Source organism: Actinoplanes xinjiangensis (assembly GCF_003148685.1).
Classification (GTDB): Bacteria; Actinomycetota; Actinomycetes; order Mycobacteriales; family Micromonosporaceae; genus Actinoplanes; species Actinoplanes xinjiangensis.
On sequence record NZ_QGGR01000004.1, the window covers coordinates 226,808 to 457,493 of the forward strand.

The 230,686-nt window shown below is 71.3% G+C and carries 194 protein-coding genes, 1 tRNA gene, 1 other RNA gene and 1 pseudogene (2 of these 197 cut by a window edge); 109 read left to right on the forward strand and 88 right to left on the reverse strand.

All coding sequences use genetic code 11. The features are described from left to right. Positions 1 to 731, forward strand: partial view of a glycoside hydrolase family 3 protein gene (locus tag BC793_RS10845; protein WP_109591868.1) — the end only. 1,003 nt of this gene lie to the left of the window's left edge; the window shows 731 of its 1,734 coding nt (coding positions 1,004-1,734); its start codon lies beyond the left edge, outside the window; it ends in the stop codon at positions 729 to 731. 1,131 nt (positions 732 to 1,862) lie between these two features. Here the strand turns inward: BC793_RS10845 and fabF are convergent. From fabF to BC793_RS10875, 5 genes are all read right to left on the reverse strand, one after another. Next, positions 1,863 to 3,089 (reverse strand): beta-ketoacyl-ACP synthase II, encoded by a 1,227-nt coding sequence (gene fabF / locus BC793_RS10855; RefSeq protein ID WP_109591872.1) that lies wholly within the window; start codon positions 3,087 to 3,089, stop codon positions 1,863 to 1,865. A 1-nt stretch (position 3,090) separates the two neighbouring features. Further along, positions 3,091 to 3,333 carry an acyl carrier protein gene (locus BC793_RS10860; RefSeq protein WP_109591874.1) on the reverse strand — a complete coding sequence of 81 codons (243 nt, stop codon included), beginning with the start codon at positions 3,331 to 3,333 and terminating at the stop codon, positions 3,091 to 3,093. 56 nt (positions 3,334 to 3,389) lie between these two features. Beyond that, positions 3,390 to 4,340, reverse strand: coding sequence for a beta-ketoacyl-ACP synthase III (locus BC793_RS10865; RefSeq protein ID WP_109591876.1), 951 nt, complete (start codon positions 4,338 to 4,340; stop codon positions 3,390 to 3,392). Then, complete coding sequence (locus BC793_RS10870; protein ID WP_109591878.1) at positions 4,337 to 5,266, reverse strand: ACP S-malonyltransferase; 930 nt, start codon at positions 5,264 to 5,266, stop codon at positions 4,337 to 4,339. The genes BC793_RS10865 and BC793_RS10870 overlap by 4 nt, the downstream gene beginning before the upstream one ends. A gap of 159 nt (positions 5,267 to 5,425) precedes the next feature. Then, positions 5,426 to 6,580, reverse strand: a complete 1,155-nt coding sequence (locus BC793_RS10875) for a PucR family transcriptional regulator (RefSeq protein WP_239169878.1) — start codon at positions 6,578 to 6,580, stop codon at positions 5,426 to 5,428. A gap of 336 nt (positions 6,581 to 6,916) precedes the next feature. On the opposite strand from BC793_RS10875, the gene BC793_RS10880 reads away from it, so the two are divergent. Then, a complete protein-coding gene (locus BC793_RS10880; RefSeq protein ID WP_109591880.1) occupies positions 6,917 to 7,141 on the forward strand; it encodes a hypothetical protein in 225 nt (74 codons plus the stop codon). 75 nt (positions 7,142 to 7,216) lie between these two features. After that, positions 7,217 to 7,819 carry a TetR/AcrR family transcriptional regulator gene (locus BC793_RS10885; protein WP_109592428.1) on the forward strand — a complete coding sequence of 201 codons (603 nt, stop codon included), beginning with the start codon at positions 7,217 to 7,219 and terminating at the stop codon, positions 7,817 to 7,819. On the opposite strand, the gene BC793_RS10890 is transcribed toward BC793_RS10885, so the two are convergent. The 3 genes from BC793_RS10890 to BC793_RS10900 all read right to left on the reverse strand — a co-directional run bounded on the left by BC793_RS10890 (position 7,800) and on the right by BC793_RS10900 (position 12,311). Then, positions 7,800 to 8,462, reverse strand: a complete 663-nt coding sequence (locus BC793_RS10890) for a hypothetical protein (protein ID WP_239169859.1) — start codon at positions 8,460 to 8,462, stop codon at positions 7,800 to 7,802. The two genes, BC793_RS10885 and BC793_RS10890, sit on opposite strands and share 20 nt — an antisense overlap. A 299-nt stretch (positions 8,463 to 8,761) precedes the next feature. Next, positions 8,762 to 10,168 (reverse strand): glutamate--tRNA ligase, encoded by a 1,407-nt coding sequence (gene gltX, locus BC793_RS10895; RefSeq protein ID WP_109591887.1) that lies wholly within the window; start codon positions 10,166 to 10,168, stop codon positions 8,762 to 8,764. 25 nt (positions 10,169 to 10,193) lie between these two features. Beyond that, complete coding sequence (locus tag BC793_RS10900) at positions 10,194 to 12,311, reverse strand: methyl-accepting chemotaxis protein (RefSeq protein ID WP_109591888.1); 2,118 nt, start codon at positions 12,309 to 12,311, stop codon at positions 10,194 to 10,196. An 84-nt stretch (positions 12,312 to 12,395) separates the two neighbouring features. Between BC793_RS10900 and BC793_RS10905 the strand changes: the two genes are divergently transcribed. Further along, positions 12,396 to 12,929: a dihydrofolate reductase family protein gene (locus tag BC793_RS10905; protein ID WP_109591890.1), complete on the forward strand. Its 534-nt coding sequence runs from the start codon at positions 12,396 to 12,398 to the stop codon at positions 12,927 to 12,929. A 42-nt stretch (positions 12,930 to 12,971) separates the two neighbouring features. Here the strand turns inward: BC793_RS10905 and aceE are convergent, their stop codons facing one another. Together aceE and BC793_RS10915 are read right to left on the reverse strand one after the other, a co-directional pair. Continuing rightward, entirely contained in the window at positions 12,972 to 15,710 is a 2,739-nt protein-coding gene (gene aceE / locus BC793_RS10910) for a pyruvate dehydrogenase (acetyl-transferring), homodimeric type (RefSeq protein WP_109591892.1), read from the reverse strand. Positions 15,711 to 15,868: 158 nt separating this feature from the next. Further along, a complete protein-coding gene (locus tag BC793_RS10915) occupies positions 15,869 to 16,273 on the reverse strand; it encodes a YjbQ family protein (protein ID WP_109591894.1) in 405 nt (134 codons plus the stop codon). A gap of 187 nt (positions 16,274 to 16,460) precedes the next feature. On the opposite strand from BC793_RS10915, the gene BC793_RS10920 reads away from it, so the two are divergent. From BC793_RS10920 to BC793_RS10935, 4 genes are all read left to right on the forward strand, one after another. Beyond that, positions 16,461 to 18,701: a transketolase C-terminal domain-containing protein gene (locus tag BC793_RS10920; protein ID WP_109591896.1), complete on the forward strand. Its 2,241-nt coding sequence runs from the start codon at positions 16,461 to 16,463 to the stop codon at positions 18,699 to 18,701. Positions 18,702 to 18,815: 114 nt separating this feature from the next. Further along, positions 18,816 to 19,250, forward strand: coding sequence for a DUF3052 domain-containing protein (locus tag BC793_RS10925; RefSeq protein WP_109591898.1), 435 nt, complete (start codon positions 18,816 to 18,818; stop codon positions 19,248 to 19,250). Between the two features lie 73 nt (positions 19,251 to 19,323). Further along, positions 19,324 to 19,788 carry a peroxiredoxin gene (locus BC793_RS10930; protein ID WP_109591900.1) on the forward strand — a complete coding sequence of 155 codons (465 nt, stop codon included), beginning with the start codon at positions 19,324 to 19,326 and terminating at the stop codon, positions 19,786 to 19,788. A 96-nt stretch (positions 19,789 to 19,884) separates the two neighbouring features. Further along, positions 19,885 to 19,959 (forward strand) — tRNA-Val (locus BC793_RS10935). 126 nt (positions 19,960 to 20,085) lie between these two features. Here the strand turns inward: BC793_RS10935 and BC793_RS48755 are convergent. From BC793_RS48755 to BC793_RS10950, 4 genes are all read right to left on the reverse strand, one after another. Continuing rightward, positions 20,086 to 20,493, reverse strand: coding sequence for a hypothetical protein (locus tag BC793_RS48755; protein ID WP_146246230.1), 408 nt, complete (start codon positions 20,491 to 20,493; stop codon positions 20,086 to 20,088). Next, entirely contained in the window at positions 20,490 to 20,948 is a 459-nt protein-coding gene (locus BC793_RS10940) for an AbrB/MazE/SpoVT family DNA-binding domain-containing protein (protein WP_203896113.1), read from the reverse strand. Before BC793_RS10940 ends, BC793_RS48755 begins: the two co-directional genes overlap by 4 nt. Before the next feature lie 659 nt (positions 20,949 to 21,607). Continuing rightward, complete coding sequence (locus BC793_RS10945; protein WP_109591904.1) at positions 21,608 to 22,606, reverse strand: NADPH:quinone oxidoreductase family protein; 999 nt, start codon at positions 22,604 to 22,606, stop codon at positions 21,608 to 21,610. 79 nt (positions 22,607 to 22,685) lie between these two features. Continuing rightward, positions 22,686 to 23,720 carry a sigma-70 family RNA polymerase sigma factor gene (locus BC793_RS10950; RefSeq protein WP_239169860.1) on the reverse strand — a complete coding sequence of 345 codons (1,035 nt, stop codon included), beginning with the start codon at positions 23,718 to 23,720 and terminating at the stop codon, positions 22,686 to 22,688. A 255-nt stretch (positions 23,721 to 23,975) separates the two neighbouring features. Between BC793_RS10950 and BC793_RS10955 the strand changes: the two genes are divergently transcribed. Beyond that, positions 23,976 to 24,821 carry a hypothetical protein gene (locus tag BC793_RS10955; RefSeq protein WP_109591908.1) on the forward strand — a complete coding sequence of 282 codons (846 nt, stop codon included), beginning with the start codon at positions 23,976 to 23,978 and terminating at the stop codon, positions 24,819 to 24,821. Between the two features lie 107 nt (positions 24,822 to 24,928). Here the strand turns inward: BC793_RS10955 and BC793_RS10960 are convergent, their stop codons facing one another. Continuing rightward, positions 24,929 to 25,558: a bifunctional DNA primase/polymerase gene (locus BC793_RS10960; protein ID WP_109591910.1), complete on the reverse strand. Its 630-nt coding sequence runs from the start codon at positions 25,556 to 25,558 to the stop codon at positions 24,929 to 24,931. A 225-nt stretch (positions 25,559 to 25,783) separates the two neighbouring features. On the opposite strand from BC793_RS10960, the gene BC793_RS10965 reads away from it, so the two are divergent. From BC793_RS10965 to mctP, 8 genes are all read left to right on the forward strand, one after another. After that, the gene (locus BC793_RS10965) at positions 25,784 to 27,010 is read left to right on the forward strand and encodes a helix-turn-helix domain-containing protein (protein ID WP_109591912.1); all 1,227 of its coding nucleotides are present in this window, start codon (positions 25,784 to 25,786) and stop codon (positions 27,008 to 27,010) included. Between the two features lie 16 nt (positions 27,011 to 27,026). Further along, positions 27,027 to 27,611 (forward strand): flavoprotein, encoded by a 585-nt coding sequence (locus tag BC793_RS10970; protein WP_109591914.1) that lies wholly within the window; start codon positions 27,027 to 27,029, stop codon positions 27,609 to 27,611. A gap of 19 nt (positions 27,612 to 27,630) precedes the next feature. Beyond that, positions 27,631 to 28,479: a Nif3-like dinuclear metal center hexameric protein gene (locus BC793_RS10975; RefSeq protein WP_239169861.1), complete on the forward strand. Its 849-nt coding sequence runs from the start codon at positions 27,631 to 27,633 to the stop codon at positions 28,477 to 28,479. Then, positions 28,476 to 29,210: a zinc ribbon domain-containing protein gene (locus tag BC793_RS10980; protein ID WP_109591915.1), complete on the forward strand. Its 735-nt coding sequence runs from the start codon at positions 28,476 to 28,478 to the stop codon at positions 29,208 to 29,210. Before BC793_RS10975 ends, BC793_RS10980 begins: the two co-directional genes overlap by 4 nt. Continuing rightward, positions 29,207 to 30,295 (forward strand): bifunctional RNase H/acid phosphatase, encoded by a 1,089-nt coding sequence (locus BC793_RS10985; RefSeq protein WP_239169862.1) that lies wholly within the window; start codon positions 29,207 to 29,209, stop codon positions 30,293 to 30,295. The genes BC793_RS10980 and BC793_RS10985 overlap by 4 nt, the downstream gene beginning before the upstream one ends. 82 nt (positions 30,296 to 30,377) lie before the next feature. Continuing rightward, positions 30,378 to 31,664, forward strand: a complete 1,287-nt coding sequence (locus BC793_RS10990) for a glycoside hydrolase family 18 protein (RefSeq protein ID WP_109591917.1) — start codon at positions 30,378 to 30,380, stop codon at positions 31,662 to 31,664. 132 nt (positions 31,665 to 31,796) lie between these two features. After that, on the forward strand, positions 31,797 to 32,015 hold the full coding sequence (locus BC793_RS10995; protein WP_109591919.1) for a DUF3311 domain-containing protein: 219 nt from the start codon (positions 31,797 to 31,799) through the stop codon (positions 32,013 to 32,015). Continuing rightward, a complete protein-coding gene (gene mctP, locus BC793_RS11000) occupies positions 32,012 to 33,658 on the forward strand; it encodes a monocarboxylate uptake permease MctP (RefSeq protein ID WP_109591921.1) in 1,647 nt (548 codons plus the stop codon). The genes BC793_RS10995 and mctP overlap by 4 nt, the downstream gene beginning before the upstream one ends. A 50-nt stretch (positions 33,659 to 33,708) precedes the next feature. Here the strand turns inward: mctP and BC793_RS11005 are convergent, their stop codons facing one another. Then, positions 33,709 to 34,722 (reverse strand): DUF6301 family protein, encoded by a 1,014-nt coding sequence (locus BC793_RS11005; protein WP_146246231.1) that lies wholly within the window; start codon positions 34,720 to 34,722, stop codon positions 33,709 to 33,711. 186 nt (positions 34,723 to 34,908) lie between these two features. On the opposite strand from BC793_RS11005, the gene BC793_RS11010 reads away from it, so the two are divergent. Continuing rightward, on the forward strand, positions 34,909 to 35,637 hold the full coding sequence (locus BC793_RS11010; RefSeq protein ID WP_239169863.1) for a DUF2637 domain-containing protein: 729 nt from the start codon (positions 34,909 to 34,911) through the stop codon (positions 35,635 to 35,637). Between the two features lie 619 nt (positions 35,638 to 36,256). Here the strand turns inward: BC793_RS11010 and rnpB are convergent. Further along, positions 36,257 to 36,667, reverse strand: an RNA gene (gene rnpB / locus BC793_RS11015) — RNase P RNA component class A. Positions 36,668 to 37,178: 511 nt separating this feature from the next. Here rnpB and BC793_RS11020 point away from each other — a divergent pair. Then, entirely contained in the window at positions 37,179 to 37,946 is a 768-nt protein-coding gene (locus BC793_RS11020; RefSeq protein WP_109592438.1) for a sulfite exporter TauE/SafE family protein, read from the forward strand. A gap of 342 nt (positions 37,947 to 38,288) precedes the next feature. Here BC793_RS11020 and BC793_RS11025 read toward each other — a convergent pair whose 3' ends face one another. Continuing rightward, on the reverse strand, positions 38,289 to 38,705 hold the full coding sequence (locus BC793_RS11025) for a toll/interleukin-1 receptor domain-containing protein (RefSeq protein ID WP_158319226.1): 417 nt from the start codon (positions 38,703 to 38,705) through the stop codon (positions 38,289 to 38,291). Positions 38,706 to 38,912: 207 nt separating this feature from the next. Between BC793_RS11025 and BC793_RS11030 the strand changes: the two genes are divergently transcribed. From BC793_RS11030 to BC793_RS11050, 5 genes are all read left to right on the forward strand, one after another. Beyond that, positions 38,913 to 39,971 (forward strand): type I glyceraldehyde-3-phosphate dehydrogenase, encoded by a 1,059-nt coding sequence (locus tag BC793_RS11030; RefSeq protein WP_109591927.1) that lies wholly within the window; start codon positions 38,913 to 38,915, stop codon positions 39,969 to 39,971. A 9-nt stretch (positions 39,972 to 39,980) separates the two neighbouring features. Next, positions 39,981 to 40,892 carry a serine/threonine dehydratase gene (locus BC793_RS11035; RefSeq protein ID WP_109591929.1) on the forward strand — a complete coding sequence of 304 codons (912 nt, stop codon included), beginning with the start codon at positions 39,981 to 39,983 and terminating at the stop codon, positions 40,890 to 40,892. A 27-nt stretch (positions 40,893 to 40,919) separates the two neighbouring features. Next, positions 40,920 to 42,050, forward strand: a complete 1,131-nt coding sequence (locus tag BC793_RS11040) for an ABC transporter permease (RefSeq protein ID WP_239169864.1) — start codon at positions 40,920 to 40,922, stop codon at positions 42,048 to 42,050. An 89-nt stretch (positions 42,051 to 42,139) separates the two neighbouring features. Further along, positions 42,140 to 42,748 (forward strand): GTP cyclohydrolase II, encoded by a 609-nt coding sequence (locus tag BC793_RS11045; protein ID WP_109591931.1) that lies wholly within the window; start codon positions 42,140 to 42,142, stop codon positions 42,746 to 42,748. Between the two features lie 52 nt (positions 42,749 to 42,800). Next, positions 42,801 to 43,385, forward strand: coding sequence for a M15 family metallopeptidase (locus BC793_RS11050; RefSeq protein WP_109591933.1), 585 nt, complete (start codon positions 42,801 to 42,803; stop codon positions 43,383 to 43,385). A 2-nt stretch (positions 43,386 to 43,387) separates the two neighbouring features. Here BC793_RS11050 and BC793_RS11055 read toward each other — a convergent pair whose 3' ends face one another. Continuing rightward, a complete protein-coding gene (locus BC793_RS11055) occupies positions 43,388 to 44,185 on the reverse strand; it encodes a class I SAM-dependent methyltransferase (RefSeq protein ID WP_109591935.1) in 798 nt (265 codons plus the stop codon). Between the two features lie 102 nt (positions 44,186 to 44,287). Here BC793_RS11055 and BC793_RS11060 point away from each other — a divergent pair, with 102 nt between their 5' ends. The 4 genes from BC793_RS11060 to BC793_RS11080 all read left to right on the forward strand — a co-directional run bounded on the left by BC793_RS11060 (position 44,288) and on the right by BC793_RS11080 (position 53,739). Next, entirely contained in the window at positions 44,288 to 45,313 is a 1,026-nt protein-coding gene (locus BC793_RS11060) for an aspartate-semialdehyde dehydrogenase (RefSeq protein WP_109591937.1), read from the forward strand. Positions 45,314 to 45,748: 435 nt separating this feature from the next. Then, positions 45,749 to 45,955, forward strand: a complete 207-nt coding sequence (locus BC793_RS11065; RefSeq protein WP_109591939.1) for a hypothetical protein — start codon at positions 45,749 to 45,751, stop codon at positions 45,953 to 45,955. Between the two features lie 366 nt (positions 45,956 to 46,321). Then, positions 46,322 to 51,799, forward strand: a complete 5,478-nt coding sequence (locus BC793_RS48760; RefSeq protein ID WP_146246232.1) for a hypothetical protein — start codon at positions 46,322 to 46,324, stop codon at positions 51,797 to 51,799. Between the two features lie 356 nt (positions 51,800 to 52,155). Then, positions 52,156 to 53,739, forward strand: a complete 1,584-nt coding sequence (locus BC793_RS11080; protein WP_239169866.1) for an RNB domain-containing ribonuclease — start codon at positions 52,156 to 52,158, stop codon at positions 53,737 to 53,739. Between the two features lie 137 nt (positions 53,740 to 53,876). Here the strand turns inward: BC793_RS11080 and panB are convergent, their stop codons facing one another. Together panB and BC793_RS11090 are read right to left on the reverse strand one after the other, a co-directional pair. Further along, a complete protein-coding gene (gene panB, locus BC793_RS11085) occupies positions 53,877 to 54,710 on the reverse strand; it encodes a 3-methyl-2-oxobutanoate hydroxymethyltransferase (protein ID WP_109591947.1) in 834 nt (277 codons plus the stop codon). 108 nt (positions 54,711 to 54,818) lie between these two features. Continuing rightward, the gene (locus BC793_RS11090; protein ID WP_109591948.1) at positions 54,819 to 56,567 is read right to left on the reverse strand and encodes an NAD+ synthase; all 1,749 of its coding nucleotides are present in this window, start codon (positions 56,565 to 56,567) and stop codon (positions 54,819 to 54,821) included. 113 nt (positions 56,568 to 56,680) lie between these two features. Here BC793_RS11090 and glnA (BC793_RS11095) point away from each other — a divergent pair, with 113 nt between their 5' ends. Continuing rightward, positions 56,681 to 58,033: a type I glutamate--ammonia ligase gene (gene glnA, locus BC793_RS11095; protein ID WP_109591950.1), complete on the forward strand. Its 1,353-nt coding sequence runs from the start codon at positions 56,681 to 56,683 to the stop codon at positions 58,031 to 58,033. 220 nt (positions 58,034 to 58,253) lie between these two features. On the opposite strand, the gene BC793_RS11100 is transcribed toward glnA (BC793_RS11095), so the two are convergent. Continuing rightward, complete coding sequence (locus BC793_RS11100) at positions 58,254 to 59,006, reverse strand: hypothetical protein (RefSeq protein WP_109591952.1); 753 nt, start codon at positions 59,004 to 59,006, stop codon at positions 58,254 to 58,256. Then, positions 59,003 to 59,638, reverse strand: a complete 636-nt coding sequence (locus tag BC793_RS11105) for an RNA polymerase sigma factor (protein ID WP_109591954.1) — start codon at positions 59,636 to 59,638, stop codon at positions 59,003 to 59,005. The genes BC793_RS11100 and BC793_RS11105 overlap by 4 nt, the downstream gene beginning before the upstream one ends. Positions 59,639 to 59,803: 165 nt before the next feature. Between BC793_RS11105 and BC793_RS11110 the strand changes: the two genes are divergently transcribed. Together BC793_RS11110 and BC793_RS11115 are read left to right on the forward strand one after the other, a co-directional pair. Next, positions 59,804 to 60,229: a DUF350 domain-containing protein gene (locus BC793_RS11110; RefSeq protein ID WP_109591956.1), complete on the forward strand. Its 426-nt coding sequence runs from the start codon at positions 59,804 to 59,806 to the stop codon at positions 60,227 to 60,229. Positions 60,230 to 60,360: 131 nt separating this feature from the next. Next, a complete protein-coding gene (locus BC793_RS11115) occupies positions 60,361 to 61,053 on the forward strand; it encodes a helix-turn-helix transcriptional regulator (RefSeq protein ID WP_109592442.1) in 693 nt (230 codons plus the stop codon). Between the two features lie 142 nt (positions 61,054 to 61,195). On the opposite strand, the gene BC793_RS11120 is transcribed toward BC793_RS11115, so the two are convergent. Next, complete coding sequence (locus BC793_RS11120; RefSeq protein ID WP_109591959.1) at positions 61,196 to 61,555, reverse strand: VOC family protein; 360 nt, start codon at positions 61,553 to 61,555, stop codon at positions 61,196 to 61,198. A gap of 94 nt (positions 61,556 to 61,649) precedes the next feature. On the opposite strand from BC793_RS11120, the gene BC793_RS11125 reads away from it, so the two are divergent. Next, positions 61,650 to 62,087: a GNAT family N-acetyltransferase gene (locus BC793_RS11125; protein ID WP_109591961.1), complete on the forward strand. Its 438-nt coding sequence runs from the start codon at positions 61,650 to 61,652 to the stop codon at positions 62,085 to 62,087. On the opposite strand, the gene BC793_RS11130 is transcribed toward BC793_RS11125, so the two are convergent. Continuing rightward, a complete protein-coding gene (locus BC793_RS11130; protein ID WP_109591963.1) occupies positions 62,015 to 63,019 on the reverse strand; it encodes a quinone oxidoreductase family protein in 1,005 nt (334 codons plus the stop codon). The genes BC793_RS11125 and BC793_RS11130 overlap by 73 nt on opposite strands. A gap of 33 nt (positions 63,020 to 63,052) precedes the next feature. Between BC793_RS11130 and BC793_RS11135 the strand changes: the two genes are divergently transcribed. Together BC793_RS11135 and BC793_RS11140 are read left to right on the forward strand one after the other, a co-directional pair. Next, positions 63,053 to 63,838: a type 1 glutamine amidotransferase gene (locus BC793_RS11135; RefSeq protein ID WP_109591965.1), complete on the forward strand. Its 786-nt coding sequence runs from the start codon at positions 63,053 to 63,055 to the stop codon at positions 63,836 to 63,838. Next, positions 63,838 to 66,792: a bifunctional [glutamine synthetase] adenylyltransferase/[glutamine synthetase]-adenylyl-L-tyrosine phosphorylase gene (locus tag BC793_RS11140; RefSeq protein ID WP_109591967.1), complete on the forward strand. Its 2,955-nt coding sequence runs from the start codon at positions 63,838 to 63,840 to the stop codon at positions 66,790 to 66,792. Before BC793_RS11135 ends, BC793_RS11140 begins: the two co-directional genes overlap by 1 nt. An 18-nt stretch (positions 66,793 to 66,810) precedes the next feature. Here the strand turns inward: BC793_RS11140 and BC793_RS11145 are convergent, their stop codons facing one another. Then, on the reverse strand, positions 66,811 to 67,251 hold the full coding sequence (locus BC793_RS11145; protein ID WP_109591969.1) for a MarR family winged helix-turn-helix transcriptional regulator: 441 nt from the start codon (positions 67,249 to 67,251) through the stop codon (positions 66,811 to 66,813). Positions 67,252 to 67,319: 68 nt separating this feature from the next. Between BC793_RS11145 and BC793_RS11150 the strand changes: the two genes are divergently transcribed. The 5 genes from BC793_RS11150 to BC793_RS11170 all read left to right on the forward strand — a co-directional run bounded on the left by BC793_RS11150 (position 67,320) and on the right by BC793_RS11170 (position 72,625). Continuing rightward, positions 67,320 to 67,523 (forward strand): hypothetical protein, encoded by a 204-nt coding sequence (locus tag BC793_RS11150; RefSeq protein WP_109591971.1) that lies wholly within the window; start codon positions 67,320 to 67,322, stop codon positions 67,521 to 67,523. Between the two features lie 53 nt (positions 67,524 to 67,576). Next, positions 67,577 to 68,728: a glycosyltransferase 87 family protein gene (locus BC793_RS11155; RefSeq protein ID WP_109591973.1), complete on the forward strand. Its 1,152-nt coding sequence runs from the start codon at positions 67,577 to 67,579 to the stop codon at positions 68,726 to 68,728. 9 nt (positions 68,729 to 68,737) lie between these two features. Beyond that, positions 68,738 to 70,864, forward strand: a complete 2,127-nt coding sequence (locus BC793_RS11160) for an esterase-like activity of phytase family protein (protein WP_109591975.1) — start codon at positions 68,738 to 68,740, stop codon at positions 70,862 to 70,864. Positions 70,865 to 70,931: 67 nt separating this feature from the next. Continuing rightward, a complete protein-coding gene (locus BC793_RS11165; RefSeq protein ID WP_109591977.1) occupies positions 70,932 to 71,867 on the forward strand; it encodes an ATP-binding cassette domain-containing protein in 936 nt (311 codons plus the stop codon). Next, the gene (locus tag BC793_RS11170) at positions 71,864 to 72,625 is read left to right on the forward strand and encodes an ABC transporter permease (RefSeq protein WP_109591979.1); all 762 of its coding nucleotides are present in this window, start codon (positions 71,864 to 71,866) and stop codon (positions 72,623 to 72,625) included. The genes BC793_RS11165 and BC793_RS11170 overlap by 4 nt, the downstream gene beginning before the upstream one ends. Here the strand turns inward: BC793_RS11170 and BC793_RS51200 are convergent. Together BC793_RS51200 and BC793_RS11175 are read right to left on the reverse strand one after the other, a co-directional pair. After that, positions 72,551 to 73,240 (reverse strand): hypothetical protein, encoded by a 690-nt coding sequence (locus tag BC793_RS51200; protein ID WP_239169867.1) that lies wholly within the window; start codon positions 73,238 to 73,240, stop codon positions 72,551 to 72,553. The genes BC793_RS11170 and BC793_RS51200 overlap by 75 nt on opposite strands. Positions 73,241 to 73,314: 74 nt before the next feature. Next, positions 73,315 to 75,648 carry an ATP-binding protein gene (locus tag BC793_RS11175; RefSeq protein WP_239169868.1) on the reverse strand — a complete coding sequence of 778 codons (2,334 nt, stop codon included), beginning with the start codon at positions 75,646 to 75,648 and terminating at the stop codon, positions 73,315 to 73,317. Positions 75,649 to 75,761: 113 nt separating this feature from the next. Here BC793_RS11175 and BC793_RS11180 point away from each other — a divergent pair, with 113 nt between their 5' ends. Further along, complete coding sequence (locus tag BC793_RS11180) at positions 75,762 to 76,406, forward strand: YdcF family protein (protein WP_158319227.1); 645 nt, start codon at positions 75,762 to 75,764, stop codon at positions 76,404 to 76,406. Between the two features lie 100 nt (positions 76,407 to 76,506). After that, positions 76,507 to 77,826, forward strand: a complete 1,320-nt coding sequence (locus tag BC793_RS11185; RefSeq protein ID WP_146246233.1) for a hypothetical protein — start codon at positions 76,507 to 76,509, stop codon at positions 77,824 to 77,826. 24 nt (positions 77,827 to 77,850) lie between these two features. Here BC793_RS11185 and BC793_RS49520 read toward each other — a convergent pair whose 3' ends face one another. Then, positions 77,851 to 78,006, reverse strand: coding sequence for a hypothetical protein (locus BC793_RS49520; protein WP_158319228.1), 156 nt, complete (start codon positions 78,004 to 78,006; stop codon positions 77,851 to 77,853). 35 nt (positions 78,007 to 78,041) lie between these two features. Here BC793_RS49520 and BC793_RS11190 point away from each other — a divergent pair, with 35 nt between their 5' ends. After that, positions 78,042 to 78,476 (forward strand): hypothetical protein, encoded by a 435-nt coding sequence (locus tag BC793_RS11190; RefSeq protein ID WP_109591985.1) that lies wholly within the window; start codon positions 78,042 to 78,044, stop codon positions 78,474 to 78,476. A gap of 438 nt (positions 78,477 to 78,914) precedes the next feature. Here BC793_RS11190 and BC793_RS11195 read toward each other — a convergent pair whose 3' ends face one another. Next, positions 78,915 to 79,232: a putative quinol monooxygenase gene (locus BC793_RS11195; protein WP_109591987.1), complete on the reverse strand. Its 318-nt coding sequence runs from the start codon at positions 79,230 to 79,232 to the stop codon at positions 78,915 to 78,917. Between the two features lie 190 nt (positions 79,233 to 79,422). Next, entirely contained in the window at positions 79,423 to 80,847 is a 1,425-nt protein-coding gene (gene glnA / locus BC793_RS11200; RefSeq protein WP_109591989.1) for a type I glutamate--ammonia ligase, read from the reverse strand. A 191-nt stretch (positions 80,848 to 81,038) separates the two neighbouring features. On the opposite strand from glnA (BC793_RS11200), the gene BC793_RS11205 reads away from it, so the two are divergent. Further along, the gene (locus tag BC793_RS11205) at positions 81,039 to 81,413 is read left to right on the forward strand and encodes an RDD family protein (protein ID WP_239169869.1); all 375 of its coding nucleotides are present in this window, start codon (positions 81,039 to 81,041) and stop codon (positions 81,411 to 81,413) included. Here BC793_RS11205 and BC793_RS49525 read toward each other — a convergent pair. Both BC793_RS49525 and BC793_RS11215 read right to left on the reverse strand, forming a co-directional pair. Continuing rightward, the gene (locus BC793_RS49525; RefSeq protein WP_158319229.1) at positions 81,399 to 83,612 is read right to left on the reverse strand and encodes a hypothetical protein; all 2,214 of its coding nucleotides are present in this window, start codon (positions 83,610 to 83,612) and stop codon (positions 81,399 to 81,401) included. The two genes, BC793_RS11205 and BC793_RS49525, sit on opposite strands and share 15 nt — an antisense overlap. A gap of 4 nt (positions 83,613 to 83,616) precedes the next feature. Then, positions 83,617 to 84,597 (reverse strand): hypothetical protein, encoded by a 981-nt coding sequence (locus BC793_RS11215; RefSeq protein WP_109591995.1) that lies wholly within the window; start codon positions 84,595 to 84,597, stop codon positions 83,617 to 83,619. A gap of 202 nt (positions 84,598 to 84,799) precedes the next feature. On the opposite strand from BC793_RS11215, the gene BC793_RS11220 reads away from it, so the two are divergent. The 3 genes from BC793_RS11220 (at position 84,800) to BC793_RS11230 (ending at position 87,217) form a co-directional block, all read left to right on the forward strand. Next, positions 84,800 to 85,159: a WXG100 family type VII secretion target gene (locus BC793_RS11220; protein WP_239169870.1), complete on the forward strand. Its 360-nt coding sequence runs from the start codon at positions 84,800 to 84,802 to the stop codon at positions 85,157 to 85,159. 20 nt (positions 85,160 to 85,179) lie between these two features. Beyond that, positions 85,180 to 85,464, forward strand: coding sequence for a WXG100 family type VII secretion target (locus BC793_RS11225; protein WP_093610899.1), 285 nt, complete (start codon positions 85,180 to 85,182; stop codon positions 85,462 to 85,464). A gap of 655 nt (positions 85,465 to 86,119) precedes the next feature. Next, positions 86,120 to 87,217, forward strand: a complete 1,098-nt coding sequence (locus BC793_RS11230) for a S8 family serine peptidase (RefSeq protein ID WP_109591999.1) — start codon at positions 86,120 to 86,122, stop codon at positions 87,215 to 87,217. 1,365 nt (positions 87,218 to 88,582) lie between these two features. Here BC793_RS11230 and eccB read toward each other — a convergent pair. Continuing rightward, entirely contained in the window at positions 88,583 to 89,944 is a 1,362-nt protein-coding gene (eccB, locus tag BC793_RS11235) for a type VII secretion protein EccB (RefSeq protein ID WP_109592001.1), read from the reverse strand. A 7-nt stretch (positions 89,945 to 89,951) separates the two neighbouring features. After that, positions 89,952 to 91,361: a type VII secretion integral membrane protein EccD gene (eccD, locus tag BC793_RS11240; protein ID WP_109592003.1), complete on the reverse strand. Its 1,410-nt coding sequence runs from the start codon at positions 91,359 to 91,361 to the stop codon at positions 89,952 to 89,954. A 75-nt stretch (positions 91,362 to 91,436) separates the two neighbouring features. On the opposite strand from eccD, the gene eccCa reads away from it, so the two are divergent. Next, entirely contained in the window at positions 91,437 to 95,384 is a 3,948-nt protein-coding gene (gene eccCa, locus BC793_RS11245) for a type VII secretion protein EccCa (RefSeq protein ID WP_109592005.1), read from the forward strand. Positions 95,385 to 95,387: 3 nt separating this feature from the next. Here the strand turns inward: eccCa and BC793_RS11250 are convergent, their stop codons facing one another. The 4 genes from BC793_RS11250 to BC793_RS11265 form a co-directional block, all read right to left on the reverse strand. Continuing rightward, complete coding sequence (locus tag BC793_RS11250) at positions 95,388 to 96,317, reverse strand: hypothetical protein (RefSeq protein ID WP_203896116.1); 930 nt, start codon at positions 96,315 to 96,317, stop codon at positions 95,388 to 95,390. After that, positions 96,314 to 97,513, reverse strand: a complete 1,200-nt coding sequence (locus BC793_RS11255; protein ID WP_109592007.1) for a type VII secretion protein EccE — start codon at positions 97,511 to 97,513, stop codon at positions 96,314 to 96,316. Before BC793_RS11255 ends, BC793_RS11250 begins: the two co-directional genes overlap by 4 nt. Before the next feature lie 35 nt (positions 97,514 to 97,548). After that, positions 97,549 to 99,207 carry a right-handed parallel beta-helix repeat-containing protein gene (locus BC793_RS11260; RefSeq protein WP_109592009.1) on the reverse strand — a complete coding sequence of 553 codons (1,659 nt, stop codon included), beginning with the start codon at positions 99,205 to 99,207 and terminating at the stop codon, positions 97,549 to 97,551. Between the two features lie 311 nt (positions 99,208 to 99,518). Next, on the reverse strand, positions 99,519 to 100,211 hold the full coding sequence (locus BC793_RS11265; protein WP_109592011.1) for a DUF4191 domain-containing protein: 693 nt from the start codon (positions 100,209 to 100,211) through the stop codon (positions 99,519 to 99,521). Between the two features lie 137 nt (positions 100,212 to 100,348). Between BC793_RS11265 and BC793_RS49530 the strand changes: the two genes are divergently transcribed. The 3 genes from BC793_RS49530 (at position 100,349) to BC793_RS11275 (ending at position 104,157) form a co-directional block, all read left to right on the forward strand. Next, complete coding sequence (locus tag BC793_RS49530) at positions 100,349 to 100,513, forward strand: hypothetical protein (protein ID WP_158319230.1); 165 nt, start codon at positions 100,349 to 100,351, stop codon at positions 100,511 to 100,513. 41 nt (positions 100,514 to 100,554) lie between these two features. Next, the gene (locus BC793_RS11270) at positions 100,555 to 103,716 is read left to right on the forward strand and encodes a helix-turn-helix transcriptional regulator (protein WP_109592444.1); all 3,162 of its coding nucleotides are present in this window, start codon (positions 100,555 to 100,557) and stop codon (positions 103,714 to 103,716) included. A gap of 204 nt (positions 103,717 to 103,920) precedes the next feature. Then, the gene (locus tag BC793_RS11275; RefSeq protein ID WP_146246234.1) at positions 103,921 to 104,157 is read left to right on the forward strand and encodes a hypothetical protein; all 237 of its coding nucleotides are present in this window, start codon (positions 103,921 to 103,923) and stop codon (positions 104,155 to 104,157) included. 1,221 nt (positions 104,158 to 105,378) lie between these two features. On the opposite strand, the gene lipA is transcribed toward BC793_RS11275, so the two are convergent. Continuing rightward, positions 105,379 to 106,341 (reverse strand): lipoyl synthase, encoded by a 963-nt coding sequence (gene lipA / locus BC793_RS11280; RefSeq protein ID WP_373871204.1) that lies wholly within the window; start codon positions 106,339 to 106,341, stop codon positions 105,379 to 105,381. Positions 106,342 to 106,655: 314 nt separating this feature from the next. On the opposite strand from lipA, the gene aspS reads away from it, so the two are divergent. Beyond that, complete coding sequence (aspS, locus tag BC793_RS11285) at positions 106,656 to 107,912, forward strand: aspartate--tRNA(Asn) ligase (RefSeq protein ID WP_109592017.1); 1,257 nt, start codon at positions 106,656 to 106,658, stop codon at positions 107,910 to 107,912. A gap of 25 nt (positions 107,913 to 107,937) precedes the next feature. Continuing rightward, positions 107,938 to 109,080: an outer membrane protein assembly factor BamB family protein gene (locus tag BC793_RS11290; protein WP_109592019.1), complete on the forward strand. Its 1,143-nt coding sequence runs from the start codon at positions 107,938 to 107,940 to the stop codon at positions 109,078 to 109,080. A gap of 123 nt (positions 109,081 to 109,203) precedes the next feature. Here the strand turns inward: BC793_RS11290 and BC793_RS11295 are convergent, their stop codons facing one another. From BC793_RS11295 to lpdA, 7 genes are all read right to left on the reverse strand, one after another. Next, on the reverse strand, positions 109,204 to 109,368 hold the full coding sequence (locus BC793_RS11295; protein ID WP_109592021.1) for a peptide ABC transporter substrate-binding protein: 165 nt from the start codon (positions 109,366 to 109,368) through the stop codon (positions 109,204 to 109,206). Further along, positions 109,368 to 109,997 (reverse strand): lipoyl(octanoyl) transferase LipB, encoded by a 630-nt coding sequence (gene lipB, locus BC793_RS11300; protein WP_109592023.1) that lies wholly within the window; start codon positions 109,995 to 109,997, stop codon positions 109,368 to 109,370. The genes BC793_RS11295 and lipB overlap by 1 nt, the downstream gene beginning before the upstream one ends. Before the next feature lie 10 nt (positions 109,998 to 110,007). Next, positions 110,008 to 111,927 (reverse strand): DUF6311 domain-containing protein, encoded by a 1,920-nt coding sequence (locus BC793_RS11305; RefSeq protein WP_239169871.1) that lies wholly within the window; start codon positions 111,925 to 111,927, stop codon positions 110,008 to 110,010. Between the two features lie 26 nt (positions 111,928 to 111,953). Further along, a complete protein-coding gene (locus tag BC793_RS11310; RefSeq protein WP_109592025.1) occupies positions 111,954 to 113,825 on the reverse strand; it encodes a DUF6311 domain-containing protein in 1,872 nt (623 codons plus the stop codon). 33 nt (positions 113,826 to 113,858) lie between these two features. After that, positions 113,859 to 114,776 (reverse strand): TIGR01777 family oxidoreductase, encoded by a 918-nt coding sequence (locus BC793_RS11315; RefSeq protein ID WP_109592027.1) that lies wholly within the window; start codon positions 114,774 to 114,776, stop codon positions 113,859 to 113,861. 83 nt (positions 114,777 to 114,859) lie between these two features. Beyond that, positions 114,860 to 116,695 (reverse strand): 2-oxoglutarate dehydrogenase, E2 component, dihydrolipoamide succinyltransferase, encoded by a 1,836-nt coding sequence (sucB, locus tag BC793_RS11320; protein WP_109592029.1) that lies wholly within the window; start codon positions 116,693 to 116,695, stop codon positions 114,860 to 114,862. 56 nt (positions 116,696 to 116,751) lie between these two features. Continuing rightward, positions 116,752 to 118,143: a dihydrolipoyl dehydrogenase gene (gene lpdA / locus BC793_RS11325; RefSeq protein ID WP_109592031.1), complete on the reverse strand. Its 1,392-nt coding sequence runs from the start codon at positions 118,141 to 118,143 to the stop codon at positions 116,752 to 116,754. Between the two features lie 164 nt (positions 118,144 to 118,307). On the opposite strand from lpdA, the gene BC793_RS11330 reads away from it, so the two are divergent. After that, positions 118,308 to 118,628: a hypothetical protein gene (locus tag BC793_RS11330; RefSeq protein ID WP_109592033.1), complete on the forward strand. Its 321-nt coding sequence runs from the start codon at positions 118,308 to 118,310 to the stop codon at positions 118,626 to 118,628. A gap of 20 nt (positions 118,629 to 118,648) precedes the next feature. Here BC793_RS11330 and BC793_RS11335 read toward each other — a convergent pair whose 3' ends face one another. After that, positions 118,649 to 120,184: a leucyl aminopeptidase gene (locus tag BC793_RS11335; protein WP_109592035.1), complete on the reverse strand. Its 1,536-nt coding sequence runs from the start codon at positions 120,182 to 120,184 to the stop codon at positions 118,649 to 118,651. A gap of 119 nt (positions 120,185 to 120,303) precedes the next feature. Between BC793_RS11335 and gcvT the strand changes: the two genes are divergently transcribed. Further along, complete coding sequence (gcvT, locus tag BC793_RS11340) at positions 120,304 to 121,395, forward strand: glycine cleavage system aminomethyltransferase GcvT (RefSeq protein ID WP_109592037.1); 1,092 nt, start codon at positions 120,304 to 120,306, stop codon at positions 121,393 to 121,395. A gap of 282 nt (positions 121,396 to 121,677) precedes the next feature. Here the strand turns inward: gcvT and BC793_RS11345 are convergent, their stop codons facing one another. Then, complete coding sequence (locus BC793_RS11345) at positions 121,678 to 122,412, reverse strand: adenosylcobinamide-GDP ribazoletransferase (RefSeq protein WP_109592039.1); 735 nt, start codon at positions 122,410 to 122,412, stop codon at positions 121,678 to 121,680. Continuing rightward, positions 122,405 to 124,282: a bifunctional adenosylcobinamide kinase/adenosylcobinamide-phosphate guanylyltransferase gene (locus BC793_RS11350; protein WP_109592041.1), complete on the reverse strand. Its 1,878-nt coding sequence runs from the start codon at positions 124,280 to 124,282 to the stop codon at positions 122,405 to 122,407. The genes BC793_RS11345 and BC793_RS11350 overlap by 8 nt, the downstream gene beginning before the upstream one ends. An 83-nt stretch (positions 124,283 to 124,365) precedes the next feature. Here BC793_RS11350 and BC793_RS11355 point away from each other — a divergent pair, with 83 nt between their 5' ends. Then, entirely contained in the window at positions 124,366 to 124,563 is a 198-nt protein-coding gene (locus BC793_RS11355; RefSeq protein ID WP_109592043.1) for a hypothetical protein, read from the forward strand. 10 nt (positions 124,564 to 124,573) lie between these two features. Then, entirely contained in the window at positions 124,574 to 125,395 is an 822-nt protein-coding gene (locus BC793_RS11360) for a site-2 protease family protein (RefSeq protein ID WP_109592045.1), read from the forward strand. A 1-nt stretch (position 125,396) separates the two neighbouring features. Here BC793_RS11360 and BC793_RS11365 read toward each other — a convergent pair whose 3' ends face one another. Together BC793_RS11365 and BC793_RS11370 are read right to left on the reverse strand one after the other, a co-directional pair. Then, positions 125,397 to 126,395, reverse strand: coding sequence for an aldo/keto reductase family protein (locus tag BC793_RS11365; protein ID WP_109592047.1), 999 nt, complete (start codon positions 126,393 to 126,395; stop codon positions 125,397 to 125,399). Positions 126,396 to 126,404: 9 nt separating this feature from the next. Then, on the reverse strand, positions 126,405 to 128,819 hold the full coding sequence (locus BC793_RS11370) for a WG repeat-containing protein (protein ID WP_146246235.1): 2,415 nt from the start codon (positions 128,817 to 128,819) through the stop codon (positions 126,405 to 126,407). Between the two features lie 4,739 nt (positions 128,820 to 133,558). Here BC793_RS11370 and BC793_RS11380 point away from each other — a divergent pair. The 3 genes from BC793_RS11380 to BC793_RS11390 are packed head-to-tail and all read left to right on the forward strand — an operon-like array spanning position 133,559 to position 136,189. After that, on the forward strand, positions 133,559 to 134,419 hold the full coding sequence (locus BC793_RS11380; RefSeq protein WP_109592053.1) for an ABC transporter permease: 861 nt from the start codon (positions 133,559 to 133,561) through the stop codon (positions 134,417 to 134,419). Further along, a complete protein-coding gene (locus BC793_RS11385; RefSeq protein WP_109592055.1) occupies positions 134,412 to 135,212 on the forward strand; it encodes an ABC transporter permease in 801 nt (266 codons plus the stop codon). Before BC793_RS11380 ends, BC793_RS11385 begins: the two co-directional genes overlap by 8 nt. Continuing rightward, positions 135,209 to 136,189, forward strand: coding sequence for an ABC transporter ATP-binding protein (locus BC793_RS11390; RefSeq protein ID WP_109592057.1), 981 nt, complete (start codon positions 135,209 to 135,211; stop codon positions 136,187 to 136,189). The genes BC793_RS11385 and BC793_RS11390 overlap by 4 nt, the downstream gene beginning before the upstream one ends. Positions 136,190 to 136,197: 8 nt before the next feature. Here BC793_RS11390 and BC793_RS11395 read toward each other — a convergent pair whose 3' ends face one another. Beyond that, positions 136,198 to 136,767 carry a helix-turn-helix domain-containing protein gene (locus BC793_RS11395; RefSeq protein ID WP_239169872.1) on the reverse strand — a complete coding sequence of 190 codons (570 nt, stop codon included), beginning with the start codon at positions 136,765 to 136,767 and terminating at the stop codon, positions 136,198 to 136,200. A 55-nt stretch (positions 136,768 to 136,822) separates the two neighbouring features. Between BC793_RS11395 and BC793_RS52255 the strand changes: the two genes are divergently transcribed. Beyond that, on the forward strand, positions 136,823 to 137,692 hold the full coding sequence (locus BC793_RS52255) for an AzlC family ABC transporter permease (protein ID WP_275416159.1): 870 nt from the start codon (positions 136,823 to 136,825) through the stop codon (positions 137,690 to 137,692). Beyond that, positions 137,686 to 137,994 (forward strand): AzlD domain-containing protein, encoded by a 309-nt coding sequence (locus BC793_RS11405; RefSeq protein ID WP_109592061.1) that lies wholly within the window; start codon positions 137,686 to 137,688, stop codon positions 137,992 to 137,994. Before BC793_RS52255 ends, BC793_RS11405 begins: the two co-directional genes overlap by 7 nt. Positions 137,995 to 138,374: 380 nt before the next feature. On the opposite strand, the gene BC793_RS11410 is transcribed toward BC793_RS11405, so the two are convergent. From BC793_RS11410 to nadA, 3 genes are all read right to left on the reverse strand, one after another. Then, entirely contained in the window at positions 138,375 to 138,998 is a 624-nt protein-coding gene (locus BC793_RS11410; protein WP_109592063.1) for a DUF3043 domain-containing protein, read from the reverse strand. Positions 138,999 to 139,065: 67 nt separating this feature from the next. Continuing rightward, positions 139,066 to 140,421: a UDP-N-acetylglucosamine 1-carboxyvinyltransferase gene (gene murA, locus BC793_RS11415; RefSeq protein ID WP_109592065.1), complete on the reverse strand. Its 1,356-nt coding sequence runs from the start codon at positions 140,419 to 140,421 to the stop codon at positions 139,066 to 139,068. Between the two features lie 207 nt (positions 140,422 to 140,628). Further along, on the reverse strand, positions 140,629 to 141,807 hold the full coding sequence (nadA, locus tag BC793_RS11420) for a quinolinate synthase NadA (protein ID WP_109592067.1): 1,179 nt from the start codon (positions 141,805 to 141,807) through the stop codon (positions 140,629 to 140,631). A gap of 61 nt (positions 141,808 to 141,868) precedes the next feature. Here nadA and BC793_RS11425 point away from each other — a divergent pair, with 61 nt between their 5' ends. The 4 genes from BC793_RS11425 to BC793_RS11440 all read left to right on the forward strand — a co-directional run bounded on the left by BC793_RS11425 (position 141,869) and on the right by BC793_RS11440 (position 145,082). Beyond that, positions 141,869 to 142,975, forward strand: coding sequence for a glycerate kinase family protein (locus BC793_RS11425; RefSeq protein ID WP_109592069.1), 1,107 nt, complete (start codon positions 141,869 to 141,871; stop codon positions 142,973 to 142,975). A gap of 133 nt (positions 142,976 to 143,108) precedes the next feature. Continuing rightward, positions 143,109 to 143,477, forward strand: a complete 369-nt coding sequence (erpA, locus tag BC793_RS11430; RefSeq protein ID WP_109592071.1) for an iron-sulfur cluster insertion protein ErpA — start codon at positions 143,109 to 143,111, stop codon at positions 143,475 to 143,477. Positions 143,478 to 143,585: 108 nt separating this feature from the next. Next, positions 143,586 to 144,563 (forward strand): carbohydrate kinase family protein, encoded by a 978-nt coding sequence (locus BC793_RS11435; protein ID WP_109592073.1) that lies wholly within the window; start codon positions 143,586 to 143,588, stop codon positions 144,561 to 144,563. Positions 144,564 to 144,581: 18 nt separating this feature from the next. Beyond that, a complete protein-coding gene (locus BC793_RS11440; RefSeq protein ID WP_109592075.1) occupies positions 144,582 to 145,082 on the forward strand; it encodes a P-loop nucleotide/nucleoside kinase family protein in 501 nt (166 codons plus the stop codon). On the opposite strand, the gene BC793_RS11445 is transcribed toward BC793_RS11440, so the two are convergent. Next, positions 145,075 to 145,284 (reverse strand): sulfurtransferase TusA family protein, encoded by a 210-nt coding sequence (locus BC793_RS11445; RefSeq protein WP_109592448.1) that lies wholly within the window; start codon positions 145,282 to 145,284, stop codon positions 145,075 to 145,077. The genes BC793_RS11440 and BC793_RS11445 overlap by 8 nt on opposite strands. Then, complete coding sequence (locus BC793_RS11450; protein WP_109592077.1) at positions 145,281 to 146,426, reverse strand: cysteine desulfurase family protein; 1,146 nt, start codon at positions 146,424 to 146,426, stop codon at positions 145,281 to 145,283. Before BC793_RS11450 ends, BC793_RS11445 begins: the two co-directional genes overlap by 4 nt. A gap of 157 nt (positions 146,427 to 146,583) precedes the next feature. Between BC793_RS11450 and ctaC the strand changes: the two genes are divergently transcribed. Both ctaC and BC793_RS11460 read left to right on the forward strand, forming a co-directional pair. Continuing rightward, on the forward strand, positions 146,584 to 147,510 hold the full coding sequence (gene ctaC / locus BC793_RS11455) for an aa3-type cytochrome oxidase subunit II (RefSeq protein WP_109592079.1): 927 nt from the start codon (positions 146,584 to 146,586) through the stop codon (positions 147,508 to 147,510). A 7-nt stretch (positions 147,511 to 147,517) separates the two neighbouring features. Next, positions 147,518 to 147,985, forward strand: coding sequence for a cytochrome c oxidase subunit 4 (locus BC793_RS11460; RefSeq protein ID WP_109592081.1), 468 nt, complete (start codon positions 147,518 to 147,520; stop codon positions 147,983 to 147,985). 99 nt (positions 147,986 to 148,084) lie between these two features. Here BC793_RS11460 and BC793_RS11465 read toward each other — a convergent pair whose 3' ends face one another. The 4 genes from BC793_RS11465 to BC793_RS11480 all read right to left on the reverse strand — a co-directional run bounded on the left by BC793_RS11465 (position 148,085) and on the right by BC793_RS11480 (position 150,923). Continuing rightward, positions 148,085 to 148,291, reverse strand: coding sequence for a hypothetical protein (locus tag BC793_RS11465; protein ID WP_109592083.1), 207 nt, complete (start codon positions 148,289 to 148,291; stop codon positions 148,085 to 148,087). A 108-nt stretch (positions 148,292 to 148,399) separates the two neighbouring features. Next, positions 148,400 to 149,458, reverse strand: a complete 1,059-nt coding sequence (trpD, locus tag BC793_RS11470) for an anthranilate phosphoribosyltransferase (RefSeq protein ID WP_109592085.1) — start codon at positions 149,456 to 149,458, stop codon at positions 148,400 to 148,402. A 37-nt stretch (positions 149,459 to 149,495) separates the two neighbouring features. Continuing rightward, positions 149,496 to 149,936: a helix-turn-helix domain-containing protein gene (locus BC793_RS11475; RefSeq protein ID WP_109592087.1), complete on the reverse strand. Its 441-nt coding sequence runs from the start codon at positions 149,934 to 149,936 to the stop codon at positions 149,496 to 149,498. Positions 149,937 to 149,984: 48 nt separating this feature from the next. Continuing rightward, complete coding sequence (locus BC793_RS11480) at positions 149,985 to 150,923, reverse strand: cytochrome c oxidase assembly protein (RefSeq protein ID WP_239169873.1); 939 nt, start codon at positions 150,921 to 150,923, stop codon at positions 149,985 to 149,987. Between the two features lie 109 nt (positions 150,924 to 151,032). On the opposite strand from BC793_RS11480, the gene ctaE reads away from it, so the two are divergent. The 4 genes from ctaE to qcrB are packed head-to-tail and all read left to right on the forward strand — an operon-like array spanning position 151,033 to position 155,232. Continuing rightward, the gene (gene ctaE, locus BC793_RS11485) at positions 151,033 to 151,629 is read left to right on the forward strand and encodes an aa3-type cytochrome oxidase subunit III (RefSeq protein WP_109592091.1); all 597 of its coding nucleotides are present in this window, start codon (positions 151,033 to 151,035) and stop codon (positions 151,627 to 151,629) included. 50 nt (positions 151,630 to 151,679) lie between these two features. After that, positions 151,680 to 152,528, forward strand: a complete 849-nt coding sequence (gene qcrC / locus BC793_RS11490) for a cytochrome bc1 complex diheme cytochrome c subunit (protein WP_109592093.1) — start codon at positions 151,680 to 151,682, stop codon at positions 152,526 to 152,528. Continuing rightward, positions 152,525 to 153,625: a cytochrome bc1 complex Rieske iron-sulfur subunit gene (gene qcrA, locus BC793_RS11495; RefSeq protein ID WP_109592095.1), complete on the forward strand. Its 1,101-nt coding sequence runs from the start codon at positions 152,525 to 152,527 to the stop codon at positions 153,623 to 153,625. The genes qcrC and qcrA overlap by 4 nt, the downstream gene beginning before the upstream one ends. After that, a complete protein-coding gene (qcrB, locus tag BC793_RS11500; RefSeq protein WP_109592097.1) occupies positions 153,622 to 155,232 on the forward strand; it encodes a cytochrome bc1 complex cytochrome b subunit in 1,611 nt (536 codons plus the stop codon). Before qcrA ends, qcrB begins: the two co-directional genes overlap by 4 nt. 97 nt (positions 155,233 to 155,329) lie before the next feature. Here the strand turns inward: qcrB and BC793_RS11505 are convergent, their stop codons facing one another. From BC793_RS11505 to BC793_RS11530, 6 genes and pseudogenes are all read right to left on the reverse strand, one after another. Further along, positions 155,330 to 156,325 (reverse strand): barstar family protein, encoded by a 996-nt coding sequence (locus tag BC793_RS11505; protein WP_109592099.1) that lies wholly within the window; start codon positions 156,323 to 156,325, stop codon positions 155,330 to 155,332. A gap of 122 nt (positions 156,326 to 156,447) precedes the next feature. Continuing rightward, positions 156,448 to 156,735, reverse strand: a complete 288-nt coding sequence (locus BC793_RS11510) for an Lrp/AsnC family transcriptional regulator (RefSeq protein WP_109592101.1) — start codon at positions 156,733 to 156,735, stop codon at positions 156,448 to 156,450. A 430-nt stretch (positions 156,736 to 157,165) separates the two neighbouring features. Further along, the gene (locus BC793_RS11515; RefSeq protein ID WP_109592103.1) at positions 157,166 to 158,002 is read right to left on the reverse strand and encodes a sugar phosphate nucleotidyltransferase; all 837 of its coding nucleotides are present in this window, start codon (positions 158,000 to 158,002) and stop codon (positions 157,166 to 157,168) included. A gap of 128 nt (positions 158,003 to 158,130) precedes the next feature. Further along, positions 158,131 to 158,655, reverse strand: a pseudogene (locus tag BC793_RS11520) (NUDIX domain-containing protein); the annotation flags it as partial. A 31-nt stretch (positions 158,656 to 158,686) separates the two neighbouring features. Then, on the reverse strand, positions 158,687 to 160,471 hold the full coding sequence (locus BC793_RS11525; protein ID WP_109592104.1) for a RelA/SpoT family protein: 1,785 nt from the start codon (positions 160,469 to 160,471) through the stop codon (positions 158,687 to 158,689). A 172-nt stretch (positions 160,472 to 160,643) separates the two neighbouring features. Next, a complete protein-coding gene (locus BC793_RS11530; RefSeq protein WP_109592106.1) occupies positions 160,644 to 162,443 on the reverse strand; it encodes a DEDD exonuclease domain-containing protein in 1,800 nt (599 codons plus the stop codon). Positions 162,444 to 162,549: 106 nt separating this feature from the next. Between BC793_RS11530 and BC793_RS11535 the strand changes: the two genes are divergently transcribed. The 6 genes from BC793_RS11535 to BC793_RS11560 all read left to right on the forward strand — a co-directional run bounded on the left by BC793_RS11535 (position 162,550) and on the right by BC793_RS11560 (position 169,805). Beyond that, positions 162,550 to 164,031, forward strand: coding sequence for an NYN domain-containing protein (locus tag BC793_RS11535; protein ID WP_239169874.1), 1,482 nt, complete (start codon positions 162,550 to 162,552; stop codon positions 164,029 to 164,031). A gap of 95 nt (positions 164,032 to 164,126) precedes the next feature. Beyond that, on the forward strand, positions 164,127 to 164,348 hold the full coding sequence (locus BC793_RS11540) for a hypothetical protein (protein WP_109592108.1): 222 nt from the start codon (positions 164,127 to 164,129) through the stop codon (positions 164,346 to 164,348). 210 nt (positions 164,349 to 164,558) lie between these two features. Next, positions 164,559 to 165,815, forward strand: coding sequence for a M48 family metallopeptidase (locus BC793_RS11545; protein ID WP_109592109.1), 1,257 nt, complete (start codon positions 164,559 to 164,561; stop codon positions 165,813 to 165,815). Positions 165,816 to 165,858: 43 nt separating this feature from the next. Continuing rightward, positions 165,859 to 166,989, forward strand: a complete 1,131-nt coding sequence (locus BC793_RS11550) for a glycosyltransferase family 4 protein (protein WP_109592111.1) — start codon at positions 165,859 to 165,861, stop codon at positions 166,987 to 166,989. Between the two features lie 433 nt (positions 166,990 to 167,422). Further along, positions 167,423 to 169,435: an ABC transporter ATP-binding protein gene (locus BC793_RS11555; protein WP_239169875.1), complete on the forward strand. Its 2,013-nt coding sequence runs from the start codon at positions 167,423 to 167,425 to the stop codon at positions 169,433 to 169,435. A gap of 40 nt (positions 169,436 to 169,475) precedes the next feature. After that, positions 169,476 to 169,805 (forward strand): TlpA family protein disulfide reductase, encoded by a 330-nt coding sequence (locus tag BC793_RS11560; RefSeq protein ID WP_109592113.1) that lies wholly within the window; start codon positions 169,476 to 169,478, stop codon positions 169,803 to 169,805. Positions 169,806 to 169,815: 10 nt separating this feature from the next. Here BC793_RS11560 and BC793_RS11565 read toward each other — a convergent pair whose 3' ends face one another. Next, entirely contained in the window at positions 169,816 to 171,078 is a 1,263-nt protein-coding gene (locus BC793_RS11565; protein ID WP_109592115.1) for an MFS transporter, read from the reverse strand. 68 nt (positions 171,079 to 171,146) lie between these two features. On the opposite strand from BC793_RS11565, the gene BC793_RS11570 reads away from it, so the two are divergent. Continuing rightward, positions 171,147 to 171,641 carry a MarR family winged helix-turn-helix transcriptional regulator gene (locus tag BC793_RS11570; protein ID WP_109592117.1) on the forward strand — a complete coding sequence of 165 codons (495 nt, stop codon included), beginning with the start codon at positions 171,147 to 171,149 and terminating at the stop codon, positions 171,639 to 171,641. Positions 171,642 to 171,863: 222 nt separating this feature from the next. Here BC793_RS11570 and BC793_RS11580 read toward each other — a convergent pair whose 3' ends face one another. Beyond that, on the reverse strand, positions 171,864 to 172,532 hold the full coding sequence (locus BC793_RS11580) for a response regulator transcription factor (protein WP_014688640.1): 669 nt from the start codon (positions 172,530 to 172,532) through the stop codon (positions 171,864 to 171,866). 7 nt (positions 172,533 to 172,539) lie between these two features. Then, the gene (locus BC793_RS11585) at positions 172,540 to 174,216 is read right to left on the reverse strand and encodes a GAF domain-containing sensor histidine kinase (RefSeq protein ID WP_373871201.1); all 1,677 of its coding nucleotides are present in this window, start codon (positions 174,214 to 174,216) and stop codon (positions 172,540 to 172,542) included. A gap of 137 nt (positions 174,217 to 174,353) precedes the next feature. Here BC793_RS11585 and BC793_RS11590 point away from each other — a divergent pair, with 137 nt between their 5' ends. From BC793_RS11590 to BC793_RS11615, 6 genes are read left to right on the forward strand one after another with little or no spacing between them, the layout of a single operon-like run. Beyond that, the gene (locus BC793_RS11590; protein WP_109592121.1) at positions 174,354 to 174,806 is read left to right on the forward strand and encodes an SRPBCC family protein; all 453 of its coding nucleotides are present in this window, start codon (positions 174,354 to 174,356) and stop codon (positions 174,804 to 174,806) included. Between the two features lie 23 nt (positions 174,807 to 174,829). Further along, a complete protein-coding gene (locus BC793_RS11595) occupies positions 174,830 to 175,636 on the forward strand; it encodes a hypothetical protein (RefSeq protein WP_109592123.1) in 807 nt (268 codons plus the stop codon). A 25-nt stretch (positions 175,637 to 175,661) separates the two neighbouring features. Further along, a complete protein-coding gene (locus tag BC793_RS11600) occupies positions 175,662 to 176,609 on the forward strand; it encodes an ROK family glucokinase (protein WP_109592125.1) in 948 nt (315 codons plus the stop codon). Between the two features lie 11 nt (positions 176,610 to 176,620). After that, positions 176,621 to 177,298 carry an endonuclease/exonuclease/phosphatase family protein gene (locus BC793_RS11605; RefSeq protein WP_109592127.1) on the forward strand — a complete coding sequence of 226 codons (678 nt, stop codon included), beginning with the start codon at positions 176,621 to 176,623 and terminating at the stop codon, positions 177,296 to 177,298. Between the two features lie 25 nt (positions 177,299 to 177,323). Beyond that, positions 177,324 to 178,643 carry a flavin-containing monooxygenase gene (locus BC793_RS11610; RefSeq protein ID WP_109592129.1) on the forward strand — a complete coding sequence of 440 codons (1,320 nt, stop codon included), beginning with the start codon at positions 177,324 to 177,326 and terminating at the stop codon, positions 178,641 to 178,643. Next, positions 178,640 to 179,413, forward strand: coding sequence for an alpha/beta hydrolase (locus BC793_RS11615; RefSeq protein WP_109592131.1), 774 nt, complete (start codon positions 178,640 to 178,642; stop codon positions 179,411 to 179,413). The genes BC793_RS11610 and BC793_RS11615 overlap by 4 nt, the downstream gene beginning before the upstream one ends. Here BC793_RS11615 and BC793_RS11620 read toward each other — a convergent pair. After that, positions 179,399 to 180,823, reverse strand: coding sequence for an alpha,alpha-trehalose-phosphate synthase (UDP-forming) (locus tag BC793_RS11620; RefSeq protein ID WP_109592133.1), 1,425 nt, complete (start codon positions 180,821 to 180,823; stop codon positions 179,399 to 179,401). The genes BC793_RS11615 and BC793_RS11620 overlap by 15 nt on opposite strands. Positions 180,824 to 180,857: 34 nt before the next feature. Then, positions 180,858 to 181,655 carry a hypothetical protein gene (locus tag BC793_RS11625; RefSeq protein WP_109592135.1) on the reverse strand — a complete coding sequence of 266 codons (798 nt, stop codon included), beginning with the start codon at positions 181,653 to 181,655 and terminating at the stop codon, positions 180,858 to 180,860. 142 nt (positions 181,656 to 181,797) lie between these two features. On the opposite strand from BC793_RS11625, the gene BC793_RS11630 reads away from it, so the two are divergent. After that, positions 181,798 to 182,472 (forward strand): lysophospholipid acyltransferase family protein, encoded by a 675-nt coding sequence (locus BC793_RS11630; RefSeq protein ID WP_109592137.1) that lies wholly within the window; start codon positions 181,798 to 181,800, stop codon positions 182,470 to 182,472. A gap of 51 nt (positions 182,473 to 182,523) precedes the next feature. Here the strand turns inward: BC793_RS11630 and BC793_RS11635 are convergent, their stop codons facing one another. Continuing rightward, a complete protein-coding gene (locus BC793_RS11635; protein WP_373871036.1) occupies positions 182,524 to 183,201 on the reverse strand; it encodes a Crp/Fnr family transcriptional regulator in 678 nt (225 codons plus the stop codon). 248 nt (positions 183,202 to 183,449) lie between these two features. Here BC793_RS11635 and BC793_RS11640 point away from each other — a divergent pair, with 248 nt between their 5' ends. Then, a complete protein-coding gene (locus BC793_RS11640) occupies positions 183,450 to 184,304 on the forward strand; it encodes a phosphotransferase enzyme family protein (RefSeq protein ID WP_109592139.1) in 855 nt (284 codons plus the stop codon). A 21-nt stretch (positions 184,305 to 184,325) separates the two neighbouring features. Beyond that, positions 184,326 to 184,820: a polyadenylate-specific 3'-exoribonuclease AS gene (locus BC793_RS11645; RefSeq protein ID WP_109592141.1), complete on the forward strand. Its 495-nt coding sequence runs from the start codon at positions 184,326 to 184,328 to the stop codon at positions 184,818 to 184,820. Here BC793_RS11645 and BC793_RS11650 read toward each other — a convergent pair. Beyond that, positions 184,801 to 185,451 (reverse strand): TetR/AcrR family transcriptional regulator, encoded by a 651-nt coding sequence (locus tag BC793_RS11650; RefSeq protein ID WP_109592143.1) that lies wholly within the window; start codon positions 185,449 to 185,451, stop codon positions 184,801 to 184,803. The two genes, BC793_RS11645 and BC793_RS11650, sit on opposite strands and share 20 nt — an antisense overlap. Before the next feature lie 103 nt (positions 185,452 to 185,554). On the opposite strand from BC793_RS11650, the gene BC793_RS11655 reads away from it, so the two are divergent. From BC793_RS11655 to BC793_RS11665, 3 genes are all read left to right on the forward strand, one after another. Next, complete coding sequence (locus BC793_RS11655; RefSeq protein WP_109592145.1) at positions 185,555 to 187,033, forward strand: DHA2 family efflux MFS transporter permease subunit; 1,479 nt, start codon at positions 185,555 to 185,557, stop codon at positions 187,031 to 187,033. Positions 187,034 to 187,243: 210 nt separating this feature from the next. Continuing rightward, positions 187,244 to 192,619: an RHS repeat-associated core domain-containing protein gene (locus tag BC793_RS11660; protein ID WP_158319231.1), complete on the forward strand. Its 5,376-nt coding sequence runs from the start codon at positions 187,244 to 187,246 to the stop codon at positions 192,617 to 192,619. A gap of 3 nt (positions 192,620 to 192,622) precedes the next feature. Continuing rightward, positions 192,623 to 192,865: a YrhB domain-containing protein gene (locus BC793_RS11665; RefSeq protein ID WP_109592149.1), complete on the forward strand. Its 243-nt coding sequence runs from the start codon at positions 192,623 to 192,625 to the stop codon at positions 192,863 to 192,865. Positions 192,866 to 192,927: 62 nt separating this feature from the next. Here the strand turns inward: BC793_RS11665 and BC793_RS11670 are convergent, their stop codons facing one another. Both BC793_RS11670 and BC793_RS11675 read right to left on the reverse strand, forming a co-directional pair. Further along, positions 192,928 to 194,697: a glycoside hydrolase family 3 protein gene (locus BC793_RS11670; protein ID WP_109592456.1), complete on the reverse strand. Its 1,770-nt coding sequence runs from the start codon at positions 194,695 to 194,697 to the stop codon at positions 192,928 to 192,930. Between the two features lie 17 nt (positions 194,698 to 194,714). Beyond that, positions 194,715 to 195,980: an MFS transporter gene (locus tag BC793_RS11675; RefSeq protein WP_109592151.1), complete on the reverse strand. Its 1,266-nt coding sequence runs from the start codon at positions 195,978 to 195,980 to the stop codon at positions 194,715 to 194,717. 237 nt (positions 195,981 to 196,217) lie between these two features. Here BC793_RS11675 and BC793_RS11680 point away from each other — a divergent pair, with 237 nt between their 5' ends. The 3 genes from BC793_RS11680 (at position 196,218) to proC (ending at position 200,820) form a co-directional block, all read left to right on the forward strand. After that, positions 196,218 to 198,671, forward strand: a complete 2,454-nt coding sequence (locus BC793_RS11680) for an ROK family protein (protein WP_109592154.1) — start codon at positions 196,218 to 196,220, stop codon at positions 198,669 to 198,671. A gap of 193 nt (positions 198,672 to 198,864) precedes the next feature. Next, positions 198,865 to 199,893 carry a 6-phosphofructokinase gene (locus BC793_RS11685; RefSeq protein ID WP_109592156.1) on the forward strand — a complete coding sequence of 343 codons (1,029 nt, stop codon included), beginning with the start codon at positions 198,865 to 198,867 and terminating at the stop codon, positions 199,891 to 199,893. A gap of 114 nt (positions 199,894 to 200,007) precedes the next feature. Further along, entirely contained in the window at positions 200,008 to 200,820 is an 813-nt protein-coding gene (gene proC, locus BC793_RS11690) for a pyrroline-5-carboxylate reductase (protein ID WP_109592158.1), read from the forward strand. A gap of 231 nt (positions 200,821 to 201,051) precedes the next feature. Here the strand turns inward: proC and BC793_RS11695 are convergent, their stop codons facing one another. Continuing rightward, complete coding sequence (locus BC793_RS11695; protein WP_109592160.1) at positions 201,052 to 201,729, reverse strand: DUF429 domain-containing protein; 678 nt, start codon at positions 201,727 to 201,729, stop codon at positions 201,052 to 201,054. Continuing rightward, a complete protein-coding gene (locus tag BC793_RS11700; RefSeq protein WP_109592161.1) occupies positions 201,729 to 202,199 on the reverse strand; it encodes a glutathione peroxidase in 471 nt (156 codons plus the stop codon). The genes BC793_RS11695 and BC793_RS11700 overlap by 1 nt, the downstream gene beginning before the upstream one ends. 170 nt (positions 202,200 to 202,369) lie before the next feature. On the opposite strand from BC793_RS11700, the gene BC793_RS11705 reads away from it, so the two are divergent. The 3 genes from BC793_RS11705 to BC793_RS11715 all read left to right on the forward strand — a co-directional run bounded on the left by BC793_RS11705 (position 202,370) and on the right by BC793_RS11715 (position 206,310). Beyond that, complete coding sequence (locus BC793_RS11705; RefSeq protein WP_109592163.1) at positions 202,370 to 203,830, forward strand: glycosyl hydrolase family 18 protein; 1,461 nt, start codon at positions 202,370 to 202,372, stop codon at positions 203,828 to 203,830. Between the two features lie 61 nt (positions 203,831 to 203,891). Then, a complete protein-coding gene (locus tag BC793_RS11710) occupies positions 203,892 to 205,298 on the forward strand; it encodes a class II 3-deoxy-7-phosphoheptulonate synthase (protein ID WP_109592164.1) in 1,407 nt (468 codons plus the stop codon). Further along, on the forward strand, positions 205,291 to 206,310 hold the full coding sequence (locus BC793_RS11715; RefSeq protein WP_109592166.1) for a threonine aldolase family protein: 1,020 nt from the start codon (positions 205,291 to 205,293) through the stop codon (positions 206,308 to 206,310). Before BC793_RS11710 ends, BC793_RS11715 begins: the two co-directional genes overlap by 8 nt. Here the strand turns inward: BC793_RS11715 and BC793_RS11720 are convergent. Continuing rightward, positions 206,274 to 206,999: a CTP synthase C-terminal region-related (seleno)protein gene (locus BC793_RS11720; protein WP_109592168.1), complete on the reverse strand. Its 726-nt coding sequence runs from the start codon at positions 206,997 to 206,999 to the stop codon at positions 206,274 to 206,276. The two genes, BC793_RS11715 and BC793_RS11720, sit on opposite strands and share 37 nt — an antisense overlap. A 71-nt stretch (positions 207,000 to 207,070) precedes the next feature. Between BC793_RS11720 and BC793_RS11725 the strand changes: the two genes are divergently transcribed. Further along, entirely contained in the window at positions 207,071 to 207,904 is an 834-nt protein-coding gene (locus tag BC793_RS11725; protein ID WP_109592170.1) for a LysR family transcriptional regulator, read from the forward strand. On the opposite strand, the gene BC793_RS11730 is transcribed toward BC793_RS11725, so the two are convergent. From BC793_RS11730 to BC793_RS11740, 3 genes are all read right to left on the reverse strand, one after another. Continuing rightward, positions 207,879 to 208,751 carry a deoxyribonuclease IV gene (locus BC793_RS11730; RefSeq protein WP_170167223.1) on the reverse strand — a complete coding sequence of 291 codons (873 nt, stop codon included), beginning with the start codon at positions 208,749 to 208,751 and terminating at the stop codon, positions 207,879 to 207,881. The two genes, BC793_RS11725 and BC793_RS11730, sit on opposite strands and share 26 nt — an antisense overlap. Then, positions 208,739 to 210,739 carry a Stk1 family PASTA domain-containing Ser/Thr kinase gene (gene pknB / locus BC793_RS11735; protein ID WP_109592174.1) on the reverse strand — a complete coding sequence of 667 codons (2,001 nt, stop codon included), beginning with the start codon at positions 210,737 to 210,739 and terminating at the stop codon, positions 208,739 to 208,741. The genes BC793_RS11730 and pknB overlap by 13 nt, the downstream gene beginning before the upstream one ends. 135 nt (positions 210,740 to 210,874) lie before the next feature. Then, positions 210,875 to 211,609, reverse strand: a complete 735-nt coding sequence (locus BC793_RS11740) for a hypothetical protein (RefSeq protein WP_146246236.1) — start codon at positions 211,607 to 211,609, stop codon at positions 210,875 to 210,877. A 9-nt stretch (positions 211,610 to 211,618) separates the two neighbouring features. Between BC793_RS11740 and BC793_RS11745 the strand changes: the two genes are divergently transcribed. Continuing rightward, complete coding sequence (locus tag BC793_RS11745; RefSeq protein ID WP_109592178.1) at positions 211,619 to 211,969, forward strand: Rv2175c family DNA-binding protein; 351 nt, start codon at positions 211,619 to 211,621, stop codon at positions 211,967 to 211,969. Positions 211,970 to 212,050: 81 nt separating this feature from the next. On the opposite strand, the gene BC793_RS11750 is transcribed toward BC793_RS11745, so the two are convergent. After that, positions 212,051 to 213,121: a polyprenyl synthetase family protein gene (locus tag BC793_RS11750; protein WP_239169876.1), complete on the reverse strand. Its 1,071-nt coding sequence runs from the start codon at positions 213,119 to 213,121 to the stop codon at positions 212,051 to 212,053. 363 nt (positions 213,122 to 213,484) lie between these two features. Here BC793_RS11750 and metF point away from each other — a divergent pair, with 363 nt between their 5' ends. The 4 genes from metF to BC793_RS11770 all read left to right on the forward strand — a co-directional run bounded on the left by metF (position 213,485) and on the right by BC793_RS11770 (position 216,945). Then, entirely contained in the window at positions 213,485 to 214,408 is a 924-nt protein-coding gene (gene metF, locus BC793_RS11755) for a methylenetetrahydrofolate reductase [NAD(P)H] (protein WP_109592182.1), read from the forward strand. Positions 214,409 to 214,677: 269 nt separating this feature from the next. Continuing rightward, positions 214,678 to 215,349, forward strand: coding sequence for a CDP-alcohol phosphatidyltransferase family protein (locus tag BC793_RS11760; RefSeq protein ID WP_109592458.1), 672 nt, complete (start codon positions 214,678 to 214,680; stop codon positions 215,347 to 215,349). A 399-nt stretch (positions 215,350 to 215,748) separates the two neighbouring features. Further along, on the forward strand, positions 215,749 to 216,186 hold the full coding sequence (locus BC793_RS11765) for an HNH endonuclease (RefSeq protein WP_109592184.1): 438 nt from the start codon (positions 215,749 to 215,751) through the stop codon (positions 216,184 to 216,186). A 231-nt stretch (positions 216,187 to 216,417) separates the two neighbouring features. Further along, positions 216,418 to 216,945, forward strand: a complete 528-nt coding sequence (locus BC793_RS11770) for a hypothetical protein (protein ID WP_373871202.1) — start codon at positions 216,418 to 216,420, stop codon at positions 216,943 to 216,945. Positions 216,946 to 216,981: 36 nt separating this feature from the next. On the opposite strand, the gene BC793_RS11775 is transcribed toward BC793_RS11770, so the two are convergent. After that, positions 216,982 to 218,361 carry an FAD-dependent monooxygenase gene (locus BC793_RS11775; RefSeq protein WP_109592186.1) on the reverse strand — a complete coding sequence of 460 codons (1,380 nt, stop codon included), beginning with the start codon at positions 218,359 to 218,361 and terminating at the stop codon, positions 216,982 to 216,984. A 41-nt stretch (positions 218,362 to 218,402) separates the two neighbouring features. On the opposite strand from BC793_RS11775, the gene BC793_RS11780 reads away from it, so the two are divergent. Continuing rightward, positions 218,403 to 218,981 (forward strand): TetR/AcrR family transcriptional regulator, encoded by a 579-nt coding sequence (locus BC793_RS11780; protein WP_170167224.1) that lies wholly within the window; start codon positions 218,403 to 218,405, stop codon positions 218,979 to 218,981. Between the two features lie 123 nt (positions 218,982 to 219,104). Here the strand turns inward: BC793_RS11780 and BC793_RS11785 are convergent, their stop codons facing one another. The 3 genes from BC793_RS11785 to BC793_RS11795 are packed head-to-tail and all read right to left on the reverse strand — an operon-like array spanning position 219,105 to position 222,465. Beyond that, positions 219,105 to 219,848: a succinate dehydrogenase/fumarate reductase iron-sulfur subunit gene (locus tag BC793_RS11785; protein WP_109592190.1), complete on the reverse strand. Its 744-nt coding sequence runs from the start codon at positions 219,846 to 219,848 to the stop codon at positions 219,105 to 219,107. Next, positions 219,848 to 221,797, reverse strand: coding sequence for a fumarate reductase/succinate dehydrogenase flavoprotein subunit (locus BC793_RS11790; protein ID WP_109592192.1), 1,950 nt, complete (start codon positions 221,795 to 221,797; stop codon positions 219,848 to 219,850). Before BC793_RS11790 ends, BC793_RS11785 begins: the two co-directional genes overlap by 1 nt. 2 nt (positions 221,798 to 221,799) lie before the next feature. Then, positions 221,800 to 222,465, reverse strand: a complete 666-nt coding sequence (locus BC793_RS11795; protein ID WP_275416161.1) for a succinate dehydrogenase cytochrome b subunit — start codon at positions 222,463 to 222,465, stop codon at positions 221,800 to 221,802. A gap of 146 nt (positions 222,466 to 222,611) precedes the next feature. On the opposite strand from BC793_RS11795, the gene BC793_RS11800 reads away from it, so the two are divergent. From BC793_RS11800 to BC793_RS11825, 6 genes are all read left to right on the forward strand, one after another. Beyond that, complete coding sequence (locus BC793_RS11800) at positions 222,612 to 223,520, forward strand: LysR family transcriptional regulator (protein WP_109592196.1); 909 nt, start codon at positions 222,612 to 222,614, stop codon at positions 223,518 to 223,520. Between the two features lie 32 nt (positions 223,521 to 223,552). Further along, positions 223,553 to 224,311: a class I SAM-dependent methyltransferase gene (locus tag BC793_RS11805; protein WP_109592198.1), complete on the forward strand. Its 759-nt coding sequence runs from the start codon at positions 223,553 to 223,555 to the stop codon at positions 224,309 to 224,311. 95 nt (positions 224,312 to 224,406) lie between these two features. Next, a complete protein-coding gene (locus tag BC793_RS11810; protein WP_109592200.1) occupies positions 224,407 to 226,122 on the forward strand; it encodes a substrate-binding domain-containing protein in 1,716 nt (571 codons plus the stop codon). A 178-nt stretch (positions 226,123 to 226,300) separates the two neighbouring features. Next, on the forward strand, positions 226,301 to 226,819 hold the full coding sequence (locus tag BC793_RS51210) for a hypothetical protein (RefSeq protein ID WP_239169877.1): 519 nt from the start codon (positions 226,301 to 226,303) through the stop codon (positions 226,817 to 226,819). Positions 226,820 to 226,916: 97 nt separating this feature from the next. Continuing rightward, positions 226,917 to 230,327, forward strand: a complete 3,411-nt coding sequence (locus BC793_RS52260; protein ID WP_146246237.1) for an ALF repeat-containing protein — start codon at positions 226,917 to 226,919, stop codon at positions 230,325 to 230,327. Positions 230,328 to 230,339: 12 nt separating this feature from the next. Next, positions 230,340 to 230,686, forward strand: the 5' portion of a protein-coding gene (locus BC793_RS11825) for a hypothetical protein (protein ID WP_109592204.1). Its footprint extends 157 nt past the window's final position; the window shows 347 of its 504 coding nt (coding positions 1-347); it begins with the start codon at positions 230,340 to 230,342; its stop codon lies off the right edge, out of view.

A 230,686-nucleotide genomic window follows, 5' to 3' on the forward strand; every position in this document is an offset into this window, starting at 1 on the left:
TCATGACTGATGTGCTGCGCGGCCAGTTGAAGTTCACCGGCGTCGCCGTCACCGACGCCATGAACATGGCCCCCGCCAAGAAGTGGCCCGCCGGAGAAGCCGCCGTCCGCGCCCTCAACGCCGGCAACGACATGCTGCTCATGCCCCCGGACATCGGCGCCGCCCGCGACGGCATCCTGGCCGGCCTCAAAGACGGCAGCCTCAAACGGGAACGCCTCACCGAAGCCGTCACCCGCATCCTCACCCTCAAGTTCCGCACCGCACAGACCCCGCAGCCGGACCTCGCCGTGATCGGCTCACCCGCCAACCAGCAGGCCGTCTCCGCCCTCGACGCCGCCGCCGTCACGGTCCTCCGCGGCCGCTGCACCGGCCCGCTCGCCAACGGCCCGGTGTCGGTCTCCGCCCCCGCCAACCGCGAGGTCGCCCGCGTCAGCCTGGTCAAGGCCCTCCAGGAGGCCGGCGTACCGGTCCAGAGCTCCGGCGGCGCCGTCATCCGCCTCGTCGGCTACGGCGACCAGCGCGTCGACCTCGACGACACGGCGGCGATCACCGTGATGATGGACTCACCGGGGCTCCTCGCCCAGGCGTCGACGCCGACCCTCGTCGCCATCTACTCGTCCAGCAGGCTGTCCCTGACCGCGCTCGCCGCCGTCATCGCCGGCAAGGCCAAGGCCACCGGCCGGTCACCCGTCGCGGTAGGCAAGCTGCCCCGGAGTGCTTGCGTCAAATAGCAGCGGTACGGGCCAGCCCACCCCCGACCGCAACAACGCCCGTCCCGGGCCTACACCGCGACGCCGGCGGTCCCTCCGACCGCCGGCGCGCCCGCCGGGCATATGCGCCCGTTCCACCCACCCCACCGTGGCCGAGCCCCGCTCGTACCCCAGGGAGCGTCCCGCTCCCAGCGGTCCCCGCGACCCCCGCCCCGATCCCGCCGGCACCGCCCAACAGGCCCGGCTGGCTCCCACCGCTGTCTCACGGCGCTCGAGACAGCGGTGAAAACCAGCCGCGGAGGCCCGGCTGGCTCCCACCGCTGTCTCACGGCGCTCGAGACAGCGGTGAAAACCAGCCGCGGAGGCCCGGCTGGTTCCCACCGCTGTCTCACGGCGCTCGAGACAGCGGTGGGAACCAGCCGCGGAGGTCCGGCTGGTTGTCACCGTTGTCTCGCGGCGTTTGAGGCAGCGGTGGGAGCCAGCCGGGGAGATCCGGCTGGTTGTCACCGCTGTCTCACGGTGCTTGAGACAGCGGTGGGAACCAGCCGGGGAGATCCGGCTGGCTGTGAGCGTTGTTTCGGCGCGGTTGAGACAGCGGTGGGGGCCAGCCGGGTGTGAGTCATCGGCGCGCGGGCGGTCTCTGGCTGCCCGTGAAGGGTTTCTGGTGTGGCTGGGGCGGGGGTGGGGCGGTGAGTGTCGCCTCGGCCCGGCGGACGCGTTTCGGTCCGGGCCACCGGTCGCGGTGCGTGGTAGCCCGGGGGCGGCCGATGTTCGGCGGGAGGTGTGGCCGTACCGGAAGAGGCTCTGGAAGTTGGGGGTCAGAGCGGGGATGTTGCCGCGGCCAGTCGGGGTGGCGGCGAGGGGCCGGCGGTGCCGGAGGCCGACGGCGGCGTTCAGGCCGGTGACCGCCATCGTGGTGGACGGCCAGGCGGTGGCGTCGAGCGAGACGCCCAGTGCGTTGCGCACTCGGATGGAACGGGCGGCCTTCTCGGCGCGGTCGATACGACCGCGGGCGGGCAGCACACTGGAGTCGTGGGGGTGAGCGGCCGGGGTCGTGCCCCGGTTGAAGGGTGACCGGAGCGGCTCCTCGGGGTCGTTGGGTCCGACCGAGGTCGGATCGACACCCGAGGAGTACCGGCTCGCGTCAGGGGGTCAGGCGCGGGTGAAGACGAGGGCCACGTTGTGCCCTCCGAAGCCGAACGAGTTGTTCATCGCCGCCTGCAGGTCGGCGGACCGCGCCTTGTGGGCCGCCACCTCCAGGTCGAGGCGCTCGTCGGGGTCGTCGAGGTTGATGGTCGGAGGGATGATGCCGTCCCGGATGGCCAGGATCGCCGCGATCGACTCCAGTGCGCCGGCCGCGCCGAGCAGGTGGCCGGTCATCGACTTGGTCGACGTCAGGATCGGGTGGCTGCCGATGGCGGCCCGGATGCCCTTGATCTCACCCATGTCACCGACCGGGGTGGAGGTGGCGTGGGCGTTGACGTGGTGGATGTCGGCACCGGTCAGGCCGGCGTCCTCGATCGCCATCCGCATGGCGCGGATGCCACCGCGGCACTCCGGGTCGGGCTGGACGATGTCGTATCCGTCCGAGGTGATGCCCGCACCGGCGAGACGCGCGTAGATCCGGGCGCCACGGGCGATCGCGTGGTCCGCCCGCTCCAGGATCAGCGCGCCGGCACCTTCACCGAGGACGAAGCCGTCCCGGTTCTTGTCCCACGGGCGCGACGCGCGTTCCGGTTCGTCGTTGCGGGTCGACATGGCCCGCATCGAGGCGAAACCGGCGACCGGCAGCGGGTGGATGACGGCTTCGGTGCTGCCGGCGACCACCACGTCCGCGCGGCCGAGCCGGATCAGGTCGAGTCCGAGGGCGACCGCTTCGGCGCCGGTGGCGCAGGCGCTGGCCATCGCCCGGACCCCGGCCTTGGCCTGGAGTTCGAGACCGATGTACGCGGCCGGCCCGTTCGGCATGAGCATCGGCACGGTGTGCGGGCTGACCCGCCGGGGCCCGTGCTGTTCCAGGATGTCGTCCTGGTCGAGCATGGTGATCGCGCCACCGATGCCACTGCCGAAGCTGACCGCGAGCCGTTCCTGGTCCAGGCCGGAGTCGGCGAGCCCGGAGTCGGCCCAGGCCTCTTTCGCGGCGACGAGGGCCATCGCCTCGGAACGGTCCATCCGGCGGAGCCGGACCCGCTCGATGACCTCGGAGGGTTCGACGGCGAGTTGTGCGGCGATCCGCACCGGGAGGGAGCCGGCCCACTCCTGGGTGAGGTGACCCACCCCGGAGCGGCCGGCGAGCATGGCGTCCCAGGTGGACGCGACGTCCCCGCCCAGCGGGGTCGTCGCGCCGAGCCCGGTGACGACGACGTCCACGGTGCTCATGTCAGTGGTTCGCCTCGATGTAGTTCACCGCGTCGCCGACGGTCTTGAGGTTCTGCACCTCGTTGTCCGGGATCTTGACGCCGAACTTCTCCTCGGCGGCCACCACGACCTCGACCATGGACAGCGAGTCGACGTCCAGGTCGTCGGTGAAGGACTTCTCCTCGGCGACGTCGTCCGGGTTCACCCCGGCGACCTCCTCGAGGATCTCGGCGAGGCCGGAGGTGATCTCTGTGCGAGTTGCCATTGTGGGAATCTTTCCTCTCGATGGTGCGGTTTGGCGACGGTCGGGTGTCTTCCGCCCTACGGGCAGCGGACGACCTGACCGGCGTAGGTGAGGCCGCCGCCGAAGCCGAAGAGCAGGACCGGCGCCCCGGAGGGCAGCTCCCCGCGCTCGATCAGCTTGGACAGGGCCAGGGGGACGCTCGCGGCGGAGGTGTTGCCCGACTCGACGAGGTCCTTGGCGACGATCGCGTCCGGGCTCAGGCCCAGCCGCTTGACGATGCCGTCGATGATGCGGGTGTTGGCCTGGTGCGGGACGAAGGCGGCCAGCTCGGACGGGGCGATCCCGGCGCGCTCGCAGACCTCGATCGCGAACGGGGCGAGGGTGGTGGTGGCCCAGCGGAAGACCGCCTGGCCCTCCTGTTTGATGTAGGGCTGCCAGCCGGCGATCTTGAGGGCGTCGCCCTTCTCCGGGGTGGAGCCCCAGACCACCGGGCCGACCCCGGCTTCTTCGCCGTCCGGCACGGCGGTGAGGATCGCCGCTCCCGCGCCGTCGCCGAAGAGCACCGCGGTCGTACGGTCGGACCAGTCGGTGATGTCCGACAGCTTCTCCGCGCCGATCACCAGGGCGTTGCGGGACGCACCGGCCCGGACCGCGTGGTCGGCGCTGGCCAGGGCGTAGGAGAACCCGGAGCAGGCGGTGTTCAGGTCGTACGCCCCGGGCGCGTTGATCCCGAGCCGGGCCGCGACGCGGGTCGCCACGTTGGGGCAGCGGTCGATCGCCGAGCAGGTGGCGACGACGATCAGGTCGATGTCGGCCGCGGTGAGCCCGGAGGCAGCCAGTGCCTTCTCGGCCGCGAAGGTGGCCATGTCGGCGACCGACTCGCCGTCCGCGACCCGCCGCTCGGCGATACCGACCCGGTCCCGGATCCACGCGTCGTTGGTGTCCAGTGTGCTGGCCAGGTCGTCATTGGTGATCACCCGTGACGGCTGGTAGTGGCCCATCGCGAGGATGCGGGAACCCGCGGTCATCGTGCGTCTCCTTCGGTGCGGGCGATCAGATCGAGGGCGGCCGGCAGGTCGTCCGGGGTGTTGAGCGTGACGATCTCGGGGGCGCCGTCGCCCTTGAGCTCCCGCTTGATCAGGCCGGCGAGGGTGCCGGCGGGCGGCAGCTCGATGACGCCGGTGACACCGAGGTCCTTCAGTGTCCGCATGCACAGGTCCCAGCGGACCGGTGCGGTCACCTGACGGACCAGGCGCTGCAGCATCTCCGCACCGGTGGTGACGGCTGTGCCGTCCAGGTTCGACAGCAGGGTACGGGCCGGGTCCCGCACGGTGACGCCGCCCGCGACGGCGGCCAGCGCGGTCTCGGCGGGCGCCATGAAGGGGGTGTGGAAGGCGCCGGCCACCGCGAGCGCGATCACCCGGGCCCTGGCCGGCGGTGCGGCGGCGAACTCGGCGAGCGCGGACTGCGCGCCGGCGGCGACGATCTGGCCGGCTCCGTTGCGGTTGGCCGGGAACAGGCCGTGCTTCTCGATGGTGGCGACCACCTCGTCCGGGTCGCCGCCGAGGACGGCGCTCATGCCGGTCGGTTCGAGGGCGCAGGCGGCGGCCATCTCCCGGCCGCGGACACCGGCGAGGGTGATCGCGTCGGCCGGGGTCAGCACTCCGGCCAGGGCGGTGGCGGCCAGCTCGCCGATGCTGTGCCCGGCGATCACGGTGACCCGCTCCAGCGGCAGCTGCTCACCGGCCAGCAGAGCGGCGGCGACCAGCAGCGGCTGGGTCCGGGCGGTGTCCTTGATCTCGTCGGCGTCGGCACGGGTGCCGAGGTGCAGCAGGTCGACACCGGCGAGGGCGGACCACTCGGTCAGACGGGCATCGGCGCCGGGGAGATCGAGCCAGGGGGTGAGGAAGCCGGGCTTCTGGGAACCCTGGCCGGGCGAGAGTACGGCGAGCACGCCCCCGACTCTTCCGGATCCAGCGGCTTTCCGGGGTAGTCGGGCGCGACCAAACCCTACGACCAGCGTTGTAGGGTTCCTACAAAACAGAGGTATTCTTGGGTCACTTCAACCACATTTATACCTCCTACGATCGTGTCGAATGGTGAGAGATCCCGGTCACGTTGCGGGGTCCAGGCGGCCGATGGTGAGCGCCATCCGCAGCGTGAAGGCGTCCCGGCCGTCCAGCGGGGAGAGGCCGGCGACCTCGGCGACCCGCCGCAGGCGGTAACGCACCGTGTTCGGATGCACGTAGAGTTCGCGGGCCGCGCTCTCCAGCACGCTCCCGGACGCGAAGAAAGCGTCCAGGGTCTCCAGCAGCCCGCTGCCGGCCCGCGCCAGCGCCCCGAAGACGTCGTGCCGCAGCTTGCGCCGGGCGTCCATGTCGCCGGCCAGCACCCGCTCGGGCAGCAGGTCGTCGGCGGCCACCGGGGACGGTGCCCCGGGCCAGGCGGGGGCCGCCCGGAAGCCGGCCAGCGCGGCCCGCGCCGACTCGGTGGCCTGATCGAGCGACGGCACCGCCGGCCCGACCACCACCGGGCCCTCGCCGAAGCCGCCGCTGAGCGCGGACGCCGCGGCGACCGGATCGGTCGCGCCGCCGACCACCACGACCAGGCGGTCGCCGTGCACCCCGGTGATCACCTCCAGCCTGGCCCGGCGGGCCGCCCGGTAGACCGCGTGCAGCACGGCGGTGATGTCGCCGCCCGGGGAGCGGCCCACCACCACCGCGACCGGCGGCGCGTCCGCCCAGCCCAGTGCGGCGGCCCGGCTGGCCAGCACGTCGGAGGAGTCACCCCGCAGCAGCGCGTCGACGAGCAGGGCCTGGAGCCGGGCGTCCCACGCGCCCCGCGACTCGGCGGCCCTCGCGTAGACGCGGGCGGCGGAGAACGCGATCTCCCGGGAGAACCGCAGGATGGCCTGGATCAGCGCCTGTTGCTCGCCCGGCTCGGCATAGCCCGGCACCTCCGCCTCGGCGACGTCGACGGTGACCTTGATCATCTCCACGGTGTGGGTGAGGGTGATCACCCGGGCCAGGGCGCGGGGCGCGGCGGCGAACACCTCGTCGGAGATCTCGGTGCTGGCGGCGACCGTGCCGCCGGAGCGCAACCACTCGACCAGAGATCGAACACCCGCTTGTGCGACGAGCATCACCCAGGACCGCTGATCGGCCGGGAGCGCCCGGAACCAGGGGAGCGTCTCATCCATGCGGGCGACCGCCGCGCTGGCCAAGGCACCGGCCTGCCGCTCGATGCGGCGCAGAGTGCCCGGGTCCAGGGGTTTCGCCGGGTTTTCCGGCCTGCCCTCGGCCGATGTGCCGGTGTCGTTGTCTGCCACGCGGTCCAGCGTTCCACGGCTGCGCCCACCCGCCGCGTCCGGCGTCGTGTCGTGCGCTTACGAGGGAGATGTACGGGAAGCAAAGACAATGCGAGTTTTAGGGACTTTTATGACTTTTGACCGGCGTAGCGGTGCGCCTCTCCCGCGATTTCGGTCGGTGACCTGGCATCGTGTCGGACGGCGGTCCTACCGGGGGTTAACACCGGACGCCGCGGTGCCGATGAAAAGTCGGTGCCGGGGGAAGCCGGCGCCCAGCGCACGGATCGAGGAGGCGAGATGATGGAACGGGACGACGCGTTCGCGTGCTCCGACAGGGATCCCGCCCTCGACGATTCGCCGGCGGCATCGCCGGCCGACGAGGAGCTGATCGTGGACCCGGGAACCGGACGGGTCGGATGTCGCACCGAGCTGCGCGGATGGGCCGGCGCGCACCTGCACGGCGCGGTCCGCCCGAGGCGGCGTGCGGCCGGCCGCGGGCGCCCGCCCGGCCGCTGGTGCTAGGACTCTTGTCCCGTACGGGTGAGTGCCGGGCGCGTTTCCCGGCCTCGGTGCGGCCGGACTGGTCAGGTTGGCGTGGTGGACGACAAGAGACGGCAGATCCTGGATCAGGCGCTCGCCCTGGTGGACGAGCGCGGCCTGGCCGCCATGTCGATGCGGGCGGTGGCGGAACGCGTCGGGCTCACCTCGATGGCGCTCTACCCGTACGTCGGAGGTAAGGACGCACTGCTCGACGGGCTGGTCGACCTGCTGCACCTGGAGCTGGGCACGAACGTCGGCGAGAACCCGGCGGACCTGGACTGGCGGCACCGGCTGTGCGCGCTCGGGCGGGCCGTCCGCTCCCTGGCCCGCGCCCACCCGAGTGCCTTCCCCCTGCTGCTGAACCGTTCGGCCGCCGGGCCCTCCGCGTCCTGGCTGGCCGCCGCGTTGCAGGGCATCCTGGCCGACGCCGGGGTGCCGGCCTCCGAGGTGCCCCGGCAGGCCCGGCTGATCTGCGCGTTCCTTCTCGGCTACACGACCGGTGAGGTCACCGGCGGGCTGCCCGGATCGTCCCCGGAAATGATCGAGGGCGCCGCCGAGTTCGACGCCGACCTGGAAGACCTGGTCGGGATGGTCGAGAACTCAGCAGCGCCCCGGACGAGTGCGGAACAGCCGGACGACGTCAGACGCGCCGGCGGATGAGGAACGCCATCCCGGCCAGTCCGGTCAGGATGACCAGCAGCACCGCCCCGTTGAGCAGGAACAGCCGGCGGAACTCGCTGAACGCCTGGCTGACCTCCTGGAACGGGTCGGCCCGGTCCACCGCCAGATCGGTGCCGACACCGCCACCGATGCCGCCGTGCACCACGTCCGGCTTGGTCTCCAGCGGTGCTCCGGCGAGCCGCAGCGACTCCGGCATCGACAGCCGGCCGTAGAACCAGGCCTCGGTCTTCTTCCCGGACGGCTGCTTCGCCGGCCGGTGTGCCCGCGGGCCACCCTGGGCCATCGGGTACAGGTGATAGAGCTGACTCGGCGCGTTCTTGACCAGCAGAGTCAGCGTGTATTTCGGGCCCAGCTGCGCCGCCTTCGGCGCTGAGCTGGACGACGAGGCCGAAGCCAGCCAATCCACCTCGCTGGTCAGCATCTGGAACAGCCGGGGCCGCTCGTCCTGTAGGACGAGGACCGTCTCCTCGACACCGTTGCCGACGAGCTGCACCGCGTCCGGTTTCGGCGGCGCCTTCGGCGCGGCCTGTGCCGCACCCGGCGCCGCCCCCCATGCCAGCGCCAGCGCCACGACTGCTGCCGCAGCCGTCGACACCAGCCTCGTGATCGCCCCCCGCACCATCCGACCTCCCCGCCCGTGGATGGACATGGCCCACTCAACCTGCTGCTCGTGCCCGGCGGTGGAACCGGGACACGGCCCAGGCCTCCAGCCTCCCTGCACACCGCCCAGCCCGCATCTCGAGACAGGGTGAATTGGAGCCATGTGGGGATGACCACGGAGACGGAAACGGCCGTTGATCAGCCGCCGAATAGTACCCACTCCCCGCAACGGGTGGGGGTGGTGGTCACCCTGGTGACGGAGAGCATCACCGTATTCGACGACCGGCTATGGCGCACCGGCCGTCGCCTACGATAAACAGCTCAGAGACGCGCCCTGGCAGCGGAAATACGCGCCAGTGTGCGCTCCCGGCCGAGCAGTTCGATGGACTCGAAAAGCGGTAGGCCGATGGTGCGGCCGGTCACCGCCACCCGTACCGGCGCCTGGGTCTTTCCCAATTTGAGACCTCGCGCCTCACCGATCTGCTCGAGAGTCGTCTTCAGGGTCTCGGCGGACCAGTCGGTCAGGGCGCCGAAGGCGGCCCCGGTGGCGTCGAGGATCTCCGCGGCGCCGTCCTTCATCGCTTTCGCCCAGGACGCCTCGTCGTGGACCGGCTCGTCCAGGAAGAGGAAGTCGACGTTGTCGACGATCTCGGACAGCACCGAGATCCGGGTCTGCGCCAGCGGGGCGATCGTGGTGAAGACCTCGGTGTCGAACTTCGCCGGCTCCCACGGCGGGGCCGGGATGGTGTCGGTACCGCTCAACCACGGCGCGCAGACCTGGGTGAACTCGCTCGGGGTGAGCGCCCGGATGTACTCGCCGTTGAACGCCCGCAGCTTCTTGACGTCGAAGAACGCCGGCGCGTGGTTGACGTCCTCGATCCGGTACTCCTCCTCGACCACCGACCACGGGACGATCTCGCGGTCGCCGGTCGGGGACCAGCCCAGCAGCATCAGGTAGTTGCGCATGGCGGCGGCCAGGTAGCCCTCGTCCCGATACGACTCCAGGGCGACCTTGTCCCGCCGCTTCGACAGCTTCTGCCGCTTCTCGTTGACGATCACCGGCACGTGACCCCAGACCGGCGGGGTCGCGCCCAGCGCCTCCCACAGCAACTGCTGCTTCGGGGTGTTGGGCAGGTGCTCCTCGGCGCGGAACACGTGGGTGATCCCCATGCTCAGGTCGTCGACCACGTTGGCCAGCAGGAACACCGCCGAGCCGTCGCTGCGGGCGATGACGAAGTCCTCGAGCAGCTTGTTCTCGAAGGTGGGCTTGCCCCGGACCAGGTCCACCACCACGGTTTCGCCCTCGTCGGGCGTGCGGAACCGCAGCGCCCGGCCCTCACCCGGGCCCAGCGCCCGGTCGCGGCAGAAGCCGTCGTAGCCGGTGTGCTTGTTTCCCGAGCGGGCGACCACGTCGTCCCGGGTGCAGTCGCAGTAGTAGGCCCGGCCCTCGCCGTAGAGGCGGGTCGCGGCGGCGGTGTGGTCGGCGGCGTAGGAGGACTGGAAATAGGGGCCCTCGTACGTCCCGCGCTCGATGCCGATCCAGTCGAGTGCCGAGATGATGCCCTCGGTCCACTCGGGCCGGTTGCGGGCCGCGTCGGTGTCCTCGATCCGCAGCACGAAGACACCGCCGTGCTGCTGGGCGTAGATCCAGTTCTGCAGGGCCGATCGGGCGCCGCCGACGTGGAACATGCCGGTCGGTGAGGGTGCGAAACGTACTCGAACAGTCACCGCCCCAGACTACCGACCAGTCGCCTCAGACGGTGAAGCGCCCGACCAGCCCGGTCAGCCGCTGCGCGGTCGCGGTCAGCTCGCCGGCCGCCTGGTGCGACACCGCCACCGAGTCCCGCGTGCTGCGCATCGCCCCGTTCACCGTACCGATGCCGTCGGCGATGTCCCTGCTGCCACCGGCCGCCTCGGCGATGTTGCGGGCCATCTCGGCGGTCGTCGCCGCCTGTTCCTCGACCGCCGCGGCGATCGCCGTCTGATAGTCGTTGACCTGGGCGATCCGCGCCGAGATGGCGTCGATCGCGGAGACGGCGCGGGCCGTGTCGCCCTCGATCGCGGCGACCCGCCCGGTGACGTCCTCGGTCGCCCGGGCGGTCTCCTGGGCCAGCTCCTTGACCTCACCGGCGACCACCGCGAAACCCTTGCCGGTCTCGCCCGCCCGGGCCGCCTCGATGGTGGCGTTCAGGGCGAGCAGGTTGGTCTGCTCGGCGATGGTGGCGATCAGTTGCACCACGTCGGTGATCTTCGCGGTCGAGGCCCGCAGCTCGGCGATGACGTTCGCCGCCGCCGCGGTCAGGCCGACCCCGTCCCGCCCGGCCTGCGCGGCCTCCTGGGCGTTGTGCGAGATCTCGGTGATCGACGCGCCCATCTGCTCGGCGCCGGCGGCGACCGTCGCCACCACGTGCGACACGCTCTCCGCCGAGGCGCTCACCGTGTCGGCCCGGCTCGCGGCGGTGTCCGTGGCGGCTGACATCTCGCCGCCGGTGGCCGCCACCCGCCGGGCGGTGCCGGCCACCTCCTCGGAGGCGCCGGTCACGTCCTGCATGACGGCGCGCAGTTCGGCGGCCGCGGTGTCCAGGGCGGCGCCCGCCTCGCCGATCTCGTCGCGCCCCCGATCGTCGAGCCGCACGGTGAGGTCGCGGTCGGCGAGCCGGGTCAGCGCCCCGGTCAGCCTGCCCATCCGGTGCGAGATGCGGGACGCCTGCTGGTACGCCGCCGCCGCCCCGGCCAGGGCGAGCAGCACGCCGGCGATGACGAACCAGGTCAGCATCGTGCGGCGCCCGTCCCGGACCGCGGTGACCGCCGCGGCGGCGTCGGCGTCGTAGCCGCCCACCGTCACCGCCCACTGGTACGGCGCGTAGTAGGCGACCGTGGTGGTGGTGTCCCCGGCGGGTGCCCCGGCCGCCCCGGGCAGCTGGTAGCTCGCCTGCCGGGTGGTGCCGTCGGCGAGTTCCGGAGCCGTGGTGACGATCTCCTCGACGTACCTGGTGCCGGCGGCGTCGACGGCGTCGAGCGCGGTCTCCCCGGCCACGTCCGCGAGGCTGGAGGCGACGATCCGGCCGCGGTCGGCGGCGGCCGTGCTGAAGACGGAGACCCAGCCGTTGGTCTGGATCTTGATTTCGCTGATCGTCGCGGTCAGGTTGACGAGTGCCTCGGCCTGCGGCACGCCGACGTAGAGGGCACCGATCACGTCCCCGGCCGCGTTCCTGATCGGGTCGTAGACGGAGACGTACGGGGTGCCGACCACCGCCGCGACGCCGCGGTACTGCTTCCCGGCCTTGATCGCGGCGGCCACGGCGTTCGGTTTGCCGTCCGCGGTGGCCGGAATGTACGTCCCGATCGCCCGGGTGCCCTTGGCCGATTTCACCGTCGTGCCGATCCGCAGCAGGTCACCGGCCGCGTTCATCCGCTGGAAGACGGTGATGGTCGCGCCGGACAGCGTCTTCGTGTCGTCGACGAACGGTGTGGTCCGCCGCAGATCCGTGTTCTGCCCGAGCCATCTGCCGCCGATCTCGACGCGGGGCAGGCTGACCGTCGTGGTTCCCTGGGTGACCTGGTCGGTGGCCGTCCAGGTGACCCGCCGGCTCGCGAACCGCATGCCGCCGTTCTGGGCCAGGTACGCCGAGGCGCTGCTCATGCTCCGGTCCATGCCCTGCTGGATCTCGTCGCCGACGGTCCGGACCAGTGCACTGACGTCCGCGGCGCTCTGGTTGAGCGCGGCCTGGTTCTGCCGCAGGACCTCGCGCTCGGTGCTGTCGGCGAACCGGCCGCTCTGCCAGGCGCCGACAGCGACCAGCACGAGTGCGGTCACCAGGACACTGCCCAGCCCGAGCAGGAGCAGTTTGTGCCTGATTCGGAATCCCACACCTGGATCATGGCGCCGCGACCACCTCGCCGCCCGCTCGTTGCCGTTTTCAATAGGCGATGTCGAGCAACGAGGGTGGGGACGATGGGCAGGATCGTGGCGGTGGAGTACATGACGCTCGACGGCGTCTTCGAGGAGCCGGTCTGGAGCGGGCCGTACTTCAACGAGGAGCTCGGCGCCTGGCAGGCCGACAATCTGCGGGAGGCCGACGCGCTCCTGCTCGGCCGTGTGACGTACGAGGGGATGAAGGCGGTCTGGCCGCGGATGGCCGCCGAGACCGGTGACTTCGGCGCGAAGATGAACGGGATGCCCAAGCACGTGGCCACCACGACGCTCACCGAGCCCGAGTGGAACGCCACCTTCATCGAGGGCGACGTCGCCGAGGCGGTGGCGAAGCTGCGGACCGGCTCCGAGACCCTGATGATCAACGGCAGTGCGATCCTGGTGAACTACCTGGCGCGGCACAACCTGATCGACGAGTACCGGGTGATGATCTACCCGGTGGTGGCCGGCGAGGGCCGCAAGCTCTGGGAACCCGGCACGAAGCTGGCCCTGACCCACATCGGCAGCTGGCGGTCCGCCACCGGTGTCGAGGTCATCGACTACACGCCGGCGTGACGCACCGAGGGGGGCCGGCCGGCCCCCCTCGGCGGCGGTGTCCTACGAGTCGCCGCCGGTCTCGCCCACCGGCGCGGCGTTGACGTCGTCGATCGCGTACTTCTTGGCGGCCTCGGCCGGCACATGTGCCGGGATCTGACCGCGCAGCGCCAGCTCACGCAGCGTCGCCACGGTCACCGACTCGCCGTCCACGTGGAAGTGGCGGCGCAGCGCGTGCCGGGTGTCGCTCATGCCGAAGCCGTCGGTGCCCAGCGAGGTGTAGCCGTTCGGCACCCAGCGGGCGATCAGGTCGGGCACGGCCCGCATCCAGTCGCTGACCGCCACCGACGGGCCCTCGGAGGCCTCCAGCTTCTGCTGGATGTACGGCTTGCGCGGCGCGTCGCTCGGGTGGAGCAGGTTGTGCTCCTCCGCCTCGATCGCGTCGCGGCGCAACTCGGTCCAGGACGTGACCGACCAGACGTCGGCGCTGACCCCCCAGTCCTGGGCGAGCAGATCCTGCGCCTTGAGAGCCCACCGCATGCCGGTGCCGGAGGCGAGCAGCTGCGCCTTCGGGCCGTCCTTCTTCGGGCTCTCGCTGAACCGGTAGATGCCCTTGAGCAGGCCCTCGGTGTCGAGGCCGGCCGGCTCGGCGGGCTGGATCGCCGGCTCGTTGTAGATGGTGAGGTAGTAGAAGATGTTCTCCTGCTTCTCGCCGTACATGCGGTGCAGGCCGTCCTGCATGATGTGCGCGATCTCGAACCCGAACGCCGGGTCGTACGCCACCACGGCCGGGTTGGTCGCCGCGATCAGCAGCGAGTGCCCGTCCTCGTGCTGCAGGCCCTCACCGTTGAGCGTGGTCCGCCCGGCGGTCGCGCCGAGCAGGAACCCGCGGGTCATCTGGTCGGCGGCCGCCCACAGCTCGTCCGCGGTCCGCTGGAAGCCGAACATCGAGTAGAAGATGTACAGCGGGATCATCGGCTCGTCGTGCGTGGCGTAGGAGGTGCCGGCCGCGATGAAGCTCGCCGTCGAGCCCGCCTCGTTGATGCCCTCGTGCAGGATCTGGCCGTCCGTCGCCTCCTTGTAGGACAGGAACAGCTCCCGGTCCACGGAGGTGTAGGTCTGGCCGTGCGGCGAGTAGATCTTCTTCGTCGGGAAGAGCGAGTCCATGCCGAAGGTGCGGGCCTCGTCGGGGATGATCGGCACCCAGCGGGCCCCGAACTCCTTGTCCCGCATGAGGTCCTTGAGCAGGCGGACGAACGCCATCGTGGTGGCGATCTTCTGCTTGCCGCTGCCGCCCTTGAGGCCGCTGAAGACCTTCGGCTCCGGGATCGCCAGCGACTTGTGCTTCGTCCGCCGGGTCGGGATCGACCCGCCCAGCTCACGGCGGCGCTCGACCATGTACTGGTACTCGTCGGACTTCTCACCGGGGTGGAAGTACGGCGGGAGGTACGGGTTCTCCTCGAGCTGCTTGTCGCTGATGTCGAGGTAGAGCCGGTCCCGGAAGCCCTTCAGGTCGTCCAGGGTCAGCTTCTTCATCTGGTGCGTGGCGTTGCGGGCCTCGAAGTGCGACCCCAGCGTCCAGCCCTTGACGGTCTTGGCCAGGATCACGGTCGGCTGACCGGTGTGCTCGGTCGCCGCCTTGTAGGCCGCGTAGAGCTTGCGGTAGTCGTGCCCGCCCCGCTTGAGGTTCCAGATCTCGTCGTCGGTCATCGGGTCGACGAGCTTGCGGGTGCGGGGGTCACGGCCGAAGAAGTGCTCCCGCACGTACGACCCGGACTCGCCCTTGTAGGTCTGGTAGTCGCCGTCGGGCGTGACGTTCATCAGGTTGACCAGCGCGCCGTCGGTGTCGGCGGCCAGCAGCGGGTCCCACTCGCGGCCCCAGACGACCTTGATGACGTTCCACCCGGCGCCGCGGAAGAAGGACTCCAGCTCCTGGATGACCTTGCCGTTGCCGCGGACCGGCCCGTCCAGGCGCTGCAGGTTGCAGTTGACCACGAAGGTGAGGTTGTCCAGCTCCTCGCGGGCGGCCAGGCCGATCGCGCCGAGCGACTCGACCTCGTCCATCTCGCCGTCGCCGAGGAACGCCCAGACGTTCTGCTGGCTGGTGTCCTTGATCCCGCGGTTGTGCAGGTACCGGTTGTACCGCGCCTGATAGATCGCGTTCAGCGGGCCGAGGCCCATGCTGACCGTCGGGAACTCCCAGAAGTCCGGCATCAGACGGGGGTGCGGGTACGACGGGAGGCCGCCACCCGGGTGCGACAGCTCCTGCCGGAAACCGTCGAGCTGGTGAGTGCTCAGACGGCCCTCCAGGAAGGCCCGCGCATACATACCCGGGGAGGCGTGCCCCTGGTAGAAGATGTGGTCGCCACCGCCCGGATGGTCCTTGCCCCGGAAGAAGTGGTTCATGCCGACCTCGTAGAGGCTGGCGCTCGACGCGTACGTCGAGATGTGACCGCCGACGCCGATCTCCGGCCGCTGCGCGCGGTGCACCAGCATCGCCGCGTTCCACCGGATGTACGCCCGGATCCGCCGCTCGACGAACTCGTCACCCGGGAACCAGGGCTCACGCTCCGGCGGGATGGTGTTGATGTAGTCCGTGGACGTCAGCGGCGGCACGCCGACCTGTCGCTCCCGGGCCCGCTCGAGCAGGCGCAACATCACATAACGGGCTCTTTTGGCGCCGCGTTCGTCGATGACTCCGTTGAGCGACTCGACCCATTCGTTGGTCTCTTCAGGGTCGATGTCGGGAAGCTGGCTCGGCAGGCCATCGCTGATCACCGGGCGCTTGCGCTCCGTGGCCACAGGCAATCCTCTTGGTGTGAGTGTCGGACCTCCGTGCGATCTAGGTGGCAAATCGCGCGGAACAGGTCTCCATCCTGCCCCCTCACGGTGTGCGTCGTCACGTCTACGGGGTGTCTCAGCGACGCTCGACACACGTACTGACCAGTAACTTTGGAAGGTCAGCCGTTCACGAAGGAGAAACGCACCTGCCGGATCGGGTTGTCGCCATTGGTGTCCACCAGGCAGATCGACTGCCACGTGCCGAGCGCGATCTGGCCGTTGATCACCGGCAACGTGGCGTACGGGGCGATCCACGCCGGAAGGACGTGGTCGCGGCCGTGGCCCCGGGAGCCGTGCCGGTGCTGCCACTTGTCCTCGGTCGGCAGCAGATCGTCGATCGCGGTCAGCAGATCGTCGTCCGAGCCCGCCCCGGTCTCGATGATCGCCACTCCGGCGGTCGCGTGCGGCACGAAGACGTGCAGCAGGCCGTCCCTCTCGGACCCGGCGAACTTCGCCGCCTCACGGGTGATGTCCACGACGGCCGGAGCCCCACCGGTCCGCACGGTGATCAGTTCGCTGCGCATCAGCCGAGCCTATGTGTACAGATCGAGCAGCAGGAACACGGATGTGGCGCCGGCCAGCCAGCACACGCACTGCGCCAGCCGCGCGACGACCCACCACAAGATCATGTCGTTGAGTACATCACCGGGTGACGGCCCGTGTGCACCAGATCGATCGTTCTCGCAGTGGCATCACCGGCCGCGGTCGGGAATGCTGAATCGCGTGACCACTCCGCAAAGCCTCGACGAGCGGTTCCGCGATGCGGTCTCGGCCCTTCGACCACCGGAGTCCGGGCGTGCCCCCGGCGACCCGGTCCGCGACGGCGCCGGCCTCACCGGCGCCACCGCCCGGGAACTCTTCGACGCCCAGTTGACCAGCCGCCACCTCGACCTCGCCGCGCGCTGGCTGCGCAGCTTCAACGAGGGCTTCCACACCGGTGGATCCTCCGGGCACGAGGGCAACGCCGCGGTCGCCGCGGCACTGCGCGGCGACGACCCGGCACTCCTGCACCATCGTTCGGCGGCCTTCTATTGCGTACGGGCGGCGAACCACCCCGGTGCGGCCGGGCAGGACCCCGGCCGGCGTCTCGAGGAAGCCGCCCGCGACGTGCTGCGCGGCGTGGTCGCCTCGGTCCGCGACCCGATCACCGGCGGCCGCGACAAGCTCTTCGGCAACCCGGCACTGCACCTCGTCCCGGCCCTCTCCTCACCCGGCGGTCACCTGCCCCGCGCCGTCGGCCTGGCACACGCCCTCGGCCGCGCCGGCGACACACCGTGGCCCGGCGACGCCATCGTGGCCGCCTCGTTCGGCGACGGCGGAGCCGGCAGCGCCGGAGCCACCTCGGCCCTGCACGCGGCCGGCCGGCTGGAACTCGCCGGCCAGCGGGTGCCGCTCCTGCTGATCTGCGAGGACAACACCCCCGGCGAGCCCGGCCCGGACGGGTGGACCGGCGCGTCGCTGCGGGGCCGGCCCGGTGTCCGGTACACGTACGCCGACGGCTGCGACCTGGCAGCGGTGTACGACGCGGCCGCCGAGGCCGCGGCGTTCGTGCGCACCGAGCGCCGCCCCGCCGTCCTGCACCTGTCCACCGTGCTCCTGCTCGGCCGCCCCGGCGACCCCGAACCCGGCGACGGCCTGGACCGCGACCCCCTGATCGGCACCGCCCGGCTGCTCGTCGAAGCCGGCCTGTACGGGCCGGACGAGGTGATCACCCGCTACGACGAGATCGGCTGGCAGGTCCGCAAAGCCGCCGAGGAGGTGCTCGGCGAACCGAAACTCGCCTCCGCCGCCGAGGTCGTCGCCCCCCTGGCCGCCCGCCGCCCGCTGCGTGTCGCGCACGCCGTCGCCGAGACCGCCGGCCGGGCCCTCGGCGACGGCGCGCCCACCCGGCTGCGCGTCTTCGACGGCCGGCTCCCCGAGGACGCCGGGCCGATGACACTCGCACAGACCCTCACCGCCGCCCTGAACGACGCTCTGGCCGCGAATCCCGGGTTACTCGTGTTCGGCCCCGCAACGACCCGCGGCGGCCGCCACGGCGTCACCACAGGCCTCTCCGGCCACGATCCCGAGCGGGTCTTCGACAGCCCACCCGACCCGACCACGATCCTCGGGCTGGCCGCCGGCGCCGGACTGGCCGGGCTGATCCCGGTCCCCGAGGTGGACTCCCTCGCCGGCCTGCACGGCGCGGCCGAGCAACTGCGGGCCGAGGCGGCCACCATGGCGTACCTCTCGGCCGGTGCCTACCGCAATCCGCTCGTGCTGCGGGTGCCCGCCTTCGCCCAGCCGTACGGGATCGGCGGCCACCTGGCCAACGACAACACCGTGGCCGCGCTCCGCGACGTACCCGGCCTCGTCGTCGCGGTCCCCGCCCGTGCCGCCGACGCCGCACCGATGCTGCGTTCCTGCCTCGCCGCGGCCGAGGCCGACGGCACCGTCAGCGTCTTCCTCGAACCGATCGCCGTCTACCAGACGAGGGACCTCTATCAGCAAGGCGACAACGAATGGCTGGCGCCGTACTCGCCCCCCGGCGCGTGGGCCGACGAGCACGTCCCGATCGGCCGGGCCCGCATCTACGGGCTCGGCACCGCCCAGGACCTGACCATCGTGACGTACGGCAACGGCGTCCGGATGGCGCTGCGTGTCGCCGCACAGCTGGCCGCCGACGGATACGGCTCCCGCATCGTCGACCTGCGCTGGCTCAACCCGCTACCCGTCGCTGACCTGGTCCGCGAGGCGACCGTCACCGGCCGGGTGCTGATCGTCGACGAGACCCGGCGTTCCGGCGGCGTCGGCGAGGGCGTGCTGGCCGCACTCGTCGACGGCTCGTTCGTAGGATCCGTACGCCGCGTCGCCGCCGCCGACGTGCCGGTTCCCCTCGGTCCGGCCGCCCAACAGGTCCTCGTGGGAGAGGATGCCATCACACAGGGTGCCCACGCCCTGTTGGCACGGTAAATTGCCACACACTCGGTGCGCCACTTGCGCACCGGCGCCGGAATGTGTGGACTACCCCCAGGTTCCGGTGCAATTTTGACGGTACTTTTCTTGACGGCTAGGAGGATTTGGACAGTGAGCGCGACCGCGGGTCAGGCCGACGGCGTACGTAGCCTGGCGGACCGGTTCGGCCTGGAGCCGAACATGGTGGTCATGGAGATGGGATACGACGACGATGTCGACGAGGACCTCCGTGACGCCCTGACCGAACGCGTCGGTGACATGGTCGACGAAGACACCGACGAGGTCGTCGATGCGGTGCTGTTGTGGTACCGCGACGGCGACGGTGACCTCTTCGAGATCCTCACCGATGCCCTCGGCCCCCTCGCCGACAACGGCGTGGTGTGGCTGCTGACCCCGAAAGCGGGCCGCGACGGACACGTCGAGCCCAGCGAGGTCAGCGAGTCCGCCCCCACCGCGGGCCTCCAGCAGACGTCGACGGTCAACGCCGGCAAAGACTGGACCGGCGCCCGCCTGGTCTCCCCCCGGGGCGCCGCCAAGAAGAAGTAACTCACTGCCACCCACTTTCCAGGTCGGCGCCCCATGGGCGCCGGCCCGAAAGTGGTTGCCCTAGGCTGGGACGATGCCGATCGACGCGGGCACGCCGGCCCCCGACTTCCTCCTCAAGGACCAGAACAACCAGGAGGTCCGCCTCAGCGACTTCCGCGGTCGCAAAGCGGTCCTGCTGGTGTTCTATCCGCTCGCGTTCAGCCGCCGCTGCCACGGCGAGCTGACCGAGATCCAGGAGAACCTGGCCGACTACACCGGCGACCACCTCCAGGTCCTCACCGTCAGCGTCGACTCCGTCTACAGCCACAAGGTCTGGGCCGACCAGGAGGGCTTCGAATTCCCGTTGCTCGCCGACTTCTGGCCACACGGTGAGGTGGCGGCCGCCTACGGCGTCTTCGACGCCGAGCGGGGCTTCGCCAACCGCGGCACGTTTCTCATCGACACCGACGGCATCGTCGCCTGGGCCGAGATGAACGGTCCCGGCGAGGCCCGCGACCAGAAGGCCTGGCGTACCGCCCTGGCCGCCCTCCCCGCCTGACGGCGATCCGGCTCGCCTCGCCGCTCTCGGGCCTCGCCGCTCTCGGGCCTCGATCAGCGGCAGGGTACGATGACCACTCCGGCCGCATGCCGTGCCGGGCGCGTAGCTCAGTGGGAGAGCACTCGCCTTACAAGCGAGGGGTCGTAGGTTCGAAACCTACCGCGCCCACCAGTCTGACCAGCGTGAACGTAGGCTGCCGAGTCTCGGTGGCCTTTGATGTCGTCTCATCTCGTCCGCTCCTGACGTCCCGACGAGTGAAGCGACAGGTGTGTCAGGAACGCGAGGCTGCGGTCACCGCTATCCGGCCCCATGAGCGTGTTCTGCCGCATTGGTGAGAAGGCGGGGCATCGTCGCTCGAGTGCTTGGCGTCCGAACCTCTCGCCGACGTTCATCGTGCCTAGGGGTTTCGGCAAATTCCGTGATGGCCGATACGTCGCCATCTGACCGCTGGTTCGCCGTCGATCTGACGAACTCGAATGTTGCACGGCCGTCCGACCCTGCGAAGGACCAGGTCATCTCCCGGATGCCGTTGGTATTGATCATCGGATTGACCTGCAGGCTAGCGGGCCATTGCCGTCCGGAATCGCTGATGTACGCCTCACAAGCCGCGTTGAACGCTGGCGTGAGGGAGCGGAAGATACGTCGATGGTCGATCGGCATGGATTTCCATTCGGCAGCGAATTCGTCGGTCTTGTCGAACTTCACTCGTCGATGTCCAAGCTGTCCATGAAGTCGTCGACGTTGTCGTATGTGGTGGTGCGACCGGCGGCGATGTCGGCGTCCGCGCGCCGTTCGCGCTCTTGCCAGTTCTCAGCCCAGAACCACGCCTGGCTTGCGGGTACGGCGATGACTGGGCGAAGTTCCAGGACGCCGTCGCTGCGCTCGGTGATCTCGACCTGGGAGCCCGGTTTGTCAAGGCCGTAGCGCTTGCGCACCACCGGAGGCAGGGCGACGGTGCCACGTGACTGGACGGAGACGAACCCGTGGAATGCAGGCGTCTTCACGGGCTTGGGCGCAGATGAGGTGCCGGCAAGGTTCTTCACGGTCCGGCGAACAGCCCGGTCGCCGGCCTGGCCGCTGGTGGAGGGCTTGGCGGACTTCTTGCTCGATACGGCTCGTGACGGTCGGCTGGCTCCTGCGCTGCTAGGTGTCTCCTCCATACGACGAGCATGCGGGACTCACGCACTACCGCCAAGCCGTATTGCTGCAATGCAGCTCCGGGAGGATTGTCGACTGCGCCAAGCTTGAAATGGAAAAGGTAAACACAGGTTTTCAGGAGGATGTGGACGATAGGTATTTGGTAGCCGTAAACCATGACTCATCGGACTCTGACGGCGAGTCGGGCGCTGACGTCGTGAGATGCGCCCCGAAGGGGCCGCGAGGCTGGGGAAACGGCAGACTGAAGCCAATGGCGAGCTGTGTCCAACTGGGCGCTGACGGGCATCGGGGAGCCTCGGCGCGGTGCCGAATCGTCTCAGCCGTCGTCTCGTTCAGTTGCGTACGGCTTCGTCTGAGAACGTCCGGCACGGTGAATCGATGCTGTACACGGACGGTTATAGGTCTTGCCGAACGTTCCTTCGCTCAACTTACAAGCGAGGGATCGTAGGTTCGAAACCTACCGCGCCCACCAGTCTGACCAGCATCGGAGCGGGCAACCGTCATCCCGGCGACCCGCTCCGGTCGCGTCTTGTGTCAGCTCGGCTTCAAGAACAGTGTCGCCACCTGGTCGGCGGTTCTGGCGCGAGGTGTTGATGCCGGTCGTCATGGCCATCGGGGACCAGCCCATGACTCTGAACCCCGGCGGTGGCCGGGGTGGTTGTCAGGGCAGGATCGCCAGTCTGCCGACGGTGGTCCGCGCTTCCAGGTCCGTCAGTGCTTTCGGGCCTTCGGCGAGTGGGTAGCAGGTGGGCCGGCCGGGGCGGATGACTCCGGCCGCGAGGAGGCCGAACATCTCGCCCATCACCTCGCCGAAGAGGGACGGTGCGGCCTGGATCAGGGTGCCGATGTTCAGGCCGATGAGGTGGACCTGGTGCCTGTAGATCAGGTCCCAGTTGGTGATCGTTGCCTCCCCTCCGGCCATGCCGTAGACGACGACTCGGCCGGTGACCCGTCTGGTCGAGGCCAGGCTGGCGTTCAGGGTGGGGCCGCCGACCGACTCCAGGACGAGGTCGACGCCTGTGCCGCCGGTCAGCCGCATGACGTCGCCGGTCAGGTCGGTGCTGCGGGAGTCGATGACGTGGTCGGCACCCAGGCTCAAGACCAGGTCGTGTTTCTGCGGCGATGCCGCTGCGATCACGGTCGCGCCGTAGTGTTTCGCCATCGTGAGCGCGGCCTGACCGGTCGCCCCGGCTGCGGCATGGATCAGGACGGTCTGACCAGCGGTGATGTGGCCCAGCGGCTTGAGCGCGGCCAGCGCGGTCGGCCAGCTGACCACCAGACCGAGAGCCTGCTCGTCGGTCCAGCCTGCAGGCACGCTGACCACCGACGCCGCGGACAGCAGCATGAACTCGGCGAAGGCGCCGCCGGTGATCAAGGCGCCGATGACATGGGCGCCGGGCTGGAGGTCGGTCACCCCTTCGCCGACGGACATGACTTCACCGGCGGCCTCGATGCCCGCCACGTACGGCGGCTGCGGGCCGCCGGCGAATGTGCCGGTGGCCTGCTGGATGTCGACGAAGTTGACGCCTGCCGCAGTCACCCGGATCAGGACCTCGCCGGCGCCCCGAATCGGCACCGGGGCGTCGGTGACGAGACGCAGATCCCGAGGGCCGTTGAGGGACGTCTGTCGCAGGGCGCGCATGGTGGGGGAGATGCTCATGACAGTCTGCTTCCTTCGGTTGGCGACAAGACCGGCCGGGCGGCCACAAGACCGGGCTACCGGTTGGCGACGAGGCCGGCTACCTACACCGGGGAAGACCCGGCGCGACCGAAGAAGGAATCGCTGTCGGCTGAGCCCGCTGTGCCTGCGGCAGGTGCGGCGCGAACCCGAACGCGCCCAACAGGCTCGGATCGCCGAAGGAGGAGATGCGGTGAATGCCTGCACCGCTGACGGTGAGCACGCAGATTCCGTACGCCTGGTGGTTCCCGTGTCGGTCCCGGGTGTAGACCGCTGCCGCGGGCTGCCCGTTGGCGCTGGTCGGCAGCATGCGCCAGTCACCCGGCGATCCCAGCAGGTGGCGGTGCAGGAAGGGGATGCAGGTACTCCGGCCGGCGAACCAGGTGCGCAGCGGTGTCGCCTCCAAGGTGACGTCCTTCAGCAGCAGTCGCTCCAGCCCTGCGGCGTCGGCGTTCTCGAAGGCCGCGATGTACTGATCGAGAAGCTCCCGGGCGCCGGGCACGGCAGGCTCGGTGGTCTGGTCGTCGGTCAGAGCCAGTTCTGCCAGCCGCCCCCGGGCGCGTTGCAGCGCACTCTTGACCGACGCCGTCGTGGTGCCGAGCATGGTCGCCACGTCCGTGGCCGGAAACGCCAGCACGTCTCTCAGGATCAGCACCGCCCGCTGCTTCGGCGGGAGGTATTGCAGGCTGGCGACCAGTGCCAACCGCACCGACCCACGTGCCGCGACGATCGTGGCGGGATCAGCCGGGTCCGGCAGAACCATCGCATCCGGTGCCGGCTGCAGCCAGTTCACGTCCGTACCGCCCACGTGCGGGGCAACATCGGGATCCGGCTCCGGGTCGCCGATTCCCGAGGGAAGCACCCGGCGGCTCTGCTTGGCGAGTTCGGTCAGACACCGGTTGGTCGCGATCTGGTAGAGCCAGGTACGTATCGAGGAGCGTCCCTCGAAACCACCATGAGAGCGCCACGCCCGCAGGTACGTCTCCTGGACCGCATCCTCCGCATCGTGGATCGAGCCGAGCATGCGATAACAATGCGCGACCAGCTCACGCCGAAAGGGCTCGATGTCTCCGGCGAAGTCACGATTGCCATCCACGATGCCCATTCAACCTCGCCCGACCGTGGAGAGTGCGTGCCGACCTGAATGCGGGCGGGCCGGGGTGGCGGTGGGAACCGGCTGCACACGGTAGGTGCAACGGCAACCGGGGTGCACCGGAGCGGGGCTCATGTGGGGGAGTGCGGGACCGAAACGTAGGGGGTCCGCGGGTACCGCGGTGGGCGGGTCCCGGCCGGTTTCCCCTCGGCGGTCTGGGCCCGCCCGGACGGATGGCGACGCTGACGGAGGCCGGACGTGGGTACGGAACTGCACGCCGGGATCGACTTCGAGAAAGTGGTCGTCTCCCCGTACCCGCTGAGAATGCGCAGTGGGGTCGCCCGCCGTGAGCGGACCGGGACGCTTGTCGAGAGTGTCTGCCGGGCGCCCAGCGGGCGCAGCCGGGAGGAACGGGTGACCTTCACCGCCCGCCTCGCGTTGCCGCTGCTGTTCGTCTCGGCGGTGCTCGCCGCGTCGGGGTTCAGCTGGTGGCTGGCCGCCGCTGGGAGCGCCGTGCTCGTCGGGCTGGTCTGGCGGCGGCAGGTCCGGGCGGCGCAGGAGGCGGTGTTCGCGGTGCCGCGGGACGAGGAGTCGCGGGTGTTGTGGTCGGTGCCGGAGCGGGCCGCGTTCGCGGGGGCGCTGGATGCGTCGGGGCGGGTTCGGCGGACGTGGCCGGCGCTGGGCGACATGATCGACCCGATCCTTGCGGACCGGTCGCTGACCCGTGCGCTCGGGGAACTGGCCGAGGTGCTGGGGCGGCGGCAGGAGCTGCGCCGGGTGCGGGAGGAACTGGCGGGGGTACGCGACGCCGACATCCCGGGGGACAGTCCGGCCCGGATGGCCGCCGACCTGCAGCGGGAGCGTGCCGATGAGGTCTGGCGGGAGGCCGGTGCCGCCGCGAACCGGATCCTCGGTGGCATCGACGCCGCGGCGCGGGCCGGGGAGAGCTTCATCCGGGAGCGGCAGGTCGCGGCCACGGCCCGGCATGCCGAGCGGACGCTCGCCCGGGTGGCCGGCGTTCCGGCGGCCGTGGAGAGCGGGCCCGACCTGGCCGGCCGCACCGAGGCCGTGATCGAGGCCTACCGCGACCTGGCCCGCGAGTAACGGCGGCGGCGAGCCGCCGAAGATTCACTCATGCATTTCCCCCGCAGGGGTGATGTGATCGAGGGCGGCGGTACGGCAACCTTGTCGCATGACAGGTGTTCTGGCGTTCAGGCCGCCCGGCGGGAGAGCTGCCGGGGGACCAGGACCGGGCCGGCCGGGCGGCTCGATCCGAGGGCGGTGGCCAGGCGTTCCTGTACCTCGCCGGAGTCCGGGAGCCGCCACTGGACGCGGCCCGGCGAGACCTCCCAGCGGACCGGGCCCTCGGGCAACCGGGTCGGGGGCGCCGGGATCCACGAGCCGGCGCCGTGCCGGACCACGTCGAGGCGGTGTTCGAGTTCCGGGCGCAGCGGGCTGCCGGGGCGGACCAGGAACATCCAGCGGCCGTCGGCGGTCACCGCGACCGGGCCGGCGCCGGGGCCGCGCGCGCCGAGCGCCGCGGGCACCTCCAGCACGTCGAAGGCGTCTCCGGTGGTGAGCAGGACGGTGTACGGGCGCCGTCGCCACCATGCGGCGATGCGGGCCGGATCGTCGCCGGCGGTCGCGGCCCACGAGTCCAGGGCCGGGTGGCAGCCGGTGATGGCGCAGTCGGGCCGGCCGCAGTCGAAACGATCGCCGGTCAGGTACGCGCCGGGCGTCACGGCCCAGCCGTGCGCGGCATACCGCAGCGCGGCCCGGCGCAGGAGGGCTCTGTCGAGGATTGACGGTGGGACGAACGGCTGACGGCTGGTCCACTGCATAGCTCGATACCCCCGGATTCGAGTGGCGAGGCCGTATCCCGCGGCGACGGTCGTCGTTGGGTCCGGCAGATCCACCCTTTGCAACTTGCATGAAAAACTACGAGCATCGGTGAGCAGGCGATCACACACGCTGTGCGATCTGCGCGCACGTGAGCGGTCCACACTGCGAGTGAACACCGGATGGCTCACCGGCGGAGAGACCGTCGGTCGAGTGGGGGAGGCACCGTGGACGAGCTGCCGATCGGCCGCCGCGTCGCCTATTGGCGGGGCCGACGCAAGATGTCCCAGCAGGTGTTCGCGGACCGGCTGGGCAAATCGAAGAGCTGGGTCGACAAGGTGGAACGCGGGGTCCGCCGACTCGACAAATTCTCCGTTGTCTATGACATCGCCGACGTGCTCCAGGTCGACGTCCAGCTGTTGCTGGGCAAAGAGGTGGAGCGCAAGCCGGAGACGCAGAACTGCATCGACCAGGTGGAGGTCGAGGAGATTCGCGCGGCTCTGGAGCGGTATGACCAGATGAGCGCGTTCTTCCAGGCGGTGCCACATTCCCCACCGCTCACCGAGATGCGCAAGGCGGTCAGCCACGCCTGGCTGACCTACCAGCACGCCAAGTACGGGGCTCTGGCGCGCGCTCTGCCCAAGCTGCTCCGCGACGCCCAGGCGGCGGACAGCGCCCACGCCAACAGCGACGAGGCGCCCAACGCGGCGCACCTGCTCGGGCAGGTGTACCAGATCGCGTCGTCGGCACTGCGCAAGGTCGGCGAGCACGAGCTGTCCTGGCTCGCCGCGGACCGTTCGATCGCGGTCTCCCAGCGGGCCGGCGACCAGTTGCTGGCCGGGCTGGCCAGTTACCGGGTGGGCAGTGCGCTGCTCGCGCTGGGACGGGTCCGCCCGTCGCTGGAGGTCAACGTCAACATCGCCAACCGGCTGGCGCCCGGCCCGGACCGGCCACGGCCGGATCAGCTCTCGGTCTACGGGATGCTGTTGCTCAACGGGGCCATGGCGGCCGCCCGGATCGGCGACAGCGCGACCGTCCGGGATCTGCTGTGCGGCGCCGATCAGGCGTCGCTGGAGCTGGGCGGCGACTTCAACCACTACTGGACCAGCTTCGGGCCGACGAACGTGCAGCTGCACCGCTGCGCGACGGCGGTCGAACTCGGCGACGGGAAGCTGGCCGTGGAGACGCACGAGGGTATGGACAAGGCCGGATTCCAGGCCATGCTTCCGGAACGCCGTGCGCACCACTACCTCGACATCGCGCGTGGGTACACGCAGATCGGCGACGTCGAGAAGGCCGGCGAGATGCTGCTGGAGGGCGATCGTCTCGCTCCGTCCGAGATCCGGTGCCGGCCGCTCGCCCACGAGGTCCTTTCCGACGTGCTCCGGCGTACCCGGGGCACGCCGCCGGCTCCGATCGCGGAGCTGGCCGAACAGATGGGAGTCGGTGTATGAGGTGGGTCCGCGAGTGATGACGGGTAACCCCTCACCCGGTGTGCTGTACGTGCTGGTGTGCGGCTCACCGATGGCCCGGGACGTCGGGATCCTGGTCAGCCTCGCGCAGAGTGAAGGCTGGGACGTCTGTGTGGTCACCACCCCGGACGGCCGCAAGTTCGTCGACGTGGCGGCCCTGCAGGCACAGACCGGGCATCCGGTCCGTTCCGACTACAAGAGTCCCGGCGATCCGGACGTGCTGCCGGCGGCCGACGCGATGATCGTCGCGCCGGCCACCGTCAACACGGTCAACAAGTGGGCCGCCGGCATCACCGACACGCTGGTGCTCGGTCTCCTCGTCGAGGGGTACGGCTACGGCGTCCCCACCGCGGTGGTGCCCTACACCAACAAGATCATGGCCCTGCACCCGTCGCTGCACGAGAGTCTCGCGAAACTGCGAGACTGGGGCGTGCACGTGCTCTACGGCGAGGACGTGTGCCGTCTGGGCGGTCCGGGGCAGACCGATCGTTTCCGTGGCCAGTTCCCCTGGCGGCGGGCCCTGCAGGCGGTCAGCAACCCGATCGCCGCGGGCAGCCGAGTCGAGCCGGGGGCGCTTTCCTAGCGGTATAGGGTTGGCCCTCGTGACCGACTTGACCGACGTGACCGTCAGGGCCGTGGTGGATGCCCTCGACGCGCGTTTCCCGCGTTCCTGGGCGGAGTCGTGGGACCGGGTCGGACTGGTGCTCGGCGAGTTCGAGCACCCGGTCACCCGTGTCCTCTGCGTGGTCGACTGCGTGCCGGAGACCGTCGACGAGGCGATCGAGCGGGGCGCCGACCTGATCGTGGCGCACCACCCGCTGTTGCTGAAACCGGTGTCGTCGATCGCGCCGGACACGTTCAAGGGCGCCCTCGTGCACCGGCTGATCCGGTCCGGGGTGGCCCTCTACACCGCGCACACCAACGCCGATGTGGCCAACCCCGGTGTCTCCGACGCGCTCGCCGCCCGGCTCGGCCTGACCGGGCTGCGCCCGCTGGCGCCGGCTGAGGGTGCGGCCGCCGGTGAGGGCCGCGGCTTGGGCCGGATCGGGGAGCTGCCGGAGCCGCTGACGCTGGCCGCGCTGACCCGTCTCGCGGCGGAGCGCCTGCCGGTGACCGCGGCCGGGGTGCGTGCCGCCGGTGACCCCGATGCCCTGATCCGTACCGTCGCCGTCTGTGGTGGCGCCGGTGACTCGTTCCTGGCCGTCGCCGCCCGGTCGGGCGCGGACGCGTACCTGTGCGCGGACCTGCGGCACCACCCGGTGAGCGAGCATCTCGCCTCGGGCGGCCCGGCCCTGCTCGACGTCGCCCACTGGGCGAGTGAGCGCCCCTGGCTCGACGACGTGGCGGCCTGGCTGCGCGAGGTGTTCCCCGTCGAGGTCCTGGTGTCCGATCTGGACACCGACCCCTGGACCGTCCATGCGAATCGCGATGATTTGGAGATCCGCCCGTGAAGGCCGCCCCGGAAGCCCAGCGCCGTCTGCTCGACCTGCAGGCCGTCGACACCACCTTGGCGCAGCTCGCGCACCGGCGTAAGACGCTGCCCGAGCTGGCCGAGATCGACGCGGCCGCGCGGGAGATCTCCGCGCTCGAGGACGAGCGGGTCCGCGCCCAGGTGGTCGTCGACGACCTGGACCGGGACATCGCCCGGCTGGAGAAGGACATCGACCAGGTCCGGCAGCGTAAGGACAAGGACCAGAAGCGCCTGGACTCCGGTGGTTCGCTGCGCGAGGTCGAGGGCCTGCAGCACGAGCTGGCCACGCTCAACCGGCGGCAGTCCGAGCTGGAGGACGCGGAGCTGGCGCTGATGGAGCAGAACGAGACGGCGGCGGCGACGCTGGCCGAGGTGCAGAGCCGGCTCGCGGCCGCGGTCGGACGGCGTACCGACGCCGAGCGGCGCCGTGACGAGGCGCTCGGCGAGATCGGCAAGGAGCTGGAGTTCAAGACCCAGGCCCGGGGCCCGCTCGCCGCCGACCTGCCGGCCGACCTGGTCACGCTCTACGAGAAGATCCGCTCGGAGACCGGCATGGGCGCGGCGCTGTTCTACGCGGGCCGTTGCGGCGCCTGCCGGATCGAGCTGTACGGCGCCGACCTGAACCGGGTGAAGGCGGCCGCGAAGGACGACGTGGTCCGCTGTGAGGAGTGCCGCCGGATCATGGTCCGTACGTCGGAGTCGGGCCTGTGACCGGCCCACGTGTGGTCGTCGAGGCGGACGGCGGGTCGCGGGGCAATCCGGGCCCGGCCGGGTACGGCGCCGTGGTCCGGGACGCGGACTCCGGCGAGGTGCTGGCCGAGCGGTTCGCCTCGCTCGGGGTCGCCACCAACAACGTGGCGGAGTATTCGGGCCTGATCGCGGGCCTGCAGGCGGCGGCCGAGCTGAACGCCGAGCGGGTCGCCGTGAAGATGGACTCGAAGCTGGTCGTCGAGCAGATGTCCGGCCGCTGGCAGATCAAGAACGCGGGTCTGCGGCCGCTCGCCGCCGAGGCGGCCGCCCTGGTCGGCAAGTTCGCCGGGGTGACGTTCGAGTGGATCCCGCGGGAGCGCAACAAGGCCGCCGACGCGCTGGCGAACCGGGCGATGGACGAGGAGGCCGGCATCGCCCGCAAGGAGGAGCCGGCCCCGAAGTCGTGGGCGCCGCCCGCGTCCCTGGCCGAGGCCACCCGGATCATCCTGGTCCGGCACGGTGAGACCCCGCTGACCTCGCAGGGGCGTTACTCCGGGCGCGGCGACGTGCCGCTGACCGACGAGGGCGAGGCGCAGGCCATGGCCGCGGCGGGGCGGGTGGCCGGCATCTCCCGCGACATCGCGGCGGTCCTCTCCTCACCCCTTTCCCGGTGTACGAGGACCGCGCAGCTGATCGCCGATCAGGCGGGCGGGCTGCCGGTGACCATCATGGACGATCTGATCGAGTGTGACTTCGGCGCCTGGGAGGCCAAGACCTTCGCCGAGGTGCAGGAGCGGTGGCCGACGGAGATGTCGGCGTGGCTGGCGTCGACGAGTGTCGCCCCGCCCGGTGGGGAGTCGTTCCAGGCGGTGGCGAAACGGGTGCGGGCGGCTCTGGCGACCGTGCTCAGCGCGTACCCCGGCAAGGTCGTGGTCCTGGTCTCCCATGTGTCGCCGATCAAGTTGATCCTGCGGGACGCGCTGGCGGCCGGTGACGCCTTCCTGCACCGGTTGTTCCTGGACGCGGCGGGTGTGTCGACGATGGACGTCTGGCCGGACGGCAACATCGCGGTCCGGTCGGTGAACGAGACCGCGCATCTTCGGTAGCGGTGAATATTGACCCTCGCAGGGCGGACGTTTAGCTTCCTCGATTAGGAAACTTTCTTCAACGTTTCGCCCTGGAGGGCTCATGCGCGGTTTCACCCGCCGCCTCGTCGCCGCGGCGGCCGCCGCCACCTGCGTCGTGGCGGCCGCACCGGCTCCCGCACAGGCACACGGGAACGACAAATACACCAAGGTCGCCTACTTCACCCAGTGGGGCATCTACGGCCGCGACTTCCAGCTCGCCGACGTGCAGAACTCCGGTGCCGCGGCCCGACTGACCCACCTCAACTACGCCTTCGGTCCGGTGACCGCCGACGGTGTGTGCGCCTCCGCCGACCCCTGGGCCGACTGGCAGACGCCGTTCTCCGCCGAGAACAGTGTGGACGGTGTCGCCGACGTCGCCGGCCAGCCGATCTCCGGCAACCTGAACCAGATCGCCGAGCTGAAGGCGAAGAACCCCAAGCTCAAGGCACTGATCTCGCTCGGCGGCTGGAGCGGCTCGGCGTACTTCTCGGACGCCGTCCTCACCGAGGCGTCCCGGCGGAAGCTGGTCACCTCCTGCATCGACCTGTGGATCAAGGGCAACCTGACCGGCCTGCCCGAGGGCGTAGCGGCCGGCATCATCGACGGCATCGACCTCGACTGGGAGTGGCCGGCCTCGTCCGGCAACGACGGCAACATCATCCGGCCCGAGGACAAGCAGAACTTCACCCTGCTGCTCGCCGAGTTCCGCAGCCAGCTCGACCGGCTCGGCCGGCAGAACAGGAAGAAGTACCTGCTCACCGCGTTCCTCCCGGCCGCCCCCGCGAAGATCGACGTCGGGTTCGAGACGGACAAGATCTTCAAGTACCTGGACTTCGGCACGGTGCAGGGCTACGACTTCCACGGCACCTGGGAGCCGCGCGCCAACCAGCAGTCGGCTCTGCGGGTCCCGGCCGGGGCGCCCGACAACCCGGACTTCTCGGTGGAGAACACGGTCAACCACTGGATCGCCGGTGGGGCGCCGAAGCGGAAACTGGTCCTCGGCGTGCCCTACTACGGCCAGGGCTGGACCGGCGTCACCGGCGGCCGCCACGGCCTCTTCGGCCCGGCCACCGGCCCGGCACCCGGCGTCTTCGCCAACGGCACCGAGGACTTCAAGACCCTCAAGAAGCTGCCGGCCCAGGGCTTCCAGATCCACCGCGACCTGCGCAACGGTCACGCCTGGCTCTACGACGGCACGACCTTCTGGACGTACGACGACCCGGCCGTCCTGTTCCAAAAGTCGCTCTACATCCGGGCCAAGGGACTCGGCGGCGCGATGATGTGGTCGCTCGACGGTGACGACGAGACCGCGTCGCTCACCAAGGCCATCTCCGCGGGCCTGCGGTAATTATTCTCATCGATGCGGCGGTGCGCCCACTCGGCGCACCGCCGCACCCGTTCGGCGCACAGGGGATCGCCCGGTGATCCGATGTCTCGTTAGCGTGACGTGGAGCACACGCAATGTGGACGGAGGAGACTCATGGCTGAGCCCGAACGTCGGAGAACCGATAGAAGTCCCTGGAACTGGCTACTCCTGGTGCCGATCGTGGTGCCGCTGCTGACCTTCCTGTACAACCACGACGAGCCGCGGCTCGCCGGATTCCCGCTCTTCTACTGGCTGCAGTTCGCCTTCATCCTGCTCGGCGTCACCACCACCACCATCGTCTACCAGATGACGAAGAGGCGGAGCCGGCCATGAGCGATCACATCACTGAGATCGTCGTCTTCACCTTTCTGTTCCTGCTGGTCAGCGGCATGGGCTTCGTGGCGTCCCGGTGGCGGGCACCGAAGGACATGGCGCACCTCGACGAGTGGGGACTGGGCGGCCGCAGCTTCGGCGGATGGATCACCTGGTTCCTGGTCGGTGGTGACCTCTACACGGCGTACACCTTCGTCGCCGTGCCCGCCCTGATCTTCGGTGCCGGTGCCGCCGGATTCTTCGCGGTGCCCTACACCGTGATCATCTACCCGCTGTTCTTCCTGATCCTGATCCGGCTCTGGTCGGTGTCACACCGGCACGGCTTCGTCACCCCGGCCGACTTCGTACGCACCCGGTTCGACTCGCCGACCCTCGCGCTCGTCATCGCGATCACCGGGATCGTGGCGACCATGCCGTACATCGCCCTGCAGTTGATCGGCATCGAAGCCGTCCTCAAGACGATGGGTGTCACCGGCGAGAGCACGATCGCCCGGCACCTGCCGATCATCATCGCGTTCGCGATCCTGGCCGCCTACACCTACCAGTCCGGGCTGCGCGCACCCGCCCTGATCGCCTTCGTCAAGGACACGCTGATCTACATCGTGATCCTGGTGGCGATCATCTGGCTGCCCTACAAGCTCGGCGGCTGGAACGCCATCTTCGACGCCGCCGACGCGAAGTTCCAGGCGTCACCGGCACCCAACGACGGCATCACCCTCAACGCCAACAACCAGGTCCAGTACTTCACCCTGGCACTCGGTTCGGCGCTCGCCCTGTTCCTCTACCCGCACAGCATCACCGGTGTGCTGGCCAGTAAGAACCGGGACGTGATCAAGCGCAACATGTCGGCGCTTCCGGCGTACAGCCTGCTGCTCGGCCTCATCGCGCTGCTCGGCTACATGGCCATCGCCGCCGGGGTGAAACCGCTGCCCGGTGCGACCCCCGGCAGCGTCGACAGCAACACCGTGGTGCCGGTCCTCTTCGACCAGCAGTTCCCGGCCTGGTTCACCGGCATCGCCTTCGCCGCCATCGGCATCGGCGCCCTGGTCCCGGCCGCGATCATGTCGATCGCCGCGGCCAACCTGTTCACCCGCAACATCTACAAGGAATACCTGCGCAAGGACGCCACCCACGCGCAGGAGGCCAACGTCGCCAAGATCACGTCCCTGGTCGTGAAGATCGGCGCGGTCGCCTGCATCGTCTTCCTTGACCCCCAGTTCTCCATCGACCTCCAGCTCATCGGCGGCGTGATCATCCTCCAGACGGCTCCGGCCGTGGTGGTCGGCCTCTACACCCGATGGCTGCACCGCGGCGCGCTCGTCGCCGGGTGGGCGGCCGGCATGGCCGTCGGATTCTGGATGCTGTGGCAGATCCCCAACGCGGCCACCGGTCGTAAACACTTCGGTGGATCGGCGTTCCCGCTGTCCGAATTCGGTCTGGACAGCACGAAGACGATCTACGTGGGGTTCGTGGCGGTTCTCGTCAACGCCCTGGTCGCGGTGATCGTGACGCTGATCCTGCGGGCCGCCAAGACGCCGGAGGGCGTGGACGGCACCGAGGCCGACGACTACTTCGCCGACGAGGGTGACCCGCGGATCGAGAAGCAGCGCACCACCCCGGTCGACAACGTCTCCTCGACCTGACGCTTCTCGCGGCGGTCTTTTCAGGGGTGTCCCTTTTCGCTGCGGCGGGCTCAGGCCCGCCGCAGCGGGAGATACGGCACCGGCAGGTCTGAGCGATACGCGAGGTCGGCGGGGCTCGCGATCTTCTCGCGCAGGAGGACGACGAGGCGCCCGGCGATCTTCCTGTACGCCTCGCCGGCCGCCGGCCAGCAAATCGTCTCCGTCTCGTCGCCGGCGTGGACGGTCAGGCTGTCCTCGGTCTGGCTCAGCTCGACGAGCGTGCCCACGCCGTCCGTTCCCGCGTTCGTCTTCTCGTGGGGTTTCGGGTGCAGGTCCGTTTCCGGGTTCGTCTTCTCGTGGGGTTTCGGGTGCAGGTTCGCTTCCGCGTTCGTCTTCCCGTGGGGTTCCGGGCGTAGGTTCGCTCCCGGGTTCGTCTTCTCGTGGGGTTTCGGGTGCAGGTCCGTTTCCGGGTTCGTCCTCCCACGGGCTTCCAGGCGCACGACCGCTCCCGCAGGCAGGGACGCGATGGCGGCCGCGAGGCCCCTCTCCATGGCCGGCCAGTCCACGTCGCCGTCCACGGGTGGGACCCGCCGGTGCGGAACACGTCGCGGTGCGGGCCGTAGCCACAGGTCGAGTGCTTCCGGCCGGTCGACGATCTCCAGCACGCCGGCGGCGACCCGCCAGCCGGCGCTCGGATCCGGGCCCGGACATCGCACCCGCGGGGGTCCCAGTTGTAGGGCGACCTGGGCGATCGCGGCCACGAACCGGTCTCGCCGCGCGGGCACGCCCGCGTCCTCCCCTTCTCGCCGACTCAGGTCTCCCTCTGCGTGCTGGTTCAGGTCTCCCTTGTCGCGCCGGCCCAGGTTTTCCTTGTCGTGCAGGCTCAGGTAGACGGCGGTCACCTCGGCGCCGAACAGGAACGCCCCCGCCCGGCCCGGAGCGGCGTCGAACGTGCAGCTCACCGTTCCTTCGGAGGGCGCCCGATAGATCCAGCCCGCGGCGGACACAAGCCCTTCGAGCTGATCGGCCGTCCACGCCCATTCCATCCCGGCGACCGCAGCGACGGTACGAGCCAGCGCGTTCACCGAGACCCCCGTTCACCCGTCCGGCGGTCATTCTTGCTCACCGACGTCACATCGCTGGAAACCGTGAGGGTTACGGCATACGCGAGGCGAATTTAGGTATTAGTCCGACTCGCCACAGATGGGGCTGATGCTCCGGTAGCGTCTGGTCTGGCGCCGCCCGATCGTGACCCGCGGAGGAGCTCAGCGTTGGCCACCCAGACGACCCTGACGCAGCAGTTCGCCACCGAGTACGCCAAGGGCGCGGTGCCCGGCATGCTCCGGACCATCAGAACCATCAAACGCGCCAACAACCTGATCCTCGTCGGCGCGCTCGCTGCCAGTTACCTGCACCAGGCGCACTACCTGGCCACCCTCGGCGCCGGCATGTTCGCCTGGATCGTCCCCGCCGTCTTCGACCTGGCCATGCTCTCCATGCTGACCATCGCCCACACCGCGGGCATGGCCGCCGACGCCCGGCGCGCCGCCATGAAGATCCTCGCCATCGTGGTGGTCATCTCCGCCGCGGTGAACTTCGCCGCCCCCGGCCCACTAGGCCTCCGCATCATCTTCGCCCTGGTGGTAGGCCTGGTAGCCGGCGTCGAATGGGTAGCCGCCAAGATCCGTCCCGACTTCGCCGCCATCGAGGCCCGCGAGGTAGCCGTGATCACCGAGGTCCACTCGAACCGCAAACTCGACCCCGAGGTCGCCAAGGCCCGCGCCGCGAAGGCCGCCGCCACCCGCCGCGCCAAACAGGAGGCCGCCACAGCCGCGGCCAGGTCAGCCGAGGAGGCCGCCCGCGCCCGCGCCGCCCGAGCCGCCGAACGAGCCAAGGCCCGAGCCGACAAGGAAGCCCTGGACCAGGCCGAACTGGACCGCTTCCTCCGCGAGGGCCGCGTCGGCCTCGACGAGCCGGTCGGCGCCCACCGAGCCTCCTGACCGAGCCTCCTGACCTGAAGCCAACACCCCACCCGAACCGCTCCCGGCCCACCGGAACCGTTCCCCGCCCACCCGAACCGCTCCCGGCTCATGAGTCGCGGGGTCGACGGCGTGGGGGTCGACATCCCGGCCCAGGACGACCAGCGCACACGATCCGCGATCGTGGTCGCTGGTCGTCGTCATCACGGTGACGAGATCCCACGTTCCCACTTATGTGAGCGCTGGCCATCGCGATCACGGTGACCAGCGACCACGATCGCGCTGTGTGTGCTCGCGTCCTCGTTCGCAACAGCACAACCCGTGAAGAACGGGACAGGTCCGCCGGCCGGTTCGTTCCGGTGCCGAGCGGTGGGCGGCAACGATTTGACGTGTGACTTGCCAGTTGTGGGCAGGCGGTTCGGCGCGCGAGATCCCAGTTGTGGACAGGCGGTTCGACCGCTTTTTCTCAGTGCGGACAAACGGTTCCGCGCGTGATGTCACAGCTGCTGGCGACCAGAGCAGTCGCAGATCATCGGGTTGCCCGTCGTGTAGGTCGAATCGAGTGACCGCAAACGGGAACCGGCGCGTTGTGGACGGCATCGGGCGAGCATGCCGACGGCAGCCCATCGGCTGAGGGCGGCGGACGAGCCGGCCTGTACGCCGGATTCTGTAGCCGGCGACCGTGGTCGCCGGTGGCGGCCATCCATCTAGGCCTGCCGTTGCCGGCAGGCTCGAGCAGCCTACCCGCAGGCTCGGGCGAGCAGCCCTCGAACGCCTGCGCCGGCCCTCGCCTTGCGGTGAGGGCCTTGCTTGGCCTTGCTCCGGGTGGGGTTTACCGAGCCACCCCGGTCACCCGGGGTGCTGGTGAGCTCTTACCTCACCGTTTCACCCTTACCGACACCGTACGTGGTACGCCGTCGGCGGTCTGTTTTCTGTGGCACTTTCCCGCGGGTCGCCCCGGGTTGCCGTTAACAACCACCCTGCTCTGCGGAGTCCGGACGTTCCTCGGCGGCATCCGTGAGGATGCCGACGCGGCCGCCCAGCCGACTCGTCCGTCGCGCCGCAATCCTACGTGCCGGCCTCCGGGCCGCCGCACGCCGGCCAAGATCGACGGCGCCGAGCCGGTTGGAATCCAGGGCGTAGAGCCGGTTGGGGGCCGAGGGCGTAGAGCTGGTTGGATCGGGGGCGTCGAGCCGGTTGGAATCCAGGGCGTAGAGCCGGTTGGATCGGGGGCGTCGAGCCGGTTGGGGGCCGAGGGCGTAGAGCCGGTTGGATCGGGGCGTCGAGCCGGCTGGGATCGAGGGCGTAGAGCCGGTTGGATCGAGGGCGTCGAGCCGGTTGGGGTCGAGGGCGTCGAGCTGGCCAAGATCGACCGCGCCGAGTCTGCTGCGATCGACCGCGTCGAGCAGGCCAAGATCGCCGGCGGCGGTCAGGACGAGTTCGAGGGGGGCGAGCGGTCCGGATTCGAGGGTGACGAGACGGCTGGCTTCGAGACGGTTCGCCGGTGCTCGGCGGGGATCATGCCGGCCGGGCCGGGGGTTGGTCGTAGGGTCAGCAGCACCATGGATGTCACGGAGATTCTGTTGCTGGTGGTGGCCGGGATCGCGGCCGGGGCGGTCAACGCGATCGCCGGAGGCGGGTCGCTGATCACGTTTCCGAGCCTGATCGCTATCGGTCTGCCGTCGGTGGATGCGAATGTCACCAATTCGGTCTCGGTGTTCCCGGGGTATGTGTCGAGCGTCGCCGGAAGCCGGGCCGATCTCGCCGGGCAGGGACGGCGGGTGCAGGCGACGGTCCCGGCCGCGGCGGTGGGTACGGCGGCGGGGTGTGCGCTGCTGCAGCTCACGCCGGCCCGGGCCTTCGAGGTGATCGTGCCGTTCCTGGTGCTGGCGGCGGCGGGCACGCTGGCGTTCCAGGAGCGACTGCGGGCGCTGGTCGGGCATCCGCGGAGTCTGTCGCCGCGGCGTGCTTCGGTGACGTTGCAGTGTGTGGTGTTCGTCGGGGCGATCTACGGCGGCTATTTCGGGGCCGCGCTCGGCGTCATGTACGTCGCCGCTCTCGCACTGATCCTCGACGAGCCGCTGAAGCGGATCAACGCGCTGAAGAACGTCCTGTCGGCCGCGGTCGGCGTGGTCACGCTACTGATCTTCGCGGTGTTCGCGCGGGTCGACTGGGCTGCGGTGGTCACCCTGGCGCCGGCCACGATCATCGGGGGGTACGCCGGAGCGCGTCTCGCCCAGCGCCTGTCCCAGCGGGTCCTGAGGTCCGTCATCGTGACGTTCGGTACCGCGATCGGCCTGCTCCTCTTCTACCGGGCGTTCCTCAGCTGATCTCGCCACGAGCCACCGCGAGCCACCACGAGACATGGGGGCAGCGCGAGCCGCGATGAAAAATCGGGGGCAGCGCGAGCCACCACGACAAACCGGGGGGCAGCGCGAGCCACCACGACAAACCGGGGGGCAGCGCGAGCCACGACGAGAAATCGGAGGGCGGCGAGAGGCAGCGAGACACCGGGCAGCGAGAGGCAGCGAGACACCGGGGGCGGGGACACCGCCAGGCACCGCGGTCCGGGTGATGCCGCCAGGTCCGGGGAGTGGAGCCCCGCGGCGGGGCGATGTCCGGTTCGTGGGGGCGATGCTCAGGGCGTACCGATGCGGCATGGCGGCCGTCGCTCACCAGCCGGAAGTGGTGGGCAGACCTCTGGTGCGGAGTTTTTCGCGGCGGATGCCGCCGGCGACGGTCAGGACGAGTTCGAGCGCGTCCTCCTCGTCGAGTCCGTGGAGGCTGCGGCAGGGGATGGCGCGGAGGGCGCGCGGCGCCTCGCAGATGTCGAGGCGCAGGGCGACGAGGCGGCCGACGAGTGTGGACGCTCCGGCCAGGAGCGCCCAGTCGGCGGGGGTGCCGCGGTGCTCGGCGGAGAGCAGTACCAGAACCGGGCCGGTGCTGCTGAAACGGCCCTCGGTGAGCCGGTCGGCGAAGGCCGCGTCGACGGGGTCGAGGCGTACCTCGTGGCCGGCGGCGCGCAGGGAGGTGGCGATCCATTGTGCCCATGGTTCGTCGGCGGGTGAGTGGGAGACGAGCACGGGCACGTTCCCAGCATGCCGGAGAGTTCTCCACAGTGCTCGATGGGGTTTGCGTAGTCCGCCGATGGCGGGGTGTGAGAATGTCGTCCGTTGACGTGCAACTTGCACAACTCATAGTGTCGGTGTCGTGACTGCGGGTGGACCCTTGTGAGAACAGGGGAGGCCAAGTCACGGGGGAATGCTGGCAAAGCATCACAAATCGAGGAGCGCTCGATGACTGTCACGATCGGGATCAATGGACTCGGGCGGATCGGCCGAAGTTTGACCCGGATCGTGGCCTCCGTGCCGAATCCGGGTGTGGAGATCGCCGCGGTCAACGACATCGCGTCCACGGAGAAGCTCGCCTACGGTCTCCGGCGCGACAGCATCCGGGGCTCGTTCCCCGGCACGGTCACCGCCCGGGGGGAGTACCTGGTGGTGAACGACCACGCCATCCGGACGTTCCACCATGAGCGGCCCGAACGGATCCCGTGGGCGGACCACGGGGTGGACGTGGTGATCGAGGCCACCGGCCGGTTCCGCGCCGGGACCACGGCCCGCCACCACATCACCCACGGCGGTGCCCGCAAGGTGGTGATCAGCGCCTCCGCCGACGACCCGGACGCCTTCCTGGTCTTCGGGGCCAACCACCAGAGTTACGACCCGGTGGGGCACGACGTCGTCTCGCCGGCCTCGTGCGGGGTGAACGCGCTGACCGTGATGGCGAAGGTGCTGCTCGACCGGTTCGGGCTGGGTTCGGTGAACACCTCGGTCATCCTGGCCAGCCAGGGTTGGCAGCGGGTCCAGGACTCGGCCGCCGGCAACTCCCGGGACGACCCGCGCCTGGGCCGGGCCGGCGGGGACAGCATCATCCCGCACAACTACGTGGTCGGTGATCTGGTACGCGTGGCGCTGCCCGAGATCGGCGAGATGCGCTACAGCTACTACTGCGTGCCCACCCCGATCGGCTCGCTGGCCGAACTCTCCGGACAGACCGGCCGCCCGGTGACCGCCGAGGAGGTGAACCGGGCGATGGCCGAGGCCGCCGCCGGCCCGCTGCGCGGCATCCTGGCCTACGACCCGGACCCGACGGTCTCCATCGACGTGAAGAACAACTCCGCGTCCTGCCTGTTCGACCCCTCCGGCACGCAGACCACCGCGGACGGCGGGGTGAAGGTGCGCGGCTGGTTCGACAACGAGTGGGGCTTCTCCAACCGATTACTCGACCTGGCGCGCCTGGTGGGCGAGCGTTTACCGGTCGGCTCCAGCCGGGTCTCGTGGAGCGTCGCCTAGGCTGGCGACGTGGTGGACCTGGCAGACGTACGGGCGGCGGCGAAACGTATCGACGGGCGGATCCGGCGGACCCCGGTGCTCGCCGCCGGGCCGGACCTGTGGTTCAAACTCGAGTTCACGCAGTACGCGGGCTCGTTCAAGACCCGCGGCATGATGAACCGGATCCTCGCCGGGCCGGTGTCCGCGGCCGGGCTGGTCGCCGCCTCCGGTGGCAACGCCGGGCTGGCCGCCGCGTATGCGGCCCGTGAGCTGGGCCACCGGGCCGAGGTGTTCGTGCCGGTCACGGCGCCGGCGGTCAAGGTGGCGAAACTCGGCAAGCTGGGCGCCCGGGTGGTTCAGGAGGGCCGGGAGTACGCGGAGGCGTACGCGGCCGCCGTGGTCCGTGCGGCGGAGACCGGGGCGCTGTTCTGCCACGCCTACGACGACCCGGAGATGGTCGCGGGCAACGGGACGCTCGGCCTCGAGCTGCTCTCCCAGCTGCCGGACGGGTTCGACACGGTCCTGGTGGCGGTCGGCGGGGGTGGCCTGATCGGTGGGGTCGTCGCATCGCTGCCGCGCAGTGTCCGCATCGTCGCGGCCGAGCCGGCCGGCGCCCGTGCCCTGCATGCCGCCCTCGCCGCCGGTGAACCGGTGGACGTCCCGGTCTCCGGTGTCGCCGCCGACTCGTTGGGCGCCCGGCGGATCGGGGAGATCGGATTCGCGCTGGCACGGGCGGCCGAGATCGACTCGGTTCTCGTCGAGGACGGTGCCATCGTCGAGGCCCGCCGCAGACTGTGGGACGAGCACCGGCTCGTGGTCGAGCACGGTACCGCCGCCGCCCACGCCGCCCTGCTGTCCGGCGCCTACCGCCCCGAGCCCGGCGAACGTGTGGTCGTGCTGCTCTGCGGCGCCAACACCGATCCGGCGGATCTGGCCACCTAGACCCGCCGATTCGGCGAGGCTCGGTTGGTGAAGGACGACGAGCCCACGGCGGACAGTGCGCCCACGGCGGACGAGAAGTCCGAGGCGGGCGCGACCTCGGTTCAGCAGTTCCGGCGGTTCGCGACGGCGGTCTGCGTCGTCGGCATGCTGGTGCAGCTGCTGCTCACCGCCTACTACCTGGGCATGGGGCACCGGGCCGCACCGCACGACCTGCCGGTCGGCCTGGTCGCCGGTCCCGATCAGCGCGAGTCGATCACCACGATGCTGGAGGAGGGCGGCGCGTTCGAGGTCGGCGACTACGCCTCGGCCGACGTGCTGACCACCGCGATCAAACGACGTGAGGTCTACGGCGGGGTGGACGTGACCGGGGACGAGCCGGTCCTCTACGTGGCCGGAGCCGCCGGGACCTCGGCGGCGTCGCTGCTGCGTACCACCTACGACAACGTGATGCGGCAGCAGAAGGCGGAGCAGGTGGAGGCGATGGCCCGGGCCGGTGACCCGGTCGGGGTCACGGTGGCCCAGTCCCTGATCGCGACCCCGAAGGCCGTCGACGTGGTGCCACTGCCCGCGGACGACGTGAACGGGGTGTCGCTGGGTTTCCTCACCCAGGCGCTGTCGCTGGGCGGGACGATCGCCTCGATGGGGCTGGGGCGCCTGATTCCGCGTACCCGCAGATCCTGGCGCCGTGGCGTCGCGCATCTCGCGACGCTGGTCCTCTATGCGGTCGGTTCGGCCGGGGTGGTCCTCTGGTCGATGAGCTGGTTCGGTGTCGGTGCGGGGGCCGACCACCTGGAGATGCTCTGCATCTTCTCGCTGATCTCGCTGGCGGTGACCGGGTCGACGGCCGGGGCGGTGGCGCTGGTCGGCGCGGCCGGAGCGCTGGTCGGCGCGTTCTACTTCACGATCGGGACGGTGATCTCGGGGGCGAGCATCCTCCCGGAGTTCCTGCCGGCGTTCGGGCGGGAGCTGGGGGAGCACCTGCCGACCGGTGCGGGCGTGCAGGCGGTTCGTGACAATCTCTACTTTCCGGACGCCCCGATCGGCGGGCATCTGACCGTGCTGGTGCTCTACGCGGCGATCGGCTGCCTGATCGTGCTCATCACCAACATTCTTCCCAACCGGACCGACCGGACATCCGAGGTCGATCTGGGCCTGTGATCGGCGACCCACCGGCAACCATGGCCACCTCATGAACCGGCGCGTACGGTCGATCCGTACTTGAAGTATCAAGTGCACAGGGAGAGGGCATGCCGGTTCGTACGCGCGTCACCGTTCCGCTCGAGTTCCCCGATGGGTATCGCACCACCGCGGAGGTCGTCACCTTCACCGGTCTGTCCGACGGTAAAGAACATCTCGCACTGGCCCTCGGGGACGTCGCGAAAGCCGAGTCCCCGCTGGTCCGGCTGCACTCGGAGTGCATGACCGGCGATGTCTTCGGTTCACAGCGCTGCGACTGCGGCCCGCAGTTGCGCGAGGCTGTCGAGCGCATCACCGAGACCGGTGGTTATCTGCTCTACCTACGGCAGGAGGGCCGGGGCATCGGGCTGTACGCGAAGCTCGACGCCTACGCCCTGCAGGACCTCGGCATGGACACGTACGAGGCGAACCGCGCTCTCGGCCACGCCGACGACGAGCGTGACTACACCGCCGCCGCCCAGATGCTGGAGTCGCTCGGCGTCGAGTCGGTCGACCTGCTCACCAACAATCCGGACAAGTCGCGCCAGCTTCGGGAGCTGGGCGTCGACGTGCGGGCGGTCCGGCCGACCGGGGTGCACGCCTCCCCGGCGAACGTGCGCTACCTCCAGGCGAAGGTCGCCCACACCCAGCACACGATCGATCTGGCCCCGGCGTCCTGAGTTTCTCTTCGGTTGCGCCTCAGATTCGCTGAGGCGCGCCGAACGGGAAGGCGTGGGTATCGAGGGAGTGAATTCGCGCATCGCGGACATCCAGAGCCGGATTCTCGCGCTGCAGGGACAACAGGCCACGACCACGACGGCGCGCACCCGGACGGAGACGCCCGCCCAGGCCAGTTTCGCCAGCCATCTCCAGAGTGCTGTCGCGTCGACCGGGGCTTCGGACAAAGCCTACAAACTCAACAGTAAAGGTATCCCGGAGGATCTTGCCGCGTACGGGAACGGCAAGATCCCGGCCGACGCGCTCGGCCGGGTCGGCACCACCAACCACAAGCTGTGGGCGCCGGCCGCCGAGAAGCTGAACCGCATGATCGAGGACGCCCGGAGCCAGGGCGTCAAGATCGGCATCACCGACTCCTACCGGCCGTACGCCGAGCAGGTCGACCTGGCCCGCCGCAAGGGCCTCTACTCACAGGGCGGTCTGGCGGCCAAGCCCGGCACCAGCGAGCACGGCTGGGGCATGGCCACCGACCTGGACCTGAACTCCGAGGCGCTCTCCTGGATGCGGAAGAACGCCAAGAACTACGGATTCGTGGAGAACGTGCCGCGCGAGTCGTGGCACTGGGCGTTCCGCCCCTGATCTCAGACGCGGCAGAGGATCTCTCCATGCGGGATGATCAGCCAGCCCTCGGGATCGTCAGCCCACCGGCGCCAGCCGGCCGAGATCCGTCGCAGGTCGGTTTCGGTCGCGGCGCCGGTGCGCATCGCTGAGAACGCCATCTCGGAGTTGAGCACCCGCTCCTCCCACATGCCGCCCCACCACTCCCGGTCCTCCGGGTTCGCGAAGCACCAGACGCTCGCCGTCGCGGTCACCTCGGTGAACCCGGCCGCGCGCGCCCACGACAGCAGCCGCCGCCCGGCATCCGGCTCGCCGCCGTTGCCCCGGGCGACCCGCTGGTAGAGGTCGAGCCATTCGTCCAGCTCCGGCAGCACCGGGAACCAGGTGAACGCCGCATAGTCACTGTCGCGTGCCGCGACCAGGCCGCCCGGCCGGGTGACCCGGCGCATCTCCCGCAGCGCCGCGACCGGGTCGGCCACGTGCTGGAGCACCTGATGAGCGTGGACCACGTCGAACGTGCCGTCCGGGAAGTCCAGCGCGTGCACGTCACCGACCGCGAAGTCGACACCGGTCAGGCCGCGGCGCGCGATCTCCGCGCGGGCCAGGTCGAGGGCCGGTGCGGTCTGTTCCAGAGCGGTCACCCGGCCGGGTGCCACCAGTCCGGCCAGTTCGGCCGTGATCGTGCCGGGGCCGCATCCAACGTCCAGCAGGGAAAATCCGGAGGAAAGATGCGGCAGCAGGTACGCCGCCGAATTCTCTGCGGTGCGCCACCGGTGTGAGCGCAAGACCGACTCGTGGTGTCCATGGGTGTAGGTCGCCATGGCACTGACGCTAGGCCTATCTTCCTCAAATGTGGGACAAGCTTCTCACTATTTGGATAACACGATTTCTTGCTGCGCTGTTCAGGACGTAGTTTGGTGGCCATGAGGATCGGTATCGTCGGTGCGACGGGACAGGTGGGCGGCGTCATGCGCCGCATCCTGGCCGAGCGCCAGTTCCCTGTGACCCAGCTCCGGCTCTTCGCCTCCGCGCGCAGCGCGGGCCGCACGATCTCGTGGGGCGACGGCGACGTGACCGTCGAGGACACCGCCACGGCCGACTACTCCGGCCTCGACATCGTGCTCTTCTCCGCGGGCAAGGGCGGCTCGAAGGAGTTCGCACCCCGCTTCGCCGAGGCCGGCGCGGTCATCGTCGACAACTCGTCGGCGTACCGGATGGACCCGGACGTGCCGCTCGTCGTCGCCGAGGTCAACCCCGACGCCGCCCGGGTGCGCCCGAAGGGCATCATCGCCAACCCCAACTGCACCACGATGGCCGCGATGCCGGTGCTGCGCCCGCTGCACGACGAGGCCGGCCTGGTCTCCTTCATCGCCACCACGTACCAGGCGGTCGGCGGCGCCGGGCTCGCCGGTGTGGCCGAGCTCGACGAGCAGATCAAGAAGGTCGCCGACCGTGCCACCGAGCTGACCCACGACGGCTCCGCGGTCGAGTTCCCCGAGTCGAAGGTCTTCCCGCAGCCGATCGCGTTCAACGTGATCCCGCAGGCCGGCTCGTTCGTCGACGACGGCAGCAACGAGACCGACGAGGAGCAGAAGCTCCGCAACGAGAGCCGCAAGATCCTCGGTCTCCCCGACCTGCTGGTCTCCGGCACGTGCGTCCGGGTGCCCGTCTTCACCGGCCACTCGATCCAGGTCAACGCCCGCTTCAGCCGCCCGGTCAGCCCCGAGCGGGCGCGCGAGATCCTGGCCTCCGCGCCCGGTGTCGAGATCTCCGACGTGCCGACCCCGTTGCAGGCGGCCGGCCGCGATCCGTCCTACGTGGGCCGCTTCCGCGTCGACCCCACCGCCGAGAACGGCCTGTCGTTCTTCATCTCCAACGACAACCTCCGCAAGGGCGCGGCGCTCAACGCGGTCCAGATCGCCGAACTGGTCGCCGCCGAACTCGGCTGACCCGCACATCCGGCGAAATGCCGCCCAGGTCGACAGGCCGGGGCGGCATTTCTCTTTCGGTACGGGCCGGCCCGTACATCAGGCGCAACTCCGCCGTTCCGGGGCTCCCGCGCGACGCGGTCCCGGCGTCCCGGCTTCACCGCGCCTCACGGGTGTATGCGTCCCTCACCCCCGGCGCCGCCCCGCCGCGGCTATCGGCCTCGGAGAACTCATCGTCGCCTTTGTCGGCCCGGGGCGTTTCTATCGGCCGTTCCCGGGGATATCCGCCGGTGACGGGATTCCGCCGACGCCGGAGCGACCTCTGAGCGACCGATCTGTCACCTGATGACGGTTTCGACGGGCGTGAAGTCCCTTATGTTCAGCTCAACAATGGGAATTTGGGACTTTTTGCACGAATCGGTAGCGCTTGGCCGGTTTTAGCGGCACAGTGATGGAATGAACGACAGTGGGCTGGGCGGAGCGGGCTACTTCTGGTGCCTCCGCGACCACCGGGTGGAGAGCGGCGACGACGTGTGCCCCGCTCAATACCGGCTCGGTCCCTACGCCACGGCTGACGACGCGACGCGGGCACTCGAGACCGTCGAGAAGCGCAATGCCGAGTGGGATGCCGAGGACGCCCGCTGGACAGGGGAAGCCAGCTGACGTAATCCGCCGCTCCGGCCGTCCCGAGCCGGAGCCGCGTGTCTCCCGGCGCGGACGTGCCCGCAGTCATTCGCAAGGAGGAACACCTCGATGCCCGCTGCCAAAAAGGCCTCGACAAGGCCCGCTGCCTCCGGCACGGGCCCACGACCCAGAACCACCCCATCCGGTACGGGCACCCGCGCGACCGCCGCCACCACCTCCGCCCGCGGCGCCTCCACCGCGACGGCGGCCACACCGAAGAAGACCGCCGCCGCTGCCCGCTCGGGCACGGCGGCCCCGGCAGCGAAGGCTCCCGCGCCCAAGCGTGCCAAACAGCCCGCAGCCAAACAGCCCGCAGCCAAACAGGCCGTGGGCAAGCAGGCCGTGGTGAAGCAGTCCGCTGGCAGGCAAGCCGTTGTGAAGGAGACCGTCGGCAAACCGACCTCCAAGTCTGCCGCGGGTAAGCAGATGGTGGGCAAGCAGCCTGCCGCTGGTAAGCAGGTGGTGGGCAAGCAGCCTGCCGCTGGTAAGCAGGTGGTGGGCAAGCAGCCTGCCGCTGGTAAGCAGGTGGTGGGCAAGCAATCTGTGAAGCCTGCCGCGGGTAAGCAGATCGTCGGCAAGCAGGATCAGAAGCAGGTTGTCGGTAGGCAGGCTGCGGGGGCCGCCAGCGGTAGGACTGGAGCGACTGCCCCGGCTATCGGGCGGAAAGCCGCGGAGACCGCTTCGGCTTCCGGGAAGCGGACGGCCGGCGGCGCGACCGTCACCGCCGGCCGCAAGGCACCCGCGGTGGCTGCCGTAATCGTCAAGCCGCGGGGCTCGGGCGCGACGAAGAACGCGACCACTCTGAGTTCCGGTGCAGGGAAGGTCGCCGCACCACGTGCCGGGGGGAAAGCCGCCGTCGAAATGGCGGCGGCGAAGAAGCTTGCCGGGCGGGTCGTTGCGGCGAGTAAGCCGGTACGGGTCGTATCAGCGCGGGCCACCGGCGGTGGTCTGTCGCCGAAGGGCAGTACCACCACGGTTCTCGAACGTAAGAGTGCTGCCGGTCGTTCCGCCGGGTCATCAACTACCGGGAAGCGTGGGGCCACCGCGTCGTCCACGCCGGTGAAGGCGGCCGCTCGATCGAGTGGAAAGTCGATCAGTGCGGTCACTGCCGCCGGCTCCCCGGCCGCCAGAGCCACGGGTGGTCGACCGGCAACCAGCAAGAACATCGCCATGGGGCGAGGAGACGGCCGTGGTGCAGTGGCCTCCGCCGGGAAGGTCTCCCCGGCGCGGAGTGCCGTAGGGAAGGCCGTATCGGGCAAAGCGGCGAGTGTCGCCGGACCGACGGCCAAACCCGTTACCAGCAAAGGCACATCAGCAGCGGTCAAGTCCACTGCCGCCACGTCTACTGCCGCCAAGTCCGTGGTTGCCAAATCCGTGATCGCCAAGGGCACAGTCGCCAAGTCCGCGGTAGCCAAAGGTACGGTCGCCAAATCTGCGTTCGCTAAGGGCGCGGTCGGGAAGTCTGCGGTAGCCAAAGGCGCGGTTGCCAAGGGCGCGGTTGCCAAGGGCGCGGTGGCCAAGGGCGCGGTGGCCAAGTCGGCGCTCACTAAGGGCGCGGTTGAAAAGCCCGCGGTAGCGACCCGCGCGGTCGGCAAGTCGGCGCTCGCTAAGGGCGCGGTTGGGAAGTCCGCGGTAGCGACAGGCGCGGTCGGCAAGTCTGCGGTGGCCAAGGGCGTGGTGGCCAAACCCACCGTGGCCAAGGGCTCGGTATCCAAAGGTGCGGCGGTCAAGAGCGCGGCGGTTAAGAGCTTGGTGGCCAAGAGCGCGACCGAAAAGGGCGCGAAGGCCATTTCGTCGGCCGATTCCGGGACTGTCAAAACTGTTCGGACGGGCGCCGGGGTAGGTGGAGCGGCATCCGGTAAGGCAGTGCGTGCAGGAGCCGCGGTGGGGAAGTCTCCATTGGCCAAGGCCGGGGCGGGCAAGGCCGGGGGAATCGTCGGCCGTGCTGTTTCGGGTAAGGCCGTCACTGCGGCGACGGGTAGGAGCGCAGCGGGCAAGACGTCGGCGGCGGGGACCGGCACGGGTAAGGGCGCCGGGGTTGCGGCTGGGCGCGGGAACGCTGCGGTCGGTCGTACCACTGCTTCCGGTCGGAATGTCGTTGCTGCCGGAAAGGCAGCGGCCGGAGCCGCGGGGAACGGCGAAGGAACCGGTGGGAAGAACACCGCCGCCGCCCGCGCGGGAAAGATCGTCGGCGGGAACGTGGTGGCTCTGGAACGTGCGGCGGAACGGGGTTCTGGACGGGTGACCGCCGGGGGCCGCAAGATCGCGGCGGCTTCGGGCGGACGCGGCCCGGCTGAGAAGGGCGCCGGCAGGAGCGGCGGTGTGACCGTGCCCATCGGGTCGAAGGGTGTGACCGCGTCTCTCGGGTCGAAGGGTGTGACCGCGCCTCTCGGGTCGGAGGGCGGGACCGTACCCATCGGATCGAAGGCCGGACACGCTGTTCCGGTGCGTCGGGCCGGTGGATCGCGACGGGTTGCCGCGGCCATGAGCAACCTGCCGAAGAACCAGGTGACCGTCTCCACCGATGACGACTGGGACGAGGACGACGAAGGGCGCGCGCCCGAGAATCTCGCCCCGCAGGTGGAGCCGGAACAGAACGTCTCCGAGGCGAACGGTGGGAAGGACGAGGACGGGCCCGACGCCGCGTCCCTGTCGGATGTGCCGTTCCTCGGTGGATGGTTCCCGCCGAATCGCGGGCCCGCCCAGCCGGACGAGGACTCCGACCAGTGGGGAGCGGACCGCCCCGATCTGGAAGCCCTGGAGACCGGAGCGGACGACTCCGCCGCCGACGACGACGAGGAAGCTCCTGATTACACGGGGCCCGCGGATGCGGTCGAATCGGGTTGGGTGTCCACGCTCGCGCGAATTTCCAGCTCGGATGGGCGGGAGCTCGACCTGACCGCCGAGGGTGAGCCCGAGAACGATGAGGTTCGGGGCGTCTCCGCTGGGACCGGCGACGAGTCCCAGGGCGCTCCCGCTGCGGCCGGTTACGGTGATGCGCTCCTTCGGCCGTTCGGGGACAAGCCTGCCGGGGGTGACCTGGACGACGAACTCGATGATGAGGATGGCGGGGACACCGGGGCGGCGGGTGGCCTCGCGGGAGCCGTGACCGTCACCGCGCCCGTCTCGAGCAGGCGGAGGCCCTCCTCCAGGCCGAGCCGGCGCGGGACAGAGGCCGCCGAGACGGATGAGCCGGACACTGCGGAACCGCCGGTCGCCGAAAGGACCGCGGAAGACATCCAGGCGGCTGAACTCGACGAGATCACGACGCCCCGGAGAGGCGCCGCCCGAACAGGTGGAACCCGGGCGGCCAAGATGACGGCCACCACAGCTACCGCCAACAAGGCCACTGCTGGTAAGGCCGCAGCGGCCACGAGCGGGGCGGGGCGGGCTACGGCTGGCAGGACGGCGGCTGGCAAGACGGCGGCTGGCCGGGCGGCAGCGGGCAGATCGGCTGCGGGCAAGGTGGGGGCCGAGGCGACTGCGGGCAACGTGGCTGCGGCCACGTCCGAGGACGCGACTGCGGTGCAGGCGGCTCCGGCGAAGAGCAGGGGGACCAAGGCGACGGCCGGCAAAGCGGCGGGAGCTGCGCGGACGGCCGCCAAAGCGGCGGGAGTCGCGGCGACGGCGGTCAAGACGGTGGGGGGCCGGGGCGGTTCGGCTCGGACCGACGGTACGTCCGCCACGGTTGCCGGCAGTGGTGCGCCTAAGGGGCGCGGTGCGGTGAAAGCCGCCACGACCCGGAGCGCGACGGCCGGAACGGGTAAGGCGAAGGCAGCTGGTACGACGGCAGCCGGAACCAAGTCGGCCGCGGTCAAGACGATCGGGAACGCCGGGAACAGGGCTGCGTCCAAGACGGCTGCGTCGAAGGCAGCCGCGTCCAGGGCCGGTACTGCCGAGCAGGGCGCAGCGACTGGAGAAGCGGTCACCGCGATGAAGGCGCCGGCCGGCAGAGGCGCTGGGACCCGGGCCACGAAGGCGGCCGCAGCTACGGCTGCCAAGCGTGCGGGCACGACCGGCGCAGGAACGAAGGCCGGCGGTTCCAAGGCCGAAACCGCGAAGGCGACCGGTGCGAAGGCGACCGGTGCGAAGGCGACCGGCGCGAAGGTAGCTGGGGCGAAGGCGACCGGAACGAAGGTGGCTGGGACGAAGGCTGCTGGAGCTAAGGTGGCCGGAACGAAGGCTGCTGGAGCTAAGGCGGCCGGAACGAAGGCTGCTGGAGCCAAGGTGGCTGGGGCGAAGGCGACTGGCACGAAGGCGACCGGTGCAAAGGCGGTCGGGGCCAAGGCTGTCGACAGCAGAGCTGGGGCGAAGGCTGCTGCGGCGAAGGCGACCGGGGCTGAAGTGACCAGGGGCAAGGGCGCCGGTGCCAAAGCTGCGGCTTCGAAGGCGGCGGCTGCGAAGAAGACCGCGGCACCGAAGAAGACCGCAGCACAAGCGATCGGGACGAAGGCGGCGGCCGCGAAGCAGACCGCTGTGAAGGCGACAAAGTCCGCTGTGACCAAGGCGGCTGCCGCGAAGAAGACTGCGACCAAGGCAGCTGGTGCCACGGTGGCCAAGTCGACCGCGGCCAAGAACGCTGCGGTCAAGGTGGCCGGAGCGACCGCGCAGAAGGTCGCAACGTCGAAGAAGGCTGCGGCGAAGGTGGGCGCGGCCGCGAAGTCGGCTACCGCCAAGGTCGCCGGAAAAACGGCTGTACCTGGCCGGAAGAGTGCAGCTAACAAGGCTGCCCCCGCCAAGGCCGGTGGTAGGGCGACGGCTGCGAAGGTCGCTGAGACAAGGGCGACGGCGGCTAAGACGACGGCGGCCAAGACGACAGCTGCCAAGGCGACCGCGACCAAGGCGACAGCGGCTAAGACGACAGCTGCCAAAGCGACCGCGACCAAGGCGACGGGGGCCAAAGCGACGGCAACCAAGGCGGCTGCGAACAGGACGGCGACGAGCGCGGCGGCTGCCAAGCCAACCGGAAGCAGGGCGACCGGGGCGAGGGCCACTGCGGCGAGGGCCGCCGGGACGAAGGCAGCCGCGGTCAAGGCTGCGCCGGTTAAAGCGGCAGCGACTAAGGCAACCGTTGCGAAGAAGGCTGCGACCAAGGCGACCGCGACCAAGGCGACCGCGACCAAGGCCACTGCGACCAAGGCCACTGCGACCAAGGCGACCGGAGTGAAGACTGCGGCTGCCAAGGCGACCGGAGCGAGGGCTGCGGCTGCCAAGGTGACGGGGACCAAAGCAACGGCTACCAAGACGGCTGCCGCCAAGGCCTCAGCTGCCGCGGTGGGTGTCAGGCCCGCGGGGACCAAGGCGACTGCGGCGAAGGCCGCCGGAGCGAAAGCCGCGCCGGCGGCCACCGTGGCGGGGAGCCGGGCAGGCGCTGGTCGTGGTTCCGCCGGTACCGCGGGCACCGGGCGGAACGTGGCTGGCAAGGCTCCGGCCGGACGAGTAGCCGCCGGCCGCGGGAACGCGGCGAAGGCCACGGCTGGGCGGGCAACTGCCGGTCGGGGGAACGCGGCGTCCATGACCACAGCCCCGGGACGGTCCTCGGCGACCGGGACTGCGGCCGGTAAGACGGCGGGGAGCAGGGCCGGCGCGGCGAAGAGTACGGCGGGTAAGGCGGCCAACGCGAAGGCGGCACCGGCCAGGGCGGCGGGCCGGGCAGCGGGCGGCGGCACGGTGAAGGCCACCGGGAACGCGGCCAAGGCCACCCGGGCACCTCGTAGTTCAGGGACGAATGCGGGGGCTACTCCGGGCAGTGCTCGAACCGCTCGCAACACGTCCCGGAGCGAGCCGGTACAGGCGTCCCGCGCGGCGGCACGCCGCCGCTGAGCTGACACCGGAAGCGCTGGTAGCTGACGTCAATCGGAAGCGCTGGTCGCTGATGTGAGTCGGGAGCGGCGGTCGCTGACGTGAACCGGGGGTGTTGAGGCTGACGTGAGTCGGGAGCGTTGGTAGCTGACGTGAGCCGGGAGTACTGGTCGCTGATGTGAACTGGAAGCGCGTTGTCGTTGGTGGAGACACCAGGCAGCGCGCTTCCGCGTGTTCGACGACCCGGCCGCGTCCGCACCCCTGCCGAGCGAGATCGACTCCACCAGGTCCGGCCGGACGGGAACGGTTCTGAGGCTGAGGACATCAGCCGGGAGCGGGCGGGCCCGAAGGCTCTCGCCGGCTGGTAGGAATGAGCCGTGCCGATGAAACGGGTGGTGGCGCCGCAGATCGACTTCTCGGGGTTGCGGCGGGAGCTGGGATTGCCGGACGAATTTTCGGAGGGGGTGCTCGCTGAGGCCGGTGCGGCCGCTCGGGCCACGGTGATGCCGGAGACGGACCGGAGTGGGATCGAGTTCGTGACGATCGATCCGGCGACGTCCCGGGATCTTGATCAGGCCATGCATCTGAGCCGGCGGGCCGGTGGCGGCTATCGGGTGCATTATGCGATCGCCGATGTCGCCTCCTATGTGCGGCCGGGCGGCCCGATGGAGGCGGAGAGCTGGGCGCGGGGGCAGACGGTGTATCTGCCGGATGGCCGGGTTCCGTTGCATCCGCCGGTGCTGAGTGAGGACGCGGCGAGTCTGCTGCCGGGCGGGGAGCGGGCCGCCGTCGTGTGGACGATCGATCTGGACGGTGACGGGGAGACCGTGGCCGTCCGGGTGGAACGGGCCCGGGTGCGCAGCCGGGCGAAACTGGACTATGTGGGGGTGCAGCGGCAGATCGATGCGGGGACCGCGCCGGAGATGCTGACGCTGCTGCCGGAGATCGGCGGGCTGCTCGCCCGGCGCGCCTCGGATCGGGGTGCGGTGAATCTTCCGCTGCCGTCGCAGGAGATCGAGCGGGACAGCGACGGCTGGCGGCTGGTGCTGCGGGCGCCACTGGCGATCGAGGAGCACAACGCGCAGATCTCGCTGCTGACCGGCATGGCGGCGGCGCGGATCATGTTGGACGGTGGGGTCGGGCTGATCCGGACCATGCCGTCACCGAAACCGGAAGCGGTGGAGAAGCTACGGGCGGCGGCCGGGCCGCTCGGCATCCCCTGGCCGGACGGGGCGCGGGTCGGGGCGGTCATCGCCGCCGTGAACCCGGCGGACCCGCGCGGCGCCGCTTTCCTCGACCAGGCCGCCGAACTGCTGCGCGGCGCCGGCTACACGGCGTTCGGCGTCGCGGCATCGTCCCAGCCGGGCCGTGGCGCCCCTTCCGGGCAGACGCCCGGGCAGACACCGGGGCCGGCCGGCGGTGCCGGTTCCGGGCCGTCGGTGGCTGCGACGGGCCGTGGGGCCGGCACCGGGCCGGTGGGGGAGGCGGCCGAGGCCGGCGAGGGGGTTCTTCCGATCCCGGCGGATGCGGGGCACGGTGGCGTCGGGGCGCCCTATGCGCACGTCACGGCGCCGCTGCGGCGGCTTGCGGATCGATATGCGACGGAGGTCTGCCTTTCGATGTACGAGGGGCGGGCGGTTCCCGGGTGGGTGCTGGACGCTCTGCCCCGGCTGCCGAAGGCGATGGCGGCGACCGATCGGGTGGCGGGGGCGGCCGACCGCGGCGCCATCGATCTGGCCGAGGCGGTGCTGCTCCAGGGCCGGGTCGGGGAGGTGTTCGAGGCGGCGGTGCTGGATCGGGAGGACGCGAACGGGAAACGGCCGGCCGGCGGGACGATCGCCCTGGACGAGCCGGCCGTGCGGGCCAAATGTGCCGGGGACCTGCCGCTCGGTGAGCGGGTTCCGGTGCGGCTGACGTCGGCGGACCCGGCGAGCCGGACGGTTCGGTTCGAGCGCGTCTGACAGCACCGGTGACGCGGCCGGTGCCGGCGCCGGGCACGGATGTCCGGGCGAGGGTCGTGGCCGCGCGGGACGGTGGGGTGGGGCGGGACGGGGTCCGCTGCGGTTGAGGACTGCGGACCCCGTACCAGAAAAAGGGGTCAGAAGGTGTGTTCCGCGGCGGGGAACTCGCCGTTGCGGACCTCGTCCGCGAATTGTCGCGTCGCCTCGGTGAGCGCGCCGGCCAGGTCGGCGTAACGCTTCACGAAGCGCGGCGCCTTGCCGGTGCGCAGACCGGCCATGTCCTGCCAGACCAGCACCTGCGCGTCGGTGTCGGGGCCCGCGCCGATGCCGACCGTGGGGATCGGCAGCTCCTTGGTGATCTGCTTGGCGACGTCGCCGGGGACCATCTCCAGGACCACGGCGAAGGCCCCCGCGTCGGCGACCGCCCGGGCGTCCGAGATGACCTCGGCGCCCTCGTTCTCCCGGCCCTGGACGCGGTAGCCGCCGATGGCGTGCTCGCGCTGCGGCGTGAAGCCGATGTGCGCCATCACCGGGATGCCGGCGCCGGTGATGGCCTCGATCTGCGGGGCCATCCGGCGCCCGCCCTCGAGTTTGACGGCGTGGCAGCCGCCCTCCTTCATGAACCGGACGGCGGTGCGCAACGCCTGGGTGGGGCCCTCCTCGTAGCTGCCGAACGGCAGGTCGCCGACGATCAGCGCCGTCTTGGTGGCCCGGACCACCGCGCGGACCAGCGGCAACAACTCGTCGACGGTGACCGGGACGGTCGTCTCGTAGCCGTAGACGTTGTTGGCGGCCGAGTCGCCGACCAGCAGGACCGGTACGCCGGACTGCTCGAAGATCTGCGCCGTGTACATGTCGTAGGACGTGAGCATCGGCCAGCGGTCGCCGCGGACCTTGGCGTTGAGCAGGTCACGGGTGCGGACCCGGCGGGTCGGCGGCCCACCGTACAGGGTCGGGATGGTGTCCGACATTTCGCTTTACTCCTCCCTCGAGGCCGCGCGGATGCGGTCCCCGGGTGCGCCCATCGTCGCACCGGAAACCGCCTGCCGGTCAGGGGTCAGTGGAGGTTTTCACACCGATCAGACGGACTGTCCCTCGCGGAACAGATTGGTGATGGGCAGACGACGGTCACGGCCGAACGCCTTACCGGAGATCTTGGTGCCCGGGGCGGACTGCCGCCTCTTGTACTCGGCCAGATCGATCATGCGCAGGGTGCGGTCCACCAGGGCCGGGTCGTTGCCGGCCGCCACCAGCTGGTCGCGGCCCAGGTCCTGGTCGACGTAGCCCTTGATGATCGGGTCCAGGATCTCGTAGTCGGGCAGCGAGTCCGAGTCCTTCTGATCCGGCCGCAGTTCCGCGCTGGGTGCCTTGGTGATCGAGTTCTCCGGGATCGGCGGTGTCCCGGGCCGGGTGTTCCGCCAGCGGGCCAGCTGCCACACCATCGTCTTCGGCACGTCCTTGAGCGGGTTGAATCCGCCGACCGAATCGCCGTAGAGGGTCGAGTAGCCGACCGCCAGCTCACTCTTGTTGCCGGTGGTCAGCACCAGGTGTCCCTCCTGGTTGGAGAGCGCCATCAGGATCACGCCGCGCACCCGGGCCTGGAGGTTCTCCACGGCCAGGCCGGACAGCGACATGTTCGCCAGGAACCCGTCGACCATCGCCTGGATCGGCTCCGTGCGGTAGTCGAGGCCGGTGCGTTTGGCCAGGTCGGCGGCATCGTCCTTGGAGTGGTCGGAGGAGAAGCCGCTGGGCAGCGAGACGCCGACCACCCGCTCCGGGCCGAGGGCGTCGACGGCGATCGCGGCGACCACGGCCGAGTCGATGCCGCCGGACAGGCCGAAGACCACCGAGCGGAAACCGTTCTTGTCGACGTAGTCACGCAGGCCCAGGACCAGGGCGGACCAGATCTCCTCCTCGTCGGAGGCACGATCGGCGATGCCACCCTCCCGCCGGCCGGTCAGCGCGGCGAGGTCACCGGCGGTCACGACCCGCGAGATCCGCATCCCGTCACCGTGCTCCGCGGCCGGCGGCGTGTCCGTCGCCTCGGGAAGATCGAGATCGTGTACGAGCAGCGCCTCGGCGAACTGGCCGGTCCGGGCGAGCAGCTCCCCGGAAGCCGACACGATCATCGAGTCGCCGTCGAAGACCAGCTCGTCCTGCCCGCCGATCATGTTGACGAACGCGACCGCCGCTCCCGCCTCCACGGCCCGGCGCCGCACGAGCGCGAGCCGCACGTCGTCCTTGTTCAGCTCGTAGGGCGAGGCGTTGATGTTGACGACCAGGCCGACCCCGGCCCGCCGCGCCGCGGTGAACGGCCCGCCGGCCTGCCAGATGTCCTCGCAGACGGTGAGCGCCACGTCGGCCGTGCCGAGCCGGACCACGGTGAGCGTGTCGCCGGGCTCGAAGTAGCGGTTCTCGTCGAAGACGCCGTAGTTGGGCAGGTGGTGCTTGTAGTAGGTGGCCACCACCTCGCCACGGTGCAGCAGCGCCGACGCGTCGCGCCGGCCGCTGCCGGGCACCGCGTCGGCGCTGATCGCCGGTGGGCCGTCGGCGTCCACGTAACCGACCACGACGGCCAGCTCGCCCAGGCCGTCGGCGGCCAGGTCGGCGGCGAGGGCCCGCAGCGCCGAGCGGGACGCCTCGACGAACGAGTTGCGGAAGACGAGATCCTCGATCGGGTAGCCGGTCAGCATCATCTCGGGGAACGCGACCAGATGCGCGCCCGCGTCGGCCGCTTCCCGGGACCAGCGCCGCACCGACGCGGCGTTGCCGCGAATGTCACCGACTGTCGAGTTAACCTGAGCGAGGGCGATGCGCAACGTGGGCATGCCCCTCATTGTTCCCCCAACCCAGGCCTTCGGATCCCGACCCGGGCCGACGTCACAGGCGATGGTCAGCGTAGTCTCGGCTCGATAGGTAGACATCCGAACGAGGGGTGGCAGTGGACCGACAGCAGGAGTTCGTGCTTCGCACGCTCGAGGAGCGCGACATCCGTTTTGTCCGGCTCTGGTTCACCGACGTGCTCGGCACGCTGAAGAGCGTGTCCGTCGCCCCGGCCGAGCTGGAGTCCGCCTTCGAAGAGGGCATCGGCATCGACGGCTCGGCGATCGAGGGCTTCGCCCGGGTCTACGAGTCGGACATGGTGGCCATGCCCGACCCCACCACGTTCCAGGTCTTCCCCTTCGAGGGCGGCGTCAGCGGCGAGAGCGCCCGGATGTTCTGCGACATCCTGCTCCCCGACGGCAGCGCCGCCTGGGCCGACCCGCGCCACGTGCTGCGCCGCGCCCTGGCCAAGGCCGCCGAGAAGGGCTTCACCTTCTACACCCACCCCGAGGTCGAGTTCTTCCTGATCCAGGACGGGGCGAACGACGGCTCCGTGCCGGTTCCGGTCGACACCGGCGGCTACTTCGACCACACCACCCACGCGGTGGCCCGCGACTTCCGCCGCCAGGCCGTGCTCGCGCTGGAGCGGATCGGCATCTCGGTCGAGTTCAGCCACCACGAGGTCGCGCCCGGCCAGCAGGAGATCGACCTGCGCTACGCGGACGCCCTCACCACCGCCGACAACATCATGACGTTCCGGCACGTCGTCAAGGAGGTGGCGCTCTCGCAGGGCGTCAAGGCCACCTTCATGCCGAAGCCGTACACCGATCAGCCCGGCTCCGGCATGCACACCCACCTGTCGCTGTTCGAGGGCGAGCGCAACGTCTTCTACGACAGCGAGGACCCGCAGAAGCTGTCGAAGACGGCGCGGTCGTTCATCGCCGGCCTGCTGGTGCACGCCCGGGAGTACACCGCGGTCACCAACCAGTGGGTCAACTCGTACAAGCGGCTCTTCCCGCTGCAACTGCCGGACCGGATCACCGAGTCCCCGGCGTTCGTCAGCTGGGGCCACCTCAACCGGTCCGCGCTGGTCCGCGTCCCGGCGTTCGGCAAGCCCAACTCGGCTCGCGTCGAGGTCCGCTCGATCGACTCGGCGGCCAACCCGTACCTGGCCTTCGCGGTCATGCTCGGTGCCGGCCTGAAGGGCATCGAAGAGGGATACGAGCTGCCGGCCGGCGCCGAGGACGACGTGTGGTCGCTGTCCCCGGCCGAGCGCAAGGCCGCCGGCTACGAGGCGCTCCCGGAGAACCTGTCCGAGGCGATCGACGTGATGTCCGGCTCCGAGCTGATCGCCGAGGTGCTCGGCGAGCACGTCTTCGACTTCTTCCTCCGCAACAAACGGCAGGAGTGGGAGCAGTTCCGCCGCGAGGTGACGCCGTACGAGCGGCAGCGCTACCTCGGGGCCCTCTGAACGAGGCGTACCTGTAGACGAGGCGTACCAGAAAGGGCCTTCCCGGATCGGGGAGGCCCTTTCGGCATGTGAGGCGCCAGGCGGCGACGGTGTCCGAGCCGTCACCGCCTGGCTGGTGCGGTTGCCGGGCGCTGGGTGGGGGCACCCTTGCCGGCAACCGACCGCTAAAGGCACCCGGCGGACCGCCCGTTCCCCAGATCCGGTCCGCCGGGTGCCGGCTTCATCTGCGTGGCCTCCGGCTGCCGCTCGGGCTCACGCTCACGCTCGGCCGTGGTTTCGGCGACCATTGGCCGCCGTCGTCCGGGCGCGGCTCGTCATGGTCGCCGGAATAGGCCGGCCGGGGGCCGAACGTGCCCCCGAAGCCGCTGGACGGGCTGTTGCGGGGCCGGTTGCCGCAGAACTGCTCGACCCGTTCGCGGTCGCGCTCACCGGCGCGCCGGACCAGCTCGCCGAAGCGGCCGTCGTTCAGGGCCCGGGTCCGGGTGTCCCGGTCGTGGAGACTGAACTCCTGGCAGAGCTGCGCCACCCGGTCCGGGGTCGCCGTCGTGGTGGTGGGTGCGGGCTGCGGCAGCGTGGTGGGCACCTGCCGCGGTGTGGCCCGGGCCGGCTCGCTCGACGGTGTGGAGGCCGGCGGTGTGTGGTCGATCAGCGGGCCGGGCAGGGCGCCGGTGTTCGCGGCCAGGGCCACCCCGCCGATGGTCGCCGACGTGCCGAGGGCGACCACCGCGACCTTGAGGGTGAGCAGCCGGGCCACCGCCGCCCGGAGCGGCGAGGAACGCCGGCGCGGGACGGGGGAGTGCGCGGCGGCCCGGAAGGCCGCCATCACGTCGGCCTCGCCGGCCAGCTCCCGCGCCGTCGCGGGCGCCGTCGCCGCCGCCAGCACCTGGTCGAGCGGGTGCCCGGTCCGGTCACCGCGCAGCAGGCGGTCCGCGGTCCTCCGGTCCATCTCGCTCCACTCCTCGGGGCTGGTCATCTCATCTCCTTCAGCGCCGCGGCCGCCGAAGTCGTCACCGGGTCGGTCCAGGCGCTGCTCCGGCGCTGTTCCGGGGGCCGCGGGGGAGCCGCCGGTGGGAGCCGGGCGGCGAGCTGTCGGAGCCCCCGGTAGGCGGCGGTACGCACCGCCCCGGCCCGGCGGCCGAGGATCCTGCCGGTGGTGGTGGCGTCCAGCCCGACCACCACCCGCAGCATCACCGCCTCGGCCTGCTCGGGCGGCAGCGTCGCGATCAGTGCCAGCGCCGCGTCGGTGGTGACCAGTTCCATGGCCCGGTCGGCAGTGTCGTCGCCGGCGCTCAACTCGGTCAGGTATTCGACCGGAGCGCTCACCTGCGGCCGGCGGCGCCGGGCGCGCAGCAGATCCATGGCGCGGTGCCGGGCGATCGTGGCCGTCCAGCCCCGGAAGCCGTCCCAGTCACCGGAGAAGGTCCGCAGATCACGGGCGATCTGGAGCCACGCCTCGGAGGCGACGTCCTCGGCGTCCTCGGCGACCAGCACCCGAAGGTAGCGCAGCAGAGCCGGCTGCTGGGTGCGGTAGAGCAGGCGGAACGCCTCCTCGTCGCCCTGCTGAGCCGCCTGCACGACATCGTCGAGGCCCTCAGGTGCCACCATTCAACGACCTCCGCGCCTCGCTTCGGCGCCGCACACCGCATGCGGGCTCCCCTGGTACAGCGCGGCCTGATAAAAAAACGTCACCGTGGCGTCAGGCGTCCGATCGACTCGGTAGATCCGCTCCGATACGGTCTTGTGCGGAACACATCTGACGAGGGAGAAGCCGTGCTGGAGGATCTGCTTGAGGGTGCCGGGCGCAGCATAGTGTTCGGTGGCGTCGGCATCGTGCTGATGGCTGTCGGGTTCGTGCTGATCGACGTGCTCACCCCGGGCAAACTGCGGGATCTGATCTGGGTGGAGCGCAACCCGAACGCGGCACTCCTGCTGGCGTCGAACCAGCTGGGTATCGCCGCCATCGTCTTCACCTCGATCTTCACCACCTACGACTCGTTCGGTCAGGGCCTGGCCTCGACCGCGCTGTTCGGCCTGATCGGTATCGGCATCATGGGCCTGGCCTTCCTGGTGCTGGACTGGCTGACCCCGGGCAAGCTGGGCGAGGTCATCTGCACCCAGGACCGGCACCCGGGCGCGCTGGTCAGCGCCGCGTCCCATTTCGGCGCGGCCCTGATCGTCTGCGCCTGCATCGCCTGACGCTCACCGTCGAAGCCGCTGATCGTGGCGACCCTGCCGGGACGGCGGCTGCGGGGCGGATCCCGGGCGATCGCCCCGCCCGCGCCGGCAGCCGTCCCTCAGGTGTCGTACCCCCGCTTTATGGTCGTGTGGTGAATCGAACCGACCGGCTGTATGCGCTCGTCGAGGAGTTGCGGGCGGTCGCCCCGCGGCCGCGCAGCGCGCGGTGGCTGGCCGAGCGCTTCGAGGTGAGCGTCCGCACGGTCGAGCGGGACATCTCGGCGTTGCAGCAGTCCGGGACCCCGATCTGGGCCGAGTCCGGCCGCGCCGGTGGTTACTGCCTGGACCGGGCGCACACCCTGCCACCGGTCAACCTCACACCGGAGGAGGCGGTCGCGATGGCGCTCGCCCTGCGCAGCATGGCCGGGACCCCGTTCCGGCAGCCCGCGGCCAGCGCGCTGCGCAAGGTGCTCGCCGCGATGCGCCCGGAGGACGTGGCCGCCGCCCATGACCTGGCCGGGCGCATCCAGCTGGCCGGCGAGGCGACGCCCGTCACGCTGCCGCGCCTGGCCGGTGGCCCCCTGCCGGTGGGCTGCGTGCTGCGGATCGGCTATGCCGACCGGTTCGGTGCCGTGACCCTGCGCGACATCGAGCCGCTGGGTTATGTCGGGGTCAACGAGCGCTGGTATCTGATCGCCTGGTGCCGGCTGCGGGAATCGGTGCGGATCTTCCGCTCCGACCGGATCAGTTCGGTGACGCCGACCCGGGAGACGGCGCCACCGCGATCGCTCAGCGAGGCCGGTGTCCAGATCCCGCACCGGTTGCGCCCGCTGAGCCTGATCTGAGCCGGCCGGAGGCACCGGCCAGGCCCGCTGACCTGATCTGAGCCGGCCGGGAGCACCGGCCAGGCCCGCTGACCTGACCTGAGCCGGCCGGGAGCCACCGGCCAGGTCCGCTAGGCCTGACCTCGGCCAGATTTGAGCCGGGTCAGCCGACCGGGGGTGTGAACACCTGGAACTGGTTGCCCGACGGGTCGAGCAGGTGGGCGATCTCGATTCCGGCCGCGGACGAACGGCGTACCAGCACCTTGCCGCCCGCCGCCTCGGCCGCCCGGCAGGTGGCGTCGGTGTCGGCGACCAGCACCGAGAAGACGGCGTGGTTCGGGCCCTGCCCGCCGGTGTCCGCGAGCCCGCCCTGGAGGCCGCCCTCGTCCGGGGTGCTGATGATCCGGTAACCGGGAACGGCGGCGTCGAAGGTCCAGCCGAACAGGCCGCCGTAGAAGCGCTCGGCCTCCTCAGGCTGGTCGGTGCCGATCTGGAACCAGCCGATTCCGTTCACTGCGGACATGATGTCTCTCCTTCGTTGTGGGACCTCCTCACTCTCGGGGCCCGGCCCGACACCGTCCTGTCGGTGTTTGGCGGACTTTGACAGGATCACCCGAATGGAAGAGATCAGCCTCGAACCGGTCACCGCCGGCAACTGGCGGGACTGCGCCGCGCTCACCGTCCACCCGGATCAGCAGCGGTTCGTCGCGGAGGTCACCTACTACCTCTGCATGTGCCACTACGGCGACACCTGGAACCCGCTCGCCGTGGTCCGCGGCGGTGCCGTGGCCGGGTTCGTGATGTGGGCGGTCGACGACGACGGCAGCCGGTGGATCGGCGGTCTCGTGGTGGACGCGAAACATCAGCGGCAGGGTGTCGGCCGCGAGGTGGTCCGGCGGTTGCGGGAGCGGTTGATCGCCGAGCCGGGCACGCCGAACGTGGCGCTCAGCTACCAGCCGGCCAACACCGGCGCCCGCCGTCTTTACCTCTCCCTGGGCTTCACCGAGACCGGCGAGACCGAGGACGACGAGGTGGTCGCGAGGTGGACACCGTGAACCGCGTCGAGTCGTAGGCGGTGCACGTCGATCAGCAGCTTGCCGGGAACCCTCCGGCTCTCCAGGTCGGCGTGGGCCCGGCCGACCGCGGACAGCGGGTATCGCCCGCCGATCCGGGCGGTGAGCAGGCCCCGGCCGGCCAGGTGGAACAGCCGGGCCGCACTGGACCGGTAGAGCTCCTCGTCGTCGAGGACCCGCTCCAGGCCGAAGCCGAGCACCCCGGTCGACGCGGTCATCAGCTCGTCCACGGCCACGGTGTTCGCGACGGCGCCCGCCCCGCCGTACGCCACGATCCGCCCGAACGGGGCCAGCGCCGCGCGCACCTGCTCGAACGTACGCCCGCCCACGCCGTCCAGGACCAGCGTCGGTGCCTCGCCGAGGGCCGCGCCCAGGTCCGGACGGTTCGCGTCGACGGTCGCGTGCGCGCCCAGCCCGGTGAGGAACGCGTGTTCCGCCGGTGACGAGGCGAGCCCGATCACCCGCGCCCCGGCCGCGCGGGCCAGCTGGACGGCGAGGTGACCGACCCCGCCGGCGGCCGCGGTGACCACCACGACGTCGTCGGCGCCGGCCCGGCCCAGGGTGTGCAGGCTGTGCCAGGCGGTGAGCCCCTGCTCCAGCACCGCGAGCGCCTGTTCGTCGCTCACCGCGTCCGGCACGTCGACGGTGTGCCGGGCCGGGGCCACCTGTGCGTAACCGCCGCCTGCGGGCAGCAGAGCGGCGACCCGGCGCCCGTCGGAACGGCGGCGGCCCACCACGTCGGTGCCGAGCACCGCGGGCAGGGACGGCCGCCGGTACGCACCGCGCCGCCGGTGGACGTCGGCGTCGTCGACTCCGGCCACCGTCACGTCGATGACCTCACCCGCCGGTTCGGGGATCTCGGTCAGCGCGAACACGTCGGGTCCGCCGAACGCGACGATGGCAGCGGCGAGCATGCCCCATTCAAACAGCTCGGATAGCCTCGACCTGTGGCCACCGCACTAGTCATCGAGAACGACCCCAGCGACGACCTCCGGAGGCTCGGGGACTGGCTGGCCGAGGGTGGGCTGGAGCTCACCGTGCTCCGGCCGCACGCCGGCGACGAGCTGCCGGACAACCTGGACGGCTATCTGGCGCTGATCGTGCTGGGCGGCGACCAGAGCGCGTTTCCGGACGCCGCCGGCGTGCCCGGCGCGCCCTGGTTCCCGGCGCTGGAGGGGCTGCTGCGCAAGGCGGTCCGGTTCCGGGTGCCCACGCTCGGCGTCTGCCTGGGCGGGCAGCTGCTGGCCCGGGCGCACGGCGGCACCGTGCAGCGCAGCGCCGCCGGGCCGGAGATCGGCCCCGGGCTGGTCGCCAAACGCGACGCCGCCGACGGCGATCCGTTGTTCAAGTGGGTGCCGTTGCTGCCCGACGTGCAGCAGTGGCACCGGGACGAGATCACCGAGCTGCCGGCCAGCGCGGTGCTGCTGGCCGCCTCGTCCCGCTATCCGAACCAGGCGTTCCGGATCGGCGACCGGGCCTGGGGCCTGCAGTTCCACATCGAGTGCGACGCCGAGATGATCGCCGGCTGGGCGCGTTCCGACAGTGCCGTCCTGGCCGAGCTGGGTTATGACGCGGAGGCGGTGGTGGCGGCCGTCACCGCGGCGCTCGCCGACGTGGAGGAGGTGTGGCAGCCGTTCGCCGTCCGGTTCGCCGCGCTGGCCCAGGGCACGCTGGCCGACGCCGACATCCCGCATTCCGGGACCGGGCGGACCCTGCCACTGCTGGGGCAGTGATGACCAGGCCCACCCGACTCGCGCGGTACGGTTTCGCCGACAACGGCGCCCGCGCCACCGACCTGCTCGGGCCGGGCGGGTTGCGACTCTGGGACACCGAGGCACAGGTCCCGGTCGACGAGCAGGCGGCCGGGCTGCTGGACGCGCTCTCCAAGGCCGCCGATCCCAACCTGGCGCTGCGCCAGCTGCACCGGATCGTCGAGTCGGCGGGGCGGGGTGGGCCGAAACCGGCCGAGGAGCTGCTCGGTGAGCTGGCCGTCGACCACGGGCTGCGGCGGCGGCTGATCGCGGTGCTCGGGGCGTCGTCGGCGCTCGGCGACCATCTGGTCGCCAATCCGGAGCACTGGCGCACCCTGGCGACCGGGCGCAGCGGCATGCCCCCGGATGCCGACGGCGGGCTGGCGGATTTCGATGATCTGACCGTGCCGGCGCTGCGGACCGCGTACCGGATCTCGCTGCTGCGCATCGCCGCCGCCGACCTGACGGCGGGCCGCGGTCTGGAGCCGACGATGGACGCCCTGTCCCGGCTGGCCGACGAGACGCTGGCCGCCGCCTACGCGATCGCCGTCGCCGGCCTGCCGGCGACGGCGCCGGAGCCGCGCCTCGCGGTCGTCGCGATGGGTAAGTGCGGCGGCAACGAGCTGAACTACGTCTCCGACGTCGACGTGATCTTCGTGGCCGCCGGCGATGAGGACCTCCAGGCCGGCACCACGATCGCCGCCCGGCTGATCGAGATCTGCGGCCAGGTGGCCTGGCCGGTGGACGCCGCACTGCGCCCGGAGGGCAGCCGTGGCCCGCTGGTCCGCACGCTGGCCAGCCACCAGGCCTACTACCGTCGCTGGGCCCGCACGTGGGAGTTCCAGGCGCTGCTCAAGGCCCGTCCGGCGGCCGGTGATCTGGCTCTGGCGCAGGAGTGGATCGCCGATCTGGCCCCGCTGGTGTGGCACGCCGCCGAGCGGCCCGAGGCCGTCGCCGACGTGCGCGACATGCGCCGCAAGATCATCGACAATGTGCCGAAGAGAGAACTGGACCGCGAGATCAAACGCGGTCCGGGCGGCCTGCGTGACATCGAGTTCGCGGTGCAGCTGCTCCAGCTCGTGCACGGCCGGGTGGACGAGACGCTGCGCTGCGGCGGCACGCTCCCGGCGCTGCGCGCCCTGGTCGCCGGCGGCTACGTCGGCCGCGAGGACGGCGAGACGCTGCTGCGTGGTTACCGTTTCCTGCGCGGCGTCGAGCACCGGCTGCAACTGCAACAACTCAAACGTACGCACACCGTGCCGGACGATCCGGCCGGGCTGCGCTGGCTGGCGGCCGCCCTCGGCTACACCGCCATGCCCGGCCGGGACGCCGTCGAGTCGTTCCGCTCGGACTGGGTCGGGCACGCCGCCAACGTGCGCCGCCTGCATGTGAAACTGCTCTACCGCCCGCTGCTGGAGGCGGTCGCCCGGGTGCCGGCCGAGGAACTGCGGATGACTACGGAGTCGGCCCGTAGGCGGCTGGAGATCCTCGGTTTCGCCGATCCGGTGGGGGCGCTGCGTCATCTGGAGGCGCTGACCGGTGGCGTGACCCGTACGGCGGCGATCCAGCGGACCCTGCTGCCGATGCTGCTGCAGGACTTCGCCGACGCCCCGGAGCCGGACCGTGGCCTGCTCAACTACCGCCAGGTGTCGGACAAGCTGGGCAGCACGCCGTGGTATCTGCGGTTGCTGCGTGACGCCGGCCCGGTGGCCCGCCGGCTGGCCCGGGTGCTGAGCCTGTCCCGGTACGCCACCGACCTGCTCACCCGGGACCCGGAGGCGCTGCGCCTGCTGGCCGATGACGCCGAGTTGCAGCCACGGCCCCGGGAGTCGCTGCTGGACGGGTTCGCCGCGGCCGGTGACCGGCACACCGACCCGGTGAAGGCGATCGCCGCGGTCCGGGCGCTGCGCCGTCGCGAGCTGTTCCGGCTGGCCTGCGCGGACATCCTGAGCCAGGGCGGCGAGCTGGCCCCGGATCGTCCGCTGGGGGTGGACGCGATCGGCATGGCCCTGTCGGATGTGACCGACGCGACGCTGAACGCGGCGCTGCGGATCGCCCGGCGCGCCAAGCCCGCCCCGGAGGGTCTGCGGTTCGCCGTGATCGGGATGGGCCGGCTCGGCAGTTACGAGATGAGTTACCCGTCCGACGCCGACGTGCTGTTCGTCTACGAGCCGCCGGCCGGGGGCCCGGAGAGCGAGGCCAGCGCGGCGGCGCACGCGATCGCCGAGGAGATGCGCCGTCTGCTCAACGCGCCGGCACCCGATCCGGCGCTCGGTGTCGACGCGGATCTGCGCCCGGAGGGCCGGCAGGGACCGCTGGTCCGCAGCCTGCAGGCCTACCGGCAGTACTACGACCGCTGGTCGAAGGTGTGGGAGGCGCAGGCGCTGCTGCGGGCCCGGTTCGTCTGCGGGGACGTCGACCTGGGGCGGCGTTTCGAGGCGATGGCCGACGCGGTCCGCTATCCGGCGGGCGGTCTCACCCGGGAGCAGGTGGTCGAGATCCGGCGGATCAAGGCCCGGGTGGAGACCGAGCGCCTGCCCCGTGGTGCCGACCCGAACACGCACACCAAGCTGGGCCGGGGCGGGCTGGCCGATGTCGAGTGGGCGGTGCAGGTCACCCAGCTGCGGCACGCGCATGCGGTCCCGGAGCTGCGGATGACCCGGACCCTGGAGGCGCTCGTCTCGGCGGCGGCGGGCGGTCTGATCGCCGAGTCGGACGCGGCCGAGATGACCGCCGGGTGGACGCTCGCGGCACAGGTGCGCAACGCCCTCACCCTGGTCCGTGGCCGCCCGACCGACCAGCTGCCACGGCACGGGGTCGAGCTGGCGGGCGTGGTGCTCCTGCTGGACGGCGGCGACCCGGGTGAGTTCGTCGACCGGTACCTGCGGTTGACCCGGCGTTCCCGGGCCGCGATGGAACGGGTGCTGGAGAGCTGATCGGCGCGTGGCGCCGGCTCAACCGGTCGCGGCGGTGATCACCCGGCTGAGAGCCTCGTGCACCCGGCGGAGCTCCTCGATCGGCATGCCCAGTCGCTCGACGACGGCCGGCGGGATCCGCTCGGCGTCGGCCCGCAGTGCGCGGCCCCGCTCGGTCAGGGTGATCGCCAGGCTGCGCTCGTCGGCCCGGTCCCGTTCCCGGCGCAGGTAGCCGATCGCCTCCAGGCGCTTGAGCAGCGGCGAGAGGGTGCCCGGGTCGAGTTGCAGCAGTTCGCTGAGGCGGCGCACGGACAACGGGGAATACTGCCAGAGGGCGAGCATCACCAGATACTGCGGATGGGTCAGGCCCATCGGCTCCAACAGGGGGCGGTAGATCGCCACGACGCTGCGGGCTGCCACCGACAACGCGAAGCAGACCTGCTGCTCCAGCGCCAGGGGGTCGTCGACCGGATCACTCATCGGTGGTCAGCCTACCAATAGTTGGTGTACAAATGATTTGTCCACAAACTGTTCTCGGGGAGGCTGTCGTGTCGAGGTTCAAGGCCTGGTTCCACCGGACGTTCGACGACTGGTTCTTCCGCTCGATGATCGGCCCGGCCCAGACGAAGGGCGCCGTCCACGGGGCCGACCATTTCGCCCGCGAGCAGTGGAAGCGCGACCTGGCGAACCGCAAGCAGTACACCCGTGAGCAGCGCGAGCGTAAACGTGCCGAGCGGGCCGCCCGCCGGTGATCGCGGGCCGGGGTGAGCCGCCACGGTAGGGTCGGCGGCGTGGAAAGTGCGGCATGAAGCGAAAAGCGATGGTCATCGGCCTGGCGTCGATCACGGTGGGACTCGTCCTCATCGCGGTGTTCCGTAACTCGTACTTCGACTCCCGCGTCTATCACGGGGCGATCGTGTACTGGTTCCGTGACGGCGGCATGGTCTACGACTTCCTCCGCCCCGGCACGCCGTACGGCTTCACCTACCCGCCCTTCGCCGGCCTGGTGATGTCGCCGATGACGGTGCTGCCGTTGCTGATGGTGATGATCCTGGCCACCATCGGGACGGTGGTCACCACCGCCCTGCTCGTGTGGTGGCTGGCCGGCCCGCTGATCCGGCGCCACGGCTGGCCGGTCAGGTTCGCCTTCGCGATCGCCCTCTGCCTGACCATCGCCTTCGAGCCGGTCCGCGAGACGATCAGCTTCGGTCAGGTCAACACGCTGCTGCTGGCGCTGGTCGCCGGGGACATGATCCTCGGCCTGGACAAGGGCCGGAAATGGGCGGGTGTCGGCATCGGCCTGGCCACCGCGATCAAGCTGACCCCCGGCGTCTTCATCCTCTACCTGCTGGTCACCCGGCGCTGGCGGGCGCTGGGCACGGCGATCGGCACCGCCACCGGCGTCACGTTGCTGGCCGGGGCGATCTTCCCGGACGAGTCCCGGGAGTTCTGGACGTCGGCGCTGTGGGACACCAACCGGGTCGGCCTGCTCCACTACCTCTCCAACCAGTCCGAGCGTGGCATGCTGGCCCGCCTGCCGATCGAGGAGATCGAGTCGCGGGTGTGGCTGGTGCTCGTGCTGGCCACTCTCGCCGTCTGGGCGTGGCGGGTGGCGAAGGCGCGGGAGGACGTGATCGGCGGTCTCGCCCTGACCGGCCTGCTGAGCTGCCTGATCAGCCCGGTCACCTGGATCCACCACTGCGTCTGGCTGATCCCGGCCCTGATCCGCTGCCTGTCGTACTTCGAGGAGCACCGGTCGCGGTTCTATCTGGGCGCCGCGGCCTACGTGGTGATGACCTCGCACGTCACCTGGCTGTGGGACAAGCCGCCGAGGCCACCGCTGATGTTCCTGGGTGGCAACGTTTATGTCTGGTTCAGCCTGGCTCTGCTGCTCTGGACACCTGTGGGCACCCGTCGTTCGTCTGACGTCCACGAGAAGGTCAAGATCACCGCGTAGGCAGAGCGCATGTCTCTACGCCGTACCACCTCGGCGGTCGTCTCCGTCGTGGCCGTGGCCGCCGTGGGCGCCGTGCCCACCGCGGCGGCCGCGCACGGCCGCCCCGAAGAATTCCGCCGGCTCTCCACCTTTCCGGCCTACCTGAACTCGTCGATCGACGACACCGCGGCGGCCGAGATCTCCACCGTCACCGACGACGGCCGCACGGTCGTCTACACCGACAGCCCGGGCCGGCGCCTCGGCTTCGTCGACATCAGCAACCCGTCGGCGCCGAAGCCGGCCGGCACCCTCGCCGTCGGCGGTGAGCCCACCTCGGTGGCGCATCTGGGCCGGCTGCTGCTCGCCGGCGTGAACACCCGGACCAGCTTCACCGAGCCGTCCGGCAAGCTCGTCGTGATCGACGCCTCGTCCCGCGCGGTGACGAGGGAGATCGACCTCGGCGGCCAGCCGGACTCGGTCGCCGTCGCCCCGAGCGGCCGCTACATCGCCGTCGCCATCGAGAACGAGCGCGACGAGGACCTCGACGACGGCGCGATCCCGCAGGCCCCGGCCGGTTGGCTCGCCGTGGTCGACACCCGGACCTGGAAGGTCTCCCGGGTTGATCTGTCCGGTCTGAGCACCCTGGCCCCGACCGATCCCGAGCCGGAGTACGTCAGCGTCAACTCCCGCGACGAGGCCGTCGTCTCGCTCCAGGAGAACAACCACCTCGCCGTGGTCGACCTGCGCACCGGCAGGATCGTCCGCAGTATCGACGCCGGCGCGGTCACCGTCACCGGAGTCGACACCGAGGATGACGACAAGATCGAACTGTCCGGCACGATCACCGCGAAACGCGAGCCCGACGGTGTCGCCTGGATCAACGACGACCTGTTCGCCACCGCCAACGAGGGCGACTACGAGGGCGGCTCCCGCGGCTGGTCGATCTTCAGCAAGAAGACCGGCACAGTGGTCTGGGACGCCGGCAACAGCCTCGAACACATCGCCGTCGCCCACGGTCAGTATCCGGACAAACGCTCCGACGCCAAGGGCATCGAGGCCGAGAACGTCGCCTTCGCCGTCCTGAACCGGACCCCGTACGTCTTCGTGAACGCCGAGCGCGGGAACTTCACCGCCGTCTACGACGTGTCGAATCCGGCGAAACCCAGGTTCAGGCAGCTCCTGCCGACCACCAACGGCCCCGAGGGGGTCGTCGCGGTCCCGTCGCGCAACCTGGTCGTCGTCTCCTCCGAGGAGGAGGACCCCTCGATCGGCATCCGCGGCACCGTCCAGGTCTTCGGCTTCGGCTCCCCGAAGAACACGCCCGTCGTCTCGAGGAACGACATCCCGTGGGGCGCGCTCTCCGCTCTCTCGGCGGTTCCCGGCCGCCCGCACCGGCTCGCCGCCGTCACCGACGCGGTCTACTCGCCGACCCGCGTCCTCGGCCTCACCACCGGCGGCGTCATCGACGGCGAGCTGACCGTCACCAAGGACGGAACACCGGTCGGCTACGACGCCGAAGGCCTGGTGGTGCGCAAGGCGGGCGGCTACTGGCTGGCGGTCGAGGGCACCGGTGCCGGCAAGGACCCCGACCTTCTGGTACGCCTCGACGCGCGCGCCCGCGTACGGGAGGAGATCCCGCTCCCCGCCGACGTGGCGGCCGCGGTCACCGCTAACGGCCTGGAAGGTGTCGCCGAGGTCGGCGGTGCGGTATGGGTGGCCGTCCAGCGCACGATCAAGGGCGACCCGGCGAACACCGCCCGGATCGGCCGTTACGACACGGTCACCCGGACCTGGTCGTGGCTGCTCTACCCGCTCGACACCGCCCCCACCGGCTGGGTCGGCCTGTCCGAGCTGGTCGCCGTCGACGCGAACACGTTCGCCGTGATCGAGCGCGACAACCAGCGCGGCACCCTCGCCGCGATCAAGCGGATCGCCACGTTCGACGTCCCGGCCTCCTGGACCGGTACCCCGATCGTGTCGAAGAAGCCGGTCAAGGACCTGCTGCCGCTGCTGCGGGCGGACGGTGGCTGGGTGCAGGACAAGGTCGAGGGTCTCGCCGTCGCCGGGAACGGCCGCACCTACGCCGTCACCGACAACGACGGCCTGGACGACGCCACCGGCGAGACGGTCTTCCTGGATCTGGGCCGGCTGCTCTGACGCGACCTGACATGGCGCTGATCCTCGTATCAGCGCCATGTCAGCACCGGGGAGCACGGTGTCCGGCATGGACACCACCTATGCGATCCACGCCGAAGGGCTGGTGAAACGCTTCGGCGACACCACCGCCCTGGACGGCGTCGACCTGGCCGTGCGCCCGGGCACGGTCCTCGGTCTGCTGGGGCCGAACGGGGCCGGGAAGACCACCGCCGTCCGGGTTCTGGCCACCCTGATCCGCCCGGACGCCGGGCACGCGGCGGTCGGCGGTTTCGACGTCGTCCGGCAGCCGCACGAGGTCCGCGGCCTGATCGGGCTGACCGGCCAGTACGCCTCGGTCGACGAGACCCTGAACGGCACCGAGAACCTCCTCATGATCGGGCGGCTGCTCGGCCTGTCCCGCCGGGCCGCCCGCGCCCGGGCCGCCGCCCTGCTGGCCCGCTTCGAGCTCACCGACGCCGCCGGGCGGGCCGCCGGAAAGTACTCCGGTGGCATGCGCCGCCGCCTCGACCTGGCGGCCAGCCTGGTCGGCGACCCGCGGGTGCTCTACCTGGACGAGCCCACCACCGGCCTGGACCCGCGCAGCCGCAACGAGGTGTGGGACATCGTCCGCGGCCTCGTCGCCGACGGCACCACGGTGCTGCTGACCACCCAGTACCTCGACGAGGCCGACCGGCTGGCCGGCGAGATCGTGGTGATCGACCACGGCCGGGTCATCGCCACCGGCACCCCCGCCCAGCTCAAGGCCCGGGCCGGGGCGCAGACCGTCACCGTCCGGCCGTCCGACGCCGGCGAGCTGGGCCTGATCGGTGAGGCGGTGGCCCGGGTCGCGATCGGGCCGGTCGACGTGACCGGCGAGGTCGTCACCGCTCCCGTCAGCGACCCCGGAGCCCTCGCCAAACTGGTCCGTGACCTGGACGAGCACGGCCTGACCGTGGCCGAACTGGCCCTGCGCAGCCCCAGCCTCGACGAGGTCTTCCTGAGCCTGACCGGGGAGCGCTCATGACCACGATGGCCCTGCGCAACACCGCCACGCTGGCCTGGCGGACCCTCGTGCAGATCAAGCACAACCCGTTCGAGCTGTTCGACTTCAGCGTCCAGCCGATCATGTTCCTGCTGCTGTTCACCTACGTGTTCGGCGGTGCGATCGCGGACACCCCGGGGGAGTACCTGACCTACGCCCTGCCCGGCATCATCGTGCAGAACCTGCTCTTCGCCACCCTGAACACCGGCGTCGGCCTGAACACCGACATCAGCAAAGGTGTCTTCGACCGGCTCCGGTCCCTGCCGATCGCCCGGTTCTCGCCGCTGGCCGGCCGCATCGTCGCCGACGTGATCAAGCAGGCCTGGGCGATCGCCCTGCTGCTCGGTCTCGGCCTGGCGCTCGGCTTCCGGATCGAGACCGGCCCGGCCGAGGTGCTCGCCGCGTTCGCCCTGCTGCTCGGGTTCGCCTTCGCCGCGTCCTGGATGTCGGTGCTGGTGGCGATGCTGGTCAGCGAGCCGGAGAAGGTGCAGATCTTCGGGTTCGTGCTGCTCTTCCCGATCACCTTCGTCAGCGGCGCGTTCGTCGACCCGGACACCATGCCGGACTGGCTGCGCGCCTTCGCCGACGTCAACCCGACCACCGTCCTCGCCGACGCGGCCCGCGGGCTGCTCAGCGGTGGCCCGGTCGCCGGGCCGGTCACGCGGTCACTGCTCTGGGCGGCGGGTTTCCTGCTGGTCTTCGCCCCGCTCTCGGTCCGGGCCTTCCGCCGACGCATCTGATTCCAGGCCGGCCGCGCCGAACGCGGTCGCCATGGTCACCGCGTCACCCCGGTGATAGGCCGCGTCGAAGCCCGCGTCGCCCAGCGCGGCGCGGGCCTCGCGGAAGGTCCGTTCCGCCTGCTCGACCGTCCGGTCCCCGGAACCGCGCACCGCGTCCGCCGCACCCAGCAGGTAGGCGGCCCGGCCCGGCTCGCCCTCCCGCAGCGCCAGATCCGCGATCCCGGCCAGCACCTGCGCGACCACCGGCGAGTCGTTCGAGTCCACCGCGACCCGGATCGCCGTCCGATGGCCGGCCCGGGCCTCCGGCAGATTCCCGGCGGCCCCCTCGATCAGGGCCGCCGTGCTGTGCGCCATGGCCCGGAACTGCGGCGCGAACGTCGACTTGTCGATCAGCCGGATCGCCGTCGCGTTGTGCTCCCGCGCCGCGTCCAGATCGTCCTCGGCCAGGGCGATCACCGCGTGACAGTGGTGCACCGACGCCATCACCTCGGGGATGCCCACCTCACGGGCGAACTCACGGGCCCGTTTCAGCAGCCGGCGCGCCTCCTCCGGCTCGCCACTCAACCACACCTGATGGGCCGTCTTCACGGCGAGCTGCGGCAGGTCCTCCCGCATACCCACCTCCTCCAGCAGCGCCAGCGCCTCCCGCTGCCAGCCCAGCGCCTGAGCGAAGTCACCGCGCGCCGCGGTCAGGTCGGCCAGCGAACTGAGCGTGAAACCGACACCCCAGCGGTCCCCGACCGTACGGAACCCGGCGAGCGCGTCCCGCAGATCGCCTCGGCCGCGGCCGCCGGCTCGCCCAGGTTCAGGCGCACCTGACCGACCAGCATCCGCGAGATGGCCCGCAACCACGGATCCGGGTCCTCGGCGAGCCGCTCCGCCCCGCCGTACCGGGCCTCGTCCGGCGCCTGCGAATAGATCGCCGCGAGCGGGCTGAGCAGGCGCAACGCCGGATGCCGGTCCTGCACCCCCACGGCGAGCCGCTCACCGGCCCGGAAAAGGATCTTCACCTCGTCGAACTCCATCGGGCCCTCGACACCGTTGAGCGCGGCGAACACGTGCACCAGCGCCAGATCGGCCTGATCGGCCGGCCCCGGCACGGCGATCAGCTCGGCACAGAGCCGTGCGCCCTCGGTCCGGTGCCCGTTCAGCCACCAGTACCAGCCCAGGTTCGCCGCCAGCGTCACCGCGTTCGCCCGGTCGCCCGCGGCGATCGCGTCCCGCACGGCCGCGTGCATGTTGTCGTGTTCGGCGCGGAGACGGCGCAACCAGACCAGCTGGTCGGCGCGACGCAGATGCGGCTCGGCCTCCCGCGCCAGGTCGATCAGATGGGCGATCAGAGTACGCCGTACCGCCTCGGTCTCACCCGCCTCGGCCAGGCGCTCCAGCCCGTACTCACGGATCGTCTCCAACATCCGGTACCGCCCGTCCGGGCCCAGGACCAGCAGCGACTTGTCGACCAGGGCGGCCGGCGGATCCAGGTCGGGCCCGCAGACCCACTCCACCGCGGTCACGTCCGCCCCACCGGGCAGCATCGCCAGCCGCCGCCACACCCGCCGCTCGTCGCCGGACAGCAGATCCCAGCTCCAGTCGACGACCGCGCGCAGTGTTCGGTGCCGGGGGAGGGCGGTGCGGCTGCCGCCGGTCAGCAGCCGGAACCGGTCGGCCAGCCGGTCCGCGAGAACCGCCGCGGGCAGAGTACGCAGCCGGGCGGCGGCCAGCTCGATGGCCAGCGGCATGCCGTCCAGAGCGCGGCAGATCCGTACCACCGGCTCGGTGTTCTCGCTGGTCAGCGTGAAGTGGGAGGTCCGGTCCAGGAGCAGTTGGACAGCCGGCGACGCGGCCGCCGCCACCGGATCGGCGTCGGCCGGCGGCAGGGCCAGCGGCTCCACCGGGAACAGCCGCTCACCCGCGATGCCCAGCGGTTCCCGGCTGGTCGCCAGCAGCCGCAGCCCCGGCGCGGCCCGCAGCAGCACGTCGGCCACCTCGGCGGCGGCCTCGATCAGGTGCTCACAGTTGTCCAGCACGAGCAGCATGTCCCGGCCGGCCAGCGCGTCCCGCAGCCGGGCCAGCGGCGTGACCGGCTCCGTGCGGCGCAGCGCCGGACCACCCAGGCGCAACGCGGACAGGATCGTCTGCGGCAGTTCGGCCGGGTCCCGTACCGGAGCGAGCTCCACCCGCCACACCGCACCCGGAACCGCACCGCCGACCTCGACCGACAGCCGGGTCTTGCCGCTGCCGCCCGGACCGGTCAGGGTGACCAGCCGGTGCCCGGCGATCAGGGCGCGCACCGCGCGCACGTCGGCGGCCCGGCCGACGAAACTGCTCACCTCGGCCGGCAGATTGCCCTCCCGGACATCGGTCTCCCGCAGCAGCTCCAGGTGCAGTCCGGCCAGCTCGGCCGACGGATCCACCCCGAGCTGCCCGCCCAGCCGCCGGCGGGCCTGCTCGAAGACGTCCAGCGCCCGGCCCCGGTTCCCGGCGACCCGCAACGCCCGGATCAACAGCGCGGCCAGCGACTCGTCCAGCGGATGCGCCGCGACCAGCGCCTCCAGCTCGGGAACCACATCCCGCCAGGCCATCTCCCCGGCCAGCCGGGCCCGCCGGGCGGCCAGCCGCAGGCCCGCCAGCCGCACCGCCTCCGGCCGCGCCACCTCGGGAAACTCCAGATCACCGCGCCACAGCCCGAGAGCCTTCGCCGGATCCTCCGCCACCAGCCGGGCGAACCGGTGCGCGTCGACCGTCTCCGGGTCGGTGACCAGGCGATATCCGGCCGGGGTGGCGGCCACGGCCAGACCCGGCACGGCCCGCCGCAACCGGGAGACCAGCGCCTGCAACGCGTTCGCCGCGGCCGCCGGCGGTGCGTCCCCCCAGACGCCGTCGATCAGCCGGCCCGCGGTCACCTCCCGGTTCGCGTCCAGGGCGAGCAGGACCACGAGGGTACGCAACCGCGCTCCCGCCACCGGCAGGAGCGACCCGTCCCCGTCCCGAACCTCGACCGGCCCGAGCACCGCGATCTCCACCCGGTAGATTCTGCCGTCCGCGGGCCTCCCCAGACAGTCCGGCACCGCCGGTGGTCCTCGGCCCGGCTTCGCCTTCGGTGGGGTCCGCACCGGCTCACTGGCAGACTGATCTTGTGGAGTTCGAGGTGCTTCCCGGGACACCCGGCCTGACGCTCGATCAGGTGGTGCACGTCCTGGTGCCGGGCCACGGCCGGAACCACGACGCCTCCGGGCTCACTCCCGGCGGCGCCGACCGCTGCCGTACCGCCCTGGCTCTGCACACGTTCCTCGACCGCGGGGTCGTCGTCTGCTCCGGCTACAAGTCACCGGCCGATCGCAAAGGGACCCTCCGGCAGGTGGCCGGGGAGACCTTCCAGGGCGTCCCCGAAGCCGACCTGATGCGCGCCTGGCTGCTGTCCGCGGGCGCCGACCCGGCGGTGCTCCGCGTCGAACGGCACTCCGTCGACACCGTCACCAACCTGCTCCGGGCCGAACACGAGGGCCACTTCGGTGACGACCGTCCCGTCGCCGTCGTCTCCCAGCGCGCCCACCTGCGCCGCATCCTGGCGGTGATCGCCCCGCGCACGCTGCGCCGCCCCTACCTGGGCGTCGTCGCCCCCGGTGGCGCACCCCACGAGAACCCGCTGGCCGCCCCGGTGAGCCGTCTGATCACCGCGGCACTGCCCGCCGACCCACCCGCCGCCATCGCGGCAGCCACCCACCGGGCCGCACGCCTCTGGCACCTCGCCGGGCTCCTGGGGAAACGGTCCTACTACTGAAGGACCACACGGCGAATCGTCTTCAGCTTAGTGCCGCCCACCGTCCCCGGTCACTCGGGTGAAAGACCGTGTGCCGACTGCGGAATCGTCCGTAAGGTCAGTGTCCGTCATCGATGTGACCGAGGAGGACGCCCTGCTGATCGACGAGGCCCGCCTGTCCTGGAACGACGAGACGACACACGCCCGGGTGCAAGGCCTGTCCCGCAACCCGGCTCTGCCGGACACCCTGGTGCCGCGGATCCTGGAACACCCCGCCGCCGACATCGTCCACGTGATGTACGGGCGCGACTGGTCCGATGAACTCTTCGACATCGTCGCCGCCCACCCCGACGTACGGCTCCGCGAAATGCTCGCCCGGTGTCCTCGCGTCACCGCGGGCCAGCGGATCAGGATGATCGACGATCCCGACCTCCACGTTCTCATGGCCCTCCTGGAGGGACCGTTCGCCGCGCGTTCGGAGCCGCTGCCCGGATGGGCGTACCGGAAGATCGCCGAACATCCCGCCGTGAGACGACGGCTGCCGCTCTACTTCCCGACGGAGCTGTCACGCGCCGCCGTGGCCGCGTTCGCCGCCGCCGACGACGAAGAGCTCGCCGCCTGGGCACGGGCCACATCGGAGCCGGAACCGATGACCGCCGAACGGGCCCGGACGATCGCCGCCGGTGACTCGCCCTGGGAGCGGCGGGACATCGCACTCGAACCGGACCTGCCCGCCGACGTCATCGTGACCCTGTCCGCGGATCCCGACCCGCGGGTCCGCACGTACGTCTCGATGCGGCCCGAACTCAGCGAAGCCGAACGCGCCGCGATCGGCTACCAGGTGTCCACGCACGACCGTCTACCCCGCCTCGACTGGGTCCTCGCCGCCGACGGTGCGCAACTGCAACGCTGCGTGTCCTCGGCGCACCCGGGACTGCGCCGCAGCGCCGCCTGCAACACGAGACTGACCACCGACCAGATCGCGGAACTCGCCGCCGACGACGACTTCCCGGTTCGGTTGCTCCTCTGCGAGAACCAGGAGGCCGTACCGACGGACCTCGTCGTGCGCACCTACCTGGAGGCCCGCGTCATCACCCGCGGCGAATTGTTGTCGCATCCGGCGATCGTCGGCGCCGACCTCACCGGGTACGCGGACTCACCGCACTGGGGTGCACGCGCCCTCGTCGTCCTCGACCGCCGGGCCCCGGCCGAACTGATCGAACGCCTCAGCCGGGACGAGCACCCCGGTGTCCGGAGCTGGGCCGCCCACGACACGCGGCTGTCCCTCCAGCGGCTGCTGGAACTCCTCGAGGACCCGGAGACCGCGACGGCCGCCGCCGCCAACCCGGGACTGCCCGCCGAACTCATGGCGGCGATCCTCGAAGCGCCGATCGGCTCCGGCGATCCGCCGCCGGGCGCCGCCCCGTCGACCGGCAGCTGACCGGCGGGCAGCGTTCCACCCACGTCAGGCGCCGGGTGTCGTACCACCGCGGTACCTGGACGGAGAATCGGGCAGGTCGTCGGCCGGCGGAAGGGGCGGCGCCGTACGGGTCCGGAGAGCGACGACCAGGGCGCTCACCGCGATCACACCGATCAGGGACAAGAAGAGAAACAGCTCCATGCGTCCCAGTGTGGGCGCCTGGAACAATGCCCCGGGTGAGCGCCTTCGACGACATCAGCCGCGCCAGCGAGGACCTGATCTTCGCGGCCCTCGACTACGCGGTGGAGAACGCCGGCATCTCCCCGGCCGGATTCACCCCGTTCGCCTTCTTCGACAGCGCGAGCGGTCGCGGCCTGACCCGGTACGTCTCCGGCGACGGCTCCAACCTCCAGGAGTGCCAGGACGCCGGCCGAGCCGCCCTGCAGACCGTCGAGGCAGGTGTCACCTGCGTCGTCCTGGCATGGGACGGCTACTACACCCACCAGGGCGAACGCAGCGAGGCCGTCTTCGTCGAGGGGTACGAGATCGGCCAGGACCACGGTCTGCTGCTCGCCCAGCGCTACACCCGCACGGACGGCGCCGTCCGCCCGGTCGGCAACCCGGCCCTGATCGGCCGGCCGGACCCACTCGTCCACCGGGTGACCGGTTAGAGGGCCTTCGGTCTGGTATCAGGCGGAGGCCGTGCCGGTCCAGCAACCGTGAGGCGTCGCGGTCTCTGAAGGGCTCCACCCAAGCCCGGCTCACCCCGAGCCGGCATCGCCGCCGCCCGTCTTCACATGACTGCCGGGCACGCCGGGCACGTCGATCAGCGCACACCATCGCTCAACGTGGGCTCTCGCCTCGCTCTGGCAGGCCTAGGCGCACACGATCCGTCGATTGCGTGCGTTCATCGGGGTGATGGGAGCGACAGGAGCCCACACAAGCGTTGCGTGCGCTTCCGTCGTGGTTTCGAGTTGGGTTGTGCCCTGGTTGGGCCGGATGATCTTCGGGGCCCGCCGGGCCCCGATCGAATCACGTCCGGGTGGTTCACCGGCTGCACGCCCCCCTCTAACTGCGACGTACCGGATGCTCGGCGCTCCTTGGGGTCACTACTGTGCCGGGCCCTTTCCGAATTCCGCGTTCAGGAAGGTGACCTCGGTGGCGGCGAGGTACTGATGCCGCTCTTCAAGGAACACCTTGGTGTGCGGCTGCTGCTCGTGCGCTTCGAAGGCATCGCGGTCCGCGTACAGCTCGTAGAAGACCCGGACCAACGGCTCCTCCGGGACGGAATGTACGACATAGGCGAGTGTGCCCGGCTCGCGCTCCCGGATGCCGGTGACAGTCCTCCGGACCAGGTCGTCGAAGCCCCGCACCGCATCCAGGTCACGCGCCGTGAAGCGCACGACCAGCCCGAATCCCCTGCTCATGATGGTTCCCTTCCGGTGGTCGGACGTCCCGGACCGCACCCGGTCGCCGGCCGACGGCGCGCTCGGCGTACGCGAAACGGCGGCCACACCGGCTGGGAGCCGGGCATGACCGCCGTTCCTCACGTCGTGCCCGCGTGGGGCCCAGGATCAGACCGGCGAGTGAACCCGCCGGTCAGACCCAGGGTCGACGTCAGACGTTGTAGTACATCTCGAACTCGTGCGGGGTCGGGCGGAGCCGGACCGGGTCGATCTCGTTGGTGCGCTTGTAGTCGATCCACGTGGAGATCAGGTCGTCGGTGAAGACGCCACCGGCGGTGAGGAACTCGTGGTCGGCCTCTAGGGAGTTGAGCACGGCGTCGAGCGAACCCGGCACCTGCTTGACGTCGCCCCACTCCTCCGGCGGGAGGTCGTAGAGGTCCTTGTCGATCGGGGCCGGGGGCTCGATCTTGTTCTTGATGCCGTCGAGGCCGGCCATCATCTGGGCCGAGAACGCCAGGTACGGGTTCGACGACGGGTCCGGCACGCGGAACTCGATGCGCTTGGCCTTCGGGTTGCTGCCGGTAACCGGGATGCGGGTGCAGGCTGAGCGGTTGCGCTGCGAGTAGACCAGGTTGACCGGGGCCTCGTAGCCGGGCACCAGGCGCCGGTACGAGTTGACGGTCGGGTTGGTGAACGCGAGCAGCGACGGCGCGTGGTGCAGCAGGCCGCCGATGTACCAGCGGGCCATGTCGGACAGGCCGGCATAGCCGGTCTCGTCGTAGAACAGCGGCTCGCCGTTCAGCCACAGGCTCTGGTGGGTGTGCATGCCGGAGCCGTTGTCACCGAAGAGCGGCTTCGGCATGAACGTCGCCGTCTTGCGGTGCTCCCAGGCGGTGTTCTTGATGATGTACTTGAACAGCTGCATCTGGTCGCCGGCGTGCAGCAGCGTCGAGAACTTGTAGTTGATCTCGGCCTGGCCGGCGGTGCCGACCTCGTGGTGCGAGCGCTCGACGGTGAAGCCGGTGTCGATCAGGCGGCGCACCATGGCGTCACGCAGGTCGCTGTAGTGGTCGACCGGGGAGACCGGGAAGTAGCCACCCTTGTAGGCGGTCTTGAAGCCCTTGTTGCCGCCCTCCTCCTCGCGGCCGGAGTTCCAGGCGCCCTCGATCGAGTCGATGTAGTAGAACGACTGGTGCGCGGAGGTCTCGTGGCGGATCGAGTCGAAGATGTAGAACTCGGCCTCGGCACCGAAGTAGGCGGTGTCGGCGATGCCGCTGGCGGCCAGGTAGGCCTCGGCCTTCTTCGCCACGTTCCGCGGGTCGCGGGAGTAGGCCTCGCGGGTGAACGGGTCGTGGATGAAGAAGTTCAGCGCGAGGGTCTTCTGGATCCGGAACGGGTCCACGAACGCGGTCGCCACGTCCGGGAGCAGCATCATGTCGGATTCGTGGATGGCCTGGAACCCGCGGATCGAGGATCCGTCGAAGGCGAGGCCGTCGGTCACCACACTGTCGTCGAACGACTCGACCGGGATGTTGAAGTGCTGCATCACACCCGGGAGGTCACAGAAACGTACGTCGACGAACTTGACGTCCTCGTCTTTGAGGTATCGCAGGAGTTCCTCGGGATTGGCGAACACACGTCCTCCTGGCACAGTTTTCCGATACCGGGCGGCATGAGCCGCCACCTGGCAAGGCTGGTCGCGACGTTATGGGTCCGGGGTTGCCCCGGCGTATCCCTATTGTTTCTGCCGTGTTACGTAGTGCGTGGAGCAGGCACGGCGAGAGCGCGACCCGGTCAACCGGACCATATCGCGTACCCTCGGCACCCGTGGTTGCTTTGAACGAGGCTGCCGGGCTCGGCCCGCGGCTCGGCGCGCTCGTGATCGACTGGGTGCTCTGTCTGCTGATCGCCGGGCTCTACGCGACCCCGGCCGAGAAGGCGTGGCCGGCGGTGCTCGTCCTGGTCCTCGCCAACACCTTCTTCCTCGGGCTGTTCGGCCAGACGCCCGGCATGCGCCTGCTCCGGGTCCGCTGTGTCTCCTATCCGGACGGTGGGGTCCTCGGCCTCGGCCGGGGGCTGCTGCGGGCGGTGCTGCTCGGCCTCTTCGTCCCGGCGATCATCCTGAACGGTCAGGGCCGGGGCCTGCACGACCGCGCCGCCGGGTCGATGGTGGTGGCGGTGCCCCGGTCACCGGCCCCGTAGCGCACGGCCGATGTCCTGCTCCGGATGGTCGTCACCGCGTCCCGTCACCACACCGCCGCCGGGTGTGCGTACCCCGAACGCCTGATCGTCGGTGATCGGATCGCCGGGTGAGTGAACCGGGATCGGTTCGCCGCCGCCTCGCCGTTTGCCCAGCTCCGGCGCGACCGTGCCGGGCCGGTTCGGCTCGGCGGCGTCCTCCGGCCGGGTGGCCGCACGGCTGCGCAGACCCCACGGGCCGCCGTCCGGGCGGGCGCGTTCCGGCGCGTCGATGACACCGTCGCCGGCCCGCCGGCGGGCGGACTCCGCGCCGAACATGTCCGACCAGGCGGTCGGCCCGCGGTCCGCGCGCGGCGGCCGGTAGGGCGGGGGAGCGGCCGGCGAGACCGGCCGGTTCAGCACCGGCGGCGCGGTGCCGCCGGGCCGCTGCGCGGCGGTGGGGCGCCGGGTCTCCGCGGCGCTTCCGGGCCGCGTGCTGCGATCGTCGACCGGATTCTTCAGTACGGGCGGAGCGGCCGGCGTGGGCGGCGGGCCGAAGGTGTTCGTTCCCGGCGGACGGCCGGGCCCCCCGGGACGCCCGCGGTCCCCGGGCCGTCCCGGCGTGGGCGGCGGGGGAGTGACCCCGGGCGTGTTCCGGGGCGGCCCGCCGTTCGGGGTCTGCGGGAGCGGGGTCGTCGCGCCGGGCCGGGCCCGCCGGTCGCCGGTCCGTCCGGGCGTCGGCGGCGGGGTGACACCGGGTGTACCGCGGCCGGGCCGTGCGGTGGCCGGCGGCGGAGTGACACCGGGCGTCGTACGGCCGGGCCGGCTGGTGGGCGGCGGCGGGGTGACACCGGGGGTGGTGCGTCCCGGGCCGCCGGTCTGCGGCGGCGGGGTGACACCCGGAGCGGTCCGGGTGGGCCGCTGGCCGGGACGCCCGGTCGGTGCGGGGACGGCCGCCGGGCCGGTGCGCCGGATCTCCCGGCCGCCACCGGGAGGAATCGCCGGCACGACCGGTCCCGACGGCCGCCGGATCGTGCGCCCGGGCGGCAGCCCGCCGGGCGGAATCACCACGTTCGGGCCGCGACCGGGCCGGCCCACCTGCGACGGGGGGCCGGGCCGCGCGGTGCCGGGCGGGATCACCGTCGGCCCACCGGTTCCCGGCGGCACGGTGCCGGGAACGGCACCGGGAACAGTGCCCGGAACCGGCAGCGGTGGCGTCCCCGGCGGCAGCGTCGCCGGCGGCGGCAGGACACCGGGCGGCAGGGCACCACCGGGTTGCGGCAGCGGGACGCCCGGCGGCAGGGTCCCGGGAGGTGTGACACCGGGCGGCAGGGACCCCGGGGGTACGACACCAGGCTGCGGAAGTTGCACACCCGGGGGCACCAGACCCTGGGGCGGGTTCCGGCCCGGCAGTTCGACCCCGGGCGGCGTGTTCCCGACCGGCACGACCGGCAGCGCCGGAGTGGTCTGCCCCGGACCGCCGAGCTCGCCCGGACCACCGAGGCCGGGCCCGCCACCGGGCTGGTTGAGCACGGCGTTCATCGGTTGCACCGGCGGACCGGACCCGTTGGACAGCACCGCGATGTAGTCGAAGAACTGATCGCCGTAGTGCTGGGCCAGCCGCTGTGCCTCGATCCGGTACCGGTCGCGGACCGCCGCCTGCTCCTCGGAGACGAACTCCTGGGCCGCGGCGTCCCAGCCCTGGCCCTCGGTCACCCATGCCTCCAGGTTCTCCAGGAAGCTGACGTCGGTCGCCGCCGTCAACTCCCGCCGGTAGTCGGCCTCCAGGCGGGTCATCGCGTACCGGGCCTCGGTGGAGACGTTGACCAGGTGCCGCAGCGCGGTGACGTTCTGCTGGGCGGCGTCCATCCACATGTCCAGGTAGGCCAGCGTCTCGCCGGGACCCATCTTCAGGAACGCGTCCCGGGCGGCCGGCGACTGCCACGACTCGTCGCGCAGCACGTTGCTCTGCCCGATCAGGAAACCGCGGACGTCGGCCAGGAACGCCCACGCGTTCTGCCACTGGTCGGCGAGCGCCGCCATCTCCTCCGGGTGCATGTTCCGGATCCGTACCGAGATCTGCTCGACGGTGTCCGGGTTGCCCGGTCCGGGCGGCGCCGTGTACGGCAGCGTCGACGGCGGATAGCTGCCGTAGTGGGTCTGCCCGCTGTACGGGCTGTACCCGTAGTTCGGGTTGGCGGTGAAACCGTAGTGGTCAGCCATCGTCTCAGCCGATCGCCTGGTGCCGGCCACCACTGGTGGCGATGCCGGTCACGATCCGGTTCTTCTCCACGAGGTCGCCCTCCTCATCACGTTCCGAGACGACCTGGACCTGCTCGCGGGTCGCCGGGTCGGTGCTCTCCACCGTCCGGTGCACGGTCTCGCCCGCCCCGTCGCGGACCTCGGTGCTGTGGCCGACCACCCGGTCACCGTCGAACTCGGTGCGTGTCTCGGTCGTACCGGTCGGTCTGCCGTCGGCCCCGAAGCTCTCCTGAACGGTGATCTCCGCACCGCCGGTGACCCGGGTCGACGTGCGGGTGGTCACCGACGACACCGTCTCGCCGTCGCGGCCGAAGATCGTGGTCGTGACCGTCGTCGCCCCGCCCGGCGGCGTGAACGTCAGCACCTCGCGGCGCTCCCCGCTCGGGCCGGTCGCCGTCTGCATCGACTGGTAGGCCGAGAGCGGGACGTTCGCGGTCACCGTCCAGTCGCGGCTGTCCGCGGCCGGGGGCAGTGCGGCCAGCGCCGACTGCTGCTCCCGGAACGTGGTGCCGACCCCGGCGGGAAGCCCGGCCGGGCGCGGGACCGTCACGTCGCCGTACGCGAAGAGAACGTCGTTGAGCGAGGCCGCACCGACCGCGTCGCCGGATCCGTAGCTGTCCGCGACCGTGCGCGCGGCACTGCCGATGTTGCCGACCGACTCGGCCAGCTTCTGCAGGTAGACGGTCAGCTCGCCGGCGTTCGCCACCAGCCGGGCCCGGACCGCGTCCGCCTCGCCCAGCACCTCACCGGTGAACGCCTGCCCCGGAATCTCACCGAGCGGCCGCAGATACGCCGCGCGGGCCGCGACGTCGGCCTGCTGACCCGCCAGAGAGGCCGCGTACGCCCGGAGCCCGTCCAGGTCCACGTCGACCGCCGGCCCGCCGCCCAGCCACGGCGCGCCCATGTTCTTCGCGGTCTGCTCCGCGTAGGGATTGTCTGCGGCCATCACGCCCTCCCCCGTCGATAACGTCACCGCAATTGATCAATTGATTCTGGTGACGTTGGAGAGTACGCGCGCATCCCGGATCAGGTTCGACGAGATTCATTTGAAAAAGCTTCGAACCGACTCCGGACCGATGGCGTACGGAGAGGCATAACCCACTGGCGGACCGGACCGGAACGCCGGACACGAGAATCGGGGAGAGATCGTGGCAGGAACGCCGGGCATGGGTCAGGTCCATGCCACTCAGGAACAGCTCAACTCCATGGCGACCCGGTGCTCCGACACCGGTCAGAACATCTCGCGGGGCATGACCCAGTTGCTCGGCCAGATCCAGGGCCTCAGCGGCGGCGCCTTCGCCGGTACCGCGAACAACGCCCTCCAGGACGTCTCGGCGCAGCTCAACGACGGTCTCGCCAAGATCATGCAGGCGCTGGACGAGCTCGGCGGCAAGATGTCGTCCGCCTCGCAGACGTACGGCGTCAACGACGACGAGGCCGCGCAGGCCATCCGTGGCGCCGCTACCGGTGGTGGCGACAGCGCCGTTCTCAGTGCCCTTCGCGGCTGACCCGAATCGGAGACAGAATCATGAACATCACCTACAACTTCGGACAGATCGCCGACACCTCGGCCTCCATCAACAGCTTCCAGGGCCAGATGGACCAGCAGCTCAACGACCTGTACACCGCCTTCACCCAGCTCTTCGCCCAGGACTGGACCGGCGCGGCCGGCACCGCCTGCGACGAGGCCCGGCAGAAGTGGAACCAGGGCGCCACCGAGATCAAGCAGGCACTGGCCAGCGTCGGCGTCAAACTCGGCGCCTCAGCCGAGCGGATGCAGCAGGTCGACGCACAGATCGCCGCCAACATGTGACCATTCCACTGCGCTTCCCCGATCGGCCGCCGGAAATCCACCGGCGGCCGATCATCGGCATTTTCGCGCGAATTTCAGAAGGTGCACGAGGCTGTTCGTAAACAAGATCTTCCGGGTGGGTGAATGCCCGTACCGATGGCGGAGGATTCATGCCATGAGAACCGCGACGCTTCTTTCGGCCCGGCCGCTGCTCTCGATCATCCTCACCTTTTCCGCCGCCACCCTGACCCCCGTCGCGGCCCGGCCGGCCGCCGCCCCCTTCCCGCCGGCCGCCGCCCTCTCCCCGCCGGCGACCCCGGTCATGGCTTCACCGGCCCGCGCGGCGGCGGGCCTCGCAGCGCCGCCTCCGGAGCCGCCGCGTCTGGTGGTGTCCGGTCCCGTTGCACCGGTTCGGGCCGCATCGGCTCACGCGGTGCCCGGTGTCGTGGCGTCCGGTCTTGTGGCGTCGGGTCTTGTGGCGTCCGGTCTTGTGGCGTCCGGTCTCACGGTTCCCGGTCTCGTGGGGGCCGGTCGTGACGCGTCGGGTCTCGTGGCATCCCGTCTCGACGCGTCGGGTCTCGGGGCGTCGGGCCTTGTCGTGTCCCGTCTCGTTGCGCCGGGGCAGAACTGTGCGCAGCCGGGGCAGGATCGGGTCAACGGGTCGTGGGCTCGCGTCATGTTGCAGGCCGACGCGATCCGGGCGCTGGCGGACCGTGGGCCTACCCGGGTCGCGGTGCTCTCCACCGGTGTCGACAGTGGGCAGCCGCAGCTCGGCGACCGGGTGCTGACCGGAGCCGACACCGTCGACAACGCGGGCGGTGCCGATCAGGACTGCACCGGAACCGGCACCCAGGTGGCCGGCACCGTCAGCGGCCGGCCGGACGGCGGGGAGGGCGACGCCGCCGGCCTCGCACCGGGCGCCACGATCCTGCCGATACGGGTGATGCCCGACGACCCGGCCGGCTCCGAACCCACCGCCGGCACCCTCGCCCGCGGCATCCTCACCGCCGTCGAGAACGATGCCGACGTGGTGGTCGTGGCCGCGCCGGTCTACCAGGACGACCCCACCCTCGCATCGGCCGTCGAAACAGCCCTCGCTCAGGACGTCGTCATCGTGGCCGCCGCCGGTGACCTGGGCTCCCGGGACGACGGCAACCCCGACCCGTACCCCGCTTCCTATCCCGGCGTAATCGGCGTCGGCGCCATCGACCAGACCGGCCAGATCTGGTCGAAATCCCAGTTCGGGGAGTACGTAGACCTGGTCGCCCCCGGCGTCGCAGTGCCCACTCTCCAAACCGGGCGCGGCGTGGTCGAGGCCGACGGCACCGCGATCGCCGCCGGTTTCGTCGGAGCCGCCGCCGCCCTGCTCCGGGCCGGTGACCGCGACCTGCCACCCGCCGAGGTGACCCGCCGCCTGATCGCGACCGCGAGTCCCGCTCCCGCCGGGCCCGCCTTCGGCGCCGGAGTGGTCAACCCCTACGCGGCCCTGACCGCCCGGGTGGTCGACACCGACGCCCGCCGCCTCCCCGCCCTCGAACCGGCCCCCGTCCCCGACAACACCCCTGAACTGCGCCGCCGTGCCATCGCCGTCAACACCGCCGTCGTAGCCGCCGTCCTGGTCACCGCGCTGCTCCTGACCGCCGCCGCGTTCCGCCGAAGCCGCCGCCGAACCTGGCGTCCCGGTCTGCCCCCCGACCTGCCGACCCCAGCCGAGCCCCTCGAACCCGGCCCTCCCGTCATGCTCCTAGACACCCCACCCCGACCCCGGAAGTAAACCCACGTCCCGCCGTCAGCCCCCTCCGAGCGGTGACCCGCCAGCCACTGATCCACCCACCGTCCCGCCTGCCGTGCCTCCGCCGCCCCATCGCCCGGGGCGCCGCTGCCTCTCATGCGGTTCCGTTGCCCGGGCGCCGCTGGCTTCCGTGCGATCCTGCTGTTCGGGTGCTGTTGTCCTTCGTGCGGTTCTGCTGCGTGGGTGCAGTGCCCGCTCCGATGGTGCTGCTGCTCGGTGAGCGAGGTGCAGCACCATCCGCCGGAGACGTCAGCTCGCGTCCGCGCGACGGGTCAAGATCTTGTCTGGTTGGTCGTGGCCGCTGTCTCAAGGACGCTGAGACAGCGGCCACGACCAGCCGAGATCTACCGGCCGGAGACCCCGTCGTCGACATGGCGCCATTTGCCGCTATCTGGCCTCTGCTTTCGGCGGATGATCTTGCGAATGGTGCCTGCACGAAGCATCCGCCCGCATGCGTTGACGGTTCTGCCTTGTGCCGATCGGACTCGTGGTCGTGGTCGTGGTCGTGGAGACCACAGCACACGATCGCCGATCGTGTGCCTACATCGTCGCTATCACGGTGATGAGAGTCCACGGTCTGACCTGTGTGGACGCGGGTCGTCGGTATGGCGATGGTCGGCGCACACGATCAGGCTGTGTGTGCTTCCGTCGCTGACTACAGCTTCACGCTCGGGGAAGGCGGGTGATCTGCCCGACCGTTCGGCCTGGTTCTCACCGCGGCTCAAGGGTGTGAGGGCGCGCCTTGTGGGTGGCCGTTCGTGGGCTGGCTGCCAGGGGGCAACTCTGGGGGGACGGGCATCCCCACCAAGGAGAACGATCTCCACTGCGCCCGATCACGGCCATCGCGCCCGGCTATTTCGCAAGGCCGGACGACCTCGCCCATGCCGGACGATACCTACAGTGCTGAATGATCCTTGTCGAACCGGACGGTCGCAGGCTTGCCGAACGGTCTCGACCAGGCCAGACGACCTCCGCAATGCCGACGGACTCGGTCACGTCGGACTATCTCTACAATGCCGGACGATCCTTATCTAACCGGACGCTCTCTAATCTGCCGAACGGTCTCGGCCAGGCCAGACAACCTCCGCAATGCCGACAGTCTTTGCCATGCCGGATGGTCTCGGCCGTTCAAACGGTCGGCCATGCGGAGGATCTCGGCCATGTGGAGGGTCTCTACCTGGCTTGGCTGGGGTGCGGGATTTGGGTTGGGTTCGGGTGGGGTGGTGGGGGCGGGATCGCAGCCCGGCGGGGGGGGTGTGGGGCGGGAGGGGGCGCCTGCCCGGCGCGGGAGCAGGTGGGGCGGGGTGGTGTGGTCGGGGAGGGGTGGTTCGTACCGGATGAGGGGTTTCAGTTGGGGTTGGCGGCGGGGAGGCCGGCGGCGGCCGGGTCCAGGGTGACGCCCGGCGGGATGGCGTTGATCAGGGCGGTGGGGATCTCGGCGGCCAGTGCGGGGGTGTAGCCGAGGCGGGCGAGAGCGTCGGGGTTCGGGATGGGGTGGCGCAGGCCCACGTCGGTGACCAGGGCGAAGCTGCCGGAACCGGGTACGCGGACGAGGGCGAACCGGCCGCCGCCGACCTGGATGCGGTCGGCGAGGAGGCGGCCGGAGCCGGCGGTGCCGCTGGTGGGGATGGCGGCGTCGTAGGCCGAGGCCGGGCCGCCGACGGTGAGGTCGGGTGGCTTGGCGGCGTCGCGGGTGACGGCGCAGGCGGATTCGTCGGCGGCCACGGCGGCCAGGCGGGGGACCTGGTCGGGGCCGCGGACGTTCGCGTCGCCGGTGTTCGGGGCGCGGCTCTCGGGGATGTCGGTGAGCTGGTCGACGGCGATCTTGCGGGGTTCGCCGAAGTCCGCCGAGGCGCTGAGGACGACCTGCTGCACCGAGGTGATCGGGGCGCGGCCGTCGTCGAGGATCAGGTTGAACTGGCGGCCGCTGCCGGTGTCGGTGACCAGGATGTCGCCGATGTCGAAGCCGGGGGCCGCCTCGGACGCGTCGCCGAGGTCGTCGACGGTGATCGGGGCGATGTCGGTGCCGGACGGGAGGGCGTTGAGCCAGGCGGTGCCGATGCGGGTGGGTGCCTGGTTGCCGAAGAGGGCGACGACCGTGGTGCGTTCCGGGATGCGGTGTTTGCGGCCCTGCCAGATCAGGTGGGTGGCGGTGTCGTCGGTGACCAGCAGCGCCCGGTCGCCGAGCGGGGTGCCGGCCGGGCCGGTGGCCCCGACCAGCAGGATCGACGTGGGGCGGTCGCCGGGGATCGCGCAGATCGCCCACGGGAGTCCGGCCTGGCGGGCCGGTTCGGGCAGCGAGGCGGGAGCGCCGGCGATGCCGATGGTGACGCCGCGGGGGGTGCCGGCCAGGGATTTCGCGGCGATCCGGAAGACCGGTGGGTTGGGGCGGCCGGACGCCAGTTTCGCCGAGGTGAAGTTGAGTGCCGGGTTGAGGCGGCCGCGCAGGTAGACGAAGCTGGCGCCGGTCTCCCGCTCGACGACGACCGAGCCGTCCTGCTGCCACTGGCCGGCGCCGGTACGGGTGAGCAGGCCGTAGATGCCGAACCCGGCGGCCACCAGGACCGCCACCATCAGGCCGCCGAACAGGGCGCCGATGCCGCGGCGCAGCGGGGACTGGGCCGGGTCGGTCTCCCGCATCACGAACGCCGAGATCACCCGCTGGTTCATGAACTGGTACGACTGCAACTGATCGCGGCGGGAGATCATCCCCGGTTCACCCGCCGATCGAGGCGAACAGGCCCCGGATGCCGTCGAAGACGCCGGCCACCGCGCAGGCCAGCGGAATCAGCGCCATGATCGCGATGATGTCGAGGATGTCGCCGGCACGCCCCAGGTAGGGCGACGGCGCCTTGCGGCTGTAGATCAGCGCGGACGGCAGGGCCACCGCGGTGACCACGGCGGCCAGCACGACCAGGACCACCCCGGAGACGGCGCCGGTGACGACCGGCCCGACGCCCAGACCGGCCAGGCCGAGCAGGCCTGCGGTCAGCAGCGGCACCCGCTGCTGCGGGGTCGGCAGCAGACGGGCCCGCAGCAGGAGGGCGACGATCGCCGCGATCATCAGGAGTACGGCCGCCGTGCCCGGCCCGGACAGGGCCAGCCAGGTCATCGCCGCGATGCTGCACACCGCCGCGGACAGGATGAACCCGGTCAGCACCTCGGACGCGCGCACCACGGCCGCGAACACGTCCGCCCGGCGCGGCATCTGCTGGTCCTGGAGGATCTCCTCGGCCCGGTTCGGCAGGTCCGGGAAGGGCAGCCGGCCGATCCCGCCGGCCAGCACCGGATAGGCCGGAAGCAGGCCGATCACCGTGGTCAGGGCCACCGCGGCGGCGCCGTCGGCGGACACCCCGGCCAATGCCAGGGTCGCCGCGAGCAGGCCGGTCAGGGCGGCCGCCATCCCCGCCACGAAGAACCGGGTCGGCCCGGCCACCCCGGCATGCCCGAGCACACTGATCACCAGCAGCGCGGACGAGCCGAGGACCAGCCCGGCGGCACCGACGTCGAGGAAACCGCCGCCGGGTTCGGTGAGCAGCCAGGCGCCGCCGAAGAACGCGTACGGCAGACCGCTCGCCGCGACCACCCCGCCCGCGCTCGCGTCCTTGAACGCCCGCGACAGCAGGATGCCGAGCACCGCGCACGCCAGGGAGACGACGAGCGCGATCACGCCGGGCAGCACCCAGCCGGGGCCGGTGGCGGCCAGCCCGGCCAGACCGAGCAGCAGGGCTCCGGCGGTGACGGCGAGGCCGCAGTGCCGGGTGGCGGCCGGGCTCCACGTGCGGCCGGCCCGCCGGGAACCGCTGGCGATCACCTCGACGACGTCGTCGTACGCCAGCTCGGGCCAGTCCTCCCGGGCCGGGTCCAGGTGCAGCAACTCGCCGTCGCGCACACCCTGCGAGGCCAGATTGCGGCCGGGTTCCAGGGTGGTGCCGGTGGCCCGGCGCAGCACCCAGCCGCCGTAACGCTCGGACGGTTCGCCCAGGGCGCCCTCGGCGTGCCGCAGCAGATGCGGCAGCAACTCGGCGACGAGCATGTTGTCGGGCAGGGCGAGATCGAGGCGGCGGGTCGGCGCCGCGATGGTCACCCGGGCCAGGGAGGGCCCGCTTGCTGCGGGTGCGCTCACAGTGGACAACGTAGCAGGATCGCCCACCGATGACGGATAGGATGATGTCGCTACGTCACACGCGGGGAGCCCAGAGTGACAGTAACGATCATCAAGCGGCCACCGCGCCGGCCCGCGCCCGTGATGCCGTCCGGCGAGGTCCCGCTCGATCCGCCGCCGGAGATCCCGCCGCCGCAGGGCAAGGGCTGGAGCCGGATGCTGATGATCCTGCCGATGGGTGCGGGCGCCGCGGCCATGGGCCTGATGATGGGCGCGCAGCGGGGCGGCCCGATCACCTACGTGGCCGGTGCGATGTACGGGGTGTCCATCCTCGGCATGTTCGCGATGATGCTGACCAACACCTCCGGCCCCGGCAAACGCGAGATGATCGAGGCCCGCCGGCAGTATCTGCGGCATCTGTCCCAGCTGCGGGCCCAGGTGCGCAACACGATCCGGCAGCAGCGGGAGGCGCTCTACTACCGCAACCCCGACCCGGAGACGCTGTGGACGTTCACCGACAGCGGTCGCCTGTGGGAGCGCCGCCGTGGTGACGCCGACTTCACCGTGGTCCGGATCGCGGTCGGCCCGCAGGAGGTGGCCACCCGGCTCGTCCCGCCGCAGACCCGCCCGGTCGACGATCTGGAGCCCCTGTGCACGATGGCGCTGCGCCGCTTCCTGAACACCTACTCGGTGGTGCCGGACCTGCCGGTGTCGGTGGCGCTGCGCGACTTCTCGCACATCTACGTGCGGGGCGCCGGCCGCCCGGCACACGACTTCACCCGCGCCCTGCTCGCCCAGATGGTCACCTTCCACGCCCCCGACGACCTGCGCATCGGCGTCTGCGTGCCGGACCACGAGCGCGCCCGGTGGGAGTGGGTGAAGTGGCTGCCGCACACCCAGCACCCGGGCAAGACCGACGCGGTCGGGCCGGTGCGCCTGGTCGCGCCGAGCGTGCCCGCGCTGGAGGCGATGCTCGACGACGTGCTGGTCAACCGGTCCCGGTTCGACCCGGCCGGTGCGCCCGGCGGCGGCCCGCACGTCATGGTGATCATCGACGGTGGGTCGACGGCCGGTTCCGACCATCTGATGACCGAGGGCGGCGTCGCCGGTGTCACCATCGTCGACCTGTCGGTGCCCCCGCCCCGGCTGCTCGACGACAGCTCGGTGGTGCTGGAGATCGCCGCCGACGGCGCGGTCACCGGCACCACGATGGACGGTCCCACCGAGGTGGGCCGGGCCGACGTGCTGAGCCTGCCCGAGGCCGAGGTGCTGGCCCGGGAGCTGGCGCCGCTGCGGCTCTCCGCGGCCTCCCAGGCGGATGCGCCGGCCATCTCGCAGGACACCGGGCTGGCCGACCTGCTGGAGCAGGACGATCCGTACGGGATCGATCTGAACGAACTGTGGGCGAGCCGGCCGAACCGGGACCGGCTGCGGGTGCCGATCGGGGTCGGTGCCGACGGCCGCCCGGTCGAGCTGGACCTCAAGGAGTCCGCGCAGGACGGCATGGGCCCGCACGGCCTGCTCGTCGGCGCGACCGGCTCCGGCAAGTCGGAACTGCTGCGCACGCTGGTACTGGCGCTGGCCATGACCCACAGCCCGGAGATCCTCAACCTGCTGCTGGTCGACTTCAAGGGCGGCGCCACGTTCGCCTCCCTGGACCGGCTGCCGCACACCGCCGCGATGATCACCAACCTGGAGGACGAGCTGCCCCTGGTGGACCGGATGCTCGGCGCCATCCAGGGCGAGCTGACCCGGCGGCAGGAGCTGCTGCGCAAGGCCGGCAACTACGCGTCCCAGCGCGACTACGAGCGGGCCCGGTCGGCGGGGGTGCCGTTGGCTCCGCTGCCCAGCCTGCTCTTCATCGTCGACGAGTTCTCCGAGCTGCTCAGCGCCCGCCCGGACTTCATCGACATGTTCGTCCAGATCGGACGGGTCGGGCGGTCCCTCGGCATCCATCTGCTGCTGGCCTCGCAGAAACTCGAGGAGGGGCGGCTGCGCGGGCTGGAGTCGCACCTGTCGTACCGGATCGGCCTGCGGACGTTCTCGTCGATGGAGAGCCGGGCCGTGCTCGGTGTGCCGGACGCGTACGAGCTGCCCCGGTCACCGGGGCACGGCTATCTGCGGACCGGCACCGAGGGGCTGATCCGGTTGAAGGCGGCGTACGTCTCCGGGGCGGTCCGGCAGAACGGTGACCTGCCCGGCGCCGGCAGCCGCGGAGGGAACCCGGTCCGGGACTTCTCCACGTTCTATGTGGCTCCGCTGCTCACCACGTCGGAGGAGGACGCCGCGCCGGTGGAGGAGACCACGGTCGGGGACACCCTGATCGAGGTACTGGTCCGGCAGATGGAGGGCAAGGGCGCGCCCGCCCACGAGGTGTGGCTGCCGCCGCTGGACAAGGCGTCCACGCTGGGGCAGATGCTGCCGCCCGCGATCACCGTCCCGGAGCGGGGGCTGACCGTCGACGCCGAGGACCGGTACGGGGCGTTGCACGCGCTCGGCGGGATCATCGACAAGCCGTACGACCAGCGGCGCGATCCGATGTGGCTGGATCTCTCCGGCGCGGCCGGCAACGTGATGATCGTCGGGGCGTCCCAGTCCGGCAAGTCGAACCTGCTGCGTACCCTCGTGGTCAGCCTGGCACTGACGCACACCCCGCGGGAGGCGCAGTTCTACGGGCTCGACTTCGGTGGCGGTCCGCTCAGCGCGCTGGCCGACCTGCCGCACGTCGGCGGGGTGGCCACCCGGCGCGACGTCGACAAGGTGCGGCGCACCATCGCCGAGCTGCACGGGCTGATGCGGGCCCGGGAGGAACTGTTCGCCACCGAGAACGTGGAGGGCGCGGCGGCGTACCGGCGGGCCCGTTCGCAGGGCCGGTTCGCCGACGACGCGTTCGGTGACGTGTTCCTGGTCGTCGACGGCTGGGCGACGTTGCGCACCGAATTCGAGGACCTCGAGACGACCGTGCACGAGCTGGCCAACCGGGGTCTCGGCTTCGGCATCCACGTGCTGGCCGCCACGAACCGGTGGATGGACGTGCGCCCGCAGATCCGGGACGTCTTCGGCACCCGGATCGAGCTGCGTCTCGGTGAGGCCGCCGACTCGGTGATCAACCGGCGGGAGGCGGTCAACGTGCCCGAGGGCGCACCCGGCCGCGGTCTCACCCCCGACGGTTTCCACTTCCTCGCCGCGCTGCCCCGGATCGACCGGGAGCAGCGCGCCGAAGACCTCGCCGAGGCGGTCGCCGAACTGGTCCGCAGCGTCGCCGAGCAGTGGACGGCGGCCCCCGCCCCCCGGGTCCGACTGCTGCCGGCCGAGCTGCCGTTCGAGGCCCTGCCCGCGGCCCGCGGCGGTCTGGTGCCGGTCGGTATCGCCGAGGCCGACCTGCAACCGGTCGCGCTGGACTTCGACGCCGAGCCGCACGCGCTGCTCTTCGGTGACGTGGAGAGCGGCAAGAGTTCGTTCCTGCGCAGCCTGGCCCGCTCGATCGCGGCCGCGCACAGCCCGTCCGAGGCGCGGCTGCTGCTGGTGGACCTGCGGCGCAGCCTGCTCGGCTGCGTCCCGCCGGAGAAGACCATCGGGTACGGCACGTCGCACCAGGTCACCGCCGATCTGATCAATCAGGTGGCGGTGGCGATGCGGGAGCGGCTGCCCGGCCCCGACGTCACCCCGGAGATGCTCAGGAACCGCAGCTGGTGGAAGGGCCCCGAGCTGTACGTGCTGGTCGACGACTTCGACCTGATCGCGTCGGCCAATCCGAACCCGCTCACCCCGCTGCTGGAGTTCCTGCCGCAGGCCCGCGACATCGGCCTGCACGTGGTGATCACCCGGCGGATCGGCGGCGCCGGCCGGGCCCTGTTCGACCCGGTGATCGGCCGGATCCGGGAGCTGGCGTCGCCGGGGATCATGATGTCCGGGCAGCGGGAGGAGGGCCCGCTCTTCGGCAACCTCAAGCCGCAGCCGCTGCCGCCCGGCCGCGCCTGGTTGATCACCCGGAAGCACGGTGCCCGGCTGGTTCAGCTCGCCTGGTCCCCGCCGGCCCGGTGACGCCTACCGGCGGGGCGGGCCCACATACTGCTGCTCGACACCGGTCTGATGCAGGAACACATAGCGGTCGTCGCCGTCCCCGATCAGGGCCATCATGTCGTCGTTCATCGACTGGAGGAGCTGCCCGCTCTGCGGCCGCAGCCGCAGCGCCGCCGAGGCCAGGGCCGCCTCGTCGCCGCCGAGCCGTTGCAGGACCACGAGACCCGCCTCCTGCACCGCCGCCACGCCCGGCCGGTCCAGTTGCCGCAGGATCGTCAGCTGCGTGTGCCAGGGGCCCAGCGGTGGGCTCGTCATCGGCCCGGACACCCCCAGGTCGTAGACGGTCAGCAGCGGGGTCTGCGCGGTCCCGCCGTACGGCCCACCGGCCTCCCCGGCGACCACGGTCAGCCGGTTCTGCTGCCCGGTGGCGCGTTCGCCGAAGCCCGTCCACGCCCGCGGCTCGGTCGTCACCACGACCACCCGCACCCCCACCGAGAACGCCCGGAAGATCAGCAGCTGGGCCGCCCACACCCCGCCGATCAGGGCCACCCGCACCGGCTCCGGCGCGAAGAGCCGCAACGGCACCGGCACCTGCTGCTGATCGCGGCCCAGCAGCAGCCCCGCCGACGGGGACGGCAGGGCCGTCACCCGGCGCAGCCCGGACCGCGGCACGGTGTGCCAGCCGATCCGCAGCCGGCTCGTCTGCCCGGACGGGCCGGTCCGGTCCCGTGGGCGATCGCCGTCCGGCCCCGGCGGCGGGCCGCCCGGCTGGTCCGGCGGGTGGGTGAGCGGGGACGGCGTGGCCAGCGGGGCGGACGTGACCGCGGGCGCCACCGGGGTCCGGGCGATCGGCACGGCGGCCCGGGCGACGGCGGGCGGTGGCGGGGCCGGCTGCGGTGCCGGTGCCTGCTCCTGGACGGCGCGTTCCTCCGGGTACGGCATCGGATGGCTCATCCGGCGCCACCCCCGGTCGGTGCCGTCGCGTACGCCGCCGGCCCCTGCTCCCCGTCGAGCGGCTGCAACTCGCCACCGGCCCGCCGGACACCCTCGACCAGCACCCGGTCCAGCGCCCGCAGGTCCGCGTCGGGCCGGGTCGCCAGCCGGATGAACGCCCGCACCGGGACGTCGTCGGCGCCCGTGTGGGGAGCGGAGGCGCCGAGCACCAGCGCCACACTCGTCTGTGCGGCCGGGGCGGTCGACGCCCACGCGAACAGCGACCCGATCTCGGTTGCCGACGCCGGCCAGGTGTGCAGCCAGTACGTCCGGTGCACCAGCCGCGCCGACCGCCAGTGGGTCCACGCCTCGTCCACGCCGGGCCCGTCGGCGAGCGCCCACGGCTCCACGTCGCAGGAGCGGGCCAGCAACGCCAGCAGCCGCTCCGTGTCGAGGGCCCGCCCGGTCACGCCGAGCCGCCGCAGGCTGGTCACCATCTTGCGGGCCAGACCGGCGACGAGCGTGGCGGCGGCCTCCGGGTCGGCGGTGTGATCGAGCAGTGCCTCGGCGAGCGCCTGCGCGTCGACCCGGATGCTGACCGACGACTCGCGGTAGGACGGGACCGGCCCGGCGCCGGTCGCCTCGGTCAACTGCCGGTAGGAGGCACCGGACGGCGAGGCCGCCGGCACGTCCGGGCTGGGCGCCGGCACCGTGTGCGTGACCAGCTCCAGCACCAGGCCGGGCTGGCCGGTGCCGGCGAGGATGCCGAGCAGCGCGTCCAGCGGCAGCGGCGCGGCGGCCGGGTCGAGCATGACGACGCTGAACCACCCCGCCTCGTCCCGGGCCACGCCGACCGTCCCGTCGGAGGCCGTCACGTCCTGCACGGTCAGGCCCGGCGCCACCGTGCGCAGGGCGGCCAGCACCGGACCGGGCCGCGCGTCGATCCGGGCGGCGCGGCGGCGCCGATGGTCCCGGGCCACCTGCCGGTGCTCCAGCCACCAACGGTGCTGCCGGCGGGAGAAGAAGGCGAACAGCAGCGCCGCGGAGGCCGCACCGGCCGGCAGCAGCACCGCCGGGCCGGCGGCCAGGGACGCGGCCAGCGCGAGCAGCACGCCCTCGGCGACCAGGATCTGCGCGAGGCTCAGTGACCCGAGATACCCGCGCCGGGGCACCGCACGGACCGGGACCGGGGGCGGCGGCGCTGCCCGGTAGGTCATTCCTTCACCACGGTGCACGTCTCACCCCCTGCCGCTCAGCGTGTCGCCATCCGCAGATCGGCGAGCATCAGTGTCCGAAGGTCGTCCCGGCTGGGCATCCGCCCCATCGCCCGCAGCCGTCCCGACTGCGCCTTGCGCATGCCCTCCAGCAGCTTGCGGGCCTCCCGCGCGTTACCGAAGTTGCGATCCCGTTCGAGCCGCCCGAAGTGCTCCCACAGCGCCTCCGGCAGCCCGTCGGCGAACACGTAGTCGTCGTGCCGGGCGATCCGCCCGGCGATCAGCACCAACTCGTCCGGGCCGTAGTTCGCGAACTCCATGGTCTTGGCGAACCGGGAGGCCAGACCCGAGTTCGCGTCCAGGAAATCGGACATCTCCCGGGTGTAGCCGGCGACGATCACCGCGACCTGATCGCGGTGGTCCTCCATCAGCTTCACCAGGGTGTCGATCGCCTCCTGGCCGAAGTCGGCGGCCGCCCCACCGGCCCGGGCCAGCGTGTACGCCTCGTCGATGAACAGCACCCCGCCCATCGCCTCCTCGAACACCGACGTCGTCTTCTCCGCGGTGTGCCCGATGTACTGCCCGACCAGGTCCCGCCGGGACACCTCGCGAAACTGCCCGTTCGGCAGCACACCCAGCGCCTTCAGCAACTGTCCGTAGATCCGGGCGACCGTCGTCTTCCCCGTCCCCGGGGCCCCCGTGAAGATCAGATGATGGCTGACCGCGCCGACCGACAGGCCCGCACTGCGCCGCCACTCGTTCACCTGGATCTCGTCGATCAGGGACCGGACCTCGTCCTTCACCCCGCCCAGCCCGATCATCGAGTCCAACTCGGTGAGCAGCCGTTCCACCTCGGCGGCGTCCTGCGCGGCACCGGCCGCCAGCAGCCCGGCCTGCGGCAGCCCGCCGGCGTCGCTCAGCGTCACCGTCGCCTCGGCGCGCGGATCGACCTGCACCGGTGGGTCGGCGGTCTCCTCCACCCGGCACCGCTCGACCACCGCCGTACAGCCGGCGCCGATCACGATGCCCGGACCGGAGGTCTGATGCACCCACGTCTCGACGATCCGCGGCGCGCTCGCATAGGCGGCCACGATGCCCGCGCCGCCTGTACCGGACACGTCACAGCGCTCGATCAGCGGGCGCCCCGACTGGTAGACGTAGACACCCCGATGGCCGCAATCGCTGATCCGGGTGCCGCGGATCACCGGATCCGCGCCGAGCCGGACGATCACGCCGTCGTCCGAGACGCCGCGGATCTCACACGAATCCACCGTGCCGCCGGCGTCGGAGAAGACGAGACCGTGCTGGCCGGCGACCACCCGGACCTCCGTGGCGTCGACCGTCGCGCCACCCTCGGCCTGCAGGCCCGCGCCGTAACCCGCGGACAGCTCACAGCGCCGCAACCGCACCCGCCCGCCACCGATCGCCACCGCCGGATAGTCGTCCGACACCAGCGCCAGCCCGTCCACCTCCACGTCGCCGGACGCGACCGTCAGCGCCGGACCGTCCAGACCGGACGCGTCCACCACCGCCGAACCGGGATCACCGGACGCACGCACCGCCAGACGCCGGCCGGCCAGGTCGATGCGCTCCCGGTAGGTGCCCGGGGCCAGCGTGACGACGGCCCCGTCCGGCGCCACCTCGAGAGCGTCGCGCAGCGTCGGATAGGTGCCCGGAACCGCCAGGGTGCTGACCACGAGCGGAACTCCTTCGTGCCCAGGGTGCAGGTCGGCGTCACTGTCCGGCGTGGACCGCCGGAGAGCGGCGTAGACCCGAGGCTATCGCCCCGGACCGATCATGGAGGCCCCTGTCGATGAATCCGGCCCGGTCACCCTCTTCCGGGGTCCCTCTTCACCCCGGCTCATCCGGTACGGCCACACATGCACGCCCCGGGCGGACAACGGCAGGCCGCACCGCGAACGGGCGGAGAAAACGCCGATGCCCGTCCCAGCGGGACGGGCATCGTTGTGCGGGGCGGCCTCACCCCGTACCCCATGAAGGTCTTTGATCAGCGCGGACGCTGCTGGCGGAACGCGCCCTTGCTCGGCCGCATGTTCTTGGGGATCGCGCCCTTGGGCATCTGCGGCCGCGACATCAGCGCGCCGAGCCGCTTGTCCAGCGAGTTGACGTCCTTGCCGGTCAGGTTCTTCGGCAGGCGCAGCATCGTCGAGCGCAGCTTGCGGATCGACAGCTGACCCTCGTCGGGGCCGATCACGAAGTCGTAGATCGGCGCGTTGCCGATCACCTTGACCAGCCGCTTCTTCTCCTGGCTGAGCAGGCTCCGCACCCGCTGCGGGTCACCCTCGGCCAGCAGGATCACACCGGGCTTGCCGACCACCACGTGCACCATGTCGAACTGCGTGGTGGAGCTCGCGGCCGGGCGCACCCGCCAGTCGCCGCGCATGTTCTCCATCAGCGAGGCGGCGGCGCCGGGCTGGCCCTCCGCCACGTTCATCATCGCGGTGTTGGAACGCAGGTTGAGCACGATCAGCACGGCCAGCAGCGTGAACAGGATGCCGACCGGAATCCACAGCCAGCCACCGGTCAGGAGCACGACCGTCACGGTGATCGCGATCGGGATCGCGATCGCGGCGACGACCAGCGGGACGAACCACTTGTCCTGCTTGGCGGTGAACGAGAACACCTGGCCGATCTGCTTCAGGCGCTCGCCGAACGACACCTTCTCCTGGGGTTTTGCCATGCCCGGAAGTGTAGTGGGGCTCAGGTACCTTACGGCGTCCCGGGGACCTCGGCGGCCGTGTGTAAGGAGGGACCGGCGCGAGAGATGAGGCGGCGGCCCCATGCCCGGGGGCCGGCTGCGGGCGAAGAGTCGTCCTCATGATTCCTTTCAGCGACCCCGGCACCCACTTCCAGCTCGCCCGTTTCCGGATCGACGGCATGCTCCAGGACGCGTCGGCCCACCGTGTCGCCCATCCGGAGAAGGCCGACCGGCCACCGCGCCGCCGGCTCTTCCGGGTCAGGCCGCGCCCTCTCGCATCGTGAGCGACACGATCGGGTCGGAGATCCTGTCGTACACGCGTGGCATGCTCGACCTCATGACGGGGAGCGTGCACAGCACGGTCATGGTCGGGCGCGATCCCGACCTCGCCGCGCTGCGCGAGGCCCTCAAACGCGCGCACGGCGACGAGCCGGCCACCGTGCTGATCGGGGGCGAGGCCGGCGTCGGCAAGACCCGCCTCGTCGAGGAGTTCTGCCGTGGCCTCGACGCCCGTGTCCTCCTCGGCCAGTGCCTGGAGCTGGGCGAGGAGGGCCTGCCGTTCGCGCCGTTCGCGGCCGCACTGCGCGAGTTGTGCCGCCGCGAGGGGCGGGCCGTCCTCGGCGGGCGGGAGGCCGAGTTCGCCCGGCTGCTGCCCGAGCTGGGCCCGACACCGGAGCCCGGCGAGACCCGCCGTGGCCACCTGTTCGAGCTGGTCGGCTCGCTCTTCGCCCGGCTCGGTGAGGAGCGCCCGGTCGTCCTGATCGTCGAGGACCTGCACTGGGCCGACCGGTCCACCCGCGACCTGATCGCCTTCCTGGTCCGCTCGGCCCGTGTGCCCCGGCTGCTGCTGATCGCCACCTACCGCACCGACGAGCTGCACCGCGGCCACCCGCTGCGCCCGTTCCTGGCCGAGCTGGAGCGGGTCCGCGGCGTCCAACGGCACGACCTCGACCGGCTCGACCGCGACGGCACCGCCGAGTTGCTCGGCCACCTTCTCGGCGCCGAGCCCGACCCGCCCACCGTCGACGCGATCAGCCGGCGGGCCCAGGGCATCCCGTTCTTCATCGAGCAGTTCGCCGCCTCCGCCGACCCCCGCTGCGGCGACATCCCCGACACCCTGCGCGACCTGCTGCTCTCCCGCGCCGACCAGCTGCCCGACCCGGCCCAGCGGGTGCTGCGCGTCGCCGCGGTCGGCGGCATCCGCTTCGGCCACGAGCTGCTCACCCGGGTCGCCGGCGTCGACGAGACCACCCTGGAGTCCGCGCTGCGCGCCGCCGTCGCCGCCCAGCTGATCGTCACCGACCCGCACGGCGGCTACGAGTTCCGGCACGCCCTGGTCCGCGAGGCCGTCCACGACGACCTGCTGCCCGGTGAGCGGGCCCGCCTGCACGCCCGCTACGCGCAGGCCATCGAGACCGAGCCGCACCTCGTCGAGGCCGACCGTGCCCCCGCCGAGATCGCCCACCACTGGTTCTCCGCCCGCGACCACGCCCGCGCCCTGGTCGCCGCCCACCGGGCCGCCGACGCCGCCGGCTGCCGTTACGCGTTCGCCGAGCGGGCCCGCCTCCTCGACCGCATGCTCGAGCTGTGGGACCAGGTGCCCGACCCGGCGCCCCTGGTCGGCGTCGGCCACCTCGACCTGCTGGAGGAGGCCGCACTCGCCGCCATCGACTCCGGCGAGCACATGCGCGCCCTCACCCTCACCCGGGTCACCCTCGCCGACCTCGACTTCGAGGCCCAGCCGGTCCGCGCCGCCCGCCTGCTGATCCGCCGCGCCAAACTGCTGCGCAACGCCGGCAAGAGCGACGGCGCCGCCGAGGCCCGCGAGGCCTGCCGCCTGCTCAGCGCCGTGCCCCGCGACCACACCTGGCTCAAACTGTTCAGCGACGTCGTCCACGTCCTGTCCGCCGTCGACGGTCCCGAAGCCGACCGGATCGCCCAGATGGTGCTCACCGCCGCCGCCGAGCTGGGTGACGAGGCCGCCCAGGTGGCCGCCGAGATCACGTACAGCAAGGTGTGCAGCGGCCGTCTCCCCGCCGCCGAGAGCGTGCCCACGATGCGCCGCTCCGTCGACCGTAGCCGTGCCTCCGGCGACGTCCCCAACCTGGCCGCGGCCCTGGTCAACCTCTCCGACGCCCTCTTCGAACTGGGCGACTACGCCGCCTCCGCCGCAGCCGCCGCCGAGGGCGTCCCGCTGGCCGACCGCGTCGGCGTCAGCCGCACCACCGGCGTCTACCTGCTGGCCAACCATGCCGAGGCGCTGATGGCCCTGCGCCGCTGGGACGAGGCCGACACCCTCCTGGCCCAGGCCGCCCGCCACGACCCACCCGGCACCCTGGCCCTCCCCGGCCTCCGCCTCCGCGCCCGCCTGCGCCTGGCCCGCGGCCACGACGGTGCCGCCCCGGTCGTCGCGCAGGCGGTCACGTTCCTGGCGAAACCGTTCCTGACCCACGAGGCCCGCATCTCCCTGCTGGAGCTGCGCATCGTCGCCGCCCTCGCCGCGGGCGACACCACCACCGCCGGCGCCGCGGCCGACGCCGCCCTGCACGACGCCGCCCTCACCCAACGCCCCCGCTACAGCTGGCCGGCTCTGGCGGCCGCCGCTCGGACCCTCCCACCCGCCTCGACACCCGCGGCCGGGCCCGCGCCGTCTTCGTCGGTGCGGAGTGGTCCGTCTTCTTCGGTGTCTGCGGTGGGAGGCGGGTCGCTTCCTTCGATCTCCGGGGTCGGGGGCGAGCCGTCTTCGGTGTCTGCTGTCCGGGGTGATCCGCTTTCTTCGGTGTCTGTAGTCGGGGGCGAGCCGTCTTCGGTGTCTCCGGTCGGGGGCGTGCCGCTTTTGGTGTCTGCTGTCCGGGGTGGTCTGCTTTCTTCGGCCTCTGTGGTCGACGGTGGGCCGCTTTCCTCGACGCCTGCGGCCGGGGGCGTTTCGGTCTCCGCGACACCCGCCGCCCGGGCGGGGGCGATCCGCGCGGTCGCTGATCGGCTGCCCCAGCGGTATCCCGCCGAGCGTGCCTATGCCGCGCAGGTGGCCGCCATTCTGGACGGCGGCGCCGACCGTTGGCGGGCGGCGGTCGAGGCATGGCGGGCCGACGGGCAGCCCTACCAGGTGGCCGGCGCGCTCCTCGATCTCGCCGAGGCATCAGCCGCCGACCGGTCGGCCGCGACCGCCGCACTCGCCGAGGCCGCCGCGATCGCGAACACCCTCGCAGCCCGTCCGCTCCGCGAGGCCACCGACGTCCTGGCCCGCCGACTGGGCATCCGGAACGCCGCGTCCGCCACCGCGGGCACCGATCTCCTGACCGCCCGGGAACGCGAGGTCCTCCGTCTGGTTGCCGAAGGCCACAGCAACGGCCGCATCGCCGAGCGCCTGTTCATCTCCCCGAAAACGGCGAGCGTCCACGTCTCCCGGATCATCGCCAAGCTGGAGGTCACCAACCGGGTCGAAGCTGCCGCAGTGGCGCATCGCCTCGGGTACCTCGACATCTGAAGTCCATCGCCCGGCGCCATCTGGTCACGGGCATGGCTCGCGCGCGGCTGGTTGTCTCGTGGGCGGGGAGCCCTGTCCGACGGCTCGGGCGGTGGGCCAGGCGGCGGGTGGAAAGGCTAATGGCGGCGGCCGGGGGTCCGATATTGGGGTCCGAAGCACGGGAGGGCGCCTTGCCTGACCTGAGCATGTCGTCCCCGGAGGCAGATGATGGATACCGCAGTCGAGGTGAGTTACGGCGTCGTCGACATGTTGATGGGCCCCGACTCCCTGGTGCCGTGGTGGGCCTGGCTGGCGCCGCTCGCCATGGTCTTTCTGAAGCTGCTGTCGCCGGTGCTCGTTCCGGAGGTCGCCGAGTCCCGGTGGGGATCCGAGAAGAGTGGCAAGTCCGGCAAGGGCAGCAAGAAGAGCAAGAAGGCAGCCAAGGTCAAGAAGAAGAAGTAGCCACCCGGAACCTGTGTGAAAGCCCCGCGCCGGATCGGCGTGGGGCTTTCACGATTCCCGGCGAGTAGACCCGGGTTTTGCCCGCCGCTCGTGGAGAGTTGCGGCGGAATCTTTCGGCGACGCGTCTGGAGAACCCTCGGCGGTCAGGGTTTCGTATCTGTGTGGCCTCCGGGGCGCGAGCGGCGGTGAGCTGCACCCATCCGGCCGGTACTGACCGCAGGGGTGGTCCTGCTCGGTATCGGCTGCATCGCCGGGGCCAGTGGTTTTCGAGCGACGGTGGGAGCGCACGTAACGGGTATGTGGGCTGCTGTCGTCGCCATGACCTCGATGAACGCGCACGGTTTTCGGATCGTGTGCGCCCGTGTGTGCCAGGGCGCCATTGAGAGCACACGTTGAGTGATTGTGTGCGCTGATCAACGTCGCCGATGCCGCAGTCGGCGAACTACGGCAGCCGACCATCCCGGCCGGGGCCAGCGGAACTGGCAGCGAGGCAGGCTCGGCGGAACCGACGACCCAGTGGGACGGCGGGGCCGGCGGCCAGCGGAACCTGTCCCGGCGGAATTGGTGGCGTGGGGAACCGACGAGCCAGTGGGACGGCGGGGTCGGCGGAACCTGTCCCAGTAGAGCTGGTGGCGTGGGGGAACCGAGGACCCGGCAGGACGGCGGGGTCGGTGGCCAGCGGAACCTGTCCCGGCGGAGCTGGTGGCGTGGGGAACCGAGGACCCGGCGGGACGGTGGGGTCGGTGGCCAGCGGAACTTGCCCCGGCGGAACGGGCGGTGCGGGAAACCGACGATCCAGCGGGACGACGACCCAGCGGCCCGGCGGAACTGGCGGCCTGACGGCGCGGCCGGATCGGTGACGCGCACTGTAAGGCGGGTCACCACGAATAAGGCGGGCTACCGGAAATCGGCTACCCAGCGCGCCGGACACCGGCGGGCTGGGTAGCCATCGGAGAACCAGCCGACGAGGAGGTCGGCTCGCGGTGAGTCGAGGTCGGTGTTCCGGGAACGGGCCGTTCATCGACCGCGAGCCTTCGCTCAGCCATCGATCCCGTTACCGACCAGGCGATCCCGCTACCGACCAGGCGATCCCGTTACCGACCAGGCTGGGGTACGGCCGACGGACCCGCGAGATGCCGCCGCTGAGCGGGAGAATGCGGCGTCTGGGCCCGGAATGGCGTGAAGCGGGTACCCGGGCGCGGGGGCCGCGCCCGGCGTGGGTCAGCCGCGGGCTTCGAGGGCCTGCTTGTAGAGGCGGCCTGCCCGGTAGGAGGAGCGGACCAGCGGCCCGCTCATCACGCCGGCGAAGCCGATCTGCTCGGCCTCCTCGCTGAGCTCGACGAACTCTTCCGGCTTCACCCAGCGCTCGACCGGGTGGTGGCGTGGGGTGGGGCGGAGGTACTGCGTGATGGTGATCAGCTCACAGCCGGCCGCGTGGAGGTCGCGGAGGGCGGAGGTCACCTCGGCGCGGTCTTCGCCCATGCCGAGGATCAGGTTGCTCTTGGTGACGAGGCCGGCGGCGCGGGCCTGGGTGATCACGTCGAGGGAGCGCTCGTAGCGGAAACCGGGACGGATGCGCTTGAAGATGCGCGGCACGGTCTCCAGGTTGTGGGCGAGCACCTCGGGTGCGGCACCGAAGACCTCGGCGAGCTGGGCCGGGTCGGCGTTGAAGTCGGGGATCAGCAGCTCGACGCCGCAGCCGGGCATCAGCTTGTGGATCTGGCGGACCGTCTCCGCGTAGAGCCAGGCGCCGCCGTCGGGCAGGTCGTCGCGGGCGACGCCGGTGACGGTGGCGTAGCGCAGGCCCATCGTGGCGACCGACTCGCCGACGCGGCGGGGCTCGTCGGCGTCGAACTCGGCCGGCTTACCGGTGTCGATCTGGCAGAAGTCGCAGCGGCGGGTGCACTGGTCACCGCCGATGAGGAAGGTGGCCTCGCGGTCTTCCCAGCACTCGTAGATGTTGGGGCAGCCGGCCTCCTGGCAGACCGTGTGCAGGCCTTCCTTCTGGACGCGGCCGCGCATCTCGGTGTACTCAGGGCCCATCTTGGCCTTGACCTTGATCCACGGGGGTTTCCGCTCGATGGGAGTCTCGGCGTTGCGCGCTTCGATGCGCAGCATGCGGCGGCCCTCGGGAGCAATAGTCACACCTCGAAGATACGCCCGCACAGGCCGGGCACAGCGCAGGGGCGACGAGGCTCACGTGACCATTCCTGTGAGCGCTGTCACCCATAATTCAGGAGATCGCCGCAACGGTGACTGTTAGCGTTCGGCCTCACGGTGTTGATGGGACCGAGTAGCGCTTCGATCCGCCGGCCGAGAGAGCCACCCGGCAGCTGGGAAGGGTGGCCCGGGCGCCGGAGCGTGAAGACACCCCGGAGCCGCAGTACGACAAAGAGGCGCTCGCGAGCAGTGAGCGCGAAGGTGCGGTGGTACCGCGAGGATCCCGCTCGCCCGCACCTCCCTGGGGCCGCGTTGCAGTCACCAGAGGAGGTCCCGCCATGCAACGCATCCTCTCCACCGAACTGGCCACGCAGGAACCGGGCTGCGAGGTCACCATCGCCGGGTGGATCCATCGCCGCCGGCTGCTCAAGTCGGTCGCTTTCCTGATCGTCCGGGACACCGCCGGGTTCAGTCAGGTGGTCGTCACCGAGCCGGCCGCCCGCGAGCGGCTGGAGCAGCTCACCGAGGAGAGCGTCGTCGAGGTGACCGCCGTGGTCACCGCCAACGAGCAGGCGCCATACGGAGTGGAGCTGACGTCTCCCTCTTTCCGCGAACTGAGCCGGGTGGCCGTACCCCTGCCGTTTGAAATGCATCGTCCCGCGCTGAGCGCGGGCCTTTCCGCCCAGCTGGACCATGCTGCTCTGGCTCTGCGGCATCCGAGCCGGGCGGCGAGCCTGCGGGTCGCGGCCGCCGCGACGAAGGGTTTCCGGGAGGCGCTGGAGGCGCAGCGGTTCGTCGAGATCCACACTCCGAAGATCGTCGGGTCGGCGACCGAGTCCGGGGCGAACGTCTTCAAGATCGACTATTTCGGGCGGCCGGGTTATCTGGCGCAGTCGCCGCAGTTCTACAAGCAGTTGATGGTCGGGGTGTTCGAGCGCGTCTACGAGGTGGGGCCGGTGTTCCGGGCCGAGCCGAGCGACACCGCGCGGCATCTGGCGCAGTACACGTCGCTGGACGCGGAGATGGGTTTCATCACCGACCACCGGGACGTGATGGCCGCGCTCACCCGAACGATCAAGGGAATGCTCGGCGAGATCGGCACCCTGGAAACGGAGATCAGGGACGAGATCCCGGCGGTGCACTTCAGTGAGGCGCTGCGGATCGCCGGCGCGCCCGCGGACGAGCCCGACCTGGCCCCGGCACACGAGCGGGCGCTGGGGGAGTGGGCGCTGCGCGAGCACGGTTCGGAGTTCCTGTTCGTGACCGGCTACCCGATGCGCAAACGGCCGTTCTACACCCATCCCGACCCGGCCGACCCGACCTGGTCGAACGGTTTCGACCTGCTGTTCCGTGGTCTGGAGATCGTGACCGGCGGGCAGCGCCTGCACCGGTACGAGGACTACGTCGCGGCCCTCACCAGACAGGGTGAGCCGCTCGAACCGTACGCGGGTTATCTCGACGGGTTCCGCTACGGCATGCCGCCGCACGGTGGCTGGGCGATCGGACTGGAGCGGTTCGTGGCGCGGCTGACCGGGATCGGGAACGTCCGCGAGACGACCGCGTTCCCCCGCGACCTGAACCGGATCGCGCCCTAGACGCCGGCCGGGGTTGAATGCCGGTGTGATCATCGATCTCGACCGGGCCGCCCCGCCCTCCCGCCCCGCGCCGCCGGTGCCGCGTGTGCTGCCGGCGGCGCTGGTCGTGGTCCTGATGCTCCTGCTCGGGCCGTCGGCGCCGATGCCGCGGGTCCGGGACCTGCCGCAGGTGGCCGCGACCGCCGGGCCGTCCGGGACGTGGCTGCTCACCGACACCACGCTGTACAGCACCTCCACCCGGACGGGCGGCCGGATGGACGTCGTCGCCTGGTCGCTCGACTCCGGGACGGCGCTCTGGCAGCGGGATCTCGACTGGTTCGCCGGGATCCCGGCCCTCACCGAGAGCGGTCCGGTGCTCGTCGTGTCCGGCAACGAGGACACCCGGATCCTCGACGCCGGGACCGGTGCGGACCGGGTCGATCCGCGGACGTACTCGGTGGCCCGTCCGGCCGCCGACCGGGTCGCCCTCTGGGACGGCACGGCGGGAACGCTCGCGCTCTACGACCCGGCGACCGACCGGATCGTCTGGAAACGCCGCTTCCCGGACCGGCTCCACACCGTCGCGGCCACCGCCGACGACCTGCTCGCGGTGACCGATACCGGTGTTGTCAGCATCGCCATGAGCAGCGGTGACGTGGCCGCCGCCACCCGGGAGGCGGTCCCCGCCGGAGGTGCGCCGAGGGCCCGGGTGATCGGCGGCCGGGCCTACCTGCTCGGCGACAACTCGGTGACCATGATCGACATGGCCCGGGCGCGCGCCATGTGGACGGTCCGGATGCTCCTGCCCCGGGCGGTGGTGCCGTGCGGCACCCGGATCTGCGTCTCCGGCGGACCCGGCCTGTTGGCTCTCGATCCGATCAGCGGCGACCCGGTCTGGACCAACGTCGACTGGATCGGCGGCGAGAACGGCATCGTCCGGACCGCCGCCGGCGACGTGCTGCGGATCGACCCGGACAGCGGCGTGGTCCGGCGTGCTCTCGGTCACGGCCTGCCCGCCGGCGACCTGCTGATCCGGCCCGACGGTGCCGGGCTCAGCGTGGTCGAATGGGCGACCGGCCAGGTCCGCGGCCGCCTCCCGGACACCACCCCCAACGGCTGCCGCCGCACCGGCGAACACCTCGCGTGCCAACATGCCGGCGGTCAGGTCAGGGTCTGGCGGCTTTTCTGATCGTACGGCCACCGGAAGCACCGGAAGCCACCCGCGGTGGAGGCCGGCACCCGGCCCGCGAACCGTACCGAAGGGGGTCGGTGTCCCGCGGATCCGCTCCTGCCCTCGTTCGCGAACCGCTCGCTAGAGGAAGACCGCGACGGTGACCACCGTGACGATCACGAACGGGATGACCGTCATGCACATGAGGATGGCCCAGGCGATCGGGTGACCGAAGTTGAGCACCACGCTGCCGTTCGGGCGGGGGACGAAGATCCGCTTGTCGCGCGGATTGCGGTAGAGGGCCATCAGAGCAGTGTGGTGAGGTGGCGCTCGACCACGGGCAGGACCTCGGTGACCGGGATCGGGCGGCCGACCTCGGCACTGAGGGAGGTGACGCCGGCGTCCCGGATACCGCACGGGACGAACCGGTTGAAGTTGGACAGATCGCAGTCACAGTTCAGCGCGAAGCCGTGCAGGGTGACGCCGCGCGACACCCGGATCCCGATCTGTGCGATCTTGCGGTCCAGTCCGCCCTCGGTCGCCCGCACCCAGGCGCCGCTGCGGCCCTCGACCCGCTCGGCCACCACCCCGAACTCGGCGCAGACGTCGATCAGCAACTGCTCGGTCCGGCGGACGTAGGCCACCACGTCCACCGGGTCCGGCAGCTTGAGGATCGGGTAGCCGACGATCTGACCCGGACCGTGCCAGGTGATCCGCCCGCCCCGGTCGACGTCGACCACGGGGGTGCCGTCGAACGGGCGGTCGGCCGGTTCGGTCCGTTTGCCGGCGGTGAAGACGCTCGGGTGTTCCAGCAGCAGCACCGTGCCCGGCTGGGTACCGGCGACCACACCCTCGTGCAGGCGCTTCTGCTCCTCCCAGGCCTCCAGGTAGTCGACCAGGCCGGGACGGAGGACGGTGAGTACGGAAGAGGTCACGACGGCAAGCCTAATCCTCGTCCCACTGGTCGACCGGATCCACTCCGGGACGGATCCGCCACACCAGCACGTCGTCCACCTGCTCCGGCTCACCGAGCATCTGGGTGGCGACCTGGAGCAGTGCGTCCCGGTTGAGGGGTCCCTTGGGGCCGGTCAGCTCCGTGGGCAGGAAGATCGTCTCGACCTTCCAGTACGCGAAGTCGACCCGGGCCTGCGCCCGGTCCAGGTTGCTCATTTTCGGGGTGTTGCCCCATCGGGCGGCCCGGTAGAACAGCTTGGCGGTCGGCCGCTCCGGCGGGCCCAGGCGGCCGGTCTCGTGCCGGCCGGTGTCCGTGTAGTCGCGCGGGCCGAGCCAGTACCCCGCGGGGATGCGGAACAGTTTGTCGCCGCCGCGGGCCATCGTGTACGCCTGCCAGCGCATGGCGTCCACCGCGACCTCGCTGGAGAGGGGCAGCGAGGTCATCACCCCGTTGTCGGAGACGTAGTCCTGCCAGCGCCCGCTGGAGATGAAGACCGGCTCGGCGGAGCGCTCCATGGCGCGCAGCGGCACCGGGGCGATCGGAGCGAGCGCGGCCACGATCGCCACGCCGAGCGCGATCCGCCCGGCCCGGCTGCGGATCAGGCTGTCGCGGCTGCGCACCACCTCGTCGGTGAGCATCGCGATGATCAGCGCGAACACGATGACCACGACGAGCGCGTAGCGGACCGGGAGCGCCGAGTCGAACAGCGGCACTTCGGTGAGCAGCGCGTACAGCAGGGGGATGTTCGAGTGCTCCTCGCCGACGAACTGGAGTCGCGGGCCGAGCGAGAGCAGGAAGAAGACCAGCGCGACGACGGTCAGCGCCCGCAGGGTGACCCGCCGCTCCGGGGCCGACCGGCGCCACAGCAGAGCCGTCGCCACGAAGAAGAGCAGGATCAGCGGCAGGCCCAGGAACGAGGTCGCCTCGGTCGCGTTCGGCGCGAGGTCGGCGCCCCACCCGAACTTCCCGGCCACCGACTGCATCGGGAACGCCACGTAGGCGACCAGGTCCTCGGAGAACTGCCGCATCCCGAACCCGGTGCCGGAGAACTTCAGCGGCCCGGCGAAGTGCATGTAGAGCGGCCAGGCCAGCAGCGCACCGGCCACCACGGCGGTCACGCCCAGCGAGGCCAGGATCGGCCTGATCGCGGTTCTGGCCTCCCGCAGGCCCGGCCGCGACAGCAGCCACACGAGCAGGAAGAGGCCACTGGCCTGGGCGGCGAAGAACAGCGCCTCGGCGGCGACCGAGAAGCCCATGGTGCAGAGCAGGCCCAGGACGATGCCGTTACGCAGCCAGTGATCACGCTCCGGCAGTTTCAGCACCCACCACGCGACGATGCCGACCATCCAGCCGGACGTCCAGTTGAGGTGGCCGTTGGCGTGCGAGACCAGACCGGGGGAGAAGCCGAAGAGCAGACCGCCGACCGCTGCCGCGACACTGCTGCGGACCAGCCAGCGGCGGAGGAACAGATACCACACGAAGGCGGAGCCGGCCAGGTTCAGCGTCATGATGGTCGCGAACGTGACCTGCGGTCCGGCGAAGTAGGTCAGCGGGGCGAACACCACGGCGTAGAACGTGCTCGACGTGTTCATCGCCAGGTTCACGCCGCGTGGCGCGTTCAGCAGGTCGGTGAAGAACGGGTTGCTCAGGTTCTGCAGCAGATGGACGCCGTACGACAGCATCCACTCGAACTGGCCCTGGTCGCTGACGTTCTCGGCGACCACGTTGCGGTACGGCGCGGCCCACAGGCCCTGCACCACGTAGACGGCGCAGGCCAGCGACAGCACCGCCATCACCAGGTGGGCCGGCCAGGCACGGGCACGCCTGGTGCCGGCCTCCTCCGGCGTGATCTCTTCGTCGGGTGTTGCGGTCGTCAGGTCCGTTTCCGGGGCGGGCGCGGCGATCGTCACGCCGCGGAGATTATCCAGCCCCGAATTCATCGGTCGATCGGGTCCACGCCAGGACGAATGCGCCACACCAGAACGTCGTCGACCTGTTCCGGCGGACCGAGCAGATCGGTGGCCGTCATGAGGACCGCGTTACGGAACAGGGTCATGTGGTCGGAGCCGGTGATCTGCTCGGGCAGGAACACGGCCTCCACTCCCCAGTACGCGAAATCAGCGCGGGCCTGGGCCCGGTCACCGTCGCTGAGCTCGGTGACATAGCCGTACAGCGCGGCGCGGGTGAACAGCCAGTCGGTCGGCAGCGGGGGCGCGCCGATCCGCCCGATCTGCTTGCGGCCCTCCTCGGTGTGGGTCATCGGGCCGAGGAAGTAGCCGTCGGGAATCCGGAACTGCGGGCCGCCGCGGGCCATCGTGTACGCCTGCCAGCGCTGCCCGTCGGCCGTGACGTTCAGCGCGAACGGCAGGGCGGAGATCACACCGTGGTCCGACACGTAGCGCTGCCAGGTGCCGTCGGCGATGAAGTCCGGCTCGGGCGCCCGCTCCTGGTGCCGCACCGGCAGCGGGAGGATCGGCAGCAGCGCCGCGACGATCGCCGCGGTCATGCCGGTCTGCACCGACGGGGAGAGCCGCCGGTCCAGCAGCTCCTGGGTGATCAGCGCCAGCACCACGCCGAAGACCACGGCCACGACCAGGGCCAGGCGCAACGGCAGTGCCGCGTCGAAGAGCGGCAGGTGCGAGAGCAACGTGTACGGCATGGGGACGGGCAGTTCCGCGTCCATCCAGTTGAGCTGCGGGCCCAGCGACAGCACCAGGAAGATGAAGCCGACCACCATGATCGCCCGCAGGGTGGCCCGGCGGCCCTTGTCGGCCTGCCGGAAGACCAGCACCAGCGACACGAGGATCAGGGCGACCAGCGGCACGCCGAAGAACGACGTCTCCTCGGTGCGGTTGGGGGCGAGGTCGGAGCCGTACCCGAAGAACCCGGCCACCGAGCGGCTCGGGAACGAGAGGTAGGCGGCCGCGTCCTCGGCGAAGTAGCGCTGGTTGAACCCGGTCCCGGAGAACGTCTGCGGACCGGAGAAGTGCATGTACAGCGGGTACGCCAGGAGGGCGCCGGCCACCACCGCGGTCACCCCGAGCGCCCGCAGCACCGTGGTGAAGGCGGCTTTCACCTCGGCCCGTACCGCCTTGGCCAGCGACCACGTGATGACGAAGAGACCGCTGGCCAGAGCGGTGTAGAAGAGCCCCTCGGCGGCGATCGTGAAGAACGCGGCGAGCATCAGCCCCAGCACCAGGCCGTTGCGCAACCAGCGGCCCGGCTGCCGCAGCCGCAGCACCTGCCACACCACGAGCGGCGCCACCCACCCGGCCGTCCAGTTGAGGTGGCCGTTGGCGTGCGAGATGAAGCCGGGCGCGAAGCCGCAGAAGATGCCGCCCAGTCCGGCGGCCAGCGGGCTGCGGACCAGCCAGCGGTTGAGGAACAGATACCAGGCGAAAGCGGACCCGGCGAGATTCAGTGTGAGGATGGTCACATAACTGACCTGTGGTCCGGCCAGATAGGTCAACGGGGCGAACAGGATCGTGTAGACCGAGATGGAGGTGTTCGCCGCCAGGTTCACCCCCCACGGCACGTTCAGCAGGTCGGTGAAGAACGGATCCGAGCCGTGCCCCAGCGTGTAGACGCCGTAACCCAGCAGCCACTCGAAGAATGCCTGGTCACCGATGTTGTCGGAGAGACCGTTGCCATAGGGGTCACGCCACAGACCGTTGGTCACGTAGACGGCGAGACCGAGAGCGAGCAGGGCGACGGCCAGATGGGCACGCCAAGGGCCGGCGCGGGAGGGCGCCTGGGGCTCGACGGGCGGATCGGCGGACGCGGCGGGGGCGGGGGCGGCGACGGACATCAGCCGCAGGTTAGCAAGAAACCCTGAAGCGGTTTACCCGGTCACCGCCGGTTCGGGTCGCAGAGCAGCCGCCAGGGCGTCCGCCATATCGGGGTACGCCCACCCGAATCCGGCATGGGACAGCACTCCCGGCAGCACCCGCTGGGACCGCTGCGCCTCCCCGGCCAACTCCCCGATCGCCAGGTCCAGCACCGGCCCCGGCACCGAGAGCAGGGCCGGCCGGCGCAGCACCCGGGCCATGTCACGGGTGAACTCGGCGTTCGTCACCGGCTTGGGCGACACCATGTTGACAGGTCCGGCGACATCGTCACGGACCAGCAGGAACTCGGCCGCGCCCAGCCAGTCGGCCAGCGCGATCCAGGCCATCCACTGGCGGCCGCCGCCGATCCGGGCACCGGCGCCCAGTTTGAAGGGCAGCAGCAGCGGCTTGATCAGCGAACCGCCGGCGTCGATCGTCGGAGCCGTGCGCATCAGCACCACCCGGGCACCGGCGTCCTCGGCCGGTCGGGCGGCCGCCTCCCACACCCGGCACAGGTCGGCCAGGAAGGTGTTCCCGGCCGGGGCCTCCTCGGTCACCGCCTGGTCACCGGTGTCGCCGTACCACCCCACGCCGGAACTCTGGAGCAGCGTGCGCGGCCGGTCACCCTCGGGCAGCTTGCTGATCGCCCGCGCCAGGGTGTCGGTGGTGTCGATCCGGCTGGACCGCAGCACCCGCTTGTACGCCGCCGTCCAGCGATGATCGCCGACGTTCGCCCCGGAGAGATTGATCACCGCATCGGTGCCGGCGAGCACCGCGGTGTCCAGCCGGCCCTGCGCGGGATCCCAGGAGGCCTCGTCGGGCCGCTCGGTGGGCCGCCGGACCAGCCGGACGATGTCGTGGCCGCTCTGGCGCAGCCGTTCGGCGAGCCTGGTACCCAGGAATCCGGACGCCCCGGCCATGACGATGCGCATGATGTGCTCTTTCCCGAACGTCGCACGATCCAAAACAAACCGGGGGGTACGCCTTCACGGCGCACCCCCCGGTCCGATGACGACTACAGACCCAGGTCGGCCTCGAAGTGCCCGGCCTCCAGGCGCTCCTTGAGCGTGCCGAGGAAGCGGGCGGCGTCGGCGCCGTCCACGATCCGGTGGTCGTAGGAGAGCGCCAGGTAGACCATCGACCGCGGCACGATGATCTCGCCCAGCTCCGGGTCGTTCACGATCACCGGGCGCTTGACGACCGCGCCGAGACCGAGGATGCCGACCTGCGGCTGGTTGATGATCGGCGTGTCGAAGAGCGCGCCCCGGCTGCCGGTGTTGGTCAGCGTGAAGGTGCCGCCACCGAGCTCGTCCGGACTGATCTTGTTGCTGCGGGTGCGGTCCGCCAGGTCCGCGATCCGCTTGGACAGACCGGCCAGGTTGAGGTCACCGGCGTCCTTGATGACCGGGACGACCAGGCCCTTCGGCGCGTCCACCGCGATGCCGAGGTGCTCGGAGCCGTGGTAGGTGACGGTGCCCGCCTCGACGTCGATCGAGGAGTTGACCACCGGGTGCTGCTGCAGCGCCTCGACCGTGGCCAGTGCGAAGAACGGCAGGAAGGTGAGCTTCACGCCGTGCTTGGCCTGGAAGTCGGCCTTCGCCTTGTTCCGCAGGTTGGCGATCTTGGTCACGTCGACCTCGACCACCGTGGTGAGCTGAGCGGAGGTCTGCAGCGACTCCACCATGCGGCGGGCGATCGTGGCGCGGATCCGGGTCAGCTTCTCGGTACGGCCACGCAGCGGGCTCGGCTCCGCCTTGGGGGCCGCCTTCTCGGTCGGCGCGGCAGCCCTCTCGGCCTGGGCTGCCGGCGCCGGAGCCTTGGCCGCGGCGGCCTTCTCGGCGGCGTCGATCACGTCCTGCTTACGGATGCGGCCACCCACACCGGTGCCGGACAGGGTGGACAGGTCCACGCCCTTCTCGGCGGCCAGCTTGCGGACCAGCGGAGTCACGTAACCGGCGTCGCCGGCTCCGTTGGACTTCGTGGCCTCGGCCGACGGCGCGGCCGGAGCGGCCGGGGCGGGCTGCGCCTCGGCCGGCTGAGCGGCCGGCTGGGAGGTCTCCGCGGCGGGCGAGGGGGTCGCGTAGGACTCGCCGGACAGGTTCGGCGCGGGCGCCGACTCGACCTGGGGCGCCGGGGCCTGCTGCGGCGCGGGGGCCGCGGCGGGCTTCTCCGGCTCCGGCTCCGGGGCGGGCGCGGCGGCCGGGGCGCTGCCCGGGGTGCCGACGATCGCCAGCACGGCACCGACCTCGGCGGTCTCGTCCTCGCCGACCTTGATCTCCAGCAGGGTGCCGGCGACCGGCGACGGAAGCTCCGTGTCGACCTTGTCCGTGGAGACCTCGACCAGCGGCTCGTCCGCCTCGACGGTGTCGCCGACAGCCTTCAGCCACCGGGTGACGGTGCCCTCGGTGACACTCTCGCCGAGTGCCGGCAGCTTCACCTCGGTGCCCTCGGCGGCGCCGCCCGGCGCGTCGGACGCGGTCTGCGGGGCCGGAGCCTCCTCCTCGACCGGCTTCTCGGTCGACGGGGTGGCCGGGGCGGCGGGCTCCGGCTCGGGCTCGGCCTCGGCCTGCTGCTCTTGGGCCGGCGCGGGCGCGGCCGAACCGGCGTCCTCGCCGTCACCCGCGATGACGGCCAGCTCGCTGCCCACCTCCGCGGTCTCGTCCTCGCCGACCACGATCCGCGAGAGGATGCCCGCGGCGGGCGACGGGATCTCCGTGTCGACCTTGTCGGTGGAGACCTCGAGCAGCGGCTCGTCCGCCTCGACGCGCTCGCCCTCCTGCTTGAGCCAGCGCGTCACGGTTCCCTCGGTGACACTCTCACCCAGCCGCGGCATGGTTACCGATGTCGGCATCTCTTCCCAAACTCCTTATGACGTCAGAACGCGGTCGAAATCAGCTGTGCTCGAAATCAGCTGTGCGCGTGCAGCGGCTTGCCCGCGAGCGCGAGGAAGGCCTCGCCCAGCGCCTCGTTCTGCGTCGGGTGGGCGTGTACGAGCTGGGCGACCTCCTCGGGGAAGGCCTCCCAGTTGGTGATCAGCTGGGCTTCGCCGACGAGTTCGCCGACCCGTGCGCCGACCATGTGGACACCGACGACCGGGCCGTCGTTGACCCGGACCAGCTTGATGAAGCCCGCGGTCTTGAGGATCTGGCTCTTGCCGTTGCCGCCGAGGTTGTAGTTGTACGTCGAGACCTTGTCCGCGCCGTACTGCTCCTTGGCCCTGGCCTCGGTGATGCCGACCGACGCGACCTCGGGGTCGGAGTAGGTGACCCGCGGGATGCCGGCCTCGTCGATGACCGCCGGGTTCTTGCCGGCGATCTCCTCGGCCACGAAGATGCCCTGCTGGAAGCCGCGGTGCGCGAGCTGGAGGCCGGGGACGATGTCACCGACGGCGTAGATGTTGCCGACACCGGTGCGCAGGCGCTCGTCGACGATCACGAAGCCCCGGTCGAGCGTGATGCCCTGCTGCTCATACCCCAGGTTGGCGGTCGTCGGGCCGCGGCCGACCGCGACCAGCAGCACCTCGGCCTCGAGGGTCTCGCCGCCGGCGATGGTGACCTTGACACCGTTGTCGGTGTGCTCCACCTTCTCGAACGGCTTGCCGACCTTGAAGTTGATCTTCCGCTTGCGGAAGGCGCGCTCGACCTGCTTCGAGATCTCCTCGTCCTCCGCGGCGACCAGGCGGGGCAGGGCCTCGATGATCGTGACGTCGGCGCCGAACGACTTCCACACGCTGGCGAACTCGACACCGATGACACCGCCGCCGAGCACGATCGCCGAGGACGGCACCCGGTCCAGCTTGAGGGCGTGCTCACTGGTCAGCACCCGCTTGCCGTCGACCTCGAGGCCGGGCAGCGAGCGCGAGTAGGAACCGGTGGCGAGGATGACGTTGCGGCCGGTGTAGCGCTGGCCGGCGACCTCGACCGTGTCCTTGCTGACGAGCTTGCCCTCGCCCTGGACGATCGTGATGTTCTTGTTGTGCCCGAGCAGGCCGGTCAGGCCCTTGTACAGGCGGCCGACCACCCCGTCCTTGTACGCGTTGACGCCCGCCATGTCGATGCCGACGAGGTCGGCCTTCACACCGAACTGCTCGCTCTCGCGCGTCTGGTCGGCGATCTCCGCCGCGTGCAGGAGCGCCTTCGTCGGGATGCACCCGCGGTGCAGGCAGGTGCCGCCGAGCTCGGCCTTGTCGATCAGCGCGACCTTGAGGTCGAACTGAGCGGCACGCAGGGCGGCCGCATAGCCACCACTGCCGGCGCCGAGAATGACGATGTCGAAGGTTCCGCCGTTGGGCTGGCTCACGTTGACTCCAGTGGTCGCATCGTCTCCGGTGTGGGTCACACAATGGAAACGGTCACAGTCCCGTCACCGACATCTTGTCACTTCGCGACCCGGTCAATGCAGTCAGGTGCCCCACGACACGTCGGTCCGACGTACCCTTGCGGGATCGAACGCGAGGAGGAGCAGTGGCTTGGTTTCGGCGGCGTCCCCGATCCGGCGGGCCCGGCGGACGGTCGGTCAACCAGGCCGATCTGGAGCATCTTACGCAATTCTTCCGGACGAAGCAGGGAGTCGAGGCATTCATCGAGCCACAGACGACAGTGACCGAGACCACCCTGTTGCTTGTGGCACACGACGGTGAATGGACCCGGCGGCGCATCGGCTCACCCGACGTGGCCTGGAAATTCGCGCACCAGCTCAGCATGCCGGTCTACGACGTGAAACTGCTCGGCTATCCACAGCGGATGCGCGACTACAACGAACGGCAGCGGCGCCGCCCGGTCTGATCCGGACGGCGCCCACCGCGTCAGGACAGGTCGTCGACCAGCTTGAGGAAGGTCCGGACCGGGACCCCGGTGCCGCCCTTCGTCCAGTAACCGTTCGCCTCACCGGTGTGGTAACTGGGGCCCGCGATGTCGATGTGCGCCCACTCCACCCCCTCGGCCACGAACTCGCGCAGGAACACGCCGCCCTGCAGCATGTGGCCGGCCCGGTCCAGGTTGGCGTTGGTCTGGCAGATGTCGGCGATCTCCGACTCCATGCCCTTGCGCACGTCGTCCGGCAGCGGCATCCGCCAGGACGGCTCGCCGACCGCCTTGCCGGCCGCCTCGACCAGCGCGGTCGCCTCGTCCGAACCCATCAGGCCGGCGATCCGCTTGCCCAGCGCGATCACCTGCCCACCGGTCAGCGTCGACGTCTCGAACAGGTAGTCGGCGCCGTCCTCGCAGGCCCGCGTGATCGCGTCGGCCAGCACCATCCGGCCCTCGGCGTCGGTGTTGAACACCTCGACCCGCTTGCCGCCGTACATGGTGATCACGTCGCCCGGCCGGTACGCCGACCCGGACGGCATGTTCTCCGCGATCGCCAGGTAACCGGAGACCGCCACGCCCGGCTTGAGCTGCGCGATAGCGACCATCGTGGCGGCCACCGCGGCGGCACCCGCCATGTCGGACTTCATCTCCCACATGCCGGCGGCCGGCTTGATGCTGACGCCACCGGTGTCGAAGGTGATGCCCTTACCGACCAGCGCCACCCGCTTCGGGTTCTCCACCCCGGCCGGCGTGTAGGTCAGCTTCACCAGCCGCGGCGGGGCCTCCGAGCCCTGGCCGACCGCCACGATGCCGCCGTAGCCCCCGGCCTTGAGCTGCTCGAAGTCGAGCACCTCGACACCGAGACCGACCTCGGTCGCGGCCGCCGCCACCTGGTCGGCCAGATCGGCCGGGCGCAGCGCGTTCGGCGGGGTGTTGACCCAGTCGCGGGTCAGGCGCACCGACCTGGCGACCACCTCGGCGCGGCGCAGCTCGGCCGCCGCCGCCTCGTCGGCCGCGTCCGGCACGTGCAGGCGCAGCTCCGCGACCGGGTCCCGGCGGCCCTTCTGCGGCTTCGTCTTGTAACCGGCGAAGCGGTAACCGCCGAGCAGGGCACCCTCCAGCACGGCGCGCAGCACCGGCGGGGCGTCCGCGTCGTCGGGCACCGGCAGGGCCAGCACCACGGTGGCGCTGCCGGCGAGCGCACGGACCGCCGCGCCGGCACCCCGGCGCAGGGTCTCCAGATCGGGGGCGGGGCCGTCCGGCTCGGCGCCGAGGCCGACCGCCACCAGCAGCGGCGCGGCGATCGTGCCGAGGGTGGCCAGCTTGGTCACCTCGCCGGCGGCTCCGGTCGCGCCGAGCAGAGCCAGCGTCGAGATCAGCTTGCCGTCGAAGGCCGCGGTGATGCTCTCGGCACCCGCGGCCGGCAACAGGGTGCCGTCCTCGTCTGGCTGGCTGTGCAGGCCGATGATGATGGCATCGACCGCCGATTCGGCCGGGTCGGTGTCGACCAGGCTGAGGCTGGGCTGGGTCACTCGGACTCTCCGGACGTCTGGGCCGGAACGGCGCCGGTGGGCGCGCTCCCGGCTATTGGGAAAACGGTGTTGTCCCCGCGACTCTAAACAACCCCAAGGTCAACGGTAAGTTGAGTGTCATGTCTTCCGCGCCGCTTCAGTCTCCCCTGCATGACCGCCACGTCGCACTCGGCGCGAAGTTCGCGGCGTTCGGCGGCTGGGACATGCCCCTGGAGTACGCCGGGGGAGGCGTCCTGAAGGAGCACGCGGCGGTCCGCGAGTCGGCCGGTGTCTTCGACGTGTCGCACCTGGGCAAGGCACGGGTCCGGGGTGCCGGGGCCGCCGCCTTCGTCAACGCGTGCCTCACCAACGACCTCGGCCGGATCACCCCCGGCAAGGCGCAGTACACGCTGTGCTGCGACGAGAGCGGCGGAGTCGTCGACGACCTGATCGCCTATCTGCACGGCGACGACCACGTCTTCCTGATCCCGAACGCGGCGAACACCGCCGAGGTGGTCCGCCGGCTCGCCGGGGCCGCCCCGGCCGGGCTGACCGTCACCGGCGAGCACCGCGACTACGCGATCCTCGCCGTCCAGGGCCCGCAGTCCGCGGAGATCCTCGGCAAGCTCGGCCTGCCCACCGGGCACGGCTACATGTCGTTCACCACCGCGTCGTTCCGGGGCGCCGAGCTGACCGTCTGCCGTACCGGATACACCGGCGAGCACGGCTACGAACTCGTCGTCGGCTGGGACGACGCGGCCACCGTGTGGGACGCGGTGGTCGACGCCCGCGTCCGCCCCTGTGGGCTCGGCGCCCGGGACACGCTGCGCACCGAGATGGGCTATCCGCTGCACGGCCAGGAGCTGAGCCTCGACATCAGCCCGGTCCAGGCCCGCTCCGGCTGGGCGGTCGGCTGGGACAAACCGGCCTTCTGGGGGCGGGCGGCCCTGCAGGCCGAGAAGACCGCCGGCCCGCGTCGGCAACTGCGGGGCCTGGAACTCACCGGCCGCGGCGTCCCCCGGGGACACATGCGGGTGTACGCGGGGGAGACTCCCGTGGGAGAGATCACCAGCGGCACCTTCTCCCCGACGAAGAAGATCGGCATCGCACTGGCCCTCATCGACACCGCGGCCGCCCTCGCCGACGGCGACCTGGTCGAGATCGACATCCGCGGCCGCCGCACCGAGGCGCGCCTCGTCAAGCCGCCCTTCGTCACCCCATCCGTCCGCTGACCCGCCCCTGATCTTCACGGCTGGCTCTCACCGCTGTCTCCAGCGCGCTGAGGCAGCGGTGGCGTCCAGCTGGTCCGGATCTTCACGGCTGGCTCTCACCGCTGTCTCCGGCTTGCTGAGGCAGCGGTGGCGTCCAGCCGGTCCGGATCTTTGTAGCTGGCTCTCACCGCTGTCTCCGGCGCGCTGAGACAGTGGTGGCGTCCAGCTGGTCCGGATCTTCACGGCTGGTTCTCACCGCTGTCTCCGGCGCGCTGAGGCAGCGGTGGGGGCCAGCCGCGGGGGTCAGGCCAGGGTCACGAGCACGAGCGTCAGCGTCACGGCCAGCTCGACGGCCGCTCCCAGCACGTCGCCGGTGATGCCGCCGAACCGTCGTACCGCATGCCGCAGAAGCAGCACCACCGCGAACAGGGAGGCGGCGACGGCGGCCGGCCCCTGCCACGGACGGCCCGGAACCGCGGCCAGCGCGAGAGCACCGACGAGCGCCGCGCCCACCGCCACGGCCGCGAACGGCACCGTGGACGCCACCATCGCACCCAGACCCTCCGGGCGGGCCGCCGGCACGCCCCGGCGGCAGGCGACACTCACCGCGAGCCGCCCGGCCGCCCAGGCCGTCATGACGGCCCACGGTCCGGCCGCGGTCAGCGCGGCGGCCTGAACGAGCACGGTGGCGCAGAGCGCCACCACACCGAACGGCCCGATGTCCGGCTTCTTCATGATCTCCAGGGCGGCGGGACCCGAGCGGTACGACCCGAGCGCGTCCACCGTGTCCGCGAGCCCGTCCAGATGCAGCCCGCGGGTGAGCAGAGCACCCGCCGCGACGGTCAGCCCGGCCGCGACCAGCTCGGGAGATCCGGCCGCCCGCAGCCCGGCGTGCAGCCCGGCCAGCGCCAGCCCCAGCAGCGCCCCCACGGCCGGTGCCACGGACATCGCCACCGCCGCGGTGGACCGGTCCACCCGGCCCGCCCGCAGTGGCAGCACGGTCAGCGTGGTGACCGCCAGCCGTACCCCGTCAAGCACCCCGGTCCGTGCGCGGACTCAGCGTGTTGAAAGCGGCGGTGTTGAACGGCAGATCCGGCCCGTCATCGTCGAGATCCTCATCGAGGTCCTCGTCGACATCGTCATCGGGCTCGTCGTCGAGCCCGTCGTCGCCGACCTCACCGAGCAGCGCCGGGTGCACCGGCATCGCCGCCGCCAGCCCCACCGCGGTCCGCACCACCGGCAGGACGGTCAGCGCGTTCGCGCCTTCGCCCAGATCCAGGCCGACCTGGAGCACCGGCGTCAGCCCGAGCACGTCGGCACCCTGCCGGACCAACGCGAGCGTGCCCGCCTCCGGCAGCAGGCACCAGTGCCGGGTCTGGCTGGCCAGGTCGCGGGCCACCAGCCCGGCGGCGATCCCGAGCGGGCCGTCCACCAGCACCGGGATGCGGCGGGCCGCGGCGCCCAGGAGCAGACCGGTGGCGACCGCCACGTCCAGGCCGCCGACCTGCCGCAGGATGTCGACGGCGCCGCGCGGCTCCTGCCGGATCCGGTGCAGCGCGTCGCGGACCGCGGCGCAGCGGGCCATCCAGGCGGTGTCGTCGAAGCGGGCGCCCGGCACCTGCACCCGGGGCAGGGTGGCGACCGGCTCGGCTCCGGTGGTGGCGGCCAGCACCGCCGTCGCGGCGGCCTCGATGCCGGCGGAGATGGCGGCCAGCACGATCACGTCCCGGCCGGCGTCGGCGGCGCCGTCGGCGAGTTTCCAGCCGTCGCGGAGTGCGGCCTCGACCTCGCGCTCCCCGGTGACCGGGCCGTCCTCCATCGCACCGGTCGCGGGGGTACGCAGCACCGCGATGTCGGCGCCGGCCTGCCCGGCCAGCCGGCCGATCAGCCCGGTGCCCAGTTCGGCCTCGGCGATGCGGCGTTCCACATCGGCGGTGTCGGTGCCGGCCACCGCCCCACCGGTACGCCGCCCGCCGATCACCACCACCCGGACGCCCGTCCAGGCGTGCGGGGTGACCGAGTTCTGGGTGGCCGCGGCGAACTCGACGGCCTCGCCGAGCGCACCCAGCCCGCCGCCCGGCAGGTCCAGGCCGGCGAGTCGCTCCCGCGCGTCCGGCCCGGCGTCGGCGCTGGGCAGCGGCAGGTCCATGCCCGGTTTGATCTCGGTGAGCCCGGAGGCGACGAGCGGCAGCGTCATCGTGGCGCCGCTCAGCGCGCTGACCGGCGCCGGCTCGGGCTCGGGCGCCGCGACGGGGGCGACCACAGTGGCCGGCGGTGGCGGGGGAGCCGGCGTCGCCGGGGTCGGCACGGCGATCGGCCGGGAGGCGACCCGTGGTGCCTCGGCGACCGGCGGGATCGGGGCGGCGTGCCCCTTCAGCCAGGTGGTCTGCCCGGCGACCACCAGCGCGACCGCGTCACTGGCCTCGGCCAGCGCCTGATTGGTGGTGCCGAGCGCGTCCGCGAAGGCCCGCCCGACCGGCGTCACCGGCACCAGCGACAGCCCCACCTCGGGGCTGACCAGCACCACCCGCGCCGCGGTGTCGCGGACGGCCGCGGCGAGCGCCGTCACGTCGGCCTCGTCGTTGTTGGGCTGCCGTGCCGGATTGAGCACGGCGGCCACCCAGCCGCCGAGGTCGTCGACGAGTACGGTCTCGTCGGGTCCGGCCTGGAGCAGCAGCTCGATGAGCGCGGCCGGGTCGGCGCCGGTCTCCTCGGTCGTCCAGGACTGTGGGCGCCGTCGTTGATGCGCCTCGATCCGGTCCTGCCACTCGGGGTCGTCCTCGCCGCCGACGGCGGTCGCCACGTACCGCACGGAGGGGGCGCCGGAGATGAGTGACTCGGCGAACCCGGACTTGCCGGAGCGGATCCCACCGAGCACCAGAACCGTGTTCCACCGATCTTCGGACATGCCCCGTACCTTAGAGCCGGGTCGCACACGCGGACGCCGTAGGGTGGAAGCCCACCGAGGTACTGACGTGAGGGGGCGGCTGTATGCCGTGGAGTTGGCGGTACGAGGACGTCGACGGCAAGCCTGTCGACGGCCCGGACGAGTCGTTCAGCAGCCAGGCCGACGCCGAGTCCTGGATCGGCCAGGAGTGGCGGCAGTTGCAGGCCACCGGGGTCAGCACGGTCACCCTCGTCGAGGACGACCGGGTCGACTACCAGATGAGCCTGCTCCCGGCCGAGTGAGCGGGCTGCCGTGACGTACGAACCGGTCTACACCCGCACACCACGCAACGCCTTCGTGCCGAGCCCGATCTTCGCCGGCATCGTCGCGGTCTTCGTCGTGACCGGCGTGATGACGTGGACGAATTTCGGCAACGTCGGTTTCGACGTGTTCCTGTTCGTGATCTCGGGCTGGATCATCTCGCTCTGCCTGCACGAGTACGCGCATGCCGTCACCGGCTACTTCTCCGGCGACCTGACCGTCGCCGAGCGGGGCTACCTGCGGCTCAACCCGCTGAAGTACACCCATCCGCTGCTCTCGATCGTGCTGCCGGTGATCGTGGTGATCCTCGGCGGCATCGGCCTGCCCGGCGGCGCCGTCTGGATCGACCACCGGTACATCCAGAGCAAGCTGAAGGACTCGCTGATCAGCGCGGCCGGCCCGCTCACCAACGTGGTGCTGGCGGTGGTGGTGGCGATGCCGTTCCTGCTCGGCCTGGCGCCGGAGGTGGTGGTGACCGGGCTGGGCCAGGCCTCCCTCACCGACGACAGTCACGTCGCGTTCTGGGCGGCGCTGGCCCTGCTCGCCTTCCTTCAGGTGACCGCGAGTGTGCTCAACTTCCTACCGGTCCCCGGGCTGGACGGGGGCAGCATCATCTCCCCGTGGTTCAGCCCCGCCTATCAGCGCGCGTGGAACCTGATGGCGCCCTGGGGCTTCCTGGTGCTGTTCCTGCTGCTGTGGCAGACCCAGGTGGGCGAGTGGTTCTTCACGCTCGTCGACTGGCTGGCCGGCCTGATCGGCATCGACGCACGCCTCTACGGGGCCGGCTTCGGCCTGATGCGGTTCTGGGAGTAGGTCACGGGCGCACGGCCGGGCTGGAGGTGAGCGACGGGTCGCGGGTCACGACCGGCTCCACGATCTCGTCGATCGCCTTCAGCAGGCCGTCGTCCAGTTTCACCCCGGACGCCTTGACGTTGTCCCGGACCTGCTCGGGCCGGGACGCGCCGATGATCGCCGCGGAGACGTTCGGGTTCTGCAGCACCCACGCCACGGCCAGCTGAGCCAGGGTCAGCCCGGCCTCGGCGGCCAGCGGCTGGAGCCGGGCGACCGCGTTCAGCACGTCGTCCTCCAGCCACCGGGCGATGAACCCGGCACCGGACTTCTCGTCGGTGGCCCGCGACCCGGCCGGTGGCTGCTCCCCGGCCTTGTACTTGCCGGTCAGCACCCCCTGCGCGAGCGGCGACCAGACGATCTGGCCCAGCCCCAGCTCCTGCGACGCCGGCACCACCTCGGCCTCGATCACCCGCCAGAGCATCGAGTACTGCGGCTGGTTGGACACCAGCCGGACGTGCAGTTCGTCGGCGAGCGGCTTCGCGGCCCGGATCTGCTCGGCGCTCCACTCGGAGACGCCGATGTAGTGCGCCTTGCCCTGCCGGACCACGTCGGCGAACGCCTCCATGGTCTCCTCGAGCGGCGTGTGATGGTCGAACCGGTGCGCCTGGTAGAGGTCGACGTAGTCGGTGCCGAGCCGGCGCAGCGAGCCGTTGATCGACTCCAGGATGTGTTTACGGGACAGGCCGCTGTCGTTGGCGCCCGGACCGGTCCGCCAGAACACCTTCGTGAAGATCTCCAGGCCTTCGCGGCGCTCGTCCTTCAGCGCCCGGCCCAGCACCTCCTCGGCGCGGGTCCCCGCGTACACGTCGGCGGTGTCGAAGGTGGTGATGCCGGAGTCGAGGGCCGCGCGCACACACGCGAGCGCGGCCTCCTCCTCCACCTGCGAACCGTGGGTGATCCAGTTTCCGTAGGCGATCTCGCTGACCAGCAGGCCGGAACGGCCGAGATGACGAAACTCCATCCCCTCAGGTTAGAGAACCGGCCGCGTCTCCTCCGGCAGCGCGTCGACCAGTGCGGAAAGATCGCGGTCGCCCATGCCGGCCATCGGCGCGCCGGACCGGTCCAGCGCAGCCCACAGCCCGGCCGCGTCACGCACCAGGAACGCCACCGGATGGATCACCACCGCCGCGTGCACCGGCTCGACCAGCAGCCGCCCGGACCGGTCCACCACCCCGAACCGGTCCCCGGCGCCGACGACCGCCAGTCCCTCGTCGGTGAACCCGTCGACCGTCCCGCCGAAGTGCAGCGCCGTCACGAACCGCTGGTACCGCGGCGGCACCGTGACCCGCCCGTGCCGGTCGACGGCACCCCAGACACCGCCCTGCCGCACCACGGCCAGACCACGGCGGAACGGCCGCACGTCCTCGAACCCGCCGGCCGGCACGACCAGCCGGTTCTCCCGGTCGATTGCGAACCAGCCACCCTGATCCGGCCGGCTCACCCAGGCCAGCCCCTCGGCGAACCGGGTCACCCCGGTATAACCGTGCGCCGCCGCGATGATCAGCTCACCGTGCGCGTCGATCAGCTCCCACGCCGCCGAATCCGGCCGCCGCACCCAGGCCGCACCCTCGGAGAACGGCTGCGCCTCGGCGAACCGCGGCTCGATCGCGGCGGCGTACCCCCACAGCCCGGCCCCGTCGTCGAGCAGCGGCACCGGCGCCTCCGGCCGCCCCAGCACCTCGTCCCGGTTGCGCGGATACGGACCCCACCCGGCCGCCCCGGAACGCCGGGTGATCGCATCGAGCGCCAGTTCGATCCGCTCCACCAGCTCCGGATCCTCACCGCGGCGTACGTCCAGCGCCCGTTCGAAGTGGTTCACCGCCTCCAGGTAGCGGCCCTGCTCGTACGCCGACCGCCCGGCCAGCTCCCGGATCTCCGCCCGCGTCCGCGGCGGCAGCTCCACCGAATCGGCCTCCGCATACAGCCGGTCCGCCTCCTCGAACTCGCCCCGCCACTGGAGCACGTGCGCCAGCCGGGCCTGCGCGATCGCCACCGTCCGCAACTCACCGGCCGCCTCCGCGTGCCGCAGCCCGTCCCGCCCGTCGGCGAGCGCATCATCCAGCTCCCCGACGATCCGGTGCACCACGGCCCGCAGACTCAGCAGCCCCGCCCGCACGTTGTCCCGCTCGGCGAACTCCAGGCGGTCGGTCAGCCGGTCCGCGACATCCCACAGCCGGTCCGGGTCGTCCACCTGCTCCCGCAGCGTCTGCGGGTCATAGGCCCACGGATACGCCGCCAGGATCTGCTCCGGATCGGCCCGCCGCCGGTCCGCCGGGGCCCGCTGATCCCGCCGCTGCCGCACCGGTTCGACCCGCCCGCCGTCCGCGGTCGCCGCCGCACCCTCGCCCGGACCTCCGGCCGTACTCTCGGCCTCGGGTTTCGCCTCCGGCGGTCCGCTTCGCGACGCGGTCTCCGCAGCGGCCTCGGCCGCGCTTCCGCTCGTCGTCTCCGACGTCACCCCTTGCAGTGGTACGCCCGGAGCACCGCCCGCCGGCCCTCCCAGCCTCTCGTCGTCCCCCACCGCAGCCGGCCCGGCCTCCACCTCGCCGGCCACGGCCGTCGCCGTCTCGCCGGGATCTCCGTCCCCGTCGGCCTCAGTCCGCACATCCGGCACCTCTACGCCACCGTCGGCAGCACTCACCGCTCCCGCAGCCACGTCTGCCGCCGCGGCGTTCTCAGGTCGCTCGACCGTCTCGGTCTTCACCGCGAAGGCGGCGGTCTCCGGCTCCCCGTCAACCTCGCCGGTCTCGGTTTCGGTGTTGAGTGCGGCGGTCTCTGCTTCTGTGTCGACCGCGTCGGTCTGGGTTTCGGTGTTGAACGCGGCGGTCTCCGGCTCCCCATCGACTGCGCCGGTCCCGGACTCCGTGTTGAGCGCGGCGGTTTCCGGCTCTGCACTGAAGAGGACGGTGTCCGGTTCTGATTCCGTGTGGAACATGACGGTGTCCGGCTCTGCGACGAGCATGCCGGTCTCGGGTTTGGCGCGAAGGAGGACGGTGTCCGGCTCCGTCCCCAGAACGGTCGTCTCCGGCTCTGCGGAAAGCACGACGGTGTCCGGCTCGATGACCAGGGCGGCAGTCTCCGGCTCCGGCTCCGGCTCCGGCTCCGCAGTGAACAGGACGGTGTCCGGCTCGGCATTGATCAGGACGGTCGCCGGTTCTCCCGCGATGACGACGGTGTCGGGTTCCACCGCGTCTTCGGCATTCGCTGCGGTGTTCGACGGCAGGACCGCGTCACTCACTACGACGGCTGACATCTCGGTGATCTCGTCGTTCGTGGACTCCGTCACCACGGCGTCATGCTCAGCGGCTGATCCGTCGTCCGCCGTGCCGACGTCGTGGGACGGTGTCTCCCGGACCGGTGCAGCCTTGAGCCGGACGATCCGCATGGTCTGAGTGAGATCCGACTCCTCATCGGATCCGCCACCCACCTGCGTGGCAGCCTCCACCGAATCGCCGTCCGTAGCCGAGACAACCTGGACCGAGTCATCGGCCTCCGGGCGGACAGCATCGCTGTCGGCGGTGGTTGCCGGTTGCTCAAGCCCGGACCGGTCCAACACGGCGGTCAGGTCCTCGCCGTCGTCGGACGCGACAGCGGACTCGCCCGAGCTACCCGGCTCGCCGTGACGTCCGGCGTCCACCCGGTCCCCATCCGAGCCGCCACCATCGAACGACGTCTCCTCGACCTCAGCGAACGCCCCAGCCGGCACACCGGCCGACATCCCGCCCGCAGCCGCCGCGAAGTCCGCCTCACCGATCCCTGCCGAAGCCTCATCCGACCCGCCCGACGCCTCATCCGAAGCAAACGCGGCAGTCTGATCTGCCGGATCCCACGCCCCAGAGACGGACTCATCGGCCGCGCCGGGCCACCCTGACCCATCGCCGGGGGCAACCGTCATCCCGGCAGATTCCCCGCCACGTGCCGTTTCGGCGTCGCCGGCTCCGGTTTCCACCGCGGGGGAAGTGCTGGTGTCGCCGGTCCGGGTCTCCGTCCCGGTATTACCGGTCCCGAATTCCCTCTCGGCGGAGCCGGTGGATTCGCCGCCGACGGTGTCTGTTTCGCTGCCCCCCGTGACTGTCTCGCTGGTCCGGGTGGCCGCGCTGCTCTCGGTATCCGTCTCGCCGGAACCGGTGGTGTCACCGGTCCCTGGCTGCGTGTCGGTGAAGCTATTCGTGGCGTCGAACTTCGGGGCCGCCGAGGTATGCGCAGCCTCATGGCCGCCGTCACCCTCCGCTCGGGGGAGCGCTTGCCCGTCTTCCGTCCCGTCCTCGGCGGGCTGCCGAGGCTGCGGCACCAACGTGCCAGTATTGCCCGCTTCTGTAACCGGTTTGGCAGCATCGCCCAGTGCGGTAGCCGCACCTGCCGGGCTGTCGCCACCAGTACCGAAATCGGCAGATCCTTCGGCGCCAGAACGACCCTCGGCCGCGCTGTCGTCCGCCGAGGAGAAGTCCACAGGGGCCGCGCCCTCAGCGGCCGGGACCGTACCGGCAGTCGCGCTGAAGGTCTCCGCAGGAGTGAACCCAGGCGGCGTCGGAACAGCTTGGGCCGCGGCGGTCACGAACGTTGCCGAGACATCCCGGTTCACGCCGACCGGCTGTGTCGTCGAAACGTCCTGGTTCGGACGGGCCTCTGGCGTTACCGAAACGTTCTGGTTCGGAGTGACTTCTGGGGTTGCCGAATCGTCCTGGCTCGGACTGGCGTCTGGTGTTGCCGAAATGTCCTGGTTCGCAGTGGCCTCTGGCGTTACCGGACCGTCCTCGTTCGAAGTGATCCCTGGCGTTGCCGAGACGTCCTCGTTCGGAGTGGTTTCGGACGGCGCCGGAACGGCTTGGAGGAGGGGGGCCGTAGGTGGTGCCGAACTGTCCTGGGCCGGGATGGTCGGTGACGTTGCCGGAATACCGGCCTGGGGGTCGTCGTCGGTGTCGACCGGCGCGAACCAGCCCAGCGGCCGGATTTCCGGTTCGACGCTCTCGACAGGTGCGGCCGGTTCGGCCTCGGGGACCGGGGTGGTCGCTCCAAGCCCACTCAGAGACAGCAGCCATCCGAGGCCGTGGGTCTCCGGCTCGTCCGAGGTGGGCCCAGTTGCGGGCGGCTCACTGGCCACCGAGGCACCGGCGTCCTCCGCCGCGAACGGCCGCGCCGCCCCCGACGCGACCGACTGCCGACCGGGCTCGGCCGACGTCTGCTGCTCGCTCTGAGATCCGGGGGCCCAGCCACCGGCATAGCCTCGCTCAGCGGCAGCCTGCCGCTCCCCGGGCTGAGCCGGCGCGGAGGACGCAGCCTGCCACGGAGCCGTCTGGGCACCGTACTGACCGGCCTCGGGACGTTGCCCGGCCTCGGGACGTTGCCCGGCCTCGGGACGCTGCTGGGCCTCTGGGCGTTGCCCGGCCTCGGGACGGTGGACCGCCTCCGGACGGTGCTCCGGCGTGTTCCGAGCAGTCGGCGCCGCCCTACGTGGATCGATGACACGGGTGCGCTCTTCAGCGTCTCCGAGCCCTTCGCTCCCGGGCCGCCGCCGCAGCCCGAACGGCCGCGTCGGGTCGTCAGGGTCCGAGACGCCGTCGTGGCGTCCGCTTGAGGGAGCACCGTGCCCGAGCCGCCGCGGGTCGAGCGGGCGAGTCGGATCCTGCTCATCGTTGCCGCCGTCACCGTTCGGCACCTGACCACGCGGGAAGGACGCCCTGGCCTCGGCCTCCGGCGCATAACCGGCTGCCGAAGCGGCCCCCACCGGTCCGGAGGCAGGCGCGGCACCCGGCGCGACCTGCGGGTCCCGTCCGGCGACCGGCGTGGTGAACGACTGCGTGGTCTCCGGCGTCTCCAAAGCCCGCGGATACTGCCCGCCGGACCCGGCCGGCGCACTGACCGGCGCGCTGCCGGTCCGGGCATACGAATCCTGCCCCGCCGATCCGGAAGCGCCCGGATTTCCGGCGCGCGGGTCGAATCCACCCGGTCCGGAGCCAGGGCCGAATCCACCCCGTCCAGAAGTCGGAGATGTTCCGGTTCCAGGCACTCCGGCCGGTCCGGAGGCCGGGGGCGTTGCGGTACCGGATCCGAATCCGGCCGATCCTGAGGTCTGAGTTGTTCCCGTTCCAGGCCCGAATCCGGCCGCTCCGGAAGACGGGGATGTCGCGGTACCGGGCCCGAATCCGGGCGGCCCGGAAGACGGGGATGTCGCGGTACCGGGCCCGGATCCGGGCGGCCCGGAGGGCGAGGATGCCGCGGTACCGGGTCCGAATCCGGCCGGTCCGGAGGTCGGCGAAGGCCCGGCTTCGGGGCGGAATGCGGCCGGCGCGGAAACAGGAGCGGCACCGGAGCGCTGATCCCGGACCGCAGGGCTCGAAACCGGGGCGACGCCGGGCGCGGCATACGGGACCGGCCCGGAGACCGGAGCAGACGAGTCGGGTCCCCGCAGCCCCTGAGTGGCTTCAGAGCCGGGATGCGCGTGCGGGAACGGGGCACCCGGCCCGGAAACCGGACGACCCGCGCCCGGCGGGGTCTCTCGGAAGCCGGGTCCGCCTTGGCCGTAGGGCACGACCGGCCCGGAGACCGGCGCGACACCCCCGCCCACGCCGCGGCTCTGAGCGGGAACGGACGTACCGCTGGCCGGGTAGACGGCGGCGGGCGCCACCGACTGCGACGGTGTGACACGGGTCGGCTGCGGTGCCGGGCGGGCCGGTGCCGGCGAGTTCCGGTCCTGGGGCGCCGGGCGCAGGTCGAACGGGGCGTCCGGCGTGCGGCCTTCGCGGGGCGTGCGACGGTCGTCGGCGTACGCGGGGAAGGCGTCGGCGGGCGCCGGGCGCGCGGCACCGTAGGTGGGTCCAGCGGGCGACGTCGGTCCGGAGGCCGGGCGAGCCTCACCACCCTGCCGCGGAATCTGCTGCTCGGGACTCTGCCGGCGGCCCTGGTAGCCGGGCTCCTGATCGGGCCGAACCCGGCCGGGCACATATCCGGCCGACGCTGCGGGCGCCACCGGGCCACCGAACCGGCCGGCCGCGCCCGGCTCGTGCCGACCGGGCTGCCCTTCGTGCCGACCGGGCACACCCTCGTGCCGCCCCGGCCCACCACGCCCGGCCGCACCGGGAGCCCCCGGCCCACCGTGACCGGCCTGCCCGGAGGATCCGGGACCGCTGTAACCGGGCTGACCAGATGCACCTGGGCCGCCGTGACCGGGTTGGCCGGGACCGCCGGAAGCGCCAGAAGCGCCGGGACCGCCGTAACCGGGACGACCGGAAACGCCCGGCCCTCCAGACGATGCGGAACCCCCCGAACCGCTGCCAGGCCGTCCGGAGGCTCCCGCCCCGGGGAACGCACCCCCGGAAGCCTGCCCGGCGAACTGACCACCAGGCGGAACAGCCCCGCGGGACCCGTGCGCCCCCCGGTCATCGGGTGTCTGCGGACCACGCCCTCCCGGCCCACCCGAGACCGGCGGGTTACCGAAGCCGCCACCCTGTTGCGGCCCACGGCCCCAGCCGCCCGCCTCAGCCGCCGGGGCCTGGGGCGCACGTCCCGCGGCCGGCCGACCACCGTGCCCTGGCGAGACCGGGGCCGACGACGGATGCCCGGGTGCGGGGGAGGAGGGACCCGCCGAGCCGTAGACGGGAACGCCACGGCGCTGGTCCGGCGGCGGGTTGGGCATGGGTACGGGCCGGTTCCAGGACGGTTCGTCCCGGGGCGGTTGCGGCGCGGCGCCCGGTCCGCGGGAGTCGGGGCGCGTTTCCTCGTACCGTGACTGATTTTGATCGGCAGGCCCGGACCGCGACGAACCGGGGACCGACGCGCGGCCCGCGGGGCTCACCGGCGTGGAGCTGGCCGGCGCCGAACCGCCGCGCGACGCCTCGTAGACCGGTGTGTGCACGGCCTTGCGCCGCCCGGGGTCGCCGGGATAGCGCTGCCCGGGCAGCGGTTCCCATTCCCAGGTGATCTCGTAGACCCAGGCGGGCTCGTCCTCCCAGCTGTCGCCCGGCCGGGAGCCCCATCCGTTCATCGGGCGGCCCACGGGTTACCCGTCGAATGGCAACGCTCCGTCACGGCGAACTCCACCTTGTCAGAAAATGAGCCGCGCCCGGCCGGGGACCCGCGTAGAGTCGCCCGGCTCCGTCGCGAGGGTCTGTAAAGGAGATTAACGGCGTGGACCAGCGAGACGCCAGCGTGCCGACGATCTCTCGAATCGGTCCGTTCCGCGCTTCAGTCACTACTTTCGGCGCGCTGACCGGGTCGGGTTTCCGGCGGTACGCCACCTACCGGCAAGCCACCATAGCCGGAACGTTCACCAACATCGTGTTCGGCTTCCTTCGCTGTTACGTGCTGCTAGCGGTGGCTGAGGAGGCGGCCGGGCAGCGGCCCGGAGGGTACGACGCCGGACAGCTCGCGCTCTACGTCTGGGTCGGTCAGGGTCTACTGAGTGTCATCGGCATCTGGGGCTGGACCGAACTGGCCGATCGGATCCGTTCCGGCGACATCGCGGCCGACCTGTTACGTCCGATCGCTCCGGTGACCGGCTATCTGGCGGCCGATCTGGGCCGGGCGCTGTATTGCATGCTGACCAGGTTCGGTCCGCCGCTGCTGGCCGGTGCGCTGTTCTTCCCGTTGCACACCCCGGCCCGGTGGCAGACGGTGCCGCTGTTCGCGGTCTCGGTGATTCTGGCCGTGGTGATCTGCTTCGGCTGCCGTTATGTCGTGAACGCGACGGCCTACTGGCTGCAGGACGCGCGCGGCCCGATCACCTTGTGGACGCTGGGTTCCGGTGTGCTGGGCGGCCTGTACTTCCCGTTGCGCCTGCTCCCGGAGGAGATCGTGCTGGTGTTGTGGGTGGCGACGCCGCTGCCGAGCCTGTTGCAGACGCCACTGGACGTGATCGCCGAGCGGGACGGCCCGGCGCTCCAGGCCGCCCTGGTGGGTCTCCAGGTCCTCTGGGCGGCGGTGCTTCTGGGGCTGGCCGGGCTGGTGCAGCGGCGGGCCGAGAAACGCCTGGTGGTGCAGGGTGGGTGAGCTGCGGGCGTTCGCGGCGCTCGGGGCGGCGCAGTGGCGGTCGGCCACCTCGTACCGGGCGTCGTTCCTGGTGGAGATGCTCGGGAACGCGGGCGCGACGGTCTTCGACGTGCTGACCGTGCTGGTGCTGTTCCAGGCGACCCCGGAGGTCGGCGGTTTCCGGCTGCGGGAGGCGATGCTGATCGTGGGGCTGAGTGCGGCCGGGTTCGCGCTGGCCGATCTCACCGTCGGCAATGTGGACCGGCTGAAGACCTACGTGCGTGCCGGCACCCTGGACGCGGTGCTGGTCCGGCCGCTGCCCGCGCTGCCGCAGCTGCTGCTGATGGATCTGCCGGTGCGCAAGCTGCTGCGCGTGCTGTTCGGGTTCACGGTGCTGGGTCTGGCGGTCGCCGCCAACCCCATCGACTGGACGCCGGGCCGGGTCCTGCTGATGGTGATCACCCCGATCGCGGCGGCGGTCTTCTTCGGCTCGATCTTCGTGGTCAGCGCGAGCCTGGCGTTCTGGTGGGTCGACTCCGGGGAGATCGGCGCCGCCTTCACCTACGGCGGGCGCGACTTCACCTCGTACCCCATCTCGGTTTACGGCAGCTGGTTCCGCAACGTGTTCGCGTACGGCCTCGGTTTCGGTTTCGTCGCCTACCAGCCGGCGCTCGCGCTGCTCGGCCGGGCCGATCCGCTCGGCCTGCCGGCCTGGGCCGGTTTCCTGTCTCCGCTGGTCGCGCTCTGCGCGGCGGCCATCGCCGCCGGCGTCTGGCGCACCGGCATCCGTCACTACCGGAGTACCGGCTCATGATCAGAATGCAGGACCTCAAAAAAGATTTCACGGTACGGATCAAGGCCGGCCGTCTTCGACGCAAGAAGCGGACGGTAGCGGCCGTGGACGGGGTCAGCCTGACGATCGATCGGGGTGAGATGGTCGGCTACATCGGCCCGAACGGTGCCGGGAAGTCGACCACCCTGAAGATGCTCACCGGCGTGCTGACCCCGTCGTCGGGCGAGGTGTCGGTGTGCGGGCTGGCTCCGGTGCCGCAGCGCACGAAACTCGCGCTGCGCATCGGTGTGGTCTTCGGCCAGCGTTCGCAACTGTGGTGGGACCTGCCGTTGCGGGAGTCGTTCGAGCTGCTCCGGCACATCTACCGGGTGCCGCCGGCGGATCATGCCGCCCGTCTGAAGCGCTGCCGGGCCCTGCTCGACCTGGACGACTTCCTGGACACCCCGGTCCGGCAGCTGTCGCTGGGCCAGCGGATGCGCGGCGAACTGACCGCGGCCCTGTTGCACGGACCCGAGGTGCTGTTCCTGGACGAGCCGACGATCGGCCTGGACGTGGTCAGCAAGCAGGCGGTCCGCTCGTTCCTGGCCGAGTTGGGCGCGACCGGCGACGTGACCCTGGTGCTGACCACCCACGACCTCGCCGACATCGAGCGGCTCTGCGAGCGTCTCGTGGTGATCGATCACGGCCGGGTGGTGCACGACGGCAGCATCGATGCGCTGCACGCCCGGTACGGTTCCCGCCGCAGCCTGGTCGCCGATCTCGAACAGCCTCTGCCGCCGGACTTCGCGCTCCCGGGCGCCGTGCTGACCGCGGTGACCGCGAATGGTCATCGGGTGACGTTCGCGCTGGAGTCCACGACGGCGGCCGCCGCCGTGGCCGCCCTGGTCGCCGCGGTCCCGGTTCGCGACCTGTCGCTCCTCGAGCCGGACATCGAGGACGTGGTGGCCCGCCTCTACACCGCCCGCGACGGGGATCCGCCGCCCACCGGCACCGTGTGAGCCGGGGTCTACCGGTGCTCCATGATCAGGACCGCCCACGACCCCGGCTCCAGTGCCTCGTAGCTGTGCGGCACATCACCGGCGAACGTCACATAGTCACCCGGCCCCACCTCGACCAGTTCGTCGGCCGGCCCGGTACGGATCCGGCCGGCCGACACCACCATGTGCTCGACGCTGCCCGGAATGTGTGGTTCGGCGTCACGCCGTGCTCCCGGCTCCAGTTCGAGCACGTAGACGTCCCGGCGGGTGCCCGGTACACCGGCGGCCAGCAGGGTGCCGTAGAAGTCGGCCCCCTCGGCGCGCAGCCGGGGACCGCTGCCGGCCCGGACCACGCGCACCGGTGACGGCGGCGGCTCGACCAGCCGGCTGAACGGGACACCGAGGGCCACGCCGAGCGCCCAGAGCGTCTCGATGCTCGGGTTCCCGGCGCCGGACTCCAGCTGGGACAGCGTCGACTTGGCCAGCCCGGCGCGACGGGCCAGCTCGGCGAGGGAGATCCCGGCCCGGTCCCGTTCCCGGCGCAGGGCGGCGGCGATGACGGCCAGCGGCGGTGCCGGTTGCTGCATTGTTCGCTCCATCGGTCCAAGTGTTCGGTTTGACGAACGCCTTGCCAGTCGTTCAGCATGTCGAACTATGGGGACGTTATATCGAACGCGCGCCCAACTACGTGACATCGGTGCGCTGGCCGCCGCGTCACTGGCGGTCGGCGCCTCCTTCGGGGCCATCGCGATCGCGTACGGATTGCCCGCCTGGGTCCCGGTCGTCATGTCGGTGCTGATCTTCGCCGGTGGTGCCCAGTTCCTGGCGGTCGGCCTGCTCGCCGCCGGCAACCCGGTCGCCGCCGTCCTGGCCGGCCTGCTGCTCAACGCCCGCCACCTGCCCTTCGGCCTGGCCGTCGCCGACACCATCGGCACCCGCTGGCGGGACCGTCTCGTCGGCAGCCACCTGATGACCGACGAGACCGTCGCCTTCGCCTTGGCCGAATCCGACCCGGCCGCCCGCCGCCGCGTCTACTGGCTGGTCGGCGGAAGCCTGTTCGTCGCCTGGAACACCGGCGTGCTCCTCGGCGTCCTGCTGGGCGGTGCCACCGGCGACCCGGACGCCCTCGGCCTCGACGCCGCCTTCCCCGCCGGCCTGATCGCCCTGATCCTGCCGTCACTCCGCGACCGCGAAACCCGCCTGGTGGCCCTCACCGGCGCGGCCCTCGCCGTCCTGCTGACCCCCGTACTCCCCGCCGGCCTCCCAGTGATGTGCGCCCTCCTAGGCCTCCTGGTCCTCCTCCGCCCCACCCCCCGAAACCACCCCGCCGCGGCCGCCGCACCCCCAGCACCCACCGCCGACAGCGGCCCCACCGCCACCCATAGTTCCGAGCCCACCGCCGGTAACCGCCCTACCGCCGCCCCGGAATCTGCGGCCGCCGGCCCGGAATCTGCGGCCGCGGGCCCGGCGCGTGCGGCCACCACATCCGCTGACGGTGACGTCTCTGAGGGGGAGCGATGCTGATCGCCGCCATCCTGGTGCTGGCCGCCGGCACCTACGCCTTCCGCCTGAGCGGTGTCCTGCTCCGCGACCGCCTGGAACTCTCCACGTCCCTGCAACGGATGCTGCCGATGTCAGCAGCCGCCCTGCTGGCGGCACTCGCCGCGACGGCCACGCTGATGGCCGGCAGCGAGTTCGCCGGTTTCGCCCGCCCGGCCGGCGTCCTGGCCGGCGCCCTGCTGGCATGGCGCAAGGCCCCGTTCGTCGTGGTGGTGATCGCCGCCGCCGCGGTGACCGCCCTGCTCCGCCTGGCCGGCCTCGACTGACCACCCCCGGCTGGTCCCCACCGCTGTCTCAGACGCACCGAGACAGCGGTGGGAACCAGCCGGAGGCCCTAGCTGGTCGCTACCGCTGTCTCAAGCGTGTTGAGACGACGGTGGGGAGGTGGGGACCAGCCGTGAAGTTGTGGCTGGTTGCTACCGCTGTCTCAAGCGTGTTGAGACGACGGTGGGAGCCAGCCGGGTGGTTGTGGCTGGCTGGTACCGCTGTTTCGGGCGTGTTGAGACGACGGTGGGGACCAGCCGTGAGGTTGTGGCTGGCTTCCACCGTTGTCTCAGGCGTGTTGAGACAGCGGTGGGCACCAGCTGAGAAACGCGGAGGCCGTCAGGCCTCCGCGTTCGGGAAGAGCGGATCAGACAGAGCGGACTCAGACGCTGGCGCCCAGCTCGACCTTCGGCTTCGGGACCCGCATGCGGCGGAACGTCAGGCCACGCATGATGCCGTAGAAGTACAGCGAACCGAGCTTCTGCGTGGTGTCCGGGAAGCGGGTGCGGATCTGCTTCTTGATGCGCCGGCTGATGAAGATGCTGTCGACGAGGACGGCGAGCGCCAGACCGGCCCACAGCAGGTTGCTGGCGAGCTGCACCGCCGGGATCGCGACCGACGAGCCGATCAGCACGATGACCGCACCGGCGATGAAATACGACCCCGCGGTACGCCGGGAGTCGACGAGGTCGCGAACGAGCGAGCGCTCCGGGCCGCGGTCACGGGCGAGCAGGTAGCGCTCGTCGCCGTTGCGCATGCCCTCGGACGCCTCGAGCCGCTCGGCCCGCTGCCGCTCACGGAGCTGCTTGTAGGCCTCTTTGCGGTTGGCGGGCGCCGGATCCTGGACGCGGCGGCCCTGGACGGTCCGTTTCGGGGTGACCACGCCCAGCTCTTTCTTGCTGGGGGTGTAGCCCTTGCGGTGGGCCGTGACGGACTCGTCCTCGGTCACCGAGGCGGTGGCGTCGGCGACGAGGTCAGCGGACTTGCGGCGAAACAGCGGGGACACCCCAGAAGCGTAGCCAAACGGCGCGGTGTGTCATACACCGCGCCGTCGATCGTGACGAAATCGCTGATCAGGGCCGCTCGACGTGGGCGCCGAGGGCGGACAGCTTGGCTTCGAAGTCCTCGTAGCCGCGCTTGATCAGATCGACGCCGTAGACCCGCGAGGTGCCCTCGGCGGCCAGTGCGGCGATCAGGTGCGCGAACCCGGCCCGCAGGTCGGGGATGCGCAGGTCGGCCGCGTGCAGCTTGGACGGGCCGGCGATGACCGCGGAGTGCATGAAGTTGCGGCGGCCGAACCGGCACGGGGTACCGCCGAGGCAGTCCCGGTAGACCTGGATGGTGGCGCCCATCTGGTTCAGCGCCTCGGTGTAGCCGAGCCGCTGCTCGTACACCGTCTCGTGCATGATCGAGATGCCGCGGGCCTGGGTCAGCGCGACCACCAGGGGCTGCTGCCAGTCGGTCATGAAACCGGGGTGTACGTCGGTCTCCAGCGCGACGGCCTTGAGCTCGCCGCCGGGGTGCCAGAACTTGATGCCGCCCTCGGCTCCGCTGACGCCCTCACGGGCCACCCGGTCGTCGGTGATCTTCAGCTCACCACCGATGGAGCGGAAGACGTTCAGGAACGTCATCATGTCGGCCTGGCGGGCACCGACGACCTCGATCTCGCCACGGGTGGCGAGCGCGGCGGCGGCCCAGCTGGCGGCCTCGATCCGGTCCGGGATCGGCTTGTGCTCGTAGCCGTACAGCCGGGGCACGCCCTGGATCTCGATGACCCGGTCGGTGTGCACGGTGATGATGGCGCCCATCTTCTGCAGGATGCAGATGAGGTCCATGATCTCCGGCTCGATGGCGGCGTTGCGCAGCTCGGTGACGCCCTCCGCGCGGACCGCGGTGAGCAGCACCTGCTCGGTCGCGCCGACGCTCGGGTACGGCAGCTCCAGCTTGGCGCCGTGCAGACCGTTCGGGGCGCTCAGGTGCATGCCCTCGGGGGTCTTGTCGACGACCGCGCCGAACTCGCGCAGTGCCTTGATGTGGAAGTCGATCGGGCGCGGGCCGATGTGGCAGCCACCCAGGTCCGGGATGAACGCGTGCCCGAGCCGGTGCAGCAGCGGGCCGCAGAGCAGGATCGGGATGCGGCTCGAACCCGCGTGCACGTTGATCTCGTCGGTGCTGGCGGACTCCACGTTGGTGGGGTCCATCACCAGCTCGCCCTCCTCGATGCCGGCGGTGACCTTCACACCGTGCAGCTCGAGGAGACCGCTGACCACTTCCACGTCGCGGATGCGCGGAACGTCGAAGAGGCGGCTCGGCGACTCGCCGAGCAGCGCGGCCACCATGGCCTTGGATACGAGATTCTTGGCGCCACGGACCCGGATCTGTCCCTGCAGCGGCGTACCGCCGTGCACGATCAGGACGTCGTCGGTCAACGTAACCTCCAGCCGGTGGGCGCGCGAACGCCCAGAAGACGAAAAGCAGAGCGCGGGCGGGGGTACCCGATCCTGCAACCGGGGAAGCATAGCGCTGAGTGACAACCACGGCAGCCTCGGCGAGCGTTGAAACGCCGTTTAAATGCTGTTGACTAAGGCGCGCTTAAAGAATCAGCCATGTGGGTGGATTCGTTTGACTACCCACGGTTACGGCAGGGCGAGCATCTGGTCGAGCGCGATGCGCGCGTCGTGCGCGGTCTTCTCGTCGACCGTGATGACGTTCGGCACCCGCCCGGCGACGAGTTCCTCCAGCGTCCAGACCAGGTGGGGGAGGTCGATGCGGTTCATGGTGGAGCAGTAGCAGACCGTCCGGTCGAGGAACATGACCTGCTTGTCCGGGTGGGCGAGCGCGAGCCGGCGTACCAGATTGAGCTCGGTGCCCACCGCCCACGCCGAACCGGCCGGCGCCGCGTCGAGAGCCCTGATGATGTATTCGGTCGAGCCGACCTGGTCGGCGGCCCGGACCACCTCGTGCCGGCACTCGGGGTGGACCAGCACGTTGACGCCGGGGACGCGCTCGCGGACCTCGCGGACGCTGTCGATGGTGAACCGGCCGTGCACCGAGCAGTGCCCGCGCCACAGGATCATCCGCGCGTTGATCAGCTGCTCGTCGGTGAGGCCACCGTTCGGCTTGTGCGGGTCGTAGAGGACGCAGTCGTCCAGCTCGAAACCCATCTCCAGCACGGCGGTGTTGCGGCCGAGGTGCTGGTCGGGCAGGAAGAACACCTTGGAACCCTGCTCGAACGACCAGTCCAGGGCGCGCTTGGCGTTGGACGAGGTGCAGACCACACCGGAGTTGCGGCCGACGAAGCCCTTGATGTCGGCCGAGGAGTTCATGTACGTCACGGGGACGATCTGGTCGACGATGCCGAGGTCCTGGAAGTGCTCCCAGGCCGTCTCGACCTGACCCAGCACGGCCATGTCGGCCATCGAGCAACCCGCGGCGAGGTCCGGCAGGATGACGCGTTGCGAAGGCTGAGTGAGGATGTCCGCGCTCTCGGCCATGAAGTGCACACCACAGAACACGATGAACTCGGCGTCCGGGCGGGCCGCGGCCTGCTGGGCGAGCTTGAACGAGTCGCCGGTGACATCGGCGAACTGGATGACCTCGTCACGCTGGTAGTGGTGACCGAGCACGAACACCCGGTCGCCGAGCGCCGCCTTCGCCGCGGTGGCCCGGGCCACCAGATCCGGGTCGCTGGGGGCGGGCAGATCACCGGGGCAGTCCACCCCGCGCTCGCTCGCCGGATCGGTGCCCTTGCCGAGCAGGAGCAGGGTGAGCGGGGTGTTCGAGGGTTCGGTCCAGGTCGACGTCACGCCAGCCATCGTTGCACAGCGAATGAGACGGTAGCTGCGCCCCGGAGAGTGTGCTGCCACACTCGCGGGTGTGCGCGTACTGATCTGTCCGGACAAGTTCGCCGGGACCCTTTCCGCCCCCGATGTCGCCCGGGCCGTCGCCGACGGCTGGTCTGTTCCCTGTGACGTCCTCGTTCAGCGCCCGTTGGCCGACGGCGGCCCCGGTTTCGTCGAGGTGCTGGCCGCCGCCCTGGACGGCCGTCGCATCCCGGTCGACACGGTCGACCCGCTGGGCCGTCCGGCCAGCGGCGAGATCCTGCTGGCCGGCGGCGTCGCCTACGTCGAGAGCGCCCAGGCGTGCGGCCTGCACCTGCTGGCGCCCGAGGAGCGGGACCCGAGACGGACCACCTCGTACGGCCTGGGCCTGCTGCTCGCCGCCGCCGTGGAGTCCGGCGCCGCCGAGGTCGTCGTCGGCCTCGGCGGTTCGGCGGTCAACGACGGCGGCGCCGGCATGCTGGCCGCTCTGGGTGCCGCCCCGCTCGACGGGACCGGCTACGCCCTGCCGTACGGCGGTGCCGTCCTGATCGACGCGGCCTCGCTCGGCGGGGTGCCCCAGTTGCGCCAGGTTCGCCTGGTCGCCGCGACCGACGTCGACAACCCGCTGACCGGCCTGCACGGCGCCAGCAACGTCTTCGGCCCGCAGAAGGGCGCCTCCCGCGAGGACGTGCTGCTCCTGGACGCGGCGCTGGAACACTTCGCCGGGGTGCTGGAGCGCGCCTTCGACCTCAAGGACCTGGCCGTGCAGCCGGGCGGCGGCGCGGCCGGCGGGATCGGCGCGGCCCTGATCGCGCTCGGTGGCCGGGTGACCTCGGGTATCAACCTGGTCACGAATCTGATCGGCCTGGACCGGGAGCTGGACGCCGCCGACCTGGTGATCACCGGCGAGGGTTCGTTCGATCACCAGTCGCTGCGGGGCAAGGTGGTGGCCGGGATCGCGGCCGGTGCCCGCGACCGTGGCCTGCCGTGCGTGGTGCTGGCCGGGCGCAACGAGACCGGTCAGCGGGAGGCGTCGGCCGCCGGGGTCACCGAGACGCACACTCTCGTGGAGCATTTCGGCAGCGTCGAGACGGCTCTCGCCGAACCCGCCCGTGGGCTGCGGGAAATCGCCACGCGCCTGGCCGGGCAGTGGAGCAGGTAGGGGAGAAGGCTTTCATTCCGTTTCAGGGGTGGGGGCCGGGGCGGTCGACGGGTTCCCCGGATTGGGAATCCCGGGGATTGGGGTTAGCGTTGCCTGGTACGGCACATGACCGCACCTGGCAGGGAGATACCTAGTGACCACTGAAGCGCACACCGAGTCGACCGAGGCGACTGCCCCGTCCGGCATCAACCTCACCGACGTCGCCGCGGTGAAGGTCAAGGCCCTGATCGAGCAGGAAGGGCGCGATGACCTGCGCCTGCGTATCGCCGTACAGCCCGGTGGCTGCTCCGGCCTGCGCTACCAGCTCTTCTTCGACGAGCGGTCCCTCGACGGGGACGTCGTCAGCGACTTCGACGGCGTCGAGGTCGTGGTGGACCGGATGAGCGCTCCGTATCTTGCGGGCGCGACGATCGACTTCGCCGACCGGATCGACGCTCAGGGCTTCACGATCGACAACCCGAACGCGCAGAACTCCTGCGCCTGTGGTGACTCGTTCCACTGAGCAGCACCTTACGAACAGGCCGTCCCGTTCACGGGGCGGCCTGTTCGCTGTAACCGACCGGTAGTCTCAACCCGTAACGCCCCTGTTTCCCGACCCCCGAGGGCCGAAATGAAGATCGCCGTCACCGGCTCGATCGCCACCGACCACCTGATGCACTTCCCCGGCAGGTTCGCCGAGCAGCTCATCGCCGACCAGTTGCACAAGGTCTCGCTGTCCTTCCTCGTCGACGACCTGGTGGTCCGGCGCGGTGGCGTGGCCCCCAACATCGCCTTCGGGATGGCCAAGCTGGGTCTGCGGCCGATCCTGGTCGGTGCGGTCGGTGCCGACTTCGCCGACTACCGGTCGTGGCTGGAGCGGCACGGGGTCGACTGCGACTCGGTGCACATCAGCGACGTGGCGCACACCGCCCGGTTCGTCTGCACCACCGACGACGACCTCAACCAGATCGCCTCGTTCTACGCGGGTGCGATGGCCGAGGCGCGCAACATCGAGCTCGCCCCGGTGTATGAGCGGGCCGGCGGCCTCGACCTGGTGCTGGTCGGCGCGAACGACCCGGCCGCGATGATCCGCCACTCGGAGGAGTGCCGCACCCGCGGGTACCGGTTCATCGCCGACCCGTCGCAGCAGCTCGCCCGGATGAGCGGGTCCGACGTGCTGAGCCTGATCAGCGGCGCGGAGTACCTGATGACCAACGAGTACGAGCGGTCGCTGCTGGAGACCAAGGCCGAGCTCACCGCCGATCAGGTGCTGGAGCACGTCCGAATCCGGGTCACCACGCTCGGCAAGGACGGTGTGGAGATCACCGGCCGCGACATCGAGCGGATCCACGTGCCGGTCGTCCCGGGCGTGATCGGTGAGGACCCGACCGGCGTCGGTGACGGCTTCCGGGCCGGCTTCTTCTCGGCCGTGTCGTGGGGCCTCGGGCTGGAGCGGGCCGCGCAGGTGGGTTCGCTGGTCGCCGCCCTGGTGCTGGAGACGGTCGGCACCCAGGAGTACGACATCAGGGCCGCCGACTTCGGCAAGCGGTTCGCGGCGGCGTACGGCGACGTGGCGGCTGCCGAGATCACGCCCTTCCTCCCCGCATGAGGGCGTAGACCTCAAGTCATGGTTCTAGCGGTTTTCGCCGGTCTCCCCGGAGTCGGCAAGAGCACCCTGGCCGCCGCGGTCGCAGCCGAGCTGCCCGCGGCGGTCCTGGCGGTCGACATCGTCGACTTCACCCTGCAGCGGTACGGGGTGCACGAACCCCGGCCCGGTCTCGCCGCCTACGGCGTCGTGGCCGCGCTCGCCGAGGAACAGATCAGAATCGGCCACCACGTGATCATCGACGCGGTGAACCCGGTCAAGGCGGCCCGGGAGCTGTGGACCGACCTGGCCGAGCGGATGGCGGTGCCGTTGCGGGTCGTCGAGGTGGTCTGCGGCGACGACATCGAGCACCGGCGCCGGGTCGAGGAGCGCTATCAGGCCCGCGACCACGAGGGCATCCCGGACTGGGTGCGGGTCCTGGAGCGCCAGGCCGAGTACGAGCCGTACCTGGGCCCGCGCCTGGTCGTCGACACCTACCTGGCCAAGGAGCCCGTGCCCCAGGTGATCGACTACCTCAGCTGAGGCGGCGGACGTCGAAGGCGTGGCCGTCGGCCGCGACGAACTCCTGGCCCTTCATCCGGCACCAGGCGGGGATGTCGTTGGCCGCGGCCGGGTCGTCGGCGAGCACCCGCACGATCTCGCCGACGGCGACCCCGGGCATCGCCTTGGCCAGCCGGATCACCGGGATCGGGCAGCGCAGCCCACGGCAGTCGAGGGTGATCAGAACCCGGCCTCCTTCCGGATGTCCGCGACCAGACCCGGCAATACCGTGAGGAATCTCTCGACGTCGGCCGCGGTGGTGTCCCGGTGCAGCGACACCCGCACGTTGCCGTGGCTGAGCACCCCCATCGCCTCCAGCACGTGACTGGGCCGCAGCGTCGAGGACGTGCACGACGATCCCGACGAGACCGCGAAGCCGTGCCGGTCCAGGGCGTGCAGCAGCGCCTCGCCGTCCACGTACAGGCAGCTGAAGGTCACCAGGTGCGGCAGCCGGCCGACCGGGTCGCCGACGATCTCCACGTCCGGCACGGTCGCCGCGACGCGGTCCCGGATCCGGTCCACCAGCGCGCCCAGCCGTACCGCCTCGGCCGCCGCCTCACCCACCGCGGCGCGCAGGCTCGCGGCCGCCGCGACCACCTGCGGCAGGCCGAGCGCGCCCGGGTTACCGGGGCGATGAAGATCATCCTGAGGGTACGGTGAGAGCCAGCGCACACCTTTGCGGACGGCCAGCACACCCACTCCGGGCGGGCCGCCCCACTTGTGCGCGCTGGCGCTCAGCAGCGACCAGCCGGCCGGCAGCTCCGCCCGGCCCACGGTCTGCGCCGCGTCCACGAACAGCGGCACCCCCGCCTCCGAGCACAGTTCCGCCGCGGCGGCCACCGGCTGAATCGTTCCCACTTCGTGACTGGCGCTGATCAGGCTCGCCAGGGCCACCCCGTCGCCGGCGACCGCGGACGCCCAGGCCGCCAGGTCGAGCCGGCCGAGCCGGTCCACGCCGACCTCGACGGCCTCGGTGGTGCGGGCCGCGTGCAGCACGGCCGAGTGCTCGATCGCCGAGTGGACCAGGGTGCGGCCGGCCCGTTTCCGCCCGCCCAGTCCGCCGAGCACCGCCGCCTGCGCCGCCGCGGTCCCGGACGGCCAGAAGGTGAGCTCGTCCGGGCGTACCCCCAGAAGCTCGGCGACCACCGCGGTGGCCGCGTCGCGCAACTGCTGGGCCCGCCGCCCGGCCGCGTAGAGCCGGGAGGGGTCGGCCCACCCGTCGGCCAGGGAGGCGAGCAGGGCCTCGCGGGCTACCGGATGCAGAGGCGCCGCGGTAGCGGCGTCGAGGTAAGCATGCGCCCCGGCCGGATCGCCTGTGTAATCCACACAGGGAACGGTATCGTCCGGTTGTCCGGGTGTTTTCCGCGACGGTCCCCCCGGTGGCGGGCGGGCCGTTCCTGGTCGAGTAGTGTGCGACCGTCGGTGAGCCTTGCCGCCAGGTGTCCGGTTTCGGCAGGCGGCGCTGCTAAGGAGGCAGAAGCAGGTGGGCGCAAGGAGTTCGGCCACGAGGCCGCGGGCAGTAGGCCGGGCGGCCGGGCTGGGTCTCGGCGGCGCGACGCTGCTGACGCTGCTCTCGGGCTGTTCGATCGCGGACTGGGGAGATGCGTTCGGCCACTTCGGCTGGCCGAGCCGGGGCATCAGCCTCCAGGCACATGAGATGTATGACCTGTGGATCGCGTCGACGATCGCGGCCCTGGTGGTCGGGTTCGGCGTGTGGGGTCTGATCTTCTGGTGTGTGATCCGGTATCGGAAGCGCGGCGAAGAGCTGCCCGTGCAGACCCGGTTCAACATGCCGATGGAGATCCTCTACACGGTCACGCCGGTGCTGATCGTCGCGGTGCTCTTCTACTACACCGCGATCGTGCAGACCAATGTCGACAAGCTGTCGAAGAACCCCGACCAGGTCGTCGAGGTCGTCGCGTTCAAGTGGAACTGGCAGTTCAACTACCGCGACGGGATGGGCGAGCAGGCCGAGACGGTCGCGTCGACCGTCGGTTCGTCCGACGTGATCCCGATCCTGGTGCTGCCGGTCGGTGAGACGATCCGGTTCGAGGAGACCAGCAGGGACGTCATCCACTCGTTCTGGGTGCCGGAGATGCTGTTCAAGCGGGACGTGTTCCCCGGCAACGTGCGCAACGTCTTCGAGGTGACCCTCGACAAGGAGGGCCGCTACGTCGGCCGGTGCGCCGAGCTGTGTGGGACATACCACGCCTTCATGAACTTCGAGCTGGTCACCGTCTCGTCGGAAGAGTTCGACCAGTACCTTGCGGCGCGCAAGGCCGGCAAGTCGACCCAGGACGCGCTGACCGAGATCGGCGAAGACCCGTATGCGACCAGGACCTCGCCGTTCAACACCCGGCGCCAGTCGCACACCTGGAACTCGCCCGAGACCGTAGCAGCGGGGAAGTAGGACTGTCGTGAGGACCGAATACAAGATCTTCGCCGCGGTCGCCGCCTTCCTGTTCGGTGCGGCTGCCGTCTACGGCGTCTACACGCACAACACCGGCAACATCTCCGGAACCGACGTCGATCCGGCCGGGTTCCGCGGTGGGGTCGAGTGGGTGGGCGTCGTGGCGCTGATCCTTTCCGGACTGCTCTGCACGATGTGCGCCGGCTTCTTCTGGTTCGTGGCCCGCCGTATCGACCTGCGTCCGGAGGACCGGGAAGACGGCGAGATCGCCGAGGGCGCCGGCGAGGTCGGCTTCTTCAGCCCGGGCAGCTACTGGCCGTTCGGCATCGCCCTGGCCGCCGCGGTGGCCGGCATCGGCCTGGTGTTCTGGATGTGGTGGCTGGTGGCCTTCGGCCTGATCGCGGTGATCTTCACCGCGTGCGGTCTGCTCTTCGAGTACTACTCGGGCACCCGCCACCCGGAAGCGCACCTGTAGTTCTGATCACGCTGAAAGCCCGCACCCCGGTCGGTGGTGCGGGCTTTCGCGTTGCCGGGGACCCGGCGGCCGCTGTGAACGGCCACCCGGTGACCGCGGTCAGGCGGCCGATCGCTGCTGGGGAGCGACGCGCCTGGTCTTCTCGCCGGGCTTCCAGAGGTGGACGACGATCGGGGCGACCACCTCGGCCGCCCCGCAGCGGGTGCAGACCAGCTCCGGGCAGTCGTCGTGGCCGTCCTCGCAGGGCGGCACCTCGAAGAGCATGTCGCCGTCGCAGATGACGCAGCGGAGTTCGCGTTCCTGCACGGGTCTCTCCTTCGCGGGAAGGTCAAATTACCCGAATGTCATTCAGACGTTGTCACGTAAATCGGGCGATCTGGGGTATTACCAACGGCGTGTTGAAGGAATTCCCGGTTACTCGGCGGCCTTCGCGGCCTGTGCCGCGGCCACCCAGCGGTCCAGCTGAGCGGTCGTGGCGCCGGAGTCGATCGCCTCGGCGGCCCGCCTGATCCCGGCCCGCAGCGTCTCGTGGAAGTCGCCCGGGAACCCGCTCTGCGCCGCGAACGCCGCCGCCGCGTTGAGCAGCACGGCGTCCCGCACCGGGCCCTGCTCGCCGGCGAACGTCCGGCGGGCCACGTCGGCGTTGAAAGCCACCTCGCCGCCCCGCAGATCGGCCGGCTGACTGCGCGGGAGGCCGAGGTCCACCGAGTCCACCAGGAGCTCCTCGACCTTGCCGTCACGGGCCAACCAGACCCGCGTGGGCGCCGACGTGGTGAACTCGTCCAGGCCGTCCTCGCCGCGGACGACCAGCGCCGAGTCGCCGCGCCGGGCGAACACCTGGGCCATCACCGGTGCCATCCGCGGGTCGAAGCAGCCGACCGCGGCCGATGTGGGCCGGGCCGGGTTGGTCAGTGGGCCCAGCACGTTGAAGAACGTGGGCACACCCAGCTCGCGCCGGGTGACCGCGGCATGCCGCATGCCGGGGTGATAGCGGGCCGCGAAGCAGAAGCCGATGCCGGCCTCGGCGACCGTGCGTGCCACACCGGCCGGGCCCAGGTCCAGCGGCAGGCCGAAATGCTCGAGCAGGTCGGCCGTGCCGGTGGTGGAGGACGCCGAGCGGTTGCCGTGCTTGACCACCGTCACGCCCGCGGAGGCGGTCACGATCGCCGCCATGGTGGAGATGTTCACCGTGTTGGCCCGGTCCCCGCCGGTGCCGACCACGTCGACCGCACTGGTCCGGGTCGCCTCCGGCAGCTCGACCAGCGTGGCATTGGCGATCATCGCCTCCACCAGCCCGGCCAGCTCGCCCGGCGTCTCACCCTTGGCGCGCAGCGCCACCGCGAAACCGGCTATCTGCACCGGGGTCGCGTTGCCGGCCATGATCTCGCCCATGGCCCACGCCGTGTCCGTCGTGGCGAGTTCCTCGCCACGCAACAGTGCGCTCGTCAGATTGGGCCAGGTGCGTGCGCCCATGGCGCTGCCTCCATCGGGGGTCTAACTGCGGGAAGTGTCAGCGGGGGATGGTGCCCAGAGTGCCCAGCGGGACGGCGCCGTCCCGGCGCGCGCGGAGCAGCCCGGCCACCGTCTGCCCGGTGGTGACCGGGTCCAGCGGGGCCACGATGGTGGCGTCGGCCTGCGCGTAGGCGGCGAGCCAGCGGTCCGCGGCGCGGGCGATCACGACGCAGGTGGGCGGCGGGTTCAGGTACTCGTCCTTGGTCTGACGGGCGATCCCGATGCCACCGGCCGGGCTGGCCTCGCCGTCGAGCATCATCAGGTCGATCTCGTACTCGTCGAGCAGGCGACGGCACTCCTCCCAGGTGGAGGCCTCGGCGAACTCGACCTGCAGATCAGCCGCGGGACGCGAGCCGATGGCGAGCCGGATCCGGTCTCGCACGGCGGCGTCGTCGCTGTAGAGCAGAACGGTGTACTCGCTCACGGTGTACTCGCTCATCTTGTGCCCCACCTCACGTCTTAGGTCCCAGGGATCGTACCGAACTTGTTATCCGGCGTCGGGCGCCGGGCGTACCGCATTGTCCGCCGCCTCGGCCCGGTCCAGGGCCCGGTCGATCCGCCGGGCCTCCCGCTCCGACTGGCGGACCCACTGGACGACCAGGATGCCCAGCATCGTGACGCTGACGATCTCGCCACCGGCCCACAGGATGCCGCCCGCCATGACCTGGTCGGCCTTCGGATCAAGCCAGCTCAGGCCCAGGTTCGGGTACCAGTCGCCGCCGAGCAGCTCGTTGCTCTGCATGATCGTCAGACCGAGCACCGTGTGGAACGGGACACTCAGCACCATCAGCAGGGCGCGTCCCGGGTACGGCCACCGGTTCGGCAGCGGGTCCAGCCCCAGCAGCGGCCAGAAGAACAGGCAGCCGGTGACGATGAAGTGCACGTGGACGAACTCGTGCACCCAGACGTGCTCCAGCGTCTGGCGGTAGGCGCCGGTGAAGTACAGGACGAACGGGTTCGCGATGAACAGCCCGAACGCGACCAGCGGGAAGGTCAGCACCCGGACGTACCGGCTGTGCAGGACGGCGAGCAGGGTCTTGCGCGGCGGTCCGTGCAGGACCCGCAGGGCCAGCGTGGTCGGTGCGCCCAGGGCCAGGAAGATCGGGCCCACCATGGACAGCACCATGTGCTGCACCATGTGGACGGAGATCAGCGTGGTGTCGTAGGCCTCGATCCCGGTGACCGTGACCAGCGCGATCGACCCGAGTCCACCGGCGATGAAGGCCACCGTGCGGCCGGCCGGCCAGGCGTCGCCGCGCTGTCGTAGGCGCCAGACGCCGTACAGGTAGAGCGCCGCCGAGACCAGCAGACCCAACGTGATCGGACTGACCAGGTTGATCTCGGTGAAGAACACCGCCGGGGTGAACGGCGGAAGTCCAGTATCCCCGGCATTGGCCGCGAGTGAGGGCAAAACGTGAAGCTGCACCACTTGAGGTTAGGTCTCCCCCCTGGTCACAGATAATTCCGGGCGCCCCGCAAGGCCGGATTGGGGACCCCGGGGGACCTTGAGCCTGTCTCGGATGAATAATGAGGCCGTGACAGCGGCAGCCATCGACAAGAGCCGGATCCACTCGCTGACCCGACCCAACATGGTCAGCGTCGGGACCATCGTGTGGCTCTCCAGCGAGCTCATGTTCTTCGCGGCATTGTTCGCGATGTACTTCTCCATCCGTGCTGCGGACTACAGCATGTGGGAGCACCACACGAAATCCCTGAACGTCCCGTACGCGACGACGTTCACGGTGATCCTGGTTCTCTCCTCGGTGACCTGCCAGCTCGGCGTCTTCGCGGCGGAGAAGGGTGACGTGTTCGCGCTGCGGCGCTGGTTCACGATCACCTTCGTGATGGGCCTGATCTTCGTGCTCGGGCAGGTGAACGAGTACGTGACCCTGGTCGGACACGGCGTCAAGATCAATGCCGACGGGTACGGTTCGATGTTCTACCTGACGACCGGGTTCCACGGTCTGCACGTGACCGGCGGCCTGATCGCCTTCATCGTCTACATGATCCGGACCACGATGGGCAGGTTCACGCCGGCCCAGGCCACGTCCGCGATCGTCGTGTCGTACTACTGGCACTTCGTGGACGTCGTCTGGATCGCCCTGTTCGCCATGATCTATTGGCTTCAGTGACGCGCCGTAATCCGCTGAGCTTCAGGTTCGAACCCCAAGGGACATAGCCCATGACTTCTGACACCCCCGCCCGCAGGCGCGCCCGGGTGTTCTCCCGGCGACGCGGCGCGCCCAGCCGGGCGCGCCGGAGGCTCGGCGCGGCGGTGCGCATGCTCGCCGCCCTGGTGCTGGCCGGTGGCGTCTACACCGCCTTCACGCCGGGCGCGTTCGCCGAGGACAACGTTCAGCTCTCCGCTGTCGCACGGGAGGGCAAGGCGCTCTACGACACCAGCTGCATCAGCTGCCACGGCCGTGACGGCCAGGGTGTCGAGGAGCGTGGGCCGAGCCTGATCGGCGTCGGCTCGGCCTCGGTCGAGTTCCAGGTGGGCACCGGCCGTATGCCGATGACCCGCCAGGAGGCCCAGGCCGAGGAGAAGCCGCGACAGTTCGACGACGCGCAGACCGAGCAGCTCGGGCAGTACATCCAGGAGCTCGGTGGCGGCCCGGAGCTGCCCGAGGGCGCGCTCGTCGAGGACCTCGAGGCCAAGCCGGACGCCCTGGCCCGTGGCGGCGAGCTGTTCCGCGTCAACTGCACCTCCTGCCACGGCTTCGGCGGCGGCGGCGGCGCCCTCTCCTCGGGCAAGTTCGCCCCCGCGCTGCACGACGCCACGGCCGAGGAGATCTACGCGGCCATGCTCACCGGCCCGCAGAACATGCCGGTCTTCGGTGACAACCAGCTCACGCCGGACCAGAAGAAGCAGATCATCACCTACATCTCGGTCCAGCTCCAGGACGACAAGGACCCGGGCGGCCTGTTCAACCTGGGCCGGTACGGCCCGTCGACCGAGGGCATGGCCATCTTCCTGGTCGGCATCACCCTCCTGGTCTTCACGTCGCTCTGGATTGCGGGGAAGTCATGACGGCGGTTCATCACGGCGAGACCGGCACGCCGGTCGACGTCAAGGATCCGCACCTGACGCGGTTCGACATCGTCAAGGAAGGCCTCCGGCGCGACGACATCGAGATCGTCACGTACGAGTCGAACTTCCACGGGCAGAACTCCAAGGCGGAGCGGCGGGTCGTCCGCAACATCTCCCTGCTGCTCCTGCTCTCCGGGTTGTTCACCGCGGCGTTCCTGGTCTTCTACATCGTGTGGCCGTGGGAGTTCGAGCTCGGCCACACGCTGAGCGACTACTACACCCCGATCCTGGGCATCACCCTGGGCCTGGGCCTGCTGTCGCTCGGCTTCGCGATCCTCGCCTGGGCCAAGAAGCTGCTGCCGCACGAGCTGTCCATCCAGCAGCGCCACGGCGACCCGTCCTCCGACGAAGAGCGCCTGATCACCGGCCAGACCATGATGTTTGTGGCCGACGAAATGGGCGTCGCGCGCCGGCCGCTGCTGAAGGGCGCGATCGCCATCGGCGCCGCGCCGCTCGGCCTGGCCGTCGCCGCCCCGCTGGTCGGTGGCCTGATCGAGGACCCGCACAAGGGCGAGCACCCGATGATGTACACCACCGGGTTCCACCCCTCGCACAACGGCGACAAGCCGGTCCGCCTCACCCGTGAGGACGGCAGCCCGATCCGCCCCGAGGATGTGAGCGCGGGCGGTCAGATGACCGTCTACCCGGGCATCCCGCACGGCGCCACCAACCACTACGCCGACTCGCCGACGCTGCTCATCCACCTCCGGGCGGACGACGCGGCGGAGACCCGCAAGAACGCCGAGGCCGACAAGAACGGCCGCAACGTGGGTTCGATGTGGGGCAACTACGTCGCGTACTCCAAGATCTGCACGCACGCGGGCTGCCCCGCCAGCCTCTACGAGCAGCAGACCAACCGTCTTCTCTGCCCTTGCCACCAGTCGCAGTTCCTCATCACGGACAACGCCCAGCCGGTTTTCGGACCCGCGACGCGCCGTCTGCCGATGCTGCCGCTTACAGTGGACGAAGAAGGTTTCTTCGTGGCGGCGGAAGACTTCAGAGACGTCGTCGGACCTGACTTCTGGGAGCGGCCGTGAAGCGCCGAAAGATCGACCTCGCAGAGGCCCCTAAGAATTTCGCCAAGGGGGTGGACGACCGGTTCCAGGCTGCCACTCCGCTGCGCGGCCTGCTGAACAAGGTCTTCCCGGACCACTGGTCGTTCCTGCTCGGCGAAATCGCCCTGTTCTCCTTCATCGTGCTGCTGCTCAGCGGCGTGTTCCTGACCCTCTTCTTCGACCCGTCGATGAAGGAGGTTCCGTACGACGGCTCGTACCTGGCGCTCAAGGGCACCATGATGTCCGCGGCGTACGAGTCATCGCTGAACCTGTCGTTCGAGGTCCGCGGTGGCCTCTTCATGCGGCAGATGCACCACTGGGCGGCGCTGCTGTTCATGGCGTCGATCATCGTGCACATGGCGCGTGTCTTCTTCACCGGCGCGTTCCGTAAGCCGCGCGAGATCAACTGGGTGATCGGCGTCCTGCTGTTCCTGCTCGGGTTCTTCGCCGGCTTCACCGGCTACTCACTGCCCGACGACGGCCTCTCCGGCACCGGTCTCCGTATCGCCTCCGCGATCATGCTGACCCTCCCGGTCATCGGCACCTGGCTCTCCGCCGCGATCTTCGGTGGCGAGTTCCCCGGCGAGCTGATCATCGGCCGCTTCTACATCGCGCACGTGCTGCTCATTCCGGGCATCCTGCTCGGCCTGATCGCCGCCCACCTGGGCATCGTGTTCAAGCAGAAGCACACCCAGTGGCCCGGCCCGCTGCGGACCAACGACAACGTCGTCGGCGAGCGCATGTTCCCGCGCTACGCGATGAAGCAGGGCGGCTTCTTCATGGCCGTCTTCGGCGTCATCGCCCTGATGGCCGGCATGTTCCAGATCAACCCGATCTGGCTCTTCGGGCCGTACCGTGCGGCTGAGGTCTCCTCCGCCTCGCAGCCCGACTTCTACGTCATGTTCATGGACGGCCTGGTCCGGCTCACGCCCAACTGGCAGATCTACATCCCGATCGGCGACGGTTACAGCCTCCCGCCGATGTTCTGGCCCGCCGTGGTCGGCCTGGGCGCGCTGTTCACCCTGCCCATGGCGTACCCGTGGCTGGAAGCGCGCAAGCTCAAGGACAAGCGCAGCCACCACCTGCTGGAGCGGCCGCGTGACAACCCCGAGCGGGTCGGCATCGGCATGATGGCGCTGACGTTCTTCATCATCGCCACCCTCTCCGGCGCCAACGACGTCATCGCCGACAAGTTCCACATCAGCCTCAACGCGATGACCTGGGCCGGCCGGATCGGCCTGGTCATCCTGCCGCCGCTGGCCTACTACATCTCCGTCCGCATCTGCCTCGGTCTTCAGCAGCACGACCGCCAGGTGCTGGCCCACGGTGTGGAGACCGGCATCATCAGGCGGCTGCCGAACGGCAAGTTCGAGGAGGTCCACCAGCCCCTCGGGCCGGTCGACGACCACGGGCACCCGATCCCGCTGGAGTACGCCGGCTGGGTCGTGCCGAAGAAGATGAACCGTCTCGGCGCGCTGGCTCCGGCCATCAAGGGCTTCTTCTACCCGGTGGAGAAGCCCGCCGAGATCCCGGTTTCACCGGCCGTCGGTGGTAGTGCCAAGCGTGAGGAGATCAAGTCCGGGCGTTGATCCGGTCTTGTACTTCGGGGCCCGTCGGATGCGATCCGGCGGGCCCTTCACGTTGTCCCGGGGGCGGCGGGCATGCACGGCCGCCGCCCAGGGGTGTTCAGGCCAGGGTCACGGTCACGTCAGCCTGGGCGAAGACCGCCATCAGTTCGGTGAAGGACTCGACGCCCATGCTGTTCTTCGCCGTCTCGTGAGCCGTCCACCGCAGGGTGAAAGGCGGAGCGGCCCCCCACTCGCCGCTGAGGCAGTCGTTCAGGGCGTAGCCGTTCCAGCCGAAGTAGCCGCCCGGGCCGTTGATCGCTTCGCCCAGCGCACAGTAGAAGGCGTTGCCGTCGGTCACCTGGGTGCCGTCGAGGTGATAGGTGGTACCGGCCGGCCGGTCGGGACGGGCCCGATAGCGGTTGCCGGCCAGCGCCAGCCGCAGCCATTCGTGGCGCATGTGCGGGCTCAGTGGCACCCAGGTGCCCGATACGGTGGGGCGCTGTCGCAGCCAGCTCTCCCACAGGGGGCGGGCGCCGGCGGGCAGAGGCTCCCAGACACCGTCCTCCAGCTCCACGTCCAGCAGATCCGGGCCCAGCGCCGAGGGGCGGACGGCCCGCACCGAGGAGAAGACGCCCGGCTCCAGGATGCCGAACTGCGCTCCGTCGGCGTGGCGGGCCGAGATGGCGGCACTCAGCTCCAGATCCTCGGTGCCGTCGTGTCGCCAGGCGGCCAGTGCGGCGGCGAAACCGGGCGACGGGCGGAGACCGAGCAGGGTCACCGGGGGCGCGAGAAGCTCGGTGCGCTCCCGGAAGAAGCCGTCCACCATGCGACATCGGGCGATGACCGTGTCGTCGTCGAGGGACAGCTGGAAGCCGTCAGCCTCGGGCGGCTCGCCATCGGGGCGCAGATGCCGCTGCTGTTCGACGCGGCCGGTCACCTCGATACGGTCGCCGTCGGAGGCCGACACGGTCACGTCGTAGAGGGCGGTGAAATCACCGGTCCTGCCGTTGACGATCGGTTCCACGTACGCCACGTCGAAATGAGCCGGGGTGGCCACGACCCGGTCGCAGCCGGTCAGGGTGAAGCGCTCCAGGGGCGGGTCGGGCAGGTCCACGAAGAGGTTGTGGATCTCGGCGCACTCGCCCAGGAGGCGGGCGTCGTCGTCGATGTCCTCGGTGAAGTCGTCGGACAGCAGCCAGCGCAGCGGTGTTTCGTCAGGCAGGGTCGGTCCTCGTGTCAGTCGGCGTCCGGGAGGCCGATGGCGAACGCGTCCTCCAGGTCGTGCTTGGAGTAGGCCCGGAAGGCCACGAACGTCTCACTGTTGACCACACCAGGGGTCTTCGAGATGCGGCCGGCGATCACCTCGGCGATGTCGTCGAAGTGCGGGACCCGGACGATCGCGATCAGGTCCACCCCGCCGGCGACCGAGTAGACCTCGCTGACGCCGTCCAGCGCGGCCAGGGCCTCGGCCACCTCGGGGATGGAGTCGGTCGCGCAGTCGATGTGGACGATGGCGGTGTTCACCGGCGGGCTCCTCGCCTATGAGGACGAATGTGGGTCGCGCCCATGCTATGCCGTCCCCTGCCGGTCCCGCATGCGCCCGTCCCGATCTTCCGGCTGGCTCCCACCGCTCCCTCAGACCCGCCGAGGCAGCGGTGGCGTCCAGCCGGCCGCGCGCGGCTGGTCCTGACCGCTGTCTCAGGCCTGTTGAGGCACCGGTGGCGTCCAGCCGGGCGTGCGCGGCTGGTTCTGGCCGTTGTCTCAGGCCTGTTGAGGCAGTGGTGACGTCCAGCCGAGGGTGTGTGGCTGGCTCTCACCGCTCCCTCAGACCCGCCGAGGCAGCGGTGGCGTCCAGCCGGGCGTGCGTGGCTGGTTCTGGCTGCTGTCTCGGGGCTGTTGAGGCAGCGGTCGGGACCAGCCGACCGCGGTCGGCTGGGGCGGGTGGGCGTACCCGTCAGGTGGTTTTGACTGTCAGGCCGGAAGCGGTGCGGATCGCGTCGGTGAGGGACTCGCCCGCGGTGACGTGGGCACCCGCCCAGAGGACGCAGCGCGTCACGGCGCCTTCGACGACGGCGCCGGCGCCCAGCACCGACTCGTCCGCCTGCCCGGGGACCCGGGCGGACGGGTCGGCGAGGACGCCGCCCGCCGCGGCGTGCAGGTTGGCGGCCAGGTAGTCGGCGGGCGTGCCGGTGTCGAGGTAGAGGCCCTCGTAGGCGATCAGCTCCAGCTCGCCGGCGGCTTCGGCGGGACGCCAGACGGTACGGACGAGGTTGCTGTCCACCTCCGCGAGGTCCCGCACGTAGCGCCACGGCATCAGGGAGAACCCGGCGAACCGGCGGCCGCTGAACCCGCCGGTGTCGCCCGGGAAGCAGGGTTTCGTCAGCATCCGCACCGTCTCGCCGGACCAGCCGTCCAGCAGGGCGGCGATGTCCTTGCCCGGGTCGCGGAACGGGTCGTGCAGGTAGGCGTCGGCGTTGCCGGCCAGCACGCCCCGGCCGTCGATCCACGGGCGCAGCCGGGCGATGCCCCCGGACGTGCCGATCGGGCCGTTCGGCTCCACCGACAGATGCGCGCGGTCGCCGACGTGGGCGACCACCTGCTCGGCCAGGTACGCCGCGTTGACGGCGACGGCGGCCGGGCCGGACAGTCCCAGCCCGGCGAGGCGGCGCAGCGCGTGGTCGAGCAACGGAAGGTTGCCGACCGGGCACAGGCTTTTCGGCACGGTGGCGGTGAGCGGGCGCAGTCGCTGCCCCTCACCGGCGGCCAGCACCACCCCGGCGACTGCGGTCACTGGCCGTCACCCGCCGTCGAGGAACCGGCGGCGGGAAGACCGGACGCCGGGGAGGCGGCGGGAAGACCGGACGCCGGGGAGGTGGCGGGAAGATCCGAGGCCGGGAAGGGGGTGTGGTAGCGGCCGGCCGGGATCGACGGCGGCAACTCGCCGGCGCGCGGGCCGAGGCCGTAGATGCCGAGCAGCCGCGCTGTCGGCCACGTCAGGTCCGGCAGGGCGTCGATCGGGAACCAGCCGGCCTCCAGGACCTCACCGCCGTCCACCGCCAGCGTCGTGCTCGACGCCGGGACGGCCCCGAACCAGACGGTGTCGACCACGCCGCCGTTCGGGTGGACGATCGCGTTCGGATTGCCGGGGGTCAGGTCGCCGGGCTCCATCCGTACCCCCGATTCCTCGAACAACTCGCGGGCCGCGCCCACCGCGGGCAGCTCACCCCGCTTGAGGATGCCGGCCGGAAGGCCCCAGCCGCGCCCTGGCGGCTGGCGCAGCAGAAGGATGCGCCCGGGGGCCGCCGCCTCCGAGTCCTGGATGATCGCCACCGCTCCGACCAGGTATTTCGGCGAGACGAGGCGGGCGATGTGGCGGCGCATCGGGAGGGGCAGCCCGTAGAAGGCCTGATAGGCGAGGCCGCGGATCTGCCGGTGAATGTTCACGCGGTAAGGCTAACGGGGGATGCCGAATTACTCAGTCTGGGTGGTCGACCAGGGCGATGAGCTGCTCGACCACCGCATCCGGCTCCAGGCTGCGCTCGCAGACGGCGACCAGCAGCGTCTCCAGGTCGGGATAGCCCAGTTCCTCGGCGAGCCGGCGTAACGGCACCTCGCTGGCCAGCCCGCGGTCGTGCTTGCGCAGGGTCAGGCCGATCGTGGCGCGGCCCAGGCGCACCTTGTCGGCGATGCTGATGCCCGGCTCGTTCTTCTCGTCGAAGAACCGGTTGATCTGCATCTGCGCCTGGCTCGACTTGACGAAGCCCAGCCACTCCCGGCGGGGGCCGCGCTGCGAGTTCGGCTCGACGTCGACCTGGCTCTCGGTCTCCGAAAAAATCTCCACGACGTCGCCGTCGCGGAGAGGAGAGGAGAGCGGGGCGAGACGCCCGTTGATGGTTGCGGCAAGACACTGGTCGCCGTGGCGTGGGCCCAGCTCGTACGCCAGGTCGACCGGCGTGGACTGACTGGGTAACTCGTAGGCGTTGCCGTGGGCGAAGACGGTGATCTGCCCCTCGGCGAGGTCACATCGCAGCGAATCGAGGAACTGTGCCGCGTCGGTGGTGTCGCCCTGCCAGTCGAGCACCCGTTTCAGCCAGGTCAGCTGGTCGGCGCCGGGTGGCTCGTCCGACTCCTTCGGATATCGGTAGCTGGTGGCGACGCCGTACTCGGAGTAGCGGTGCATCGTCTCGGTCCGGATGAGCACCTCGACCAGCTTGCCGTCCGGGCCCACCACGGTGGTGTGCAGGGAGCGGTAGAGGTTGTTCTTCGGGGAGGCGATGAAGTCCTTGAAACGGCCGGCGACCGGGCGCCATCGGCCGTGGATCGCGCCGAGAGCCGCGTAACAGTCGGTGTCCGGCCCGTCGACCACGACCGCGATGCGGGGCAGGTCCAGCGGCATCGGATGATTTCCGGCGACCGTGTCCTTCCAGATCGAGTAGTAGTGGCGGGGACGGGGATGGACCTCGGCCGTCACCTTCTGCCGGCGCAGCGCCGTCCGGGCCTTGTGCGAGACGTCGGCGAGGTAGTCGTCCCAGCCGGGCCGGTTCTTCACGTGCTCGTCGATGCGGGCGAAGGAGTCCGGCTCCAGGTGGTAGAGCACCACGTCGTCGAGGTTGCGCTTGAGGGCCTGGATGCCGAGCCGGTCACAGAGCGGGACGAGCACGTCCAGCGTGGCGGTGGCGATCCGGGCGCGGGAGGCGGTGGAGCGGGCGTCCAGCGTGCGCATGTTGTGCAGCCGGTCGGCCAGCTTGATCACCAGGACCCGGACGTCCTTGCCGGCCGCGACGATCATCTTGCGGATCGTCTCGCCCTCGGCGGCCTTGCCGTAGTAGGCCTTGTCGAACTTCGTCACACCGTCGACCAGGTGGGCCACCTCGTTGCCGAAGTCGCCCTGGAGCGCTTCGAGGGTGTAGCTGGTGTCCTCCACCGTGTCGTGCAGCAGCGCGGCGACCAGGGTGGTGGTGTCCATGCCGAGCTCGGCGCAGATCTGCGCGACCGCCAGCGGATGCGTGATGTACGGATCGCCGCTCTTGCGGAACTGGCCGCGGTGCATGCTCTCGGCGATCTGGTAGCTGCGGCGCAGGATCGCGACGTCGGCCGAGGCGTGGATGCTGCGATGCGTGCGGGCCAGCTCGGCGACGGGATCGTCGTCGTTGTTCTGGAAGGTCAGCAGCGAACGCAGGCGCCGGGTGAAGGACGTTTCGGTAGAGCTGGTCGGCAGGGCGCGACCGAATGCGGCGCCGTGGCCGGCGTCGACGTCCACCCGGACACCCCCTCACCGATCGTCCACGCCCAACCGGTACGTGGAGTCGCCTCGCGCTTCTGTTCGCAAGCGAATCATCGGAGAGGGCCGGTCGCCAAGCTCCGGGCCCGCAAATGTGACAAGTCACTACGACAGGTCACCACGACAGTTCGTTGCGGCTGTAGCGCGTGCCCTACAGCCTAAGCGAGCGAGCGTCATCCAAACGGTCAGTTACCGATAGGCGAACGGACGAGTCTTGGCCCGAAGCGGCCGCTTCAGCCCTGGTGAGGAGGGCGGAGAAACGCGCCGCGCCACGAACCGGTGACACCCAGTCGCCCGAGGTTTCCACCAAGCGGGTGTCCGGCCTCTCCAGCCACGCCAGAATCCGCTCCGTCTCCTCCGCCGTCGCCGCCGGAACCGGGCCCGCACCCGGCAGCACCGTCTCCGCCGTCAGCTTCGCCGCGTCCAGCGTCGGGCGCGGGTGCTCCCGGGGTGGGGACGTCGCCGCGGCCGCCAGCCGGCCGTGCCGGATCACCGCGATCTCCCAGCCGCCCTTGTCGTCGCGACGGGCCGCCACCACCTCCGGCAGCCGGGTCACCGCGTCCAGCCGCTGCATCCGGATCAGCGCGCGCAGCAGGGCGATCAGACGGGACCGGACGACCGCGGCCTCCTCGTAGCGCTGCCGGTCGGCGAGGGAGTCGAGGCGGGCCAGGATCGCGGAGACCACCGGGCCCGGGTCGCCCGACGTGGCGGTCCGGAAGGGCAGGGCGGCGCGTACGTCGTACTCCTCCGGGGTGATCTCGTGCTCGCACGGCGCCGGGCACCGCCCCAGCTCGGCCAGCGCGCACGCCGGCGTCTTCGAGCGCAGCGAGAGCTTGTGGTTGCACTGCCGCAGCGGCACGGCGTCGTAGACACCGGCCGCGGCCAGTTCAGCCGTCCGCCGCGACGAGAACGGGCCCAGATAGGTCGCGCCGTCCTCGGCGAGACGCCGGACGACGGACAGGCGCGGGAAGACCTCCGCGGTCAGCTTCAGCCAGACGACCCTCTCGGGAAACTTCGACCTCCGGTTGTACGGCGGAGCGTGCGCCGCGATCAGCCGGAGCTCACGCACCTCCGCCTCCAGCGAATGCGCACACTCCACGGCCTCCACCCGCACCGCCGCGGTGAGCATCTCGGAGATCCGGGCCCGTTTCTCGCCGGCCGTGAAATAGCTGCGCACCCGGGTCGCGACGTCCTTGGAGGTGCCCACGTAGAGCGGCCGCTCGTCGGCGGCCCGGAAGATGTAGACCCCCGGCACGTGCGGCAGGCCGTCGGCCAGGTGCCGCTGACGCCGCTGCGCCGGGGTGACCGCCTTGGCGAACTCGATCGCGTCGCCCAGCGTGTGCACCTTGAAGCTGCCCAGCCGCTCGATCAGCCCGTGCAGCACGTCGACCGTCGCCTTCGCGTCGTCGAGCGCCCGGTGGTTGGGCTGCACCGGCGACCGGAAGAAGTGCGCCAGCGTGCCCAGTTTGCGGTTGGGCACCTCGTCCCTGGTCAGGGCGCGGCGGGCCAGGGCGGCCGTGTCCAGCACCCGCGGACCCGGCCACGGATAGCCGTGCCGGGCACACGCCGCTTTCAGGAAACCCACGTCGTACGGCGCGTTGTGGGCCACCAGGACCGCCCCGCGCAGGAACTCCAGCAGAGCGGGCAGCACCGTCTCGATCGACGGGGCCGGCCGCAGCATCGCCTCGGTGATGCCGGTCAGGACGGTGATGAACGGTGGCAGCGGCTCGCCCGGGTTGACCAGCGTCGCGAACTCGCCCAACCGCTCGCCGGCCCGCACCTTGACCGCGCCGATCTCGGTGATCCCGCCGCCGTCCGGGGCGCCGCCGGTGGTCTCCAGGTCGAGGACGACGAACGTGGTGTCCGCCAGGGACAGCGCCGCCGGGTCCACCGAGCCGTCGGCGGACAGCAGCGAGTCCAGAGTGCCCTGCACGTAGGCCGGTTGCGTCACGGGCGGCAACGATAGAGCGGGGGTATGACATGAACCGGGCCCGGGGCGGGAAAAGATCACTTGCTCCGCCGGGCTAATCGGTCGTCACCGGTGTGAGAATGGGGAGATGTCCGCGCTGTTGAACCCTGACGACCGCCCCGAGGAGGAGGCGGTGCCCGAGGGTGCGGACTTCCCGGTTTCCCCCGAACGCAACGTTTCGTCATCGCTGTCCGCCGCGCCGCCGCTGGATCTCTCCTCGGCGTCCCTGGACCTGGACGCCCCGTCGTCGCCCGGACTCGACCTGTCGCCCGAGCCGGTGCTGCCGGAGGCGGTTCGCCAGCGGATCACCGTCCTGGCCGCCGCCGCCCTGCCCGGTCTGCCCGCCGACGAGATGCCGGTGCCGCTGCGCCGGGTCGCCCGGTTCGCCCCCAACCGCCGGGCCCGCCTCGGTGGCCGCGACATCGCCGCCCAGCTCGTCGCCGACCCGCTCTTCCGGCAGCGCATCGGCACCCGGATCATGGCCGACGCCGGTGACCTCGGCACCGCTGTGACCAGCGGGGTCGCGCCCGCCGCCGCCGACCCGGTGGAGGTGGCCGCGCTCGCCTACCTGGCCCGGCCGGACGGCTGGCGGGAGCTGATCGAGGCGGCCGGCGACGCGGTCCGTGCCGAGGCCGACAGCGCCGCCGTGACCGCCCAGGTGCGCGCCGCCGAGCAGCGCGCCGCCCGCGCCGAGCACGACCGGGCCGTCGCCCGCGTCGAGGCCGACAAGCTCCGTGACGAGCTCGCCCGGGTCCGCGAGGAGCTGGGCCAGCTGCGCGAGGAGGCCCGCACCACGTCCAAGGCGCTGCGTGAGGCGCAGGCCGCGCAGAAACGCGCCACCGACCTGCTGGCGACGGAGAAGGGCCGCGCGGCGCGCGCCACCCTCGACCACGAGGCGGAGGTACGCCGCCTGCGCTCCCGCCTGTCCGACGCGGAAGCGGCCGCCGCCACCGGCAAGCAGGCCGCCAAGGACGCCCGTGCCGTCGACGACGCCCGCCTCTGGCTGCTCATCGAGACCATCGGGCAGGCCGCCTCCGGGCTGCGCCGGGAGCTGGCCATCGGGCCCGCCGACAAACTTCCCGCCGATTTCGTCGCCGACACCGCCGCCGACCGGCCCGGCGCGCCCGAGCGTTCCCGGGCCCGCGCCCAGGACACCGACGATCCCGGTCGCCTCGACCAGCTGCTCGCGCTGCCGCGGGCGCACCTGGTCGTGGACGGTTACAACGTCACCAAGCGGGGCTTCGCCGACATGTCCCTCGAGCAGCAGCGCAAACGCCTGATCACCGGCCTCGGCGGGATCGCCGCGCAGACCGGCGACGAGGTCACCGTCGTCTTCGACGGGGCCGAGCGGGTGCACGGGCTGCCGCCGGCACCACGCGGGGTGCGGGTGCTCTTCTCCAAGAAGGGCACCACCGCCGACGAGCTGATCCGGCAGCTCGTCCGGGCCGAGCCGCCGGGCCGCCCGGTGGTCGTGGTCTCCTCCGACCGGGAGGTCGCCGACGGGGTCCGCCGGCACGGCGCCTACCCGATGGGCGCGGATTCTCTGCTGCGCCGGCTGTCGCGCTCCTAAAACTGTCATACCCCTCGCTTAGCGTGACAGTCACCGATGGTGGCCGGTCCGTCGCTTGTTCTCCGGCGTGGCCGACCTCCCGATGAGGAGGGGTAATGATCATCGATTGTGGGCGCTGCGCCGAGCGGAGCGTCGATTGCAACGGGTGCCTGGTCAGCGTTCTGATGGACACCCCCGACGGCATCGCTGACCTCACTGCGGGCGAGCTGCGGGCGATCGAGATGTTCGAGTTGGCCGGCTTCGAGGTGGAGCTGCTGGAGACCCCGCGACCGCCGGCCGTCGCGCCCATCTTCCGCCCCGGCCGTGACGTGGCGTGATCATCTTCCCCGGCGTTCCGGTCCGCGGCCCCGTCTCGCCTCCGGGCCGCGGGCCGTCGGCGGGTGGGCGATCACCGGGATCTCTAGGATTGGCGGTCACGGCCCACCCGCCCGGTGGCCGTTCCGGGTCCGCGGGACGGTCGGTGGGCCGCCGGTGAGCACGTTTCGTCGTATCCCTCGGAGGGCTGTGATGTCGGTAGGGGCCGGGCGGTGAGCCCGCGGCTGTGGGCGGCCGGCGCGTTCGTCGTGCTGCTGGTGGCCCTGATCGGGTTCGCGGCCGCGACCGTGCCCTGGCATCGTGCGCCCGCGCCACGGGCCGACCAGCTGGCCGCTCTCGGGCAGTTGCCGGCCGACCAGGTGGCCCGGGCCCGCGCCTTCCACGCCGAGCTGCGGCCGGCCTCCTACGGCGGCATGTTCCTCGGCCTGCTGGTGGCGCTCGCACTCGGCCTCACCCCGCTCGGCGCGCGCCTGATCGAGCTGGCCGGCCGCCCGTTCGGCGATCACTGGCTGGCGCGGGCCGTCCTCGGCGGGCTCGCCGTCGCGCTGGTCGCCGAGCTGATCAGCCTGCCGTTGGCCGCCTGGCGGCACACCGTCGTGGTCCGCTACGGCATCTCCACACAGACCTGGGGCGGCTGGTCCGCCGACCTGCTCAAGTCCTTCGGTGTCGGCGCGGTGCTCGGCGCGATCGTGCTGGCCGGCTTCTTCACCGTCACCCATTTCGCACCACGCTGGTGGTGGGCGTTCGGCGCGGCCGGTGCCGCCGGCCTGGTCGTGCTGCTGTCGTTCGTGCTCCCGGTCGTCGTCGAGCCGGTCTTCAACCGGTTCACCCCGATGGCCGACGGCCCACTGCGCACCGAGCTGCTCGCCCTCGCCGCCCGCGACGGCGTGCCGGTCCGGGACGTGCTGGTCGCCGACGCGTCCCGGCGTACCAGGGCGGTCAACGCGTATGTGTCCGGGCTCGGCCCGACCCGCCGGATCGTCGTCTACGACACCATGCTGACCGAGGCGACGCCGGGCGAGGTCGTCTCGGTGGCCGCCCACGAGCTGGGCCACGCCAAGGACCGGGACGTGCTGACCGGCACCGTGCTCGGCGCGCTCGGCGCCGCGATCGCCGTGGTCGCCCTCTACCTCCTCGGCTCCTGGCAGTGGCTGCTCCGCCTGGCGGGTGTCGACTCGATCGCCGAGCCCCGCGCCATCGGCCTGCTGCTGGCCGTCACCACGGTGGCCGGCCTGATCGCCGGCCCGGCCCAGTCGTTCGTGTCCCGCCGCGTCGAGGCCCGTGCCGACACCCACGCCCTCACCCTGACCGGCGACGCCGCGACCTTCGAGGCGATGCAGCGCCGCCTCGGCACCGTCAACCTGTCCGATCCCGACCCGCCCGCCTGGGAGCACGCCATGTTCGCCTCGCACCCGTCCACCGTGCAGCGCATGGCCGCCGCCCGAGCCTGGGCCAGGGGAGACCGTTGATGCCGGCCACCGCCACCCGTCACCGCACCGGGGGAGACCGCTGATGGGGCGCACCCTGCTCGTCACCAACGACTTCCCGCCGCGGCCCGGTGGCATTCAGCAGTTCGTCCACAACCTGGCGGTGCGCCAGCCGGCCGGATCGATCGTGGTCTACTCGTCGACCTGGCGGGGAGCCGCCGAGTTCGACGCCGAGCAGCCCTTCGAAGTGGTGCGGGAGAAGACCGGCATCCTGCTGCCCACGCCCGCCGTCGCCCGCCGTGCCGCGGAGCTGGCCCGCGCCCACGGCTGCGACAGCGTCCTGTTCGGTGCGGCCGCCCCGCTCGGCCTGCTCGCGCACGGCCTGCGCCGCAACGCCGGTGTCGAGCGCGCCGTCGGCATCACCCACGGCCACGAGATCGGCTGGGCCGCGCTGCCCGGCGCCCGCGGCCTGCTCCGGCGGATAGCCCGCGGCGCCGACGTCATCACCTACCTCGGCGAGTATCAGCGGACCCGCCTCGACAAGGCCCTGCACGGCCTCACCGACCTGCGGCGGCTCGCCCCCGGCGTCGACGTCGACAAGTTCCACCCCGGTGTGGACGGTTCCACCGTCCGCAGGCGGCACGGGCTGAGTGACCGTCCGGTCGTCGTCTGCGTCTCCCGGCTGGTGCCCCGAAAAGGCCAGGACATGCTGATCCGGGCCCTCCCGGAGATCCGCCGCCGCGTGCCGGGAGCGGCATTGTTGCTGGTCAGCGGTGGGCCGTACCGGAAGACTCTGGAGCGGCTGGCCCGCGAGAACGATGTCGCGTCCGATGTCGTCTTCACCGGTTCGGTCCCCTGGGCCGAGTTGCCCGACCACTACGCGGCCGGTGACGTCTACGCGATGCCGTGCCGCACCCGGACCGCCGGCCTGGACGTCGAGGGCCTGGGCATCGTCTACCTGGAGGCCTCCGCGTCCGGCCTTCCCGTGGTCGGTGGCGACTCCGGCGGTGCCCCCGACGCGGTCCGCGACGGCGAGACCGGCTACGTGGTCGGTGGCTCGGACGTCCCGGCCATCGCCACCCGGGTCGCCGAGCTCCTCGCCGACCCGGTCCGGGCGAAGGCGATGGGGGAGGCCGGCCGGGCGTGGGTCGAGCAGGAGTGGCGCTGGGAGACGCAGGCCGCCCGCCTGACCGCCCTGCTCACCGGCGGAGACTGACCCGCGCGGCGCGTCTGCCGCCGCCGGGTCGGAGGTGGGCCATGGAGCGGATCCTGGTCGGGCGTGTGCCGCCGGCCGGGCGGAGGTGAGCACTGGAGCGATCCTCGTCCGGCGTGTGCCGCCGGCCGGGCGGAGGTGCGCCCTGGAACGGACCGCCATCGCGCGTCCGCCGCGGCCGGGTGGGGGGTGGGCCGTGGAACGGGTCGTCGTCGACGGGCGGCGCCGGGTGTCTGGATGATCATGGCCGGAAGCGCGCGGCGGGGTCTGCCGGAAACGCGGGCGCGGGCGATCGAGGCCGCATGAGCCAGGTTCATGGACGTGAATGAGTGCGACCGGGCCGGAAACAGAGTGGACGGTGCCGGTCCGTGCGGCGTAGGAACGAAGGGCACCCGCCCGGGTCGGCCGAGGCGCGGGACCCGAGAGGTGGCCGTCGATGCCGGATCCCACCCCCGAGCCCGATGACGCCGCGCCGTCCACCAACCGGGACTCCGGGCCGTCCACCGATCCGGACTCCGCGCTGTCCATCGATCCGGATGCCGGGCCGTCCATCGACCCGGACGCCGCGGACGGGATGCTGGCCGCGCAGGACGACGGGGAGCTGGACCTACCCTATTGGCTGACCAGCACCGAGGAGGCGGCCAACACCACGTTCCTGGAGATGGTCCGGCGGCTGCCCGCGCTGTTGCGGGAGGCCTGGCTGCTCGGGTGGCGGGCCAGCCGGCGGACGACCCTCGCGGTGCTGATCCTCCAGGTGACGGCGGGTGTGGCGGCCGCGGTGGGGCTGATCAGTGTGGTCGGCGTTCTGGACGGGCTGCTGCGGGTGGGCCCGACGCCGGATCGGGTGCGGGCGGCCGTACCCTCGCTGCTGCTCCTGATCTTCGCTCTCGCCGTGCGGGGACTGCTCGCGTCGGCGGCGACGGCGGCGCACGGCCGGCTGTCGCCGATGGTCTACGAGGCCGCGGAGATGCGGCTGTTGGATCTGACGACGCGGGTGGATCTGGCGACGTTCGACGATCCGGGGTGGCGCGACGCCATGGAGCGGGCCCGGGACCGGGGGATCTCGGCGGCGCAGCAGGTGGTGGATCACGGGATCGAGGTGCTGACGCACCTGGTCGGGCTGGCCGCGGCGGCGAGTGTGCTGGCGGTGCTGCATCCGGCGCTGCTGCCGATGCTGGTGCTGGCGGTGGTGCCGACGGCGTGGGCCGCGGTGCGGTCGGCGAAGCTCGGTTACCGCAGCAAGCTGCGGCTGATCGCGGTCTGGCGACGGCAGCGGATGCTCGCCTACCTGCTGGCGGCGCGGGAGCCGGCCGCCGAATTACGAGCCTTCACGGTACGCCGGTTCCTGCTCACCGAGGTCGGGAGGCTGCTGCGGATCTCCACGTCGGAGGAGATCCGGGTGATCGGGCGGGTGGTCCGGACGAACCTGGCGGGGCAGGCGCTGAGCGGGCTGGCGACCGGTCTGGCGTACCTGATGCTGTTCTGGCTGTTGTGGAGCGGCCGGATGGAGCTGGCCGCGGCCGGTGCCGCCGCCTACGCGATCAACATCGGGATCGGGAAGCTGACCGAGCTGGCGTTCACCGCGAACCGGGTCTACGAGCAGGGTCTCTACTTCTCCGATTTCCAGGGCTTCTGCGAGATGTCGCTGGCGCACGCCGAGCCGGAGCCGGGGCGGCACGCGCCGGAGAGTTTCCGGGAGATCCGGCTGGAGGGGGTGACGTTCAGCTATCCGGATGCGGAGCGGCCCGCCGTGAACGGGGTGGACATGACGCTGCGGCGCGGCCAGATCGTCGCGCTGGTCGGCGAGAACGGCTCGGGCAAGTCGACGCTGGCCGGTGTGCTGGCCGGGCTCTACCGGCCGCAGAAGGGCACGGTGACCTGGGACGGGGTGGACGTGACCGGGTTCGGCCCGGAGTCGATGCGCGAGCGGGTGGCGGTGGTGATGCAGGAGCCGACCCGGTGGCCGCTGTCGGCACGGCTGAACATCGCGATCGGCCGGCACGACCGGCCGGCGACGCTGGCGGCGGTGCAGGAGTCGGCGCGGGCCGGGGACGCCCACGGGTTCGTGGTCGAGTTGCCCCGGCAGTACGAGACGCTGCTGTCCCGGCACTTCACCGACGGCGCGGACCTGTCCGGCGGGCAGTGGCAGCGGCTGGCGGTGAGCCGGGCGTTCCACCGGGACGCGCCCCTGCTGATCTGTGACGAGCCGACCGCGAACCTGGACGCGCGGGCCGAGCACGAGGTCTACCGGCGGCTGCGGGAGCTGGCCGCCGGCCGTACGGTCGTGCTGATCACCCACCGGATGGCGAGCGTCCGCGAGGCCGACCGCATCTACGTCCTGGACCACGGGGCGGTCGTCGAGGAGGGTGACCACGACGAGCTGATGGCGGCCGCCGGGCTGTACGCGCAGCTGTTCGCACTGCAGGCCGACGCCTACCGGCACGGATAGGCGGCTGGCCGTCGCGGCGAAGTCGAGCGAAGATCGGCGGATGAGGGATCTGCTGGAACGGCTCGGGGTCGAGCCCGCCCCGGCCACACTGTTGCAGTTCTCCACTGCGTTCTGTGCGCCGTGCCGCGCGGTGCGCCGGATCAGCGCCGAGGTCGCGGCCCTGTTGCCGGGGGTCCGGCACGTCGAGGTGGATGCCGAGAGCCACCTCGACGAGGTCCGGGCGCTGGACATCCGGCGTACGCCCACGCTGCTGATCCTCGACGCCGAGGGCCGGGAGGTCCGCCGCACGACGGGGGTGCCGACGAAACCGCACCTGATCGCCGCGCTGGCGGAGCTGCTCCCGGCGCGGCAGCCACCGGGATCCGGATGATCGGGACGGGTCAGGGCCGGTGGGGGTCGCCGACCAGGGTCGCGGCCGGTGTCGGGTCGGGGGCCGGGAAGTCCGGTTCGGCATCTTCGGCGGGCCGGCCGGTGCGGGTCAGGCGCCGTGATCCGGGGACGGCCAGCATCGCGACGGCGGCGGTGAACAGGACGGCGGCGCACATGGTCAGGGTCCTGTCGATGCCGAACCGGTCGGCGAGCGGCGCGGCCATCATGTTGCCCACCGGCATGGCCAGGAACGAGGCCAGGTAGTCCCAGGACGCGACCCGGCCCAGGAACCGGTGCGGCACGTTCTCCTGGAGTGACGTGTCCCAGGCGACGTCGTAGAAGAGCAGGCCGGCGTACCCGATCACGGCGCCGATCATGATGGCGGCCAGGGTGCCGGGCCAGACGTAGGCGAGCGCCCACACCGACATCAGCGGCAGCGCGAGGAGGCCGGCCAGCAGCAGCCGGCGTGGACGGAACCGCATGCCGATCGCCGAGCCGATGACGCCGCCCAGTCCCTCGGCGGCGGCGATCCAGCCGATCGCGTGCGGGCCGCCGAGCCGTTCCATCGCGACGAGCGGGACGAGAACCAGGATGACGCCGTTCGCGATGTGGTAGGTGGTGGCGCCGAGCAGGTTGGCGAGCAGCCAGTCGCGGCTGCGGATCTCCCGCAGTCCGGCGGTCAGTTCACCCAGCATGGGGGTACGGGGGCCGCGCGGGGCCCGTACCCGGATCATCGCGGCGGCGACCAGGGAGGCGAGGAAGCTGATCGCGTTGATGGTGAAGCCGGCCGGCGCGCCGAAGGCGGCGACGGTGATGCCGGCGGTGGCCGGGCCCGCCACGCCGCACACCGACTGCAGCAGGCTGAGCGTGGCGTTGGCCTTCTGCCGTTCCTCGGCCGGGACGAGTAGGGGTTTGAGGGAGCTCATGGCCGGGCTGAAGAAGCTGCCGGCGCCGGCCGAGACGACGGTGAGGGCGCAGAGCAGGGCCAGGTGGTAGCCGCCGGTGGCGAACATGGCGGCGATGCCTGCGGTGGCGACGAAGCGGATCAGGTCGGAGGCGACCATGACCCGCTGGGGTTGGAGACGGTCGGCCCAGATGCCGCCGAAGAGGGTGCCGGCGAGCAGCGTGAGGATGTTCGTCGCCATGACCAGGCCGAAGTCGCGTGCGCCGCCTCCGGTGGAGATCACGGCGACGGCGAGGGCGACGGTCTGGAAGGCGTTGCCGAGCCACGAGAGGCCCTGGCCGATGGTGAGCAGCCGGAAGTCACGGGACATGACGGCGACGATAGTTCAGCGTCTAACTATTAGCAATCGAATAGTCAGAAGGGTGGCAGACTGGCTCCATGGAAGACAGCGTCGATCAGCACGTCGCCCGGTGGGCGGGATTCTGGAAGAACGAGCCGGCCTTCGCCCCCGAGGTCGAGGGGGTGCTGACCCGGATGAAGTACATCCAGCGGTGGATCGACCGCGCCGACCTGGCGATCTTCAACGACGGCTTCACCGTCCAGGACTACAAGACGCTGCACGTCCTGATGGTGCAGCCGTGGCCCACCGAAGCGACCCCGGCGCAGTTGGCCGAGGCGGCGAACGTGACCCGGGCGGCGATGACCAGCCGGCTCGACCGCCTGGACGAGGCGGGCCTGATCACCCGGCAGATGGACGGGGCCGACCGGCGGCGGGTGATCGTCCGGCCCACGCAGAAGGGCCGGGAGATGTGGAGCAACTACATCTTCAAGGGCATGGCCGTCGATCAGCGGGCGCTCGCCGCGTTGACCCACGAGGAGTTGACGCAGCTCAACGGCCTGCTGCGGAAAGTCCTGCTCGCCTTGGAGGAGTGACCGGCCCACCCCCGTGCGGTTCACCCATCCGGTGGGCTCACCTTACCGGCCGTCTCCGCCACGGTCGCCTCTGTCGGCCTGACCGCGGTCGGCGTCACGGCGGCAGCCTTCGCCGCTGCTCGCCGCGTTTCTCCTCGCAGCCTTCGGACGCCGCCTCGGCTGCGAGGCTTATTTCCGGCTGAGGCGTCTGAAATACAGAAACGCCGAATCTGTCCGGATTTGTTAGAACTTTGGAGCGTCCGGCGCTTCCAGCAGACCGAGCCGGAGCGCCGTCATCAGCGCCTGCGCCCGGTTGGCCGCACCCAGCTTCTCGTAGAGCTTCGAGATGTGGGTCTTCGCCGTCGACTCCGACACGAAGAGCTGCTTGGCGATGCCGGCGACGCTCATGCCGTCGGCCAGCAGGCGCAGCACCTGACCCTCACGCGGTGAGAGCTGCGGGCCGGACGGGGCGAGACGCCGCTTCATGGCCTCGGCCAGATCGGCCGCGGTGAACGCACTCGGCGCCGACGCGGCATGCCGGGCAGCCGCCACGACCTCGTCGGCCGGAGCGGTCTTGGGCACGAACGCGCTGGCCCCGGCCTCGAGAGCGCCGAAGAGCTGATCGTCGCCCGCATACATGGTCAGGACCACGATGCCCATGTTGGCATTGTTCTTCCGCAGGGCTCGGGTCGCCTCCAGGCCACTGCCGTCGGGCAGGCGCAGGTCCATGATCACGACATCCGGCTGGAGTGCGCCGGCCTGGCGCACCGCCTCCGCCGCCGTGGCGGCCTCGCCGACGACCTCGAACTGACGGTCGCGCTCGAATGCGTGTCGCAGTCCCTTACGGATCAGGTCGTGATCGTCGACAAGGAGGACCTTGGTGCGCGTCGTCGGCGCAGGACTGGTCGACATGCTCGGGTTACTCCCCTTCTGGAGCTGAAACGCTATCCCGCACGCTATCGCGCCGAGGCGGGGTTCCGAGCACTACAGCGACGGTTGTCCCGCTGGGGTGTCGCGGCGTGATCTTGAGTCGGCCTCGGATGCGTTCGGCGCGTTCCGCCATGATGGTAAGACCGTATCGGCCGTCAGGTCGCGTGTCAGCGAACCCCTTACCGTCGTCGGACACTTCGATTTCGGCGTAGGGCGGGTCGACGGTGCAGGTCACCCACAGGTTGGAGGCGCCCGCGTGCTTGCGCGCGTTGGTGATCGCCTCCTGGGCGATCCGGAGCAGCTCGGCCTCGGTCGCGGCCGGCAGCCGGGCCGTCGACTCGTCGAAGGTGAAGTGCACCCGCAGCCCGGCACTGGTGCCGAGGGTCCGCGCATATTCCGCGATGGCCGCCGCCAGGCCGCCGTTGCGGTCGACCTCGGACCGCAGCTCGAACAGGCTCAGCCGCAGCTCGGTGATCACCCGGGTCACCTCGGCCCGTAGCGTCCGCAGCTCCTCGGCGGTCTCCTCGGCGCCCTCCGGCAGCGTCGCCTGCGCGTTGTCGATGCCGTAGCCGACCATCACCAGCTCCTGCGCCACGCCGTCGTGGATCTCCCGGGCCAGGCGCTGGCGCTCCTCGTTGGTGGCCAGTGAGCGCACGTCGTCGAAGAGCAGGGCGGCCTCCAGCCGCAGCGAGGCCGGGCCGGTCACCTCGGTCACCGCCTGGACGACCGAGGACGGGTACGCCCCGGAGTCGTCCGTCTCCAGGATGACCAGGCCGATCGTCCGCACCCCGGCGACCAGCGGCACCACCAGCGAGGACACGTCGCCCCCGGGATGGCTGCGCGCCTGCGACCGGCTCGCCGTCTGTGGCTGCTGGGTGGCCCAGGCGTCGGCGATGCCCGAATCGGCGTCGAGGGTGGTCTCCCAGTCGACCCGCTCCGCGCCGGTCTGCGCCAGCACGACCAGGCGCCCGCCGCCGCTGGCCGACAGCACCGCGGCCCGGTGACCCGGCGCGACCACGCGCAGCTCCTCGAGCAGGTGCTCGGAGATGCCGCCCGGGTCGAGCGTGGCGCCCGGCAGCGAGCGGGCCACGCTGCGCAGCTGGGTCAGCAGGCGGGTGGCCTCCGCATACGGCTGGGGGGTGGGGTCGGGCGGCTGGAGCAGCTGGCGCATCGTCTCGGCGGCGAACGTGATGATCGCGCCCTGGACCAGCCACTGCACGCAGACGGCGTAGTAACCCTGGTCCAGCGTGGCGAAGGTGAACCCGCTGACAGTCATGGTGACGGCCGCCACCCCGAGCAGCGCGACGCCCTCGGCCTGCCGGCGGCGCAGTGCGGCGGTGAGCAGCGGCACGGCGAGATAGGGCAGGACCGCCTCGGCGCCGAAGCCGTTGGTGACCCGGTCGGCGGCGTCCGCCGCGGCGGCGACCGAGCCGGCGGCCATGCAGGTGACCACCACCTCGCCGATCCGCCCGAGCGGGGCCAGCACGGCGTGGCCGCGGGCCAGGAAGGAGGGCGCCGCCGCGACCGCCAGGAGCGCGATCCAGCCGAGCTGGGCGGTGCTGCCGGTGAAGGCGTAGGTGAGGGCGGCGACCAGCACGAGCATGACGGCGCGGGCCGCGGCTTCGGCCGGGCGGATGCGCGCGGGACCACTGGCGAGGGCTGGCACGTGACGGATGGTAGCGGCAGGGACGGACATCGGCTCGTCCGCGCGCTGCCCGGCCGGGTGTCACGTCCCCGGGGGACCCCCGCCGGACGCCGCCCCGGTCGCGTGATCCGTCGTGCCCGGCGGGTAGCCTCGCGTGCATGGCGGACACCTCGACACAGTCGATTCAGGTCCATGCGCCCCTGGCCCGGGTGGCGGCGGTGATCTGCGACTTCGCGCGTTACCCCGAGTGGGCGGAGTCGATCAAGCGGGTGGAGGTCCTCGAGGAGTACGAGGACGGTTATGCCGCGCAGGTGCGGTTCCAGATCGACGCCACCGTGCTGATCGACGAGTACACGTTGGAGTACGCGTACGCCGACGACCTGTCCCGGATCGAGTGGAGCCTGGTCGAGCCGTCGAAGACGCAGCGTTCCCAGGAGGGCTCCTACGACCTGGTGGAGAACGCGGACGGCAGCACGACCGTGACGTACACCCTTGCGGTGGATCTCGCGATCGGGATGCTGGGCATGTTCCGCCGCAAGGCCGAGAAAATGATCATGGATACGGCGCTGAAGGAGCTCAAGCGCCGTGTCGAGAGCCTGCCCGCGGCCTGAGCCGCCGGCCGAGGGGAGCGGAGATGCCCGGATCAGCTCGGGAGGAAGCCGAACGGCTGGTCGCGGCGATCCTCGCCCGGACGACGTCGGCGGCCGGTGGCACGTCCGGGGACGGTTTCGGTCTCCTGGGCGAGTCGGTCGCCGGCCTGATCGGTGTGCTCGGCCGTGACGATCTCTCCACCGGCAGCGCCGAGTGCTGCGTCTGCCCGGTGTGCAAGGCCATCGCGGCGGTGCGCGACCCCAGCCCGGAGACCGCCGAGCGGCTCGCCGCCAGCGCCGGCGAGATCGCCGGCGGGGTGGCCGGGCTGATGCGTGCCTTCTCGTCGATGGCGGGCGAGCGCCCGCGCACGCCGACGCCGCGCGGCCGTTCCGCGCCCGCCTCGTCCTCGCCGGACCGGGCCTGGTCCGCGGCGACCCGGACCACGGACGTGGCGGACGAGCCGCCCGCGCCCGACGCGGGAAGCGACCCGTGGGGAGCGGCCAGCGCCGCCGACGCCCGTGAGGCCGCCGCCGCGGCCCGGGCCCGCGCCGCCGCCGCGGAGGAGGCCGTCGCGCGGGCCGTCGCGCAGGCGACGAAGGCCCGCGCCGCCGCGGCCGCGCAGGAGGCAGCCGCTAAGGCCCGGGCGGCCGGGACTCCGGACCGGGGAGCCGCCGGCCCGGTCCCGGGCGGATCCCGGACGGGCGGCGACGTGTGGGCCATGGCCACGTCGGAGGTGGCCGCAAGCGACCCGGCCGAGCCCCGTAGCGTGGATCATGAGCTGGGCGCCTCGGTGCCCGAGGACCGCGAGCCGGGCCAGGGCGACGACGCCCGCCCCGGCACCGCGGTGTGACTTGTTTGCAGAGGGGACGGGCAGCGTGACGCTGACCATCGGAATCGACGTCGGCGGCACCAAGGTCGCCGGTGGTGTCGTCGACGAGCAGGGCAACGTGCTCGCGTCGAACCGCCGGCCGACGCCGGCGGACGACCCGGCCGGCACCCGCGACACGATCGTCGAGGTGGCCGCCGAGTTGGTGGCGCAGTACCCGACCGCGACGGCGATCGGGATCGGCGCCGCCGCGTGGATCGACGCCACCGGTTCGACGGTGCTGTTCGCACCGAACCTGGCCTGGCGCGACGAGCCGCTGCGCGACTACGTGGGCAAGGCGATCGGCCTGCCGGTCGTGCTGGACAACGACGCCAACGTGGCCGCCTGGGCGGAGTTCCGGTTCGGGGTCGGCAAGCAGGCCGAGTCGATGGTGATGATCACCGTGGGCACCGGCATCGGCGGCGCGATCGTGGTCAACGGCAACCTGTGGCGCGGCGCCAACGGCATCGCCGCCGAGCTGGGGCACATCCAGTCCGTCCCGGACGGGCATCCGTGCGGCTGCGGCCGGCTCGGCTGCCTGGAGCAGTATGCGAGCGGCAACGCCCTGGTCCGCTTCGGCCGGGCCGGTGCGCGGCAGGAGCCGGAGCGGGCGGCGAAGCTGCTCGAACTGGCCGGTGGCGACGCTCTGGCGATCACCGGCCGGCAGATCACCGAGGCGGCGCGGTCCGGCGACGGGGTCGCGATGGACGCCTTCGCCCAGGTGGGGTACTGGCTCGGGGTGGCGCTCGCCGACCTCGCGCAGAGCCTGGACCCGCAGATCATGGTGATCGGCGGTGGCGTGATCGACGCGGGGCCGCTGCTGATGGGGCCGCTCGAACGGACGTACCGGGAGCAGCTCGCCAACCGGGACCGCTTCCCGGTGGCCGAGATCCACGCCGCCCGGATGGGCAACGCCGCCGGTGTGGTGGGCGCGGCCGACCTCGCCCGGCGCGGCTGAGGCGGCCGGGGATGTCCGGGGTTCCGCTGCGGGTGGTCAGCTACAACGTCCACGGGTTGCGGGACGATCGGGCCGCGCTGTCCGGCCTGGTCCGTGACCTGGCCCCGGACGTCCTCGTCGTGCAGGAGGCGCCGCGCCGCTTCCGGTGGCGGCAGAAATGCGCCGCACTGGCCGCCGAGACCGGCCTGGTGGTGGCCGCCGGTGGTCTGCCGTCACTGGGCAACCTGCTGCTGGTCAGCCTGCGGGTGGCGACCCGGCGGACCTGGTGCATGCGCTACCCGCTGACCCCGGGCCGGCACCTGCGGGGAGCCGCCTTCGCCGAGTGTGCGGTGCGCGGCGCCGCGTTCACCGTCTCCGGCTCGCATCTGGCCACCGACGCGGCCGAGCGGCCCGCCCAGGCGCAGTACTGGAAGGCGGAGCTGGACAAGCTCGACGGCCCGGTGATCGTCGCCGCCGACCTCAACGAGGGGCCCGGTGGCGGCGCCTGGCGGACGGTCGAGGACGGGCTGGTCGGCTCGACCGCTGACGTGCCCACCTTCCCGGCGTCGGTGCCGAGCCGGCGCATCGACGCGCTCTTCGTCAGCCCCGACGTGACCATCGAACATTACGAGATCATCTCGACCGACCGGGCCCGCGTCGCGAGCGATCATCTACCGATCGTCGCGGACCTTCTGCTCCCTTCCTCCTAGGGGCGCCGTCTGCAAGGATCGCCGGGTGCAAGACTCCCCGGACCTCGGAGACCGTGGCGGCGCCGTCTGCGTCGTCGGCGCCGGCGCCAGCGGCCTGACCGCCATCAAGAACCTGCGTGAGCTGGGCTTCGCGGTCGACTGCTACGAGCGCGAGACCTCGGTCGGCGGTGCCTGGAACTGGCGGCACGACCGCAGCCCGGTCTATGCCGGGACCCACCTGATCTCGTCCCGGCCGCTCACCGAGTTCCCCGACTTCCCGATGCCGGACACGTGGCCCGACTACCCGCACCACAGTCAGGTCCTCGAATACCTGGAGCGCTACGCGAAGCACTTCGGGCTGGGCGAGCACATCTGGTACGGCATGGAGGTCACGTCCATCGTCCCGGCCGGCGACGGCCGCTGGGACGTGACCATCCAGTCGACCGGCGGCGGCACGTCCCGGGTGCAGCGCTACGCCGCCGTGGTGATCGCCAACGGGCACAACTGGGCGCCGGTCGTCCCGGAGATCCCGGGTGACTTCGACGGCCAGGTGATCCACGCGAGTGCGTACAAGGAGCCGTCCCGGCTGCGCGGTCGCCGGGTGCTGGTGATCGGCGGTGGCAACACCGGCTGTGACATCGCGGTCGAGGCGGCCCAGCACGCCACCCGGGTGTGGCACTCGACCCGGCGCGGCTACTGGTACTTCCCGAAGTACGTGGGCAACCGCCCGGCCGACCAGGTCTACCACCGCCGGATGTCCGCGTGGCTGCGGGACCGGCGGTTCCGCCGTACCGCCGCCGACCTGACCCGCTGGGGTGTGCCCGCCCCGGACCACGCCCCGCTGGAGAGCCACCCGATCGTCAACGGCCTGCTGCCGCACTACCTGGGGCACGGCCGGATCGAGGCGGTGCCGGACGTGACCCGCTGGGACGGTGCGTCCGTGGAGCTGTCCGACGGCCGGCGGATCGAGCCGGAGCTGGTGATCACCGCGACCGGCTACCGGCCGCGGTTCGACTTCCTCGCCCCCGAACTGCTCGACATCGACGAGGACGGCCGCCCGGACCTGCACCTGCACGCGTTCGCCCGCAAGCACCCGACACTCGCCGTGGTCGGGCTCGTCCAGCCCTCCGCCGGGCTGTTCCCGCTGGCGCACTGGCAGAGCGTCGCGGTGGCCCGCTGGCTGCGGCTGCGGACCACGGACCCGGACAAGGCCGCCGCGGTGCAGAAGGAGGAGTCGCAGCGGCCGTTGGAGTCCTGGTCCCGCCGCCGCGTCGTGCCCACCCGGCGGCACTGGTTCGAGGTCGACCACGTCGACTACCTGAAGGCCGTGGAGAGCCTGCTGAACCGCATGGAGTCGATCAGGTGAGTGAGCTGCTGCGTTTCGAGGACTGGTCGGACCCGGTCCCGGCGGCCGAGCGGGAGGTCGTCTCCCGGCTGCCCGACGAGGACCGGGACCGTCCGCCGTTGCTGTTCGTACCCGGCCTGGGCCACGGTGCCTGGGCGTTCGCCGAGCACTGGCTGGCGCACGCCGCCGGCCGTGGTTTCCCCGCGCACGCGGTCTCCCCGCGCCCCGGCGGCGATCTGCGGGCGCAGGCGCACGACGTGGTGCAGGTGGCGGCCTCGCTGCCGCGCCAGACCGTGCTGATCGGCCACGGCACCGGCGCCCGCGTGGTGGCCCGGGCGCTGGGCCGCTACCCGGCCCGGGCGGCGGTCCTGGTCGCGCCGGTGCTGGACGGCTGGGCGGCCCTGGGCGCGGCGCTTCGCAGCAACCCGGCCGGGACGGTGCCGGCCCTGTTCGGCGGCCGGCTGAGATTCTCCGGGCGGCAGCTGTTCGGACCGGACCTCCCGGCCGGGGAGGCGGCGGCGTACCTGGAGCGGATCGGTGCCCGGCCGCGGGCCGAGCTGTTCGCCCGGGACGATCTGCCCACGCCGGTCGGCGGGCCGCCCACGCTCGTGGTGGGCAGCCCGGACGACCGGGTGGTGCCGCGGCCCGCCCTGGACCGGGCGGCTGCCCGCTACGGCGGTGCTCCGCTGCTCTTCCCGGGCATGGGGCACTACCTGATGCTCGAGACGACGTGGGCCGAACCGATCGACGCGATCCTGGACTGGCTGGACAAGGAGCTACCGCGGGCCTAGCGGCGGCAGCCGTTCGGCGAGCCGCCCGGTGTGATCGAGAGCGGTCAGGTAGGCCCGTGCCCACGCCATGATGTCGTGCTGCGCCAGGTGCCGCCGCATGGCCGTCATCCGGGCGTTCAGGTCGGCGTGGTCCGCCTCCATGGCCTGGAGCAGGGTCTGCTTGAGCCCGTCCACGTCGTGCGGGTTGACCAGGAACGCCTGCGGAAGCTCGGCGGCCGCCCCGGCGAACTCGCTGAGCACCAGCGCGCCGGCGTCGTCCTCCCGGGCCGCCACGAACTCCTTGGCGACCAGGTTCATCCCGTCCCGCAGCGGGGTCACCACCATGACGTCCGCGGTCAGGTAGAGGGCGGCCAGCTCGGAGCGGCCGAACCGCTGGTTGAGGTAATGGATGGCGGGCTCACCGACCCGGCCGTACTCACCGTTGATCCGGCCGACCTCGCCCTCGATCCGGTCGCGCAGGCCGCGGTAGCTCTCCACCCGCTCCCGGCTGGGCACCGCCACCTGGACCATCACCGTGTCCCGTACCTTCACGAACCCGTCGCGCAGCAGCTCGCTGTACGCCGTGAGCCGGTGCTCGATGCCCTTGGTCCAGTCGATGCGGTCGACGCTGAGCAGCACCCGTTTCGGCTGTCCGAGATCGTGTCGCAGCTGCCGGGCCTGGCTGACCACGTCCGGCCGGGTGGCCAGCGCCCGCATCTCGGCCACGTCGATGGAGACCGGGAACGCGCCGGTACGCACGGTCCGCCCGTCGACGGTGATGGCGCGGTCGGTGGCCGCCACGCCGAGCAGCTTCTTGGCCAGCTGGGCGACGTTGTGCGCGGCCTGCTCGCGCTGGAATCCGACCAGGTCGGCGCCGAGCATCCCGCGCAGCAGCTCGACCCGGCGGGGCAGCTGCATGTACAGCTCCGGCGGCGGGAACGGCACGTGCAGGAAGAAGCCGATCAGCAGGTCGGGCCGCAGCTCCCGGAGCATCGCCGGGACGAGCTGGAGATGGTAGTCCTGCACCCAGACGGCGGCGCCCGGCTCGGCCACCTCGGCGGCGGCCTCGGCGAACCGGCGGTTCACCGTCCGGTACGTCTCCCACCAGCCCCGGTCGAAGATCGGCTGCTGCACCGCGTCGTGGTAGAGCGGCCACAGGGTCGAGTTGGCGAAGCCCTCGTAGTAGCCGCGCAGCTCCTTCTCGGTCAGTGCCACGGGCCGTAGCCGCAGACTGCCGACGTCGGGCAGGGCCGGTGCCGGGCCCACCCCGCCGGCCCAGCCGACCCAGGTGGCCGGGGTCTGCTCCAGGATCGCGTGCAGGGCGCTGGCCAGGCCGCCTGGGCTGCGGCGCCACTCACAGGCGCCGTCGGGCGCGGCGCTGTCGTCCAGGGGCAGACGGTTGGCGATGACGACGAGCGAACTCTGACGCATCACCGTAGGTTACTGCTCGAACACCGACATCTGTCTATACGACAGCGCCGTCGTCGAATTCGTCGTCGTCATCGCCGGACCGCAGCCGCCAGACCAGGGTGGCCGCCCCGCCGATGATCGCGGCGAACCCGAGGACCCCGACCAGGTTCGAGTCGACCGGGAGCAGATCGGGGAAGAGGAACAGCACGAAGCCGATCGTGACGCCCAGCAGGGCCGCCACGGTGTATTTCGACATGTGGGGCAGGGGTGGGGGAGGGGGCGGGACGTATCGCTCGTCCTCGTCGTCGTCAGCGGGCAGCTCGGCGCCGAACGTGTCGAGTCCGTAGAGGATCGACGGCTCGTCCTTCGGGTCGGTGCGCCGCCGGTTGTGCGGCGTGCCCTCCTCGGTGACCGGGCGGATCGGTGGCGGCGGCGGGCCGGGATCGTCCTCGGCGGCCGGCCACGGCGTCGTCTCCGTGTCGGTGGTGGTGTGGAAGCCCGCGATGATCTTGGCCCACTCCTCGTCCACCTCGGCCTGTGGCCGCGGCGTGGGTGCCGGTGGTGCCGGAGGGGTGGGTGGTACTCCGCCGGTCACCTTCTGGAGGTGCTCCTTGGCGGTCTCCAGATGCGTCCGGTCCACGAACAGCCGATCGACCGGCCGCGCGGGCAGGGTCGTGGCCCGCAGGACCGGGTTGAGATCAGCCGTCGGCTGAAGGTAAGCCGCTATGCCGCCGGCCGCGAGCACGTCGAGCAGATGCTCGCCGATTCGTGGATCGACATCTCCCGCCGCCGCGAAGTCGGCGGCGTCGAGCCCGTTGTCGCGCCGCCCGCGACGGGCGCCACCCGCTGTCACCGATGCACACCCCCTTGCCGACCGTGCCTTGAATGGTGACACGGCAGGCGCCTGTTGCGGGAGTGCGTTGTGGCGCGCCGCTCCCGCTTCGTACGCTTCCTGTCGCCCCAAACGCACGGTGGCATCCGTCGAAAGGACGTCAGTGTTCTACTGGCTGCTGAAGTTGGTGGTTCTCGGGCCGGTGCTGAAGCTCGTCTTCCGCCCCAAGGTGGAGGGCCTGGAGTACGTGCCCCGATCCGGTCCCGTCATTCTCGCCTGCAACCACCTCTCTTTCTCCGACTCGATCTTCACCCCGCTGATCATGCGGCGGAAAGTGACCTTCGTCGCCAAGGCCGAATACTTCACCGGCAAGGGGATCAAGGGCTGGTTCTCGCGGATGTTCTTCACCGGCGCGGGGACGATCCCGGTGGACCGTTCGGGTGGCGAGGCGGCCCAGGCGGCTCTGGACACGCTGCTGCGTGTGCTGAAGGAGGGCAACGTCGCGGCCATCTACCCGGAGGGCACCCGCTCGCCGGACGGCCGGCTCTACCGGGGCAAGACCGGGGTGGCCCGGCTGGCCCTGGAGAGCGGCGCCCCGGTCGTCCCGGTGGCCCTGCTGAACACCGACGAGATCCAGCCGACCGGCACGCTGATCCCGGCGGTGAAGCGGGTCCGGATCCGGATCGGCCGGCCGCTCGACTTCTCCCGCTACGCCGACCAGCGCGGCGACCGGTTCGTCGAGCGCGCGATCACCGACGAGATCATGTACGAGCTGATGGCCCTCTCCGGCCGCGAGTACGTCGACGTCTACGCCTCGACGCTCAAGGCGGCGGCTTAGGTCCGCTCTTTCGCCGGGGGCAGCCGGGCTGCCCCCGGCGGAGCGGGAGACCTAGCCCGTCATCCCGGCGCGGCGGCGCAGGGCCTGCACGTCGGTGACGACGATGCGCCGCCCCTCGGTACGCAGCCAGCCGCGGCTCGCGAAGGAGCCGATCGCCTGGTTGACGCTCTGCCGGGAGCCGCCGGCCATCTCGGCGAGCTGGCTCTGGTTGAGCTCGATGGTGATCATCGGAGCCTGGCTCTCGCCGGAGAGCCGGACCAGCGTCTTGGCCACCCGGCCGGGCAGGTCGAGGAAGACGTGATCGGCGTTCTGCTCGGTCAGCCGGCGGATCAGGCCGCCGACCGAGCGCATCACCGCGTCCAGGATGCGCGGGTTGGAGTGCACCAGCTCCATGAAGGCGACCCGGGACAGCGACAGTGCCTGCGAGTCCTCGATGGCCTCGGCGGAGGCGCTGCGGGTGGAGGCGTCCAGCAGGGACACCTCACCGAGCACGTCGGGTGGTCGGACCACGGTGAGAACGGCGCGCTCGCCGGTCGGTGCGGTCCGGAAGACGGCGACGGCGCCCCGCTTCATGATGATCAGCGAGTCGCCGGGGTCGTGCTCGACGAAGAGGATCTGCCCCTTGCGGTAATGGCGTGGGACGGCGGCGGCGATGACGCGCTGGCGCACCTCCGGCTCGAGACCGGCGAACATGTCGACACCGGTGAGCGCGTCGCCGGGATCCGGCATGCGATGGTCCACGGCGCAATCCCCTCCCCCGGTGAGGACACGCCGACGGCCGACGGCGCCGGCCCCACGACGCGAACGATCACTCTTAGCACGAAGCGTGCTCCGAACGCCATTTTTAAAACGGACATTGAAGCCTGCCTCGTACGATCATGTCGCTTCGGTAGCAATCTGTAAACCGTCAATCTCTCTGAGTTACTGTCGCCCTGTCTGTCCGTCGCATTGGCGGCAAGTGTCGAGATAATCCCGCGGTGCCGGATGATGACTTTCTTCGATCGACTCTGCGCGACCAGTGGCACCTCCTCCCGACCGAGATGATCGAGCTTCCGCTGACCCTGCTGTCCCGCGGCTGGGAGTTCGTCGCGGGCGGCGGGACCTACGTGGCGCGACTGGTCGAGATCGGCTCGCGGCACCGGATGGAATGCGGCCTGGCGGTGTCGATGCACCTGCGCGGCCACCGGATCGACGCCGGGGAGCCGGTCCGTACCTTGGGCGGCGCCCTCACCGCGGCCACCCCGCACGGTGCGCTGGCCGTCCTGCGGCGCATCCCGGGCCGCCGCCTGGACGGGCGGGACCCGGTCGACCAGCAGTGGTGGGGGGAGCGCCTGGGGGCCGTACACCGGGCTCTCCAGGGTTTCCGCCATCCCGGTCTGCGTCCCTGGCGGCCTCTCGATCCGGAGGCCGCGCACCTCGACGCGGAGCCCTGGCTCCGCGCGACGGTGACCGCCGCGCTCACCGCCGCCAAGAGGCTGACCGTGACCGACCACCTCACCTCCGGGGTGCTGCACGGCGACCCGGCGCCGGAGATGTTCCTGCTCGACCCGGCGACCGGCCGGTCCGGCCTGCTGTACTGCGGGGCCGGTGGCACCGGGCCGCTGGTCCACGACGTCGCCGCCGCGGTGGCCTACGCCGGCGGCGCCGAGCATGCCGGCGAGTTCCTGGACGGCTACCTGGCCGCCGGGCCGGTCGGCGCCGACGAGTTGGAGGCCGCCCTGCCGGTGCTGCTGCGGCTGCGCTGGGCCGTCCAGGCGGATCTGGCGGCCCGGTACGGCTGCCCGCACGTGCTCCGGCTGGCCAGGAGGGCCCTGGAGTCCATGCCCGGATGACGATGGGCAAGGATGGGCGGGATGTCTTACCGCTACTTTTACGACTGCGAGTTCATCGAGGACGGCCGGATCGTCGACCTCGTCTCGATCGGTGTCGTCGACGAGTTCGGCCGCGAGTTCTACGCGGTCAGTACCGAGTTCGACGACACCCGCGCGGTGCCCTGGGTGCGCCGCAACGTCCTCGACAAGCTGCCCTCACCCTCGGACAAGGCGTGGCGCAGCCGCGAGCGCATCCGGGACGACCTCTACGAGTTCCTGATCGAGCCGATCCGTGGCCGGGGTGAGCAGATGGAGCTCTGGGCGTGGTATGCGGCGTATGACCACGTCGCGCTCGCCCAGTTGTGGGGTGCGATGCCGGCGCTGCCGCGGGAGATCCCCCGCTTCACCAAGGACCTGCGCCAGCGGTGGGACGATCTGGGCCGACCGCACCTGCCGGAGATGGCCGGCCGGCACGACGCCCTGGTCGACGCGCGGCACAATCTGGCCCGGTGGAACGCTATGACCGCGCAGGCCTGACCGGTTTCAGCGGCGGGACGCAGTCCCGCATGACGGCGCGGACGTCGGTCTCGGTCGGCGCGGCTCCCAGTGGGCCGTTGTCCGGCCGCGCCCGCAGTCCGTCGATCACCAGCTCCAGATAGCGCTCGTAGAGCCCCGGCCGGCACTCCGCACTGTGCTGGGCCATTTCGGTCACCATCGCCATGATGATCGGGAAGTCGCGGAACCCGGCGTCGGGTCGCAGGGTGCCCTCGGCGTGCGCCCGCTCCATCAGTTGCTCCAGCAGGGGCACGATCTGCTCGCCGGCCTGCTTGAAATGCTGCTCGTCCATGCTCAGTGCCGCGTCGCGCAGCCCGCGGTCGGCCGCGTGCCACCGCGCCGACGTGCGCAGGAACCCGGTCAGCCCGTCCCATGCCGACTCGGCGGCGAGGGACTCCTCGGCGAGGGTGACCAGATCCTCCAGCCGGTCGGTGAAGACCGCCTCGATCAGCTCCTCCTTGGTGGGGAAGCGACGGTAGACCGTGCCCACGCCCACCCCAGCGTGATGGGCGACGTCGTCGAGGGTGGCGGCGAATCCCCTGGTCGCGAAGACCTCCCCGGCGGCCTGGACGATCCGCTCCCGGTTGCGCTGCGCGTCGCGGCGAAGTGGCATGTGGCCAAGCCTACAAGTAAGTGGAGGGGATTCCTCAACTTCTCCTGCTAGCGTGCCGATGTGGAGGACGGTCCTCAACTTACGCGTTCGGAAGGCACTCGCCATGAGCAGCACCGTCATAGATCGGCCGCAACCGACGCAACGTGAGAACGGGCGCTGGTGGGCGCTCGTGGTGCTGGCTCTGGCCCAGCTGATGGTGGTGCTGGACGCCACGATCGTGAACATCGCGCTGCCCACCGCCCAGGCCGACCTAGGCTTCGACGACTTCGGCCGGCAGTGGGTGGTCACCGGCTACGCGCTCGCCTTCGGCAGCCTGCTGCTGCTCGGCGGCCGGCTCTCCGACTTCTTCGGCCGCAAGCGGATGTTCGTCATCGGCCTGATCGGCTTCGCCCTCGCCTCGGCGCTCGGCGGCGCCGCCGGCAACCTCGAACTGCTCATCGTGGCGCGTGCTCTGCAGGGTGCCTTCGGTGCGGCCCTCGCCCCGGCGGCCCTGTCGCTGCTCTCCACGACGTTCACCGAGCCCGCCGAGCGCGGTAAGGCGTTCGGCATCTTCGGTGCCATCTCCGGTGCCGGCGGTGGCATGGGCCTGCTGCTCGGCGGCGTCCTCACCGAGTACGTCTCCTGGCGCTGGTGCCTCTACGTCAACCTGGTGATCGCCGCGATCGCCGTGGCCGGCGCGTTCCTGAAGCTGCGCGACGAGCCGGTCCCCGCCCACGGCCGGATCGACGTCCCCGGCACCATCACCGCCGTCGCCGGTCTGGTCGCCCTGGTCTACGGCCTCGGCAACGCGGAGGTCGACGGCTGGACCGACGTCCTCACCCTGGGCCCGATCGCCGCCGGTGTGGTTCTGCTCATCGCCTTCGTCGCCATCGAGCGCAAGGTCGAGTACCCGCTGCTGCCGCTGCGTGTCGTCCTCGACCGCAACCGTGGCGGCTCCTACGCCTCGATCGCGATCGCCGGCGCCGGCATGTTCGGCATCTTCCTCTTCCTCACCTACTTCCTCGCCGGCATCCTCGGCTTCACTCCGATCAAGACCGGTCTCGCCTTCCTGCCGATGCTCGGCGCCGTGATGCTCACCGCGACCACCGCCGGCTCGATGCTGGCCCCGAAGATCGGTCCGCGCCCGCTGGTCCCGGTCGGCGCCCTGATCGCCGCGGGGGGCATGCTCCTGCTGACCCGTCTGGAACTGGACTCGACGTACGCCGCCGACGTCCTCCCCGGCCTGATCATCGTCGGTCTCGGCCTGGGTCTGGTCTTCGCGCCCACCCAGAACGCCGCCACCTCCGGCGTCGAGCACCGCGACGCCGGCGTGGCCTCCGCGATGATCAACACGGTGCAGCAGATCGGCGGCTCCATCGGCACCGCCCTGCTCAGCTCCTTCGCGGCCAGCGCCGCCGAGGACTACGTGGCCGGCCGGACGCCGTCCCAGGAGCTGGCGGCCCACGCCGCGATCGAGAGCTACCACACCGTCTTCTGGTGGTCGGCCGGCTTCTTCCTCCTCGCCGCCGTGGTCGCCGCGGTCCTCTTCCGCACCGGCCCGCTCGACGTCGACCCCGACGCCCCGCCCGCCATGGCTCACTGACGCCCGGCCGCACCCGCGCCCCGTTCCCGGTTCCCGGGAGCGGGGCGCGCCTCGTTCCGGCCCCGGCAGGCCATATCGCTTCCGCGTCTTCGGCGGCCTTTTGGGAGCGCTTCCAAATCGGTAACGTCCCCCGAGTCCATCGATCGCAAACGATGACTACGGGGGGATGCGGTCATGCCGGACGATCAGTTCACGCTGCCCGAATCATGGATGAGACGAGGCCTGGCGATCGCCGCCGCCGTTCTGGTGGCGGCCGCGCCGGTTCCGGTACGGGCGGCGCCCGCGGTGGCCGTGCCGCCGCAGACGCCGCCGGCACCGCAGGGCCTGGGCTCGCCGGAACGGCCGTTGCCGGTGTCGGCGCTGCCGAACAAGGGGCTCCCGGCGGGCGAGCGCCCGCCGGTCGAGCCGCCGGCCACCCGGGCGGCCGGAGACGCACGGAAGCTCTCCGCGGCCCAGTGGACAGCGGCCGGCGCGCCCGCGAAGAAGGCGAAGCAGGGTGCGGTCCGCGCCGCCACCACGGCGGTCCGGGGTGCGGACGCCCTGGTGCTGCGCCCGGGTTACGCCAGCGGTGACACGTCGCTGGTGGTGTATTTCGATCTGGCCGACACCGCGATCACCTCGTGGTCGGCGACCGTGTACGACGCGGCCGGCCAGGAGGCCCAGCAGTCGGTGACCCTGGGCCGGGGCGACCTGCCGGTCTGCGGGTCACCGCGGCGGTTCTGCCGGGGCTTCGGTGGCGCCGAGGGCTGGGCCCTGGACGCCGGCCACGACTACTTCGTCCGGATCACCGTCGACTATCCGGACGGCAGCACGCAGACGTCGGCGGCGTCGAACCAGGCACGTCCGCGGACCCTCGGCGACACACCGGCCATTCCGGCGGCGCAGACGGTGGGGTGTGCGTGCGCCAACGCGCTCGGGCGTACCACCTCCGGCCAGCAGCTCCGCGGTGCCGGAGTGAACACCGGGACCGGCGCGTACACCCGGATCGAGTCCGATCTCGGGATGGCGTCGTTCGCGGTGCCGTTCACCCTCAGCCGGGTGTACTCGTCGGCGAACACCTCGTCCGGGCTGTTCGGCAACGGATGGGCGTCCACGCTCGACCTCAAGGTCACGGCGACCGACAGCGGGGCGACGGTCCGCGCGGAAGACGGCGCGCAGGCGGACTTCACCCGTGCCGGCGACGGCTCGTACCGGCGCCCGGCGGGGGTCCGCTCGAACCTCGAGAAGACCGCCGGCGGCTGGGAGCTGACCACCCCCGAGCAGATCGTTCACCGCTTCGACGGCGGCGGCCGCTACCTGTCGGCGAAGAACAAGCGCGGGCACGGATTCACGCTGAACTACAACGGGACCGCGCTGACCTCGGTCACCGACGCCGCCGGGCGGAAGGTGCCGATCGAGTACCGGCAGGACCTGGGGTTCGTCACGAAGGTGACGCTGCCGGACGGCCGGTTCACCAACTACGACTACGAGGGCGGGCGGCTGCGGTCGTTCCAGTCGGCGATCTCGCAGACCACGCAGTACCGCTACGACAACGGCCGGCTGCGTGAGGTGGTCGACGCCCGCGGGCTGGCGGAGGTCGTCAACACCTACGACGCCACCACCGGCCGGGTGACCCGGCAGCAGGACATCAACGGCAAGACCACCACGGTGGAGTGGGACGCCGGTAGGCAGGAGGCCCGGGTCACCGACCCGGACGGGGTGGTGGACCACGACGGCTACGCCGGCAACCTGCTCAAGTACACCCAGAACGGCAACGGCGACACCAGCAGTCAGCGCTACGACGCGCAGGCCAACCCGAACCTCAACGTCGACGGCAACAACAACCAGCGCCAGTCGACGTTCGACGGCGCCGGGAACATGGCGGCGCACACGGCGCCGGAGCCGTTCTCGTTCACCGAGAAGGCGGAGTTCACCCCGGGCAACAAGCCCCGGACGTTCGTCGACGGCAACGGTGTGACGTGGCGGGCCGAGTACAACGACTTCCACGAACTGACCAGGCGCACCGACGGTGAGGAGCACTCGTACACCTACGGGTACGACGACCGCGGCCTGCGCACCTCGATGACCGACCCGCGCGGCAAGACCAGCCGCTACGAGTACGACTCGGCCGGCAACCTGACCGCGGAGATCACCCCGACCGGGCGGCGCACCGAGTACACCTACGACGGCACCGGCCGGCTGAGGACGGAGACGGACCCGCGGGGCACCGTCGCGGGGGCGAACCGGGCCGCCTGGACCACCACCTACGGCTACGACAACGAAGACCGGCAGACCACCGTCCAGCAGCCGGGCAAGGCGAAGCCGTGGGAGACCCGCTACGACGAGATGGGCCGCACCAGGACGGTGACCGATCCGCTGTCGCGGGCCACGATCTACGACTACGACCAGGCCGACCGTCTGGAGACGGTCAAGTCCCCGCGCGGTGACCTGACCTCGTACACCTACACCGCCGCGGGCCGCCTCCAGTCCCAGACCAACGGCGAGGGCGACCGGACGTCGTACGCCTACAACCGCAAGGGCGCACTGGAGAAGCTGGTCACCGCGCGCGGCAACGAGCCCGGCGCCGACCCGGCGCAGTACACCTGGACGTTCCACTACGACGGCAACAACAACCCGGTGCGGCGCACCCACCCGAACCCGGGCGGCGGCGAGGTCAGCCGGGACACCGGCTGGGACGAACTGGACCGCGCGGTCACCGAGACCGACCCGCTCGGAGCGCAGAGCTCGGCGAGCTACGACAACAACGACAACGTCACCGCCGTCGAGGACCCGGCCAAGGCGCGCATCCAGTTCACCTACGACCGGAACAACCGGCCCAGCGACGTCACCGACTCCCGGCAGGGCCGCGCCCACACCGACTACGACGCGGCCGGCAACCCGGAGAAGCAGACCAGCGCCACCGGCGGCGTCACGACGTTCACCTACGACGACGACAACCGGCGGATCTCCCAGGTGGAGCCGCGCGGCAACGTCGACGGGGCGGACGCCGACGACTACCGGACGCGGTTCGGCTACGACCGGGCCGGCAACCTGACCTCGACGACCGACCCGCTGGGCAACGTCACCGAGGCCTCCTACGACGCGATCGACCGCGTCGTCACCGGCACCGACGCCAACAAGCGGGTCACCCGGTTCACCTACGACGACGCCGACCAGCTCACCGGTGTGGTGGCGCCGGATGCCACCGCTGGTCAGGCCACCACCTACACCTACGACGCCAACGGCTCGGTGACCGAGGTCCGCGACCCGCTGCAACACACCCGCACGGCGATCCACGACCGGGCCGGCCGGGTCGTCGCCACCACCGACGCGCTGGGCCGCTACCGCGAGCACGTCTACGACGCCGAGGGACACGTCGTCGAGACGGTCATCGCCCGGACCGTCGCCGACCCGCGCAACCCCGGCCGTGATCCGGAGCGCGAGAAGCACACCATCACCGACACCTACGACACCCTGGGCCGGCTCACCCGGACCGGGCTCGGCTCCACCGGGCCGGTCTACACCTACGGCTACAACGCCAAGGACGAGCTGACCAGCGCTAACGACCCGGCCGGCAGCCAGTCCCACCGCTATGACGGCAACGGCCGGCTGGAGCAGGTCAAGCGCGGGGACCGGGTCTTCGACTACGGCTACGACAGCAACGGCAACGTCACGTCCCGGACGTTCCCGGACGGGACCGCGATCACCGCGGACTACGACGCGGACAACCGGATCACCGAGCTGACCGCGGCCGGCGACACCTGGACCTTCGGGTACGACCCGGCCGGCCGGCGCACCTCGACCAGCCTGCCCGCCGGCGATCTGGCCGAGAAGCTCAGCTACGACCGGGCGGGACGGCTCACCGGCATCCAGACCGGCACGGTCGGGAAGTACACCCTCGACCTCGACCCGGCCGGCAACCCGACCAGGATCACCACCACCCGGGGCGAGATCTCCGAGCAGGTCGCCTACCGGTACGACCCCGCCGACCGGCTCACCGACGCCTGTTACGGCACGGGCAGCTGCGGCACCGCCGGCACCGGGCGGATCTCCTACACGTACGACCTGGTCGGTAACCGCCGGACCCAGACCCGCACCGGCTCGGCGGGCGACGCCGCCACGTCCTACCGCTACGACGACGTCGACCAGCTGATCGCCGAGACGACCACCGGTACCGGCGCCGGCACGAAGACCTACCGCTACGACTCCGAGGGCAACCGGATCGACGACGGCGCCGACCGGTACGAATACCACCTCGACCACACGCTGCTGTCGGCGACCGTCGACGGGCGCAAGACGACGTACGCCTACAACGCGACCGGCCAGCGGCTGACCGCGACCACCGGGGCGTCCACCCGTACCTGGGACTGGGATCTCAACGGCCGGCTCCCGCAGATCGCGGTCGACCGCGACGGTGCCGGCTCGCGGACGTTCGTGCACAACGGCACGGGTGAGCCCCTGGCCCTGCGGGACGGCGGTGAGGCGAACTACTACGTCCACGACTGGCTGGGCGGTGTCGGTGCCCTGGTCTCCGGGGGCGGTGGGGTCCGGGCCGTCTACGACTACGACCCGTACGGGCTGCCGCGGACGTCGCCCACGCAGGCCGGTGTCGAGGTCACCGCGACCCCGGCGGCCACGGCCAACCCGCTGCGGTTCACCGGCCAGTACCAGGACCCCGGCACCGGTGGCGACTACTACATGCGGGCCCGCATGTACGACCCCGGCACCGGCGTCTTCGCCGGCGTCGACCCGGTCAAGGCGGGCATCGGTGAACCCGCCACGTCGCCCTACGCCTACGTCGACGGACGGGTCCTGCGCGCCGTCGACCCGACCGGCGAATCGCTGAAGGACATCCTCGCCGAGACCGGTGAGGCGATCGTCGAGACCGGCAAGGGCCTGCTGGACGCCTACGCCGATGCGGACGACGCCTCGGCGACCAGCATCGGCACCGACCCGGCGACGAAGAAGCAGGCCCAGCAGCGCACCGCCGAACGCGCCGACACCATGCTGGACCGCGACAAGCTGGAGGACGCGCTCAACGCCGAGTACGCCGAGGACGAGGGCAACCCCACCCGGCAGCGCACCCGCCAGGCCTTCGACCTGCTGACCGCCGTGCTGCCGGTCAAGGGACCGAAGAGTGCCGGAGTCCCCAAGGGCCCCCGCCCCGCACCGGCGGCGGGCACCCGGGGTGGCATCGACGTCGGCGCCCCGCTCAGCGACATCAACAAGAACGGGGGCAAGAAGAACTGCGTCCGGTGTGCCATCGAGACGGACAAGATGCTGTCCGGGAAGAAGTGGGAGTCGCCGGAGGCCGGTGGGGTGTACCCCAACCAGGAGATCACCGACTACTCCCGGAGCATCGGCGGATCCACCACCTGGCACAGCCGCAAGATCGCGGACATCGAGAAGTCCATGACCGGCTTCGGCTCCGGCGCCCGCGGCATCGTCATCGGCGGTCGCGGGCCCGGCAAGATCGGGCACGCCTTCAACGTGATGAACCAGCGGGGCACCGTCAGATTCCTCGACGGACAGTCCGGCCGGGCCGCGGACCTGAACGACGGATTCGTGGAATTCTGGGTCCTGTACACCGACAAGGGGAGTAGATAGGCGATGGTGAGCCTCGACGAGGCCCGCGCGGCGGCCGAGCGTTTCCTGGATCTCCAGGTCCGCCCGCAGCACCCGTACACGGTCGTCATCCTCGGCGAGTACGTCGAGGACGAGGGTGACGCCTGGCTCTTCCCGTACAACGGAACGGGATACATCGAGCGCAACGACCCCACCGAGATGATGCTCGGGAACTATCCGATCCGGGTGCTCAAGGAGACCGGCGCCGCCGACTTCAGCGAGCAGTGACCGAACGGGACGGCCGGTACCGCCGGGTGGCGGTACCGGCCGTCCCGTCACGTACGCCCGGGTCAGCCGAGCCGGAGGCCGTGGCCGTCCGGGAACAGGGGATCGGCGGTGTCGTTCGGGACGTCCTCGCGGGAGGCCGCCACGGCGGCCATCGAGGACGGCAGCTCGAACGGCAGCGTTCCGGTGGCGGGGGAGCGGCCGAACAGCACGTCCAGCAGCGCCTCGTCGCTCGCCCCGAAACTGCCGGTCAGGGCCGCGGCCGTGCCGGTGAGCGGGGTGAGCACGGCGGGTCGGTCCAGCCACACGTCGACCACGGTCGGCAGGGCCGCGGTCAGGTCCAGGACGGGCGCCAGTTCCTCGGCGGTCCACTCCAGGCGCCCGGCGTGGAAGAACGCCTCGAACCCGCCGCCGCGCGGATCGTACGGGGCGGCCCGCCGCACGATCGCCACGTCGGCGAGCGCCGGGTCGTCGACCACCTTGGCGTATCCGGCGGCGACCACCGGGTCCACACCGTCGAGCTGGACGCAGATCCCCTCGGTCAACGGCAGGACGGGCCGGGCCCCGGGTCGCGCGGGGCGGTCGGTGAGGACCACGACACAGCGGCGCTGGGCCGTAAGGCCGGCGGCCCGGAAGGCCGGCTTCCCGGCGACGCGGGCGGCCACCGCCGGGTCGACATAGCGGCGGTCGTCGAAGAGGCCCAGCCGGAACTTGTCCCGGAGGATGCGGCGGGCCGAGACGTCGATCCGGGACTCCGGGACACGGCCGTCGGTGACCAGGTCGATGATCAGCTCGGGGCAGTGCTCGCCGCCGAGCTGGTCGGCGCCGGCGGCCAGGATGCGTTCCACCCGGGTGTGGCGGTCGAGGTGCTCGACACCCCAGGCGCGGGCCGGCATGTCGGTACCCATGATCACCGCGTCGGTGACCAGACCCCAGTCGGTGCAGACCACGCCGTCGAAGCCGTACCGTTCGCGGAGCAGGCCCTGGAGGATCTCCCGGTTGAAACCGAAGCCGACCTCCTCGTACGACGTGTCGACCGGCATGCCGTAGTAGGGCATGACCTGGGCGACTCCGGCCCGGAAGGCGGCCTCGAACGGCTTGAGGTGGTAGTCCCACATGCCGCCGGGGTAGACCTGCTCCCGCCCGTAGGGGAAGTGCGCGTCCTCGCCGTCCTTCTGCGGCCCGGCGCCGGGGAAGTGCTTGACCATGGCGGCCACCGACGACGGGCCGAGCGTGTCGCCCTGGAGGCCGAGCACGTATGCGCTGATCAGCGACGACACCACGTCGGCGTCGGAACCGAGGGTGCCGTTGGTACGGGCCCAGCGCGGCTCGGTGGCGAGGTCGGCCATCGGGTGCAGCGCGACGCGGATGCCGGTGGCCAGGTATTCCTGCCGGACGATGTCGGCGAACTCCCGTACCAGAGCGGGGTCTCTGGTCGCGCCGAGCCCGATGGGCTCCGGCCACGCGGAGAAACCGCCGGCCGCCGCGGACGTCGCGGGGTTGTCGACGACGCCGTGCCGCGGGTCGGTGGAGACGGTGACCGGTATGCCGTGGCCGGTGCCCGCCGCGATCTCCTGGATCCGGTTGTGCCAGGTGGCGAGCCGCTCCGGTGGCACCGGTGCGAAGGTCAGGATGTTGACGTGGTTGATCAGCTTGCCCTGGAGCAGGGCGGACGCGGACGGGATCATCTCGTTGCCGCCGGCGATCGTGCCGTCCGGCTCGACCGCGATCATGGTGTGGAACATCAGGCCGGCCTTCTCCGCCAGCGTGAGCCGGGAGAGCAGGTCGGTGACCCGGTCCTCGATGGGCAGAGCGGCGTTCCGGTAGGGATGCATCAGGTTCTCCAAAGGAATCAGCGGGCGCCGCGGACCATGCGGACCAGCAGCGAGCCGGCGATCGCGACGGCCGCGCCGCACAGGAACAGCAGGCTGTAGTTCGCGCCGCCCGCACCGACGGCGAGGATCGGCGCGGCCAGGATCGGCACGAGCGACTGCGGCAGCGCGTTGGCGATGTTGAGCACCCCCATGTCCTTGGCGGCGTCGTCGGGATCGGGCAGCACGTCGGTGGCGAGCGCCAGGTCGACGGCGAGGTAGGCGCCCTGGCCGAGGCCGAAGAGCAGGGCCGCGGCGAGGAAGACCCCGAAACTGCCGGCGAACGCGATGACCACGAGCGCGGCGGCGACGACGATGCCGGCGCCGAGCACGAACGGCTTGCGACGGCCGAGCCGGTCGGAGAGCATGCCGCCGGCCGCGGAGCCGACGACCAGGCCGCCGGTGCTGATCAGAGTGGCGAGCAGGATGCCGCCGGCCACGGTGTCGGTGGTGTACCCGAACCGGTCGATCAGCAGGTACGCCTGGTAGGTGGTGACACAGGCCAGGCCCATCCAGATGAGGAACCGGCTGACGATGTTCCAGACGAAGTCCGGGTGCCGCCGCGGGCTGACGTAGAAGGTGCTCAGGAACTCCTTGAACCGGTACGGGGCGAAGTGCCCCCGCTCGGCCGGGCGGTCCTTGAGGACGGCCACCAGCAGGGCGACCGTGGCGACACCGATGGCGGCCGGGATCGCGAACATGAGCAGCGCGTCACCGGCCAGGGCGGCGGCCATCGCGCTGCCGAGCAGGACGGACACCGAGGTCATCAGGCCGAGGATGCCGCTGACCCGGCCGCGCTGCCGGGCCGGGATCTGGTCGGGCAGCAGCGCGGTCAGGGTGGAGAGGGTGGCGTTGACGCCGAGCTGGGCGAGTGCCCACCCGGTGGTCAGGACCGCGACGCTGTCGCCGAGCGCGACCACCAGCAGACCGGCGAAGCCGACCAGCATGCCGCCGAGCAGCCAGGGGCGGCGCCGGCCGAAGCGGGAGGTGGTCCGGTCGGACATGGCACCGAAGAACGGGTTGCCGATCAGGGCGAGCACGGCGCCGACGGAGAGCACGGTGCCGAGGGCGGCGGCCTTGTCGTCGGGGGCGATCTGCGCGACCCGGATCGACATGGTGACCACGACCGGGGTGAGGATCGTCAGGTACGCGCCGAGCTGCGCGAGCGCCATCGCGACGATGAGCCGCGTCGGCGCGTCGGGAACGGTCGGGGTGGTGGCCGGCGGGCGGGGCTGGACAGTCGTCATCGCACACCTCAGAGCAATAAGGGGGAGAAATGACACCGGGCCGGCTCCGGTGTGGTGTTAACGCCTTGTTCGCTGAACGTATCGATTCGATCAGCGCCGAACCAGTGCCGAAAAGGCCTGCTCACGGCTGTGATTTGCCGGTGTTTCGCATTACCGCCGCCCGGTTTGCCCGGTCATGGATGTGACCGGCGTCGCTATCGGCCGGTAATTACGTCCAGTTGCGGCAAAACTGGGTCCATGGCGGGCCGGAGGGTGCATCAGATCCGCCGGGACCTGCTCCTGGCCGCGGTCCGCGAGGCCGGCCGGAGCACCCGCGCCGACCTGGCCCGGCGCACCGGCATGGCCCGGATGACCGTCGACGGCCTGGTCACCGAGCTGCTCACGGCCGGCCTGCTGGCCGAGGAGGCCGCGGTCCCCGACGGGACCCGCGCCGGGCGTCCCGCCCGGTCGATCACCCTCGGTCCGGCGGCGGGCGGGGTGGTGGGCGCGATCGTGACGACCCAGGGGGTACGCGTGGCGAGCGCCGACCTCACCGGGCGCATCCTCACCGAGCACCGGCACACCGGCAACGCCCCGGACGCCTCCGCCCACCTGGACGCCTCCGCTCTTCTGGACGCTCCCGCTTCCCTGGACGCTCCGGCTCTCCTGGATGCTCCGGCTCTCCTGGACACCCTCGCGCTTCTGGTCGCCGAGTGCGCGACCGTCGTCGAAGGGCCGGTCTGGTCGGTCGTGCTCGGCCTCGGCGCCGACCAGGACCCCGCCCTCGCCACCGGTCTGCAGCAGCGCCTCGGCCGCCGGGTAGTCGTCCGCACCGCCGCCGAGCTGAGCCTGCTCGGTGAGGTCGGCTACGGGACCGCGGCCGGCCACACCGACGTCTGCTATCTGCGGGTCGGCTCGGGCATCACCGGCGGCCTGCTCCTCGGCGGCGTGCTGCACCACGGGGCACACGGCGCCGCCGGCCGGATCGGGCACGTCCAGATGGACGAGATCGGCCCGCTCTGCCGCTGCGGCAACCGGGGCTGCCTGGACACGATCGCCTCGGCCCCGGCCATCCTCGCCGCCCTCGGCACACCCCACGGCGAACCGGTCACCGCCCGGCGCGCGGTCGAGCTGTCCCGCACCGACGAGGCCACCGAGCGGATCCTCGCCGACGCCGGCCGGATGATCGGGCGGGTCGTCGCCGACCTGGCCAACACCGTCAACCCGGCGCTGATCGTGCTGGACGGGCCGCTGATCGAGGCGGGCGGGCCGATCGTCACCGCGGTCGGCGAGTCCCTCCAGCGGTACGCGCAGCCCGAGGTGACGGCCGCCACCTCGGTCCGGGCCGGAACGCTGGGCGAACGGGCGGGGCTGCTCGGCGCCCTCTGGGCCGGGCTGCGGGCCACCCCGGCGGCGCGCGGTAGCCGTACCCTCGCCCGGGTCTCACCCACCGTGACCACCGCGGACCTCGCGCCGAGGGGCGATCCCGCCGCCGGGAGCGCCGACGGCCTCGCGCGATCGGGGAAAGCCGGCGCCGGGGGTGCCGTCGATCTCGCGCGGCCCGCTGCCGGAAGTGCCGCCGGCCTCGCGACGCCGGGGGAGCGGGAGCGGGCCGTGCGGCGCGAGATCCTCGTCGAGACGCTGCGGGGGCTCGGCCAGGCGACCCGCAGTGATCTGGTGAAACACACCCGGCTGCCGCGGGCGGCGGTGGCCGCGCTGCTGGACGGGCTGGCCCGGGACGGCGTCGTCGAGCGGTGTGCCGCGGACGGGCCGCGCGCCGGCCGGCCGTCGCCGTGCTTCCGCCTGGTGGCGCCCGGGGAGTTGCTGGTCGGCGTGGCGATCGGCGGTGACGGTGTCCGGGTGATCGCCACCGACGGGACGGGTGCGGTCCGCTGGTCGGATGTCCGGGGGATGTCGCCGGCCCTGGACGGCCGGGCGGTCATGCGGGCCACCGCCGAGTACGTGCTGGAACTGCTGGACGGTCACGGCGGGCGGCCGGGGCCGGGAACCCGGTTCGCGGTGAGCATGCCGGCGCCGGTGCACCCGGTCGCCGGGCACCTCAGTTCCCGCAGTGTGCTGACCATGTTCGCCGGGTTCTCACCGGCCGAGGAGATCTCCGCGGTGCTCGGCCGCCCGGTGCGGGTCACCAACAACGCCCAGCTGGCGGCGCTGGCGGAGAGCCGGCGGGGCGCCGCCCGGGGTGCCCGCGACGTGCTGTTCCTCAGCTGCGACCAGTACACCGGGGCCGGGCTGGTGTCCGGCGGACGGCCGCACGCCGGGGCGATCGGATATGCGGGGGAGGTCGGGCACCTCACCGTCCGCGAGATCGGGCCGCTGTGCCTGTGCGGCAGACGGGGATGCCTCAGCGCGTTCCTGTCGCCGGGGTATTTCGCCGCGGTGTCCGACGGCGGCCCGCCCGACGAGAGCCGGCTGCTGGCCCGGGCCGCCTCCGGGGACCGTCCCGCCCGGCGTGCGCTGCTCGACGCGGGCCGCTTGATCGGGCGTACGGTCACCGCGCTGGTGTCCGTTTTCGATCCGGCCGTGGTGGTCGTCGGGGGCCGGTTCACCGAGCCGGGTGATTTCGTCGTCGACGGGGTCCGGGAGGCGCTCCAGCGGCACTGTGCCCCGGCCGTGGCCGCCGCCCTCACCGTGGTTCCGGCAGCTCTCGGACGCGACGCCGAGGCACTGGGGGCGATCGAGTCGATGTTGTGAGGTTGCCGTTCCGTCGCGGTGCCGTGACCGCATCGAAACTCTCCGGCTTTAGTGGGCCGCCGTCGGGTGGCTCAGATGCGACGACTAGAGTGCGGTTGCGGCCCGCCCCGGGCCGGCAACGCTGCCGACGAAATCGTCCCTGGGGCCTCAACGGGCTATCCGCATCTCGCTACCCGATCCAGGGGGAAGAATAATGCGTATCGGCGTGCTCACCGGTGGCGGCGACTGCCCCGGTCTCAACGCGGTCATCCGCGCCGTCGTCCGTAAGGGCGTCACCGCTTACGGTCACGAGTTCGTCGGATTCCGCGACGGCTGGAAGGGCCCGCTGGAGGGTCTGACGAAGCCGCTGGGCATCGCGGAGGTGCGTGGCATCCTGCCGCGCGGCGGCACCATCCTGGGCTCCTCCCGCACCAACCCGTTCAAGATCGAGAACGGTGTCGAGCGGATCAAGTCGAACCTCACCGAGCAGGGCGTCGACGCGCTCGTGGCGATCGGCGGCGAGGACACCCTCGGCGTCGCCACCAAGCTGTCCGAGCTGGGCGTCAACGTCGTCGGCGTGCCGAAGACGATCGACAACGACCTGAACGGCACCGACTACACCTTCGGCTTCGACACTGCGGTCAACATCGCGATGGAGGCCATCGACCGGCTGCACACCACCGCCGAGTCGCACCACCGCACCCTGGTCGTCGAGGTCATGGGCCGGCACGCCGGCTGGATCGCGCTGCACGCCGGCCTCGCCGGTGGCGCCAACGTCATCCTGCTGCCGGAGCGCCAGTTCGACGTCGAGCAGGTCGCGACCTACGTGACCAAGCGCTTCCAGGTGGAGTACGCACCGATCGTCGTCGTCGCCGAGGGCGCCCAGCCGCTCGACGGCCAGATGGTCCTGCACAACCAGGAGCTGGACAGCTTCGGTCACGTCCGCCTCGGCGGCATCGGCCAGTGGCTCGCCCAGCAGCTGGAGGAGAAGACCGGCAAGGAGGCCCGTACGGTCGTCCTCGGTCACATCCAGCGCGGTGGCACCCCGACCGCCTTCGACCGGGTCCTGTCGACCCGGTTCGGCCTCCAGGCGATCGACGCCGTCCACGAGGGTGACTTCGGCAAGATGGTGGCGCTCAAGGGCACCGACGTCGTCCGGATCCCGCTCATCGAGGGCACCGGCGAGCTGAAGACCGTTCCGCTCGAGCGTTACGAAGAGGCCGAGGTCTTCTTCGGCAGCTGATCCATCCGTCGTGATGCCGGGGGCCCGTCGCCCCCGGCATTTCGCGTTCCCACGCCCGCCCGCCGTCCGTGCGGCGGCTGTCCGCCGTCTCGCTGATCCGTCGAGGAGTCTCCGTTGCCCAAGCCCACCGTCGCCGTGCTCGGGACCGGCAAGATCGGTGAACTCGTCGTCGCCGGTCTGCTCCGCTCCGGCTGGCCCCGGGAGAAGGTGCTGGCCACCGCCCGCCGCCCGGCCCGTGCCACCGAGTTGGCCGAGCGGTACGGCGTGGAGGTCGTCGACAACGTCACCGCCGCCGGGCGGGCCGACGTCCTGGCGATAGCGGTCAAACCGCAGGACGCCGGAGCGCTCCTCGACGAGATCAGGGGCCGGATCGACGCCGGCAGGCTCGTCGTGTCGCTCTGCGCGGGGCTGCCGACCGGCTTCTTCGCGTCCCGCCTGGCCGAGGGCACCCCGGTGATCCGGGTGATGACGAACACCCCGGCCATCGTGGACCGGGCGATGACCGCGATCTCCGCCGGGCCGCACGCCACCGCGGAGCATCTGGACATCGCCGAGCAGATGTTCGAACCGCTCGGTGTCACTGTCCGTGTCCCGGAGTCCCAACAGGACGCGGTCACCGCCGTCTCGGGGTCCGGACCGGCCTACTTCTATCTGTTCGTCGAAGCGATGATCGACGCGGGTGTCCTGCTGGGATTGCCGCGCACGGTCGCCCACGAGCTGGCCGTGCAGACTGCCGTCGGGTCGGCTGCCATGCTGCGTGACTCCGGCGAGCACCCGGTCAAGCTCCGGGAGGCGGTCACCTCCCCGGCCGGGACGACCGCCGCTGCCCTGCGCGAGCTGGAGCGCCACGGGGTCCGCGCGGCGGTGCTCGGCGCGCTCGAGGCGGCCCGCGACCGCGCCGGCGAGATCGCCGCCCAGGCGAAGTGATCCGGCTGGGCCGCCCAGGCAGTGATCCGGCTGGGCGCCCACGCGCAGTGATCCGGCTGGCTCTCACCGCTGTCTCAGAGGCGCTGAGACAGCGGTGAGAGCCAGCCGGAGATCTCACGGTGACCGCCGCATCCGCCCGGCGGTCGCGTTGCGGCCGGGCCTGCCGCCCGCGCCGCGGGGTAGGGGACGGGGCGGCTGCTCGTGCGGTTGTCGGCCGGTGGCCGTACCGAATCAGTAGTAGATCGCGATTCTGCTGCCGTTCTCCTCTTCCGGCGGGCTGGGGTGGCTGAGGGCCGCTCCGGTGGCGACGCGGTGGGCGGTCCAGGCGACCGCGGCCGCGTCGAGGATGTCGTCGGGCGGCGCCTGCCCGGCCGGGCCCAGCTTGTCCGGCAGGACGATGCCGTTGCGGGCCAGGAGTTCCCGGCGGCGGGTCTGGCCGCTCCACGTCTTCTTGGCGTGCGGCAGCGGCTCGCCGGCCATGGTGCGGAACGAGACCTCCGGGTGGGCCTCGAAGAGCAGCCCGGGGTGCCGTTCCCAGATCGCGTTCGCCTCGAGCAGCTTGGGCCGCAGCGCCCAGGACTGCCGGCTGAGCCCGGCGCCGGTCAGCTCCCGGCAGAGCCGGTTGGCGGAGGCGAAGTCGGGCTCCTGCCAGACCGCCCGCGGTGGCACCCGGAAGACGCTGCCGCGGCGTGGGCCGAGCTGATCGGCGGCGAGGGTGTCGGCGGCCCGCCACCGGTCGGGCAGCATGCCCAGGGGGATGTCCACGCCGATCACGGCGGCACCGGAGCTGCCGGCGACGATCTCGTAGAGGGTGGCGGCCAGGACGGCGCGCCCGAAGGCCCCGTCGCGCAGTTCGACGCCGACCCAACCGAGCGCGTACGCGTCGACGCCGATCACGTGGATGCTCATCAGTGCGGCAGCAGCTTCTCGATCGTCGCGACGAGGTCATCGTCGTCGGGGGCGGTGCCGGGGTCGAACCGGGCCGCCACGGTCCCGTCGGGGGCGATCACGAACTTCTCGAAGTTCCACGAGATGTCCTCGCCGTCGCCGACCAGCTCCCGGTAGAGGGGGTGCCGGCCGGGCCCGTTGACCTCCACCTTCTCGGTCACCGGGAAGGTCACGCCGTAGTTGACCCGGCAGAACTCGTCGATCTGTTCGGCGGTACCGGGCTCCTGGCCGCCGAACTGGTCGCACGGCACGCCGACCAGCACGAGGTCCCGTTCGCGGTAGGTCTCCCAGAGGCTCTGGAGCTTCGCGTACTGCGGGGTGAGACCGCATCGCGAGGCCACGTTGACCACCAGCACGACCTTGCCGCGGTAACGGTCCAATTCGGTCGCGCCACCGGTGAGGGCGCCAATGTTGACGTCGAAGATGGTCATGACGGAAGACTACTTGCAGTGTCCGCCCGATTGCACGCCGTCGTGACGCGACCCGCGATGTTAAAGAGACCTTAAAGCTGTTCACTCCGCTTGACTGTTGTTAATCGATGTGACTACGGTCTCTTCAACCCTCTCTTTGGAAAGTTTCCTAACTGTTTGAGGAGACATCCTTGCGTACAACCCCCCGTCGGGCGCTCATCACCGGCGCGATCGTGCTGGCCTCCAGCATCGCCGTGCCGATGAGCCAGGCGTCCGCCGCTGCCGCCTGTGCCACCCCCTGGTCCGCTTCCGCCGTCTACGTGAAGGACAACGTCTCCTCGCAGAACGGCCACAACTACACCGCCAAGTGGTGGACCCAGAACGAGTCCCCGGCCACGAACAGCAGCCAGTGGGCGGTCTGGATCGACAACGGCGTCTGCGGCGGCGGCACCACGCCCCCGACCACCCCGCCCACCACGCCGCCGACCACTCCGCCCACCACGCCGCCGACCACTCCGCCCACCACGCCGCCGGCCACCGGCGACAAGTGGGTCGTCGGCTACTTCGCCGAGTGGGGCGTCTACGGTCGCGGCTACCACGTCAAGAACATCGACACCTCCGGCTCGGCGTCCAAGCTGACCCACATCCTGTACGCGTTCGCCAACACCACCGGCGGCCGCTGCAGCATCGGTGACTCCTACGCCGACTACGAGAAGGCGTACACCGCCGCCGAGAGCGTCGACGGTGTCGCGGACACCTGGGACCAGCCGCTGCGTGGCTCGTTCAACCAGCTCCGCAAGCTCAAGAAGAAGTACCCGGGCCTCAAGGTGATCTACTCGGTCGGCGGCTGGACCTGGTCCGGCGGCTTCACCCAGGCGGCCGCCAACCCGGGCGCCTTCGCCGAGAGCTGCTACAACCTGGTCGAGGACCCGCGCTGGGCGGACGTCTTCGACGGCATCGACATCGACTGGGAGTACCCGAACGCCTGCGGTCTCTCCTGTGACGCCAGCGGCCCGGCCGCCTACGCCAACGTGATCAGCGCGCTGCGCACCCGGTTCGGCAGCAACAACCTGATCACCTCGGCGATCTCCGCCGACGGCAGCAACGGCGGCAAGCTCGACGTGGCCGACTACGCGGCCGGCATCGCGAAGCTCGACAAGGTCTTCCCGATGACGTACGACTACTTCGGCGCCTTCAGCGCGCAGGGCCCGACCGCCCCGCACTCGCCGCTGACCTCGTACAACGGCATCCCGCAGGCCGGGTTCAACTCCGACGCGGCGATCCAGAAGCTGAAGAGCAAGGGCGTCCCGGCGGCCAAGATCCTGCTCGGCATCGGCTTCTACGGCCGCGGCTGGACCGGCGTCACCCAGGCCGCCCCGGGTGGCAGCGCGACCGGCGCCGCGCCCGGCACCTACGAGGCGGGCATCGAGGACTACAAGGTCCTCAAGACCAAGTGCCCGGCGACCGGCACGGTCGGTGGCACGGCGTACGCCTTCTGCGGCGGCAACTGGTGGGGTTACGACACCCCGTCGACGATCGCCGGCAAGCTGACCTACGCCAAGAACCAGGGTCTCGGCGGGGCGTTCTTCTGGGAGCTCTCCGGCGACACCGCCAACGGTGAGCTGATCACCGCGATCAAGAGCAACCTGTAGCGGCTCTTTCCAAGGGGGGCACCGGGGGAACCCGGTGCCCCCCTTCCGTACGCTTCTGCGTATGCGTCGCGAGTGGCATCAGCTCAGTCACCCCGGGGTGGGCAACCCGGCTCTCCAGACCTCCCGGCCGTCCACCGACTCGGCCGAGGACGAGGCTCTGGGACTCGACCGGTGGCGCAGCCTGCCGCGCGTCCAGATGCCGCCCTGGCCGGACATGGCCGAGGTCGCCGAGGTCTGCAAGGTCCTCGACAACGTGCCGTCGATCGTCGCGCCCTACGAGGTCGACCAGCTCCGGCACCGGCTCGCCGAGGTCTGCGAGGGCCGTGCCTTCCTGCTCCAGGGCGGCGACTGTGCCGAGACCTTCGCCGACAACACCGAGAGCCACCTGCTGGCCAACGCGCGCACCCTGTTGCAGATGGCGGTCGTGCTCACCTACGGCGCGTCGATGCCGGTGGTCAAGGTCGCCCGGGTCGCCGGGCAGTACACCAAGCCCCGCTCCGCACCGACCGACTCGCTCGGTCTGCCCGCCTACCGCGGCGACATGATCAACTCGCTGGAGCCGGACGAGGCGGCGCGGATCGCCGACCCGCAGCGGATGATCCGGGCGTATGCGAACTCGGCCGCCGCCATGAACATGCTGCGCGCGTATCTTTCGGGTGGTCTCGCCGACCTGCACGGCCTGCACGACTGGAACAAGGACTTCGTCCGCGCCTCCCCGGCCGGCGAGCGTTACGAGGCGATCGCCCGCGAGATCGACCGCGCCCTCGACTTCATCCGCGCCTGCGGCATGACCGACAGCGAGGCCCTGCGGACCGTCAGCCTCTACTGCTCGCACGAGGCCCTCGCCCTGGAATACGACCGGGCGCTCACCCGGGTCTCCGACGGCCGTGCCTACGGGCTGTCCGGCCACTTCCTGTGGATCGGTGAGCGCACCCGGCAGCTCGACCACGCGCACATCGACTTCATCAGCCGGATCGCCAACCCGATCGGCGTCAAGATCGGCCCCGGCACGTCGCCGGAGACCGCGATCGAGCTCTGCGAGCGGCTCAATCCGCGCAACGAGCCGGGCCGGCTCACGCTGATCAGCCGGATGGGCAACGGCAAGATCCGCGACGCCCTGCCCCCGATCGTGGAGAAGGTGCACGCCTCCGGCGCCAAGGTCGTCTGGCAGTGCGACCCGATGCACGGCAACACCCACGAGTCGTCCAACGGCTACAAGACCCGTCATTTCGACCGGGTCGTCGACGAGGTGCTCGGCTACTTCGAGGTGCACCGCGGCCTCGGCACCCACCCGGGCGGCATCCACGTCGAGCTGACCGGTGAGGACGTCACCGAGTGCCTCGGCGGCGCCCAGGGCATCGAGGACCTCGACCTGCCGGGCCGTTACGAGACCGCCTGCGACCCGCGGCTGAACACGCAGCAGAGCCTGGAGCTGGCGTTCCTCGTCGCCGAGATGCTCCGTGGCTGACCTGCGTTCGGACACGGTCACCCGGCCGACCAAGGGCATGCGGACGGCGATGGCCCGCGCGGCCGTCGGCGACGACGTCTTCGGCGACGACCCGACCGTCAACGCGCTCGAAGCGCACGTGGCGGAGCTGTTCGGCCATGAGGCGGCGCTCTTCGCCCCGTCCGGCACGATGGCCAACCAGATCGCCCTGCAACTCGTCGTCCCGCCCGGCGGCGAGCTGCTGGCCGGCGCCGACGCGCATGTCGTCACCTACGAGCTCGGGGCGGCCGCGATGCTGGGCGGCATCTCCACCCGCACCTGGCCGTCCGACGGCGCCGCCCTGGACGCCGAGCGGATCGCCGCGATGATCCGCCCGGCCGGTTTCCCCTCGGTGCCGACCGCGGCGATCGCCGTCGAGCAGACCCACAACCTGGGCGGCGGCGGGGTCGTCCCGCTCGGCACCCTCCAGGACCTGCGGGTGGCCGCCGACAAGCACGGCATCGCCCTGCACTGCGACGGCGCCCGGATCTGGCACGCGCACATCGCCGACGGGGTGACCCTCGCCGAGTACGGCGCGCTCTTCGACACCCTCTCCGTCTGTCTCTCCAAAGGACTCGGCGCGCCGGTCGGTTCCCTGATCGTCGGCAGCCGGGAGCGGATCGCGAAGGCCCGGGTGATCCGCAAGCGGATGGGCGGCGGCATGCGGCAGGCCGGTATCCTCGCCGCGGCCGGGCGGTACGCGCTCGACCACCACCTCCAGCGGCTCACCGAGGACCACGAGCGGGCCCGCCAGATCGCCGAGGCACTGGCGCCGTTCGGCGTGGTCGACCCGGAGAAGGTGCGGACCAATCTCATCCCCCTCGATCTGTCGAAACACGATCTGAGCGCGCCCGCACTGGCCGCCGCCGCCGCCGAGCGTGGCGTGCTGATCGCCGCGATGCTGCCGCAGGTCGCGCGGCTCGTCACCCACCTCGACCTGGACGAGGCCGGCGTGGATCAGGCCATCGACGTCCTCACCGACCTGCTGGCCTGAGCGGCGGACGCGGCGGCGACGAAACCACGGATGATCGGGTGCGGGTCCGTCCCGTCGCCGGCCAGCTCCGGCTGGAAGAGCGTGGCCAGATAGAACGGGTGGTCCGGCAGCTCGGCGGCACGGACCGCCCCGCTCTCGTCGCGGCCGGTGAAGCGCATCCCGTGGGCGCTGAGCAACTGCAGGTGGGCGTCGGCGATCCCATACGAACAGTGGTAACGCTCCACCGTGCGGGACGCACCGACCAGCCGCTCGAGCAGCGACCCGGGTGCCACCTCCACGGCGGCCTCGTGTCCCGCCAGTGAGCAGGCCAGCTCCACGATCAGGTCCTCGGCGTCCTCCTCCTCGCCCTCCGCATACTCCGCGTGGCGGGCACCGGTGAACCCGCACTCGTGCCGGGCGAACTCGAGCATGGCGTGCTGGAAGCCGCCGCAGGTGCCCAGGAACGGGATGCCGCCGAGCCGGGCCGCCTGGGCCGCGGTGACGCCGCCTTCGGGGCTCCGGTAGGGGCTGCCGGGCACCAGCCAGATCCCGTCGAACCCGCGCAGAGCCGCGGGATCCTCGGCATCCCGCGTCGGGATCCAGTAGACGTCGATGTCCTCGTCGTCGCGCAGGACGTCGAGCAGGGCGGGGATCCGGTGGTGCGCGCGGACGGCCGGTGATCGGTCGCCGACCAGGGCGATTCTGTTCATGGGTCCACTCTCGTCCCCGCGCGAGATCAGGTCCAACGATGTCTGCTGTTGTGCTCATTAGCATCGCTGATGTGGACCCACATCTGCTGCGTACATTCGTCGCCGTCGCCGAGACCGGCTCGTTCTCCGCCGCCGCCCAGCGCCTCAGCTACACCCAGTCGGCCGTCTCCCAGCAGATCGCCGCCCTCGAGGCCGACCTCGGCACCGCCCTGCTGACCCGCCGCCCGGTCGCGCTCACCGCGGCCGGTGAACGCCTGCGACGGCACGCCACACCCCTGCTGGCCCGGCTCGCCGCGGCCCGCGCCGACGTGACCCGCGCGGTGGCCCCGCCCGGCCGCCTCATCGTCGGCCTGACGCCGCTGGCGTGGTCCCGCCGGGTCTCCGGGGCACTGGCCGTGATCCGCGCCGAGTCGGCCCGCCTGAACACCCGGGTCCTGGTCGCCGACCGGGACCGGATCGTCGCCGCGTCCGCCGGCGGCGAGATCGACGTCGCCCTGGTCGACGGGTTCACCGCGCCGAACGACCCGCTGCCGCTCCCGGTGGCCGGGGCGGTCGGGGTGGCCCAGGACGGCGCCGTGGTGACGGTGCCGCCCGACCACCCGCTGGCCGGCCGCCGGACCCTGGATCTCGCCGACCTCGCCGAGGCGTACTGGATCGACGCCCCGGTGGTGTCGCCCCTGGCGAACCTGCCGGTGGACGGCCTGCGTGCCGGGCTGCGCTACGAGGGTGCCGACGTGGCCGTCCTGCGCGGGCTGGTGGAGGCCGGCCACGGGCTCGCGGTCCTGCCCGCGGGCACCGCGGACGGCGTCCTGCTGTCCCGGCTCGTCCATCGGGTGGAGTTACTGACCACACCGGGCGCGGGTGCGCCGGCGACCCGGCTCAGCGAGCTTCTCGGAGGCCCTTGAGCAGCGCGATGTCGGCGGCATGCCCCTCGTGCTCGACCGTCGGCGTCTCCACGATCACCGGGATGCCCTCGGTCGCCGGGTGGGCGAAGAGCTCGGCGAACGGCTCGGCACCGATCCGGCCCTTTCCGATCGTCTCGTGCCGGTCCCGCGTCGACCCGCAGTCGTCCTTCGAGTCGTTGGCGTGGATCAGCTGGAGCCGGCCCGGCCCGGCGGCCTCGACGAGCGCGTCGAGCGTCGACGTCATGCCGCCCGGGGTGGCCAGGTCGTGCCCGGCCGCCCAGGCGTGGCAGGTGTCGAAGCAGACACCCAGCCACGGGTGCTGCTCCACGGCCGCCAGATAGGCCGACAGGTCCTGCACCTTCGACGCCAGGCTCCGGCCGCCGCCCGCGCTCGGCTCGACCAGCAGCCGGGGCAATTCCTCGACGGCCGCCCGGTCGAGCAGCGGCAGCAACTGCTCGTGCAGCTGGTGCATCGCCTTCTCGGCGTGCGCCTCGTCGACCGAGCTGCCGGCGTGGTAGACGACCGCGGTCGCGCCGATCGCCTTGCCCCGCAGCAGGGCGTGCTCCAGGGTGGCGATCGAGCGTTCCACCGTCAGTTCGGTCGGCGAACCGAGGTTCACCAGGAGCGAAGCGTGGATGTACGCGGGCAGCCCGCGTTCGCCGATCCCGTCGCGGAACAGGACGTCCTGCTTCGGGTCGCCGGCCGGCAGGGCCCAGCCACGGGAGTTGGAGACGTACACCTGAAGGGTCTCCGACCCCGCGGCGTCGACGTACGGCAGGGCCGCCTTGGCCAGCCCTCCCGACGTCTTGGTGTGTGATCCGATCCGGCGCAGGGTCACAGGAAGCACACCAGCTGGACGATGCTCTGCGGGGGAACCGGCGTGCCGGGACCCGGGTTCATCTGCCGTGCCGTCGCGTTCGGGTCGCCGGTCATCTGCACCTGGACTCCCTGGGCCTGGAGCGCCGCGGCCGCCTGCTGGCACGGCTGGTTCGTCACGTCCTGGAGGACGATCTGCGCCGGGCCCTTGCTGATCGTGAGGGTGACCTGGGTGTCCTTCTCCACGCCGGTGCCCGCCTTGGGACTCACGGCGATCACCTCGTCGGCCGGCTTGTCGCTCTCCGTGGAATTCTCCACGACCTGGAGGCCGCGCTCGGTCAGCTGCCGCCGCGCGTCGTTGATGTTCTGGCCGACCACGTCGGGGATGGTGATCGGCGCCCTGCCCTTGCTCAGCACCAGGGTGACGGTCTCGCCCGGCCTGAGCTCGGTGCCCGCCTTGGGGTCGGTGGACAGCACCACGCCCTCCGGTGCGGTGTCGCTGTACTGCCCCTTGCCCTGCTTGAACTTGAGTTTCAGCGAGTCCAGCTGGGCCTTGGCGAAGGCCAGCTCCTGACCCTCCAACTCGGGGACCGGGTGCACCTCGGGGCCGAGCGACAGGATGACCGTGATGTTGTCACCCTTGACGATCTTGTCCTGCGGCCCGGGGTTCTGCTCGAGGACCGAGCCCTTGGCCACGGTCTCGCTGTACTTGCCGTCGCCCAGGATGAGCTCGAAGCCCTCCTGCTTGGCATAGGCGGCCGCCTGGTCCTGGCTCATGGTCAGCAGCCGGGGGGTCTCGGTGTAGCGCCCGAGCGTCACCCACCAGGTGCTGCCCAGCACGACCACGGCCATCACCGCGATCAGCACGGTCAGCACCACACGACGCCGGTCGTCGAAGAACCCGGAGAGCCCGCCGGCGGGCTCCGGGGCCCGGCGGTGCGGCCCGGTGGGGGTGCGGCCGCCCTGCTCCGGCAGCCGGGCCCAGGACGGGCGGTGTGACGCCTGGTAGGCGGTGCCGGCCGGGACCGGCGGCACCAGCGCGGTGGCGTCGGCCGACGGGATGGCCGGGACGATCCGGGTCGCGTCGGAGGTGCCCGGGGCGCCCGGAACCTGGCGCAGCAGGGCGGTGTCGACGTGCGTGACGCCGAGACCGTCGCGCGTGGTCTGCACCTCGGTCAGGAAGGCGCCGGCGTCGGTCGGGCGGGAGCCCGCGTCCCGCCGGGTGGCCCGGGCCACGAGCCGGTCCAGCACCGTGGGCAGGCCCCGGACGATCGACGAGGGCGCCGGGACGTCGTTGTCGACGTGCTGCCAGGCCACCTCGATCGGCTCGTTGCCGTCATAGGGCACCCGGCCGGTCAGCATCTCGAAGAGCACGATGCCGGCCGAGTAGACGTCGGTGCGGGCGTCGGCGTGACCGTTCTGCACCAGTTCGGGCGCTACGTACGCCACGGTGGCCATGAGCTGGCCGGAGTCGTCGACGGTGCTCGCCTCGATGGCCCGGGCCAGACCGAAGTCGGCCACCTTGACCACGGCGTCCACCAGGTCCGACACGCCGCCGCTGGGCGCCTCGGCGACCAGCACGTTCTCCGGCTTGACGTCACGGTGCACCAGGCCGGCACGGTGCGCGGCGGCGATCGCGGCGAGCATCTGCTCGAGGATCGCGAGCGCCTCGACCGGGCTCAGCCGGGTGCGCTGGCTCAGCAGGTCGCGCAGGGTGCGGCCCTGCACGAACTCCATCACCAGATAGGGCAGGCCCTGGTGTCGCCCCTGGTCGTAGACCGCCACGACATTCGGGTGCGTCAGGCGGGCGATCGTCTTGGCCTCGTCGGTGAAACGGTCGACGAAGTGGACGTTGGTGGCCTGCGACGGGTGGATGATCTTCAGCGCGACGGTGCGCTCAAGCCGCTCGTCGGTGGCCCGGTAGACGGTCGCCATGCCACCGCGGGCGACGCGACCGGTGATCCGGTAGCGCCCGTCAATCGTTGTGCCGATCAACGTATCGGCGACTGTGGTGTCCATCGGCGTGAAGTGTATGTGTCTTTCCAGTGGGGGTGGACCAGGATGTCACAGCTGAGTCCAAACGGGTATCCAAACACCCATGCCCTGGGCCGATTGATGTGGAAGCCCTTCACATAAGGCGAAATTACGGTTTTGTCACCAAGGGAGGCGATGGTGATGGCCGTCACTGCGCGGCATCCAGGCACCGCCGCCGGGGCTCGGCCCGACCGGACCGCTCGGGCTCGGATCGGCCGACGAACTGGGGGAGGCCGACACCGACGCGGACGGTTCCGGCACGGTCGGCGTCGGCACCGGCGGGGTGTCGCAGTCGCACTCCGGTGAGCCCGTCACCGGTGCCGCGGGCTGCGTCTTCTCCCTGGTGGGAGGGGGTGGGACGACAATCCGGGTGGTGGTCGTCACGACCGGCGGCAGCGGGGCCGGCGCGGTGGTGTGCGGCTTGCGCGGAGTGCGGCCCATCCCGGCGCTATCGCCCGTCGCGGTAGCGGTCGGGGCCGGATTCTCGAACCGGGGTGGCACCGGAGCCGCGGCGACCGCCGGCGCGGCCACCGGAGTGTCGGTCATCCGTCCGGCGAAGGCGGTCGTGGCGACGAGGTACGAACCGGCCGCCCCGCACATCGCCAGTGCGCAGAAGGCGGCAACCGTGACGAATCGCCGCGGTGGCCGGGCCTCGTCCACCCTCGGCTCGGCGGGCAGGTCGACCAGCGAACCCGGGAACGTGTTCATCCCGGTCGACGTGACGTCCGGGCCGGCCCCGGCGCCGGGCTCCGGGCGCCACCCCAGGTCGTAGCAGAGGGACCGCCAGGCCCCGGCCGTCTCCGAACGGACGTTGCGCCACAGGCTCATCAACAGGTCTCCGATCTGGTCTGGCACGCTGTACGGGTGACCGAACCCGTAACCTCCGGCCCCTCCGGCTGGATCACTCTGCCGGATGTGTCCGAAAAGCTCGGTTTGACGATCAGCAAGGTGCACCAGCTGATCCGCGAGGGATCGCTGCTGGCGGTCCGCAGAGACGGCATCCGCGTGGTGCCCGCCGAGCTGGTGGCGAACGCCACCGTGCTCAAGCACCTGCCCGGTGTCCTGACCCTGCTCCATGACGCCGGGTACAACGACGAAGAGGCCCTCGGGTGGCTCTATGCGCCGGACGAGACCCTCGGCGGCAATGCGGCGACCGCGCTCGGCGGCGATCTGGCCCGCGAGGCGAAACGCCGCGCGCAGGCCATCGGCTTCTGACCGTTCAGATCAAGATCATTATTTGGTACGGCCACCCGCCCTCGATCCACCAGGTGTGAGGGCGGGCCGTACCGGGGAGTGTCAGACCGAGCGGCGGGTGGCCGCGTCGGCGAGTGCCAGCAGCACCTCGCGGGCCTCCTCCTCGACGGGTGCCGCCGCCAGTGCGGTCAGCGCCGCACGGCTCAGCGCGTCGATCCGTGCCTCGGTGGCGTCCAGCGCCCCCGACTCACCGATGATCGCCCGCAGCCGCTCCACACCCGCGTCGTCCAGCGCCGGGTCGCCCAGCGCCCCGTCCAGCTCGGCCCGGGCGGCGTCGTCCAGCGTCCCGAGCGCGGACGCCACCAGATAGGTGCGCTTGCCCTCGCGCAGGTCGTCACCGGCCGGTTTGCCGGTCTGCGCCGGGTCACCGAAGACACCGAGCACGTCGTCGCGCATCTGGAACGCCTCACCCAGCGGCAGGCCGAACGCCGCGTACGCCGCGACGACCTCCGGGCCGCCGCCGGCGAGCGCCGCACCCAGCAGCAGCGGGCGCTCCACCGTGTACTTCGCCGACTTGAACCGGGCCACCTTGCCGGCCCGCTCCAGCGACGTGTCCGCGGTCGCCTGGGTGAGCACGTCCAGGTACTGCCCGACGGTCACCTCGGTCCGCATCAGGTCGAAGACCGGCCGCGCCCGGGACAGCTCGGCCAGGCCCATCCCCGACGCGTGCAGCAGCTCGTCCGACCAGACCAGGGCCAGGTCGCCGAGGAGCACCGCCGCCGAGTCACCGAACCCCGCCGCGTCACTGCGCCACCCCTCCCGGCGGTGCAGCAGCTCGAACCGCCGGTGCACCGACGGCTCCCCGCGCCGGGTGTCCGACCGGTCCATCAGGTCGTCGTGGATCAGCGCGCTCGCCTGCACCAGCTCCAGCGCCGAGACGGCCGCCACCACCTCGTCGGAGTCGATGCCGCCCGCACCCCGGAAACCCCAGTAGGCGAACGCCGGCCGCAGCCGCTTGCCGCCACCCAGCACGAACGCCGACACCGCGTCGGCCACCTCGGCCAGCGCCGGGTCGATCTCCAGCAGACGCGCCCGCTGGGCCGCGAGGAAGCCGGAGAGGGCCTTGTCGACGCGGGGCCGCAGACCGGCCCGTTCGAGTGGAGAGTTCGTCACCCTTCCAGACGCTATCTGGTGCCGTCCGGCCGTGTTCGGCCAGATCACCCGCTTCCAACGCCGGCGGACACCCATCCACCCGCCCCGCCCTCCCGTCCGCACCGGCCCCTCCTCTCCGCGCCGCCTGCACGTCCACACCGCCGTTCGGTCCACGCCGCCCTCTGGTCCGCGCCGCCCTCTGGTCCGCGCCGGCCGCTCGCTCGCGCCGCCTGCTCGCTCGCGCCGCCGTTTGGTCCGCGCTGCCGGCTCGTCCGCATCACCGGCTGGTCGTCACCGCTGTCTCGCGCGCGCTGAGACAGCGGTGACGACCAGCCGGGCCTCCGGTGGGGCCGCGTGGGTACTGGTCGCCGGTAGAGTTCCGGTATGGCTCTCGGTCTTCCCTCCCGGCTCCCCGGTGCACCCTCCGTCGGAGACCTGGTCCGCGGTTCGGCGCCGACGTTCTCGTTCGAGTTCTTCCCACCGAAGACCCCGGTCGGGGAGCAGCGCCTCTGGCAGGCGATCCGGGAGCTGGAGTCGTTGCGGCCGAGCTTCGTGTCGATCACCTACGGCTCGGGCGGCACCACGCGGGACACCACGGTCGCCGTCACCGAGCGGGTCGCCACCGAGACCACCCTGCTGCCGATGGCCCACCTCACCGCGGTCGACCACTCGATCGCCGAGCTGCGCAACGTGATCGGCCGCCTGGCCGGCGCCGGCATCAGCAACATCCTCGCCGTCCGCGGCGACCCGCCCGGTGACCCGACCGGCGAGTGGATCCGGCACCCCGAGGGCGTCCTCTACGCCGAGGACCTGGTGCGCCTGATCCGCGAGTCGGGTGACTTCAGCGTCGGGGTGGCCGCTTTCCCGTACAAGCATCCCCGCTCCGCCGACGTGGAGAGCGACACCCGGGCCTTCGTCCGCAAGTGCCGGGCCGGCGCCGACTTCGCGATCACCCAGATGTTCTTCGACACCGACGACTACCTGCGCCTGCGTGACCGGGTCGCCGCCGAGGGCTGCGACACCCCGATCCTGCCCGGTCTGATGCCGGTCACCCAGATGGCCACGATCGAACGGGCCACCAAGCTCTCCGGAGCCCCGTTCCCGCCGGCCCTGCTGCCCCGGTTCGAGCGCCTCGCCGACGATCCGGAGGCCGTCCGGGCCCTGGGCATCGAGATGTGCGCCGAGATGTGCGCCCGCCTGCTGGCCGAGGGGGTCCCCGGCATCCACTTCATCACCCTCAACCGCTCGACGGCGACCCGCGAGGTCTGGCAGCTCCTGGCCTCCTCCGAGGTCGCCGCAGCCGCCTGACCGTGCCACCGACCGACCCACTGTCGCCCGGCCCGACCTCACCGGCGCCGTCCGAGTCGGCCGCGCCGTCGCCGCCTCCCACCCCGGTCGCGGTGCCCTCGCCGATGCCTGCCCCTGCTTCGGGTGCTGCGCCTGCTTCGGGTGCTGCGCCTGCTTTGGGTGACGCGCCTGCGCCTGGGACTGCTCCGGTCCCTGGGCCTGCTCCCGTCGGTGCGGCGCCTCCGCTTGAGCCGCCCGCTTCGGCCTCGCCTGTGCCGGCCGGGCGGGTGATGGGCTGGGACGACTATGTGGCGGCGTGGTCGGGGCTCCATGGCGGGTTCGATCCGCGGACCGCCTCGCTCGTGGTCCGGGGATGGGTGCTTCTGGCGTACCGGATCGGCTCTTTTCTCGGCCGTAAGCGGATCTCGCCGCTCACGGTGACCCTCGCCGGTCTGTCGCTCTGTCTCGCCGTGCCGGTGGTGATCGGTCTCGCCGGGCCACCGGCGGGCCTGGCGGCCGGCGCGCTGCTGGTACTGCTCGCCGCATTCGCCGACGGGCTGGACGGGGCCGTCGCGGTGGCGACCGGGCGGGTGACCAGAGCCGGGTACGTGTACGACTCGGTCGCCGACCGTCTCGGCGAGGCCGCCTGGCTGACCGCGTTCTGGCTGGCCGGAGTCCCGGCCTGGCTGGCCGTCGCGGCCGGTGCGGGCAGCTGGCTGCACGAGTACCTGCGGGCCCGCGCGGCCACCGCCGGGATGACCGAGATCGGCGCGGTCACTGTGGGCGAGCGCCCGACCCGGGTCTCGGTCGCCGTGACCGGCCTGCTTCTGGCTCCGATCGCCGCCCTGGTCGTGCCGGCCTGGACCACCCTGGTGCTGACCGTGGCCGTCGCGATCTGGCTGCTCCTCCAACTCGCCGGACTGTTCCAGCTCACCGCTGCGGTTCACCGCGCCCTCCGCTGAGGGGCGCCTGGGCCTCTGATGGGCGCGCTGAGCGTTCCGGGCTGAGTGGTGCTCTGGGTTGAGCGTCGCGCTCCAGACCAGCGACGGGTCCAGGCTCCACGATCCGGGCTGAAGGGCTTGCTCCGCGTTGGCGGGCTCGTTCCGGGCAGAGGGGCGTGGTCTGGCCTGACGGGCGCGCTGAGCGCCGATTCCGGTCACCGCGCGATGCGCTGGCCGGGATCCCCGGTTCGGTGCCGACCGGCGCTCCCGGGCCTCACGCAGACCCGCCGTTTCCGCGTTTATTCGGTTGTCGGTGGTCGATGTCGGGCCTATTTTTTCTTCAGCGGATCCGGACGGGGCGGATCGCCCTTGAGCTGTGGATTCGCTGTAAAGCGAAACGATTTACCGGGGGGTGACGAAATGAGTGCGGTTCTGGTCCTGAACGCCGACTGCGGGCCGCTGCACCGGGTCAGCCTCCGGCATGCGATCCGGATGCTGTTCCGTCAGGTCGCCGTGGTCCATGAGGCCCAGCCGGACAGCCGGATGGGTGTCTATCCGGTTCCGACCGTGGTGCGGCTGGTGTCCTACGTGGTGACGCGGTGGCGTCGCGGCCGTGGTCCGGGCTGGTCGCGGGCCGGTGTGCTGGTGCGGGACGGGCGGAGGTGCGCCTACTGCGGCGACGCCGCCTCGACCATCGACCACGTGCTGCCGCGTTCCCGGGGGGGCCGTAACGAATGGCTGAACACCGTCGCGGCGTGCGCGCGCTGCAACAACCGCAAGGGTGACCGCACCCCGGCCGAGGCGCGGATGCCGTTGCGCATCACGCCGTTCGCCCCGGTGTGGGCCGCCTACCACTGATCCTCTCGATGACATCGACTTTCCTCACGCGGCGGCCGGCGGGTTTACACGGGGATCCGCCGACCGCCCACCAGCGGCCGTTCCGAAGGGCTTCCTTCGGAACGGCCGCTGCTTTTCGTCCGGGACAATGCGCCAACGGCGAGGCGCAGCCAAGGTGTGCCGTCGAGGTAGGCCCGCAGCGGTGTCCCGGAGGCGGTGCCGGCGGGATGGTCGGGAGGCGGTGCCGACGGGATGGTGGGGGAGGCGGGCTCGGTGACGGAACTGGACGGGCTGCGGGGGATCCGGGCACGGCGGGCCGCACTCGATGCCGAGGAACTGGAGCTGATCGACCGGGCCCGGCGTTCCGGCGTCACGTGGCCGGCGATCGCGGTGGCGCTCGGTCTCGGTAGCCGCCAGGCGGCGGAGCAGCGCCGGCGCAACCTGGCGAGAGCTGCGGAGCGCGACTCACTGCCACGCCGGTCCGAGCTTGATCAGGGGTACGGCGACAGCGTCACCCGTCTGCGGAGACAGGCCGTCGACCTGTACCGGAGGATCGGCGCGGACCGCCGCTGGGATGCCCGTTTCACCCGGGCCGCGTTGGTCCGGGAGACCCTCTCGGCCGCGCCGGACGCTCCGGCCGGCGCCCTCTACGACCTGGTGACCGCGGCCCTGGACGATCTGGAGAACCGGCTGCTGCCCGCACCGCTGCGGGCGTCGGTGCAGCGTCTCCGGATCGAGGCTCGACACCCGCGGAAGCCGGGCGGCCCCGAACAGGCGTGACGAGGCGATGCCGAGCCGGGCCGGCCGATCAGGTGTTCAGAGCCCGATCCGCCCCAGGTAGGCGACGATGTCCGCCACATCGTGGGTGGCGCAGCCGACGTAGTTGTCCGGCCGGATCAGGAGCAGCGTGGGCCCGGCCGTGCCGTAGATCTCAGCGGCCTCGGAGACATGGTGGACCGGGACGGGCAGGGTGGGCAGCGGCCCGGTCCAGTCGAAGGCCAGCAGCGTGAACCGGGGCCCGCGCAGCCGGTCGAAGAGCCGGTCGCCGGCCAGGGGCGCGTCGGGTGCCCGGTCACCGGCACGTACCGGGCCCGGCTGCGGGCGGCGTTCCACGGCCAGGCTCGCGCCGCGGTAGTTCAGCGACAGTTGCCGCAGCACCGGGTCGTCGCGGCGCATCGCGTCGTCGGCGCCTTCGGCGTGGAGCCGGTGCAGGCGGGTGCTGATCCCCAGGACCGCCGCCGCCACCGGGAGTCGTTCCTCCTCGTAGGTGTCCAGGATCGCGGAGCTGCCGGTCGCGATCTTCCAGCCCAGGTTGTAGGCGTCCTGGATGCCGGTGTTGAGCCCCTGCCCGCCGGCCGGGGAGTGCACGTGGGCGGCGTCGCCGGCGAGGAGGACGTGCCCGGCCCGGAAGCGGGACGCCATCCGCATGTTGGCCCGGTACTCCGAGGTCCAGCCCACCTCGGTGACGGTGATCGACGAGTCGACGGCGGCGACCAACTCGGCCGGTGACAGGGGTGACGGTGGCGCGGTGAGCTGGAACCAGCCGTCGCCGGGCAGCGGGCACAACCCGAGCCGGAACGACCGCCCCTCGCCCGGCCACACGTGCCAGTGGTCGCGGTCCAGGCCGGTGAGGCGTACGTCGGCGATGAACAGCCGCTCCTGCTCGTGGGTCTCGCCCTCGAAGCCGATGCCGGCCAGCTTGCGGACCGTGCTGCGCCCGCCGTCCGCGCCGACCACCCAGCGGGCGTCGACGGTCTCGCCGGTGTCCAGGGTGACCCGCAGACCACCGTCGATCGGGGTGAGCCCGGTGAGGCCGGTGCCGAATTCCACCGGGACGCCGTCGGCGAGCAGCTCGGAGGTGCGCCACTGGGGGAGCATCAGCATGTTGGGCCAGGGGACGGCGGGTGTCGGCTCGTGCGGCTCGTCGAGGTGGAACCGGTGGGTCCCGCCGCCGGGCAGGTGGGCCAGCAGCTCCGGATAGTCGCCGCCGGCGGCGAGGAACCGCTCGATCAGCCCGAGGTCGTCGAGGACCTCGAGGGTGCGCGGTTGCAGGCCCTTGCCGCGGGATCCGTCGAACGGTCGCGGTGACTTCTCGACGATCCGGTACGGCACCCCGTGCCGGCTGAGCTGGCGGGCCAGGGTGAGGCCGGTGGGCCCGGCGCCGGCGATGATGGTGAATCCAGATTCAGTGAACACAAATTCACCGTACGGTCGCTGGTAACCTCCGTCAAGTGGTGATGGGCACGCGTAGGCAGCAGGCAGCGCAGACCGAGGCGGAGTTGAAGGCGGCCGCGATCCGGGTGTTCGCGCGGGTCGGCTACCTGAACACCAAGATCACTGACATCACGGTCGAGGCGGGGCGGGCCACCGGCTCCTTCTACAAGCACTTCCCCGGCAAGGAGAAGCTGCTCGAGGCGCTGCTCGCCGACCTGTTGGCCGAGGGCGACGTGCATGCCGGGCTGGCCGGCCACCTGGACGACTTCCGCGACCGGGCGGCGGTCCGCTGGCACGTCGCCGTCTACTGGGACTTCTACCGGGAGCACCGTGCGGTCATGTCGGCGCTTCAGCAGGCCGCGATCGTCGACGAGGAGTTCGCCCGCCGCAGCCGGGAGATGCTCGAACCCGATCTGCGCCACATCGCCGGTCACATGGCCAATCTGCGCCCACCCGGCGGCCCCTTGGTCGCGGCGTCGTTCTTCACCACGACACTCTCGTCGGTCACCGCCGCGTGGTTTGCCGACCCCGGTCCGGCCACCGGTGAGGCCGAGACGATCGAGGCCCTGACGACGTTCCTGCACACCGGCCTCGGCGGCTGAGAGCGCCGGAGAGGGCGTACGCCCGGCAGAAAGGCGGATGCCCGGCACACCGGTGTGCCGGGCATCCGAAGAGGCCGGGTGCCGGACACGTCGTTGTGCCCGGCACCTGGAGTCTCAGGGCGGTCAGTTCTTGCTGATTGCCTTGCGGTAATCGCTGTTGAGGCGGCCGATGAGGCTCAGCGGGATGCCCTTGGGGCAGACCGTGGTGCACTCGCCGGCGTTGGTGCAACCGCCGAAGCCGGCGTCGTCCTGCGCCTGGAGCATGTCGATGACGCGGCTGTCACGCTCCGGCTGGCCCTGGGGCATCAGGCCCAGGTGGGCGATCTTCGCGGCGGTGAACAGCATCGACGAGCCGTTCGGGCAGGCCGCCACGCAGGCGCCGCAGCCGATGCAGGTGGCCGCCTCGAACGCGGCGTCCGCGTCCTTCTTGGGCACCGGGGTGGCATGGGCGTCCGGCGCCGTACCGGTCGGGGCGGTGATGTAGCCACCGGCCTGGATGATCTGGTCGAACGCGCTGCGGTCGACGACCAGGTCCTTGATCACCGGGAAGGCGGCGGCACGCCACGGCTCGACGTCGATCACGTCGCCGTCGGAGAACTTGCGCATGTGCAGCTGGCACACGGTGGTGGCCTTCTCCGGGCCGTGCGCCACGCCGTTGACGACCATGCTGCACATGCCGCAGATGCCCTCACGGCAGTCGTGGTCGAACGCGATCGGGTCGTCACCGTCGAGGATCAGCGTCTCGTTGAGGACGTCGATCATCTCGAGGAACGACGCGTCCGGGGAGATTCCCTTGACGTCGTAGGTGACCATCTTCCCGGCAGCCGAGGGACCGGGCTGACGCCACACCCTGACCTTGATGTCCATTACTTGTAGCTCCGCGTGCTCGGGTGGACGTACTCGAAGTTGAGGTCTTCCTTGTGCAGGACGGGCCTACCGTCGGCGCCGAAGTACTCCCACGCCGCGGCATAGCTGAACTCGTCGTCGTGACGCAGCGCCTCACCGTCCGGGGTCTGGCTCTCGCCCCGGAAGTGGCCGCCGCAGGACTCGCGACGGTGCAGCGCGTCGATGCACATCAGCTCACCGAGCTCGATGAAGTCCGCGACCCGGCCGGCCTTCTCCAGGTTCTGGTTGAGCTCCTCGCCTTTGCCCGGCACCTTCACCCGGGTCCAGAACTCCTCCTTGAGCGCCCGGATCAGCCCGATGGCCTTGGTCAGGCCCTCCTCGGTCCGCTCCATGCCGCAGTACTCCCACATGATCTGGCCGAGCTCGCGGTGGAAGGAGTCCACGGTGCGGTCGCCGTCGATCGACAGGAACTTCTCGATCCGGTCCTCGACCAGCTTGCGCGCCTCGACGACCGGCGCGTCGGCCTCGGTCACCTTGGGGAACGGGCCGGCGGCGAGGTAGTTGCTGATCGTGTTCGGGAGCACGAAGTAGCCGTCGGCCAGGCCCTGCATCAGCGCGGACGCGCCGAGGCGGTTGGCGCCGTGGTCGGAGAAGTTCGCCTCACCGATCACGAACAGGCCCGGGACCGTCGACTGCAGGTCGTAGTCGACCCAGAGGCCGCCCATCGTGTAGTGCACGGCGGGGTAGATGCGCATCGGCGTCGCGTACGGGTCCTCGCCGGTGATCCGCTCGTACATCTCGAAGAGGTTGCCGTACTTGGCCTCGACCGCCTTGCGGCCGAGCCGGTTGATCGCGTCGGCGAAGTCCAGGTAGACGCCGAGTCCACCGGGACCGACCCCGCGGCCCTCGTCGCAGACGTTCTTGGCGGCACGCGACGCGATGTCACGGGGCACCAGGTTGCCGAACGACGGGTAGATGCGCTCCAGGTAGTAGTCGCGGTCGGCCTCGGCGATCTCACCGGCCGGCTTCTGGCAGTCCGCGGCGTTCTTCGGCACCCAGACCCGGCCGTCGTTGCGCAGCGACTCCGACATCAGGGTCAGCTTCGACTGGTGCGAGCCGGACTCCGGGATGCAGGTCGGGTGGATCTGCGTGTAGCAGGGGTTCGCGAACAGCGCGCCCTTGCGGTGCGCCCGCCACGCGGCCGTGACGTTGCAGCCCTTGGCGTTGGTCGACAGGAAGAAGACGTTGCCGTAGCCGCCGGAGGCGAGCACCACGGCGTCGGCGAACTCGGTCGTGATCTCGCCGGTGACCATGTCCCGGACGACGATGCCGCGGGCCTTGCCGTCCACGATGATCAGCTCGAGCATCTCGTGCCGGGCGTTCATCTCGACGTTGCCGAGACCGATCTGCCGCTCCAGGGCCTGGTAGGCGCCGAGCAGCAGCTGCTGACCCGTCTGGCCCCGGGCGTAGAACGTGCGGGACACCTGGGTGCCGCCGAACGAGCGGTTGTCGAGCAGGCCGCCGTACTCACGGGCGAACGGGACGCCCTGGGCCACGCACTGGTCGATGATGTTCACCGACACCTGGGCGAGCCGGTAGACGTTGGATTCGCGGGCGCGGAAGTCGCCGCCCTTGACCGTGTCGTAGAACAGCCGGTAGACGGAGTCGCCGTCGTTGCGGTAGTTCTTCGCGGCGTTGATGCCACCCTGCGCGGCGATCGAGTGCGCGCGCCGGGGGCTGTCCTGGTAGCAGTAGGACTTGACCCGGTACCCGGCCTCGGCCAGGGTCGCCGCGGCCGAGCCGCCGGCCAGGCCGGTGCCGACCACGATGACCGTCAGCTTGCGGCGGTTCGCCGGGTTGACCAGCTTGGCGGCGAACTTGCGCCGCTCCCAGCGGGTCTCGACCGGCCCGTCCGGGGCGGCCTTGTCGAAGACGGGTTCGCCGTCGGCCCAGAAGTCGTTGGCACTCATGATCAACCCACCAATCCGGTCATGACCGCGATCGGCACCGAGAGGTACATCGCGACCAGGATCACCGAGAGCGTCAGCGCGATCGCCTTGGCGCGACGCTCGCCCTTGATCGTCTGCTGGCCCATCGTGCGGGCCGCGCTCCAGATGCCGTGCCGCAGGTGGAACCCGACGGCCACGACGGCGAGGACGTAGAAGAGGGTCACGTACCAGCGGTCGGGGGCGAAGCCCTCGACCACCCGGGCGGACGGCACGGAGTCCCCGCCGGCCGGGTTGACCGTGCCGAGGGTCAGATCGAGGATGTGCCAGATCACGAACAGCACGATGATCACGCCACCCCAGCGCATGGTGCGCGCGGCGTAGCTGCCCTGGACCTTGGGCCGGTGGGCGTACTTGACCGGCCGGGCCTTGCGGGCGCGGATGGTCAGCGCGGCGGCCGCCCAGATGTGCAGGCCGATCGCGACCAGCAGGCCGACGCGCTGGATCCAGAGGAACCAGGCGTGCGGCAGCAGGGGCGTGCCGAGCTCCCGCAGCCATTCCGCGTAGTGGTCGAAGTCCGTCTCACCGACAAAGATCTTGAGGTTGCCGGCTGCGTGCGCGAAGAGGAAGAGGACCAGCAGCGCGCCGCTGACCGCCATGATCAATTTGAGTACGACCGACGAGGGCCGCACCGACTTCGACGGCTTGGGGCGTGCCGTCGCACCCGCCGCGTTGGTCGTCTTCGGAATAGGAGTGTCTACCGCCACAACTTGGACGGTAGAAAGTCCCAGTCGATTCGTCTAATGCATGCAGGTGCTCCTCTCCATAGCGATAGGCTATTAAGGTGCAGCTGCAACAACTCAGGTACTTCCTAGCGGTGGCAGAGACGCGACATTTCACCCAAGCAGCGGACGAACTGGGCGTCTCTCAACCCACGTTGAGTAAGCAGATTCACACCCTCGAAACGTCACTCGGCGCGCCGCTGTTCGAGCGCATCCGCGGGGGTGTGACCCTCACGGTAGCGGGCGAGACGCTGCTCCCGCTGGCACAGCGCATGATCGCGGACGCGGACGCCGCCCGGGACGCGGTCGCCGACATCGTCGGGCTCCGGCGGGGCGAGATCCGGCTCGGTGCCACCCCGAGTCTCTGCTCCTCGCTGGTTCCGGCGGTGCTCCGGGCGTACCGGGCGAATCATCCCGGCATCCGGCTGCACGTGACCGAGGGCAGCTCGCAGGACATGATCGCCGACCTGCTCGCGCACACCCTCGACCTGGCCCTGATCGTGCAGCCCGAGCACGGCGTCGATCCGGCCCTGGAGGCCGCCGAACTGCTCCGGGAGAGCCTCGTGGTGGCCTCGGTCGCGACCGGCCCGCCACCGACCGTGGCCCGCCAGCTCGACCTGATCGAGCTGCGGCACACCCCGATGGTGATGTTCCGCGACGGCTACGACATCCGCGACGTCACGTTGCAGGCCTGCGAGCGGGCCGGCTTCACGCCCCGCTTCGCCGTCGAGGGCGGCGAGATGGACGCCGTGCTGGCCTTCGTCGAGGCCGGTCTCGGTGTCGCGCTGGTGCCGAGCATGGTGCTGGCGAACCGGCCGCTGCTGCGGGCCACCCCGCTCGCGCCGCCCGGCATGCAGCGCACCATCGCCCTGGCCCAGCGTCGCGGCGCGATCATGTCGCACGCCGCCGCCGCGCTCCGCGAGGTGATCATCGAGCATTGCGCGGCCACCGTCCACATCGGGTAGTCAAGCGGCTGCGGCGCGTTTAAGCTCCGGATGTGTGGCATGGCGAGTACCGCGATCCCCGGCTGGTCGAGGTCCACGACGCTGAGCACCCCTGGGGCTGGGAGGACGACTTCTTCATGCGGGTCCTCGCCGACCGCATGACACCCCGCGTCCTCGACCTCGGCTGCGGCACCGGCCGGCTGGCGATCGCGATGGCCGCGGCCGGTCACGAGGTGACCGCCGTCGACCCGGCCCGCGCCTGTCTCGACGCCGCCCGCCGCAGAGCCGGCGCCGCCCGGGTCCGCTGGATCGAGGGCTCCTTCGAGACGCTGCCGCCGCGCTCCTTCGACGCCGCCTTCCTGACCGGTCATGTCGCCGAGCTGCTGGTGACCGACGAGGAGTGGTCCGGCGCCCTGCACGCGCTGCGCGACGCGCTGATCGTCGACGGCCGGCTCGTCCTGGACAGCCGGGACCCGGCGGCCCGCCCGTGGCGCCACTGGGACCGGGCCGGTACCGAGCGGCCCATCGTGCTCTCCGACGGGTCGACGGTGGTGGCCTGGACGGAAGGGGTGCCGGCCGCCGACGAGAGCACCGTGTCCGTGGTCCATCACTATCTGTTCCCGGACGGCTTGGAGCTGACCAGCACCGCCGTGCACCGATTCCGCGACGAGGACACGCTGCGTGACTCCCTGCGCGCGGCCGGTTTCCGGGTCGACCAGCTCTACGGGGGCTGGAGCCGGGAGCCGGCCGGCCTCAGCGACGACGGCGAACTGATAGTGATCGCGATCGCTGAGCCTCGGATGTCGCCCTGATGTGCCGCGTTACTTACTGAACCATTGCAGGACATGAATACCGGACTACTATCCGGCAGGCATCGGTACCGACCTCAACGACGGGGCTAGGTGGCATGTCCGACAACGAGTGGCCAAGGCAGTTGCCCGCGCCGGACCACGGCGACTGGAGTGAGGCGCCCCAGAGTCGCGGCCGTGTCCTGCTCGCCGCGGTCCTGGTGATCACGGTCCTGCTCGTCGCCGGCGGCGCCGCCTGGCGGCTCATGAGCAACGGAACGTCCACCCCCGCCGCGCAGACCAGCGCCGCGCCGGTGCCGTCGGCCACCCAGCCCAGCGTCACCCCGTGCCCCGACCCCGAGCTCACCGTCGCCGCGGCCCCGGAGATCGCGCCGCTGATCAGCGAGGCCGCCGCCGAGCTGAAACCGGCCGGGCAGCGCTGCTCGCCGATCGTGGTCCGCGCCGAGGAGCCCGGCGTCACCGTGGACGCCGAGGATCAGCCGGACGTCTGGGTGCCGTCGTCGAGCGTCTGGCTGCGGATCGCCGCCGACCGCAAGCGCACCTTCCAGACCTCCGGCGCGACCCTGGCCTGGTCGCCGATCGTGCTGGCGGCGCCACCGGCGCTCGCCGCGCAGTACGCCGAGGACGGCAGGACCGCCTGGGCCACCCTGACCAAGGCGGTCACCGAGGAGCGGGTGCCGGTCGTCACCATGCCCGATCCGCTGCTCACCACGACCGGCCTGCTCAGCGTTCACGGGGTGCACGCGGCCGCCGCACTGACCACGAAGGACCCCGGCATCGCCCAGCTCCGGGCCCTGACCCTGCGGAGCAGGCTCACCAAGGCGAACGCCGACCCGGCCTCCCTGATCACCCAGATGAGCAGGCTGAGCGACGCCGGTACGGCCGCGTTCGACGTCGGTGTGTTCCCGGTGACCGAGCAGCAGGTCACCGCCTATCAGAAGGCCGGCCCCAAGGTTCCGCTGACGCCCGCGGTGCCGGTCGACGGTCAGGTCGAGGCCGACTACCCGTTCGCGGTCCGCAAGGGCGTCAAGACCCGTGTCGCCGAGCAGCTGCGTGCGGCGATCAGCAAGCCGGCGCTCGCCGAGGCCGGTTTCCGTACCGAACCCACCGCCGGCGGCGCCCGCCTGCCCGAGTCGGCGAAGGCGATGCTCGACCCGGCCCGGCAGTGGGCCGGATTCCAGACCCTGGCGTTCCAGGTGCTGCTGCTGATCGACAACTCCGGCTCGATGAACGAGAAGATCGGTGCCGGACCGGACACCAAGGCGTCGCTGTTGCGGGAGTCCGGCGCCACCGCGGCCGAGCTGTTCAACGAACAGACCACGATCGGTATGTGGTACTTCGGTGCTGCCAGGGCGACCGATCCGGCGCACACCGAGGTGGTTCCGTTCGGCCCGATCACCGCGGCGGCCGGTGGGAAGCCCCGGCGCGAGGCACTGGCCGAGCAGATCACCGCCTACCGCCCGCAGGCCGGCGCCGGGACGCCGCTCTACCAGAGCGTCCTCGACGGTGTCGACGCCATGCGCGGGCAGGCCCAGGCCGGCCGGCCCGCGGTGGTCGTGGTGCTCACCGACGGCGCCGACGGCGGCACCCGGTTCTCGATGAGTAACCAGGAGTTCCTGAAGCGGCTCGGCGAGGCGCGTGACCCGGCCCGGCCGGTTCCGGTGATCGCGGTCGGCTACGGCCCGGACGCCAACATGAAGGCGTTGCAGGACATGGCGAAGGCCACCGGTGGCCAGGCGATCGCCGCCCGCAACCCGGCCGACCTCGCCTCCGCGATGGCCAAGGCCTTCCTGGCCGTCCGTTCGACATCCTGAAATCCGGGCGGAACTCTGCGTCACCAGGTGGTTGCTTTTCCCGGAGAGGGCCAGCAGGATATCGAAGGATCTCATTCTGTCCGCTGCCGCTCGGTGGGCGGCGGGCGACCGCGCCCGATCGTGCCGGTGAGCGCCGATGGCCGGTTCTCCGGTGGCGGGCGTTCACATCACGGGGAGCATGATGCGGAAACTGACCATGACGGCGGCTCTGATCGCCGCCGGTGCGACCATTCTGGGTGGGGCGGCCGCCGCGCTGGCCGAGGCCGCCGCCGACGAATCGCCCCAGGCACTCGTCGAGGACTACACCTATCCCGGCGCGGCTCAGGTGGAGGCCGACCGGGGGATCAAGCTGATCAAGGGTGACGGCAACATCATGCTGGCCGACTGCGGCGCGGATCCGAACCTGCCGCCGGCCGACGTCATCCTGGTGCAGACCACGGCGGTCGGCTCGCCCGACAAGACCAACCACTGCTTCAAGGCGACCGGGGCGTCGGGTGTCCTGTCGATGGAGATCGGCGAGGTCTACTTCATCCGTGGCGAGGCGGGCCGGACGGTCGGCGCCAAGGTGGAGACCCAGGACGCGACCCCGGTCGTCGAGACCGAGCGGGTCGATCCGGGCGAATGGCAGCCGATCGGGGTCGGGCAGGGCCGCGGTGACGGCACCCTGCTGGAACTGCGCTATCCGTACGTGAGCTGACGCGCTCCCGCCCGCCGCGTACCGCTGTCGCGGCGGGCGGCGGAGCCCGGCCCAAAACATCTAAATATGGAGATACATCAAACGGGGGAGAGATGTAGTGAGACCGATCCGTGCGATGGCCGTCACGGCCGCCGCCCTGGCTGTCAGCGCGATGTTCGTCGCGCCCGCTTCAGCCGCCGCACCGACCACCGAGGACCGCGCGCGCTGCGTCGATCTGCTGCTGACCGGGGGCCCCGCGGTCTCCCGAGCTGCCGGAGCAGCCCTGAGCGGCACCGATGACGAGCTCGCGGCGTTCCTGGCCACCGGCTATGCCCAGGCCAAGGCATGGGACGACCAGGTGGAGGTGGAACGGCTCCGCACGGCCGGCGGCCCGGTCACGCGCCGGGCCGCGCAGGTGGCGATCGACACCTCACCCGCCGCCGTCCAGGCCTTCCTCGACAGCGGCTACGAGGAGCCGCTGCAACGGGACCTCCGGGTCCGCGTCGCCCAGCTCAAGAGCGTGGGTGGCGCCGAGGTGCAGCGAGCCGCCGACACCGCCCTCAACGGCAGCGCCGATCAGTTGCTCGGGTTCGTCTCCGTCGGCTGGGACCACGCGCAGAACGTCGACAACCGGGTCCGGATCGCGCAGATCCTCGACAAGGGCGGTCCGGAGGTGAAGGCCGCCGCACAGGGTGCGCTCAACAACACCGTGGAGGAGCAGCGGGAGTTCCTGATCTACGGCCAGGACGTGGCCCGCGCCCGCGACGAGGAGATCAGCACCCTGACCGAACTGGTCGGCCAGGCGCGAGAAGCGGGAGACATGGCCCGCCAGGAGACCGAGGCGGCCAAGATCGCCACGGACCGGGCCATCGAGGCGGCGCGGCTCGCCAAGGCGGCGGCGGCCAAGGCTGCCGCCGAGACCGCCGCCGCCAAGGATTCCGCGACCAGGGCCGCCGACGCGGCCGGCCGGGCGGCGGACTCGGCACAGCGTGCCGCGGAGGCCGCCCGGACCGCGGTCGGCGCCTCCAGCGCCGCGATGAACTCCGCACGGCTCGCCTCGCGGGCCGCCTCGCGCGCCGCCGCGGCTGCCGCGGCCGCCGGTAGGGAGGCGGGCCGGGCGTACCACGCGGCCGCGGCCGCCGCCGGCAACGCCACCAAGGCCGAGGACGCCCGCCGTGCCGCGGGTGTGGCCCGGGCCGCCGCCGAGGACGCGGACTGGGCCGCCCAGGCCAGCCTGCGCGCCGGGGACGCCGCCATCGAGGCGAGCAGCGCCGCCGCCTCCGCCGCGGCCGCCGGGCTGAACGCCGCCGACGCCGCCGACGCCGTCGCCAACGCCGCCGCACAGTCGAACGTGGCAGCCGGCGAGGCGGCGCGGGCACGGGCCGCCGCCGCGGACGCACGCCGTCACGCGGCCGCCGCGGTCCGGGCCGCGGCCGTCGCCCAGCGGCACGCCGCGGCCTCCGGCGCCGCCGCACGGGAGTCGTACACGGCCGCCATCAACGCCGCCGCCCACGCCCGGGCGGCCGCCGCAGCCGCCGAGGACGCCGCTGATCACGCCAGCGATGCCGCCGGTGCGGCGGCCCGCGCGACCGCGGCCGCGAACGCGGCCACCGTCGCGGCGAACGCGGCCACCACGGCCGCGGACAAGGCGGCCACGGTGGAACAGGCCGCCCGCACGGCGGACACCGAACGGCTGGACCTCTTCAGACAGGAGCGCATCGCGGAGGCCACCGCCGCACGCCAGAAGGAGAACGAGGCGCTCACCGCCGCCCTCGTGGACGCCACCGAGACGACCCGTCTCGACACCGAGACCCGGCGATGGCTGGCCGAGGCGAGCGCTGCCGGCGCCGGCGCGGAAACCGTCCTCAGCAGTGGCCGCAAAGCCGCGGTCCGGCTGGTCGAGCGAGGCGGCAACTGGACCAGGACCGCCGCCGTCACCGCACTCACCGGCGGCGTGGACGAGGTCCGTGCCTTCGTCACCGGCGGGTTGCGGACCGCCGCGCTGGAGGACGACCGCGATCGGGTGCTCGACATCACCGCCACCACCGGCAAGGACGCCCAACGTGCCGCCGGGCAGGCGGTGCTGACCAGGTCGCACACCGAGATCGAGGAGTGGCTGCGGACCCGCACCTACCCCGGCAAGGCCACCGACGACCGGCTCACCATCGCCGCTCTGGTCAGCAGCGGAGGCACGGCCACCAAGGCCGCCGCCACCGCCGCGCTGAACGGCACCGAAGCCGCCCGCCAGGCGTTCCTGACCACCGGCCGGTACGAGGCGGAGGACAAGGACAACCGGGTCAGGATCGCGCAGATCATGTCCACCGGTGGCCCCGAGGTGAAGGCCGCCGGTGAGATCGCCCTCTCCGGCCCGCGCATCGAGGTCCTGGACTTCCTCAAGCGGGGCCAATACCTGGCGGCCCGGCGCGACGCCGAGACCGCGACCCACGTCTCCCGGGTCACCGCGATGGTCCAGGAGGCCGCGACGACCGCGGCGAACGCCCGGACCGACGCCGCCAAGGCCCAGAAGCTCGCCGCCGAAGCCCGTAAGGCCGCCGCGGACGCCGCCAAGTACGCGCAGGAGGCGGCCAACTCGGCGAACCAGGCCGCCGCCTATGCGGCACAGGCCCAGCAGTCGGCGAAGGCGGCGGCCGTCTCCGCTGCCAAGGCGGCGCAGGCGGCGCAGACCGCCCGCAACGCGGCCGCCACCGCCCGGTCCGCCGCCGCGTCGGCGACCCGGTCGGCGACCCAGGCGCAGCGGGCCGCCGACTCGGCGAAGGCAGCCGCCGGCAGCGCCTACGCCTACATGCGCAAGGCGTACGAGTCGGCGCGAGCCGCCGGCCGGAGCGCCGCCGAGGCGCAGACCGACGCCGACGCGGCGATGGCGTACGCGATCGACCTGCACCGGCGGGAGGATGCCGAGGAGCCGCCGAACCTTCTCGACCCCCCGCCGAACGGCATGCCGCCGATCCGGCTGACCAACGCGAAGAACAACATGCTCGCCTCAGCCGCTCTGGCCCTGTGGGGAGGCCAATGTTTCGCCGGCACCAAGCAGATGATCTGTGTCAACGTCGGCACACCCGACGGCAAGACGATGACCATCGGCGACTTCATGCTCTACCCCCGCGACCGGAACGCCCTGGAGTCCGAACTGCGGGGTGAAGCCGACATCCGCGCCGGTCTCCGGTCGGACGGCATCCGGTCCGACATCTACGGACCCGATCTTCTGGAGCACGAGAGCAACCACTCCGACCAGTGGGCGCTGCGCCCGGACACGGCGTCGTTCCTGATCGGCTACTACTCGCAGGTCGCCTACTCGCAGTGGAAGACCGGCACCTACGGTGACGCGAACTTCTTCGAGATCGAGGCGAACCCGTACAAGGGCGGCTATTGGAAGGTCGCCCAGGGGCAGCGGCCGCCGCCGTTCAACGTGCGGGAACCGGTGGACGTGCTGGCGGTGCAACAGCGGATCCTCGACGAGATGTGGCGTCAGCTCACCAAACCGAAGTGCTACATGTCGCTGTGGTGCTGAGAGACTCGACAGATGTCACGAAGGATCAGATGGGCCGCGGGTGCGACGGCCGTCCTGGGGCTCCTGCCCGGGCTGGCCGCCTGCACCCCCGGCCCCTGGCCGATGATCGCGGTCCGGTCCGTCGGCGGTGATCCGGTGGTCCTGTTGGCGGGCTGCGACGATTTCCAGATCGACCGCATCTCCGTCTATCCGACGAGTCCGGACCCGACCGAGTCGACGGACGGCCCGAGACGGCGCATCGAGCGGACCGGCACGGTGGTGCCCGACAGCATGCCGCTGTTCGGGCCGCCGCCGGCCGGGTGGACGGTCACCGACGACGGGCTGACCGAGCCGGCGCCCGGCGGGCTCTACGGTCTCGG

Excerpts from the sequence above, each read along its gene's own strand:
- qcrA (WP_109592095.1), top strand. The coding sequence starts at position 152,525 with ATGACGGCGGTTCATCACGGCGAGACCGGCACGCCGGTCGACGTCAAG.
- BC793_RS11790 (WP_109592192.1), bottom strand. The coding sequence starts at position 221,797 with ATGAGTGCCAACGACTTCTGGGCCGACGGCGAACCCGTCTTCGACAAG.
- BC793_RS11655 (WP_109592145.1), top strand. The coding sequence starts at position 185,555 with ATGAGCAGCACCGTCATAGATCGGCCGCAACCGACGCAACGTGAGAAC.
- BC793_RS11580 (WP_014688640.1), bottom strand. The coding sequence starts at position 172,532 with ATGTCGACCAGTCCTGCGCCGACGACGCGCACCAAGGTCCTCCTTGTC.
- BC793_RS11435 (WP_109592073.1), top strand. The coding sequence starts at position 143,586 with ATGAAGATCGCCGTCACCGGCTCGATCGCCACCGACCACCTGATGCAC.
- BC793_RS11165 (WP_109591977.1), top strand. The coding sequence starts at position 70,932 with ATGGACACCACCTATGCGATCCACGCCGAAGGGCTGGTGAAACGCTTC.
- qcrC (WP_109592093.1), top strand. The coding sequence starts at position 151,680 with ATGACTTCTGACACCCCCGCCCGCAGGCGCGCCCGGGTGTTCTCCCGG.
- BC793_RS11560 (WP_109592113.1), top strand. The coding sequence starts at position 169,476 with ATGAGGGATCTGCTGGAACGGCTCGGGGTCGAGCCCGCCCCGGCCACA.
- BC793_RS11020 (WP_109592438.1), top strand. The coding sequence starts at position 37,179 with ATGGATGTCACGGAGATTCTGTTGCTGGTGGTGGCCGGGATCGCGGCC.
- BC793_RS11650 (WP_109592143.1), bottom strand. The coding sequence starts at position 185,451 with ATGCCACTTCGCCGCGACGCGCAGCGCAACCGGGAGCGGATCGTCCAG.
- BC793_RS11720 (WP_109592168.1), bottom strand. The coding sequence starts at position 206,999 with ATGAACAGAATCGCCCTGGTCGGCGACCGATCACCGGCCGTCCGCGCG.
- BC793_RS11370 (WP_146246235.1), bottom strand. The coding sequence starts at position 128,819 with ATGCGGATCGTCCGGCTCAAGGCTGCACCGGTCCGGGAGACACCGTCC.
- BC793_RS11105 (WP_109591954.1), bottom strand. The coding sequence starts at position 59,638 with ATGGTGGCACCTGAGGGCCTCGACGATGTCGTGCAGGCGGCTCAGCAG.
- BC793_RS11645 (WP_109592141.1), top strand. The coding sequence starts at position 184,326 with ATGTCTTACCGCTACTTTTACGACTGCGAGTTCATCGAGGACGGCCGG.
- BC793_RS11660 (WP_158319231.1), top strand. The coding sequence starts at position 187,244 with ATGAGACGAGGCCTGGCGATCGCCGCCGCCGTTCTGGTGGCGGCCGCG.
- BC793_RS11440 (WP_109592075.1), top strand. The coding sequence starts at position 144,582 with ATGGTTCTAGCGGTTTTCGCCGGTCTCCCCGGAGTCGGCAAGAGCACC.
- BC793_RS11145 (WP_109591969.1), bottom strand. The coding sequence starts at position 67,251 with ATGAGTGATCCGGTCGACGACCCCCTGGCGCTGGAGCAGCAGGTCTGC.
- panB (WP_109591947.1), bottom strand. The coding sequence starts at position 54,710 with ATGTCGGACACCATCCCGACCCTGTACGGTGGGCCGCCGACCCGCCGG.
- BC793_RS11760 (WP_109592458.1), top strand. The coding sequence starts at position 214,678 with ATGGGCTGGGACGACTATGTGGCGGCGTGGTCGGGGCTCCATGGCGGG.
- BC793_RS11685 (WP_109592156.1), top strand. The coding sequence starts at position 198,865 with ATGCGTATCGGCGTGCTCACCGGTGGCGGCGACTGCCCCGGTCTCAAC.
- BC793_RS49530 (WP_158319230.1), top strand. The coding sequence starts at position 100,349 with ATGATTCCTTTCAGCGACCCCGGCACCCACTTCCAGCTCGCCCGTTTC.
- BC793_RS11590 (WP_109592121.1), top strand. The coding sequence starts at position 174,354 with ATGGCGGACACCTCGACACAGTCGATTCAGGTCCATGCGCCCCTGGCC.
- pknB (WP_109592174.1), bottom strand. The coding sequence starts at position 210,739 with ATGGACACCACAGTCGCCGATACGTTGATCGGCACAACGATTGACGGG.
- eccB (WP_109592001.1), bottom strand. The coding sequence starts at position 89,944 with ATGATCTCCCGCCGCGATCAGTTGCAGTCGTACCAGTTCATGAACCAG.
- BC793_RS11215 (WP_109591995.1), bottom strand. The coding sequence starts at position 84,597 with ATGGCCGCAGACAATCCCTACGCGGAGCAGACCGCGAAGAACATGGGC.
- BC793_RS11130 (WP_109591963.1), bottom strand. The coding sequence starts at position 63,019 with ATGCTCGCCGCTGCCATCGTCGCGTTCGGCGGACCCGACGTGTTCGCG.
- nadA (WP_109592067.1), bottom strand. The coding sequence starts at position 141,807 with ATGGCTGGCGTGACGTCGACCTGGACCGAACCCTCGAACACCCCGCTC.
- BC793_RS11620 (WP_109592133.1), bottom strand. The coding sequence starts at position 180,823 with ATGCGTCAGAGTTCGCTCGTCGTCATCGCCAACCGTCTGCCCCTGGAC.
- BC793_RS11670 (WP_109592456.1), bottom strand. The coding sequence starts at position 194,697 with ATGCATCCCTACCGGAACGCCGCTCTGCCCATCGAGGACCGGGTCACC.
- trpD (WP_109592085.1), bottom strand. The coding sequence starts at position 149,458 with ATGGGCGCACGCACCTGGCCCAATCTGACGAGCGCACTGTTGCGTGGC.
- BC793_RS10960 (WP_109591910.1), bottom strand. The coding sequence starts at position 25,558 with ATGCAGTGGACCAGCCGTCAGCCGTTCGTCCCACCGTCAATCCTCGAC.
- BC793_RS11315 (WP_109592027.1), bottom strand. The coding sequence starts at position 114,776 with ATGCGCATCGTCATGGCCGGGGCGTCCGGATTCCTGGGTACCAGGCTC.
- gcvT (WP_109592037.1), top strand. The coding sequence starts at position 120,304 with ATGTCTTCCGCGCCGCTTCAGTCTCCCCTGCATGACCGCCACGTCGCA.
- BC793_RS11030 (WP_109591927.1), top strand. The coding sequence starts at position 38,913 with ATGACTGTCACGATCGGGATCAATGGACTCGGGCGGATCGGCCGAAGT.
- BC793_RS11255 (WP_109592007.1), bottom strand. The coding sequence starts at position 97,513 with ATGACCTACCGGGCAGCGCCGCCGCCCCCGGTCCCGGTCCGTGCGGTG.
- BC793_RS49525 (WP_158319229.1), bottom strand. The coding sequence starts at position 83,612 with ATGGCTGACCACTACGGTTTCACCGCCAACCCGAACTACGGGTACAGC.
- BC793_RS10945 (WP_109591904.1), bottom strand. The coding sequence starts at position 22,606 with ATGAGCATCTCCCCCACCATGCGCGCCCTGCGACAGACGTCCCTCAAC.
- BC793_RS10860 (WP_109591874.1), bottom strand. The coding sequence starts at position 3,333 with ATGGCAACTCGCACAGAGATCACCTCCGGCCTCGCCGAGATCCTCGAG.
- BC793_RS11395 (WP_239169872.1), bottom strand. The coding sequence starts at position 136,767 with ATGGAGCGAACAATGCAGCAACCGGCACCGCCGCTGGCCGTCATCGCC.
- BC793_RS10905 (WP_109591890.1), top strand. The coding sequence starts at position 12,396 with ATGGGCAGGATCGTGGCGGTGGAGTACATGACGCTCGACGGCGTCTTC.
- BC793_RS11310 (WP_109592025.1), bottom strand. The coding sequence starts at position 113,825 with ATGTCCGTCGCCGCCCCCGCCCCCGCCGCGTCCGCCGATCCGCCCGTC.
- BC793_RS11195 (WP_109591987.1), bottom strand. The coding sequence starts at position 79,232 with ATGAGCAGGGGATTCGGGCTGGTCGTGCGCTTCACGGCGCGTGACCTG.
- BC793_RS11055 (WP_109591935.1), bottom strand. The coding sequence starts at position 44,185 with ATGGCGACCTACACCCATGGACACCACGAGTCGGTCTTGCGCTCACAC.
- BC793_RS11810 (WP_109592200.1), top strand. The coding sequence starts at position 224,407 with ATGTCCGACAACGAGTGGCCAAGGCAGTTGCCCGCGCCGGACCACGGC.
- BC793_RS11765 (WP_109592184.1), top strand. The coding sequence starts at position 215,749 with ATGAGTGCGGTTCTGGTCCTGAACGCCGACTGCGGGCCGCTGCACCGG.
- BC793_RS11170 (WP_109591979.1), top strand. The coding sequence starts at position 71,864 with ATGACCACGATGGCCCTGCGCAACACCGCCACGCTGGCCTGGCGGACC.
- BC793_RS11295 (WP_109592021.1), bottom strand. The coding sequence starts at position 109,368 with ATGGCCCTCTACCGCAATCCGCGCGACAAGCGGATCTTCGTCCCCCGC.
- BC793_RS11595 (WP_109592123.1), top strand. The coding sequence starts at position 174,830 with ATGCCCGGATCAGCTCGGGAGGAAGCCGAACGGCTGGTCGCGGCGATC.
- BC793_RS11060 (WP_109591937.1), top strand. The coding sequence starts at position 44,288 with ATGAGGATCGGTATCGTCGGTGCGACGGGACAGGTGGGCGGCGTCATG.
- BC793_RS10990 (WP_109591917.1), top strand. The coding sequence starts at position 30,378 with ATGCGCGGTTTCACCCGCCGCCTCGTCGCCGCGGCGGCCGCCGCCACC.
- sucB (WP_109592029.1), bottom strand. The coding sequence starts at position 116,695 with ATGCCGACATCGGTAACCATGCCGCGGCTGGGTGAGAGTGTCACCGAG.
- BC793_RS10940 (WP_203896113.1), bottom strand. The coding sequence starts at position 20,948 with ATGGAGGAGACACCTAGCAGCGCAGGAGCCAGCCGACCGTCACGAGCC.
- BC793_RS11570 (WP_109592117.1), top strand. The coding sequence starts at position 171,147 with ATGGAAGACAGCGTCGATCAGCACGTCGCCCGGTGGGCGGGATTCTGG.
- BC793_RS11225 (WP_093610899.1), top strand. The coding sequence starts at position 85,180 with ATGAACATCACCTACAACTTCGGACAGATCGCCGACACCTCGGCCTCC.
- BC793_RS11665 (WP_109592149.1), top strand. The coding sequence starts at position 192,623 with ATGGTGAGCCTCGACGAGGCCCGCGCGGCGGCCGAGCGTTTCCTGGAT.
- BC793_RS11350 (WP_109592041.1), bottom strand. The coding sequence starts at position 124,282 with ATGTCCGAAGATCGGTGGAACACGGTTCTGGTGCTCGGTGGGATCCGC.
- BC793_RS51210 (WP_239169877.1), top strand. The coding sequence starts at position 226,301 with ATGATGCGGAAACTGACCATGACGGCGGCTCTGATCGCCGCCGGTGCG.
- BC793_RS10995 (WP_109591919.1), top strand. The coding sequence starts at position 31,797 with ATGGCTGAGCCCGAACGTCGGAGAACCGATAGAAGTCCCTGGAACTGG.
- BC793_RS11355 (WP_109592043.1), top strand. The coding sequence starts at position 124,366 with ATGCCGTGGAGTTGGCGGTACGAGGACGTCGACGGCAAGCCTGTCGAC.
- metF (WP_109592182.1), top strand. The coding sequence starts at position 213,485 with ATGGCTCTCGGTCTTCCCTCCCGGCTCCCCGGTGCACCCTCCGTCGGA.
- BC793_RS11120 (WP_109591959.1), bottom strand. The coding sequence starts at position 61,555 with ATGTCCGCAGTGAACGGAATCGGCTGGTTCCAGATCGGCACCGACCAG.
- BC793_RS10920 (WP_109591896.1), top strand. The coding sequence starts at position 16,461 with ATGCTGAATCGCGTGACCACTCCGCAAAGCCTCGACGAGCGGTTCCGC.
- BC793_RS11605 (WP_109592127.1), top strand. The coding sequence starts at position 176,621 with ATGTCCGGGGTTCCGCTGCGGGTGGTCAGCTACAACGTCCACGGGTTG.
- BC793_RS10880 (WP_109591880.1), top strand. The coding sequence starts at position 6,917 with ATGATGGAACGGGACGACGCGTTCGCGTGCTCCGACAGGGATCCCGCC.
- BC793_RS11090 (WP_109591948.1), bottom strand. The coding sequence starts at position 56,567 with ATGCCCACGTTGCGCATCGCCCTCGCTCAGGTTAACTCGACAGTCGGT.
- BC793_RS10970 (WP_109591914.1), top strand. The coding sequence starts at position 27,027 with ATGACGGGTAACCCCTCACCCGGTGTGCTGTACGTGCTGGTGTGCGGC.
- BC793_RS49520 (WP_158319228.1), bottom strand. The coding sequence starts at position 78,006 with ATGGAGCTGTTTCTCTTCTTGTCCCTGATCGGTGTGATCGCGGTGAGC.
- BC793_RS11275 (WP_146246234.1), top strand. The coding sequence starts at position 103,921 with ATGATGGATACCGCAGTCGAGGTGAGTTACGGCGTCGTCGACATGTTG.
- BC793_RS11770 (WP_373871202.1), top strand. The coding sequence starts at position 216,418 with ATGGTGGGGGAGGCGGGCTCGGTGACGGAACTGGACGGGCTGCGGGGG.
- BC793_RS11160 (WP_109591975.1), top strand. The coding sequence starts at position 68,738 with ATGTCTCTACGCCGTACCACCTCGGCGGTCGTCTCCGTCGTGGCCGTG.
- aspS (WP_109592017.1), top strand. The coding sequence starts at position 106,656 with ATGCAACGCATCCTCTCCACCGAACTGGCCACGCAGGAACCGGGCTGC.
- BC793_RS11250 (WP_203896116.1), bottom strand. The coding sequence starts at position 96,317 with ATGAGCCATCCGATGCCGTACCCGGAGGAACGCGCCGTCCAGGAGCAG.
- BC793_RS11780 (WP_170167224.1), top strand. The coding sequence starts at position 218,403 with ATGGGCACGCGTAGGCAGCAGGCAGCGCAGACCGAGGCGGAGTTGAAG.
- mctP (WP_109591921.1), top strand. The coding sequence starts at position 32,012 with ATGAGCGATCACATCACTGAGATCGTCGTCTTCACCTTTCTGTTCCTG.
- BC793_RS11695 (WP_109592160.1), bottom strand. The coding sequence starts at position 201,729 with ATGAGCATCCACGTGATCGGCGTCGACGCGTACGCGCTCGGTTGGGTC.
- BC793_RS11230 (WP_109591999.1), top strand. The coding sequence starts at position 86,120 with ATGTTGCAGGCCGACGCGATCCGGGCGCTGGCGGACCGTGGGCCTACC.
- BC793_RS11265 (WP_109592011.1), bottom strand. The coding sequence starts at position 100,211 with ATGGCAAAACCCCAGGAGAAGGTGTCGTTCGGCGAGCGCCTGAAGCAG.
- BC793_RS11710 (WP_109592164.1), top strand. The coding sequence starts at position 203,892 with ATGCGTCGCGAGTGGCATCAGCTCAGTCACCCCGGGGTGGGCAACCCG.
- BC793_RS11155 (WP_109591973.1), top strand. The coding sequence starts at position 67,577 with ATGAAGCGAAAAGCGATGGTCATCGGCCTGGCGTCGATCACGGTGGGA.
- BC793_RS11565 (WP_109592115.1), bottom strand. The coding sequence starts at position 171,078 with ATGTCCCGTGACTTCCGGCTGCTCACCATCGGCCAGGGCCTCTCGTGG.
- BC793_RS52255 (WP_275416159.1), top strand. The coding sequence starts at position 136,823 with ATGGGGACGTTATATCGAACGCGCGCCCAACTACGTGACATCGGTGCG.
- BC793_RS11100 (WP_109591952.1), bottom strand. The coding sequence starts at position 59,006 with ATGACCAGCCCCGAGGAGTGGAGCGAGATGGACCGGAGGACCGCGGAC.
- BC793_RS10915 (WP_109591894.1), bottom strand. The coding sequence starts at position 16,273 with ATGCGCAGCGAACTGATCACCGTGCGGACCGGTGGGGCTCCGGCCGTC.
- fabF (WP_109591872.1), bottom strand. The coding sequence starts at position 3,089 with ATGAGCACCGTGGACGTCGTCGTCACCGGGCTCGGCGCGACGACCCCG.
- BC793_RS11140 (WP_109591967.1), top strand. The coding sequence starts at position 63,838 with ATGACCAGGCCCACCCGACTCGCGCGGTACGGTTTCGCCGACAACGGC.
- BC793_RS51200 (WP_239169867.1), bottom strand. The coding sequence starts at position 73,240 with ATGCGGGAGGACCTGCCGCAGCTCGCCGTGAAGACGGCCCATCAGGTG.
- BC793_RS10865 (WP_109591876.1), bottom strand. The coding sequence starts at position 4,340 with ATGACCGCGGGTTCCCGCATCCTCGCGATGGGCCACTACCAGCCGTCA.
- BC793_RS11785 (WP_109592190.1), bottom strand. The coding sequence starts at position 219,848 with ATGGACATCAAGGTCAGGGTGTGGCGTCAGCCCGGTCCCTCGGCTGCC.
- BC793_RS11540 (WP_109592108.1), top strand. The coding sequence starts at position 164,127 with ATGATCATCGATTGTGGGCGCTGCGCCGAGCGGAGCGTCGATTGCAAC.
- BC793_RS11270 (WP_109592444.1), top strand. The coding sequence starts at position 100,555 with ATGCTCGACCTCATGACGGGGAGCGTGCACAGCACGGTCATGGTCGGG.
- BC793_RS11475 (WP_109592087.1), bottom strand. The coding sequence starts at position 149,936 with ATGAGCGAGTACACCGTGAGCGAGTACACCGTTCTGCTCTACAGCGAC.
- BC793_RS11635 (WP_373871036.1), bottom strand. The coding sequence starts at position 183,201 with ATGCCGGATCCCGGCGACGCGCTCACCGGTGTCGACATGTTCGCCGGT.
- BC793_RS11555 (WP_239169875.1), top strand. The coding sequence starts at position 167,423 with ATGCCGGATCCCACCCCCGAGCCCGATGACGCCGCGCCGTCCACCAAC.
- BC793_RS11390 (WP_109592057.1), top strand. The coding sequence starts at position 135,209 with ATGATCAGAATGCAGGACCTCAAAAAAGATTTCACGGTACGGATCAAG.
- BC793_RS11680 (WP_109592154.1), top strand. The coding sequence starts at position 196,218 with ATGGCGGGCCGGAGGGTGCATCAGATCCGCCGGGACCTGCTCCTGGCC.
- BC793_RS11045 (WP_109591931.1), top strand. The coding sequence starts at position 42,140 with ATGCCGGTTCGTACGCGCGTCACCGTTCCGCTCGAGTTCCCCGATGGG.
- BC793_RS11550 (WP_109592111.1), top strand. The coding sequence starts at position 165,859 with ATGGGGCGCACCCTGCTCGTCACCAACGACTTCCCGCCGCGGCCCGGT.
- BC793_RS11675 (WP_109592151.1), bottom strand. The coding sequence starts at position 195,980 with ATGACGACTGTCCAGCCCCGCCCGCCGGCCACCACCCCGACCGTTCCC.
- BC793_RS11065 (WP_109591939.1), top strand. The coding sequence starts at position 45,749 with ATGAACGACAGTGGGCTGGGCGGAGCGGGCTACTTCTGGTGCCTCCGC.
- BC793_RS10930 (WP_109591900.1), top strand. The coding sequence starts at position 19,324 with ATGCCGATCGACGCGGGCACGCCGGCCCCCGACTTCCTCCTCAAGGAC.
- BC793_RS11700 (WP_109592161.1), bottom strand. The coding sequence starts at position 202,199 with ATGACCATCTTCGACGTCAACATTGGCGCCCTCACCGGTGGCGCGACC.
- BC793_RS11405 (WP_109592061.1), top strand. The coding sequence starts at position 137,686 with ATGCTGATCGCCGCCATCCTGGTGCTGGCCGCCGGCACCTACGCCTTC.
- BC793_RS10890 (WP_239169859.1), bottom strand. The coding sequence starts at position 8,462 with ATGGTGCGGGGGGCGATCACGAGGCTGGTGTCGACGGCTGCGGCAGCA.
- BC793_RS11535 (WP_239169874.1), top strand. The coding sequence starts at position 162,550 with ATGTCCGCGCTGTTGAACCCTGACGACCGCCCCGAGGAGGAGGCGGTG.
- BC793_RS11125 (WP_109591961.1), top strand. The coding sequence starts at position 61,650 with ATGGAAGAGATCAGCCTCGAACCGGTCACCGCCGGCAACTGGCGGGAC.
- BC793_RS11365 (WP_109592047.1), bottom strand. The coding sequence starts at position 126,395 with ATGGAGTTTCGTCATCTCGGCCGTTCCGGCCTGCTGGTCAGCGAGATC.